We start from the raw sequence: 226,615 nt of genomic DNA on the forward strand, positions 1-226,615 counted from the left end.
GGCGTCATCAGAGTAGGCTCGATCCCAGCCGCCTGGTGTTCATCGACGAGACCTGGGCCAAGACCAACATGACCCGCACGCACGGCCGAGCCCAACGCGGTGCTCGGCTTCTGGCCAAGGTCCCGCATGGTCATTGGAAGACCATGACCTTCATCGCCGCTCTGCGGCTGGAGGGGATCACCGCGCCTCTCGTGCTCGACCAGCCGATCAACGGGGCCTGGTTCCTAGCCTATGTCGAACAGACCTTGGTCCCGACCCTTAAACCTGGCGACGTCGTGATCCTCGACAACCTTGGCAGCCATAAAGGACGCGCCGTGCGCGCCGCCATCCGCAAGGCCGGCGCGCACCTTCTGTTCCTGCCGCCCTACAGCCCCGACCTCAACCCCATCGAGCAGGTCTTCGCGAAGCTCAAAAGCCAACTGCGCAAGGCTGATGAGAGATCCGTTGAGGCCGTCTGGCGACGCATCGGCGACTTGCTCGATCTGTTCAGCACCACCGAATGCGCAAACTACATTCGCCATGCCGGCTATGCGTCAATATAAACCAAGCACGCTCTAGGTTCATCTGGACGGATGCTTCCTGGCTCAACACCGCCAGGGAGGCTCCCATGATCGTCCGCCTGTCCATCGCCTGCGCCCTGCTCGGCTTCTCAGCCCTGGCGATCTTGGTCTAGGCGCCCTCGAACGCCGCGATGATCGGGCACGGGCCAGTGTCGGACGCCGCGCAGGCGCGCGCCAGCTTGTCGAGGGAGGCCCGCGCCGCCCGCAGCTCGGCGATCTTCTCATCCAGCGCCGCGATCCGTTCCCGCGCCAGGGCCCTGGCGCGCGCGCGGTCCTCGCCGGAGTCCAGCGCCAGCAACTCGCCGATCTGTTCCAGCGTGAACCCGGCGCCCTGCGCGGCGCGAATGAACTTCAGCCGCCGTAGGTCCTCGGCGTCGTAACGCCGAATGCCGCCGGACAGCGCCGAACCGCCGGACTTGTCGGGCGTTCGCAACAGACCCCGCCGCTGGTAGTAGCGCACCGTCTCCACCCCGACTCCGCCTTCGCGCGCCAAGGTCGCGATCGTGTTGGCCATGCCTTGACTCCGTACCATGGTACGGACCCCACATGGGGCGGACGCAGTCGCGCGCCAAGGAGTTCAAGCGATGAGTCCCGTGAAAACCGCCGTGTTGTATCGCATGGTCATGCCAGGGCACGTCTGCCCCTATGGCCTGAAGGCGATGCACCTGCTGAAGGCCAAAGGCTATGTCGTCGAGGATCATTGGCTGAAGACTCGCGCCGAGACCGACGCCTTCAAGGCCGAGCACGACGTCAAGACCACGCCCCAGGCCTTCATCGACGGACAGCGGATCGGCGGTTACGACGATCTGCGCCGGCATTTCGGCGGGAGGGTCCGCGATCCCAAGGCCCTGACCTACACCCCGGTGATCGCCGTCTTCGCCGTCGCCGCCCTGATCGCCCTGGCGGCCAGCCAGGCGGCCTTCCATACGCCCCTGACGGCGCAGGCCGCCGAGTGGTTCGTGGCTTTCTCCATGAGCCTGCTGGCCATGCTCAAGCTGCGCGACGTCGAGACCTTCTCGACCATGTTCCTGAACTACGACCTGCTGGCCCGCCGCTGGGTTCCGTACGGCTATGTCTATCCTTTCGCCGAGCTGACGGCCGGGGTGTTGATGGCGGCCGGCGTGCTGACGGGATTTGCCGCGCCCTTGGGCCTGTTCATCGGCGGCGTGGGCGCGGTTTCGGTGTTCAAGGCGGTCTATATCGACAAGCGCGAGCTGAAATGCGCCTGCGTTGGCGGAGACACCAACGTGCCGCTGGGCTTCGTGTCCCTGACCGAAAATTTGCTGATGGTGGCGATGGCCCTCTGGATGCTGACCCGTCACCACGGCTAATCTGCCCCAAAGTCTATTGACGGTGGGGCCGGCGCTCTCGAGCCTTGGCCAGGGCGAAGTGGGGCGAATGTGACTATCAAAAGCGCGGTGAAGGCGCCATCGACGGTTGCGCGGCGCTTGCTCTTCATGGCGCTGACCCTCGCGGCCCCCGCCATCCTGCTGATGGGCGCGCTGGCGGCCCAGCAGTATGCGGAGGGTCAGCGCCGCTTCTCCACCCAGTTGATCGCCATGACCCGGGCCCTCTCCCTGGCCGCCGATCGCCAGATCGGCCAGGGTCAGAGCATTCTGCAAGGCCTGGCCGTCTCCCCCGCCCTGGCCCAAGGCGACCTCGCCACCTTTGAAAAGCAGGCTCGCAAGGCCGTGGAGGGGCGCGAAGGCTGGATCGTGCTGATGACCCACGACGCCCAGTTGATCAACACGCGGATAGCCCCGGGCCGGCCGACGCCGTACGCCCCCGTCTCGCCCACGTCCTGGCGCGAGATGACCACGGGCAAGTCGAACGTCAGCAACTTGATCCCGCGCCGGGGGGCCGGTCCGATCATCGGCGTGAACATGCCCGTCCTGGTCAACGGCAAGCTGCTGGTGCTGGCCTATATGCAGCAACCGGCGGCCTTCCACGCCCTGATGACCGCCCAGACGTTTCCCGAGACCTGGACCGCCAGCATCGTCGACCGCAACGCGGCCCTGGTGGCGCGCTCGCGTGATCAGGAAAGTATGGTGGGCAAACACGCCAGCCTGGACATGCGGCAGGCCATGGCGCGGGCGAACGACGGTGTCGTGCGGACCCACACCCTCGACGGCGTCCAGACCCTGTCGGCCTTCAGCCGCTCGCCGACCTATGGGTGGACCTTCATCGTCGGGGTGCCGCGCGAGGAACTGAACAGGACGGTGCTGACCTCGCTAGGCCCCGCCATCGCCGGCGCCGCCCTGCTGATCGCCCTGGGCGTGGCGGCAGCGCTCGCCTTTGCCCGCCCCATCTCGCGCGACGTCCGGGGCCTGGTGGCCGAGGCCGAGGCCCTGGCCTCCGGCCGGCCGCTGGATCCGGCCCCCTCGCACCTGCAGGAGATCGCCGAGGTGCGCGGCTCGCTGCGGGCCGCCGCCGCCATCCTGCGGGCGCGTGACGACGACGCCCGCCGCGCCGCCGAGCGCCAGCAGCTGATGATCAACGAGCTGAACCACCGGGTGAAGAACACCCTGGTCGTGGTCCAGTCCCTCGCCCGCCACAGCCTCCGTGAAGGCGACCAGAACGGCCTCGCCCAGTTCAACGATCGCGTCTACGCCCTGGCCTCCGCCCACGACCTGCTCACCCGCCGCAACTGGGAAGGCGCGGACCTGGGCGAGTTGCTGGCCGAGGCGCTGAAGCCCTATGCCAGCCAGGTGAGACTGGACGGGCCGCCCCTGCCCCTGGCGCCGAACGCGGCCCTCGCCCTGGCGATGATCTTCCACGAGTTGGCCACGAACGCCTCGAAATACGGCGCGCTGTCGATCGAGACCGGCCAAGTCGCCGTATCCTGGAGTCTGGGCGGCCACACCCTGTTGACCGTCGAGTGGCGCGAACGCGGCGGCCCGCTGGTCAGGCCGCCCGAGCGCGGCGGGTTCGGCTCGCGCCTGATCGCCGCCAGCCTCAAGGGCGACCTGGCCGGCTCGGCGACCTTCGACTACGCCCCCGAGGGCCTGACCTGCGTGATGAGCATCATCGCGCCCCCCCAAGTCTCTTTGGCGAAAGGCGCCGCCTGAGCGGGCGAAGCCAAGACCGATCGTCGCAGCGCCTCCTTGTCGCCTTGGCTTGGCCACACCGCATCTGCAATAGGTCGAGGGCGTCTTAGGGGATTTGCGCGATGGACCTGACATTCCTGATCGGAGCCGTTCTGGGCTCGGGCCTCTTCATCGCGTTCGGCCGACCACCAGCCGAAAAGCTGATCGCCTTCGTGCAGGAACGCATGCGCGGGAACTAACGTGACCGTCCGGGACTTGATTGAGCAAGGTCGCACAGGGCGACCGCTCACGGAGTCCCTACGATGTCCATTCTCGCCTGGCTCCTTCTGGGCCTGATCGCCGGCTTCATCGCCAGCAAGCTCGTCAACCGTTCCGGCAGCGGCGTGCTGCTCGATATCGTGCTCGGCATCGTCGGCGCGTTCGTCGGCGGCTGGCTGTTCAATCAGTTCGGCAATGGCGGCGTGTCGGGTTTCAACCTGTACAGCCTGATCGTGGCCACCATTGGCGCCGTCGTCATCCTGGCGCTGTACCACCTGATCTTCGGCCGTCGCGCGCTTTAGGGCGCAACGGCCTCGGCGGCGGGTGAAAGCTCGCCGCCGAGCCTTAGATCTCTTCCTTGAGAAGATCGCCCACCAGGTCGCCGATCCACGGGTTACGCGCCCGTTTCAGACGTTCGGCGTGATAGATGTGGGCCAGGTCCGAATAGGCCCGATCGAAATCCTCGTTGAGAATGACGTAGTCGAAGCGTTCCCAGTCGGCGACCTCGTCCTTGGCGCGCGACAGACGGCGATGGATGACCTCCTCGCTGTCCTGGCTGCGCGCGTGCAGGCGGCGGCTCATCTCGGCCAGCGACGGCGGCAGGATATAGACCAGCACGCTGTCTTCCCCGGCCTGGGCATGGACCTTCATGGCGCCCTGGAAATCGATGTCGAACAGGGCGCTTTCGCCCCGCTCCAGGGCCTGCATGATCGGCGGCTTGGGGCTTCCGTAGAAGTTTCCGTAGACCTCCGCCCATTCCAGGAAGGCGTCATCATCGATCATGGCCTGAAACGCTTCGCGGGTGACGAAGTGATAGTCGCGCCCATCGTGCTCGCCCGGCCGCGGCTCGCGCGTGGTGTAGCTGATCGACAGGTGCAGGTCGTTGTGGTCGGCCACCAGGCGGCGGGTCAGCGAGGTCTTGCCGACGCCCGAGGGCGCGACCACCATCAACAGCAGGCCGCGGGTATTGTGGTGGGGTTTATTCAACGTTCTGGACCTGCTCGCGGAACTGTTCGATCACGGCCTTCAGCTCCAGACCGATCGCGGTCAGGGCGGTCAGGGCCGATTTCGAGCAGAGAGTATTGGATTCTCGCATGAATTCCTGGGAGAGGAAGTCGAGCCTGCGGCCCGACGCGCCCTCGCCGCAAAGAAGCGCGCGTGCGGCCGCGACGTGGCTGGCCAGGCGATCGAGTTCCTCGCGCACGTCGGCCTTCACGGCCTGGACGGCGGCTTCCTGGACGATGCGCTCTTCGGAAGCGGCCTCGCCGATCAGATCGGCCATGCGGCGGGCGAAGCGATCCTTCAGAATGGCGGGCTGACCGGAGGCCTCGTGTTCGGCCTGGCGGGTCAGATCCTCGATTCTGTCGATCAGGCCGTTCAGCACCGGATCGAGGGCCGCGCCTTCCTCCAGGCGGGCGATTTTCAGGCCATCAAGGGCCTGGCCGATCGAGGCGGCCATGCCGGCCTCGACGGCGGCGCGGGTCTCGGCGTCGTCCTCGTCCTCGCGGGCCTCGATGACGCCCTTCAGGGCCAGCAGGCCGTCCAGGGCGGGCTTGGCGACCATGCCTGTGGCCACGTAGGGCCCACCGGCGGTCAGATAGCGCTCCAAGACCGCGATATTGACCTGGGTCTCGCCCGAGGTCTCGGCGCGCTTGGCCTGGACGTTGAGCGTCAGCTGGCCACGCTGGAAGCGGCCTTGGGAGCCTTCACGCGCGGCGCGCTCCAGGCTCTCGAAGCCGGGCGGACCGCGGAAGCGGGTCTCGAGATTGCGGCCGTTGACGCTGCGGGCCTCGACCGCCCAGGTCCAGGCGCCGTGGGCGCCCTCGACCCGGGCGAAGCCGGTCATCCCCGAAATCGACATGCCTAGCCCCCCGCCAGCGGCTTGGCGGCCGGCGGGGCCGCAACCACGGGCGCGCCGGCGCCGGCGCGGTTGCGTTCGATCTGGCGCCACTTGGCGACGTTGGCGTTGTGCTGCTCCAGCGTCGAGGCGAACACGTGGCCGCCCGTGCCGTCGGCGACGAAATAGAGGTCGTTGGTCCTGGCCGGGTTCAGCGCCGCCTCCAGGGCCGCGCGGCCTGGGTTGGCGATCGGCGTCGGCGGCAGGCCTTCGATCCTGTAGGTGTTGTAGGGCGTGAACGCATCCAGCTCGGACCGGCGCAGGCCCCGGCCCAGCGGACGGCCGCGCGAGATGCCATAGATCACGGTCGGGTCGGTATCCAGGCGCATGCCGGTGCGCAGCCGGTTGATGAACACCGCGGCCACCTGTGGCCGCTCCCCCTTCACGCCCGTCTCCTTCTCGACGATCGAGGCCATGATCACGGCCTCGTCCTTCGACTGGTAGGGCAGGCCCGACTGGCGGTTGGCCCACAGCTGGTTCAGCAGCTTGTCGCGGTCGTCCATCATCCGCTTGAGCACGGCGGCGCGGTCCTCGCCGCGCTGGACCTCGTAGGTCTCGGGCAGGATCGCGCCCTCGGGCGGCGTCGCGGCGCTGCCTTCCAGGATGTCCGACTTGGCCAGGATGTCCATGACCATGTCCGAGGTCAGGCCTTCGGGAATGGTGATCCAGTGGCGGACGATACGGCCGTGGCGGACGGCGTCCAGCACCTGGGCCATCGAGGCGCGGCTGGCGAACGCGTATTCGCCGGCCTTCAGCGTCCGGGCCGCGCCCGTGACCTTGGCGGCGGTCATGAAGATCGACGAGGAGCGGATCACCCCGCCCCGTTCCAGGCTGGAGGCGATCTCCGGCAGGCTGGCGCCCTTGCGCAGGACGACGGTGGTCTTGTCGCCGGCCTTGGCGGCGGGACCGGGGCCGTTATAGACCCAGGCCGCGCCGAGCAGGGCGACCATGCCGATCACGGCCAGGGTCGCGACGGCGCCGAAGACGGCGCGGATCAGCCGCCGCCCCACGGATGCGGTTTCGCGACGGTTCGCCCGAGCGGGCGAGCGCTTGGGCGCGCGGGAGGCGGGCGGCTTCTTGCTCACGAGACCTTCTTGAACACCACGGTGGCGTTGGTGCCGCCGAAGCCGAAGCTGTTGGACACGGCCACGTCGATCTTCATCGGCACGGCCTTGTTCGGCGCCAGGTTCATGGCGACGTGAACGTCGGGATTGTCGAGGTTGATCGTCGGCGGGGCGATCTGGTCGCGGATCGCCAGGATCGAGAAGATCCCCTCGATCGCGCCGGCCGCGCCCAAGAGGTGGCCCGTCATCGACTTGGTCGAGGACATGACGACGTTCTTGGCGTGGTCGCCCAGGAAACGCTCGACGGCGCCGGCTTCCAGGCCGTCGGCCATGGTCGAGGTGCCGTGGGCGTTGATGTAGTCAATGTCCGAGGGCTTGAGGCCCGCGTCCTTGATCGCCGACGCCAGCGCGCGGCCGCCGCCTTCGCCGTCTTCCGACGGCGCGGTGATGTGGTGGGCGTCGCCCGACAGGCCATAGCCGACCACTTCGGCGTAGATCTTCGCCCCGCGCGCCTTGGCGTGCTCGTATTCTTCCAGCACGAGGGCGCCGGCGCCCTCGCCCATCACGAAGCCGTCGCGGTCCTTGTCATACGGACGCGAGGCCTTTTCGGGGGTGTCGTTCCAGTCGGTGGAGACGGCGCGGCAGGCGATGAAGCCGGCGATGCCGACCTTGCAGATCGCCGCTTCGGCGCCGCCGGCCACCATCACGTCGGCGTCGCCGTACTTGATCAGGCGCATGGCGTCGCCGATGGCGTGGGCGCCGGTGGCGCAGGCCGTCACGACCGCGTGGTTGGGACCCTTGAAGCCGTACTTGATCGAGACCTGGCCCGAGATCAGGTTGATCAGGGCCGAGGAGATGAAGAACGGGCTGACCCGGCGGGGTCCCTTGGCTTCCAGCTCGAGGGCGGTGTCGGCGATCGTCGACAGGCCGCCGATACCCGAACCGAGGATGACGCCCGTGCGCCACCGGTCCTCGTCGGTCTCCGGAACCCAGCCCGAGTCCTTGACGGCCTCGTCGGCCGCCGCGACGCCGTACAGGATGAAATCGTCCACGCGCTTCTGGTCGCGCGGGCTCATGGTCAGGTCGGGGTTGAACGAGCCCTCGACATCCGGACCGCCGCCGCCGCGTCCATCGACGCGCGGAACCTCGCAGGCGACCTTGCAGGCATAGTCGGTCGGATCGAAGGCCGTGATGCGGTTGGCGCCGGACTTGCCGGCGAGGATGTTCTTCCAGGTGACGTCAACGCCGTGGCCCAGAGGGGTCAGCATGCCGATACCGGTGACGACGACTCTACGCATGGATCACTCCCAAACCTTCGTGCGGGGCGCGGGATGGGGGGAACTTCCCCCGTCCACGCCAGCCGCGAATCCCTGGCCTAAAGTATTTTGAGCCTCAAACGAAAACCGCCGCGCGCACGATGGCAAGAGCCAGTGCGACGCGGCGGAAATGGTCAGGTTCGACTAGCGAACTCGACGCCTTTTAGGCGGTCTTTTCCGTGATGAACTTCACGGCGTCGCCAACGGTCTGGATGTGCTCGGCGGCGTCGTCCGGGATTTCGATGTCGAACTCTTCTTCGAACGCCATCACCAGCTCAACGTTGTCGAGGCTGTCGGCGCCCAGGTCATCGATGAAGGAAGCCTTCTCGGTGACCTTCTCGGGATCGGCATCCAGGTGTTCGATGACGATCTTACGCACGCGCTCGAGAATGTCGGACATTCTGTTCAGTCCCTCATTATGAAATTTCGGCCCTCGGACATTGAGGCTGCGCCTCGCGGTCCGCGGGAAGTGTCGGGCTCCGCCTATCATGTTCCTTTTCGGCTTGCTAGCGGCAGACCGAAGGAGCGACGGCGGTTTTAGATCATGGCCATGCCGCCGTTGACGTGCAAGGTCTGACCGGTGACGTAGCCGGCCTGGTCGCTGGCGAGATAAACGCAAGCCGCCGCGATGTCGCTTCCCTCGCCAAGCTTGCCGGCGGGAATGGTCGCCAGGATGCCGGCCTTCTGCTGCTCGTTCAGCGAGTCGGTCATCGGGCTGGCGATGAAACCGGGGGCCACGCAGTTGACGGTCACGCCGCGGCTGGCCAGTTCCTGGGCCAGGGCCTTGGAAAAGCCGATCATGCCGGCCTTCGAGGCCGCGTAGTTGGTCTGGCCGGCGTTGCCGGTCACGCCGACCACCGAGGTGATGCCGATGATGCGACCGGCGCGGCGTTTCATCATGCCCTTGGCGGCGGCGCGTGAAAGACGGAAATAGCCTTCCAGATTGACCTTGATGACGGTTTCCCAGTCCTCGTCCTTCATGCGGACAAGCAGGCCGTCACGGGTCACGCCAGCGTTGGCGATCAGGATGTCCAGCGGCGCGCCGGCGGCTTCCTCGGCCTTGGCGACCAGGCCGTCGACGGCGGCGGAGTCGGAGAGATTCGCCGCCACGAACGACACGCGCTCGCCGAACTGGGCGGCCAGCTCCGACAGAGCCGATTCGCGGGTGCCCGAGAGCACGACATGGGCGCCCTGCTCGTGCAGAGCCTTGGCGATGGCGCCGCCGATGCCGCCGGTGGCGCCGGTGACGAGAGCGGTCTTGCCGGTCAGATCGAACATTTGAAGTTCTCCGTGTCGGAGGGAAGTGGGTGAAATCCTCGTCCTTCGACAAGCTCAGGATGAGGATTTCAAACAAGCCGCCGATGCAATCGTCCTCATCCTGAGCCTGTCGAAGGACGAGGACGACGCAATGCGGTTCAGAGCGAGGCCGCGAAGGCTTCGAGATCGGCGGGCGTGTTGAGCGGGGTCGCCTCGGAGTCCGGAGCGATCCGCTTGGCCATGCCCGACAGCACCTTGCCGGCGCCGGCCTCGGCGAAGCGCGTGATACCACCCTCGGCAGCCAGCCAGGTCATGCTCTCGCGCCAGCGGACGCGGCCGGTGACCTGCTCGACCAGCAGCTTGCGGATCACGTCCGGGTCGTGGACCGGGGCGGCGGTGATGTTGGCGACCAGCGGCGCGCGCGGGGCGATGATGGTGGTCTTTGCGAGAGCCTCGGCCATCTCGTCGGCCGCCGGCTGCATCAGCGGGCAGTGGAACGGCGCCGAGACGTTCAGCGGAATGGCCCGCGCGCCCAGTTCCTTGGCCTTCTCGATGGCCTTGTCGACGGCGGCTTTGGAACCGGAGATCACGACATTGCCGTTGTTATTGTCGTTGGCGACGACGCAGACGCCAACTTCCGCGCCCGCCGCGGCGGCGGCTTCGGCCAGGGCCAGGTCGGTCTTCGGACCGATCAGAGAGGCCATGGCGCCCTCGCCCACCGGCACGGCGCGCTGCATGGCCTGGCCGCGCAGCTTCAGCAGGCGCGCGGTGTCGGCCAGGGTGATGGCGCCGGCGGCGGCCAGGGCCGAGTATTCACCGAGGCTGTGACCGGCCACGAAGGCGGCGCGATCGATCCCGACGCCGAACTCCTTTTCCAGCGTGCGGGTGACCGCGAGGCTGACGGCCATCAGGGCCGGCTGGGCGTTCTCGGTCAGAGTCAGGTCGCCTTCGGGACCGTCCTTCATCAGCGCGAACAACTTCTGGCCCAGGGCGTCGTCGACCTCCTGGAAGACCTCGCGGGCGCTGGCGAAGGCCTCGGCGAGATCGACGCCCATGCCGACCGACTGGCTGCCCTGGCCAGGGAAAATGAAGGCGATGCTCATGGTGGCCCGCTCCGTCTTTGCAGATTCAAGGGCCGGAGGGTTAGGCGAAAGGCCCCATCGGGGCAAGTGCGGCGGGCGGGCGCCCAGTGCTTGCAATTAAGAGGGGGCCACATCCAAAGTGCGCCCGCCAGCGTAGCTGGGCCATCCTTCCTCGGAGTCGCGCCATGAAACTCATCCTCGCCGGCGTCGCCGCGTTCACCCTCGCCGCCGCTTCGCCCGCCCTCGCCGCCCTCAAGGTCGGCGACAAGGCCCCCGACTTCACCGCCAAGGCCGCCCTGGCCGGCAAGGACTTCGACTTCAAGCTGGCCAACGCCCTCAAGAAGGGTCCGGTGGTGCTGTACTTCTTCCCGGCGGCCTATACCGCCGGCTGCACCGCCGAGGCCCACGAGTTCGCCGAGGCCACGCCCGAATTCGAAAAGCTGGGCGCCACGGTGATCGGCGTCACGGCCGGCAATGTCGACCGTATCAAGGACTTCTCCAAGGAGCACTGCCGCGACAAGTTCGCGGTGGCCGCCGCCGACAAGGCGCTGATCAAGAGCTACGACGTGGCGCTGATGGTGAAGCCGGACTGGTCGAACCGCACGTCCTATGTGATCGCCCCGGACGGCAAGATCCTGATGTCGTACACCGACGGCAACTTCGCCGGCCACGTCACCCAGACCATGGACGCGGTGAAGGCCTACAAGGCGAAGAAGTAACGGGGCCAAGAAGTAGCCAGCCTTTTCCGGTTCCAGCCAGCCGCGCGGGTTGAAGCTCGCGCGGCGCACGGGAAATGATCTCCCATGATCGACCCGGCCCATATCGACCTTTCCAGCCTTGAACTGGGGCTGCGCGGCGTCGCCATCGGCGCCTTCGCCGCCACCGGTGTATCCCTGGCCGCCAGCCGCAAGATGACGCCGACGCGCTGGGTCGGCGTGCTGCTGATGGCCTGCGCCATAGCCCACGGCTTCGAGAGCCATTTCTACTACACGACACGCCTGCACTTCAGCCTGCTGACATGGTTCCTGAGTTCGATGGCCGCCGGGGTGCTCTGGCTGTTCTGCTCGGTGCTGTTCGAGGACGAGCCGAAAATCCCGGCCTGGCGCTTAGCCGTGCCCGCGACGGTCATAGCGCTCTGGATCCCAGGCGCTTTTCTGCCGCCCTCGCACGCCCGCGCGATCGCCTGGTGGATCTTCGCGGCCGCCTCGCTGGCGATCAACGCGCACATCCTGCTGATGACCTGGCGCGGCTGGCGGATCGACCTCGTGGAGCGCCGCCGGCATCTGCGCGCGCCGATCGCGGCGGCGGCGACCGGTTACATGCTGGTCCAGACCCTGTGCGACTTCGGCTTGGGCAAGGGACCCGTGCTGCCCAGCCTTATCCAGGCCATCGCCCTGGCCGCCCTGGGCGTCGGCTCGGCCCTGGCCCTGCTGCGCGCCGAGCCGGTGCTGGTCCAGGCCCGGCCCGCGGCCGGCGAGCCACCCGTGGTTAAGCAGGCCGAGACCCTCGACCTCACCCCCGCCGACCGCCTGGTCCTGGCCCGCCTGGACAAGGCGATGAACGAGAACGAGGTCTGGCGCGGCGAGGACCTGTCGATCGGTGCTCTGGCGGCCCTGGTCGGCGCGCCCGAGCACCGCCTGCGCAAGCTGATCAACGGCACGCTGGGCCATCGAAACTTCGCCGACTACGTCAACGGCCGGCGGATCGAGGCGGCCAAGATCGCCCTGGCCGATCCGGAGCAAGCGCTGAAGTCGGTGTCGACCATCGCCTACGAACTAGGCTTCGCGTCGCTGGGTCCGTTCAACCGCGCCTTCCGCGCCGCCACCGGCGTCACCCCCACCGCCTGGCGCCAGGACGTCACGCCCGCCCACCCGCGACCGCGGCTGGTCGAAACCGGCGAAGGTCGGTCGAAAAGCGACAAACGGGCCTGATTTCAAGTTCGGCGCGACGGTCGGAGAGCCGGCGGCTTCCTTGGCGAGGTCTTTCGCCCTGGAGCCCGGATAAATGCTCGACACTCTCCTCCCCTTCGCCAGCAATTGGCTGGCCAGCATGTGGGTCGACGTCACCCGTTACGTGATCTTCTCGGTCGGCGTCTGGCTGGTGCTCTGGGTCGCTCTGGCGATCCCGCTGGCTAGCCGCAAGATCCGCGACAGCCGCCCGCCGGCGCGCCAACTGTTGACCGAGTTCGCGACCTCGATCCGTTCGATCGCCATCTTCTCGACCCTGGGCCTGCTGACCTTCGGCCTGTTCCGCGCCGGCTGGCTGCCGGGGCCCTACATCGCCAAGAGCTGGGGCCCGGTCTGGTTCTGGACCAGCCTCGTGCTGATGATCGTCGCCCACGACGCCTGGTTCTACTGGACGCACCGGCTGATCCACGACCGCCGCCTGTTCCGGCGCTTCCACCGCCGGCACCATCGTTCGAACAACCCCTCGCCGTTCACCGCCTACAGCTTCGACCTGGGCGAGGCCTTCATCAACGGCGTGTTCGTGCCGCTGTGGATGATCCTGGTTCCCACCCAGTGGCCGGTGATTGGACTCTTCATGCTTCACCAGATCGTCCGCAACACGATCGGCCACTCGGGCTACGAGCTGTTTCCCGCCCGCAAGGACGGACGGCCGCTATTCCCGTTCCTGACGACCGTGACCCACCACGACCTGCACCACGCCCAGGCGGGCTGGAACTACGGCCTCTACTTCACCTTCTGGGACAAGGTCATGGGCACCGAGCACCCGGAATATCTGAAGCGCTTCGCGGCCGTGACCGCCAAAAAGCCGAAGAACGACAAGGACAAGTCCCTTGAGGCTACCAGCCGACCTTCACCAGCTTGATCATGGCGCGGGCGTCCTGCAGCCGCCAGCTTTCGCGCTGATTGCTGACGCCCCGCACGCTGACGGTGAACTCGGCGGGGATGTCGAACGGCCGGGTCAGGCTGAGGTCGACACCCTCGTCGCCCGTGGAGCCGCCGCCAAACGCGATCGAGCCGACCGGCTTGCCGTCCAGGGTCAGTGTCGATCGGATGTTGGCGCGCGCCACCGGGATCTTGCCCGGCACGGCGATGGCCTGGCTGGCGTCCATGTCCATCGAGACGCGGACATAGTTGGCGCGCGGCAGGAGGCCGAAGCCGAACGCCTTGGACATCGACGAGCGCAGCTTGGCTTCGTTCTCGTTCCACGAGGCGCCGAGCGCCACCGAGCGCTGACCGACGCGCTGGTCGTCGGGCTTCTGGGTCAGGTTGAGATCGAAGTCGTAGGTCGGGTTCTCGATCATGCCCGAGGACCTGACCGTCAGGGCGACCTTCTCGGTATCGGTGGAAAGATCCAGCGGTATGGCCGCGGAATAGCCGGCGAACCGGCCTTCGCGCGCCGCGACCGACGTGACGGGCTTCTGAATGATCTCGGCGTGCGCCGTCCCGGCGGCCAAGGCCGCTGCGAATGCCACTAAGAGACGATCACCGATCCCCATGTTCGCCTGCTAGCATAGTTGGGCGCCCGGATGGAACCCGGCCAATGTCAATTATCGGACACTGCCCCGCATCGCCTGGTTCGGCGGCAAACCTCGACGCGGCTTGCCTTCCCGCCCCATCTTCTGTAATAGCGCGCGTTCTCACGGAAGAGCGGTCTTGCACGCACCCATCCGGGACCGGGGATTTCCCCGCTCGGTGTGCAGGAACCATCGTGGTCGACGGACTTCCGCCGACGACCGCGCCGCCTTCCCCAACGGAAGAAGGAAAACATGGCGTTCTACGAACACGTGGTCATCGCGCGGCAGGATATCTCGCCGCAACAGGCCGAAGCTCTGAACGAGCAACTGAAGACCCTCATCGAAGAGAATGGCGGCCACATCGCCAAGATCGAGTACTGGGGCCTTCGCAACCTCACCTACCGCATCAAGAAGAACCGCAAGGGCCACTACTCCCTGCTCGCGATCGACGCCCCGGCGCCGGCCGTGAAGGAAATGGAGCGCCAGCTGCTCATCAATGAAGATGTGCTGCGCTTCATGACCATCCGCGTGGAAGAGCTGGACCTGGAACTGTCGCCGGTTCTCGCCCGTCGTGACCGTGGCGATCGCCCGGAACGTCCGCGCGAAGACTTCGCGCCCCAGGCTCAAGCGTAAGGGAGAGAGAGATCATGACCGATACGACCGCTCCCGAAGCCGGCGCTCCGGCCGCCGCCGCTGGCGGCGCTCGCCGCCCGTTCTTCCGTCGCCGCAAGGTTTGCCCGTTCTCGGGCGCCAACGCGCCGAAGATCGACTACAAGGACGTGAAGCTGCTGCAGCGTTACGTTTCCGAACGCGGCAAGATCGTCCCGTCGCGCATCACCGCGGTGTCGGCCAAGAAGCAACGCGAGCTGGCCAAGGCCATCAAGCGCGCCCGCTTCCTGGCTCTGCTCCCCTACGTCGTGAAGTAAGGGAGACACCACGATGAAAGTCATTCTGCTCGAACGCGTTGAAGGCACTGGCGTCCTCGGCGACGTGGTCACCGTGAAGGACGGCTTCGCCCGTAACTTCCTGCTGCCGCGCCACAAGGCTCTGCGCGCCACCAAGGCCAACGAAGCGACCTTCGAAGCGCAACGCGCCGAGATCGAAGCCCGCAACGTCCGCAACCGCGAAGCCGCCGGCAAGAACGGTGAATCGCTGGACGGCACGCAATACGTCCTGATCCGTCAAGCTGGCGAAAGCGGCCAGCTGTACGGTTCGGTCGCGGGCCGCGACGTCGCCGACGCCATCAAGGCCGAAGGCGGCAAGGTCGACCGCTCGATGATCGTGCTGGACAAGCCGATCAAGACGCTGGGCGTCCACGAAGTGAAGGTGAAGCTGCACGCTGAAGTGACCGTCACGGTCACCCTCAACATCGCGCGCAGCCAGGACGAAGCCGATCGCCAAGCGCGCGGCGAAAACGTGATCAACTCGCAATTCGAGGAAGATCGCGCGGCCGAAGCCGAAGCCGCCCAAGACATGGCGGAAGGCGGCGCCGGCTCGTTCGAAGGCGACCACTACGAAGCCTAATCCCTTCCGGGATCGGAGCTTTTATCGAGAAACGGCGCGGAGCGATCCGCGCCGTTTTTTTCTGCGCCGCAGCACAGAAATGATTAGCTTGTGCGCAGAACGATGAAATCCCATGTTCGGTTCGGGGGCGATCAAGACCCCCGCTTCGGGGCATGAGGACGCGCGCCTCATCCCCAGCCAAGACAGGGGATTTTTTATGTATTACAGAAGCTTACTGCTAGCCGCCGCTTCGCTGACGGCCTTCGCCGCGACCGCCAACGCCCAAACAGCCGCGCCGGCCGACGACAACTCGACGATCGAGCAGATCGTGGTCACCGGTTCGCGGGTGGCGCGCTCGCGCCTCGAGACCATTTCGCCGGTCGACGTCGTCGACAGCAAGGCCCTGACCCGTCAGGGCACACCGGAACTGGCCCAGGCCCTGGCCAATCTGGCGCCCTCGATCAGCTTCCCACGCCCGGCCGTGACCGACGGCACCGACTCGGTGCGGCCCGCCACGCTGCGCGGTCTCGCGCCCGACCAGACGCTGGTGCTGCTGAACGGTCGCCGCGCCCACACCTCGGCGCTGGTCAATATCAATGGCTCGATCGGTCGGGGCTCGGCCCCTTTCGATCTGAACACCATCCCGACCGCGGCGCTGTCGAGCGTCGAGATCCTCCGTGAAGGCGCGGCGGCCCAGTACGGCTCGGACGCCATCGCCGGCGTCATCAACCTGCGCCTTCGCGAGGCCAGCAGCGGCGGCGGCGCGACCGCCAGCTACGGCGTCTACAACACCAAGGTGAAGACGACCCGCGACCCTGACGGCCGCAAGGCGAACGACGGTCCCGTCTATAGCGCCTCGGTCTGGCAAGGCTTCGCCCTGCCCCATGACGGCTTCCTGACCCTGACGGGCGAGTATTCGTATCGCAACCCGACCAACCGGGCCGACCTCGATCCGCGCGTCACGCCTAACAAGGTCACCGGCATCTTCGGCGACCCTCAGGTCGAGACAAAGACCGTCTACGCCAACTTCGGCGTGCCGCTGAACGACGCCTGGAAGCTCTACGGTCTCGCCGGCTACCAGAACCGCAAGGCCCAAAGCGCCGCCTTCCCGCGCTTGGCGGACAACGCCAACAACTACGTCTCGGTCTATCCGAACGGCTACGTCCCGAAGATCACCACCGACATCGACGACTACAACCTGGCCTTCGGCGCCAAGGGTGAGGTCGCCGGCTTCACGGTCGACGCGTCCGTCAACCACGGGAGCAACAAGGTCGCCTACGGCACGATCAACTCCCTGAACGCCTCGCTCGGCCCGACATCGCCAACCTCGTTCCAGGACGGGTCGATGCGGTACGGCCAGACCGTGGCCTCGCTGGATATCACCCGGCCGGTGGAGCTGTTCAACTTCGCCAAGCCCAGCACCCTGGCCTTCGGCGCCGAATATCGCGACGAGAGCTACAAGATCCGCGCCGGCGAGACGGCCTCGTGGGTCAATGGCGGCAACGGCAAGGGCGCCGGCGCGCAAGGCTTCCCCGGCTTCCGTCCTTCCAACGCCGTGGACGTCAGCCGCAACGCCACCAGCCTCTATGCCGACCTCGACAGCCAGATCACCGACAAGCTCGCCGTCGATCTGGCCGTCCGCTATGAGGACTATTCGGACTTCGGTTCGACGACGACCGGCAAGGTCGCCGCACGCTACGACCTGACGGACAGCTTCGCCGTCCGCGGTTCGTATTCGTCGGGCTTCCGGGCGCCGGCCCTGCAGCAGCAGTACTTCACCACCACCTCGATCAACATCATCGGCGGGGCGGCGGTGGACGTCGGCACCTTCCCGGCCACCAGCGCCACGGCCGCCGCCCTCGGCGCGAAACCGTTGGAGCCGGAAAAATCGAAGAACTACTCGTTCGGCGCGGTTTTCCACAAAGGCCCGTTCGAGTTGACGGTGGACGCCTACCAGATCGATATCGACAACCGGATCGTGCTCTCGGAGAATATCCAGGGCTCGGCCACCGGCACGGCCACGCAGCAGGCGATATACGGCCTTCTGCAGCCGTTCGGCGTGACGACGGCGCGGTTCTTCATCAACGGCGTCGACACCCGCACCAAGGGCCTGGACGTCGTGGGTCGCTATCGCATCGACCAAGACGCCCTCGGCCGGCTGGACCTGACGCTCGCGGCGAACTTCAACGATACGAAGGTCAAGCGTGTGCCCACCACCGGCACGCTGTCGTCCCTGCCCGTTCCGCCGGCTCTGTTCTCGCGCGTCAACGTCGCGATCTTCGAGGAGGGCACGCCCGACAAGAAGTTCGTGGCCAGCGGCGACTGGTCCAAGGGTCCGTTGAGCGCGACGCTGAAGGCCGCCTACTACGGCTCCGTGCTCGTGCCGAACTCGAACCAGGCGCTGGACTACCGCACCGGCGCCAAGTCGGTCTGGGACCTGGAAGGCCGGTACGCCTTCGCCCAGAACGTCACCTGGGCGGTGGGCGTGAACAACCTGTTCGACACCTATCCGAACAAGGCGCCCGCGGCGGTCAACACGACCGGCGTTACGGCCTTCTCCGGCTTCTCGCCCTTCGGGTTCAATGGCCGGTTCCTCTATACGCGCCTCGCCTACAACTGGTGAGCAGGGCGTAGACCGGGACATAGCCGGCAGGGCGCGGAGAGCGATCTCCGCGCCCCTTCCTTTGGGCCATACGTCAGGAACGGACGTCCAGCCACAAGCGTGCTCTTGCACCGTCAACCACTCAGAACATACACAGAATATCCCCGTTCATGTGGAGCCGCGCGGCCATCTGACCCGAGCGTCCGAAGCCCCGTCGCGGTAATATCCGTCGATGTCTCTCGTCCCCGCGCTCGACCTTGTTCTCCCCGGTCTTCCCGAGCCCACGATCAACGTGGCGCCGCACAACATGGAAGCCGAGCAAGCGCTGCTGGGCATCCTGCTCTACGACAACGCCGCCTACGAACGGTTGAGCGACAACCTGCAGGCCCGCTGCTTCTACGAACCCTTCCACCAGCGCCTGTTCCAGTCGATCGAGACCCACGTCCGCAAGGGCCAGTTGGCCGAGCCGATCCTGCTGGCCGACGAGTTCAAGAAGGACCCCGCGTTCGAGGAGTTGGGCGGCCTGCGCTATCTGGCCGACCTCGTCGACCGCGCCCCGCCGGCGGCCAATGTCGGCGACTACGCCCGGGTGATCTTCGACCTGTCGCTGCGTCGCGAACTGATCCGCATCGGCGGCGACATCGCCACGGCCGCGCAAGGCGGCAACGAGGAAAAGCGCACCGCCCGCGACCAGATCGAGTCGGCCGAACAGAGCCTCTATAGCCTGGCCGAAAGCGGCGCGGCCTCGTCGGGCTTCGTCAGCTTCGGCGACGCCCTGCGCGGCGCGGTCGAGATGACGGCCGAGGCCTACAGCCGCGAAGGCGGCATGTCGGGCGTCGCGACCGACCTGATCGATCTCGACCAGAAGATCGGCGGTCTGCACCCCTCCGACCTCGTGGTCCTGGCCGGTCGTCCGTCGATGGGCAAGACGGCGCTGGCGACCAACATCGCCTTCAACATCGCCAAAAAATACGCCTACGAGATCCAGCCCGACGGAACCAAGAAGACCGTCCAGGGCGGCGTCGTGGCCTTCTACTCGCTGGAAATGAGCGCCGAACAGCTGGCCCTGCGTATGCTGGCCGACGCCTCGGGCGTGTCGGGCGACCGCCTGCGCAAAGGCGAGATCGACGCCAGCGAGTTCGGCCGGGTCCGCGACGCGGCCATGGAGTTGCAGGAAGCCCCGCTCTATATCGACGCCACCGGTGGTATCTCGATCGCCAAGCTGACCGCCCGGGCCCGCCGCCTGAAGCGCCAGGTCGGCCTTGACCTGGTCGTGGTCGACTACCTTCAGCTCGTCACCGGCTCGGACCTCGGCGCCAACGCCAACCGGGTGCAGGAAGTCTCGCAGATCACCATGGGCCTGAAGGCCCTGGCCAAGGAACTGGCCTGCCCGGTCATCGCCCTCTCACAGCTGTCGCGTCAGGTCGAACAGCGCGACGACAAGCGGCCTCAGCTCTCCGATCTTCGGGAATCGGGCTCGATCGAACAGGACGCCGACATGGTCTGGTTCGTGTATCGCGAGGCCTATTATGTCGGCCGCGCCGAGCCGCGCGAGGGCACGCCCGAGCACCTGACCTGGCAGGAAGAGATGGACCGCCTGCACGGCCTGGCCGAGGTGATCATCGCCAAACAGCGTCACGGCCCCATCGGCACCGTGCGCCTGTCGTTCAACAGCGACACCACCCGCTTCGGCAACCTGGCCAAGGACCACTACTTCGCCCAGGCGCGGAACATTCCGTCGGACGAGTAGCTGTCAAAACTGTCATCCCGGCCAAGCGCGAAGCGCGCCGAGCCGGGACCGCCGAATACTCTGAGCTCGCCGAGGTCCCGGGTCTGCGCTTCGCTTCGCCCGGGATGACAAGCTTGGGGCTTTAGGCCACCGTCCCCGCCTCGCCCCCTGTTCCGACGAGTCACATGGACTTCAGCCCCCTGCCCACCTCCAGCCTGGTCGGCGCCTTCCTGCTGGCGTTTCCGGCGCTGTTCTCGATCGTCAATCCGGTCGGGGCCTCGCTGATCTTCGACCAGGCGATGGCGGGCCGGGATCGGTCCGAGCGGTTGCGGCTGGCGCGGCTGATCGGCCTCTACGCCTTCCTGGTGCTGCTGGGTTCGCTGCTGCTGGGCGGCTACATCCTCAACTTCTTCGGCGTCAGCCTGGGGGCCCTGCGGGTGGCCGGCGGGCTCGTCGTGGCGATCCGCGCCTGGGGCCTGCTGATGGACCCGCAGGAGCACGAGGACCGCAAGACCAGCCAGACCGAGTCGGCCCAGCGCCACGAGGCCAAAGGGGAGGACGATGTCGCGTTCTTCCCGCTGACCATGCCGTTCACCACCGGCCCCGGTTCGATCTCGGTGGCCATCGCCCTGTCGTCCCAGCGCCCGACCGAAGGCAGCGCCGTGGCGCCCTTCTTCATCGGCGCCAGCCTGGCCGCCGCCCTGGTGGCGATCCTGGTCTGGCTGCTCTACAGCGCCTCGGGCCGGGTCATGCGGCTGCTGGGCCCCGGCGGCGCGCGGGTGCTGTCGCGGCTGGTGGCGTTCCTGCTGCTGTGCATCGGCGTGCAGATCATCGCCTCGGGCGCGGAGAACCTGGTGGCGCGGTTCCTGGCCACTCATCACGGTTAAGGCGTTGAACCGCCTGCCCGCGTCCGGTACGTCGGCCTCGTGACCGACCTCACCGACACCCGCATCACCATCGATCTCGACGCGCTGGCCGCGAACCACGCGGCCCTGCGCGCCCGCGCGGGCGGGGCCGAGGTGGCGCCGGCGGTCAAGGCCGACGCCTATGGCCTGGGCGCGCCCCAGGTCGCCGACCGCCTTTGGGCCGAGGGCGCGCGGAGCTTCTATGTCGCCCGCCTGTCCGAGGGCGTGACCCTGCGCCAGGCGCTGGGCGACCGGGAGGCGATCATCCACGTGCTGGACGGCGTCACGCCCGGTTCCGGCGACACGCTGGAGGGCGCGAAGCTGACGCCCGTGCTCAACAGCCTTCCCCAGGTCGAGGCCTGGAACGCCCAGGCCCGCGCGGGCCGCCTCAAGGCCGCCCTGCACGTCGACACCGGCATGAACCGCCTGGGCCTGCGCCCCGAGGAGCTGAAGGTGCTGGTCGGCGCCTTCGATCGGCTCAAGCGGCTCGATATCGAGCTCGTCGTCAGCCACCTGGCCTGCGCCGACGAACCCGCCCATCCGCTGAACGCCATCCAGCTGGAACGCTTCCAGGAGGCCGTCGCCCTGCTGCCGAACGCCCGACGCAGCCTGGCCGCCTCGGCGGGGATCTTCCTGGGCGAAGCGTGGCGCTTCGATCAGGCCCGGCCGGGGATCAGCCTCTATGGCGGCGGTCCCGAAGGCCGGCCGCATCCGGAGATCCGCGCCGTCGCCACCGTCGAGGCCCCGATTCTGCAGGTCCGCGTCGTGCCGCGCGGCGAAAGCATCGGCTACGGCGCCGGCTGGACGGCGACCGAGACCACCCGCGTGGCCATCATCGCGGTCGGTTACGCCGACGGCGTTCCGCGCGCCGCCTATCCGCGCGGAGCGGTCTGGTTCGACGGCGCGAGGCGGCCGATGCTGGGTCGCGTGTCCATGGATCTGATCGCCATCGACATCACCGATTGCGACGCCGCCCGCCCCGGCGCGATGGTCGAGCTGTTCGGTCCGAACCTGCCGATCGACGACGCGGCCGAGGCCGCCGGCACCACGGCCTACGAGCGTCTGACGCGATTGACGCTCCGCGCGACACGCCGCTATGTGGGGCGGCGGGGCGGCTAGCCCTCAGCCTGCAATTGAGTTTCCGCCCGGGGGCGCGTCGATGTCGGACCTGTACGAGGAAGCCAAGCGCGCGCTGCTGACCGCCGCGCGCCAGGAGACGGGCTGGCGCTGGGTCGCCCTGGCCGTCGTGGTCGCCGCCGTCGGCCTCTTCCATCACCTGATCGGCTTCAAGCTGATCGGCGCCCATGCCGACTTCTGGCGCGCGCCGCACAACGACATGGCCACCATGCTGGCCGGCCAGGAGGCGGTGTTCCGCCAGGCCTGGCGCTTCCCGCTGGTCGTCACCGACCGCCTGCTGTCCCCGGCCCTGCTGTCGGTCGTCTATACCGACAGCATCCCCTGGATGACGGTCGTGCTGAAGGCCACCGGCCTGTGGCGTTGGCTGAACGGCCTGGGCCTGTTCTTCCTGATTTCCTACGCCCTGCAGCCGGTGGCGATGATCACCCTGCTACGCGCCCTGGACGTGCGCCAGGTCGTGCTGCTGGCGATGGGCGGTCTGCTGGCCCTGCTCACGCCCGCCTTCCTGATGCGCCACGGCCACGTGGCCCTGAGCGGCCACTGGGTGGTGATCTTCGCCCTGGCCGCCGCGGCCGACAGCATCCGTCACGGCCTGACCTTGCGTCGCGCGGGCGTCTTCGCGGGCCTGGCGGCGCTGGCCATGGGCGTACACGCCTATCACCTGCCGCCGATCGGCCTCTGCTTCGCCGCGGCCATGGCCTCGGAGATCGCCCAGAAGCGCCCGCGAGCCTGGGTGAACTGCGCCAAGGCCGCGGGCCTGGTGCTGCTCTGCATGGCCCTCACCGCCTTCGTGCTGGGCTACGGCGTCGGCCAGGGCGCCAGCGGCGGCAAGAGCCCGATCATCGGCTACTATTCGATGAACATCCTGGGTCCGATCCTGCCGCAGGGCTCGGCCCTGTTCGGCCAGACCTTCGAGGGCGGCTGGTTCAAGCAGACCCTGGATCCCAATGGCGGCCAGTGGTTCGAGGGCTATAACTACCTGGGCGCGGGCGTGCTGTTCACGATCGCCGCCGGCGTCTTCCTGTCGGTGCGCCACGGCTGGCTGCCGACGCCCGCCCGCGTGTGGAGCCGCCGCTGGCTGCCGCTGACCCTGGCCATGGTCGTGCTGACCCTCTGGGCGATCGGTCCCAACCCGTATCTGGCCCAGCGCCTGCTGTTCACCGGTCCGAAGCTGTCGGGCGTGTTCGAGTGGCTGAGCCTGTTCCGCGCCCATGGCCGCCTGTTCTGGGCCGCCGGCTATCTGCTGACCGCCGTCTCGATCGTGCAGATCGGCCGCTACGCCCGCCCCATCACCCTGCTGGCCATCGCCGCGATCGCCGTCGGCCTGCAATGGGGCGACAGCCACGAGATGAGGGCCGGCGTGCGCCACACCTTCAGCGAAGGCGCGCCGTCCTATCATCCGGTCGACCTCGAGAAGTCGACGGTGCTGCACAACCGGCCCTGGGTGTTCGCGCCGACCTATTTCTGCGCCAACAACGTCATCGACCAGATGGAGATCTCGCAGCTGACCCTGGCGGCGGTGCGCACCGGCGGTACGTCGAACAGCGCCTCGACGGCCCGCGACCAGGGCATCGCGTGCCAGACGCCGGAAGACCTGTTCAAGGTCGCCGCGCCGAGCGATCCGCGCATCACCGTGGTCATGGAGGAAAGCGCCGGCGCCGAATACGGCCGCTTCACCCAGCGCACCGACTGCCGCCGCTTCCTGCGCGGCCTGATCTGCGGCCAGGGGCTGGACAAGGTTCCGGGCCTGACCGAGATCGCGCCCTATGTCCCGAACGGCAGCCGCGTGCTGGCCCAGGTCAATTTCGACCAGGGTGTCAGCCCGCCAGAGCTGATCTCGGGCTGGTCGGCCGCCGATCCCAAGGGGATCTGGTCCAATGGCCCGCATTCGGTGATGACGATCAACGTCCCCGACATCTCGGCCGGCGCGCCGCTGATCGTCGAACTGCACGCCATGAGCTTCAACAAGCCGCCCGAGGTGATGCAGAAGATCGAGGTGTCGGTGAAGGGCCGCAAGCTGGTCACCTGGAACGTCGAGAAGGCCAACTGGCGCCCGTATCGCGTCAGCATTCCGGCCGACCTCGTCACGCCGGGCCAGCCGCTGACGATCGAGTACACGATCGGCGCCCCCAATCCCCCGACGCCGGAGGACCCGCGCAGCATCGGCCTGGGCGTTGAGAAGGTGATCATCAGCCAGTAGGCGCCACGCGCTACTTGGCGGCTAGCGCCCGCAACCGCGCGGCGTTGACCGTCTCGACGGCCGCCTTCAGCACCGCCGCGCTGCCGGCCGAGCCCTCGGCCGAGATCGTGTAGCGGTCGGCGGCGACCACGGCGTAGCGGCCGGACTTGGCGGCCTCGTCCCACTGCTCGGTAACGGTGCGGCCGCCGGCGGTGGTGACAGTCTCGTAGCCCGTGGCCGTCCGACGCGTGCTGTGCGAGCCGACCGCGCTGTCGCTGGCCCCGACCGAACCGATCGCGCCAAGGTCCACGACCTCCAGCGTGAAGGCCGCGCCATCCTTGACGTAGCGGGCGCTGACCTTGGTCATGCCCGGCTCGGTCCCGGCCTGGCTCCGGACATCGGTGCGCGCGAAGCCGCCGACCGTGGCCGGCAGCAGGGCTGGCAGGCTGGCCGGGGTCAGAGGCTTGGTTCCCTTAGCCGCCGCCATCTCTGCGCGCGCGGAATCCTTCCGCAGTTGGCCGACGGTGACTTCGGCGCCATTGACCTCGACGCGGGCGGAAGCGTCCGGGTCCTTGGGCTGGGCGCGACCACAAGCCGTCAGGGCCGCCGTCGCCAGGATCGCCGCCCACCAGGCCTTGTTCATCGTCTCGCTCCTCGCCACCTGCCGCGATGCAAACGCATCGGCCCACAGCTTGGCTGCGTCCGGCTTTGGCGCAGCGCCTCGCCAACCTGTAGTCTCCCGCTATCCGAGAATCAGGAGACCCCATGGCCCGCGACGGCGCCGTCTACGCCTGCCAGTCCTGCGGCGCGGTCCAGACCAAGTGGTCCGGACAGTGCCCCGCCTGCCAGAGCTGGAACACCCTGGTCGAGGAGGTCGGCGCCAAGCCGCCCGGCGCCCTGGCGACGACCAAGGCCACCCGCGTGCGCGGCCTGCAGTTCACCGGCCTGCAGAGCGACACCGCCCCGCCTCCGCGCATCATGACGGGCGTCGACGAGTTCGACCGCGTCTGCGGCGGCGGCGTGGTCCCGGGCTCAGCGATCCTGATCGGCGGCGACCCGGGGGTGGGCAAGTCGACCCTGCTGCTGCAGGTCTGCGCCAGCGCCGCCCTGCGGGGCGTCTCCTGCGCCTATATCTCCGGCGAGGAAGCCGTCGAGCAGATCCGCGGCCGCGCCGACCGCATGGGCCTGGCCCAAGCCAATGTCAGCCTGGCGGCGGAGACCTCGCTGCGCGACATCCTGGATGGCCTGAAGCGCGACAACTTCGATCTGGTGGTCATCGACTCGATCCAGACGATGTGGAGCGACGCCCACGAGGCAGGGCCCGGTACGGTCACCCAGGTCCGCGCCTGCGCCACCGAACTGGTGCGCCTGGCCAAGAAGAAGGGCGTGGCGATTCTACTGGTCGGCCACGTGACCAAGGACGGCCAGATCGCCGGCCCGCGCGTGGTCGAGCACCTGGTCGACGCGGTCCTGGCCTTCGAAGGCGAGCGTGGCTATCCGTTCCGCATCCTGCGCGGGGCCAAGAACCGCTTCGGAGCCACCGACGAGATCGGCGTCTTCGAGATGGGCGATGTCGGCCTGCGCGAGGTCAAGAATCCCTCGGCCCTGTTCCTCAACGAGGGCGGCGAACGCTCGGCCGGCGCGGCCGTCTTCGCCGGTATCGAGGGCTCGAGACCCGTCCTGGTGGAATTCCAGGCACTGGTCGCGCCTTCCGCGTACGGAACGCCGCGCCGCGCCGTGGTCGGATGGGACTCCGGACGGCTCGCCATGGTGCTGGCGATCCTGGAATCCCGATGCGGCCTTGGTTTTGGCGACAAGGACGTCTATCTGAACGTCGCTGGCGGCCTCCGGATCACGGAGCCGGCGGCGGATCTCGCCGCGGCGGCGGCCCTGGCCTCCTCCGCCCTGGACGTCGCCCTGCCCCAGGACTGCGTCGTGTTCGGCGAACTCAGCCTGTCGGGTGAAGTACGGCCCGTCAGCCGGATGGAGACGCGTTTGAAGGAAGCCGCGAAACTGGGATTTGGCCGGGCGCTCGGACCGCTCTCCGGCCTCCCTGAAGGCGGCGGAGCCTTGCCGGTCGCGGGCGTCGCCCGTGTCGCCGACGCCGTCCGCCGGATCGGCGACGAGATCTGGAGCAGCCTGACGTGACGCCGTTCGACATCATCGCCGGGCTCCTGCTGCTGGTCTCCGGCGTCACCGGGTGGGTGCGCGGCGCGTCACGCGAGCTGACCTCGGCCCTGTCGTTCATTATCGCGGCCGCCATCTCATTGTTTGGCCTGCGGATCTCCGGCCCGATCTTCCGCAACCTCATGGACCCCGACTGGGCCGCCACGGCGGCGGCCATCGTGGTGGTTTTCGTCGTCTTCTTCCTGATCATCCGCCTGATCGGCGGCCAGCTGACCGCCAGCCTGCACGAGACCTCGGCCGGAGCCCTGGACCGCGCGGTCGGCGCGACCTTCGGGGTGATCCGGGCCGTGGTCATCCTTGGCGTCTTCAACCTGCTGCTGCACCTGGCGACGCCGCCGGACCGCATGCCGCACTGGGTTCAGGATTCCATGTTCTATCCCCTGTCCGAAGCCAGCGGCGCGGTGCTCAAGGTCTTCGCCCCGAAGGGCAAGGCCCTGGCCGGCAAGCTGGCCCCGGCGATCAAGGAAGCCGTTCATGAGGGCGGCGACAATACGTCCGGCGAGAAGTCGTCGGATAAAGGCTATGATGATGACCAGCGTCGGAAGCTCGACGACCTGGTGGAGAAATCACGATGACCTTCCTGGGCCAGTCGACCGACCGCTATTCCTCGTCGCCGTGGCGCGATCCCGAGGACGACACCCTGCGCCTGGAGTGCGGCGTGTTCGGCGTCTTCGGCGTCCGTGACGCCGCCGCCATCGCGGCGCTGGGCCTGCACGCCCTGCAGCACCGCGGCCAGGAGGCCTGCGGCATCGCCGCCTTCGACGGCAATCGCTTCCATACCGAACGCCACATGGGCCACGTCGGCGACGCCTTCACCGGGGCCGACCTCGTCCAGCGCCTGCCGGGCGCCCTGGCCATCGGCCACACCCGCTACTCCACGGCCGGCGGCAGCGGCATCCGCAACGTCCAGCCGATGTTCGCCGATCTGGAAACCGGCGGCGTGGCCATCGCCCACAACGGCAACCTGACCAACTTCCTGACCCTGCGCGAGCGCCTGGTGCAGGAAGGCGCGATCTTCCAGTCGACCTCGGACTCCGAAGTGATCCTTCACCTGATCGCCCGTTCGCGGAAGGCCAAGATCGTCGACCGCTTCATCGACGCGGTCGGCCAGATCGAAGGCGGCTACGCCCTGGTGGCCATCACCAACAAGAAGATGATCGGCCTGCGCGACCCGCTGGGCATCCGCCCGCTGGTGCTGGGCGACCTGGAAGGCAAACCCGTTCTGGCGTCCGAGACCTGCGCCCTCGACATGATCGGCGCCCGCTTCGTGCGCGACATCGAGCACGGCGAGATGGTGGTGATCGAGGAAACCGGCATCACCTCGACCAAGCCGTTCCAGACCCAGGCCGCGCGCCCCTGCGTGTTCGAATATGTCTATTTCGCCCGCCCCGACAGCGTGGTGAACGGCCGCTCGGTCTATGGCGTGCGCAAGCGCATGGGCCGGAACCTGGCCAAGGAAACCGGCGTCGAGGCCGACGTCGTGGTGCCGGTGCCCGACTCGGGCGTGCCGGCGGCGCTGGGTTACGCCCAGGAGAGCGGCATCCCGTTCGAGATGGGCATCATCCGCAACCACTATGTGGGCCGCACCTTCATCCAGCCGACCCAAGGCGTGCGCGAACTGGGCGTGCGCATGAAGCACAGCCCCAACCGCGCCATCCTGGCCGGCAAGCGCGTCGTCCTGATCGACGACTCGATCGTGCGCGGCACCACCTCGCTGAAGATCGTCCGCATGGTCCGCGAGGCCGGCGCCACGGAAGTCCACCTCCGCTCGGCCAGCCCGCCGATCAAGTGGCCCGACTTCTACGGCATCGACATGCCCGAGCGCGAACAGCTGCTGGCGGCCAACAAGTCGCTGGAAGAGATGGCCAAGTTCCTGGAAGTAGACAGCCTGGGCTTCCTGTCCGTCGAGGGTCTGTACGACGCCCTGGAAGCCGGCCCGCGCGATCCGGCCGCCCCGCAGTTCACCGACCACTACTTCACCGGTGACTATCCGACCCGCCTGACGGATCGCGAAATCGCCGAGGGCCGCAACGAGACCAACGACAGGCAGCTTTCGCTGCTCAGCGCTTAAGTCCGCCCTAGAGAAGAAGTGGCGGCATGAGCCTGAAGAGCGTTCTCGAGAAGCTGAAGCTCGAGCCGTACGTCCTCGCCCTGTTCGGCATGGTCGTGCTGGCCTCGATCCTGCCCGTGCGTGGCGAGGCCGCGCACGGCCTGAACATCGTCGTCAAGCTGGCCATCGCGCTGCTGTTCTTTCTGCACGGGGCCAAGCTGTCGCGCGACAACGTGGTGGCGGGCCTGACCCACTGGCGCCTGCACCTGCTGATCCTGGCCTTCACCTTCGTGATGTTCCCGATCCTGGGCTTGCTAACCACCAAGCTCAATTTGTTGCCGCCGACCCTGGCGGCCGGGATTCTGTTCCTGTGCTGCCTGCCCTCCACCGTGCAGTCGTCGATCGCCTTCACCTCGATCGCGCGCGGCAATGTCGCGGCCGCCGTCGTGGCGGCCAGCGCCTCCAACCTGTTCGGCATCTTCATCACCCCGGTCCTGGTCGGCCTGCTGATGCACACCCAGGGCGGCGCGGCGGGCGGCTGGACATCGGTGCGGGACATCGTCGTCCAGCTGCTGCTGCCGTTCATCGCCGGCCAGATGGCCCGGCCGCTGGTCGCCGCGTGGATACAGCGGCACAAGTCGCTGATCGGCTATGTCGATCGCGGCTCGATCCTGCTGGTCGTCTATGCAGCCTTCAGCGAGGCCGTGGTCGGCGGCATCTGGCACAAGATCTCGCCGCTGCAGCTGGCGATCCTGCTGGCGGTCTGCGGCGTGCTGCTGGCCGTCGTGCTGGCCGCCACCACCTTCGGGGCGCGGGCGCTGGGCTTCTCGCCCGAGGACGAGAGGGCCATCACCTTCTGCGGCTCCAAGAAGAGCCTGGCCACCGGCGTGCCGATGGCGGGCATCCTGTTCCCTGGTCCGACGGCGGGGATCATCGTGCTGCCCCTGATGATCTTCCACCAGATCCAACTGATGGCCTGTTCGGTCATCGCCCAGCACTACGCCCGGAAGGCCGCCGAACAGGAGATGGAAGCTTAAGGGCTTGCCCCGGTTTCCGTCCGCCCTCGCCTGTTCTAGAACCCGCCCATGACTTCCGACTCCCAAAAGCCGCTGGCCGGCCGCATCGCCCTCGTCACCGGCGCCACGCGCGGCATCGGCGGGGCGGTCGCCCTGGGCCTTGCTAAGGCCGGCGCCCACGTGATCGCGGTGGGCCGCACGCAAGGCGCCCTCGAGGCCCTGGACGACGCCATCCTGGAGGCCACCGGCGAGCGCGCCACGCTGGTCCCGCTTGACCTGCGCGAGCCTGACGGCCTGGACCATCTGGGCGCGGCCATCCATCAGCGTTGGGGCAAGCTGGACATCCTGGTCGGCGCGGCCGGCCTGCTGGGTCCCCTCACCCCGGTGAGCCACCTGGAGCCCAAGGGCTGGGACATGATCCTGTCCACCAACCTGACGGCCAACTGGCGCCTGATCCGCGCCATGGACCCGCTGCTGCGCGCCTCGGACGCCGGCCGGGCCCTGTTCTTCTCCAGCAGCGTCGCCAAGACCCGGCCGGCCTTCTGGGGCGCCTACGCGGCCACCAAGGCGGCCCTCGAAGCCATTGTCGACGTCTATGCCGACGAGATGGAGAACACCGCCGTCCGCGCCCTGTGCGTCGATCCCGGCGCCATGCGCACCCGGATGCGCTCCGGCGCGTTCCCGGGCGAGGATCCCCAGACCGTTCCCGCGCCCGAGACCATCGTACCGTTCATCATCGACCTGGTCCGCCCTGACCGCCAGCCGCCCAAGGGCGTGGTTCGCTTCAAGGATCGGGGCCAGGAAGCGCCCAGCATCGACGCCTAGAAATCCGAGACCCGCAGGGCGAACGGGAAGCGGCCTAACGGCGGAGCTGCTTCAGTAGCAGGTTCGCCGTGGCGGTCGCCGAGCCATCTCCGGTCAGGGCGGCGGCCACGATCGCCTGGTCCCTGACCGAATAGGCCACCACGGCGCTCGCGCCCGGCGTACCGCCCAGATGTCCTAGCCAAAGGCTTTTCGAGCCGTCGGCCTCCGGAACTTCGATGACCATCGCGCCCAGGCCGTAGAAGCCGCCGGCATCGAACATCGGATAGAGCTGGCCGAACATCGCCGTCAGAGTCTCCTGCTTCAGCAGCTTGCCGCCCAGCAGCGCCGCCCAGACCCGAGCCATGTCCTCGGCCGAGCCCACAGCGCCGCCCGCCGCGCCGGCCCAGGCGGGCTCGATCGGGGCTTCCTTGGCCGAGACCAGCTTGGCGACGTCCTCGGCCCTGTCGCCGTCAGCCAGCATCCGCAGCGACTTCAGGCCCAGCGGCTTGATGACCCGCGCCTCGACGGCGGCCTGCCACGTCTGACCGTCGACCGTCTCGATCACCTTGCCCAGCAGGGCGTAGCCGGTGTTGGAATACCGCCAGCGCTCGCCGGGACATGACATGGCCCCATGGCGGGCGATGATCTTCACGTCCTCGTCCAGGGTATGGGCGCGGCGCTCGGCGCGGGCCTTGAGATCCTCGTTGGCGCTGAACAGGCCGCTGGTGTGGGCCAGCAGGTCGCGAAGGGTCACCACGTCGCCGTTGGGCGCGCCGGCCACGTATTTCGAGATAGGATCTTCCAGCTTGAGCTTGCCGGCCTCGGCCAGCTGCAGGACGACGATGGCGACCAAGCTCTTGCCGGCGCTGGCCCAGAACAGCATCGGCGGTTGCTCGCCACTGTCGGTGCGGCTCCAGGCGCCCTTGCCGGGGATCAGCACGGCGGCGGTCATGGCCGGCGCCTTGGTCGCGGCCTTGGCCTGAACGAACGCCGCCTCCAGCCGCGCGACCGCTTCCGGATCGAGCGTAGCCTTGGGGACCTCGGCCAGCAGCGGCGGCGCGACGGCCGGATGCAGCGGCGGGCCGGCATAGGTCACCGCGCTGGTGCAAATCACGGGCTTGTAGTCGGCCGCCGACGCCGCCGCCGGCAGCGCCATCAAGATCAACGCCAGCCCCAAGCCTCGCATCGGCGTCCCTCCACGTTCAGCCCACAAGGCTGAACGCGTATGGCGAAGTTTAGGCTCAGCGCCCCTTCGACTTGCCGGGACCGGTGTTGCCACGCACGGTGCGCGCGCCGGACACCGGACGCTTGGGTCCCGCCGCCTTGCCGCCGGCCGACTTGGCGCCGACCTTGTAGCTGGGCGCGGTCGAGACCTTCTTCTGGACCTTGGGGCCCAGCTTCTTGACCGACTTGACCGCGGCCTTGCCCGGTTCGGCGGCCACGGCGCTTTCGACCGCCGGAGCCGCCTTGGCGGCGGGCGCCTTCTTCTTGACCGGCTTGGCCTCGCGGGGGTCGGGCAGGCCCGCCTCGATCGCGGCCTTGGCGGCGGCTTCGTCGGCCAGGCGCTTGGACTTCTTGACCGTGTTGCGCGAGGCGCGAATGCGTTCCTCCTCGCGCTCGCGGCGTTCGAACTCGCGCTTGCCCCGGCCGCTGTGGCCCTTGGCCTCGCCGTCGGCATAGGGGTTGGCGCCCGACTTGATGGTGATGCGCAGCGGCACCCCCGGCAGGTCGAAGCTTTCGCGCAAGGAGTTGATCAGATAGCGCCGATAGTGGTCGGGCATCTGGTCGGCGCGACTGGAGAACAGCACGAAGGTCGGCGGACGGGCCTTGGTCTGGGCCATGTACTTGGGCTTCACGCGGCGGCCGCTGACGGCGGGCGGCGGGTGGCGCTGCATGGCCATCTGCAGCCAGTCGTTCAGGTCGCGCGTCTTGACCTTGGTCGACCAGTCCTTGTGGATCTTCAGCACGGCCGGCATCAGCTTGTTGACGCCGCTGCCGGTCTCGCCCGACAGCGCCACCACCGGCGCGCCGCGCACCTGGGGCAGCATGCGCTCGGCGTGCTCGCGGAAGGCGGCCAGGGTCGCGGCCTGGTCCTCGACCAGGTCCCATTTCGCCAGCACGAACACCAGGGCCCGCCCTTCCCGCTCGGTCAGGTCGGCGATCTGCAGGTCCTGGATCTCGAACGGGTGGGTGGCGTCCATCACCAGCACCACGACCTCGGCGAAGGTGATGGCGCGGATGGTGTCCTGGGTGGAGAGCTTCTCCAGTTTCTCCTGGACCTTGGCCTTCTTGCGCAGGCCGGCGGTGTCGACCAGGCGCACCTTCTTGTCGCCCCAGATCCAGTCGACCGAGATCGAGTCGCGGGTGATGCCGGCCTCCGGACCGGTCAGCAGCCGCTGCTCGCCGATCAGGCGGTTGATCAGGGTGGACTTGCCGGCGTTCGGACGGCCGACGATGGCCAGCCGGATCGGCTTGTCCTCGTCATCCTCGTCGTCGGAATATTGGTCCTCGGGAACGGCTTCCAGCATGGCGGCGTACAGCTCGGCCATGCCTTCGCCGTGCTCGCCCGAGATCGGGATCGGCTCGCCCAGGCCCAGCTTGTAGGCCTCGCCGATGCCCGACTGGCCGGCTTTGCCCTCGGCCTTGTTGGCGGCGATGATCACCGGCTTGCCGCGACGGCGCAGCAGGGCGGCGAACACCTCGTCCAGCGGCGTGACGCCTTCGCGAGCGTCGTAGATGAACAGCGAGAGGTCGGCCTCCTCGATCGCCAGTTCGGTCTGGGCGCGCATGCGCGCTTCCAGGCTCTCGTCGGCGACGTCCTCGAAGCCGGCGGTGTCGATCAGGTGCAGGTCGAGGTCGCCCAGGCGGCCGTCGGCGTAGCGGCGGTCACGGGTGACCCCCGGCTGGTCGTCGACGATGGCCAGCTTCTTGCCGGCCAGACGGTTGAACAGCGTGGACTTGCCCACATTGGGGCGGCCGACGATGGCGAGTTTCAAAGGCATAGGGTGTCCAGTAGTCGATTTTCACCCAAGTCGCAAAACGAGCCCGCAAAAGGCGTTGGAAAAGCGAACGCCCGGGCCAGCTTTCGCGGACCCGGGCTCAAGAGCGTTTCAAGATGTCGAGCGGGCCCGAAGGCGCGCCTTCTTGGCTTAGCGGATGGCGATCAGTTCCGCGTCATCCGTGACGACGTAGATCATGTCCCCGACCGCGATCGGATTGATCAGCACCGAGGAACCGACCTTGAGGGTCTTTTCCTTGGCGCCGGTCTTGGCGTTCAGGGCGACGGCCTCGCCGGCGCTGGACACCGTGATCAGGCGGCCATTGGCCAGGATCGGGGTCGACCACAGGATCGGATGCTTGGCCCGCTTCTTCTTCTGCTTCTTGGACAGGGCCTCGGTGTTGTTGAGGTCCTGGATCCAATAGACCGAGCCGTTTTCGCGCGAGACGCAGATGACCTGGCCAGCCTTGTCGACGACATAGACCACGTCGCCGGCGACCCACGGGGTGGTGATGGCCGTGACCGGCAGGCTCCAGCGGGCCTGGCCCGAGCGCAGGTCGGTGGCGGCGAAGACGCCCGAGTGGCTGACGGCGAAGACGTCGCCCTTGTAGATCACCGGGCGGCCCGGGATATCGCGGATTTCCGACAGCGCGTTGGTGCGGCTGGCGCGGCTGAGGGCCTCGCTCCACAGGTCGTTGCCGTTGGTCGCGCGCAAGGCCACCAGTTCGCCCGAGGCGAAGCCGGCCACGACGGTGTCACCGCTGACGGCGGGGGTCGAGGCGGCCAGGATGCGGGCCGGTTCGCTGAGGGCCTGGTAGGTCCAACCCGGCGCGCCGGTGGCGGCGTCGAAGGTCAGCAGTTCGTTGTCGGTCGAGACCACGAACACGCGGCCGTCAGCGACGGTGGGGGCGGCGTGGATCGGAGTGGTGACCGGCTGCGTCCAGTTCAGATTGCCCGAGGCGGCGTCGATCTGGGCCACGAAGCGGAAGCCCGAGGCGACATAGAGCTTGTTGTCGGCGCCGACGGCGAGGCCGCCACCAAAGCCCGTGCGGTCGTTCTTCTTGGGCAGCAGGCCCATGAAGCCGGCCTTCTTGATCGAACCGGCGGCCGGACGCAGGTCCTTGCGCCAGATCTGCGAGCCCGACTTGGCGTCGATCGCCACGACGTCGGCCTCGCCGTCCATCACGAAGATGCGGCCCTCGGCCGAGACCGGCGGCGCGGTGACGTGGAAGGTCTTGCCGCTCTTCTTGCCGAAGCCCTTCTTCCAGGCGATCTGAAAACCCTTGCCGGCGTCGACGTGTTCGATCGACTGCTCGGCGTTGCCGCCCGGCAGGCGCCATTCGGTCTGGACGACCGGCTCGGGCAGGAAGAAGTCCGCGCCCTTCAGCGTCTCGTTGGCCTCGACCTTCTGGTCGAAGGCGATGATCGAGATGCGCTGCCCCTGGCTGGCCGTGGACTTGTTCTTGTCCTTGCCGTGGAACGGGTTGAGCTTCGAAACCGTCGAACAGCCGGTGACGGCCATGGACGCCGACATCAGCGCGACCAGGGCGACGGAACGCTTGGAGATCATCAGGCGGCTCATTGGGCGTTAGGGGCGGCTTGCGGAGCGAGGCCCGCGGGCAGTTGGCTCATCGGCGGCATGGGCGGCAGAGCGGCGGCGGCCTTCACGGCGGCGGCCAGGTCCTTGGCGGTGCCCGAGTCGATCAGTTGCATGGCCGCCTGGGCGCGCTGGCGCACCTCTTCCGAGGTGCTGCTGTCCAGCGAATTGGCCAGGATCACGAAGTCGGCGCGCGCGCCCTTCAGGTCGCCGGCCTGCAGCTTGGCGAAGGCCAGCGCTTCCTTGGCGTACACGCGGTACGGACTCCTTTCCCCCGCCAAAGGCGTCAACCTCGACTCAAGATCCTTGTAGGGAGCCGTGTCCATCAGGGCGAAGGCGGATTTGAGGCGGGCCAGATCGCCCAGCAGGGCGTTCGGCGCGGCCTTGGCGGCCTCGTCGAAATAGCCGACGGCCTCCTTGGTCTTGTTTTCTTCCAGGCGGATGTCGCCCATTTGCAGCAGGGCCAGGGCCTTGTAGCCCGCGGCGCCGCCGTCGGCGACGGTCTTGAACTGGCCGAAGGCCGCCGCCGGCCCCTGCTTCTGAGCGGTTTCCAGCGCGGACTGATAGCCTTCCGAGGCCTTGTTGGCCTGGGTCGTCTGGTACGAGGTCCAGCCCCAGTAGCCGCCGACGCCGATCACCACGGCCACCACGGCCGCCGCCACGAACGGCAGCGATTTCACCGCCAGCGTACGATAGCGCTCGGAGCGAAGCTGTTCTTCGACTTCGTCAAAAACATCGACCACGAAACGAGGCTCCGAAACAGGCGCTAGCCCAGGCACGCCGCCCGCACTGGAGCGACGCCGCTGGGTTGAAGACAGATTGTGGCGGGCGGAGGGCCGCTCGCCGAGGCGGCGAACCTATAGCGTGCCGCGCCGGGCCGCAACGCCCGCTGGAACCGCGATTTCGATCGACGTTCGAGGTTCATCGCGAAAGCGCTTTCAGGGCTTCTTGGCGTAATAGGTCTCGGCGTCGCCTGGAAAGCTGCGATCCTTCACGTCACGGGCGAATTCGGCCGCGGCGCGCTCGATCTCGCCCTTCAGGTCGGCGTAGCGGCGGACGAACTTCGGGGTCCAGTCGAACAGGCCCAGCATGTCGTCGACGACCAGCACCTGGCCGTCGCAGCCGGCCGAGGCGCCGATGCCGATGGTGGGGACCGAGACCGCTTCCGTAACCTCGCGGGCCAGGCTCTCGGCCACGCCCTCGACGACGATGGCGAAGGCGCCGGCCTCCGCCGTCAGGCGGGCCTCTTCCAGCACCTTGGCGCGGCCGGCCTCGTCCCGGCCCTTGGCCTTGAAGCCGCCCTCCAGCAGTACGGCCTGGGGGCGCAGGCCGACATGGCCCATGACCGGCACGCCGCGCTGGGTCAGGTAGGCGATGGTCGCCGGCACGGTCAGGCCGCTCTCGACCTTCACGGCCTGGGCGCCGGTCTCCTTCATGATCCGCACGGCGTTGGCGTAGGCCTCTTCGTGCGAGTTCTCGTACGAGCCGAACGGCATGTCGACGACGACCATGGCCTTCTTGGAGCCGCGCATCACCGCCTGGCCGTGCAGGATCATCATGTCCAGGGTCACGCCGACGGTGTTGGGCAAGCCGTGGACCACCATGCCCAGCGAATCTCCCACCAGCAGCAGGTCGCAGGCCTCGTCCAGCGCGGCGGCGACCGGGGCGGTGTAGGCCGTCAGGCAGACGATGGGGACGCCGCCCTTGCGGGCGGTGATGTCGGGGGCGGCCAGACGGCGGACCGTCTCTTCACGATGGGCGGACACGGCGAGCGCTCCCTAAGCGGCTTCTTTTAGGGCGCCGTTTGTGGGCCGGATCGCGCCGCACCGCAACATGAACGGCGATAGCGCCATCCAGGCGGTACGGCGCACCGGACCTTCGGCCCGTGGCGTCAGAAGTCCTCGACCGCGCGCGTCACGAAGAACGCCAGCGCCACCACCGCCAGGCCGGCCGCCAGCCAGACCGCCTCGGCGCTGGACGGGGTCGTCAGCACCGCGTTGAACTTGGCCACGCCGGCGCTGATCTCGTTCTCCAGCGTGTGGCTGCCATTCTTCGACAGCTGGGCGACTTCGCTGGAGAAGCGGCTCGACAGGATCTGGAAAGCCGCGACCAGGCCCGCCGCGCCACCGGCCACGGCGATGAACATGCGCCGCATCGCCCAACCGCGGTCCAGCTTGGCCGCGACCTCGGCGTTGAACAGGGCCGCGTCGGGAAACGACGGCGGCTCGGCGAACATGCGGCTTAGTTGGGCTTCGAAATCGGGTTCAGCCATGAGCTTCCCTCCTCGCCCCTTCCTCTGGCCGGGCGAGCCTCGCCCGGAGTTTATCCAAACCACGTTTGACATGGGATTTGACCGTGCCGATCGGGATATTCAAGGCCTCGGCCGCTTCGGCGTGAGACCAGTCGGCGCCGTAGCACAGGGAGACGCACAGGCGCTCCCCGCGTGACAGCGACTTCAGGGCCTCGTCGAGGTCGATGCGGCTGGCCGCGTCCTTCGACGCGTCACGCACCATGACGTCCTCGACCGGCTCGACGGTGTCCGAGAAGATCAGACGCGCCTCGCGCTTGACCTTCTTCAGGTAGAGCCGCGCGGCGATCTTTCTGATCCAGGCCCCGAAGGTCCCCTCCCCGCGGAACTCGGCGGCCTGTTCGAAGCCCGTCATGAAGGCGTCCTGGGCCAGGTCGTCGGCGGTGGCCGAATCGGCGCCCATGCGTCTCAAGAGACCCCGGACAGCCGAGCCGTGCCTGCGCACCAGCTCCCCGTAGGCCCGGCGGTCGCCCGCCGCCGCTTGCGCGGCGAGCTCGACGTCGTGGCCAGTTGGTGGGCGTTCCATGCCCATTGGATCAAGCCCCTCCCAAGGCTCGCGAGCCGCCTAGACCCGCTCTTCCTTGTTCGGATTGAAGAAGCTGAGCACGATGAAGGCCACGCCGATCACCACCGGGATGCAGGCGATGCCGAAGCCGTCGAAGTCGTCGCCGCCGTGAATGAAGTCGCCGAAATAGGTGGCGCCGGCGATGCCGATGCCGATCGCCAGCCAGATCACGCCGGTGCGCAGATCGCGCAGACGGGTCGGCGGTGTCTTCACGCTGCGGCTCATCGCCTCGATCACCTCGGGCGGGATCGGCTGGCCCTTTTCGATGGCGACACGCAGGGTGCGCTGCATTTCGCGACGCTCGCGGCTCTTGAAGTAGAACGGCAGGCAGACGATGGCGACGATCATGGCGAAGGCGCCGATCGGAACGATGATTTCAGGACCCATTTTAAATCCTCCAACGAGTTGTTTGGACGACGCCCCCGCGCCGCCTTCACTGGTAAGAGGCGTTCACGGTCCTGATTGGAGGCGCCCGCCGGGATGAAACTTTCGTAAGGCCAACAAAAGCTAGACGATCGTGAGGGCCGGACGACGCCATACCGAAGGGCCGCCGACCATCAGGACCGCGGCGCAACGAAACCCCAAGAGCTGCGGCAGGCGCCCTCGAAGGCTAGTCGCCGCCGACCGCCGGTCTGGACGCGCCGACGTACGAGATAATTTCGGACATCGTGGCGAACGACACCGTGGGCTGGTGCTGGGCCAGGATCGCGGGCTTGGCGTAGCCCCAGCCGACGGCGCCGCAGTCCAGGCCCACCGCGCGGGCGGCCTCGATGTCGCGGGTTTCGTCGCCGATGCAGATGACCTTGTCGCGGCTGACGCCTCGGGCCGTGACCTGCTTGAACTTGCGGGCCTTGCCGAACAGCGACGCGCCGCAGGCATAGAGACTGATCAGTTCGCCCAACTCCTCGCCCAGTACGCGACGGATCACCGCCTCGCTATTGGAGCTGACCACGGCGATCTTCACGCCGGCCGCGTGCAGGGCGCGCAGCATCCGGGCGGTCTCGGGGAACAGCGGGATGGTGTGAGCGTCGGCGGCCATCAGCTTCTTGCCGGCGCGAGCGATCAAGGGGAGCTTCCAGGGCGAGACGCCCAGATAGCGGATGACCTCGCGGGTGCTGCGGCCGCGCAGCATCTCGATCTCTTCGTTGGTGACGGTCTTGAAGCCGTACCGGCGCGCCATCGGATTGACAGCCCGCATCATCCAGGCCGCGCTGTCGGCCAGCGTGCCGTCGAAGTCAAAGATGACCAGCTCGTATCGCGAGACAGCGTCCCCCACGCGTCAAAAACCCCCTCATGGCTCGCGACGACGCGAGACCTTCCGTCCAGTGATAGACCGATCTCCTGGAAATTGTCGTCTTAAACTTCGCTCACGGCGCGAGGGAAACGCGGACTAGCCGATCTCGGCTTCGTAGATCTCAGGCTTGAAGCCGACCAGCCGACGGTCGCCCAGGTCGAGCACCGGGCGCTTGATCATCGACGGCTGGGCCAGCATCAGGGCGATGGCCTTGTCGGCGTTCAGGTTCTGGCGATCGGCCTCGTCCAGCTTGCGGAAGGTCGTGCCCGCGCGGTTCAGGATCGTCTCCCAGCCGTGCTCCTGGACCCAGCCTTCCAACGTCGCGCGATCGATCCCGACCGCCTTGTAGTCGTGGAAGTCATAGGCCTGGCCGCGCGCCTCCAGCCACTTGCGCGCCTTGGCGACCGTGTCGCAGTTCTTGATGCCGTACATCGTCGGGGTCATGGCCGGGTCTCCTGGCGCGAATCCCCTTGATCCTACCCGGTCAGGTCCCAGGCCTGGAGCACGATGTGCTGGGTCTGGCCCAGCTTGCTTTGCACCAGCACAAAGCGGTCCACCGTCCAGCGGATCGGGGCGATGGCCTGGGCCGGGATCACCTGGCCGTCGTAGAGCAGCGTGATATGCGGGGTGAAGCTGCTGTCGGGCTTCAGCTTAACCCAAGCCATGGCCTCGCCGAGCGCCTTCTGAAACACGATCAGATCCCGCACGCCCTCCCCGCCCTGCAGCGTGAAGGGGTTGTTCCCCGGCCGGTTGGCGAAGCTGACGGCCTGATCGAACGCGACCTCGAACGGCGCGGCCTTCAGGGCCGCCCCGGCGTCCTTGCCTTTGGCCACGATGTCATTGGGCAGGCCCACATAGTCGCCCAGGTGATGCAGGGTGATGTGGAAGCGGTCGGTCAGCAGAGGCTGGCCGCGCAGGCCCAGGGCCACCTTCAGCCGGCGCGCCTCGGTCGCGATCCGCTCGGCCGTCGCGGGGTCCGGATACAGCAGGAACATCAGCCGGTCGGTCGGCGTCGGCGGGTCGAAGCCCGGCAGGCCCATCTGCAATGTCTCGGCCATCCGGCCCTCCTGTCTCGGCCGCCAGGGTTAAGCCGCTTCGGCTTCGCGTCCAACCGCCGCATTACAATTCGTTTACGCGTGTAATCGATGGCTTGACTGGAACGTTTACGTGCGTAATCGTCAGAGCATGGATACGAACCCGCAACGCATCAGCGCCGCCGAAAGCGAAGTCATGAAGGTGCTCTGGGCCGACAGCCCCAAGCCCGCCGAGGACGTGCTGGCCATCCTGGCCAAGGACCACGGCTGGGCCGAGGGCACGGTGAAGACCCTGCTGAACCGCCTGCTGAAGAAGGGCGTGATCGCCGCCGACAAGGATGGCCGCCGCTTCCTCTACCGTCCGCTGGTCGGCCGCGAGGACTATGTGGATTCCGAGAGCCAGGGCCTGCTGGACCGCCTGTTCGATGGACGCCTGGCGCCCTTGGTCAGCCACTTCTCCAAGCGCGAGAAGCTGAACCCCGAGGACATCGCCGAACTGCGCCGCCTGCTGGACAAGATCGACGATGACCAGTGACCTGATCCTCTTCCTGGCCAAAGCCAACCTGGCCCTGGCGGCGGCCGTGCTGCTGGCGTTGGCCCTGCGCAAGCCGGTCCGCGCCGCGTTCGGGGCCCGCAGCGCCTATGCGCTGTGGCTGGTCGTGCCGCTGTCGATCCTGGCCCTGCTGATCCCGGCCCGCACCGTCGTCCTGCCCGCGCCCGTCGTCGCCGTAACGCCCGTCGCGACCGCCAGGGCGGACGGGCCGTCGTCGCCCACAACCACGCCGCCTCCACCGTCTATCCCGAGCCAACTCCGCGCCCTGCCGATCGCCAAGATCGTGTTGGGTCTGTGGGCCGTCGTCGCCTTCGCCGGCCTGGTTGTCCAGGCCGAGCGCCAGCGCCGGTTCGTGCGGTCGCTGGGCCGGCTCAGCGTCACCGACGACGCCAGCCTGTTGCTCGCCGAGCGCCCCGGCGTCGGTCCGGCCGTGATCGGCGCGCTGGCGCCCTGCGTGGTGCTGCCCGCCGACTTCGCCGAGCGCTTCACGCCCGAGGAGCAGGCCCTGATCATCGCCCACGAGCGCAACCACCTGGCCGTCGGCGACGCGCAGATCAACGCCGTGGTCACCGGCCTGCGGTGCCTGTTCTGGGTCAACCCCCTCGTCCATCTCGGCGCGGCCGTGCTGCGGATCGATCAGGAGATCGCCTGCGACGCCGCCGTGCTGGCCCGTCATCCCAAGACCCGCCGCGCCTATGGCGAAGCCATGCTGAAGACCCAGCTGGCCGCCTTCGCCCCGCCGCTGGGCTGCCATTGGCCCGCCTCGGCCAACAACCAACTGAAGGAGCGCTTCACCTTGCTCACCCGTCACCATGCCCATCGCGGCCGCCACCTGGCCGGCGCGGCCGTCGTCGCGGTCCTTGGCCTCTCGGCCGGGGTCGCCGCCTGGGCCGCCCAGCCGGCCCAAGTCGTCCAGCGGAGCCCCGGCCAAGCCAAGGCAGCCGCCGCCCGTCACCTGGGCCAACCGCTGTTCGAGGCCGTGCGCGCCAAGGACATCGCCGCCGTGCGCGAACTGATCGCCCTGGGGGCCGATGTGAACACGGTGGTCGTCGGCGACGGCTCGCCGCTGATCGAAGCCGCCCGTCGCGGCCGCATGGACATCGTCCAGGCCCTGCTGGCGGCCGGCGCCCATCCGAACCTGGCCGTGCGGGGCGACGGCGCCCCGCTGATCCAGGCCTCGCTGTCCGGCCACCTCGACATCGTCCAGGCCCTGGTGGCGCGCGGCGCCAATGTCGAGATCTTCGTCCCCGGCGACGAGACCCCGTTGATCAACGCCGCCCAGGCGGGAAGCCTGCCCATCGTCGCCTACCTGGTCGAGCATGGCGCCGACGTGAACCGCGCGGTCGAGGCCAATGAAGGCGAGATGCGCTCGCCGCTCAGTCAGGCCCGCAAGAACGGCCACGGCGCTATCGTCGACTACCTGAAGAGCCGGGGCGCGCGGTCCTAAGGGACCGCCCCAAACTTCCCCAATAAAATCAGCGAGTTTTTCAACGATGGCGATCATCGACGCCCGGACTTTGCCTGAAGCCAGCCGGATCGAGGCCGATCTGGTGATCATCGGCGGCGGCCTGGCCGGCATCACCCTGGCCAAGGAGCTGGCCGGCGGCCCGCTGAAGGTCGCCATCCTGGAGAGCGGCGGCCTGGAAATCGACATGGAGAACCAGGCCCTCTACGCCGGCTCCGGCGTCCAGAAAGCGCCCGGCAATCCCGACCGGCCGTTCGACAACTATCCGGTCCAGTCCCGCATCAGGGCCCTGGGCGGCTCGGGCCACGTGTGGGGCGGCAAGTGCGGACCGCTGGACCCCGCCGACTTCGCCGAGCGGCCTTGGATCCCCTACAGCGGCTGGCCCGTCACCCGCCCCCAGATGCAGGCCTACTACGACCGGGCCTGCGACCTGCTGGAGATCCCGCGCTTCCCGCTGGAGATGGCAAAGCCGACCGAACCCGATCGCCAGCCCCTGGCGCTGGACCCGGCGGACGGCTTCTTTCCGGCGCCGCGCGTATTCTCGAAATTCTCGGGCGGCGGCGACAAGGCGGCTTTCGACGCCTGGCGCACGAAGTTCGCCGACGCGCCGAACATCACCGTCTATCTCTACGCCAACGTCGTGAAAATTCGCCGGCAAGGCGCTGAAATCGTTGGCCTGGACGTCGCCTGCCTCAAGGGCTCTCACCACACCGCAAAGGCCAGGCGTTACGTGCTGGCGACCGGCGGCATCGAGAATGTCCGCCTGCTACTGGCCTCCGAGAACCTGGGCAACGGCCACGACCTGGTCGGGCGGTTCTTCCAGGGCCACGTCACCTATTCGAACGACGGCGACGCCGAGACCGAAGGCTCGGTCGTAGCCGTCACGCGCGCCGCGCCGCTGGAGCTCTATGCGCCGGCCAAGCGATTGTCGCCCCACTGCGTGATCGGTTCGGGACTGAAGGCCCAGGCGCGGATGAAGACCGGCAACTTCACCGCCACGCTCTACAAGGCCACGCCCTCCGGGACCGACACCAAGGTCGGCGCCGACACGCAAGCGATCCGTCGGACCAGCGGCCGCATCGCCGGCCAGGACGAGGCCCAACTGCTGGGTTATTTCGCCATGACCGAGCACTTCCCCAATCCCGACAGCCGCGTGACCCTGGATCCGGAGCACAAGGACCCGCTGGGCATGCCGCGCGTGCGCCTGACCTGGATCTATGGCGAGAAGGACTATGCCGACCTGGAGCGGTCGGTGGCGGGGCTGGCCGACGCGTTCGGCGCCTCGGGCCAGGGCCGGCTGTGCTGGTCGATCCCGCGTGACAAGTTGCTGGCGACCTCCAGCGCCTCGCGCCACCACATGGGCGCGACGAGGATGCACCCCGATCCGAGGAAGGGCGTCGTCGACGCGAACCTGCGCCTGCACGAGGTGAAGAATCTCTATGTCGCCGGCAGTTCGGTCTTCCCGACCTCCGGCATCGTCAATCCGACCCTGACCATCCTGGCGCTGTGCATGCGCCTGGCCGATCACCTGAAGAGCGAGACTGTACAATGACCAGCCGCCGCGACCTCCTGGCCGCACTGGTGGCGCTGGCCGCCACGCCGGCCCTGGCCCGCGCCGCCACGCCCGACGTCTTCGCCGGCCTAGACGCCGCCGCCGTCCAGCGGATCGGCAAGGCCTGGCGCGAGCAGCACCCGACCGTCACCGCCGGCGCCCTCGGCAAGCGCCTGTTTCCGGCCGGACGCGGCCTCGCCGCCCTGCCCCGCCTGCGCGACCAGGCCGCCGCCGATTTCCGCAAAGGCGTGGTCTTCGCCTATCGCGGCTGGCGGCTCTCGGACACCGAGGGGGCGCTGCTGGCGCTACTCTCGTTCGAAGCTTAGCCCGAGGAACTCGAACGGACATGGCCGGTTAGGTCCTCAGCAGAGGAGTTCCGCCATGCCCCAGGGCGACAAGAGCAAGTACACCGACAAGCAGGAACGCAAGGCCGACCACATCGCCGAAGGCTACGAGGCCAAGGGCGTCTCGGACAAAGAAGCCGAGCGCCGGGCCTGGGCCACGGTCAACAAGCAGGACGGCGGCGGCAAGAAGCCCGGCGGCTCGGGTCGCCACGCCTGAGCCCGATCAGGACGCCTTGGCCGTACTCGCCGTGGCGGTGTCGACCCGCGTCCAGGTCTGCGACTTGCAGAGGAAGTTGGGCAGCAGACAACCCTTGGCCTTCAGCGAGGCGCGGTCCAGCAGCTTGACCTGGCCCGAGAAGGTCATGTCCAGGTCGGGTACATAGACCCGGCCCTTCCACTCGTTGGGATCGGCGGCGGAAAAGTCGCGCAGCAGCTGCATGCCGACCAGATCCTGGTTCTTCTTCTTCTTCACGTCGGCGCGTGCGTGGTCATTGGCCCAGACGACGACGCCGCAGGTGCGGGCCTCGCACGGCTTGATCTCGATATGGACGCTGCCCTTGGGATTGCGCCAGACGCCGTAGATGTCCCCCGGACGCGGCGCGGCGCCGGTCTGGGCGAAGGCGGCTCCGCCCCCGGCCCACAGCGCTACCGCCACAGCCAGTCCACGCGACATGCTTCGGCTCATCACGGCCGTCCTTCTCTCAGCGGCTACGCCAACCCGTACCCCATCGGGGCGCGAAGCTAGCCGCTCGGAAAGACGAGGTGAAGCCGTCAGAATTGAGGCGTCCCCTTATTCGGTCAACCGGTGCGCCAATCGGCCCCGGTCGCGGCGAACAGGCGGATGGCGTCGACGAGGCGTTGGCCCTGCGCGCGGGCCTGGGCCGAGCGGGCGGCGTTGAGGGTGCGCTGGGCGTCGACGACCTCCAGCAGCGTGCCGCCGCCCTTGTCGAAGGCGACCCTGGCCAGACGCAGGCGTTCGGTCGCCTGCTGCTCGGTGCGGGCGTGGGCGGCGAGCGCCGCTTCATCGGCCGACAGGGCCGACAGCGCGTCCGCGACCTGGCCGAAGGCGGTCAGCACGGTCTGCTGGTAGCGGGCGCTGGCGGCGCGGGCGGCCTCGCGGGCCTGCTGGCGACGGGCCTTCAGGGCGCCGCCGTCGAAGATCGGCGCGGTCAGGCCGGCCCCGATGTCCCAGCCACTGGCGTCGTACGAGAAGAGATCGCCCGGCTTCAGCGCGCCCTGGGTCAGCGAGGCTGTCAGCTTCAGGTTCGGATAGAGGTCGGCCGTCGTGACGCCGATGTCGGCGGTGGCGGCGTGCAACTCGGCCTCGGCGGCCAGGATGTCGGGACGCTTGCGAACCAGTTGCGACGGCAGGGCCACCGGCACGGGGGCGCCGAGCGCCATGGTCGACAGATCGAAGGCCGGGGCGCTCCAGTCGGCCGGGGCCTTGCCGATCAGCACGGCCAGGGCGTGGCGGGCGGCGGCCAGTTCGCCCTGCAGGGCCGGCAGTTGGGCGCGGTCCTCTTCCAGCTGGCTTGCGGCCGAGACCTTGGCCAGGCTGGTCGAGCCGCCCAGGGCGTTGGCCTTGCGGATCAGCTCGATATTGGCCTGGTCGTCGGCGATCATCCGCTCGACACTGGCGATCTGGGCCCGCAGCGTAGCGATGGTCGCCGCCTGAAGGGCGACATTGGCGGTGAGACTGAGATAGGCCGCCTCGGCGCGGCGCCCCTGGGCTTCGACGCGCGCGGCGGCGCCCTCGATGCGGCGTCTATTGCCGCCCCACAGGTCGAGGTCGTAACTGACCGCGCCGCCGACCGAATAGAGGCTGAAGGTCGGGTTGCTGAGCTGGATGTCGCCAAAGCCCGTGAAGCCGAACGACTGCAGGTTGGCGCGCTCGCGGGCGACGCCGGCGTTGCCTGTCACCTGAGGTCCGGCCACGCCGCGCGCCTGCGCCAAGGCCGATTGCGATTGGGCCAAGGTGGCGTCGGCTTCGGCGAGCGTCGGGCTATCCTTCAGCGCCTGGCGGATGACGGCGTCCAGTTCGGGCGAGTTCAGCGCCGTCCACCACGGACCGGCGTTGGCCGTGTCGGCGTCAAGGCGCGCGGCGGCGGGGGCCGTCTCGCCCGCGCCCAGGGTCGAGGCGGCTTTGGGCGCGTCCGGCGCCTGAAAGTTCGGCCCCACGGTCGCGCAGGCGGACAGGCTAGTCGCCGCCAGCAAGGCGGTCAGGAGCTTAGTGGTCGGAGACATTGGCGGCCTTCGCCCCGGGCTTCGGGGTACGCATGAGAAGGATGAGCGGCGCGCAAGCGATGGTGATCACCAGCATCAGCCGGAAGTCGTCGAGATAGGACAGCATCGCCGCCTGCCGGCCGATCACGCCGTTGAACGCGGCCATGGCGGCCTCGGTCGAGAACACGTTCGGAGCGTAGGCCTGATACAGCGGGTTGTCGGGCCGAGCGTGCTCGACCAGCACCGCGTGGTGCTTCTCGATGCCGCTGACGAACAGGGCCTGCATGATCGAGATGCCCGCCGCCGAGCCGATGTTGCGGATCAGGGTGAAGAGCCCCGCCCCTTCCGCCCGATGCTGCGGCATGACCTTGGCGAAGGCAATCGTGCTGAGCGGGACGAAGATCAGGCCGGTGCCGACCCCCGACAGGAAGCCCGAGGTCACGAGCAGGGTCGTGTCCATCTCCAGATTGTAGTGGCTCATCTGCCAGAGCGAGAGCGCGCTGATCGCCAGGCCGATGCTGAGCAGCAGCTTGATGTTCATCCGCCCCATCAGCTGGCCCACCGCGAACATGGCGATGAAGGAGCCCAGGCCGCGCGGCATCGAGACTAGGCCGGTGAAGGCGACCGGGTAGCCCAGCAGGGTCTGCATCAGCGGCGGCAGCAAGGCGAGGGTGCTGTAGAGCAGGATGCCGATGAAGAAGCCGAACAGGCAGCAGGTGATGAAGTTGCCGTCGGCCAGCAGCTCGCGCGCCACGAACGGCTTCTCGGCGGTGGCCAGCTGGACGCCGAACACCCACAGCGCGATGACGGCGACGATCAGCTCGACCCAGATCTCTCGCGAGCCCAGCCAGTCCTGGCTGGGACCTCGGTCCAGCATCAGCTGGAAGGATCCGATGGCGATGGCCAGGGCCAGGAAGCCCAGGGTGTCGAACTTGCGCTTCTCGCTGCTCTTCTTCTCGGAGAGAAAGAAGAACACGCCGCAGAAGGCCAGGATGCCGATCGGCAGGTTGATGAAGAACACCCATCGCCAGTCGAGATTGTCGGTCAGCCAGCCGCCCAGGCCGGGCCCCAGCAGCGGACCGAGCACCGCGCCCGCGCCCCAGACGGCCATCGCCTGGCCGTGGCGCTCGGGCGGATTGATGTCCAGCAACACGGCCTGGGACAGCGGGATCAGCGCGGCTCCAAAGAGACCTTGCAGCAGGCGGAACAGCACGATCTCGACCAGGTTCTGCGCGACCCCGCACAGCATCGAGGCGGCGGTGAAGCCAATGATCGAGACGATCAGCACCATCTTGCGGCCCATCCGCTCGGTCAGGAAACCGGTCAGCGGCGTCATGATCGTCGAGGCCACGATGTAGGAGGTCAGCACCCAGGTGATCTGGTCGGTCGAGGCCGAGACGCTGCCCTGGATGTGCGGCAGGGCGACGTTGGCGATCGTGGTGTCCAGCGAGATCATGATCGTCGCCAGCATCACCGAGATGGTGATCGGCAAGCGATTGGCGACGTCGCGGGCGTGACCCTCCTGGAGCGCCTTGGGGGTCATCAGCGCTTGCCCGAGCGAATGTCCACCTTCGCCTTGGCGCTGAGCCCCGCCGAGAGGTTGCTGGGCGCGGCGTCGTCCAGGGTCAGGCGCACGGGCACGCGCTGGACGACCTTGACCCAGTTGCCGGTGGCGTTCTCGGCCGGCAGCAGGGCGAAGCTGGCGCCGGTGCCGGGACTGAAGCTGGCGACATGAGCCTTCAAAGGCTTGTCATAGGCGTCGACCTTGATGGTCGCCGGCTGGCCGACGCGCATATGGGCCAGCTGATCTTCCTTGAAGTTGGCCTCGATCCAGGGCTTGCCGGAGATCAGGAAGAACAGCGGCCTGGACGCCTCGACCCGCTGGCCGACCTGCAGCTGCTCGACCTTGGCGATGACGCCGTCGGTCGGGGCGACCACGGCGGCGTAAGAGCGGTCCAGCTTGGCGCGCTCGAGCTTGGCGGACGCCTCCAGCACGCCGGGTTGCTGCTCGGTGGCGATGTCGGCGCGACCGCCGAGGTCGGCCAGGGCCGTGGCGATCTGTTGTCGGACGACGGCGACCTGGCGCTGGGCCTGGTCGGCGGCGTGGCGGGCCTCGTCGGCCTGGGCCTTGGTGGCGACCCCGGCGGCGGCCAGATCGCCCTGGCGGGCGGCCTCGCGCTGAGCGTAGCCGGCGGTCTCCTGGACGGCGGCGAGATCGGCCAGGCGTTGAGCGTAGACCGCGCGCTTGCCCTGCACGTCGAAGCGGGCCTGGGCCAGGGCGGCCTCGGCCTGCGACACCGCCACCTGGTAGTCGGCCGGATCGAGGCGGAACAGCACCTGCCCCTTGGCCACGCGCTGGTTCTCCTGCACGTCGATCTCGACCACGCGGCCGTCGATGCTGGTGCTGATGCCCGTGCGGCTGGACTGGACATACGCGTTGTCGGTGGTCTCCGACTTGCCGCCCGTCAGCACGACGAAGGCGCCGATGCCCACGAGAACGACCAGCGGCGCGCCGATCATCAGCGGCCAGCGCAGGTGCTGGCCCAGGGTCTTCTCGCGCCGCCTGTTGGCCGCGCCGACCTCGGCTTCGGCAATGGCGTCGTAACCTTCAGCGTCGCTCACGCGCTGCTCCACGTCTCGATAGGTTTTGGGGAATCGTCGAGGTTCGTTCGGCTCGCGAACCTTGGCCCTCAGATAGGGCTCGGCCTGTCATGAGAGAAATGATATATCTTCACGACAGCCATGAATGCCGTGAATTTCAGAACCGCCGACCTCAACCTCTTCCGGGTGTTCGTCACCCTGCTGGAAGAGAAGAACGCCACACGCGCCGGCGAGCGCCTGGGCCTGTCGCAATCGGCCGTGAGCCATGCGCTGCGGCGATTGCGCGAGATGGTCGGGGACGACCTCTTCGTCAGGGGCCAGACCGGCTTGCGGCCGACGCCCCGCGCGCTGGAGATCGCCGACACCGCGCGTACCGCCCTGAAGCTGCTGGAGAGCGCCGTCACCAGCCAGCGGTTCGATCCGGCGGTCGATACGCACACCTTCAACATCGCGGCCGGGACCTATATTTCCTATGTCCTGGGCCCGCTGATCGCCGAGCGCGTGATCGCCACCGCGCCGAACGTCCAGATCCACTTCCACAACCTCTATGCCGGCATGACCGAGGACCTCGACACGGGGCGGCTCGACATGGTCATCGGCTGCTTCGAGGCAATCCCCGGCCGCTTCTCCTATGGTCCGCTATTCGAGGAGACCGGGGTCTGGGTTCTGCGCGCCGACCACCCGATGGTCGCCAGCGGCGTCGACTACGACGCCCTGGCCCGCCTGCCGCGCCTGGGCGTATCGGGCGGTGGCAACGATGATCCCGACCGCACCTCGGCCGGGCACCTGGGCCTGCGGCGCGTGACCTCGTGGGGCGACACCTACGCTCTGGGCGACAGCCCCTATCAGCCGTTCACGGTGCAGGACTCGTTCAGCGCCATGAACATGGTCGGCCGCTCGGACATGACCTGCATCCTTCCGCGTCGCCTGGCCCAGCTGGCCGCCGATCGGGGCAAGGTGTTCATGGTCGAACCGCCGAACGCCCCGCCCCCCATGCCGTTCGGCGCGGTGCTGCGCGCCAGCGACGCGGCGGACTCGCCCAATGGCTGGCTGCTGGACCTCTGCAGGGAAGCAGCGGCCCAGCTATAACCCTCTATTCGACCTGGCTGACATCGCGCACCGCGCCGCGGGCGGCGTTGGTGGTCATGGCGGCGTAGGCGCGCAGGGCGGGGCTGACCTCGCGCTTGCGGTCGAGAGGTTTCCACGCCTTCGACCCACGGGCCAGTTGAGCCTCGCGGCGCCCGGCCAGGACCGCGTCGGAGACTTCGAGCGTGATGCCGCGATTGGGGATGTCGATCAGGATCGAGTCGCCGGTCTCGACCAGGGCGATCAGGCCGCCCTCGCCCGCTTCCGGCGAAACGTGGCCGATCGACAGGCCCGAGGTGCCGCCCGAGAAGCGGCCGTCGGTGATCAGGGCGCAGGCCGCGCCCAGGCCCTTCGATTTCAGATAGGTGGTCGGGTACAGCATCTCCTGCATGCCAGGACCGCCCTTGGGGCCTTCGTAGCGGATGACCACGACCTCGCCGGCCACGACCTTGCCGCCCAGGATGCCGCTGACCGCCGCCTCCTGGCTTTCATAGACGCGGGCCGTGCCCCGGAAGGTCAGGATGGAATCGTCGACCCCGGCCGTCTTCACGATGCAGCCCTCGGGCGCCAGGTTTCCGAACAGCACGGCCAGACCGCCGTCCTTCGAGAACGGATGCTCGACCGAGCGGATGACCCCGTTCTGGCGGTCCAGGTCCAGGCTCTCCCAGCGGGCGGCCTGGCTGAAGGCGATCTGGGTCGGCTTACCGCCTGGCGCGGCGCGGAAAAGCTCGTGGGCGACGGCGCTGTTGGTGCGGCCGATGTCCCAGCGTGCCAGGGCCTCGGCCATGGTCGTGGCGTGGACGGTCGGCTGGGTCGCGTCGATCAGACCGCCGCGCTCCAGCTCGCCCAGGATGGCCATGACGCCGCCGGCGCGGTGGACGTCCTCCATGTGCACGTCGGCCTTGGCCGGGGCCACCTTGGACAGACACGGCACCCGGCGCGACAGGCGGTCGATGTCCTCCATCTTGAAGTCGACCCCGCCCTCCTGGGCGGCGGCCAGAAGGTGCAGAACGGTGTTGGTCGAGCCGCCCATGGCGATGTCCAGGCTCATGGCGTTCTCGAACGCCGCGCGCGTGGCGATGCCGCGCGGAAGGGCCGTGGCGTCGTCCTGTTCGTACCAGCGTTGGCAGAGGTCGACGACCAGGCGGCCGGCCTCCTTAAACAGGGCTTCGCGATCAGCGTGGGTGGCCAGGACCGAGCCGTTGCCCGGCAGCGACAGGCCCAGCGCCTCGGTCAGGCAGTTCATCGAGTTGGCGGTGAACATCCCCGAGCACGAGCCGCAGGTCGGGCACGCGGCCTTCTCGATCGCGGTGACTTCCTCGTCGGTATATTTGTCGTCGGCGGCCACGACCATGGCGTCGACCAGGTCCAGCGCCCGGATCGCGCCCTTCATCTGCACCTTGCCGGCCTCCATCGGGCCGCCGGAGACGAAGACGACCGGGATGTTCAGGCGCATGGCGGCCATCAGCATGCCGGGCGTGATCTTGTCGCAGTTCGAGATGCAGACGATGGCGTCGGCGCAATGGGCGTTGACCATGTACTCGACGCTATCGGCGATCAGCTCGCGGCTGGGCAGCGAGTACAGCATCCCGCCGTGGCCCATGGCGATGCCGTCGTCGACGGCGATGGTGTTGAACTCCTTGGCCACGCCCCCGGCCGCCTCGATCTCGCGGGCGACCAGCTGGCCCAGGTCCTTCAGGTGCACGTGGCCCGGGACGAACTGGGTGAAGCTGTTGGCCACCGCGATGATCGGCTTGCCGAAGTCCTCGTCCTTCATGCCCGTCGCGCGCCAGAGGCCGCGGGCCCCCGCCATGTTGCGACCGTGGGTCGAGGTGCGTGAGCGATAAGGAGGCATGGCAAATCTCAATGTCGGAGATGGGGTTATTTAGGGCTGTTTCGCTCGCTCTCAAAATATATTAGTTCAGCCGAATTAGGTCGCTGAGAATATCAATGGACGCTCGCCCGCTCCGCCACTTCGTCGCCGTGGCTCAGACCCTGCACTTCGGCCGCGCGGCGGAGCGGCTGGGCATGACCCAGCCGCCGCTCAGCCAGTCGATCATGAGCCTTGAGCGCGACCTGGGCGCGCCGCTGTTCGAGCGCACCAAGCGCAGTGTCCGCCTGACGGCCCTGGGCGAGCAATGGCTGCCCTACGTGCTTGAAACACTGGCGGCGCTTGACGGCCTGCCTGGCCTGGCCCAGCGGATGCGCGATGGACAGACCGGCTATCTGGCGCTGTCGTTCGTCAGCACGGCCGACTACAGCGTCCTGCCATCGCTGGTGCGGCGCTACTCCCAGGCCTATCCGGACGTCGAGATCCGCCTGTTCGAGGCCACCAGCGACGTGCAGATCCCGGCCATCGTCAGCGGCGAGCGCCATGCCGGCATCATCATCCCGCCCGCCGATCATCCCCTGCCGCCGGCCCTCGCCTACCGCCGCCTGCTGCGCGAGCCACTGGTCGCCGCCGTGCCCAGCGCCTGGATCGAGGACGGCCGCATCGCCCGCGAGACCGAGATGTCCAGCGCCGAGGTTCTGGCCTCGCCGCTGATCCTGTTCCCCAAGCACGTGGCTCCGGCCTTCCACGACCTGGTCACCGGCTATTTCGCATCGCTGGGCGGGACGGCTCGGATCATCCAGGAGGCCATCCAGATGCAGACCATCATCAGCCTGGTCTCCAGCGGTCTCGGGATCGCCCTCGTGCCGGCTTCGCTGCGAAACCTAGCGCGAGCGGGGGTCGCCTACGTCCCCCTGGCCGGCGCGGCTCCGATGCTGGAGACCGGCTTGGCCTGGCGGCGCGACGATCTCGCCCCCACCCTGGCTAACGTCCTGGCCCTGCTCGACGAAACCTAGCGAGAGCCGCCGGTCAACGCTTGGGCGTAGTGCTGGCGGTCGATGATCGGCCGACAGAAGATCAGCGCGCCGTCGATGACAGCGTCCTCGGTCAGGAGGGTTCTGAACCACGCATTGGCTTCGGCCATGCCGCGATGCAGGGCGATGACCCGGTAGCTGTGCTTGCCGGTCACGGCCGCGGCGGTCGAGACGCATGGATCGTCCCGCAGCCGCGCCTCCAGCCGGTCCAGCGCGCCGCCATCGGTCAGCCGGGTGCGCAGGTCGGCGATGCAGTGGCAGACATCGGCCGGCAGCCTTACGCGGTCGACCAGCTTCAGCAGGCCGCTCTGCTTGAAGCGGGTGATGATCCGGAAGGCCGTGGTCTGCGAGACCTCCAGCATCTGGGCCAACTCGACCACGGTCGGCAACGGCTTGCCCTCCAGCCGGGCCATGATCGCCAGATCGGCCTCCAGGGCGGCGCCCGGCCCGGGCGTCACCTTTGAAGATTGCAGCGACGCGGGTTTGACGTGGTTCACGGCGCGCCCTTTGGCGTGAACAGCAGGTCGTGATAATCCCAGCTGAAGTCGGCGATCGGCGACACCGCCTTCATCGTCACCCGCGTGATCTTGCCGTCGGGGTCGAGGTTGAAGGTGACGTAGGCCGGCTCCAGCGTCTTGTCGTCGAAGCGGGTGACGAAGGTGTCGTACTGCCAGTGCTCCAGCTTGCCGGCCATGCGCGGGGTCGACTTGAAGTCGATGCGCAAGGCCCCGTCGCCCTCGGTTACCGCGATGTCCCCGTACCAGGGGTCGGCATAGGTCCCGGCGTACTTGGCCGCGGGCAGCGAAGGCCCGACGCCGGCCGGCTTGACCTGGACGCCGCCCAGGGTCTTCAGCGCGCCGGCGATCAACCGCTTCTTGTAGGCGATGTAGCGCTCGGTCCACGGCTCGGGCTTGACCCCCAGATAGTGGTCCAGCAGCTCCAGCATCAGGCCGCGCGGCAGCTCGCCGTCCTCGCTGTTCAGCTCGATCGAGAAGCCGGCGTTGCGGTCGGGGATCAGCACCACCACCGTCTTGAAGCCCAGCACCGCGCCGCTGTGCCAGACGATCTGAGTTCCGTGGTAGTCCTGAATCTCCCAGCCCAGGCCATAGGCCTGGAAGTTGGGCTTGGTGACCTCCATGCCGGGGGGCGCGTGGTCGATCGGCTCGATAACCGTCGGCTGCCACATGGCCTGACTCTGAGCCTCGCTGAACAGCCGCTTGCCGTCCGGCAGGGCGCCGCGGGCCAGTTGCAGCTTCAGCCACTTGGCCATGTCGTTAGCGCTGACGGCCATGCCGCCGGCCGGGGCGGCGCTGCGCGCCAGCTCGTCGCGCTCGTCGAGGATCTCCTGATCGCCGGCCCCGCGCAGGCCTCCGTTCAGTCGCGCGTGCGGCTGGGCGCGGTTGGGGTTGTCGAAGCGGCGCTCGTCGGTGGTCGAGGCGTTCATGCCGGCCGGGACCAGCACGTGATCGCGCGTATAGGCCTCCCAGGTCTGACCGGTGACCGCCTCGATCAGTTGGCCGGCCACCATGTAGAGGACGTTGTCGTAGGCGTAGCCGCTGCGGAAACTGGTGGCGGGCTTCAGATAGCGCAAGCGGCGCACGGCCTCGGCGCGCGGGATGTTGCTGCGTGGCACGAACAGCAAGTCGCCCTGCCCCAGGCCGAGACCGCTGCGGTGGACCAGCAGGTCGCGCACGGTCAGCTCGCGCGTCACCCACGGGTCGTACATCTGGAAGCCCGGCAGGCGATCGGCGACCTTGTCGTCCCAGGACAGCTTGCCAGCGTCGACCAGGGTGGCCAGGGCCGCCGTGGTGAAGGCCTTGCCGGTCGAGCCGGTCATGAACAGCGTATCGGCGTCGACCTTGGTCGGGTCGCCCAGCTTGCGGACGCCATAACCCTTGGCGAGCACGGTTTGCCCCTCGTCGACGATGGTGATCGACAGGCCCGGCGCGCCGACCTTTTGGCGCAGGGCCTCGACATGGGCGTCGAAGCCCTTGGGCGGCTGGACGACGGGGCCGGCGGCAAGCGCCGCGGCGAGAATGAGGCTGATCATGGGACCTCCGGCTGGAAGACGGGACGTCGGGCGAAACGAACAAGGCTGACCAGCGCCAGCGGCGCGACGTAGAGCGCGATCAGGGCGTAGGCCAGCAGGCGATAGCCGCCGGCGATCAGGCTCACCAGCCCGACCCGATCGGCCAGCACCATGCAGAACACGAGCAGCGCCAGGGCGCAGGCGGCGCGGGCGCGGACGCCGAACGGCCGTCCCATCCGGACCTGGAAGGCTACGGCGACGCGCTCATTGATGGCGTGGACCGCGCCCGTGCCACTCTCCAGCAGCGCCGCGAAGACCATGAGTTGGAACAGCGCGCGGAAGATCGGCAGGTTCAGCTTGGCCAGCAGCACGTCCGATGGCAGGGCCGCGCCCGTGACGGCTGGCGCATAGGCGCACATGCAGACGAAGAAGACGAAGGCCGGGATCATCGCCAGAGGCCCGGCGATCAGGCCGGCCGTCACCGCGTCCCGGTCACTGAGCAGGCGCCGGGTCACCGGCAGGATGATCACCGCGCCGATGATGTTGTAGCCGGCGTAGGTGGTTCCGCCGATCAGGGCGTCGGCCCCAACCTGGACCGGAACCGCGAAGGCGGCGGCGATGTCGGAGCCGAAGGTCGTCAGGGCCAGAACGAGAAACAAGCCGTAGACGCCGTAGAGCAGGATCGAGACCCAGGCGAACAACTGCTCGACCACCTTGCTGCCGAAGGCGACGAAGCCGGTGACACCCAGCAGCAGGGCCAGCATCCCCGCCCACTTCGGCGCGCCGAACACCGCATGGCCGATTTCGCCGGCCGCCGCGCCGAACACGGCCAGCACCAGGACGACAAAGAAGGCGTAGGCCAGCTCGAAGGCGATCCAGCCGCGTCCCAGCAGGGCCTGGAAGAAGCTCCGATAGTCCCGCGCCCCGGTCGCTCGCGCGAACAGGAAGGTCAGGACGCACATACCGCTCCAGATCAGCGTCGCCAGGGCCAGGCCGACGAGGCCGCCCCAGGGACCAGCGGGCAGGAAGAACTCGGCGATCTCGCGGCCGGTGGCGTAGCCGCCGCCGATGACGGCGGCCTTGAACGCCAGGCCTGGCAGCAGCCAGCGGCTGAACCAGCCTGGGGCCGCCTTCCCGCTCATGCGAGGCAGGCGTCCAGCAGCCGCTCGAAGGCCGGGCCTCCCCGCAGCGGGTCGGCGGTCGGCAGGCCCAGGCGCTGAGCCACGGCGGCAATTTCGGCCTGGGCGGTCTCGGGCGACAGCTTGCCGGTGTTGAGGCTGATCCCCGCGCAGCGGATATTCGGGTTGGTCACCCGCCCCATCAGGACAGTCGCCTCGATCACCGCCTCGATCGACGGCACGGCGTGACCGGGATAGCCCAGGATCTGGGTGCGGCCCGGCTCGTGACAGACCACGAAGACGTCAGGCTGGCTGCCTTGCAACAGGCCCAGCGACACCGCGCCATAGGCGGGGTGCATCAAGGACCCCTGCCCTTCGATCACGTCGACATGGCTGGCCGGCGCGGCGGGACTGAGCATCTCGGCCGCCCCGGCGATGAAATCGGAGACCACCGCGTCGATCGGTATGCCGGCGCCGGCGATCATGATCCCGGTCTGGCCGGTGGCCCGGAAGTCGACATCGACGCCACGTCCACGCAGTCCTCGGGCGATGGCCAGGGCGGCGTACTTCTTGCCGAGCGCGCAGTCGGTGCCGACGGTCAGGATCCGGCGGCCCGAACGGCGTTTGCCCGAGCCCACGGGAATCCCTGTCGGCGGAGTGCGCACGTCGATCAGCCGGCGGCCGGTCCGCTGGGCGGCGACCTTCAGCTCCGGGATATCGCCCAGCTTGGCGTGCATGCCAGAGACGAGGTCGAGCCCCGCCTCCAGCGCCTCGACCAGACCGGCTATCCAGGCTGGCGGGATGATCCCCCCGGCGTTGGCCACGCCGATCACCATGCCCCGCGCGCCCTCGGCCACGGCCTGGGCCGGCGCCAGGGCCGGCAGGCCGGTGCTGACCCGGGCGCCCGGCAGGACGAACTCGCCGACGCAGCGCTCGCCGACCCAGTCGCGCAGGCCGAACGCGGTCTTGGCGTAGCCGGGCTCGACCGTGTCGCCGAGGAACAGGAGGTAGGGCGACGGCAAGGCGCCCTCCATAGCCTCATCGGCCTTCTCGTCCTGGGCGGTTCTGGCGATAGCGGTCATGTGATCAGAAGCCGGCCGTCAGGCTGAGGCCGATCGTGCGCGGCCGGATCACGCCCGTGCCGATCGCGCCGCCCGGATAGACCGGCAGGCCATTGGCGGTGACCGCGCCGGTCGAGATCTTACCGTCCGAGTCGAAGGCGTTCTTGACGTACGCCTCCAGGTCCACCTTGCCGAAACTGACCCCGGCCCGCAGGTCGACGACCTCGTACGAGGGAAGCTGGCGCTGCTGGCTGTGCGCGGCGCGGTACTCGGCGTCGAACATGCCGCTCTGCTTGCCCATCACCCGTAGCGAGGCGCCGACATAGGCCTGCTTGTCGCCGATCGTCCAAGTATAGTCGCCATTGAAGCCCAGGCTGAGCTTGGGGGTGAAGGGCAGCTGATCGCCCTTCTTGCCGCCGACCAGGGCGCTGGTGTCGCCCGAAAGCTTGGCGTCGGTATAGGCGCCGTTGGCCGATACGGTCAGGCCGCTGGCGAGGCGGGCCGTGGCGGTGAACTCGACGCCATCGCTTTTCGCGTCCGCGCCATTGGTGTTGATGCCGAAATTGTTGACCACGGTCAGCAGTTGAACGCCCTTCCAGTCGATGTGGAAGGCGGCGACGTCCAGGCTGAGGCGACGGTCGGCGCTCTCGCCCTTGAAGCCGGCTTCGTAGCTGGTGACCTTGTCCGGCGCGAAGGTGGCCGGGGTGTCGGCCGGCGCGCTGGGCGGGATCACGTTCGGACCGCCGGGACGATAGCCCTTGGCGACGCGGGCATAGACCGCGCGGCGATCGTCGATCTTGAACTTCGGGGCCAGCGAGTAGGTGAAGACGTTGTCCGACGACTTCAGGCCGCTGTTGATCGGCGTACCGCCGGCCAGCACGCCCGTGGCCGACTGCCCGGCGACCTGCTTGTTGTGGCTGTAGCGGCCGCCCAGATCGACATCCACCCGCTCGCCCAGATGCACGGTGGCGTTGGCGAAGCCGGCATATTCCTTATAGCGCGAATTGAGGTCGAGGTCGGCCAACAGCGGCAGGCCGGTAAGCTGGGTCAGCGTGCCTGGCTGGACGGCGATGTACTCCTGGTGGATCAGGCCCTTCTCGTCGGTGAAATAGCCGCCGACCAGCCACTCGAACGGCGCGCCGGCGTTCGAGGCCACGCGCACTTCCTCGGTATATTTCCGGTTGTTGGTCTTCTGGGCCAGGTAGAGTTCGTTGGCGGGACCGAACACGCTCTCGATCAGGCCGCTGAGGTTGAAAGAGGCGTCGTCGCGCTTGGTCTGGTTCTGCTTGTTGTAGCTGCTCGACGCGGTCAGCGTGCCAAAGCCCAGGTCGTAGTTCACCACCGCGTTGTAGATGCGGTATTCGACGTCCGAGAAGGCCGGCGCGAACTGCGACAGGGTCGGGCCGCCGTGCAGGGTCTTCAGGGTGTCGGGATCGCTCTCGACCACGGTCGGGGCGTCGGCCTTGATGTCCTGCAGCACCGCCGTCAGGCGCAGGTCGAATTTGTCGGTCGGCTTGAACAGCAGCGAAGCGCGGCCGCCATAGACCTTGGCGTCGTTGATGTTCCGCTCGACGTCCGAACCGCCGGTTCCGATCGAGTCGATGAAGCCGCCGTCCTTGCGGTAGAAGCCCGAGGCGCGGACCGCGACGGTCTCGCCGAGCGGGATGTTGACCATCGCCGTCGTGCGATACGACATCGCGCCGCCCTTGGTGTCCTCGAGCGCGACGCGAGCGCGAGCGATGAAGCCCTTGGTGTCAGGCGTGTTGGTCACGAACTTCAGCAGGCCGCCCATCGAGCTCGCGCCATACAGCGTGCCCTGTGGGCCGCGCAGCACCTCGATGCGGGCGATGTCGAACGTATCGAAGTCGCCGGCCAGCACCGCGCCGTTGACGAGGGCGCTGCTCGAGCCGAACGGGGTCTCGTCCATATAGACGGCCACGGTCGAGGCCACGCCCCCTGTGTTGACGCCCCGCATGACCAGGCGACCCTCGCCGGGCGTGCTCTGGTCCAGCTGCAGGCCCGGAACCAGCTTCAGATAGTCGGCGAAATTGGTCGCCTGGTAGGCCTCCAGCGTGTCCCCCGACACCACCGAGATGGCCTGCGGAATGTCGATCAGGGTCTGTTCCCGCTTCTGGGCGGTGACGACGATCTCTTCGACGGTGGAGACGGGCTTGGGACCTTCGTCGGCCGCGAAGGCCGGAGCCTGCATCATCAGGGCGCCGACGGCGCTGGAGATCAGCAGGGTCGCACGATTGAGCTTCATCCAAATTCCCCCTCGTTGAAGCGCCGGCGGTTCCGGTGAGACTTCCCCCGCCGCGCGCTGCGGTCGCTCGGATTTTTCCGTGCTCGGCCCGCTTGTCATTACGCAAATGTAATCCCGATTAGGACAATGTTATCCCAATTAGAGAATTGTCAACGGCAATCGTGGCGTCAGCCCGCCTCGGCCTTGCGCGCCCAGGGATCGATCAGACGCAGGAGGATCGCCGCGGTCACGGCCAGCCCCGCCAGCAGCGCGAAATAGGCCGTGTGGCTCACCCGGCTCCATAGAGTGCCGACCAGACCCGCGCTAAGGCTGCCCGCGAAGATGGTCAGGTACCAGGCCGCCACGGTGGTCGCGCCGAACCCGGGCGGAGCCAGGCGGGCGAACAGGCCGAGGCCCGTGGGCAGGATGAAAAGTTCGCCGAAGGTGTAAATCCCGAAGAACGCCACCAGCCACAGCCAGTGCGCCCTGCCCCCGCTGAACGCATCGACGGCGCATAGCAGCAGGAAGGCTCCCGCCACGATCAGCGCGCCGGTCGCCATCCGCTGGGCCGGCGACGCATCCCGTCCGCCGTCGGCGCGTCTCTTCCAGCCGGCCAGCAGTATCGGCGTCATGGCCATGACCAGCAGAGGGTTCAGCGACTGGAACCAGGTCATCGGCACGCGCCAGGACCCGAGCGTCCGGTCGACGCCGGCGTCGGCCCACAAGGCCACGGTGTTGCCGGCCTGCTCATAGGCGCCGCGGAAGACGGTGACCGACAGCGCGACGCCGGCCAGGGCCAGCACGGTCGGCAAGCCCATGCGCCCCTTGGCGGCGTCGGGCGCGACGTCGGTCTTCTTCTGCTCGGCCGGCAGGTAGCGCTGACCCCACAGATAGATCAGCAGGCCCGCCAGCATCCCGAAGCCCGCCACGGCGAAGCCGACGTGCCAGCCGAATAGCTCGCCGAGCGTTCCGCACAGAAGCGGCGCGAGAAAACCGCCGATATTGATGCCCAGATAGTAGACGTTGTAGGCCCAGCCGCGCCGGGGATCCCCCTCCGCATAGAGGTCGTTGATCTGGCTGGGCAGGGTCGGCAGGAACAGGCCGTTGCCCAGGGCGATGGTGGCCAGGGCGACATAGAGCAGGTTCGGAAAACCCATCATGAAATGGCCCAGCGCCATGACGCTGGCCCCGATGATGATCGCCCGCCGCTTGCCCAGCAGCCGGTCGGCGATCACCCCGCCGACGATCGGCGTGAAATAGGCGCAGGCCGTATAGGTCCCGTAGATCAGGGACGAGGTCCCCTGGGCGATCAGCAGCTCCTTGGTCATGTAGTAGACCAGCAGAGCGCGCATGCCGAAATAGGAGAACTGCTCCCACATGTTCGTCAGGAACAGGACGGTCAGGCCGCGCGGCTGACCGAACCATGGCGAGGCGTCGAGCGCCTTGCCGCTCATGCGGCCGCCGCCGCGGCCGGCGCGCCCCATACGCTTTCGCCAGCCCAGACCGCGCCGTCACGATAGACCACGCTCGGCGGCCGGTCCTTCGCCAGGAAGGTCGGGCCATCCAGGTCGACCAGATCGCAGACCTGGCCCAGCACGAAGCCCGGCCCGGTGGCCAGACTCGTGCCCACCATGGTCCCGACCATAACGCCCAGGCCCAGGCGCCGGGCCTTGGCGGCCATCAGCAAGCCTTCCGTGAGCCCGCCGCACTTGTCGAGCTTGATGTTGATGACCTGGAAGCGGCCCACGGCGGCCGAGACATCGGCCAGCGAGACGCAACTCTCGTCGGCGGCGACCGGGATCGGACTGTGGAAGCCTTCCAGCTCATGCTCGTGGCCGCGCGCCAGGGGTTGCTCCAGCAGAGAGACGCGTTCTTCGACCAGCGTCTCGACCAAGCTCTCCAGGTCGGCGCGGACGAAGCCCTGGTTGCCGTCTACGCCCAGCCAGGCGTCCGGTCGCGCGGCGCGGATGGCCCGCACCCGCGCCTGATCCAACGGCAGGTCGCCGGTCAGCTTGATCTTGATCGATTTGGCCTGGACGTAAGCCGTCGCGCCCTTGGCCATGACTTCCGGCGTATCGGCGCCGAGGGTGAAGGTGGTGCGCAGCGGCTGAAGCGCGTCCAGTCCCGCCAGCCGCCAGACCGGCAGGCCGGTGCGCGCGGCTTCCAGCTCCCACAGGGCGCAGTCGACGGCGTTGCGGGCCCCGCCGGGCGGCAGGATGAAACGCAGCGCCTCCCGCGTCGGCCCGGCCTCGATCGCGTCGCGGACGGCCTCGAGCTGAGCCCGCATGCTGTCGACGGTCTCCTTCAGAAAGAAGACCCCGGACGCTTCTCCCCTACCCTTCCGGCCGGCCTCCGACAGCGTCACGACGATGATGTCGGACGTGTCGAAGACGTGGCCGGCGATGCGGAAAGGCTGAGCCAGCCGGAGCGTCTCGTCGGCGATGTCCAGGGTCAGCCGGCCCATCAGTAGTTCACCGACATGCCCAGGAGGTGGAAAGCCAGGGCGACGTAGAACAGCAGCAGGGTCGAGAGCAGCAGCAGCACGCTCCACAGCTTGCGCGCCCAGCTACGGCCGTCGGTCCAGGTCAGCCAGGCGTTCCAGCCGGCCGTGACAAGCGCCACCGGGAAGATCACCCAGCCCAGCCCCTGCAGGAGCAGCATCACGCCGTCCATGGCGCCGGCCAGAGCCGCGGCGCTGGAGGTCAGCTGGATCATGCCCACGACCCAGCCAATCAGCAGGGCCAGCAGCAGGCCGGCGCCAATCCGCGAAGCGCGCGAGGCCGTCAGGGCCTTGCCCGAGATGTCCGGGCTGGCCTTGTAGCGGCGACGCACCAGGGCCACGACCGGCCAGTAGAGGAAGGTCAGGAGCAGGACGCCGATGCTGGCGAGCATCGCCGGCAGCGCCCAGGTCATGTCGCGGGCGGCCGGGGCGCGGTCGAACACCATGAACGGCGAGCCGAAATCCCAGCTCCAGCGGACCGGCTTGCCGTCCACCACCTGGGCGGCCAGGCGATCGTGGCCGCCGACCTCGCGCCAGACGTATGGGGCGATCTCGACCCATTCCTTGGGACGGCCATTGGGCCCCAGCACGCTGGGGATGATTAGCTCGCCCTTGGGGCCAACGGCGATCTTGGCCTGACCCACGGCGTAGAACAGCGACAGGAAGCTGCTGTCGGCCCGCCGGCTGGCCCACCATGCGCCGGCCATGGCCTTGGCGTGCTCGGCCGAGACCTTGGCGTCGACCTTGCCGTCGGGGGCGCCGGCATAGGGCAGATAGCGGTCTGAAAAGTCACGGAAGATGGCGGTGCGCAACGTCCCCGCCGCGCCCTCTCGACCGCCGCTGTTCAACGACAGATAGAGGCCGACGTGCTCGTCCATGTAGAGGTGCAGTGAGGAGTGGAAGCCCTCGGTGTCACCCAGATGGCCGATGACGTAGCGGCCGTTGATCGAGGTCTGGAAGAAACCCAGCTCCATGCGGTCCAGCGGCGGGATCAGCGACTTGGGATTCACCTTGTCCAGGGGGCTGTAGTGCATCGTGCGGGCCGTCTCGGGCGACAGGATGCGCGCGCCGTCCAGTTCGCCGCCCTGCAGATGGGCGATCATGAAGCGGCCCATGTCCGCGCCCGTTGACGAGGCCGAGCCGGCCGGAGCCGGGCCGACGATCTCGAAGCCCTTCGCGGGCTTGCCAGGCTTCGAATAGCCCTGGGCGTCCGTACCGGTCAGGTTGGCGGGCAGCGGCTGGCGGAACGTGGTGTTGGCCATCTTCAGCGGGCCGATGACGTGGCGGTCGAGATAGTCGTTGAATGTCTCGCCCGTCACGCGCTCGACGATGTAGGCCGCCAGGGCCGTGCCGTAGTTCGAATAGGCCGGCGTGGTCCCCGCGTCGAAGATACGATGCGGCAGGTGCTTCTTGAGATAGTCGCCCAGCGCCGGCTCGGGCTGACCATAGAAGATGAGCGCCTTGGCGACTTCCTCGAAGCCGGCCGTATGGGTCATCAACTGGCGCGTGGTGATCGGGTTGCCGTGGTAAGGCGGGATCTTGAAGTCGAGGTACTGGTTGACGTCGGCGTCCAGGTCGATCTTGCCGGCCTCGACCTGCTGCATCACCGCCGTCCAGGTGAACAGCTTCGAGATCGAGCCGGGGCGGAACAGGGTCTTGTAGGGATCGACCGCCGTGCGCTTGTCGCGATCGGCATAGCCGAAGCCGCGCGTCGTCAGGATCTCGCCGTCCTTGACCACCGTGACCACCGCGCCGGGAATATCGCCGGTGCGCAGGGCGTAGGGCATGTAGCCGTCCAGCCACAGGTCGACATCGGCCTTGGTCAGGGCGGGCGCTGTCGCCATCGCCACCGGAACCGGGGCGGACGGTGCGGCCTTCACCGGCGCGATCGCCCTGGCGACCGGCGGCGACGCCGTTTCCTGTCGCGTCTGCCCTTGTGCGGAGCCCAGCCCCGCGAGCAGCGCGACGATCGCGACGGCTGCCCCCTTGATCGCCCGCATGCGTTCTCTCCCCTCGCCTGACGGCAGGATTGCCCCCGCACGGCCAAGCCGATAAATTGGGAGCAACGATCCTAATTAGGACAATTGCTATCCTGATTGGAAAATTCGTCAACCACCTTCGAGGAGTCGCGGCGCGTGCCTGCTAACGTCCACACGCTTGGAACACTGCTTCGTGGACTGAGAGATCGCGAGGGCTGGACCCTCAAGCAGATGAGCGAGAAGAGCGGCATCCCCGTCTCGACGCTCTCCAAGGTCGAGCACGACCGCCTGACCCTGACCTACGACAAGCTGCAGCAGCTTTCGCAGCGGTTGGGCATGCGCATGTCGGAGCTGTTCGCCGAGGACCAGGCCGCCCCGCCGCAGGCGGTCATGGCGCGCCGCAGCCTGGGCGATGTCGAGCGCGCCGTGCGCGTCCAGACCCCTAACTACGACTACTACTACCTGTGCACCGAACTGCGCGGGAAGCGGATGATCCCGGTGATCACCAAGATCCGCGCCAAGAGCGCCGAGCAGTTCGGCGACCTCGTGCGTCACGCCGGCGAGGAATACATCTTCGTCCTGAAGGGTCGGATCGTCGTGACCACCGAGTTCTACGACCCCGTGATCCTGGAGGCCGGCCAGTCGATCTATCTCGACTCGGCCATGGGCCACGCCTACCTCGCCGCGGAAGGCTGCGACGAGGCCGAGGTGCTGGGCGTCATGTCCAGCGAAGACGAGGAACTGATGAAGGCGCTCCTGGACATCCACGAGGACCAGAAGCAGGCGCGGCGTTAGCCCCGGCGATCAGAAGCCGAAGTCGCTCAAGCCCGGATGATCGTCGGGTCGGCGACCCAGGGGCCAATGGAACTTGCGGTCGGCCTCGGCGATCGGCTGCTCGTTGATGCTGGCGTGTCGGTTGCGCATCAGGCCGTCGGCGTCGAACTCCCAGTTCTCGTTCCCGTAGGCGCGGAACCAGTTGCCGCTGTCGTCGTGGTATTCGTAGGCGTAGCGGACGGCGATGCGATCGCCCTCGAACGCCCACAGCTCCTTGATCAGCCGATAGTCCAGCTCCTTGGTCCACTTGCGCTCCAGGAAGGCCTGGGCCTGATCACGGCCGTTCAGGAACTCGGCGCGGTTCCGCCAGTGGGTGTCGGTCGTATAGGCCAGGGCGACCTTGGCGGCGTCGCGGCTATTCCAGCCATCCTCGGCCAGGCGGACCTTCTGGATGGCGCTTTCGCGGGTGAACGGTGGCAGCGGCGGACGGGACATGGGTTTCTCCTGAAGGGTCAGAGGGCGAGTTGCAGCGCCTCACCTTCGGCGGCCGGAACGGTGCAGCAGATCAGCGCCTCGTCCTCGGCGACCGAAGCGGTCGGCGACGTGAGATAGGAAACAGCGCCTTGCAGCACCCTGGTCTTGCATGAACCGCAAGTTCCGGCTCGGCAGCTGAATTCGGGCCGCAGACCCCGCGCCTCGGCCAGCTCCAGCAACGTGCCCGAGCCGGGCTCCCAGCGGGCCTCCTTGGAGGACTCCATGAAAAGCACCGGCTTGGCGCTGGTCGCCGGCGGCGGGCCGGCTTTCGCGGGCGCGGCCCCAAGGTCCGGCGTGCGTTGCAGCGAGGCGGGGCCGAACGCCTCGGCGTGGATGCGCTTGTCGGCGACGTTCAGGCCGCGCAAGCCGTCATAGATCGCCTGCATGAAGCCCGGCGGGCCGCACAGATAGAAGTCGTAGTCATCGAACGGCAACTCGGCGCGCAGGGCGTCCATGTCGAGCCGGCCCAACAGGTCGTAGTCGTCGCTCTCCGCGCCTCCCGCATCGCTGAGGATGCGCGTCAGGCGGATCGCCCCCTGCCCCGCCTCGACCAGGGCCGCGAGTTCCTCGTCGAACGCCCGCTCGGCCTTGGTCCGCGCGGCCTGGAAGATCCAGGTCGGCCGAATGCCGCGCGTGCGGAAGCCCTCGAACAGGAGGTGCCGGGCCATGGCGATCATCGGGGTGATGCCGACGCCGGCCGCCAGCAGCACCGCCGGGCGCTTTTCCTTGGCGTCGATGATGAAGTCGCCAGCCGGGGCGCGAGCCTCGATCAGGTCGCCTTCGTGGATCTGGTCGTGGAGGTATCGGGAGACCGCGCCCTCGCGCTTGACGCTGATCCGGTAGAATGGATCCGACGGCGCGACCGAGAGCGTGTAGGTGCGGATGACGGGCCGCTGATCGCCCGGAAGTTGGACGCGGATGGGCAGGTGCTGGCCGGCCAGGTGCGGGATAGCCGCCACGCCGTCGGCGGGCTCCAGTTCGAACGAACGGATCGTCGCGCTCTCCTGGGTGATCTTCCTGACCCGGAACGGCCGCCAGCGACCGGCCAGCTCGGCGGCCTTGAGCCGGGCCGCCGTCGCGTCCCAGTCGCCCGTGATCAGGGCGTTGGGCGAGGCGCCGTTCGCGCGGTCCGCCCAGCGAACCGGCAGGACACTCCGACGACGGACGATCGTAGTCGGACGCACCCGCCACAGACGCTCCGCGCCCTGGAACGCCGCGATCTCGGGCGAGTCCAGCACCACCTCGGCCTCGCCGGTCAGCTGCAGCATGTCGCCCGTCGCGAAATCGACGAACACCAGACCCGCCTTGCCGTTCAGCCGGATGTTGCCCAGCGTGTTGAAGAACAGATTGCCGGCGAAGTCCGGGATGGTCAGGACGCCGTCCTCGCCGAGCCGCACGAAGCCAGGCTTGCCGCCCCGGTGCGAGACATCGACCTGCCGGCCTTTCTCATCGCTGTAAGACGCCACGAAGAAGGCGTCGGCCGCGCCAATCACCCGGCGAGCATCGGCGTCCAGGTCCGCGAAGGTCTCGACCTGGCCGGCAAAGGGCGCGGTCGGATCGCCCACCACCGCGAAGTCGCGCAGCTGGATGTATTGCGGGCAGTTGCCGTAGCTCTGACCGACCGTGACGTCGAAGCCGTAGGCCTGACGGCGCGCGGTTCCGTTCATGCGGTTACGGCGGCGCGTATGCAGCTCGATGCCCAGCAGGCCGACAGGATCGCCGTCCTCCAAGCCCGCGTCGGCCGGATCGCTGGGCTGGCGCACGGCCTTGATCGCCAGGGTGTGGATGTCAGGCGAGCTGATGAAACCCGGCTGGCCGGCGACGATCGTCGCCCAGGGCGCGCCCGCCGGATCGACGCTGCCGACCACCAGGAACGGCAACTGCGGGAAGAACGCGCGGTGCTGGTCCAGCAGGAAGTCGCGGATCACGCGACGGCCGACGTCTTCCATCCGCGCCTCGACGCCGACGCTGCGCTGGATCTCGACCTCGCCGCGATGCCAGGGAGAGGGCTTTTCGGTGGTGGTCATGGCCCGCTCCCCGGCGCTCGACGTTACGCGGCCAGGCCGACGGGCGTCTGGCGGAACGGCACGAAGCCCGGCAGGGCCTCGATGCGCGCCAGCCACGCGCGGACGGCCGGATAGGGCTGAAGGTCGACGTTCCCCTCGGGGGCGCGGGCCGTGTAGCTGTAGAGCGCCACATCCGCGATCGTCGGGCGGCCGGCGACCAGCCAGCCCTGCCCCGCCAGCAGACCTTCCAGGATGGTCAGCAGCGCGGCGCCGCGCCCGATGACCTCGTCGGCGTCGCGCTTGGCCCCGAACACGGTGATCAGGCGGGCGGCGGCCGCGCCATAGGCCAGCTCGCCGGCGGCCACCGACAGCCAGCGCTGGACCTGGGCGGCCTCGATGACGCCCTCCGGCAGCCAGTCGGTCTTGCCGAACTTGCGAGCCAGATAGACCATGATGCCGTTGGAATCCGAGACGATGACGCCGTCGTCTTCCAGCACGGGCACCTGGCCGAACGGGTTCAGCTTCAGAAATTCCGGCGCCTTGTGCGCGCCCGAGGCCAGGTCGACCTCGACCAGTTCGAAGTCCGCGCCGATCAGCGACAGGAACAGGTGAGCTCGGTGAGCATGGCCTGACAGCGGGTGGTAATAGAGGCGCATCGTCGTGTCCTTTGCGGAACGGGCTGGACACGGCGTCCATCCGATGAGCCAAGGACACTCCATCCGCCGGGCGGGCTGAAGCCGCGACAGGAGAAAGGCACTGTTCCGCGCAGCGGAATGGTTCGCATTCCAAGAACCGGAACGATCATCTCGCGGATGGGCCTGCTCTAGCCTAGTTGATCCGACGATCCGCCCGCAGCCGCCCGGCCGCGAAGTCGATGAAGGTGCGGACCTTGGCCGGCGCGTGCCGGCCTTCGGGGTGGACGATGTGGACCGGCAGCGGATGCTCCTCATAGGCGGGGAGCACCGTGCGCAGCGCGCCGGACTCCAGCGACGGGGCCGCCTGGTAGGACAGCACCCGCGTCAGGCCGAATCCGTTGATCGCCGCCCGCAGCGCCGCGTCGTTGGTGTTGCAGTAGAGGCGCGGATAGACGTGGACGATGGTCTTCTGGTCCTGACCGAAGCGCCATTCCGTCGAGGTCCAGGCGCTGGTCGCCGCGATCACCGAGTGGCTGGCGAGGTCCGCCGGCTTGGCCGGAACGCCATTCTTCTCGAAATAGTCGGGCGAACCGCAAACGACCCGGCGCACCGAGCCGACCCGCAAGGCGCTGAACCCTGAATTGGGAAGGTTGCCGATCCGCACGGCCAGATCCACGCCCTCGTCGACAAGGTTGACCATCCGGTCGACGAACAGGGTGCGGATGCTGACCCGCGGATATTCGGCAAGGTAATCCATGATGATCGGCAGGATGTACTGTTGGCCGAACATCACCGAGGCGGTGATGGTCAGCGTGCCGCTGGGCGTGGCGAAACTGCCCGCGGCGCTGGCTTCGGCCTCGGAGAGTTCGGCCAGGATCCGCGAGCAGTCGTCGAAGAACCGCGCGCCGGCGTCGGTCAGGGTCACCGAGCGGGTCGTGCGGACCAGCAGACGCGCGCCGATCATCTCCTCCAGCGCCGCGACCGCGCGGGTCACGGCGGGCGGACTCATGTGCAGGTGTCGCGCGGCCTCGGCGAAGCCCTTGGTCTCGGCGACCTTCACGAACACTCTCATCGCCTGCCAGCGATCCATGATCGTCCGCCCCTGTTCCCGAGTCTCTGGCGTTATATCCGGGACGCGATACCCAAGGCCACGCCTTCGCGGTCGGTCACCGCTTCGGGATCCGGGCGGGAGGCTTTGCATCGCGCTTCGTCGCCAATGCACGCAATCTGATCATATCGACTACAATATACGGGAAAGATTTGACCTCGGCGGCGGGGCGCTACAGAACTTCGTTCGCGCAAGATTCCCGCCGGAAGGGGTGTCGCGCGAGCGCCTGTGTTGTTGGGCCGTTGGGGAGAAGAAACTTGGATAGACGTCAGTTCCTTGCCGCCTGCGGGATCGGCGCCGGCGGCGTTCTGCTGCCCGGCTTCGGCCGCGCCATCGCCGCCGAACAGCTGGTCGAGACCCTCGACGTGGCCGTCAAGAAGCGCTTGGCCGACGCGGCCATGAGCGCCGCCAAGGCCGCCGGGGCCAGCTATTGCGACGTGCGCGTGGGCCGCTACCTGCGCCAGTTCATCCAGACGCGCGAAGCCAACGTCCAGGGCGTGACCAACACCGAGTCCAGCGGCGTCGGCGTGCGCGTCATCGCCGGCGGGGCCTGGGGCTTCGCGGCCACCAACAGCCTGTCGGCGGAGGCCGTGGCCGACACCGCCCGCCTGGCGGTCGCCATCGCCAAGGCCAACGCCAAGAACCAGACCGCGCCCGTGCAGCTGGCCCCGACCAAGGGCGTCGGCGAGGTGAAGTGGGCCACGCCCCTGCGCCGCAACGGCATGGAAGTCTCGCTGCAGGAGAAGGTCGACCTGCTGATGCGCGTCAACGGCGCGGCGATGAAGGCCGGCGCCAACTTCGTCAATTCCAGCCTGTTCCTGATCAACGAGCAGAAGTACTTCGCCAGCACCGACGGCTCGTACATCGACCAGGACGTTCATCGCATCTGGTCGCCGTTCACGGTCACGGCCGTCGACAAGACCACCGGCAAGTTCCGCTCGCGCGAAGGCCTCTCGGCCCCGATGGGCATGGGCTACGAGTACCTGGACCCGCAGGCCAAGGACAAGACCCTCTCGCCCAACGGCATCATCAGCTACGGCCGGTCCTACGACATGGTCGAGGACGCCCAGGCCGCCGCCGTGCAGGCGCGCGAGAAGCTGACCGCCAAGTCGGTCAAGCCGGGCCGCTACGACCTGGTTCTGGATCCCAACCACCTGGGCCTGACCATCCACGAGTCGGTCGGCCACCCGCTCGAGCTCGACCGCGTGCTCGGCTACGAGGCCAACTACGCCGGCACCAGCTTCGCCACGCTGGACAAGCGCGCGGCGCACTTCAAGTACGGCAGCGACCTCGTCAACATCATGGCCGACAAGCTGCAACCAGGCAGCCTCGGGGCCGTGGGCTTCGACGACGAGGGCGTCAAGACCAAGCAGTGGCCGCTGATCCAGGATGGCAAGCTGGTCGACTACCAGGCCACCCGCGACCAGGCCCACATCCTGGGCAAGACCGAGAGCGACGGCTGCTCCTATGCCGACTCCTGGTCAACCGTGCAGTTCCAGCGGATGCCCAACGTCTCGCTGCAGCCGGGCAAGACGCCGCTCAGCCTCAACGACATGATCGCGGGCGTCGAGGATGGCATCTACATCCTGGGCCGCGGCTCGTTCTCGATCGACCAGCAGCGCTACAACGCCCAGTTCGGCGGCACGCTGTTCTACGAGATCAAGAACGGCAAGATCACCCAGCCGCTGGAAGATGTCGCCTACCAGATGCGCACGCCCGAGTTCTGGAACGCCTGCTCGGCGATCTGCGACGAGCGCGACTACCGCCTGTTCGGTTCCTTCTTCGACGGCAAGGGCCAGCCCAGCCAGGTCTCGGCGGTGAGCCACGGCTCGTCGACCACGCGGTTCAACGGCATCAACGTCATCAACACCGCGCGTTCGCTCGGTTGATCGGTTCGGGGAAGATTATCCAATGAGCATCATGACCGAAGCCGAGGCCAAGACGATCCTCGCGAAAGTCATCAAGCTGTCGACGGCCGATGAGTGCACCGCGCAACTGACCGGTTCGATCGAGGGCAATATCCGCTTCGCCCTGAACAACGTCTCCACCAGTGGCGTCGTCAGCAACATCGACCTTGCCGTCACCGTCGCCTTCGGGCGTCGCGTCGGCACGGCGACGATCAACGAATTCTCGGACTCGGCCCTGGCCCGCGTGGTCAAGCGCGCCGAGGAGCTGGCCAAGCTGGCGCCCGAGAACCCCGAGTTCGTCCCGGCCGTCGAGGCCACGACCTACAAGCCCAGCGACACCTTCAGCCCGGCGACCGCGGCGATCACGCCCGACCAGCGGGCCGAGGTCGCCCGCGCCTCGATCGCCCCGTGCCGCGCCCAGAAGCTGGTCGCCGCCGGCTTCCTGCAGGACGAGCAGAGCTTCGTGGCCTTCGCCAACAGCAAGGGCGCGTTCGGCTATCAGCGCGCCACGGCGATGGACTACACCTGCACCGTGCGCACGGCCGACGGCCGCGGCTCGGGCTGGGTCGCTCGCAACCTGCAGGATTCCAGCAGCTTCAAGGCGGCCAGCGACATCGAGATCGCCATGCGCAAGGCCAGCGCCTCGGCCGAGGCCCAGGCTCTGGAGCCGGGCAAGTACACGGTGATCCTGGAGCCGAACGCGGCCTCGGGCCTGATCTCGTTCATGTTCAACTATTTCGACGCCCGCCAGGCCGACGAAGGCCGCAGCTTCCTGTCCAAGAAGGGCGGCGGCAACAAGCTGGGCGAACAGGTCTTCGATCCGCGCGTCACCTTCATGGCCGACCCGTGGGACAAGGAACTGCCAGTGTTCCCGTGGGACGAGCAGGGCCGTCCGCGCGAGCGCATGCCGCTAGTCGAGAACGGCAAGATCGCCAACCTGCTCTACAGCCCCTACTGGGCCCAGAAGCAGGGCAAGAAGGTCACCGGCCGGCCGGGCAACATCGTCATGTCGGGCGGCACGAAATCGACCGCCGACCTGGTGCGCGAGACCGAGCGTGGCATCCTGGTGACCCGCACCTGGTACATCCGCATGGTCGACCCGCAGACCGTGCTGCTGACCGGCCTGACCCGCGACGGCACCTTCTACATCGAGAACGGCCAGCTGAAGCACCCGCTGAAGAACTTCCGCTTCAACGAGTCTCCGGTGATCATGCTGAACAACATCGACGACCTGGGCCGCCCGGTCCGCGTCAGCGAAGGCGGTCGCATGCAGATGATGATCCCGGCCATGCGCCTGCGGGACTTCACCTTCACCTCGCTGTCGGACGCCGTCTGACGGTCGACATGCCGAGTAGAAGCGTAACGCGTACCGAGTGCCTGCGTCTGCTGGCGGGCGGCGCGATGGGAAGCTGGCTCGCCAGCCGCCCGTCGGCCGTCCACTCTGCGGCTTTTCGGGCGGCGCCGACCTACGACTTCTGGTTCACGCGCCTGCGCTACGACTCCGGCGACTGGGACGTCGACCAGCGGATGCCGTCCAACATCCTGACCTCGCTGGTCGACTACACCAACCTGCGCGTGGACACCGAGGAGCGCGTCGTGCGCCTCTCGGACCCGGCCATGCTGACCGCGCCGTTCTGCTACCTCGCTGGTCACAAGCTGGTCGAATTCAGCCCCGCCGAGGCCACGAACTTCCAGCGCTACGTCCTCAATGGCGGCTTCGTTCTGGTCGACGACTGCAACCACGATATCGACGGCCTGTTCGCAAAGTCGTTCGAGCGTCAGATGGCCAAGCTGTTCGGCGGCGACGCCCTGAAGAAGCTGGCCAAGGACCACCCGATCTATCGCAGCTTCTTCAAGTTCGACGGCCCGCCCGCCACCAGCTTCGAGCTGAACGGCTGGGGCGACGATCTCGTCCATGACTACCTGAAGGGCATCGAGATCAACGGGCGCCTCGGGGTGCTCTACAGCAACAAGGATTACGGCTGCGAGTGGGATTACGACTGGCGCAACAAGCGCTTCCTGGCCGAGGACAACACCAAGTTCGCGGTCAATATCGTCCTCTACGCCCTAACGGCCTGATCCGCCTTACGACCTGTCCGGAGTTCCGATGAGCGTCACCCCCACCGAAGCCGACATCGCGGCCAAGCTCGAGCGCCTGGGCCAGCTGCGCGCGGCGATCGGCCAGGCCATCGTCGGCCAGGACGAGGTCGTCGAACAGTTGCTGATCGGCCTGCTGGCCGGCGGTCACTGCCTGATCGAGGGGGTGCCGGGCCTGGGCAAGACCCTGCTGGTCCGCACCCTGGGCCAGGCGCTGTCGCTGGACTTCCGCCGCGTGCAGTTCACCCCCGACCTGATGCCCAGCGACATCCTCGGCACCGAGGTTCTGGAGGAAGACCACGGCACCGGTCACCGCCACTTCCGCTTTCAGCCCGGCCCGGTCTTCACCCACCTGCTGCTGGCCGACGAACTGAATCGCACGCCGCCCAAGACCCAGGCCGCTCTGCTGGAGGCCATGCAGGAACACCAGGTCAGCTATGCCGGCGTCACCCACCGGCTGTCCGAGCCCTTCTTCGTGCTGGCCACCCAGAACCCGCTGGAGCAGGCCGGCACCTACCCCCTGCCCGAGGCCCAGCTGGACCGCTTCCTGCTCAACATCCGCGTCGGCTATCCGACGGCGGAAGAAGAGCGCGCCATCCTGACTCTGACCACCGGCGGCGCGATCGCCGCCCCGGCGGCGGTGATGACGGGCGAAGACATCGTCGAACTTCAGAAGTGGGTGCGCCAGGTGCATGTCAGCGATGGCCTGCTGACCTGGATCACCGCGCTGGTCCGCGGCACCCGCCCAGGTCCGGACGCCCCTGCCGCCGTCCAGGAATACGTCCGCTGGGGCGCCGGGCCGCGCGCCGGCCAGGCCCTGGTGCTGGCCGCCAAGGCCCGCGCCCTGCTGCACGGACGCCTGGCCGCCACGCGCGACGACGTCAAGGCCCTGGCCGCGCCGGTCATGCGCCACCGCATCCTGCTGTCCTTCGCCGCCGAGGCCGAACGCAAATCGACCGACGACGTGGTCGCCGCCCTGCTGGCCGCCCTGCCCGCGCCGGCCCGCGACTAAGAGCGGAGATGTCCCCGTTCGACCTGCCCCCGGACCTGCGTAGCCGTCTGCGACGTCTGTCGCTGACGCCCCGCGCGGCCGCGGTGCTGATCGGGGACGGACACCACGCCAGCCGCAATCGCGGCGGGGCCATGGAGTTCGCCCAATACCGCGCCTACGAGCGCGGCGACGACCTGCGGCGCATCGACTGGAAGCTTTATTCGCGGTCGGACAAGTTCTTCGTCCGCGACGCCGAACGTGAGAGCCCGGTGGCGATCTGGATCGTCCTCGACGCCAGCGCCTCGATGGGCCAGGCCGATCTTGGCAAGCCCGCTTGGACTCGCTTCGACGCCGCCCGCCGCCTGACCGCCGCGATCATCGAGGTGGCTCTGCAGCAGGGTGACCGCTTCGGGGTGGTCGTGGCTCGGGCCGAGGGGCCGATCATCCTGCCGCCGTCCAGCGACAGCCGCCACCGCGACCGCATCCGCCTGGCGCTGGGTCCCCTGCGGCCCGAGGGCGTCCCCCAGTGGGAGCGGGACCTGAAGGTGCTGGGCGAACGGATCGCACCCGGCGACCTGGTGATCTTCATCTCCGACGGCTTCGACGACGCCTGTGTCGCGGCCGCCGAGCGGCTGGCCGCGTCCGGCCGCGACGTCTCGTTCGTCCAACTCCTGACCGGCGACGAGCGCGACTTCCCGTTCGATCGGAGCCTGCTGTTCCGCGATCCGGAGAGCGACATCGAACTGGCCGGCGATGGCCGCGGCCTGCGCGCCGACTTCCTGACGCGCTTCGCCGAGGCTCGCGCCGCTCTGCGCGCGCGGCTGGAAGCCAAGGGCGCGCGGTTCGTCGAACACTTCAGCGATCGGGATCCGGACCAGCCGATCCAGGATCTCTCCCGCCCGGTGACTCGCGGATGACCCCCGCCCTGCTCGCTCCCGCCGCGCTCGGCGCCCTGCTCGCGGTCCTGGTTCCGCTGGCGATCCACATCGCCCGCCGCACCGAGACGCAAGTCATCGACTTCGCCGCCCTGCGCTGGCTGAACCCGAACCCCAGGCCGGTCCGTCGCCTGCGCCTCGACGAGCGGCGGCTGCTGGCGGTGCGGATCGCGCTGGTGATCGCGGTCGTGCTGGCTCTGGCCGAACCGGTGCTGCGTCCGACAGGCGACGGCCGACCCGTGCTCGCGGTCTCGCCGGCCGTCGACGCCAGGAGCGTCCCGGACCATGGCGAGCGGCGCGTGTGGCTCGCGCCCGGCTACCCAGGCCTCGACCGTCCACCTCCCGCGCCGTCGGCGGACTTCGCCAGCCTCGTGCGCCAGCTCGACGCCGAGACGCCCGGCAAGACGCCGATCACGATCGTCGCGCCGCCGGAATTGAGCGGCGACGCTGAACGGCTTTACCTGTCGCGCAAAGTGGATTGGCGGATCGGCGCGGCGCCCGCGCGCTCGAAGACTGTCACCGCACCAGCGCCGCCCGCACTGACGGTACGCTACGCCCCTGGCAACGAACGCGCCGTCGGTTATTTCCGTGCGGCGGCGACCGCCTACGCCGAGGCGGGCAAGCCGCTCGCCTTCGACGCCGGGCTCGCCGACAGCCCCGTGCCTGGCGCTGCGCGGTATCTCGTCTGGCTCTCCGGCGCGCCCATGCCCGCGGCGACGCTCGACTGGATCGAGGCCGGCGGCGTCGCCTTGCTGGCCCGTGACGCCCCCTCGCCCGTCGAAGGCGCTCAGCCCACGGTCTGGCGCGACGCCGAAGGCGCGCCGCTGGCCACGGCCGGCCGTTTCGGCAAGGGCCGCGTGCTGCGCCTGACCCGCCCCCTCGAGCCCCGCGCCATGCCGGTCCTGGTCGAGCCGGACTTCCCCATCCAGCTCTGGACGCTGCTGGCCCCGCCGCCCGCGCCAAGCCGGGCCGCGGCGGTCGACTATGCCCCCGGCGTTCGCCCGGCGGCGGGCGGTTTGGCTTACAATCCGCATCCCGTCAGCCTGAGGCCTTGGCTGGCTCTGATCATCGCTCTGATCTTCGCCGTCGAGCGCTGGCTGGCGACGCGACGCGACCGCCCGGTGGCCGCATGATCGCCGCCCTCGCCCATCATCTGCGCGCGGCCCGGCGGCGGAGCGTTCTCGATACGCTCGCCGTCGGCCTGCCGATCGTCCTGGCGCTCGCCGCGCTGGGTCTGCGCTGGTTCCAGATCGCCGGGGCCATCGCCGTGCTCGTCGTCGGCGTCCTCGTGCTGGGCTGGATCGCCATCCGACGCAGCCGACGTTTCGATCAGACCTGGCTCATCGCCGCCCTCGACGCCCACGCGCCCGGCCTGGAGGACAGCAGCGCCCTCCTGTTCCAACCCGCCGTCGACGGTCTGGCCGCCCTGCAGCGCGCCCGCCTGGAGGCCCGCCTCGCCGAAGCCGCCGCCGTGGACCTGCGGCCCGACTGGTCCCGTCGCTGGATCCCCTGGACCGCCGGCTTCGGCGCGCTGGTGATCCTCACCGCCCTGTTCTGGCCGCCCGCATCCGGCGTCGCGCTCGGTCCCGAAGAGGCGGAGACCGCATCGCCGCCCGGTGCGCCCAGGGTCACCAACGCCAAGCTGCGGATCACGCCGCCGGCCTATACCGGCCAGCGCCCCTTTGACCAAGGCGGTCTGGACGTGCGCGCGCCGGAGGGATCGCGCATCGAATGGACGGTGAGCTTCCGGCCGCATCCCGACACGGCTAGCCTGAGCTTCCCGGGCGAGGCCCCGCTGTCGCTGCGCCGCGACGACGGACGCTGGCTGGGCGGGCGTGCGTTCGAGCGCTCGGCGCTCTATCGCGTCGAGGCCCCTGGACTGGCCCGCCAGCGCCTGCACCGTCTGGAGATCGTCCCCGACGCTCCGCCGGTCGTCCGCGTCGTGACGCCCGACAGTTCGCTGACCCTCATTGCGCCCGGCCAGAGCCGGTGGGCGCCGGTGTTCGAGGTCCGCGACGACTACGGCGTCGACGGCGCCGCCCAGCTACGCATCACCGTCACCAAGGGCGAGGGTGAGAACATCACCACCACCCAGCGGATCCAGCCGCTCGCCGGCCAGGGCGCCGCGCGGCTCAAGCGCTTCACCGCCGCGCTGGACCTCGCGCGCGAAGGCCTGGCGCCGGGTGGCGACATGATCGTGCAGCTGGTGGTCAGCGACAATCGCAGCCCGCGCCGCCAGACGGTCGAGGGACCTAGCGTCATCCTGCGCTGGCCCGCCGCCATGGGCCTGGCCGAGGGTCTGGACGGCATGGCCAAGCAGGTGATGCCCGTCTATTTCCGGAGCCAGCGCCAGATCGTCATCGACGCCGAGGCCCTGCTCGCCCAGCGCGGCAAGCTCACGCCCGACGCCTTTCTGGACCGCTCGAACAGCCTCGGCGCCGACCAGGCCCAACTTCGCCTGCGCTACGGCCAGTTCATGGGCGAGAAGGCCGAGGGCGAAAGCGGCGGCGGCCTCGACCTGCCGACCAATGACGCCCTGCCGACGGACGACGCTCCCGCCGCGCCGGCTAAGCCCGAGCATCACGACGATGACGGCCACGACCATGGCGGCGGGGCCAATCTCAACGACATGACCGACGTCGTCGCCAAGTACGGCCACGCCCACGACACGGGGGACGCCGCGACGCTGTTCGATCCGGGCACGCGCTCGACCCTGGCCCAGGCGCTGGACGCCATGTGGGATTCCGAGCGCGCCCTGCGCCAGGGCAAGCCCAAGGACGCCTTGCCCCACGCCTACAAGGCCCTGAACCTGCTGAAGACCGCCCAGCAGGCCGGACGCATCTTCCTGGCGCGCACCCCGCCGAAGCTGCCGCCGGTCGACCTGTCCCGCCGCCTGTCCGGCAAGCGCGAGGGCATCGCGCCGGGTCGTTTGGCGCCAGCGACGCGCGATCCCGCCGATACGCCGGCCGTCGAGGTCTGGCGCGCGCTGGGGGACCGCCCCGACGCACCGCTGCAGCTCGAGACCCTGGCCCGCTGGGTGAACGCCAACCAAAAGGGCCTGGCCGATCCGCTGGCCCTGTCGGCGGCGATCGACACGGTCCGCAACGAACCCCAGTGCCAGGACTGCCGCCGCAAGCTGCGCGCCCTGCTGTGGACCGCGCTGGAGCGCCCGCCCACCGCCGTCAGCCGCCGCGATGCCGCCGACGCGCGCGGCCGGCGCTATCTGGATGCGCTGCGATGACGGGCGACTTCGAACTCTGGACGGCGATTCTGATCGCGATCGTCACGATCGGCGGGATCGCGCGGACGGCTCTGCGGCGACGATCGGCCGACGTGCGCGGGCCCGCCTGGCGGTTCGCCGCGCTGATCGCTCTGCAGATCCTGGGCGGCGCGCTGCTCTATCCGACGCTCTTTCCGCCTTCGGTGGGCGCGGCGCCTGGTCGCCTCGTGGTCGCCACGCACGGCGCGAAGCCGGCGGCGCCCGCCTCGGGCGACGTGCTTGTCGCCCTGCCTGAAGCCGGCCCGCTGCCCGGCGCGGTCCGCCTGCCCGACCTCGGCTCGGCCCTGCGGCTATATCCCGAGCCTGGCCGCATTCTGATCGAGGGCGACGGCCTGACGCCGCGCGACCGCATCCCGTTGGATCGCCCCGCAACGTTCGCGCCCTCGCCGCCCCCGCGCGGTCTTGTCGACCTGACGCCGCCGAAGCCCGTCGCCCCGGGGGCGCGCTTCATGGTCACCGGACAGGTCGGGGGCGCCGGAACCGTCGAACTGCTCGATCCGTCCGGCGCCGTGGTCGACCAAACCGCCGTGGCCGCCAATGGCCGCTTCCAGCTGTCGGCCGCCACTCGCGCACCCGGCCTGGCGCTGTTCGACCTGCGCCTGAGGGACGGCGCCGGTCGTCTGGTCGAGCACATCGACATCCCGGTCGAGACCCGCGCTCAGCGCCAGCCGCGCGTACTGGTCCTGGCCGGCGCGCCGAGCGCCGAGACCAAGTATCTGCGCCGCTGGGCCCAGGACGCCGGCATCGCCCTGAGCCTCGACATCGACGTTGGCGGCGGCGTGGTCCTGGGCGATCCGCCGACGCCGGTCACGCGCGCGAGCGTGGCCGAGATCGACCTCGTGGTGGTCGACGATCGGCGCTGGGAAAGCCTGTCGCCCGGCGCTCGGGCCACCCTGGCCGCGGCGACGCAGGACGGCCTCGGCCTGCTGCTGCGTCCGACTGGACCGCTCTCGGCCGCCACCCGACGCGACTGGATGAACCTGGGCATGGCGACCTCGGGCGACGGCGAGGTCCAGGCTTTCCGGCTCGGCGGTCCGACCGACCTGGAACTCAGCCGCTACGACCTGGCGCAAGCCGAACGCGAGGGCGTGCCGTTGATCCGCGACAAGGCCGGCGCGCCGCTGGCCGCCTGGCGGCCGCGCGGCCTGGGTCGCGTGGGCCTCTGGATCGTGGCCGACAGCTATAGCCTTGCCTTGACCGGGCACGCCGATCGCTACGGAGAGCTTTGGAGCGAACTGTTCTCGGCCCTGGCGCGTCCCAGCGATGGCCCGGGCGTGCGCTTGGACGGCATCGCCCGGGCGGGCCAACGCGCGGCGCTCTGCGGCGTCACCGGACCGATCCGAGTCGTCGACCCCGATGGCGTCGAAAGCCGGCCTGTCGTCGATCCGGCGACCGGACCCGCCGCCTGCGCCGCCTACTGGCCTCGCCAGGCCGGATGGCGCAGGGTCTCGGACGGCGCGAGCTTCTACGTCCATCCCGCCGACGCCGCGCCTTCGCTGGCGCGGGCCGCCGACCGCCAGGCGACGCTCGACGCGGTGGCGGCCAGCGTCACGCACGACGCCCGCGTCCTCCGCAGGACACCGGGTTCGTCCTGGCCCTGGGCCGTCGGCCTTCTGGCCGTGCTTGGCCTTCTTTGGTGGCTGGAGCGCCGATCACGCGCTTGAGGGGGCTAGCGGCCGACGGCGCGATCGCGTCAAATCGGATCGACGCATCGACGCCCAGACCGTCGAGCAGCCCTGGGGAGCGAACCATGCCGCACTACGGCGACTATCAGACCGAGATCTATTTTCAGGGTCTGCACGGCGTGCTGCCGAAGTATCCCGTCGACTTCGCCGGCCTCCTGGCGCGGGCCCAGGCGGCGATGCCGCCCTCGACCCTGAAATATGTGCAGGGCGGCTGCGGCGACGAGCACACCCAGGACAGCAACGCCTCGGCCTTCAAGCACTGGGGCCTGATCCCGCGGATGATGGTCGACTGCTCGGCGCGTGACCTCTCCATCGACCTGTTCGGCATGAAGCTGGCCAGCCCGCTGTTCATGGCCCCCATCGGCGTGACCGGGCTCTGCACCCAGGACGGCCACGGCGACCTGGCCGCCGCGAGGGCCGCCGCGACCACGGGAGTGCCGCTCGTGGTCTCGACCCTGACCAACGACCCGCTGGAGGACGTCGCCGCCGCCATGGGCGACACGCCCGGGATGTTCCAGCTCTACACGCCCAAGGATCCCGAACTGGCCGCCAGCCTGGTCAGCCGCGCCGAAGCGGCCGGCTACAAGGCCATCGTCGTCACCCTCGACACCTGGGTCACCGGCTGGCGGCCGCGAGACCTCAACGACTCCAACTTCCCGCAACTGCGCGGCGCCGTACTGGCCAACTATTTCTCGGACCCGCGCTTTCGCGCCATGGTCGGCAAGGATCCAAAGACGGACCTCCAGACCTCGGTCATGACCTGGGCGGCGACCTTCGGCAAGGTGCTGACCTGGACCGATCTGCCATGGCTGCGGTCACTGACCAAGCTGCCGATCGTGTTGAAGGGCATCTGCCATCCCGACGACGTGCGCCGCGCCAAGGACGAGGGCGTCGACGGCGTCTACTGCTCCAACCACGGCGGCCGGCAGGCCAATGGCGGCATCGCCGCGATCGACATGCTGCCGGGGGTGGTTGAGGCGGCGGGCGACACGCCGGTGCTGTTCGACTCCGGCGTCCGCTCGGGCAGCGACGTCGCCAAGGCCCTGGCGATCGGCGCGATGGCCGTGGGCGTCGGGCGTCCCTATTCCTACGGCCTGGCCCTGGGCGGGACCGAAGGCGCGGTCCATGTCCTGCGCTCGCTGCTGGCCGAGGCGGACCTGCTGATGGCCGTCGACGGCTTCCCGACGATCAAGGCCCTGCGCGAGGCCGGAGCGGTGCGCCTGCCGGCATAGCCTCGGGCCCTTTCGGCGAGCCGGCCTCGCCTGTCACGCTTTGTCACAATCGCGATGCAGAGCCGCAAGGCGACCTCGCCACTCTCGAACCGTTGAAAGGCCGCACCCGATGGCGCGGCCCCTGTTCGGGAGAACAAGGATGCGCAAGACCCACACCCGCGTGTTGGCCCTGGCCGCCGTCGCTGGACTCGCCGTCGCCGGCGCCGCGAGCGCCGAAACCGTCCGCCTGCCCGCCAAGCAGACCGCCCTGACCGCCGACCACTTTCACGCCCGCGCTCAAGTCATCGACGACCCGTTGGACATCGAGACGGTGATCAGCACCGAGCGCGGCTTCCAGACGGGCAAGGGTGTCTTCAAGTCGCCCAGCAACGACAACCACCTGCGGGCGGTCGTCGACAAGCGCTCGGGCGCCACGCGCTTCGAGGTGCGTCAGAGCCTGACCTATCCGGGCTCGATCCGCGGCTACAGCGAAGTCTCGCACCAGACGGGCCAATGGCCGGTCGCGGCGCCGCTGACCAAGATCCGTGACAACGCCAGCCACTGCTTCCTGTTCGAGGCGCCGGAAGTCTGTCGCGAGGAGGTCTCGTTCGGCGTCGCCGAGAACGAACTGCGCCGCGCCGCCGCGACGCCGGGCGCCTGGGCCTTCAAGTTCACCTCGGCCAAGGGCTACGAGCACCGCGCCGCCATCACCCACGCCGAGATCGAGGGCCTGCTGAAGGCCGTCGACACCTACCGCCGCGCCCTGCCCGCCATCCAGGCGCAAGTCGACACCGCCGCTGGCGGGTGAGTTTCCTCGTTCAAGTTCCCGGAGTCTGTTTCGTATGAAAGTCCTCGCGTCCCTCGGCCTCGCCGCCGCCTGCCTGCTGGCCTCTCCGGCCCTGGCGGGTCCCGCCGGCACCGGCCTGACCTTCACCGAGGAGGTCGCCAAGAAGAACCTCCAGAAGCGCGCCGCCAAGGCCCAGACGGCCCTCGCTTGCGCCAAGCCCAAGGCTCCCGCGGCCAACGTCGCGCCCGGAGAAGTCACCCCCGACACCTGCCGCGCCAGCTAGCGCGGCGTACAGAACGGTCGCCGTAACTTCATCGTCGGCGGCGGCCCGCCCTCGCGTGCTCCCCTACCTGCAAAATGCGCGCGAGGGCCCAGTTTCGCTGGGATGCCAGGGGTATCCTCAGTTTAGGCGCGGAGTCGGCGAGAAATCGTCGGCTCCGGCCTTGTTCCCGGCGCCATGGCGCCTAACTAGCCCGAGCATATGGATTCTTTAGGCCACGGAATGATCGCGCTGCCGCGCGACTTGGCGACCGCGCCGCTCGCCTCCACGGTGCTCGTCGTCGAGGACGATCCGGCCCTTCGCACGCTGTTGATGCGTCTGCTGCGCGAGGAAGGCTTCCAGCCGCTTAGCGCGGCCCACGGCGCGGAAATGGCCCGGGTTCTGGAGACCAACACGGTCGACCTGATTCTGCTGGACGTCATGCTGCCGGGCAGCAACGGCTTCGATCTTTGCCGCCTGGTGCGCCGCGAGAGCGACGTGCCGATCGTCATGCTCAGCGCCCGCCATGACGAGACCGACCGCCTGATCGGCCTGGAGCTCGGCGCCGACGACTATATCGGCAAGCCCTTCAGCAAGAAGGAGCTGATCGCCCGTATCCGCGCCATCCTGCGCCGGACTCAGGCCGGCTCGCAATCGAGCCAGCCGCGCGGCCACCAGCGGATGACGTTCTCAGGCTGGAGCCTGGATCCCGGCCGCCGCGAGCTGCTGTCGCCGGACGGGGCCTTCGTCGACCTGTCGGGCGCCGAGTTCGACCTGCTGCTGGCCTTCGTCAGCTCGCCTCAACGGGTGATCGGCCGCGAGCGCCTGCTTGAGATGTCCCGCGCCCGCCTTTCCGACGCCTCGGACCGCAGCATCGACGTGCTGGTCAGCCGCCTGCGCCGCAAGCTGGCCGTCGTCGGCCAGGCCGAACCTCTGCTGCGCACCGTGCGCGGCGTCGGCTATATCTTCACCGCCGCCGTCGAGCGCCGATGAAGTCCTGGCGGCTATGGCCGCAGCGTCTTGTCGGCCAGGTCACCCTGGTCCTGATGCTGGCCGTGGCCCTGGAGTTCATTGGCAGTTCGATCCTGTTCGAGAACAGCCGCCTCTATCCCGACCGCGAGAACCAGATCCGACGCGTGGCCGAGCAACTGGTAGCCGCGACGGGCATCCTGGAGGCCTCATCCCCCGACGAGCGCGGGGTGCGGGCGGCGGTGATTTCCAATCGCGCCACCCACCTGACCTGGTCGGTCCTGCCCACGCTGGTCGACGGCGGCCGGGCGGTCGAAAACGACTACCGCGAGGAACTGTTCGACGCCGAGCCCAGCCTGCGCGACCGGGATCTGCGCGTCCACGCCGACATCGACCGCGCCCTGCCGCGCGACACGCACCTGAAGGTGGCCGTCAAGTTGCGCGACGGCAGTTGGATGGCGTTGAGCACCAAGATACGCGTCGCGCCCTGGGCCGTGCTGCTGAGCGGCTTCGGCTCGGCCTTTACGTTGGGCCTAGGCGTGATCATCGCCGCGGTGCTGGTGCTGCGCAATCTCAGCCGCCCGTTGCGGGCGCTGGCCGAGGCGGCCGACAAGGTCGGTAAGGGCGCTCAGGTCCGCATCGCCGAGAGCGGGGCCGGCGATCTCAAGCTGGTGGCCAAGGCCTTCAACGCCATGCAGGACCGCATCGCCGGCCTGCTGCAAGCCCGCACCGAGGCCCTGGCCGCGGTCGGCCATGATCTGCGCACGCCTCTGGCCCGCCTGCGGCTGAGGGCCGGTTTCGTGACGGACGCCGACGCTCGCGAAGCCCTGGAGGCCGACGTCGACGAGATGACGTCCATGCTGGACTCCCTGCTGGCCTATCTGGGCGGCCAGGAGGATCCCGAGCCCCGGCGACGAACGGACCTGGCCGCCATCGCCATGACCGTCGTCGACGACGCCGCCGACGCCGAGCGGCCAGCGACCTATGCCGGCCTCGACCACCTGCCCGTGCTGGCCCGGCCGCTGTCGGTGAAACGGGCGATCAGCAACATCGTCGAGAACGCCTTGCACTATGGCGGCGACGCCATGCTGACCCTGACACGCGAGGGCGACGCGGCGGTGCTGGCCATCGAGGACAACGGTCCCGGCATCCCCGAGGCCGAGCTGGCTCATGTGCTGCAGCCGTTCCATCGTCTCGACGACGCCCGGGCCCGCAACACCGGCGGTCTCGGCCTGGGCCTGACCATCGTCCAGCAGATCCTGCAACGCGAGAATGGAACCCTGGTCCTGAAGAACCGCCCTCAAGGCGGACTGCGCGTCGAGATCCGCCTACCCGCGCTTTAGCGCGCCCAAGACGTCCCCCCCAAAGACATCTTCCAAGACATCCTTTGTCACAAAGCCGCTGCACCGCAGCAAAGACCCCAAACGACCTTCATCGACGCATCCGGCGCTTCTCGCCGTGACGCTCGCCGCGGCGCCCGCCCCCCTTTTGGGCGTCGCGGCGATCAGTTCATGGAGGTCCCTTGGAACAGTTTCTCGAACGCGCCGCGCTCTTTCGCGGCCAGGTCTTCCCCGCCCAGAGCGCCCTCTACGAACGCCTGGCCAGCCACGGCCAGAGCCCCTCGGCCCTGATGATCTCGTGCGCGGACTCGCGCGTGGTCCCCGAACTGATCACCCAGGCCGCCCCCGGCGACCTGTTCGTCTGCCGCAACGCCGGCAACATCGTTCCGCCGTTCAGCCAAGCCAATGGCGGCGTCTCGTCGGCGGTTGAATACGCCGTCATGGCCCTGGGCGTTCGCGACATCGTCGTCTGCGGCCACTCCGACTGCGGTGCGATGAAGGCGTTCTCGAACCCGGCGGCTCTGGAAAAGATGCCGAACGTGGCCGCCTGGCTGCGCCACGCCCACGCCGCCCACAGCGTCGTCTGCAACGCCTATCACGGCCTGGACGAGCACGGCACGACCCGCGCCCTGTCGCTGGAAAACGTCGTCGTCCAGCTGAACCATCTGCGCACCCACCCGTCGGTGGCGTCGGCCATCGCCCAAGGCAAATTGACCCTGCACGGCTGGTTCTTCGAGATCGAGACCGGCCAGATCCAGGCCTATAATGGCGACACCGGCCAGTTCGAGCAGGTCTACGAAGGGGCTCCGCTGCCCGTCGCCCAGCGCCCCTCGCGCCGCATGGTCGCCGCCGATCACCTGGGCATCGCCGCCGAATGACCCAAGCTGTCGCCTCCTCTCCCCAGGGTGTGAAGCCTGGCTTCTCGACGATCCTGTCGCGTGACTTCATCGCCTCGATCGTCGTCTTCCTCGTGGCGATGCCCCTCTGCATGGGCATCGCCGTCGCCTCGGGCGTCCCGGCCGAGCGCGGCCTCGTCACCGGCATCATCGGCGGCGTCATCGTCGGGGCCCTGGCCGGCTCGCCCTTGCAGGTCAGCGGGCCCGCCGCCGGCCTGGCGGTCATCGTCTTCGAGATCGTCGCCAAGCACGGCCTGTCCATGCTGGGTCCGATCCTGGTCGTCGCCGGGCTGATCCAGTTGATCGCCGGCGCCGCCAAGCTGGGCAACTGGTTCCGCGCCATCTCGCCAGCCGTCGTGCATGGCATGTTGGCCGGCATCGGCGTGCTGATCGTGGCGGGCCAGTTCCACGTGCTGTTCGGCGACTCGCCCAAGGCCCACGGCCTGCAGAATCTGGCGGCCATCCCGTCGGCTCTGGCCGGCGTTCAGTTCGCCACCCTGACCCAGGTCGAAGCCGCCCTGGCGGTCGGCGTGGTGACCATCGGCTCGATCCTGCTGTGGGAGAAATTCCGCCCCAAGGCGCTGAAGCTGGTCCCGGGCGCCCTGCTGGGCGTCGTCGCCGGCACCGTGCTGGCCACGGTCCTGGGCCTGGACGTCCAGAAGATCGTCGTGCCGGAATCGATCGCCGCGGCGATCGCCATTCCTGGCGTCGGCGACTTCGCCCGCATGGCCGATCCGATGCTGCTGGTGACCGCCATCGCGGTGGCCTTCATCGCCTCGGCCGAGACCCTGCTGTCGGCCGCCGCCGTCGATCGCATGCACGACGGCGAGCGCACCAAGTACAACAAGGAGCTGGGCGCACAGGGCGTCGGCAACATGCTGTGCGGCCTGGTCGGCGCCCTGCCGATGACCGGCGTGATCGTGCGTAGCTCCGCCAACGTCCAGGCCGGCGCCATGACTCGCCTGTCGGCGATCCTGCACGGCGTCTGGATCCTGGCCTTCGTCGCCCTGCTGCCCTGGCTGCTGCGCATGGTGCCCAGCGCGGCCCTCGCCGGCGTGCTGGTCGTCACGGGCTGGAAGCTGGTCAGCCTGGACCATGTCCGCCACCTCTTCGCCCGCTACGGTCTGCTGCCGGCGATGATCTGGGCGGCGACCTTCGTGATGGTCGTGGCGACGGACCTCCTGACCGGCGTGCTGGTCGGCATGGGGCTGACGCTGCTCGAGCTGGTCCCCAACCTCAAGAAGATGCGCCTCAGCGTCTCCCAGCACGAACTGGGTCCCGACGAGAGCGAGATCCGACTGGAGGGTGCGGCCACGTTCATTCAGCTGCCGAAGATCGCCAAGGTCCTCGACGGCGCGCCGAACAATGGCCGGGTGAAGCTGGACACGCGCGGCCTCACCAGCCTGGACCACACCGTCGCCGAGGCTCTCAGCGACTGGCTGAAAGGCAAGGCGCGCGCCGGGGTGAAGGTCGAGCTGCCGCCGGCCTGCGCCTTCGGCGACCGTCTCCGAGCCGCGGGCGCGCACTGACCCACCGTTCGCCCGCCAACTGACCCAGGGGCGCGATCCCAGCGCCCCTGGGTTTCTTCTCAACGTCCCGAGCTATTCTCATGACCAAGGCCCAGGAACGCGCCGCCGAGATCGCCGCCCAGGTGCTGTGCGCCTATCTCAGCCGCAACACCGTGTCGGCGGACGATCTGCCCGCCCTCAGCGCGCGCACCTACGCCGCGCTTGAAGCCGTCTTCGCCGGCCCGGGGACCATCGCCCCGCCCATCGAGCCGCCGACGCCCGACCAGATCGCCGCCAGCATCACGCCCGACGCTATCGTCAGCTTCGAGAACGGCCGTCGCTATCGTTCGCTGCGCCGGCACCTGAACCAGTTGGGGTTGAGCGAAGACCAGTACCGCGCCAAGTGGGGTCTGCCCGCCGACTATCCGCTGGTGGCCCAGAGCTTCTCGGACCTGCGCTCCAGCGCCGCCCGCGCCCAGCGCTTCGGCGGCGCGGCGGTGGCTGCCGAGTAACGCCGCCGGGAGCCTAGGCCGCCGGGCGCTCGCCGCGTTCGATCCTGGTCGCGATCTCGGCCAGGACGGGCCCCAGCCCGGCGACGCTCTCGACCACGTAGTGGGCGCCGGCGTCGCGCAGGGCCTGAGTGGCGGCTTCGATCCGGGCGGCGCGCTCGGCTTCCGGCAGCAGGTCGAGGTCCTCGCGCGACAGTCCGACACCATTGCCCGAGGCCGACAGGCCCACCGTCCAGGCGCCAACCTCCAGCCCCTCGCCGATGCCGACGACCGCGTCGTCGACCTTGACGCAGGCCCGCGCCGGCCAGGCGCCCAGCTCGACCAGGGCTTTCCACATCATCAGGGGCGAAGGCCGTCCCGCCGCCGTCTCGCCGGCGCAGACCACCACTTCGGGCGCATAGCCCTGTTCGGCGGCCAGCGGCAGGATGTCGGCCATCATCGGGCGGGTGTAGCCAGTCGTGGAGCCGATCTTCACGCCTCGCGCCCGCAGGTCGGCGACGAGATCGGCCGCGCCGGGGATCAGTTGGGCGCAGTCGCGAGCGGCGGCGCGCATCTTCGGCTCGACGGCGTCGTGCAGGCGGTCAACATCGGCCTCCGTCGAGGCCGCGCCGTAGCGCTTGGTCCAAAGCTCGGCGACGCGCGGCAAGGCCAGCAACGCCCGCACATGATCGCGCTTGGCCTTGCCCATGTCGGCGCGAGCCTCCGCTTCCGAGATCTCGATCCCCGCCTCGGCGAAGACCTCGCGCAGGGCCATGACCGGCGCCCGGCAACCGAAGTCGATCATGGTGCCGGCCCAGTCGAAGATGACGGCCTGGATAGGGCTCATGCGACGGCTCCTTGCCGGGGAAGGTCATAGAGGCCCGCGATCACCTCCTCGGCCAGGCCAAAGGCGGTCGAAGCGCCAGTGCCGCCGGTCACGGTCACCAGGCGAACGCGCGGCATCGGGGCCTCGATCAGGCTGTGACCGGCCGCCGACGCGTAGGTGCCGGTCCAGCGCTCCAGAACCGGCGGCGGAGCCTGGCCGAACACCTTGGCGAACTCGTCGAGGATCAGGGCGTCGACGTCGTCCCGGGCGAAGGGATCGGGCGTGGGGGCATAGTGGTGGCTGTCGCCGACCACCAGCGAGCCGTCGGCGCTCTGCGCCACGATCAGGTGGACGCCGTGCTCCAGGTGCGCCGGCTGCTCGGCCTCAAGCCGCGCGCGCAGGGCCGGCGCTTCGGGCAAGGCGGCATAGCCGAGGTAGCGAACCAGACCCAGGTCGGACATGACCGGCCCGGGCAGCCGCCAGCCCGGGGCGGCCAGGCGCAGCATCTGCAGCTTGCAACGCGTCACCTCGGCCTGGGCGAAGGCGTCGGGAAACAGGGTGACGAGATCGTCCCCCGGACAGACCACGATGGTCTCGGCGTGGATCGTCCCGACGGAGGCCTCCAGGCGACCGGTCTCGACGCCGCGCGCGGCGACGCCTCGCAGGAAGGTCACGCCGTGCGCCGTCTCCAGCCAGGCGGCCAGGCGCGGAATGGCGGTGCGGGATTCCACACGCAGGTCGACCGAACTGGTCAGCGCGCCCAGCACCTCGCCCCGAACCGGCAGTCGGTCGTCGAGGTCGCCGGCGTCGCGCCAGGCGCAGCCCTCGGCCATCTCGGTTTTAAGGAAGGCTTCCAGCACGGCTTTGGCCTCGGGGCGACGGGCGACCATCGTCAGGCCGCGCTGCACGACCTCGATTCCGGCCGGCCCGGCGATCTCGGCCCAGACCCGCGCCGAGCGCCGCGCCCGTCGCCAGACCTCGCCTCGCGCCTGGCCCGTGACGGTCACGAAGCCGAAATTGCGCACCGAGGCGCCGTTGGCCTGGGCGTCGCGGTCGATCACCACGACACGCTTGCCAAGGCGCGCGGCGGCCAGGGCATGGGCCAGGCCGACAATGCCAGCGCCGACAACGGCGAGATCGAAGCGGCGCTCCAACGTCATGGCTCGACGACCTGACCGGCGGCCGGGAAGGCCACCGCGCCCTGCCCGCTGGCGGACGTCTTCCGCCGGCGCAGGAAATAGAGGCCCGCGAACAGCGTGCAGACCGCGCCGACGGCGCTGGTCGCATAGGCGCTGTTGACGAAGAAGCTCAGCCAGTCGAGGTCGACCATGGCGAAGTTGCGCCAGACCAGCAGCGCCACGCTGCCCAGATACCCCGAGGCGTCGGCCACATAGATCAGGAAGCCGGCCGTGCCGACCTGGCCGCTGAAGGCGATCATGCGGTCGAACAGCATGGCGTTGAACGGGGTGTAGGCCATGTAGAGCCCCGCGCCGGTCAGGACCATCCAGGTCAGGGGGGTCAGCATGTGCGCCTGAAACGCCAGGGTCGAGCCGCCCAGCACCAGGAAGCCGGCCAGGATCACGCCGTGCATGACCAGCAAGGCTCGCAGGTTGTCGCGCACCAGCATCACCGCGCCCATCACGGCCAACGAGACGACCGCGACCGGCAGCTCGCTGGCGGTGAACACGCCGGAGGCCTGGCCGAAGCCCAGGGCGGTCCATATCTCGGCGGCGAAGTTGTCGCGGAAGTCGCGCAAGGCCGTCAGCAGGATATAGGCCAGCACCAGCAGCACGATGCCCGGCGCGTAAGAGCCCAGGAAGGCGCGGCGCTGGGCCTTGTCCATCGGCTCCCGGCGCACGCGAGCGGCCTCGTCGGCGGCGCTGGGCGGCGGCATCTGGACCAGCGCCCAGACCGAGATCGCCAGCAGCGGCATGAAGATCGCGCCGGTGGCGGCCGGCATCCAGAACGGCGAAACGTGCAAGTCGACCATCAGCCATTTGCCGACCGACTTCACCACGCCCGACGACAGGATGAAGCTGGCGCAGAGGATGGCGCCCAGCACCTCCGAGGTGCGGCGGCCCTCCATGAAGCCGAACACCAGGCCCCAGATCATGCCCAGCGGCAGGCCGTTCAGGAACAGCGCCGCGACGTTCCAGGGCGCGGGCACGACCGCGAAGGCCAGTAGCGCTAGCCACGAGACGCCGATCAGGCCCAGGATGGCGACACCGCGATGGCGGGGCGCGATCTCGGAGATCACCTTGACCCCGATCATCTTGGACAGGGCGTAGCCGGCGACCTGAGCCAGCACGAGAGCGATCTTGTAGTCGACCGCGAAGCTCCAGCCCTCGACCGCGCCGAAGGTCGCCGCCGCGAACGGCTTGCGGAAGGCGTACATCGAGAAATAGGCGCAGAAACCGGCAAGGCCCGCGAACAGGGTGAAGGCCAGCGGATTGGCGCGCTCCAGCCAGCGCTTTGGACCAGTTGTCATGGGACGCCCTCTTTGGAGCGCACTGGTCTAGACCAAGTCCACGACAACTGGATGACGGCCGCGTAGGTCCGGGTTCCCCCGCTTCACGGGTCAGCGCACGCGGATGTCGACGCTGATCTTCAGGGCGTCGTGGCGCCAGTGCTCGCGGTCGAACTCGACCACGCGACCTTGCGCGTCGTAACAGGTGCGGACCAGACTAAGCCCTGGCAAGCCGGACTTGACCCGCAGGGCCTCGGCCTCCTCGCCAGTCAGGGCGCAAGGTCTCATATCGACCTTGTTGCGCGCCACGCCGATGCCATAGACCGACTTCAGCAAGCTGGTCAGCGAGCCATTCAGGTCGTGGTCTATCAGACCCTGCGTCAGCGACGCGTCGACGATGATGTTCTCGAACAGCACCGCCCGGCCATCGACCGAACGCCGGCGGCGTATCCAGTACATGGGCGCCCCGATCGGGCGCGAAAAGATCTCGGCCAGCACGCCGTCACAGGCGATCTCGATCTTGCTGAGGGTCTCGGTCGACGGCTGCCGCCCCTGCGCCTCGACATAGGACATGAAGCCTTCCCAGCGGGTCGGATCATACACCACCGGCGGCGGCGAGACGTACCAGCCGCTACGCTCCTTGCGGTAGATGACCCCCTCGGCCTCCAATTGAAAGAGGGCTTCGCGCACGGTGCCGCGAGCGACGCCGCCGCCGATCTGCATCTGGCGCTCGGACGGAAGGCGCTCGCCTGGCTTGAACTCTCCGCCAGCGATGCGCGCGGCGATGTCGTCGCGCACGCCGATATACTGAAGGCTTTCGGGCTGCTGCATCGGGCGACCTGGCCAGCGGTCGAATCCCGCCACGCCGCGAGGATGGGAGGGCGCTCCCCCAGGGTCAAGGAACTGGATCGGACCAACGGTCCCGCAAGCACGGTCCGCGCCTCGGTGTCACGAAAGTTTCGCCGAAGCCCCAAACTACCTGGTCTATACCAAAAATCGATTCTCGGGAGATGGGCCGATGACGACCGACCGCCGCTCTTTCCTGCGCGCCGCCGCCACGGCCAGCGCGGCGGCTGGCCTATTGCCGACCACCGTCGCCAGGGCCTTGGCCATCCCCGCGCGTCATCGCACTGGCACGATCATGGATGTCGAGCACGTCGTGATCTTCATGCAGGAGAACCGGTCGTTCGATCACTATTTCGGAGCGCTGAACGGCGTGCGTGGCCTGGGCGATCCGCGTCCGCAGCGCCTGCCCGGCGGCGCCTCGGTGTGGCGACAACCAAGTCAAGAGCATCCCGACGGCTTCGTCGCCCCGTTCCACGGCGACGCCTCGGCGACCAACGCCTACACCGTCGACGGCTCGGACCAGGGCCATCAGGCGGCGATCACCATCGTCAACGGCGGCCGCTACGACCAGTGGGGCCACTCGGGCGAACTGCACAAGCGGATGGTCTACTACAAGGCCTCCGACCTGCCCTTCTACCACGCCCTGGCCAGCGCCTTCACGGTCTGCGACGCTTATCACTGCTCGACCCTGACCCAGACCTACCCGAACCGCCTGCACCTCTGGACGGGCTGCAACGGCGGCGGCAAGGTCGGCGGCGATCCGGAAATGAGCAACTACGGCGAGGACGAAACGCCCAGCGCCGACATGGCCGAAGACAAGGTCATGGCCAAGGGGCCGCACGACTGGACGACCTATGCCGAGCGCCTGCAGGCGGCCGGCGTCAGCTGGAAGGTCTACCAGGAGTATGACAATTTCGGCGATAACATCCTGTCGGTGTTCAAGACTTTCCGCCCCTGCGCCAAGGACTCCGAGCTCTACGCGCGCGGCCGCTCCTGGTTGGGCGAAGGCAAGTCCGGCGCCGATCGCAAGCGGTCGGATGGCGAGCAGTTGGTCCAGGCCTTCCGCGCCGACGTCGCCGCCGACCGGTTGCCGCAAGTCTCGTGGATCGTCACCGCCGCCGACCTCTCCGAACATCCCTCGGCCGAGCCGTCCAAGGGCGAGCATGTCTGCGCCGAACTGATCAAGGCCCTGGTCGACCACCCCGAGGTGTTCGCCAAGACCGTCTTCATCGTCAACTACGACGAGGCCGGCGGCTTCTACGACCACATGCAGCCACCGATGCCGCCACTGACGCCCGAGCAAGGCTGGAGTTCGGTGTCGGTGGCTGGCGAGGCCAAGACCTATGGCCCGGACGCCGAGGGCGCCAACAAGGGCGCCTATCCGCTGGGCCTGGGCATCCGCGTGCCGGCCATCATCGTCTCGCCCTGGAGCCGGGGCGGCCTCGTCTGCTCGGAGGTGTTCGACCACACCTCGACCCTGAAGTTCCTGGAGCGGCGGTTCGGCGTACGCGAGGACAACATCAGCGACTGGCGCCGGACGGTCTGCGGCGACCTGACCTCGGCCTTCGACTTCGCCACGCCGAACCAGGACTGGACGGCCCTGACCCTGCCGGCCACCGCCGACTACATGCAGCGCGTGGCCCACTCCAAGGCGGCGCCGAGCCTGAGGATCCCCAAAACCCAAGATCCATCGGCCCAGGACGGCCCACAGCGTGGCGCGCGTCCCCTGCCCTACGTCCTGTCGGCCGACGCTCGCGTCTCGGGCGGCGCGCTGTGGATCGACCTGGTCAATGCCGGGCGGGTGGGCGCGGTCTTCCAGGTCTTTGACAACACCGACCGCGAAGGCCCCTGGCGCTTCACCCTGGCGGCTGGCCGGAAATACGCCGCCGGCCACTGGAACAAGGACGGCCGCCCGCTGGGTCCCTATGACCTGACCGTCCACGGCCCGAACGGCTTCTACCGTCGCTTCGTCGGCGACACGTCACGACCGCAGCCGGTCGTCACGGTCGCCGCCGACGCCCGCCCGCGCCTAGTCATCAGCCTGCAAGGCGCCGGCCTGGCGACCCTGCGCATGGCCGAGGACTATCCCCTGGCCGAGGGCGAGGCGCGCCAGACCGTGATGCTGAAGCCCCGGGGCGTCGTCCGCTCGATCTGGGATCTGCGCGGCAGCGACCACTGGTACGACCTGACCCTGACCCTGGCCGACGATCCTTCGTTCACCCAGCGCCTGGCCGGGCACCTGGAAACCGGCCGCGCCAGCCGCACCGATCCGGGCATCGGCCGTATGCGCCTCTAAGCCTTCAGTTCACGGATATTCGATGACCTCTCGTCCCGCGGCCGACGCTTTCGTGGCCGAACTGACCGACCTTTTCACGCGCCTGGGCGGCCTGCACTACGGCGAGGGCGTCAGCCAGCTGGAGCACGCTTTGCAGACCGCGCACCATGCCAAGCTGGACGGGGCGCCGCCGGAACTGGTCGCCGCCGCCCTGCTGCACGACGTCGGCCACATGATGCAGAAGGTCGGCGAGAACGCCGCCGACCTCGGCATCGACACCCGGCACGAGCACATCGGCGCCGGCTATCTCGCCCGCGCCTTCGGCCCGGCGGTCACCGAGCCGATCCGCTTGCACGTGGCGGCCAAGCGCTATCGGGTCGCGGTCGATCCGGCCTATCGGGAGAGTCTCAGCCCCGCCTCGCTGCAGAGTCTGGCCTTGCAGGGCGGTCCGTTGTCCGCCGCCGAGATCGAGGACTTTCTGGCAGATCCGGCGGCGCGGCCCGCCCTGCGGCTACGCGGCTATGATGAGGCGGGCAAGGCGCCCGACGCCGAGATCGCGGGCCTGGAGACCTATCAGGGTCTCCTCCGCGGCCTGATCGATCGCGCGGACGGGACCTAGTCCACGACGAGGTGCTGCAGCACGCGCTTTTCCAGCACCAGCAAGGCGCTGGCGTCGTTGGTGCGCATCACTAGCCCCTCGGCCAGCGGCCCGGCGGCCTGGCGCACAGCGTCGACCAGCCGCTGGAAGTCCTCCAGCCCTCGCCCGCTGACGCCGTGGAGCGCGCACAGCTGGCGCCAGTCGAACATGAAGCTCTCCAGCAGCTTGCCGAACCGCGCGGCGCGCGCCCTGGCGTCGGCGGTGTCGTCGGCGAGCGCCAGCTCCGCGCACAGGTCATCGATCAGCCACTGCGCCTCGGCGGCGGGCATGACGGGGGAGCGCTGGTCGTCCTCGGTGAGCAGGTCCGGAGAGGCGCTAGGATCCCAGGCCACCGTCCGCCATTGCGCGCGCGGCGGCGTCGGCCCGCAAGCGAGCCGCCAGAACGCCGCCGTGCCGGTGGTGTCGGCGACCAGGTGGATACGCTCGGCGTCGGCGTTGTTCTCGACGTGGTGCCGGCGCCAGTTGTCGAAGATCCAGGCCTCGCCGGCGCCCATGTGCACCGCCTCGCCGTCGCAATGGAAGCGCACCGCCGGCTGGGTGAAGACCGGAATGTGGACCCGCACGCGCGTGTGCCAGTGGTAGTTGATATCAGCGTGCTCGGGCACGCCCGCGCCAGGCGCCAGGCGCATCAGCCGCGAGCGGCTCCAGACCACGCCAAAACCCGCCAGGACCTGTTGAAGGTAGGGCATGCCCTGCAGCCAGCGTGTCGGCAGCATCTGTCCGTGGACGGCGTCGGTCTCGCCCCCGCCTGCGCTGATCAGGCGCGCCGCGCTGTTGCCCGGCAGGCGATCCGGATGCGAAACCCAGGCCTCGCCCGGCAGCCCCGCGACCTCGGCCTGCAGGCGCGCCACGTCGAAGAGCACGGGAATCTGGAAGAAGGGGCGCGATAGCCGCATCGGATCAGCTCCTGTAGGTCGTCCGGGCGTCGCCCAGCGCATCGGCCAGCGGAGCCAGCCACGGCGCGTAGTGCGCCCACTGGGTCAGTCCGTCCCTGCCGAGGGGCTGGCGCACCTGTTCGGAGCTTGGCGTGCGCACGCTGCGACGGGTTTCGTGGAAGGTCAGGCAGGCCGGCTCGAATGGCAGCCCGGCGTGGGCCAGCATCCGGCGCACGCCGCCCTCGATATCTTCGATCACGTCTTCGTACGAGACCCTCAGCACCCGACCCGGCAGCACCGCGTTCCAGTGCCGCATGACGTCGAGATAGGTTCGGTAGTAGCGGGCGATATCGTCTACCCCGTAGGTGAATTCCTGGTTCGTCGTGCCGAACAACTGCTTGAGATTGCTGAAACCGCAAGCCATCGGCTCGCGCCGGACGTCGAGGATCGTGGCGCGCGGCAGGATCAGGTGGATCAGGCCGATGTGCCAGAAGTTGTTCGGCATCTTGTCGACGAAGAACGGTCGGCCCAGCCGGCGATAGGTCCGCGTCTCGGTCAGAAAGCGTTCGCCCAGCGCCCTCGCTTCTCCGGCCGTCAGGTCCAGCAGCGCCTCGGGCTCCAGCGGCAGGCCGCAATCCGCATCGCGCCCGCAGAGCTCCCCGGCATAGCGGCCGATCTCGGTCAGTTCCTGCGTGCCCTCGACCTGGGAATGGGAGGCCAGGATCTGCTCGATCAGGGTCGAGCCCGAACGCGGCAGGCCCAGGACGAAGATCGGGGCAGTATCGTCCACCCCCCAGCCGGCGCGTTCGGCGAAGACCTCGGCGGTAAAGACCTTCCTCAGCCGAGCGGCGCAGGCCTCCGCCGCCTCTGGGCGCCACCGAGCGAGGTCGCGACGCACCGCATTGCCGCGCGCGTAGGATCGCCACGAGGCCTCGTAGTCGCCCCGGTCTTCCAGCGCCTTGCCCAGGGCGAAGCCCAGATAGACGCGGTCCATGTCCGGGAGATCGTTCCGAGCCTCCAGGGCGCCCATCCGCGCGACCTCATCGTCGGAGAAGCGATAGGTCTTGAGGTTGGCGAGACTGAACCAGGCCACGCCGTTGTCCGGCCGCGCCGCCAGCGAAGCCTGGTAGTCGGCGATGGCCTCCGCCCGCCGGCCCGTGACCTTCAACGCGTTGGCCCGCCACAGGCGCAGGTCGGCGACCTCTGGTCCCATCGGGGGCAGACCGTCCAGCAGCCGCGCATAGAGGTCGATGACCGGCTCGTGGTCACCCAGCGCGACGCAGGCCGCGCCGTACTGTTTGAGGTAGTCGCGGTTGTCGGGATCCTCCCGCAGCAGGCGCTCGGCCTCCTGCCGCGCTTGGGCCGGCTTCTGCCGCTGCAGCAGCACCATCCCGTAGTCGAAGCGGGCGGCATGGTAGTCCGGCGCGCGCTCGACGACCGACTGCAGCAGCGCCTCTGCCTCGGCGAGATCGCCACGCTCCAGACGAATCCGAGCGAACAGGCGCAAGGCGCCGACATTGAGATTGTCCTGGCGCAGGTAGTCGCGCAGCACCGCCTCCGCCGGTTCCAGGTCACCGTCGGCCAGCAGGCTACTGGCCATCACCACCGCCGGCGGCAGCTGCTTCAAGATCGCCAGATGCTGAGCCGCCATGGCCGCTTGGGCGGCGTCGCCCGCCATGCGGTAGAGCTGTTCCAGCATGTCCCAACTGGCCGGCAGGCTCGGGTTGAGGCGCACGGCCTCATGCAGCGCCGCGATCGCCGCCGGCCCATCGCGCAGCAAGATGTGGCAGTGACCCCGCTCCTGGTGGAGGCGGCTGAACCGGGGATGCAACACCTCCAGCCGCGCCAGCGTGGCCAGGGCGTCCGGGACGCGCTGCCCAGCGCGCAGGTGCTGGGCTTCGCGCAGCAAGGCGTCGCGTTCCGTCATCGCGGCGTGCTCGCCGCCAGGAACGGCGCCAGCCAGTCCGGGTCCGGCTGGTCGGCGTCGTAATATTCGAAGATGAGGTGGATGCGGTCCGTGGCGCCGTCATTGCGCACCCAGTGGGGGCCGAGGTTGTCGACCTCCACCGCCTCGCCGACCGGAAAATGGCGCTCTTCGCCGCCGAAGAACGACACGACACCGGGATTGGTCGTCAGCGGCACGTGGATCTTGTGCGGCCATTTCGCGGCGGGGTTGGCGTCGATGTGTGGATGGATCACCCCGCCCGAGGGCATGCGGGCCAGCATCACCCGCGGAAACACCCCGCGCGCATAGTCGTAGTCGCGCACCGCCTGGGCGAGCACCGGCTCCAGCAGATCGCGCCATGGGGCCCAGGCCCGACGATCATGCGACCCGCGCCAGTCGCGCGGACTGTCGATGAAACGGAAGACGATGTGACGGGTCGCGCCCAACGCCTCGAACCTGTTCGGCTTGGCGGCGTTCTCCGCCGCCCAGATGTCCTCGGGGATCGCCAGCACGGCCGTCCGCAAGGCGGCGATGTCGACGAGACCGAGCTTGCGGACCGCCGCGGTCTTGCGCGGATTGGCGACCGGCATGGCGCTCATCGCAGGCCTTCGAAGGTGTAGCCGAACAGCTCAAGATCCTGGGCGTAGCGGGCCGCGACGCCGTCGATCAGGGCCTGATCGTAGTATTGGCGATAGTCGCCGTGCTGGCTGCCGTTGACGCGCTCGAGCGGCTGGGAGGGAATGCCGATCCGCGCGCAGATGGCGTCGTAGGACCCCTGCATGTCCTCGACCCGGCCGATCGCGTCGGTCAGCAGGGTCACGCCGTCGTCGCCGACCAGCAGCGAGGCCTGCGGCTTGAACAGGATGTGCTGCTCCGGCGGCTCGGCGAAGAGAAAATGGCGCATCACATCGCGCGGGCGCTGCTGGAAGACATCGCCGCCGCGCAGCATGAAGGCGCAATAGGACACGAAGCGGTCGAATGGATTGCGGACGAAGGCGAACTTGAAATAGCCGCCGAACGCGTCCTCTCCCAGATACGGCCTGACCTGCTCCAGCGACAGATGGCCATGCTGGATCTCAGCCAGGTCCTGCCAGGGGAAGCGCTTGTTGAGGAACAGCCCGACCTGCTCGACATCCTCGTCGCCAAGCTGTTCGCGCAGGGCGCGTCGCACCGAATGGGTGCCTGTCTTGGGCACCGCGGCGAAGATGAAGCGATGTCGATGCGAGACAATCACGTTCGAGCCCACGCAAAGGGGCGCCCCTCCCCGCCGGAACGGCGGGTCGGGGCGCGGTATTGATCAAGTTTGGTCGTCTTAGAACTTGTAGCGAAGACCGACCATGTAGGTCGCACCGCTCTGGGTCTGGTTATAGAGATACTCGTTCTGACCCCAGAACTGGGTGTCCTTCTGGTTCGTCAGGTTGATCGCATTCAGCGTCAGCTGGAGCGCGCTCGAGACGTTGAGGAAGGCCGAGGCGTCCACATAGGTGGATCCCTGGAACCCGCGCGTGCTGGCGCTCATCAGGCTGTCGCTGTGGCTGGTGAACCACTTGTTGCGATGGCTCAAGGAGCCCCGCAGGCCCCAGCGCTCGGTTTCATAGTAGAGCGTGGCGTTATAGCTGGTGTTCGAGATGCCGGTGAGCGCCTCGTCGGCGTCCACATAGGTATAGTTCACCACCGCGCCCAGCTTGTCGAACGGCGCCGGCAGGAACGAGAATTGCCCCTGCGCGGCCAGTTCCACACCGGTCAACTGCTTGGTGCCGGCGATATTGATCGGCATCTCGAACTCTTTGACGATCGTGTTGGCCGTCGCGCCCGGGATCGTGGTGTAGGGCACGCCCGTCTGGCTGAACGGGATTTTCTCGAGCGTCTGCGTGCCGATGAAGTTCTTCAGGCTCTTGTGGAACACGCTCGCCGACAGCAGCCCGTCCTGGCCGAAGTAGTATTCCGCCGCCAGGTCCAGCGTGCTGTCCTTGTAGGGCTTCAGGTTCGGGTTGCCGCGCGAGGCCGTGATATCGCCGCTGTCGGCCTGGAACGCGCTGCCTTTGGCCGCCATCGAGCCCAGACCCGGACGGTTCAGGTTTTGCGTGGCGGAGAAGCGCACCATCACCTGCGGCGTCAGTTCCAGAACCGAGTTCATGGCCGGCAGCACGCCGTCATAGCTGCCCTTCACGTCCGTCGTGCCCAGATAGGCGTAGCTGTCGCCCTGGATCCAGCCGGTGCCGTGGGTGTCGGTCTGATAGCCGCGCAGGCCGATATTGCCGCGGAAGCGCTTGCCGAAAAGGTCGCTGTCCCAGTCCGCCTGCACATACTCGGACACGGTCGCTTCCGAGGTCTCGTAGACGTTCTCGATGTCCTGCAGCGCGCCGCCCGTGCCGTCCTTGTTGGGGCCGAACCGGTGGTACTCGTTGAACTTGGCGAAGGTCTTGTCGTAGTCGCCAACCAGCCACGAACCGAACTCGTTGGTGAACACGGTGGTGACGTCGGCGACCGACTTGCCGCGCATCTTGGACCGGGTTCCATTGACGTTGTCGTCATAGAACAGGTCCCGGCCGCCTTGCGTGAACTTGTGGTAGGCCACGCCAGCGCGCAGGGTCCACACGTCGTTCAGCGCATACTGGACGTTCAGAACGCCTTCCTTCAGCTCCGACTCGTTGTTGAAACCGCGATAATAGAAGGAATCCAACGCGTAGTTGGCCGGGTTGGTGGCGTCGAAATTCGGGTAGGAGAACGTCGCCGATTGGCCATCAGCGCCATAGTTGGCGACCATATTACCCTTGGCGCGCATATACAGCTTGTCGTCATAGGGGGTCTTGTAGGTCGACTTCTCGTAGCCGACGTGACCATCGATCTTGAGGCGATCGGACAGGTCCCACTTGCCGGTCAGCGCGACCTGGTTGAAGCGGTTTTCGTTCAACGACCGGCGATGCTCGCTGCCGAAGGTCGTGCCCGTGACATCGGTCATGGTGACGTAGTTACTGCTGTCCCACGCCAGGTTGTTGAGCACCGAACCCTTCTGGAACTGCGACGGCCAGACGCCGCCCGCCGGGGTGTCGAACGCAAAGGACTTCGTCCCCGATCCCAGCGGCCGCGTGGCCAGGTGATATTCGTCGCGGTGGGTCGTGAACTCGCCGTGCAACACGTCAAGCGTCAGGAGGAGATTGTCCGCCGGCTTCCACTGCACGGCGCCCGTCAGACCCAGGCGCTCGGCCTTCGAGTTCCAGGAGGAGATGCGGTTGCCGTCCGCGATATACAGGTCGCCGGACAGGAACTTGGCCTGCTGCGCGGCGGACAGGTGGGAGATGTCCAAGCCGTTGGCGACCAGCTTGCCCATGTCAGAGGCGCTAAGCTTGTCGTAGTTATAGGTGTTGTGACCTTGCTCGGTGGTCTCGCGCTTGCTGTAGGCGACCGACACCGCCACGCCGAACCTGTTGTCCCAGTTGTAGCTGAACAGGCCGGCGACGCGCGGCTGGGTGTCCTTGGTATATTGGTTGGTGCCGGCCTTGACCGAGATGGCGCCCTTGGCGCCGGGCGCGTAGTCGAACGGCTTGCCGGTGAACAGGCCGACCGTGCCGGCCATGCCGCCCTCGTTCTGGGCGGCCTGGAAGGTCTTCTCGACCTCGACCTTCGAGAACAGTTCCGAAGCGAAGATGTTGAAGTCGAAGGCGCGGTCACGCGAGCGCTGGCCGCGGCTGTCCTGCGCCGAGTCGACATTGCCCAGCACTTCCATCCCGTTCAGCTGCACGCGCGCGAAGTCGGGACCCAGGCCCCGCAGCGAGATGCGGCGACCTTCGCCGGCCTCGCGGGTGATCTGCACGCCCGGCAGGCGCTGCAGCGACTCGGCCAGGTTCAGTTCCGGGAACTTCGCCATGTCCTCGGCGACGATCACGTCCTTCTGGATGACCGAGTCGCGCTTGATGGCGCGCGCGTCGCTCAGCGACTTGCGGAAGCCGGTGACGACGACCGCGTCGACCGTGTCGGCCGAGGCCGATTCATTGGCGGTCTGTTGCGCGAACGCGGCCGATGAATGAGCGCCAACGGCCAGAGCCGCGACGGTCGCCAACAAAAAGCTCTTCAGGTTCGGGCGCGCGGCTCGAACGGGATATAGCGTCGACATGATTGGTTCCCCTGCCCCAACTGGTATGGACCAGAGCGCTTTAAGCGCTTGCCACGACATCAGCGTGACAGTCGGCGTCGAAGCCCCGGAAATTCCGCCCCCCTGGCTGACGCGCCAGTAACGGCCCTTGCCGCAAGCTCAAGTTGAGACCCAGGATCCGATCGAATGGGCCATCACAGGCGAATTTCATCGCATACGGATGAACACCGCGCCGCGACATCCATGCCCAGGCGACGCCTCCTCCACCAGACATGCTGGCAGGCGCGTCGCGCGCTATGCCTCGTCATCTCCGCAAGATCAGCGAGAAACTCTACTTTTGGACTATACCAAACGAGATCAAGGAGCCCTTCCCCGCCGTCGGCGCGTCGGCGGGCGAAGACCGTCAGCCGAACTCCGGGCGGCGTGCCCCATGACGGCGACTTGGCCCACGCCTGGAGCTCAGCGCGTCGCGACAGGCCGAACGCCAGGAGTTTGCGATCGTCCAACACTCATGCCCGCCGACCCAGCTTCCGCATGGCGTAGAAGATCAGCAGACTGGTCACCAGCAGCACGGCCGCCAGGGCCAGCATGGGCGCCAGGTTGCTGCCGGTGGCGTCGCGCACCATCGGCACCATGTTCTGGGCGATGAAGCCGCCCAGATTGCCGATCGCGTTGATCGCCGCGATGCCGGCCGCCGCTCTGGGGCCGCTAAGGAAGCTCGGCGGCAGGCTCCAGAACACCGGCTGGGCGGCGAAAATGGCCGGCGCGGCGATGCATAGCGCGGCGAACTTCAGCACCGGCCCCGGCAGGATCACGCTGAGCACAAGACAGAGCGCGCCCAGCAGAACCGGTCCGGCGATGTGCCAGGCGGTGGCCCCATGGCGCGCGGCGTGACGCGGCACAGCCCACAGCGCCACGGCGACCATCAGCCAGGGGATGACGTTGATCAGGCCGTTGGTGGTGTTGGAGACGCCGAAGGACTTGACGATGGTCGGCAGCCAGTAACTCAAGCCGTAGGCCCCGAGCGGCATGCCGATATAGAGGCCGGCCAGCAGCAGCACGCGCGGATCGAACATCGCCTTCCAGGCCCCGCGATGGTCGTCGACCACCCCGCCCCGCTCGGTGTTCAGCACCTTGGCCAGCCAGGCCTTCTGATCGTCGGGCAGCCACTGCGCATGGGCCGGGCCATTGGGCAGCTTCCAGAGCACGTAGGGCGTCAGCAGGACCGCCGGCGCGCCGGTGGCCAGGAACACCCACTGCCAGCCCGCCAGGCCCAGCAGGCCGTCCAGGTCCAGCAGCAGACCGCCCACGACCGCGCCGACGGCGTTGGCGATGGCGCTGGCGATCATGAACAGTCCCACCATCCGCGCCCGGTGCGACTGCGGATACCAGAGCGTCAGGACATAGAGCACGCCGGGGAAGAACCCGGCCTCGGTGACCCCAAGCAGGAAGCGCAGCACGTAGAACATCGTCGCGTTCTGGGTGAAGCCCAGGGCCAGAGTGACCAGACCCCACGTGAACATGATCCGCGCGAACCATACCCGCGCGCCCACCTTGGCCAGGATCAGGTTCGACGGCGCCTCGAACAGGAAGTAGCCTATGAAGAACAGAGACGCGCCAAGGCCATAGGAGGCTTCGCTGAGGCCTAGGGCCTGGACCATGTCCAGCTTGGCGTAGGAGACGTTCTGCCGGTCGATATAGGCGATCAGGTACATCAGGCAGAACAGCGGCATCAGCCGCGCGGTGACCCGCCGGACGGTCGCGACTTCCAGATCGGGAGACGGATCAGACATTCGAGGGCCTCTTGTCAGGACGTCGGGGTGGAGCGGTAGAGTCCCGCTGGATCAGTACATGGTCCAGCACGTGATCCGCATAGACCTCCGCCGAGGGCGCGGGCGAACGCAACGCGCGCAGCAGAAGATCGAGGGCCACCGCGGCCATCTGGCGGACGGGCTGGCGAATGGTGGTCAGCGGCGGCCACAGCGTGGTGGCCACGGTCGTGTCGTCGAACCCGACGATGGTCAGGTCGCCTGGCACGTCCAGGTGTCGGCGGTGAGCGACCGATACGGCCGCGGCGGCCATGTCGTCGTTGCTGGCGAAGATGGCGGTCGGCAGCCGGTCGCCGTCCAGCAGCGCCTCGGCGGCGCGCAGACCCGAGTCGTAGGTGAACGCGCCGTGCGCCAGGACAAGCTCGGCGCCTTCGACGGTCGCGATGGCCGCCCGGGCGCCGTCCAAGCGCGCGGCGCTGGCGGTCTGGTTGGGGTTGCCGACGATGAAGCCGATCCGGCGATGACCCAGATCCAGAAGATGCCGGGTCATGGCCAGGCTGGCCTGACGATCATCGATCCGGACATTGATCGCGTCCGTCGGGGGACAGCCCGCGGCGACCACGGCGACGGGCAGATTGGCGGCGCGCAGGATATCCAGCACCACGGCGGACTCGCCGAGCGGCGGCGCCAGCACCACGCCATGAACGCCACCGTTCAGCAGTGGCCGCAGCTCGTGGAGCGAAGGGACCGCCCCGTTCTCGCCGCGAACCAGGATCAGCCGCGCGCCAGCGCTGGTGGCCTCCTCGAACACGCCGACCAGGAAGTCGCTCATGAACGCGGCGCTGGGATTGGAATAGACGACGCCGATCCGCAGCTCACCGGCCGTGACGAGATTGCGGGCCGCCTGGTTGGGTTGGAAATTCAGGTCGCGGATGGCGTCGAGCACCGCCCGCCGGGTGGCGTCACGGACCTTGGCGCCGTCGTTGATGACCCGTGACACGGTCATCCGCGAGACGCCCGCCCGTTCGGCGACGTCGGCCATGGTGGCGTCCCGAAGGCGGTCCGGCCTGCTCAACGGGCGCCCCCTACGCTGATCGCTCTCGTCACCAGAATCATCAACTCGATCTCCCCGGCTGGGCCGCCTCGGGCGCCCCAGCCGGTTTCAGTCTGTAGCGCAAAGAAAGACGCCCGAGCCACGATCCGGCGCTTGGCCGGATTCGGGCCCGGGCGAGGCCGCCCTGGGGAAGGAGAGGCGGAGACTGGGTCTAGAAGGCGTAACGCAGACCGACGTGGTAGAAGCGGCCCAGCAGGTCATAGAGCGCCGGGTTGGCGTCCAGGCCGGTATTGGTCTGCGGCGACGGCGTCGGATCGCGGTCCAGCAGGTTGTCGACCTTGCCGTAGATCTGCAGGCCCTTGCCGAACTTGTACGAGGCGCTGATGTCGACGTAGGTCGCGCCGCTCATGTGGTTGTAGTCGATGGTCGGGTTGGTGCCGGTCGAGACTGGGCAGCTACCGACCTTGCATTCGACGTAGTCAGTCGTGGCGCCGCCGAAACGGCCATCGCTAAACCAGCGCTCCTGGACACTGAAGGCGAAGCGGTCGGTGTCCCAGGACTGGATGGCCAGGAACTTCCAGTCCGGCGTGGCGCCGGAGTTCTGGCCGGCCGAGTCGACGGCGACCGCGCCGGGGATGCCGGGGTTGGTGACGAACTTGTGGGTGTTGGTGGCCAGGCCCCGGACCGTGAAGCGGCCCGGAACGCTGGGCAGTTCGAAGCGGTAGCTGCTCTCGATGTCGAAACCGCTTGTCTTGATCGAAGCCAGGTTGAACGTCTGCGAGTTGACGAAGGCCGTCGCGCCGCCAGACGGGCTGAAGTTGAAGGCGCCGCAGAACTGGGTCATGCCCGCATAGCAGAAGTTGACGATCTGCTGAGCGCCCAGGCTGGAGATGCCGCCATTGAGGACGATGTTGTACCAGTCGACCGAAACGCTGAAGCCCGGCAGCCATTGCGGGTTCGACAGCACCGCGCCGATGGTCACGTTCTTGGCGATTTCCGGCTTCAGGTCCGGGTTCCCCACCACATTCTGCAGAACCGTCAGCGCGCCGCCCGAGGGCTGGCCGGCTGGGGGCGTGCCGTTCGAGGGGACGGTGAAGTTCGGCAGCGTGGTCGTCACCGGCGCGGCGAACAGTTCCGACAGGTTCGGCGCGCGGACGTCCCGCGAGGTGACGGCCCGCAGGCGGACGCCATCGATCGGCGTGTCCCAGGTGGCCCCGACCTTCCAGGTGTAGACGGTGCCGGAGGTGCTGTAGTCGGTCCAGCGGCCGGCCATGTTGAGATTGGCCCTGCCCGCCGCTTCCGAATTGACCAGCGGGATGTTCACTTCGGCATAGGCTTCCTTGACCGAATACTCGCCGGCGCCGGAATGGTAGTTGCCCGCGAACCAGTTGGAACCCGAGGCGGTCAGGACCGGGTCGGCGGGATAGTCCGCGGTGTTGGGCGAGTCCGTATTGCCATCGCCGTAGGGGTCGCCTTTGACGTGGTACTGCTCCTTGCGCCACTCGCCGCCGAAGGCCAGCGACACCGGACCGGCCCACAGCGAGAAGGGCTCGCCGCTGAAGTTGATGCTGGCGACGTCCTGTTTCTGCACCGAGTGCTGATACGGGCCGTTCTTGGGCGTGATGTAGGCCAGGGCCGCTTCGCTCGGCGGCTTGCCGCCGAAGATGTTGATCGGCACGCAGCCGTTGGCCCGGGCGATCGGGTCGGCGCAGACAATCTGACCGCCAACGGTCGTGGCCTGGATGGCCGCGCGATAGCGCGGCATCAGCAGGATGTCGCGAACGTGGATGTTCGTCGTGTTCTGGCCGTGGGTGTAATAGGCGTCGTAGCGCCATTCCTTGCCCAGCGCGTTGAACTTGCCGTCGGCGCCGATCACCGCCCGGACTTGGGTCCGCGTCGGATAGACCGAGATATTCCGCGGCAGCAGTGCGTTGCTGGTGCCGAAGCTGAAGGTTGTGACGCCATTGGCCGCGCAGGCGGCCACGACCGAGGCCGGCAGATACGGGTTCGAGCAAGACATCGTCAGGTTGGTGGTGGCGGCGCCCGGGTTAGGCTGGTTGCTGCTTTCCACACGGGCGACGTTCAGGGTCGCATAAATCTCGTTGTTGTCGTCCAAGTCGTAGCCGATGCGGCCATAGCTGCCCATCCGCTTGATCCGGGATTGCAGCGAGGTGCCGATGCCCACATTGCCGGACAGGTCGCCACCGACGCAGAAGCCGCCGTTCGAGTAGCAGCCGCTGACCGCGCCGGCGGCGTTCTTGGCGGGGACGCCGCCACCGCCGTACTGAAACTGGAACGGATTGCCGGCCTGATCGAAGGCCGTGCCTTGCAGCGGGCCGTTACTGATCAGGCCGTACTTGGCGTATTGATAGGCTTGGGCGTGCTCGCGATAGAGATATTGTGGCGAGCCGTCGTTGGTGACACCGCGATTGACCAGGGTGGCGGTCGTGTACCAGTCGCGGCTGCCCGGCGCGTCCTCGCCGAAGCCACCCGCCGGAACGCCTTCTTCCCAGTCGTATTCACCGCTGACCTGCACGTGCAGGCGGTCGTCCATGAAGTTCTTGCCCGCCGCGACCTGCGCCAGCCACTGGTGGTTGTCGCCATAGGTGGTGACCCCCCCCATGACGTTGGCCTTGAAGCCCACGAACTTCTTGTTGGTGATGAAGTTGACCACGCCGCCAACGGCGTCCGAGCCGTAGGAGGCCGAGGCGCCCCCGGTGACCACGTCGACCCGCTCAACCAGCAACTGGGGGAACAGGCTGATATCCGGCACGCCGGTGACATTGGCCGGCACGACCCGCTGGCCGTCCAGCAGGGTCAGGGTGCGGATGGTGCCAAGGCCGCGCAGCGAGAACGAGGACAGGCCCTGCTGACCGCTCGAGGTGCTGAACGTGCCGGTGGTGGCGCCGCTGGAGCCCTGCAGCGACGGCAGCTGGGTGATGGCGGTGAAGATGTTCGGCTGGGCGGCGCGCTCAAGGTCGGCCGTGCCCAGAACCTGGGTCGGGGTCGGCGCGGTGAAGCCGGTCGACCGGATGCGCGTGCCCGTGACGATGATTTCGGTCAGCGCCGTCGAGTCGGGCGATCCCGTAGCGGGAGCCGGCGCCGTCTGGGCGCTGGCCGCTCCGGCCGCCAAGACCATCGCGACCGCGCTGGTCGCGAGCAACACGCTTAAAACGGGCGATCGCCCCCGCAGGCTACCGACAGCGCTCATCCTACACCCTCCCATTTTTCATTGAGACCATCGTTCGATGGCCTGATCGGACTATCTCAGACGATGGGACCGCTAACTATACGACCATGGTCGTATGCCCCGCGGGCTGGAGCTTCGGGCTAACGCCGACAGCCCCGGACGCGGCGCGCCCGGGGCTGCTTTGCCGTCCGTCATCGGCGTTTTATCGCGGGCGAACCGCGTAGAGCGCGTGGTGGGTCAGCACGAACAGAGTCTGCTTGTCTGGGCCGCCGAACAGCAGCTGCAGCGGCCGTTCGGGCACGTCGACGCGCCCCAGTTCCCGACCATCCGGCGCGTAGACGAACACCTGGCCGTTGGCGACATAGACCCGACCTTGCCCGTCCGTCGCGACGCTCTCGCCGCCCCGGTCGGCGAAGAGCTTCAGGTCGGTGATCGCCCCGCCCTTCCCCGCCACGCCGCTGTAGGTCTTGTTCTCGGAGCTGTTGGCCAGGAACACCCGCTGCCCCGGCTTCGCCGTCGTGAAGCCATAGGTGTCCAGCGAGTCGGAGAACCGCAGGCCGCGATAGTCCGGCGGTCCCTGCTGAAAGACGCGGTAGGCCGGCAGGACCAGACTGCCGTCCGGCGAAACGTATTCGCGCGCCGTTGATGCGGCCATGTCGCGGATGAAGAGCTCCGCCAGGGTCGGGTACTGGTAGGTCTCCGGATCGATCTGGTCCTTGAACTCGCCATTCTTCCACCAGTTGACCGGCAGCACCGTGGCCGCGCCGGCATGGTCGGCGGTCGGCGTCGCGGCGATCACCGTCACCTCGGTGTCCGGGCTGCCGAGCCTGAAGCTATAGACCGAGCCGTTGCGGCCGTCCGACGACAGCACCAGAAGACCACCCGAGGCGTCGACCGCCAGGTTGACCGGATCCAGCGTGTTGTCGCGCACGATCGACAGCTCGCGGGCGTCCGACCAGCTGTAGATGCGCTGATGCTTGCGGTCGGCGAAGTACAGTGTCCCGGCCGCGTCGACGGCCCCGCCGCCCAGCGAATAGAACCCGTCAGCCAGCTTCTCCACCGTCGCGCTGGCTGGGAAGACCGAGGGCGCGACCGGCTTCGAGACGGCCGGCAGGTCCAGCACCGCGAACTGGCGCTCGCGCACCTCCAGGCCGTTGGTGACGTCCTGGATGGCGTTCTCATACGGATACTTGGTCAGGCGCAGGAAGGTCGCGCAGCCGTTCTCGTCGCAGGTTCCCAGACCACTCTCGCCATTGACCGCCACGTTACGGAACCGGATGTCGTGCGAGTTGTAGACCCGCACCGCCGCCGCCGCCGGCTTGCGCGTCCGGGTGACGCGATAGCCGTGATAGTTGGCCAGCAGGATGTTGTGGGAGTCGCGGATCTCCAGCGAGACGGTATCCTCGCCCTCCCCCGCCTCCTCTTCGGTCTGCGGGGCCAGGAACTCCCAGTTGGCGACGCGGTTCAGGGTGATCTCGGTGCGCACGTGGTGCTCGACCGAGGTCTGGTACACATGGCCGGGCGTCGTGGTGTCGGAGACGTAGATCCCCGTATAGGCGTAGGTATTGGGGCTCCAGACATTGGAGAACGTCCCGCCGCCGCCATTGGTCACCCACAGACTGGGATACTGACCCGCCCAGCGCTTGGCCGGGTCGGCGTCGCCCGTGCCGTTGGCGTTGTAGGGAATGACCCGCGTCCCATCGAACAGGTTGGTGCCGTGGCCGCCCTGGAACTTGACGTCGTTGACCATCGAGGTCGCGCCGGCCGTCCACAGCAGCGCCGTGGCGCGCGGATTGGCGCCATCGGTGTAGAGGCCCAGGCCGAAAACGATATTGTCGCCCCCCTTCGCCGACTCCACCAGGGCCTTGGGCGCGCCAACGCCCTGATAGCCGGGCGTGCCGTGGGGCAGCACGATCTGGGTCAGGCTGGGATGCAGACCGATCAGCACGGTGTCGGGCTTGAGCTTCAGGGTGTCGGTGACGCGGTAGAAGCCTGTCGGGAAATAGACCACGCGATGGGCGTCGATCGCCTTCTGGATGGCGGCCGTGTCGTCGGTGACGTTGTCACCCCTGGCCCCCAGCGTGCGGACATCGGTCCAGTCGGCGGTCGGCGGCAGCGGCCGGATCGCGGGCGCGTTGGGCTTGGGCGGAGCCTTCAAGGGTTCGGCCTGGAGGTTCGTGCGGTACTCGCCCATCTGGCCGGGCGCCGGCACGGTCAGGCCGTGGTTGAAGGCGGAAACATGGTAGGTCGCTCCCTTGCCGGCGACCGTCTTGCCGCTGTCGCGGAAGCGGGCGAACACCGGGGTGTTGGACGCCACCGCGTTCTCGAAGCCGACCTGGGTGTAGACGTTGCGCTCGTTGGAGATGACGACGCCGGCCTTGGAGATGTTCTCGAAGCGGACGTCCTTGCCCCACAGCCAGTCGCCATAGCCCTTGTCGATCTCGATGCCGACCGGCGTGTCCTTCATCGCCACATTGACCAGGGTCAGGCCCGCCTCGTGCTCGCGGATCGCCGCGTCGCGCTGGCCTTCGAAGGTCGAGTCGAGCAGCACGAAGCCCCAGGCCGGCGACGGCTTCTCGGCCAGGATGCCGTAGCGCCCGCCCTTGAAGTGCAGATCCTCGGCCTCGTTGGCGACGTGATAGAGGCCCGCCAGGCCCGAGCCGATGTCGAAGTCCATATGGGTCAGCACGGCGTGCTGGGCGGCGTGGAAGCGGATCGCCGTGGCGGCTGGATTGCCCTTGCCGATCTTGAAGTCGATGTTGCTCATCGCGCTGTAGAAGGTGCCGGGATTGGCGTCGGGCACGGTCTTGTCGAACGGCACGCTGCCCGGCGGCGGGAAGGCCACCGGACGCCCCGCCGGGTCGCGCTTGGCGCCGGCGAAGATCACCATGTTGGCGACGCCCTTCTGGAAGCCCGGCGTGGCGTCGGGGAGCTCGATCAGCGGCCGCGTGGCGCCGACGCCGAACACCCGCACGCCCGGCCACAGGAACAGGGTCCTGGTGATCCGGTAGCGCCCCGAGGGCAGAAAGACGAGGCCGCCGCCCGGCTTGGCCGCCGCCGCGTCGATCGCCGCCTGGATCGCCGCGCCGTCGTCGGTCTTCCCGTCGCCCCTGGCCTTGACCATGATGGCGGCCGGGTCGTCGGGGACCGTGGCCAGGACCGAGGTCGAGGCCCAGACGGAGCCCGCCGACAAGCTCAACGCGATCGAAGCCGCGCCCAACACAAGCCAATGCTTCATGGCAGCCTCCCTCACCCGCGACCTACGGGTTCACAGCGTAGAGCGAATGGTGGGTCAGGACGAACAGGGTCTTGCCGCCCTCCCCGCCGAAGATCAGTTGCAGCGGCCGCTCGGGCACGTCGATGCGACCGGCCGGCTGGCCATCGGCGCCGTACTGGAAGATCTGACCGTTGGCGACAAACACCCTGCCCTGCCCGTCCACCGCGACGCTCTCGCCGCCGCGATTGGCGAAGACCTTCAGATCGGTCAGCGTCCCGCCGGGACCGACCTGGCCGCTATAGGTCTTGTTCTCCGAGCCGTTGGTGAAGAATAGCCGCTCGCCAACCGCGCCGCCGATCAGGCCGTGGGTCTGCAGGCTGTCGGACCAGCGCCAGCCGACATGGTCCGGCGGCCCCTGCTGCCACACCCGGAAGGCCGGCAGTGAGACGCTGCCGTCGGGCGAGACGTATTCCTGGGCCTTGGGCGTTCCGACATCGCGGGCGAACATCTGCGCCAGGGTCGTGAACTCGCCCTTGGCCGGGTCGTACTGGTCGCGGAATTCGCCATTGTTCCACCAGTTGACCGGCAGCAGCGTCTTGGTCCCGGCGCGCGAGGACACGGCCGTCGGCGCGATCATCGTCATCTGGTCCTTGGGACCGTTCGGATCGATTGAATAGACGCTGGCCTGCGGGCCGTACGAGGACACCACGAGCAGGTTGCCCGAGCGGTCGACGGCCAGGTTGGTTGGGTCCAGCGAACTGTCGCGGACGATCTCCAGGCCCTTGACCGCCGTCCAGCGATAGATCCGCTGGAAGCGCTTCTCGACGAAATACAGCGCCCCGTCCGCGCCCACCGTCGCGCCCGAGATCGACCAGAAACCGGTCTCCAGCTTCCTGACGTTCGGATTGGCCGGAGGCGGCGCCGGCTGGTCATCCTTCACATCCAGCACCGCGAACTCGCGCTCGCGCACCTCCAGCTTGCGGGTCTTGTCCTGGATGGCGTTCTCGAACGGATACTTGCTGGCCCGCAGGTAGGTGCCGCAGCCGATCGTGTCGCAAAGGGCCACGCCGCTCTCGGCGTTGATGTGGACGTTGCGGAAGCGGATGTCGGTCGAGTTGAACAGCTTCACCGCCGTCTCGGCCGGATGGTACGACCGCGTCACCCGGTAGCCGTGATAGTTGGCGAACAGGATGTTCTTCGAGTTGCGGATCTCCAGCGACACCGCGTCGGGGCCGTCGCCGACCTCCTGCTCGGTCTGCGGCGCGAGGAATTCCCAGTTCTCGACATTGTCGAGCACGAACTCGTTGCGCACGTGGTGCTCGACCGAGACCTCATAGATGTGGCCCGGCGTCTTGGTGTCGCTGATGTAGAACCCGGCCGAGGCGAAGGTGTTGGGACTCCAGACATTGGCGAAGGTGCCGCCGCCACCGTCGGTCACCCAGATGCTGGGGTACTGAGCGTCCCAGCGGCCGTCGGCCACGGGATCGCCGCTGCGGGCCTGGGCCGCGCCCAGCGGCTTGCCGTCGGCGGTGGGCGTGCCGCCGCCGCCCATGATCTTGACGTCCGTGACCAGGGACTTTTCCCCCGACCGCCACAGCAGCGCCGAGGCGCGCGGGTTGATGCGGCCGGTGAACAGCCCGATGCCGGACAGGATATTGTCGCCGCCCTTCGGCGTTTCCAGGATCGGCCTCACCGTCCCAACGCCGGCGTGACGGGAATTGCCATCCGGGATGACCAGTTGGGTCAGGGCTGGATGCAGGCCGATCAGCACGGTGTCGGCTTTGAGCTTCAGGGTGTCGGAGACCATGTAGAAGCCGACCGGCAGATAGAGCACCCGATGGCCGTCGATGGCCTTCTGAAGCGCGACGGTGTCGTCGGTCACGCCATCGCCCTTGACGCCCAAGGTCTTGACGTTGGTCCATTCGCCGATCGGCGGCGTGGCCCGCAGCGCCGGCGCCGTGGCGGCCGGCAGCGTCTTCAGCGGCGCGATGTCCGCGATCGTCTTGTACTCGCCCACGTGGCCCAGACCCGGCAGGGTCAGGCCGTAGGTGAAGTTCGCGACCCGATAGGCCTTGCCCTTGCCAGCCACCGTCTTGCCGCTGTCGCGAAAGCGGGCGAACACCGGCGTGTTGGACGCCACGGCATTGTCGAAGCCGACCTGGGTAAAGACGTTGTCCTCCGCCGAGATGACCACGCCGGCCTTGGAGACGTTCTCGAAGCGGACGTTCTTGCCCCACAGGCTGTCGCTGTAGCCCTTGTCGATCTCGATGCCGACGGGTGTGTTCCTGATCGCGACATTGACCAGGGTCAGGTCGACCTCGTGCTCGCGGATCGCCGCGTCGCGCTGGCCGTCGAAAGTTGAGTCCACCAGGGTGAACTGCCAGGCGGGCGAGGTCTTCTCGGTGACAATGCCGTAGCGGCCGCCGTGGAAGTGCACGTCCTCCATGATGTTGCCGGCCTGGTAGACGCCGGCGAAGCCCGAGCCCAGGCGGAAGTCCATGTGGCTGAGGAAGGCGTGCTGGGCCATCCGGAAGCGGACCCCGGCCGCGGCCGGATTGCCGTCGCCGATCTCGATGTCGACATTGCTCATCGACGAATAGAAGGTGCCCGAATTGGCGTCGCGGACCTTGGCGGTCGCGGGCCGCACGGTCGGCACTGGCACGGGGATGTCGCCGACCTGATACTGGTCGCCGCCGGTGAACACGACCATCGTGCCCACGCCCTCCTGGAAGCCCGGCGTGTTAGCACCGAGCACGAAGGCGGGACGCGTCGGGCCAACGCCGAACACGCGCACGCCCGGCGGCACCAGCAGGCTTCGGCTGATGCGATAGCGACCCGACGGCAGGAAGACCAGGCCGTGACCCGTGCCGTCGCGCGCGGCGTCGATGGCTTTCTGGACGGCGTCGGTGTCGTCGGCCTTGCCGTCGCCCACGCCCTTAACGGTGATCGCCTTGGGATCCTCCGGCGCTTTCGGCAGGAAGGAATTCGAAGCCGCGGCTTCCGCCACGATGGGGCACGCGGCCACCAGGATCGCCGACAACAGGATCGCTCTCATGCCACTCCCCAAATCTACTTTGGGACTAGTGATAGAGCCATCGGCGTTGGCGACCACCGCGACCATGGTCGTAGTTACGGCCCGTCGAGACGTCGCTAGAACCCCAACCTCGGCGTGTCGATCTCCGACACCTTCGGTCGAGGAAACCGCTTGCCGCCATCGCGCCCAGCACGCTCCGCAGGTTTCGCCGTCGTCGTCATGGGCGTCAGCGGTTGCGGAAAGTCGACCCTGGGCGCCCTGCTGGCCGGCGCGCTGGATTGCCCGTTCCTGGAGGGCGACGAATTCCACGCCGCCAGCGCCGTCGCCAAGATGCGGGCGGGGCAGCCCCTGTCCGATGACGACCGCTGGCCTTGGCTCGACCGGCTGGGCGCGGCCATCGGCGAGTCCTTGGCGACGCACGGCGGGGTCGTGGCGGCCTGCTCGGCGTTGAAACGCGGCTATCGCGAACGGCTGCGCCAGGCCATAGGCGCCCCCACACGGTTCATCCTCCTGGACGCACAACCGGACGAGCTCCTGCGCCGCCTCACCCAACGCGCGGACCACTACATGCCGGCCAGCCTGCTGGACAGCCAGTTGGCCACCCTGGAGCGCCCGGACGCCGACGAGGCCATCCTCACGCTCGACGCGGCCACCTCGCCCGAACGTCTGCGGGAACTGGCGCAAACCTGGCTGGAGACCGTAGCGCGGCCCGTCAGCGCCACGCGCCTAGGGCATGAGCCGCTTTCGCCCCCTGGATAGATGCCAGCGCATGGCCAGGGCCGCGCCGTCGCCGTCCTGCGCCCGGATCGCTTCGACGATCATCTCGTGCTCGCGCATCATCTCGGCGATCGCTTCCGGCGGCCTTGACCGCGAGATGTCGACGCCAGCGCGCATGATGCGGTCGACATCGGCCTCCAGCGCCTCGAAGGCGGCAAGGAAGGCCGGGTTGGCGGTCGCCAGCACGATCTCGCGATGCAACGCCATGTCCTCGGCGTGGGCCGGCGCGCTGGACATCAAGGCGCTGCGCAGCCTCGACAGCGCCGCCTCGATCGCCACCATCTCCTCGGCCGAGCGTCGCACCGCCGCCAGCCGCGCGGCCTCGGCCTCCAGCACGAAGCGCACCTCATAGCTGCCCATGGTCGATGGCAACTCGGACAGCGGCATGTAAGCGCTCAGCTTGTCCGACGGCCGGTTCTTGATGAACGACCCCGCGCCGCGCCGCGCCTCGGTGATACTGTCGGCGGCGAGGCGCACAAGGGCCTCGCGCACGACGGTGCGCGACATACCGAACATCTCGGCCAGCCGCGCCTCGGACGGCAGGCGGTCGCCGACCTCCAGGCCGTCGCTGTTGATCATCTCGACGATGCCCGTATAGGCCCTATCAGCCAGGCGGCCTTCGCTCATCGCTCTCCCCTTTTCTGACGCCACCATCGGGCCATTCGCGTCGCGAGGCCAACCCCAGCGCCTCGTCGCCGTGCATCACCCCGAAACCTGTATGACAGGTTTCGAGGATATGACGACACCAACGCGATGTTCACGCTCACATCGCTAAAATATCTTGAATTGGTCCAACAGATAACGCTAACATCTGAAATAAGCGAACCGGGCCCAGCCGACTCACAGCGGCAGCGAGAAAGCCGGTCGCCGCACCTCCGAACACGGAGGCGCAGGGAAGAGACAGAGGGGTTGACGCATGACCACGATGGACATCCGCGGCGCGGACCAAGGCATCGAGACCGGGCTGGGCGCACTGACGCCGACCCAGATGAAAGTCCTGGAAGGCGTCAATCTGGGGCTGCTGAACAAACAGATCGCCCACGACCTCGGCATTGCCGAGGCCACGGTGAAGGCGCACATGACCGCGCTGATGCGCAAGCTCAACGTCCACAACCGCACCCAAGCCGCCATCGCCGCACAGTCCCTGACTCAAGGCCTGCGGTCCGCCGGACGCTAAGCCCGCGCTTGCCAAGCGGGACGACCTCGCGCTAGCGCAGGGGCATGCCCCTATTCTCGGACATCTGGCGCGTCGGCGTGATCGAAAGCCCCATCCAGGCGGTGGCCGCGGCCGGCGGCCTGCATGCCGCCCCGGTGCGCTGGCTGCCAGAGGAGCCGTCCTACACCTTCCTGGCCGATCCGTTCGGCCTGTGGCGCGACGGCCGCCTGCACCTGTTCGCCGAGGCCTACGACTACCGCACGCGGCATGGCGTCATCGATCATCTTGAGCTGGACGCCGACTATCGGCCAGTCCGCCGCAGCACGGTGATCCGCGAGCCCTGGCACCTCTCGTACCCCATGGTGTTCGAGGCCGACGGCCAGACCTGGATGACGCCAGAGGCCTTCCGGTCCGGGACTTTCACGCTCTATCGCGCCAAGCGCTTCCCCGACGTCTGGGAGCCGGCGGCCAAGATCGCCTTCGACACCCCCGCCATCGACCCGACCTTCTTCCAGTGGGAGGGCCGCTGGTGGTGCGCCTATTCGCCGGACGGCACGCAGCGTGACAAGCAGGGCAAGCTGCATCTGGCCCATGCGGACCGCCTCGAAGGCCCCTGGACGACCCATCCGGGCAATCCGGTGCGGATCGACCTGGCCAGCAGCCGACCGGGCGGCACGCCCTTCATCCACGAGAGTCGCCTGCATCTGCCGGTCCAGGACTGCACCCGCACCTATGGCGGCGACCTGCGCCTGCTGGTCGTCAACGTCCTGACTCCCGACCGTTTCGAGGCCGAGGCGACGACGCCCCTCAAAGCCCCGCTCGACGCCGGCCGCTACGCCGGCGGACGCCACACCCTGGCCGCCTGCGGGCCAGTGACCCTGTTCGACGCCAAGCGGCTGAAGGCCTCGCCACGCGGTCTGGCTATCGATATCGCCCGCAAGATCCGCGCGCGGGGGGCGAAGGCCGGGCGCTCCGCCTGACGCTTTAACCCCTACGGCGAGACCCGGCGAGACGTCGCGGTCACGGTTTTTTTGGGAACTAGTACGGCTTCGCCCGATCGGTGTCGTCTGACTGGTATGCGGATTTGTTTCCTCTTCAATCACGACCAAGTCCATCAGGTGGCGCACAGCCTGCCGATCGCCCTGGCGATGCTGGACGCCAATCTCGACGCCGAGATCGTCATCGCGACGTCGAACGCCCGGCTGACCGCCGAAGTGACGCGACTGAGCGCGGGCCGACCCGGCCTGCCCGTCGTGGAACTGGGCCTGACGCGTAGGTCCAGCCAGCTCGCGAACCAGATGCTGGAGCGATTGTTGCCCGCCGGGAAACTGCTGTTCTATCGCGACAACCTCGACTTCTTCCGCTCGGTGGACGTGCTGGTGGTCGCCGAGAAAACCTCGCTGATCCTCAAGACCAAGTTCGGTCTGGATGACCTGAAAATCGTTCACACCCGCCACGGCGCTGGGGACCGGGCCGTCGGCTTCGACCCCGCCAGCGCGCTCTTCGACCATGTGCTGGTCTCGGGTCCGAAGATTCGCGAGCGGCTGGTCAGCGACACCGGCGTGCGCCCCGAGGCGATCTCGGTGGTCGGTTATCCGAAATTCGACCTGGCCTCGGCTCCCCCCACCCGGCCGCTGCCGAACGACGGTCGCCCGCTGGTGCTGTATAACCCGCACGTCTCGCCGCACCTGTCGTCGTGGTTCACCGTCGGCCGTCAGGTTCTCGACTGGTTCGTCGACCACCCCGAGTATCAGCTGATCTTCGCGCCGCATGTCATGCTGTTCGAGCGCCCCTTCGTGATCAGCGTCGACAAGCTGCGCATCGACCGGCCCGGCCGCATGGCGGCGCGACACCTGAACGCGCCGAACATCCATATCGACCTGGGCAGCCGTGCCTCGACGACCATGACCTACACCCAGGCCGCCGATATCTATCTTGGCGACGCCAGCAGCCAGGTTTACGAGTTCCTGCTGCGCTCGCGTCCCTGCATCTTCCTGAACCCGCAGGGCCACGACTGGCAGGACGACAAGAACTTCGGACACTGGAAGATGGGCCGGGTGATCAACGGCGTCGATCAGCTGGGCGGCGCGCTCGAAACGGCCTCGGCCGACCACGCCGCCGGCTATAGCCAGGTCCAGCGCGAGCAGTTCGAGAACAGTTTCGACCTGACCGATGAGCCCTCGGCCCATCGCGCGGCTCGGGCCGTGGCGGCGTTCGCGGGCCTGACCGCGCCTCTTCTGCAGCCGATCGCCGAGTTCGCCCGTGTCGCCAATGGCTGAGGATCGCGGCGCGTTGCGCGGCATCTTCGGCAATACCTTGCGTCTCCTGAGCGGCAAGGCCGGGGCCGGGATCATCAGCCTTGTCTATATCGCCCTGGCCGCCCACGCCCTGGGCCCGAAGGACTACGGCATTCTCGTGCTGGTCCACACCTATGTGCTAGCCGTCGGGGGGATTATCGAGTTCCCTGGCTGGCACGCGGTGGTGCGCTATGGCGCACAGGCTTTGCTGGCCGGCGACGAACAGCGACTGGGCCGCCTTTTGAAACTCGCGACGGCGCTGGAGCTGGTCTGCGGCGTGGTCGCTGTCGGGATCGCCGCGCTGCTGGCCCCATGGGTCGGCGCCAAGCTCGGCTGGTCGCCCCGCGCCATCGAACTGAGTCTGCCCTATAGCCTGGCGGTGCTGGCCACGGTGCGCGCGACGGCCGCCGGCTATCTGCAGGTCACCGGACGCTTCGGCCTGCTGGGCGCCCACAGCCTGGTCCCGCCCGTCGTGCGCCTGATCGGCGCCGTCGTCGCCTGGGCCGGCGGCTGGGGCCTGGTCGGCTTCCTGTGGGCCTGGCTGGCCGCGGCGGTGCTGGAATGGGCGGTCATGTGGATCATGGCCTTCGCCGTCATGCCGCGTTCGCTGCGCAGGCTAGCCGTGACCGCCGACCTTCATGGCGTGCGGGCCGAAAACCCCGGCATCGTCCGCTTCATGCTGGGCGCCAACGCCGACGTGACCTTCGCCGAACTGGCCGCGCGGGCGACGCCCCTGGCCATCGGCTGGCTGGGCGGCCCGACCGCCGCCGGCCTCTTCGCCATCGCCCAGCGCGCCACCACCGTGATCGCCCAACCCGCCCAGAGCCTGGGCCAGGCGGCCTATGCCGAGCTGGCGAAGCTGGCGGCCAAGGGGCAGACGACGCTGGTCATCTCGACGATCGCCCGGGCCAGCGGCGTGACCATGGCTATCGCCGTCCCGGTCTGTGTCCTGTTCGGTCTGTTCGGAGACACATTCGCCCGGCTGATGGGCGGCGACGGGTTCGCCGCGGCCGGCGGGCTGATGCTGTGGCTGGCCATCGCCCGCACCCTGCTGCTTTGCGCCCCACCGCTAAGCGCGGCCCTGACCGCCCTCGGCCGTCCCGGCCTGTCGGCCGGCATGAACCTGGCGGGCAGTTTCAGCCTGGTCGCCATGCTGTCGATCGCCTTGCCCAACTGGGGCCAGGGCGCGATCGGTCCTTGCATCGTCGCGCAGGCGGTGCTGACCATGGCTCTCCTGGCCGCGGCGCTGGCCACCCAGGCTCGCCCGTCCGCGAGCACGCCCCAAACCGCCTAGCCTGGCCGCCTGACATGCGTATCGCCTATGTGATCAACTCCGTCGAAGGCGGCGGCGCTCAATCGCCTGTTCCCGCCATCGCCAGGGTGCTGCGCGACGAAGGCGTGGAGGTCGCGGTGTTCGCGCTCAGCCGCCGCGACGGCCGAGGCGCCGTCGCCATGGAGGCCGCCGGCCTGGACGTGCGCGTCTGTCCAGCCAGTGAAAGGCAGCAGGTCACCGCCCTGCGCTGGCTGCACGCCGAGCTGAAGGCCTGGAAGCCTGATGTCGTCTGGACGTCCCTGACCCGCGCCACCCTGCTGGGCCAGATCGTCGGCGGCTGGCTGGGCAAGCCGGTGGTCAGCTGGCAGCACGCCGCCTTCCTCAAGCCCGCCAACCGCGCCCTGCTGCGCTGGCGGCGCTCGGCGTCGGCCCTGTGGATTGGCGATTCAGAGAGCGTCACCGCCCTGACCGCCGAGCGGATCGCCCCCGATCCGGACAAGCTGGTCTGCTGGCCGATCTTCTCGATGGACGCCAACGCGCCCCAGGCCGCGCCGTGGCGTCCGGGTCAGACCCTGCGCCTCGGCGCGCTGGGCCGGCTGCACCCCGTGAAGGGCTATGACATCCTGCTCGAGGCTCTGGCCCAACTGAAGACCCGAGGCTTCGCGCCCGCCACGCCGTTCGAGGTGCTGATCGCCGGTGATGGCGGCGAGCTGGAGCGGCTCGAGACGCAGAGGACGGAAGCCGGTCTCGACAATGTCCGGCTCGTCGGCTTCCGCCAGGATCCGTCCAGCTTCCTGGCGACCTTGCATCTCTACCTGCAGCCGTCACGCTCGGAGGGCCTGTGCGTCGCCGCCCACGAAGCGATGCAGGCGGGCTTGCCGGTGCTGGCCTCGGCGGTCGGCGAGCTGCCCTACAGCATCTTGGCCGGCGAGACGGGCTTCCTCGTCCCGCCGCGCGACCCCGCCGCCCTGGCCGCCGCGCTGGCCGAAGCGCTATCGAATCCGGAGCGCCTGGAGCCCATGGGTCAGGCCGCCCGCGCGCGGGTCGAGGCGCGCTTCGGCGCCGAACAGTTCGCGGCGCGCGGCGCGGCGATCGTCCAGCGCCTGAAGCGCCTGAGCACCTGAGATGAGGATCCTCGTCGTCCTGCACGACCTGCCCCTAGGCGGCACCGAGCGCGTCGCCCTGCGCCTGACCGCAGCCTGGGCCAAGGCCGGCCATCAGGTCACCCTGCTGTGCGGCTCGGCGACCGGCGCCCAGGCGGGTTTGGTGTCAGAGGCTGTCGAGCTGGTCGCGTGCGCCCCGCCGATTCCGCGCGGCTTTGGTTCACGGATCCGCCTGGGTCGCGCGGTGGCCGAGCATTTGCGCCACCACCCCGCCGACGTGCTGTTCGTACCGGGAAACTTCCACTGGTCGGTCTGCCGGTCTGTCGCCAAGGGCCTGGGCGACGACCGCCCGGCCATCGTCGCCCAGGTCAGCTCTCCGATCTTCAAGCGTGGTCGCGACGGCTTGAAGCAATGGGCTTTCGAGGTTGGCGCCCGCCGCCGACTGCGCGACGCCGACGCGATAGTGACGTTGTCACCCCAGACCCTTCCGCAGATCGACCGGCTGCTGGGCCGCCGCATCGCCACGGCCATCCCCCTGCCCGCGCTCGACGACATCGTCCATCCCGCCGAGACGGCCTCGGGTAAGTTGATCGTCGCGGCCGGGCGCCTCGCGCCGGAGAAGGGCTACGACATCGCGCTGAAGGCGTTCGCCAAGGTCGCCAATTCGGAAGCCCGCCTGGCCTTCGTCGGTGATGGCCCGCTGCGTTCACAGCTCGAGGCCCTGGCCGACAGCCTCGGCGTCCGGGAGCGCGTGACCTTCGCCGGCTACGCGCCCGACATCGGGCCATGGCTGGACCGCGCGCGGCTGCTGCTGCTCAGTTCCTGGCACGAAGGCTTCGGCGCGGTCATCGTCGAGGCCCTGGGGCGTGGCCGCCCGGTCGTCGCCACGGACTGCACGCCGGCGGTCCGGGACCTTCTGGACATGCCCGGGCGCGGACGTGTCGCGGCGCCGGGCGATGTGGACGGCCTCGCCAGGGCGCTCGAAGCCGAACTCGCCGCCGCGCCGCCCGAGCCCTCCGCCCTGATCGCCGCGGTTCAGGCGTATCGGATCACGCCGGTGGCGAACGCCTATCTCGCCGTCTTCGAGGCGAGCCGGACGCGGCGTCGAACTTCCGTCGTCTAGGCGCCACCGCCCAAACAAGCGGTTGCGAGCAGCCTGACGAGATCCTCTGCCGCCTTCAGGCGTCGCGGCCGCGCCGCCCGGACCCGCGCCAGAAGCCACGGATCAGATCGACAGCGAAAAGTCCGAGGATGACGGCAAGGTGCAGGCCAAGCGTCATGAGCGCCAGCGCCGCCAGCAATACCGCGACCGAGGACTGCGCGCCCAAGAGCAGAAGCATGAGGTTTCCGAACACCAGATCCTTATTCGAGATCAGCGGGAGGCGCGAAACGAGATAGCGGATCGCCAGCAGGACGAGCCACAGGCCCGGGGCGACGTCCGGCAACGCCATCCGCCAGATCAGAACGATCAGGGCCGTCGACACCACGAGCCGGAGCCCGTGGGCGGCGGCGATATAGGCCAGTTGCCCCAGGCGAAGAGAGAACACCCGGCGCCCGAAGACCAGAAGGCCGACGGAGATCGCCACGGGAACAAGCCCCGACCAAAGCGCCGGCCCCAGCCGCTGGGCGAAGTCGAGATCCTGGAGCCGCGTGGCGCTGATCGCCGCCAGGGCCAGGGTCAGGAGATTGCCCAGCAGCGCCGAGACGATGTTGGCGTCCTTGATGGCCTCGAAAGGCGCGGCGGCGCCGACCGCGCGCCGCGCCCAAACGTAGAGATAGGCCTCACCGCTGTAGCCGAGCACGACCTCGTTGATCACGGTTTTGCGCAGCAGGGCCTCGAACCCGGACAGGGGCAGCCTCCACAGACGCCGGAAGACCGCGAAATCACAAAGTGGCTGCGTCAGGTAGAGCAGCACCAAGACCGGCCAGACGAGGAGCGGGAGCCGACCTATGGTCTTCAGGACGTCCGAGGTCGCGTCGTCCAACTGCAGGACGATCGCGACGACCAGGCCGACCGACAGGCCGCCGCCCAGCAGAGTCCACCAAGGCGACGCCTTGTTCGTCGCGACCTCTGGGGTGACGCCGGAGGGGGCGCAATTGGCTTGCGTCACGCGAGTCAAGCGCCCGCGCCGACCGCCTGCGTGGGTCGGGGCGCGGGGCGCGGCTCGACCGACCGGTCCCTGTCCGCGACGACTTGATAGTGCTCGAACAGGTCCGCGAAGTGGTCGGTGTCGCGCCGAACCCCAGCGGCCGCCTCGATCGCCGCGGCTTTCAACGCGCCCGGATCGCGCGAGAACAGACGACGGATGGCCGCCGCCGCCGCTTTGGTGTCACCGGAGCGATAGACTTCCGAGGTCGACGGCTGGGCGAGGTCGGCGAAGCCGCCGCGATCCGGCCCCACCAGAGGAAGGCCGCTGGCCATCGCCTCGGCCGGAAGCAGGCCGAAAGTCTCCGAGTCGCAGCCGTGCACCAGCACATCCGCGCTGGCCAGGTGAGCGGCCAGCACGCCCCGGTCGCGGATCGGCGGGATCAGGTGGACGTGAGTCTTTCCGGCGGCCGCTCGCAAGACTCTGACGCGATCGATGCCGTCGCCCACCACGACGAGGCCGATCGGGACATCGGCGCGGGCTCTTGTCGTGGCCTCGATCACCATCGGCCAGCGCTTCTCCGGATGGAAGCGTCCCACGGCCAGGGCCAGCTTCGCATCGCCGGGGCATGAACAGGCCTTGAGCAGTTCCGACCTCAGACGCTCGTCTCGCAGTCGCGGGGAAAAAGAGCCCCGATCCACGCCGAGCGGGATGCTCGTCACGGCCTTCAGGCCGTGTTGCTCGAAGCGGCGACCCAGCCAGTGCCCGCCGGTCACGACGGAGGCGAAGCGTCCCGTCAGCTTGCGAAGATAGCTCCAGAACCAGTCGAAGAGCTGGTCGATCCGAGCCGGGCTGGCGACGGAGGCCAACCATCTCTGGGGATAGATCGCCACCGGGTCGGCGTGCATGAACATGGCGCGGGCGACGGGCGCGGACCAATTGGCGACGATCCAGGCCCCGCGCCAAGGCGAGGACGCCTCGACCAGATCCGGCGACAGCGAATCGAGCCAGCGATGCACCGGCTCCGCCTCCCAGAACATGTGATAGTTCGCGTCGAACGGCAGCCGAGGCGAGCGAACCTGGATCAGACCTCCCGAGGCGCGTGGTTCGAATCCGTCCTCCGGCCCGGGTGCGATGACGAAGAGTTCGTGACCCAACTGGGCGGCCGCCTCGAACTTGCGATCGATATAGGTTCGCACGCCCCCGCCGGTGGGCGAATAGAACTCGGCGACATCCACTACCCGCATCGCGTTTCCCAAAAATAGTCCGCCCTCACCGTTAAAGCATCACCATGACGGTGATGCGGCTGACGACCTTCACAAAAAGACGACGTTAGCGGGTGTAGGTCTCATCGCATTCGAGATTCCTTGTGGTGGTGGGGCAAGCGCGTCGTCGTAGTGGCCGGGGGGCCAGGGCGCGCTCGTGGAAGGACTGATATGGATATCAAGGCGTTGACGCGCACCGATGGTGTGCGCCCGTTGCGGATTGCCTTGTTTTCGGGGAACTACAACTACACCCTCGATGGCGCGAACAAGTCGCTGAACCGGTTGGTCGGCCACCTGCAGAGCACGGTGGATGCGCAGGTGCGGGTCTATTCTCCGACCGGACCGAACCCCGCGTTCGAGCCGATGGGCGAGCTGATCTCGGTGCCGTCGGTGAAGATCCCGTTCCGGCGGGACTATCGCCTGGCCCTGGGCCTGCCGCGCGCTTTGCGACGCGATGTCGAGGCGTTCAAGCCCGACCTGATCCACCTGTCCGCGCCGGACCTTCTGGGTTCGGCGGCCTTGAAGTTGGCGCGCGCGCTGAAGGTTCCGGTGGTCGCCAGCCTGCACACGCTGTTCGACACCTATCTTGACTACTACGGCCTGGGCCGGCTGCGCCCGCTGGTGCGCCGCCAGCTCTGGAACTTCTATGGGGCGTGCGACTATGTCCTGGCCCCGACCGAGGCGATCGGCGACGAGCTTCGCGCCCAGCATCTTCCGGCCCGCATCCGAACCTGGGCGCGCGGCGTCGATCCCGAACTGTTCCATCCCGGACGTCGCAGCGAGGCTTGGCGGCTGAGCCAGGGTTTCGCCCCTGATCGTCCGGTGATCGTCTTTCTGGGGCGGATCGTCATGGAAAAAGGTCTGGCGGCGTTCGCCGAGACCATCGGCCAACTGGAGACGGCGGGCCACACCCCGCAGGTGGTGGTGATCGGCGACGGTCCCGGCCGGTCGTGGTTCCAGGAGCGGATGCCCTCGGCGGTCTTCACCGGCTTCCTGACGGGAGAGACCCTGGCCACGGCCCTGGCCAGCGGCGACATCTTCCTCAATCCCAGCACCACCGAGACCTTCGGCAACGTCAATCTGGAAGCGATGGCCTGCGGCCTGGCGATGGTCTGCGCCGACGCGCCCAACACGCGCGCGCTGCTGCGCCACGGCCGCAACGCCCTCCTCTGCGCGGATCATCCTTCCGCCTATGCCGACGCCCTGTCAGGCCTACTCGTCCACCCGGAGGAACAACGGCGCCTAGGCGCCGCCGCGCTCGAGCGCAGCGGCGCCTATCGCTGGACAGAGATTCTGGACGAGGTGCTGGACGTCTACGTCGAGGCCCTGGACGCACGCCCCGCCCCGCAAGCGCCCCGCGCGCGAGCGTGGCGCTCAACGGCCACGGTCGAGCCGCGGGCCGCCGGCCTGCCGGCGCTTTGAAGCCCCGCGCGTATCGCCCATGATCCCGACCACGCTCGACCGCTACCTGCTGCGGCGGACCTTGACGCCGATGGCCGCCGTGCTGATCAGCACGATGGTGGCGTTCCTGATGGAGCGTCTGATGCGGTCCTTCCAGTTGCTGTCGCAGACGACGGAGGGTTTCAAGTTCCTGACCGAACTGCTGGTCAATCTCGTCCCGCACTATGTGGGCCTGACCCTGCCCGGGGGCTTCTTCATCGGCTTGTTCGTGGTCGTCAACGGGCTCAACAAGAGTTCGGAGATCGACGCGATCCTGGCCAGCGGCATATCTCTGGGCCGGTTCGCCGCGCCCTTCGTCGGCCTTGGCGTCCTGCTGATGGTCTTCAGCGTGCTACTGTTCGGCTTCATCCAGCCCTACAGCCGCTACGCCTATCACGCGGTCCTGCACGCGGCCGAGAACGCCGGTTGGAACGGCGACGTCAGGCCTAAGGCCCTGCTCACCGCTGGCCCCGACGTCTTCCTGACCGCTGATGACGCCGACGCCAGCGGACGCCGGCTCGAGCACGTCTTCATCCGCAAGATCGGCCCCGACGGCCGCGAGGACGTCCTGACGGCGATCTCGGCGGAGGTCAGCAAGGACGCGGGCGATCAAAGCGTGAAGCTGGAACTGCGCGACGGTCGACAGGTCAGCACGACCCGCGACGCCCGGGTCTATGTCGCCAACTTCTCGCGTTTCGCGTTCGACCTGCCCCTGTCGCAATCGGCCAAGCTGTTGCGGCTGCGGGGCGACGAAGTCAGCGAACTGACCCTGATCGAGCTTGCCCAGCAGGGTTTTGGCGCCGCGCGGCCCGCCATCCCCCGACAGACCCTGCTGGCCGAACTCTATGCTCGGTCCTCGCGAGCGCTGATTCTGCCCCTGCTGCCGCTCCTGGCCGTTCCGTTCGGCCTGAGCGCCAAGCGCGCGGGCTCGGGGTCGGCCATGGCCACTGGCGGCATTCTGCTGTTCCTCTTCGAGACCTCGATGATCCTCGGCCAGGCCATGGTGTCGGCGGCTCACCTGCCGGCGGTGGTCACGGTCGGCGGACCGGCCGCGCTTTTCGCGATCATCTGCGTCGCCACCTGGATGGCCAGCCGCCGGCGCCCCGGCGAGAATCCCGTCAGTTGGCTGACCGAGCACGTCGCCGCCGCCTTCGCCGCCGTCGCACGGGCGCTCCGCATGCGTCGCGTCGCGCCGTAGCCGACCGCCTCCAGGCGCGCCGGAAGAAGGACGCCTCCCCTAACTCTCGCCACTGACGGCGGTCTATCCGCAGCGGTCACGATAGAACGCTGGTCTTGACGGTCCAGCTCAATCGCTCATCGTGATCACGCGAACTTCGGCCACACACACGCTATAATAGCATCGCCGAGTCGAAGGCGCTTCAGGAGAAAGTGGGCGCATGTCTCTGATCACCTACGACACCTTCCGGAAATTCGTACCCAAGATCGGACCTCAGAGCGCGGAGGCCTGGTGCGCCGCGCTGGCGCGGGCAGGCGATACGTGTGGCGTCACCGGCCGGCGCGCGACCGTTCACTGGCTCGGCCAGATGGCCCACGAGTCCATGGGATTTCGCACGTTCGAGGAGGATCTGTGGTACTCGGCCGCGCAAATTCGCAAGACTTGGCCCGGGCGCTTCAAGACCGTCGACCCCACCCCGTTCGCCGGAAACCCAAAGGCGCTCGCCAACAAGGTCTACAACGGCCGCATGGGCAATCGGGAGGGTTCGGACGACGGCTATTACTTCCGAGGCCGGGGCCCCAAGCAACTGACTGGGCGCGACAACTACACGCTCTTTGGCGCCTGGCTGGCGTCTCGACGACCCGATGTCGGCGATATCCGCCTGAAGCCGGAGCTGGTCGCCGGCCCGGATATCGGGTCCCTCGCCGCGGCCTGGTTCTGGGACAAGAACCACCTCTCGGCGATCCTGCAGACCGACAGCAACGAAGAAAGCGCGAGCAAGAAGATCACCCAGGCGATCAACAACGGCCAAACCGGCTGGGAGTCGCGATGGACCTGGACCCAAAGGGCCATGACGATCTGGTAGCCCGCGTCCCGTCGACCGCACCGGACGGTCCGAGAGCGGAACCGGTGTTCACGTCAACGGAGGTCTGCACGCCAGGGTTAAGTATTGTTCCCAATGGTGTGGCTGGCCCGCCCGGCCTTATCCCTGTCATCGATCCGCAGGGAGAGCCACGATGTCGATACACGCCTTACCGAGATCCGCCGCCGCTCCAGCGATGACGTCGCTGTATCCGCCCACGGACGACATGTTCGGCGACATGGGCGTTAGCATCGCCTATGCCTGCGACGAGGAGATCTACGCCCAGGGCGAGGAGACCGATCTCGTCTATCAGGTGCAGAGCGGCGCGGTGCGCGCCTCGCGCCTGACCAGCGACGGTCGCCGCCAGATCGCCGGCTTCTATTATCCGGGCGATCTCTTCGGCCTGGAAACCGGGCCCGCGCACCTGTCCTCGGCCGAGGCGCTGGGGCCGACCCGGGTCCTGGTCGCTCGGCGCTCGGCTATGCGTCATCACGGCGAGGCCGGCCACAGCCTGGAACGAGCCATCTGGCGGGCCACCGGCTCGGAGCTGGAACGAGCGCACGAGCACATGATGCTCCTGGCCCGCAAAAGCGCCTTTGAGAAAGTCGCCGGCTTCCTGTCCGACGTGGCCAAGCGACAGCGGGCCGTCTGGAGCGAGTTGGCGATGAGCCGCCAGGATATCGCCGATCACCTGGGCCTGAGCATCGAGACCGTCTCGCGCATGTTCAGCCAGTTGCAGAGCGAGGGCCTCATCGCCCTGGAAGGCTGCCGACGCTTTCGCGTGATGGCCCCTAACCGGCTGGCCGCCCTCGCCGCGCTCTAGGCGGTATTCTTGGGCCCATGACTCGATGCGGTCCCGCTCTTCCCGCCGTGCGCGCCAAGATGCAGCAGAACCATGCCGGGCGCCATCGGCGTCCACAGGGTTAGCAGCCGCAGCAGCACCGTCGAGGCGAACGCCTGCTCCAGTGGCACGCCCAGGAGATGCAGGGTCGCCGTGCAGGTGGCCTCGAAGGCGCCGAGCCCCAACGGGATCGGCCCCAAGGTGGCGACGATCGAAGCCATGATCAGCGCGATGAAGCTCGTGGCCGGCGCCATCCCTCCCCCCAGCGCCAGAAGGCACGCCTGAAGGGTCGCCGCGTCGATCATGAAGACCAGGCCATTGCAGAGCGTCACACGGGCTAGCAGCGTCTTGTCGGCCAGGAGATCAGCAGGCGCTTGCGCCAAGGTGTCGAGCAGAAGACGCACTGGAGCCAGACGCTCAAGGTAAGCCGGCAAGGGCTGACTGCCGCGCCGTCGCAGCCACAGGGCCAGCGCCGGTATGGCCAGGGCGACCAGCAAGAAGGTCGTGACCAGCCCCACCATCAGAGGGGTGGCGTGATCATGCAGCCACAACATGAACAGCATGAGGACGGCGAAGGCCGCATAGGCGGCGTAGTAGCCGATCAGGGACATGATCAGCGCCGCGACCGCCGCGCCCTTCGGAACGCCCAGCCGAACCAGCTGATCGATCAGCACGACATTGCCGCCCAGGCCCGCCGTCGGAACGGCCTGGTCGGCGAAGAGCTTGGTCACGGCGATCGGGGCCAGGCGTGAGACCTTCTGTGGCGCCCCGGCGCGGGCCAGCACCAAGGCCCAGCCGCCGGCGACGCTGACATAGGTCATGACCTGAAGGCCTAGCGCCGCGGCGAGCCACAGCGGCCGCGCCCGGGCCAGGAGCTGGCCGAACGCCGCCAACTCGCCGAAGTGAAGAATAGCCCAGACCAGGGCCGCCGCGGTCAGGACGCCGAGCGACCACCGTCGCCAGGCGCCGCCGAGGCCCAGGGGCGGGCGCGAGGACGGCGCGAGTTTGGCTTGCGCGCTTTCCCGCGGGTCAGCGTTCGAGGACATAGCGCCCCGGCGCGGGCGCGCGGCTGCCCTTCCCGGGCTGGTCCGCCTGTTCCAGCGTCTGGGCCGGAACGGACGGACCCGAGCGATCGGCCAGCCACTGCGCCCATTGCGGCCACCAGGACCCCTCCCCGTGCTCGGCCTGGCCAAGCCAGGTCTCGGGATCGACATAGCGGCCCTCGGTGGGCCGCGTCCGGCGCCGCCAGCGCCGGCCAGGACGCCGCGGTTCGGAGACGATGCCGGCATTGTGTCCGCCACTGGTCAGCAGGAAGGTGACTTCCGCGCCGGTCAGCAGATGGATCTTGAAGACCGAGCGCCACGGCGCGACGTGATCCCATTCGGCGCCGACCGCGAAGATCGGGACCCGGATATCCTCCAGGGCGATGGGCCGCCCCTCGACCAGGAACCGGCCCTCGGCAAGATCGTCGTTCAAGAACAATGAATGAAGATATTGGCTGTGCATGGCGTAGGGCAGTCTGGTGCCATCGCTGTTCCAGGCCATTAGATCGCTCATGGGCGCGCGCTCGCCCATCAGGTAGTCGCGCACCAGGCGCGACCAGACCAGATCGTTGGAGCGCAGGATCTGGAACGCTCCGCTCATCTGACGGGGGTCGAGATAGCCGCGCGACCACATCAGGTCCTCCAGGAACCGCACCTGGCCCGCATCGATGAAGAGACCCAGTTCACCGGGCTCGCTGAACTCCGTCTGCGCGGCCAGCAGCGTCACGCTCGCCAGCCGCTCGTCGCCGTCGCGCGCCATGGCCGCGGCGGCGATGGCGAGCAGAGTGCCGCCCAGGCAGTATCCCACCGCGTGAACGGCGCTGGCTCCGGTCTCCGCGACCACCGCGTCCAGCGCCGCCAGGAAACCCTGACGCCGGTAGTCCTCCAGGTCGCGGCCACGATCCGAAGGGCCAGGATTGCGCCAGGAGATCATGAAGACGCAGAAGCCCTGATCCACCAGCCAACGCACCAGGGAATTTTCGGGCGACAGGTCCAGGATGTAGAACTTCATGATCCAGGCCGGGGTGATCAGCACCGGCTCGGGCCGGACCTGCGCGGTGGCGGGCGCGTAGCGGATCAGCTCGATCAGGTCGTTGCGGAACACTACCTGCCCCGGCGTGATCGCCACCTCATGGCCGGGACGAAAGGCTTCCGCCCCGGCCGGCGGCTCGCCGGAGAGCGCGCGGCGGACATCGTCGAGGAGATTGGCCGCGCCCTGAGCCAGGCAGAGGCCGCCCGTCTCGGCGACCTTGGCTTGGACGACGGGATTGGTGAGCACGAAGTTCGACGGCGCCAGGACATCCAGCATCTGGCGCGCGGCGAAGCGCGCCATGGCCTGATGCGGCGCGGTGACGCCCGGCACGCCGGTCAAGGCCGCATCCCACCATTGTTGTTGCAGCAGGAAGCCCTGCTCGAGCAGATTGAAGGGCCAGGTTCGCCAAGCCGGATCATCGAACCGGTGGTCCTGGGGCAAGGGCGTGATCGCCGGCGCGGCGGCCGAGCCTTCCAGAAGGGCGCGCCCGGTGAAGTCGGCCAAGCGCGACATCTTGCGTCCAGCCTTGACGCCCAGGCGCCACTGGCGGCCGGGCGAAAGAGCCAGGTGAGTGGCCCAGTCGGCATAGGCGGACAGGATCGACAGCGGCGAGAGCCCGCCAGTCATCCGCGCCAACCCCGCGCTGGTCAGACGATCCAGGCGTTCAGCCCAAGCCTCGGAGGGATCGTCGTCGGCCTTGGCGGCTGGCGAGTGGCGGGTGTCGATCGCAAGAGCGGCGGTCACGGCGGGCTCTCCTCCACCAAGGCGGCGAGCGCTTGACCTACCGCGACGTCGGCTCGGGCGAACCTCGCAAATCTACGTAGCTTTCCCAATTGGGTGCGGCGGTCGCCCCGACCACCCTCTGTTCGTCTGGTTCGCAACCCGTCGACGCTCGTCCGGCGCCGGCGGAGACAGCGGAGGAGAATGGGATGCTCAGGCGCGGAGACGACCCGGACCTTGGCGCGGCCTTGTCGGCGCCGTCTGATCTGGCGACGGGGTTCATGGCCTCTGTCTGGTGCTGGATGGCTGGCGGCGTGCTGATCTCGGCGGGCGCGGCCTGGGGCGCGGCCTATCTGCCGGCCGTTTCGCGGGCCCTGTTCACCGACCAAGGTCTGACGGGCGTCGGTTGGGTGGTGACCCTGGCGCCCCTGCTGATCGTGCTGACCCTCAGCACCTCGATCACCCGCCTTTCCCCCATCGCAGCGGCGATCCTGTTCCTGGGTTACGCCGCGCTGGTCGGACTGTCCTTGGGCGGGATGGTGATGGCCTATTCCGGCCATGACCTGGCCCTGGCCCTGGTCGCCGTCGCGGCTGGCTTTGGCGTCATGGCCGCGCTCGGCGCGGTGACACGGATCGATCTTGGCGGCCTGGGCGCCTTCATGACCATGAGCGTCGTTGGCTTGCTCGTGGCCATGCTCGCCAACCTCTTTCTGCGATCCTCGCCGCTGGATCTCGCGATCTGCGCGATGGGCGCCCTGACGTTCGCCGGCCTGACGGCCTTCGATGTCCAGCGTTTGCGGCGCCTCGCCGCCGAAGGCTGGGATGGCGACGCGCGGCCGGCGGTGATGGGCGCGCTGACGCTCTATCTCGATCTGCTGAACCTCTTCCTGTTCGCGCTTCGCCTGACCGGACGTCGGCGGTGAGCGCCAAGCCCCCGCCCTTCTGGCGGCAAGGCGCCGACGTCCTGCTCAAGGCCCTGGGGAGTGATCTCCAGGGTCTTTCAACGTGGGAGGCCCTGCGCCGACTGGCCGTGGATGGTCCCAACGCCATCGCCCAACGCGCCCGTCGCCATCCCCTGACGGAGCTTCTGCGTCGCCTGGCGAACCCGTTGGTGGCCATCCTGCTGGTGGCCGCCGCGATCGCCGGGGCGACGGGCGATTTGCCCAGCTTCGTGATCATTGTCGCTGTCGTCCTGGCCTCCACCGGACTGGACATGATCCAGGAACATCGCGCCCAGGCCAGCGCAGAAGCCTTGCGCCAGACGATCGCGTTGCGCGCCTGCGCCTGGCGAGACGGCAAGGCCGGCGAAGTTCCCGTCGCCCAGCTGGTGGCGGGCGATGTCGTCGACTTGGCGGCCGGCGACCTCGTGCCAGCCGACGGCGTGGTGCTTGCCGTCAACAACGTCCAGGTCAACCAGGCCCTGCTGACCGGCGAGCCCTATCCGGTGGAGAAGGCCGTCGAGCCGGCCGCGACCGAAGCCACGCTGGCGGACGCGCGCAACGCCCTGTTCGAAGGCGCCTCGGTGGTCGCCGGCACGGCCAGGATGCTGGTGACCGCCACCGGCCCGCGCACCCGGCTTGGCGCCATCGCCGGCGCGTTGGGCAAGACGCAGCCGCCCACCGCGTTCGAGCGCGGCGTTCACCAACTGGGCGTCCTGATCGTGCGCCTGACCCTGTTCCTGGTGCTCTTCGTGCTCCTGGCTCACCTGGCGCTCGGCCGACCAGCCTTGCAGTCGTTCCTGTTCGCCATGGCCCTGGCGGTCGGGCTGACGCCCGAGCTCCTGCCGATGATCATGACCGTGGCCCTGTCACGCGGCGCCCAGCGCATGGCCGCCGCCAAGGTGGTGGTCAAGCGCCTGTCGGCCATCCACGACCTTGGCCAGATGGACATACTGTGCACCGACAAGACGGGCACGCTGACCCAGGCGCGCATCACGCTGGTCGCCCATCCCGGAATCGACGGGGACGACGATGACCAGGTGGCCGAATGGGCGGCGATCAACGCGCGCTTCGAGACTGGTCTGAAGAGCCCTCTGGACGAGGCGTTGCTCCTGCACATGTCCGGCCGCAGCCTCGGCGGCTGGCGCAAGCTTGACGAGCGTCCCTTCGATTTCGAACGGCGGCGAGTCTCGGTTCTCGTCGAGCGCGCGGTCGACGGCGTTCGGCTCGAGATCGTCAAGGGCGCGCCCGAAACCCTGTTGACCCTTTGCACGGACGCGCGGGATCGCTCGGGGGTGATCAGGCCGCTCGATGCGGCGCTCCGTCAGCGCCTGGCCGACCTCCAGGCCGACCGCGCCGCCCAGGGCCTGCGCCTCTTGGGCGTGGCGTTCAAGCCTGCCGCAGGACGCGACACCATCGGCCAGGATGGCGATATCGGCCTTGTGTTCCTAGGCTTCTGCGTCTTCGTCGACCCGCCCAAGGCCAGCGCCACCCAGGCGATCTCCCGGCTCCAGGCGGCCGGTGTGCGGGTCAAGGTGATCTCGGGCGACGCCGCCGCTGTCGTACAGCATCTGGTCGCCACGCTGAACCTGCCGGTCGAGGGCCTGTTGACCGGGGAGATGATCGACAAGCTCGACGACCAAGCCCTGGCCGTCAGGGTCGAGCACGCCGATCTGTTCGCCCGCGTCACGCCCGACCAGAAGACGCGGATCGTCCGCGCCTTGCGCGCGCGTGGCCACACGGTCGGGTTCATCGGCGACGGGATCAACGACGCCCCAGCGATCAGGGCCGCCGATGTCGGCCTGTCGGTCGACGGCGCCACGGACGTGGCGCGCGAGGCGGCCGATATGATCCTGCTGGCGCCGGACCTTTCCGTCCTTGCCGACGGGGTGGCCGAGGGACGGCGCACCTACGCCAACATCATGAAATACGTGCGCATGGGCACCAGCTCCAACTTCGGCAACATGCTGACCATGGCGCTCGCCTCGCTGGTCCTGCCATTCCTGCCGCTGACCGCCGTCCAGGTGCTGCTCAACAACCTGATCTACGATCTGGCGCAGGTCGGCATTCCGTTCGATGGGGCGGACGCTTCGGATCTGGCGCGCCCCAGAGCCTGGGACATGCGCGGCCTGCTGCGGTTCACCGCTATCATGGGACCTCTGTCTTCGGTGTTCGATGTCGCCACCTTCGCCCTGCTGCTGTGGGTGTTCCACGCAGATGTGGCCCAGTTTCGCGCCGCCTGGTTCATCGAATCGATGGCCAGCCAGATCCTGGTGATCTTCGTGATCCGGACGGCGGGTCCGGCCCTGACGAGCCGCGCGCATCCGGCCCTGACCGCCACGGCGCTCGCCGGCCTGGCCCTCGCCCTGGCCTTGCCGTTCCTGCCATGGGGCGTGGTGCTGGGCTTCGCGCCGCCGACCGGGGCGACCCTGGCGGCCATCGCCGGGCTGGTGGGGGCCTATCTCGTCTGCGCCGAGGGGCTGAAGCGCCTGGCGCTGGGTCAAGCTCGCGCCGGGAGGATCTTCTAGGCTCAGCGCCGGCGTGAGCGCTCAGCTGGACCGAAGCCCCCCGGGACCAGATACCTAGCCAAAGGCGATCCTCGCGCCGCCGGCGGCGATCATCAAGGCCAGTCCGCGGCCCTCGAGGCGCAAGCGGATTTCCACGCCCTTGCCGTTGCGCAAGATCGCCGCGCCGTGGCCCAGGATCAAGGCGCCGCCCGCCCCCGCGCCCCAATAGACACCCTCGAAATCGGCCAGGGACTTCAAGTGGCGGACCTCGGCGGTTCCTTCGAGACGCTCGGCGCCGAGGCCGACCGCAGCCAGGCCGTTGACGCGAAAGTCATAGCGCCGCCCCCGGAAGGTCAGCCGCCCCGAGCCGGACTGATAGCCGATCACCAAGGCCAGGTTCTCGCCCCTGAATGTGGCTTGCGCCGTATCCGAACGGCCCTGGCCGAAGGCCTTTGGCGCCAGCGGCAGGATCGCGGCCAAGGTCATCAAGGTTCTGCGGGTGAGACATCGGGGCATGGCGGGAGCTTCTCCAGGGCGCGCGGCGGGGTTCGTCAACTTCGCGCCGCCTGGCGCTCGACCGCATGATCTTGATCAATCCCGGCCGCCCCAGCCCGTGTCATCACCCTCCAAGGCCGGCGTCCGGCGGCCTTTTGGATTGGCCCTTGGCCTGATGGACACGCCCCTCCCACGCTCCGCCGCGGCGCCAAAGACGGCCAATCCCGCGCCGGCGGTCGCGCCGATCTCCGCCAAGGCAGGATCGCGCCGGCTATGGGTCTTTGGCGCGTGCCTGCTCATGCTAATCGCGGCGCTTGCCGCCGCGGCGTTCTATCTGAAGCCGGCGCGGGTCGTCGTCGCTCGAGCCGTCGTGGGTCAGGCCGTCGATGTCGTGTATGCCTCCGGCGTGGTCGACTATGTGCGCCAGGCTCATGTCGCGCCCGTCGTCAGCGCGCCAATCCGCGAGGTCATGGTCGCCGAAGGCCAATGGGTCACGGCGGGCCAACGACTGGCCCAGCTCGAGGATGGTCCGGCGCAAGGTACGGCTCTGCAGTTAGCCGCCCAGGCGGTGCAGGCCCGCATCGTGGCCGGTCGTACGCGACGCCTGCTGGAAGCGGGTTTCGCCGCGCGCGCCGCCGATGACGACGCTCAAGCCCAGGCCCGCGCCGCGGGGGCGGCCGCCGACGGCGCCATGGCCCGCCTGCGCGACTATCGCCTGACCGCGCCGTTCGCCGGCCAGATCCTGAGGCGCGAGGCCGAACCCGGCGATCTGGCGGCGGTGGGAACGATGCTGTTCCTGCTGGCCGATCCGCGCACCTTGCGCATCACCGCCGATGTCGACGAGCGTGACATCGCCCGCCTGAAGCTAGGCGCCCAGGCCTTGATCCGCGCCGACGCCTTTCCCGGGCGGACGTTCCAGGGATCCATCGCTCAGATCACCCCGGCCGGGGACGCCACGGGCCGCGTATTTCGCGTCCGCATCGCCCTGCCCGCCGACTGCCCGCTCTCGCCCGGCATGACCGTCGAGACCAACCTCGTCGCTGACCGGCGCGAGCATGCGATCCTCGTTCCCGCCACGGCGGTCCAGAACGGCCAGGTGTGGCGCGTGGAAGATGGGCGCGCCCGCCGGGTTCCGGTGCTCGTGGGCGCGATTGGCGCAGCCCAGACCGAACTCAGGTCAGGCGTGGCCGCCGGTGACACCGTCATCGTTGCGCCCGGCCGCCTGCGGGACGGTCAACGCGTGAGCGCCGCGCGCCCATGAACTCTGTCGCTGGCGTTCTGGCCGGGGTCGCCCTGGCGCATGTTCGAGTTCGAGCCCGTCAGACCCTCGTGGCCACCTTGGGCGTGGCGATCGGCGTCGGGTTCTTCCTGGCCGTCTCGGGCATGATGGTTGGCTCCCAGAAGGATTTCATCAAGACGCTGGTGGACTCCGCGCCACACATCATCGTCCGCGACGAGCAGCGTAAGCCGGTTCGACAGCCCGCCCTGGACGCCTTTCCCGGCGCCGCGATCGCCATCCACGGCCTGCGGCCCCAAGAGGAGGTGCGCGGGCTGAAGGATTGGTCCGCCATGCTCGCCGACGCCCGCGCGATCCCCGGCGCCGTGGCCGCCGCGTCGCTGAGCGGCGCGGTGACCATCGCCTACGCCGGCAGGACCGCGGCGGTGGCGCTCAATGGCGTTGACCCACGGCTGGAAGGACGCTTGGCCAAGATCAGCGAAACTCTGGTCGGTGGCGCGCTGACGGATCTGGAGGCTCGACCCGACGGGATCATTATCAGCCGCCCCCTGGCCGAGCGCCTGGGCGCGCGGTTGGGTGACACCCTGGTCGTGACCGCCTCCAGCGGAACCCTCCAGCGCATGCGGATCCTGGCGCTGATCGAGCCCGACGCCCAAGCCGGCTTCTATGCCGGCGACACTGTGGCCTATGGCCTGCTGCGCACCGCCCAGGTCCTGTTCACACGGCCCAACATCGTCAACCAGATCCACATTCGGCTTGCCCGGTCCGACGACGCCCAGGCGCAGGCCAATCGCCTGGAAGGTCGATGGGGCTACAAGTGGGAGTCCTGGCAGGAGCGCTCGGCCGACATCCTCAACCTGCTCGTCGTGCGCAACGTCATCATGTACGCGGTGATCCTGGCCATCCTGATCGTGGCCAGCTTCGGCATCTACACCGCCGTTTCCAACAGCGTCGCCGACAAGCGCCGCGACATCGCCATCCTGCGCGCGATGGGTTTCACGGCCGGCGACATCCAGGCGATCTTCCTGATGGAGGGCCTGCTGGTGGGACTGTTGGGCGCGCTCGTCGGCTTCGCGGTCGGCACGGGCCTTCTGCAGATCCTGGCCAGCCTGCCTTTGACCATGGGCGGCAAGCCGCTCGTGCTGCCGCTCGACCGCAGCCTGCCGCAGTATCTCCTGGCCGGCGGCGCATCGCTCGCCGCGGCCCTGATCGCCGCTTGGCTGCCAGCGCGCAAGGCCGCGCGAGTGGATCCGGTCGCCATCCTCCGAGGGGCGACGTGAGCGCCCTGATCGAAGCGCGCGCGGTCACGCGGGTTCTCGCGGATCCCGAGCCCTTCACCCTGGTCGACGCGGCGACCCTGAAGATCGAAGCCGGCGCCCTGGTGGCGATCGTGGGACCGTCCGGGTGCGGCAAGTCTTCGCTGCTCTACCTGCTGGGTCTCCTGGATCGACCCGATCAGGGCGAGGTGCTGATCGCCGGACAGGCGACGACCAATCTGGGCGAAGCGGCCCGTACGCGGCTGCGTCTGGAGCGGATCGGCTATGTCTTCCAGTTCCACTTCCTGCTGCCGGAGCTGACGGCGCACGCCAATGTCGCCCTGCCGATGCGACGCCTGGGACGCCGCAGTCCTCCGGAGATCGATCAGGCCGTCCAGACCCTGCTTGATAAGCTCGGCCTGGCCCAACAGGCTCAGCGGCGGCCCGACCGCCTCTCGGGCGGTCAGCGACAGCGCGTAGCGATCGCCCGCGCCTTGGCCAACGACCCGGCCATCGTGCTATGCGATGAGCCAACGGGAAATCTCGACAGCGTCAACACTCGCCTGGTGATCGAGGAGTTCCAGCGCCTGGCCCATTCCGAACAGCGCGCGGTGGTGTGCGTGACCCACGACGAGGGTTTCGCCGAGGCCGCCGATCGCCGTATCCGCATGCTGGACGGCCGGATCGTCGAGGATCGCTAGATCGGGGCAAGGTCGCGTTTGACGCAAAACAACTTGGCCAATACGCCTAGCGTTCGTCGCATGCTGGTCATCGGCGCTTATTGGAGGCGCCATGTGGCGTGATGTTCCAACCTCCATCGCAGCAACCAGCTTGCTCGCCCCCGCCCCCCTTGGCTCGGTCGGTCTGGTCGACACGACGATGCTCTACGCGCCGGCCAGCGGCGGCGTGCGACGCTATCTGAGCGCCAAGACGGACTGGCTGGCCCGACACCGACCCGGCCTGCGCCATCGGCAGGTGCTGCCTGGGCCGGCCGATCGTGACGAGGCTCACATCGCCTTTGTTCAGTCGGCCACTCTGCCCTTCACGCACGGCTATCGCTGGCCGATGAACCTGACGGCCTGGACCGAACGCATCGTGCGTGACACGCCCGCCCTGATCGAAGCCGAGGACCCTTACTTGCCCGGCAAGGCGGCGCTACGGGCCGGCCAAGTCCTCGGCGTCCCCGTGGTCGGCTTCTGTCACAGCGACGTGGCGGCCCTGACCCGGCTCCTTCTGGAGGGGCGCGGGGCCACCGCGTTTCGCAAGCTTTGGGCGCGCCGTTTCCGCCGCTTTGACCAAGTGCTGGCGCCGAGTCGATACATGGCCCAGATCCTCGGCGAAGCCGGCGTGGAAGATGTCCAAGCCGTGTCGCTGGGCGTCGATACCGACGTCTTCCATCCCTATCCGCAGGCCCGCGCGCCGCTGCGTGCGGCGCTTGGCCTGAGCGCGCGAGAACGGTTGCTCGTCTTCGCCGGACGGCCCGCGCCAGAGAAGCGACTGGACGTGCTGGTCGAGGCGGTTGAGCGCCTGGGCCCGGACTATCGCCTGCTCCTGATCGGCGGAGGCGCATCACGCTCGAGGCAGGTGCTGACGCTGCCGTTCCAAAACGACCCGGCAAGGCTGGCCAGGATTCTCTCGGGTTGCGACGCCCTGGTTCATGCCAATCCCTTCGAAACCCTCGGCCTGGTGGTGCTCGAAGCCATGGCCTGCGGCGTGCCGGTGGTGGGGGTCGCCCATGGGGGCGTGGGCGAGACCGTGGACGAGACGTTCGGCCAGTTGGCCGCGCGGGCCACGCCCGAGGCCATGGCCGGCGCGATCACGGCGCTGTTTGATCGCGACCTGTCGGTTCTAGGAGCATGCGCCAGGGCGCGAGCCGTCGAGCGATATCGCTGGGACACCACCTTCGAACACCTGACGCGCCTCTATCGGCGCCTGACAGGACTGCGCGCGTTCACCGCCGGCCCAAGCTAAAGCCTTCACCGGTCCAACTGGATCGGTGAAATGCTCTAGCCCCTGATCGCAAGGACGGCCGCGCCGGTGAAGGCGCCGGCGCGCAAGTCGGCAAGGGCCTTTCCGGCCTGGCGCAACCCGTAGGTCGTGACGTGCGCGCGCACCCCCGCCGCCGCGGCGCGCTTCAGGTAATCCGCGCCATCGGCGCGAGTGAGATTGGCCACCGACAGGACCCGGCGCTCTTCCCACAGGTCGTTATAGTCGAGGGCTGGAATGGTGCTCATGTGGATGCCGGCGCACACCACCGCGCGCCCTCGGTCGACCGCGCGCAGCGCCAAGGGGACGAGGGCCCCGTCGGCGGCGAAGATGATCGCCGCGTCCAGCGGCTGAGGCGGCCGCTCGGCGGAAGAGCCGGCCCAGACGCAGCCGAGCGAGCGCGCCAGAGCCTGCGCCGCGGTGTCCCCGGGCCGCGTGAAAGCGTAAACTTCCTGGCCTTCAAAGATCGCCAGCTGCGCCAGGAGATGCGCCGCCGCGCCGAAGCCGTAGAGACCCAGGCGTCGGATGGCGCGCCCCTGGCCAGCCATGCGCCAAGCCCGAAAGCCAATCGCTCCGGCGCAAAGCAGAGGCGCGGCCTCGAGGTCGCTGAACGCGTCGGGCAACGGCAGGCAGAAGGCGGCGTCGACCAAGACCTGGTCGGCGTAGCCGCCGTCCCGGGTCCATCCGGTGAACTCGGCGCGCTTGCAGAGGTTCTCGAGCCCCTCGCGGCAAAGGTTGCAGCGGCCACAGGCTCTGCCCAGCCAGGACACGCCGACGCGTTGACCGAGCGTCAGCGTCGTGACGCCCTCGCCCAGCGCCGCGACGGTCCCGACGACCTGGTGGCCCGGCACGACGGGGCCGGACGTGGAGAGTTCGCCGTCGAGCAGATGCAAATCGGTGCGGCAGACTCCACAGGCGCGGACCTCCAGCCGCACCTGCCCTGCGCCCGGTTCGGGAACCGGGCGCAGGGTCGCCGTCAGCCGACCGTCCTGCAGGACCATGGCCAGCATGGTCAGGCGGCCGGTGAAGCGGCTTGGATGGGGATGGTGCGTCCGGCGTGCCCGTTGGTCTTCGGCGCGACGATAGTCAGCACGCCGTCCTTGAGATTGGCGGTGAAACCCTCGGCGTCGACCGTCCGCGGCAAGGTGACCTGGCGCGTGAATTCGCCGGAGCGCCGTTCGAGCACGCGATAGGTCTTATCGCCGCTCTCGGTCTGATCTGCCTTGTGGCCATGGACGATCAGACGGTCGTCTTCGACCGTCACGGTCAATTCGTCCTCGGTATAGCCCGGCACATCGAGCTTCAGTTCGATGTCCTTGGCGGTCTCGCTGAAGTCGAGACTGGGAACGGTGAAATTCTCGGCCATGCCGAAGCCTCGGCCGAAATCGCTGAACACGCGATCGATCTCGCGCTGAAGCGGCGCGAAGATGTGGCTGGCCTGTTGTCCGATGGTCGGCAGAGTGGATTTGATCTCAGGCTGGGACATTGGAAAGTTCCTTGCGCAAGACACGCCCAAACGGCGCACGCCAATGATCGCGCTGGCTGGCCGGTGCGGATTGATCCCCGTCAAAACGGTCCTTTTTGAGCGGCGCATCCTGGCCGCCTCAACCCGGAGATAGTCCAATGGCCAAGACCGATACCCCAAAGGTCGCGGAGTCCGTCTTCGACACCGTGATCGCCGCCGCGCAAAACGGCCAAACCCAGATGGCCCGCGACTGGTCGCAAAGTTGCGAACGATACGCGCGTTATTTCGCCAGCCTGGCCAAGGCGCGCGGCCCTGAAGATCTGATGGCCGCCAACGCGGACCTGGTGATCGGAGGGCTGGACGCCGTGGCCCGCCGAACCGCCATCCTGCCGGGCTTCGACGGGGCGCGCCCGCCGGCCGCTTGACACCGGGTCGACTTGGCCTTGTCAGGAACAGCCGCCGCCTGGGATCCGCGGCTCGGCTGAGACGCGGCGTGGCGAACGACCATTCGTCATGATCATCCCTGGCAAGCCAGTTGACGCAGATCAGTTTCACGCGCTCTGGCCGACCTAGGGTTGGTCGTCATCGTCGCGAGGCCCGCCGTGCGCCACTTCATCGATACCCAGGATTTCACCAAGAGCGAGCTGGTCTGGCTCATGGACCTCATCGGGCTGCTGAAAGCGGCCGACCGCGAGCGCGCCCTGCCCCCGCTGCTGGCCGGCGCATCGCTGGGGATGATCTTCGAGGAGCCCTCCACCCGGACGCGGATTTCGTTCGAGGTGGCGATGACCAAGCTTGGCGGGCACGCGCTCTATCTCAAGCCTGGCGAAATCCATCTGGGCGTGCGCGAAAGCATCAAGGATTCCGCGCGCGTGATCAGCCGCATGGTCGACGCCATCGAAGCGCGCACGCTCAAGCACGCCACGGTCACGGAACTCGCCCGCTACGCCGACGTGCCGGTGATCAACGGCCTGACCGACTACAACCATCCCACCCAGGTGCTCTGCGACGTCTTCACCATGCGAGAGCATCGGCCGGCCGGCAAACCGCTCGAGGCGCTCAAGGTCGCCTTCATCGGCGACGCCACCAACGTCTGTTCCTCGTTGATGATGATCTGCACCCAGATGGGCATGGAGTTCGTCCACTGCGCGCCGGCGCGCTACCAGGCGCCCGAAGCCTGGCAGTCGATCGCTCGCGCCAATTGCGCCCAGTCCGGAGGGCGGTTCTCGGTGACGGAGGACCCGGTCCAGGCCGTCGCCGACGCCGACTTCATCTACACCGATCTCTGGTGGTGGGTAGGCCAGGAGGCCGAGATCCCCGAGCGGCAGGCCGCCTTCATGCCGCGCTATCAGGTCAACGACGCCCTGCTGGACAAGGCTCCGCCCCACGCCAAGTTCATGCACTGCCTGCCGGCCTCGCGAGGCGTCGAGGTCACCGACGCCGTCATGGATGGGCCTCGGGCCATCATCTACGATCAGGCTGAGAACCGGCTGCACGCCGAGAAGGCGATCCTCGTGGCCTTCGTGCGGCCGCACCTGAAACTTCCCAGCGCAAAACGCTCGGCCCGTCACGCACACGCCATCGGGGCCTTCCTTCACGATCATAGACTGGACGGCGCGGCGACGCCCGCCGCCGCTCAAGAGGCTTGAGCCATGGCCAAATCCCCCGACGCCCCCGTCCGCGCGCGCTTCGCCCGCGTCATGGGCCTGCTCGACGTGACCCTGTTCACGGTCTGCGCGATCCTGGTCATCGACACCCTGGCCGCATCAGCGGCGATTGGACCTTCGGCCCTGAGCTGGTGGGTGATCACCTTTGCCCTGTTTTTCATTCCCTACGGCCTGATCACCGCTGAACTCGGCGCGGCCTATCCCGGCGAGGGCGGCATCCAGACCTGGATCCGTCGCGCCTTCGGCGACCGCTGGGCCGCGCGCACCACCTGGTACTATTGGGTCAATGTCGCGCTGTGGATGCCATCGGGCTACATCCTGCTGGCGGGCCTGATCGCGCAGATCGCCGGCGTCGAGATGGGCCTGTGGTCGAAGATCCTGATCGGCGTGGGCGCGACCTGGCTGACCGTGCTGATCGGCGTCACCAGCCTGGCCGCGGCCAAGTGGGTGCCCAATGTCGGCGCCTTCATCAAGGCCGGCATCATGGTGTTGATCGGCGGCGGCGGGATCTACGTCCTCTTCACCCGTGGCGCGGCCAACGACCTGTCCTGGGCTAGCCTGGTCCCGCATTGGAGCGCGGGTTTGGGTTTCCTTCCGGTCATCGTCTACAACTTCATGGGTTTTGAACTGGTCTCCGGCGCTGGCGAAGAGATGCGCAATCCCGCCCGCGACGTGCCCATCGCGGTGATCACCGCCGGCCTGCTGATCTCGGCCTTCTATCTCCTGGCCACGTTCGGCATTCTGGTCGCCCTGCCCGTCAAGGATATCGGCCTGATCAAGGGTCTGCTGGACACCCTGCGCTCGCTGCTGGCCGGCGCGCCTGGCCTGAACATGATCATCATTGTCGTCGGCGTCGGCGCGGTGTTCACGATCCTGGCCAATCTGGTGACCTGGTCGATGGGCGCCAACCGCGCGGCCCAGTCCGCCGCCGCCGACGGCGAACTGCCCAAGATCTTTGGCTGGCAGCGCAAATCCAACCAGACGCCGATCGGGGCCTACCTGCTCACAGGTCTGGTCTCGACGGTGGTGATCATCGCCTATGGCGTCTTCGCCCGTAGCGCCGAGGATCTGTTCTGGTCGCTGTTCGCCTTCAGTTCGGTGATCTTCCTGCTGCCCTACCTGGTGCTGTTTCCAGCCTTCCTCACCTTGCGACGCAAGGATCCCGCAACGCCACGCCCCTACCGGGTTCCTGGCGGGGCGATCGGCGCCGTAATCCTGGCGAGCGTCTGCACCCTGTTCATCGCCCAAGCGATCGTCTTCTTCCTGTGGGTTCCCGGGGTGGCGATCGACTGGAGCAAGACCGGGCCAATCCTGGGCGGCGTCATTGTCACCCTGGTGCTCGGCGAACTGGTGATCGGGACGATGAAAGCCAATCGCCGCGCACCGGCGCCGGAGTCGCGCCCGCCCGTCGAACCCGCCGGTCCGCGCTGATTTCTCCGCCCGTCGCTCACTCACATTCGGAAGATCCCGCCATGAGCCGCCTCCTGACCACCACGCCGCGCGCCGACGGCTTCCACATGCCCGCCGAATGGGAACCCCACGCCGGATGTTGGATGCTGTGGCCCGAACGCTCCGACAACTGGCGGGGCGGCGCCAAGCCGGCCCAGCATGCCTTCGCCGCCGTCGCCGCCGCCATCGCTCAGGGCGAACCGGTCACGGTCTGCGTCTCGCCGGCGCAGTACGTCATCGCCCGTGAGATGCTCGACCCGGCCGTGCGTGTGGTCGAGATGACCAGCAACGACAGCTGGATCCGTGATTGCGGGCCGACCTTCGTGGTCAACGCGGCCGGAGAGGTTCGCGGGGTCGACTGGAAGTTCAACGCCTGGGGAGGTCTGATCGGGGGCCTTTATTTCCCATGGGATCAGGATGACCTGGTCGGCGAGAAAGTCGTCGAGCTGGAGGGTGACGACCGCTACGGTCCGGACTTCATTCTCGAAGGCGGCTCGATCGATGTCGATGGCCAGGGCGCCGTTCTGGCGACCAAGGAGTGCCTGCTCAACCCCAATCGCAATCCCGGCCTTCGTCAGGACGAGATCGAACAACGGCTGCGCGACTATCTCGGGGTCGAGACCGTGATCTGGCTCGATCAGGGGGTGTATCTCGACGAGACAGACGGCCACGTCGACAACATGTGCCGGTTCGTGGCGCCCGGCGAGGTCGTGCTGACCTGGACCGACGACCAAGCCGATCCGCAATACGCCCGCTCGGCCGCCGCGCTCGAACGACTGACCGCCGCGCGTGACGCTCGAGGCCGCCCCTTGCGGGTCCACAAGCTGCATCAGCCGGCCCCCGTCCTGATCACGGCCGCGGAGGCCGCCGGCGTCGACAAGGTCCCGGGCACCCTGCCTCGCGAGCCCGGCGACCGGATGGCCGCGTCCTACGTCAATTTCTATATCGGCAACGGCGTGGTGGTCGCCCCCGCCTTCGACGACCCGATGGACGCGCCCGCCCAGGCGCTGCTGGCCGAGCTCTTTCCCGGCCGAAAAATCCTGCCGGTTCCGGCTCGCGAAATTCTCCTGGGCGGCGGCAACATCCACTGCATCACTCAGCAGGAGCCGTCGGGACAACGGCCGGCGGCCATCCTGCGGCAGGCCTGATGCGCCAGGTCATCGCCCTTGGCGGCAATGCCCTGCTCAAGCGCGGCGAGGTCGCCTCGGCGGACAATCAACGCCGCAACGTGGCGCGGGCGGCCGCCAGCTTGGCGACGGCCTGCGACGGCGTCCAGACCGTGCTTGTCCACGGCAACGGCCCACAGATCGGCCTGCTCGCGCTGCAAGCGGAGGCTTACGCGGCCGCGCCAGCTTACCCGCTCGACATGCTGGGCGCGGAGTCGCAGGGCATGATCGGCTACGTGCTGGCCCAGGAACTACGCAACGCACGGCCCGAGCGCCAGGTCGCGGCCTTGCTGACCCAGACCCTGGTCGATCGCCATGATCCGGCCTTTCAGCGCCCCACCAAACCGATCGGGCCGGTTTACACGCTCGAACAGACGCTTGCTCTGGGCGAGACCCGTGACTGGTCCTTTTCCATGGATGGCGCCGGCCACCGTCGTGTCGTCGCCTCACCCGCGCCGATCGAGGTCATCGAGCAATCGATCATCGAGCGCCTGATGACCGAAGGAACGCTGGTGATCTGCGCGGGCGGCGGAGGCGTTCCGGTCGCCAGAGACGCGACCGGCCGTCTGATCGGCTTGGAGGCGGTGATCGACAAGGATCTGGTCGCGGCCCTGCTGGCGATAGGGCTGAACGCCGACCGACTTGTCATCCTGACCGACGTGGAGGCGGTCTATCGCGACTGGGGCGGTCCCAACGCGACGCCTCTGAGAACAATCCGCGCCGACGCCCCCGCGGGGGAGACCTATGCCGAAGGCTCGATGGGCCCAAAGGTGCGGGCCGCCCGACAGTTCGCGTTGGCGACCGGACGCGAAGCCCTTGTCGGCTCGCTTGATGACGTCTCGGGCCTGCTGGCCGGCGTGAGCGGGACGCGGATCACGCCTTGAGCCGAAAGGGGCGCTGGGCCTTCGAGCGAGCCCTTGCAGAAGCGGCCCGAAAGACGAGACGGTGGTGCTCGCTCCCGTCCGAAGCGAGAGGCCAGGACCGCCTGCGCGCCTCTGCTCGGGCGGGACCTAGCGTTGATAGGCCACCTTGCCATCCAACACCGTCATGTCGACCGGAATGTCGGCCAACCTGGCCTTCGGCGCGGTCAGCGGATCCTGCGCCAGGACCACGAAGTCAGCCAACTTGCCGACTTCGATGCTGCCTTGGGTCTTCTCCATGAAGTTGGCATAGGCGGCCCAGGTTGTGAACATGCGGATCCCGTCCATCACCGAGATCGCCTCTTCGGGCTGGGTGACCGTGCCGTACTTGGTGTCGCGGTTGACCGCGCGGGCGATCGAGAACATCGGATAGGTCGCGAAGTTCTGCGTGCCCACGGTGTCGACGCCGCCCGCCGGGTGGAAGCCGCGATCGATCAGAGTCTTCATCGGGAAGAACTTCACGTCCGGCTCCTTGACGTTGACGTCCGTCAGTCGCCACAGGAACGCCGGCTGCGGCGAGGGAATGACGTGGTCGTCCTTCATCCGCTTCAGCCGCGCCTCGGTCCGTTCCGGGTCCTGGACCAGGAAATGGCCGAAATGTTCGATGCGATAGCGAGGGTCGGGACGCGGATAGGCCTTTTGCGCGGCCTCGTAGGCCGTCAGCACCATGTCCTGGGCGCGGTCGCCATTGGCATGGATCTGCACCTGCCAACCGTCCTTGGCCGCCTCGATCACCGCCGCGGTCATCTCCTCCTGGGTCATGCCCGTTCCGCCGTAGTTGTTCGGCGTCCAGGTGGTGCCCGCCCCATTCCAGACCGGCTTGTAGACCGCCGCCGTCGTGCCCCAGACGCCGTCGGCGATGTACTTGATGGCGCCCGCGCGCAGCCAGTCATCGCCCTTGCCGGGCGCGAGGCCAGCGGCCCGTAGCGACGCCAAAGGCGAGACGGACGGATCCGTCGCGGTATTGACGCCGGGAACGCTCTTGAGACCGCGCAGCATGTAGTTCATGCGCACCCGGGTCGGGAGGCGGCCCTCGGCCTTGAGCTCGGCATAGGCCTTGTAGGAGTCCATGTCCGACATGTCCGACACCGTCGTCACGCCGCGCTTGAGGTAGAAGTCGCTGAGGATGTAGCGCACCGCCTCCTTGAGCTCCGCGGGGTTGAAGGCCGGCGACTTGTCCTTGGGCCAGGGCGCGGGCGCGTCGCGGATGATCGCCACCTCGCCCTCGGCGGTGCGCTCGTAGCGCCCCGTCGCGCCAGCCGCAGGATCGGGGAAGGCCTTGCCCATGCCCATCACCATCGCGGCCTTGTGGTTGATCAGGTGGTCGTGGACGCTCCACTGCAGGTCGACAGGATTGTCCGGGAACGCCGCGTCGATCTCGGCGCGGGTCGGCATGACCTGGTTGTACGTCCCCTGCCCGGTCAGCCAGGCGCCAGGCGGCAGCTTGGCGGCGACGTCCTTGAGGCGCGCGATGACCGCGGCCCCGTCCTTCAGCGGCGGAACCTGGATGTTGATATAGTGCGCCTCGACATTGGCCATGCCCGCCACGTGCGAGTGGGAGTCGATGAACCCCGGCAGCAGCGCCCGCCCCTTCAGGTCGATGACCTTGGTCTGGGGACCGCGCCAGGCCGTCACGTCGCCGACGGCGGCGATCTTGTTGCCGATCACCGCGACGCCCGCGGCCACCGTGTCCTTGTCGTCGACCGTGATAACCTTGCCGTTGATGAACATCAGGTCGGCCTTCGGCGCGGCGAACGCCGGCGCGCCAAGGGCCGAGGTCGCCAGCAGGGCGAGGCCCGCGAGAACGGATTGGGCTGGACGGCGCACGCGAAGCTCCCCTGATCTTTTCAAATCTATGACAGCGATCATGTCCCGCGCCACAGCCAAGGCGGAGTTGCCATTCGAGCCCTGCGCGGTGTTGTTTCGACACCGCGCAGGGCTCGAAGTCGTCACCGCATGGTGGGGATGACGAAACTCTGGTCCAGCACCGCCCCGCCCTTGGGCCAGCGCTGGGTGACGGTCTTGGTCCGCGTATAGAAGCGAACCCCGTCCATGCCATACTGGTTGAGGTCGCCGAAGCCCGAGCGCTTCCAGCCGCCGAAGCTGTGATAGGCGACCGGCACGGGTATCGGGACATTGATACCGACCATGCCCACCTCGACCTGGTCGGCGAACTCGCGGGCGGCGTCGCCGTTGCGAGTGAAGATCGCCACTCCGTTGCCGTACTGGTGGCGCGAGGCCAGCGCGACGCCTTCGGCCAGACTTGCGGCGCGGACCATCTGCAGCACTGGGCCGAAGATCTCATCCTGGTACGAGCGGCTGGTCGGCTTGACATGGTCGAACAGGGTCGGGCCGACGAAGAAGCCGTCTTCGTGTCCTTGCAGGCTAAAGCCGCGGCCGTCGACGACCAGTTCGGCGCCCTCGTCGACGCCCATCTGGATGTAGCTTTCGATCCTCGCCTTGTGAGCGGCGCTGACCACCGGGCCGTAGTGGGCGTCCTGGTCGGTGCTGACGCCCACGCGCAAGGACCCGATGGCGGCGACCAGCTTCTCGCGCAGAGCCAAGGCGGTCTTCTCCCCGACCGGCACGACCACCGGCAGAGCCATGCAGCGTTCACCGGCCGAACCGTAGGCCGCGCCGATGATGTCGGCCGTCGCCTGGTCGAGGTCGGCGTCGGGCAGGACCAGACCGTGGTTCTTGGCCCCGCCCATGGCCTGGACGCGCTTGCCGCTAGCGCCGGCGCGCTGGAACACCGACTGGGCGATGTCCGAGCTGCCCACGAAGCTGACGGCCTTGATGTCCGGATGGTCCAGAATGCCTTCCACGCAGTCCTTGTCGCCGTGGACGACGTTCAAGATCCCCGGCGGCAGGCCGGCCTCCATCATCAGTTCGGCCAGGCGCACCGGCACGGACGGATCGCGCTCGGAGGGTTTGAGGATGAAGGCGTTGCCGCAGGCGATGGCCGGCCCCATCATCCACATCGGGATCATGGCCGGGAAGTTGAACGGGGTGATCCCCGCCACCACGCCCAGGGCCTGGCGCATCGAATAGACGTCGATGCCGGGGCCGGCGCCTTGCGTGTATTCGCCCTTTAGCAGGTGCGGAATTCCGCAGGCGAATTCAATGACTTCAAGGCCGCGTTGAATGTCACCCTTACTGTCGGCGATGACCTTGCCGTGTTCGGACGACAGCAGTTCCGCCAATTCGTCCATGTGGACGTCCAGCAGGCGCTTGAACTCGAACATCACCCGAGCGCGCCGCTGCGGATTGGTCGCCGCCCAGGCCGGCTGGGCCGCCTTGGCGTTGGCGATGGCGGCGTCCAGTTCCGAGGCCGAGGCCAGGGCCACGCGCGCCTGGACCTTGCCGGTGTTGGGGGCGAAGACGTCGCCAAAACGGCCGGACGTGCCCTCGACGGCGCTGCCGCCGACGAAGTGGGGAATGGTGCGCATGGCGGCTCCTGAGGTTACCCCTCTCGACTAGCCATGCGCACCTGTGCAGCAATAGTGCTCAAAATCGCGTGGCAATCTGCAAAAATGCAAACACTCAATTGGAACGACCTTCGTTTCTTTCTGGCGGCGGCGCGAGGGGGCGGCCTGCTGGCGGCGGCTCGGCGTTTAGGCGTGGATCAGACGACGGTCGCCCGACGTCTATCGGCCCTGGAGGCGGCGGTGGGCGCGCGGCTGGTCGACCGCTCGCCCCGGGGATTGACCCTGACCGGGCAGGGCCAGGCCTTGGTGGAGTACGCCGAGCGCATCGAGGCCGAAACCATCGCGGCGGCCGAGCGACTGGGGATCCAGGGCCAGCCCCTCTCCGGCACGGTGCGCCTGGCCACGCCCGAGGCCTTCGGCGCCTGGCTGGTCGCCCCCGCCGCCAAGGTCTTTCACGATCGGTATCCGGGCCTGCAGTTGGAGCTGGTTCCGGAATCGCGGTCGGTGAACCTGTCTCGTCGCGAGGCCGACATCGCCATCATGCTCAGCAGGCCGACCCAGGGCCGCCTGGTCGCCCGGCGGCTGGCGGACTACACCCTGGGCCTCTACGCCTCGCGCAGCTATCTCGAAGCGCACGGCGCGCTCGAAAGCCTCGCCGACCTACCCGGCCGGCCACTGGTCTGGTATATCGACGAGCTGATCGACGTGCCCGAGCTTCGCTACCTGGACCAGGTCGCCGACGGCGCGCCGACCATGTTCCGGTCCAACTCGATCACCGCCCAGCAGGCGGCGATCGCGTCGGGGCTCGGCTTCGGCGTCCTGCACAAATTTGCGGCATCGCAAGACCCCCGGCTGGTGAGGGTGCTACCAGAGGCCCTCGATCTGAAGCGCAGCTACTGGCTCTGCGCGCACGCCGATCAGGCCAGGATCCCCCGTGTTCGCGCCGTGATGGACTTTCTGGCCGACCAGACAGCCGCGCGCCACAGGGACCTCTGACGAATGGAGGCTCCTGAAGATCAGGGGGTTCATCGAACAGTGGTGTCGGTTTGACACCACCGCCGTCCTGTTTCTCACCTTACGCAAAGCGATCTTGCTGGAACTCTCATGGGGACTGAGAGGCGAGCCTTTGTGGGCTTTCCGATGAAGGGCCGAACCCTTCTGGCGCCGGCTCAGCGTTCGCAACTGGCGCATGACAAGGGGGATAGCGATGCTTCGCGACAGAATTTCAAAGCAGGTGCTGCTGTGCGGCGCGGCCGCGGCGATCATCGGCGGCGGACAAGCCATGGCGCAGACGGCCGCGGGACCGGACAGCATCGAGGAAATCATCGTCACCGCCACCAAGCAAAGCACGGTTCTCTCCAAGACCCCGATCTCGATCGCCGCCTATTCTCAGGAAGCGTTGGACAAGCGCGGCGTTCGCGACATCCGCGACGTGATCAACCAGACCCCGGGCGTCGACATCACCCGCAGCGGCGCGACCCGCGTCACCATTCGCGGCATCGACTCGACGGCCGGCGCGGCGACTTCGGCGATCTACATCGACGACACGCCGGTCCAGGCCCGTAACGCCTCGCTGAACTATAACGGCAGCACCCTGCCCTACATCTTCGACCTCGAGCGCGTGGAAGTGCTGCGGGGTCCCCAAGGCACGTTGTTCGGCGCAAGTTCGCAGGGCGGCGCCATCCGCTTCATCACGCCCACGCCCAGCCTGACCAGCTACAGCGGCTATGGCCGCGCAGCCGTCAGCAAGACCAAGAACGGCGGCGAGGGCTATGAACTGGGCGTGGCCGTCGGCGGCCCGATCATCCAGGACAAGGTCGGGGCGCGGATCAGCTTCTACCATCGCGAGGACGCCGGCTGGATCGACCGCCAGAGCTGGCAGAACGCCGCCAGCCGCGACGAGGACGTCAACAGCAGCGCCGCGACCGTCTTCCGGGCCGTGTTGACCATCCAGCCTACCGACTGGCTGACGATCACGCCCAGCGTCTACCACCAGAACAGCAAGTTCGACGACCGCACGGCGCTGACCACGCGCTGCCCTGCGACGACCGGTTCGGTGATCAACCCGACCCTGAACCCCTGCCCGCTCGGCGCCTCGGACCCCGACAACGGCAAGTTCCTCAGCTACGCCTCGATCCCACAGCCCAGCAGCGACCACTTCACCGTGCCTGCGTTGAAGATGGTGGCCGCGACCGACGACCTGAACTTCACGAGCGTCAGCTCGTTCTTCAAGCGCCACGTGAAGGAGACGAACGACGCCACGCACGGCAACGACCGCACCTCGTTCGGCAACGCCTATCTCTATCCGGTCACGCCGGGCTTCGCCCAGTCGATCACCTGGCAGAACCCCAACATCTACCAGAACCTGTTCACCCAGGAATTCCGGGTCAACAACACCAATCCCGACGCACGCCTGAAGTGGAGCGTGGGCGCCTACTTCTCGCGGAGTTCGCTGCGCTCGGACCTGCCGATCAATGAGCCGCACTACAACGCGCTCTACCTCGTCCGTTACGGCCGCACGCCCCAGGCCGCCGGCGTCCCGGCCCTGGTCAATGGCGTCGCCCGCTACTATGGCAACGAGTGGACGGTCGAGAAGACCACCGCCGTCTTCGCCAACCTCGACTACAAGATCCTCGACAACCTGACCCTGACCCTGGGCGGGCGCTACTCCAAGGACGTCCTCGACTTCGACGTGCTTGAACGCGGGGTCTCCTATGCCGGCGGCGTGTCGCGCGCGTCGGGCTCGATGACCACCAAGCCGTTCACGCCCAAGGTCGCCCTGTCGTGGCAAGCCACGCCCGCGGCGCTCTACTACGCCTCCTACGCTCGCGGCTATCGGACGGGCGGCGTCAACAAGGCGCTGCCGGACATCTGCGCGGCCGAATCCTCGGCGTTGGGCCTGGGCAAGGCCTCGACCTACCAACCCGACACCACCGACAGCTACGAGGTCGGCTCGAAGAACCGGCTCTTCGGCGGCAAGGTGCAGTTCGAGGCCAGCGCCTACTATATCGAATGGAAGAACATCCAGCAGCAGTTGCGCCTGACCTGCGCCTTCAGCCTGGTGGCCAACACCGCCAGCGCCACCAGCAAGGGCGTGGACGTCAATCTCAACGTCCGCCCGGTCGAGAACCTGCTGCTCGGCCTGGGCCTGGGCTATAACGACGCGACCTACGACAAGACCATCCAGATCGGTACGGCCCCGGTGGTCATCGCCGGACAGACGCTGGGCCAGACGCCCTGGACGGTCAATCTCAGCGCCGAATACCGTTTCGCGGTCGCGGGCCGCGAGAGTTTCGTGCGCGCGCAGTACAACTATCGCAGCGTCAATGACGGGCCGTTCCTCTATCAGGTCCCGACCGCGACGACCTACGATCCCCGCCGCCCGCTGCCGTCAGAGCCCACGACCCTGGACCTGCGCGCCGGCGTTGACTTGGGCCGGGTCAACCTCTCCATTTACGGGGAGAACATTCTGAACAATGTCGACTACATCGCCGAGTCGTCGACCTATGTGAACGGTCCGCTCTGGACCGGCGCCACGCTTCGCCCGCGGACGATCGGCCTTCAGGCCATCGCCCGCTACTAGGCAGACGCAGGGGGCGCCGGACCGGAGACTCCTCCCCGGCCCGGTCCAGCGCCCCCGGCCCAAATGCGCCGACACCAAGAGGCCCGAGTGAATACCCAAACCCATCCTACCCGCCGGACCTTGATGGCGATGAGCGGCGCCGCCTTGGCGCTCAGCGCCTGCGGCCGCAAGGCCGGCGCGCCGGGCGCGCTGGTCGTCGGCTCGACCGCCACCGGCGCTCCGTTCAGCTTTCTGGACCTCAAGACCAACCAGTTGACCGGGGCGATGATCGACATCGCCCATGCGGTCGCGGCCAAGGCCGGACTCGCCATCCGCATCCAGACCACCACCTTCGCGGCGCTGGTGCCGTCGCTGACCGCCCGCAAGATCGACATGATCGCAGCCGGGATCTTGCGCACCCCGGAACGCGAGAAGGTCGTGGCCTTCACCGATCCGGTCTATGCCTATGGCGGCGGCGTGGTCACGCCCCAGGGCCAGGCCCGTCCGATCCGCGCGCTGGCGGACCTCAAGGGCCTGACCGTCGGCGCCCAGGTCGGCACCCGCTTCGTCGACCAACTGGCCCAGGCCGGCGTCACCGACGTCAAGACCTATGACAATCTGGGCGATATCCTGCAGGACCTGGGCAACGGCCGCATCGCGGCCGGTTACGGCGATGCGCCGATCCTGGCGCATCGGCTGCGCACGACGCCCAACGCCACGCTGCGGCTGGCCCCGGACTTCACGCCCCCCTCGCGCGAGGACGTCTGCCTGCTGGTGCGCCGCGACGACCCGGCCCTGCTGGCCAAGCTGAACGCCGCCATCGGCCAGATCAAGGCGACGGAAATCGCCGCGATCCTGACCAAGTGGTCACTCTGATGGACCAGTTCCTCACCGACGCGGTGAAGTTCCTGCCCATCCTGATGTCCGGCCTCGGGGTGACGATCGCCGTCACCCTGGCGGCGCTCGTGATCAGCGTGATCCTGGGCCTGGTCTGGGCCCTGATGGGCATCTCCGGGAATCGCGTGCTGCGCGCGATCAGCCGGGTGGTGATCAACACCGTCCGCGGCGTTCCGATCATCGTGCAGCTGTTCTACGTCTACTTCGTGCTGCCAGAGCTGGGCGTCCAGCTGGACGCCTTCGTGGCCGGCGCGATCGGCCTGGGCGTGGCCTACTCCGTCTATCAGGCCGAGAACTTCCGGGCCGGCTTCTCGTCCGTGGATCCGATGCTGATCGAGACCGCTCAGTCGCTGGGCATGAGCGAGCGCAAGATCATGCTGCGCGTGATCATGCCGCTCGCCATCCGCGTCACGCTTCCGCCGTTCGGCAATACCGCGGTGATGCTGCTCAAGGATTCCTCGATCGCCTCGACGATCACCGTCGCCGAACTCACGCGCGCCGGTCAGCTCCTGGCCGTCAGCACCTTCCAGAACATGTCGGTCTACACCCTGATCGCCCTGCTCTACCTGGCCATGAGCCTGCCCTTGACCTACCTGGTCGGCCGCCTCGAACGCAGGTTCGCCCGCAAATGATCAGCCTCAAGAACGTCAGCAAGTCCTTCGGCGACACCCAGGTGCTCAAGGACATCAGCTTCGAGATCCAGCGCGGCGAGGTCGTCTGCCTGATCGGGCCGTCCGGCTCGGGCAAGTCGACCATCCTGCGCTGCATCAACGGCCTGGAGCGGCACGACGGCGGCGAGATCGTGGTCGATGGGTCCGTGCTCGGCGAAAAGTCCCTGCCGACCATTCGCGCCAAGGTCGCCATGGTGTTCCAGAGGTTCAACCTCTTCCCCCACCGCACGGCCCGGGAAAACGTCGCCGAAGGTCCGATCCATGTCGCCGGCCGGCCGATCGCCGAAGCCATGGCCGAGGCGCGAGACCTGCTCGAACGGGTCGGCCTGGGCGACAAGTGCGACGCTTACCCCGCCAAGCTCTCCGGCGGTCAGCAACAGCGGGTCGGCATTGCCCGCGCCCTGGCCATGAAGCCGCAAGCGATCCTATTCGACGAACCGACCTCGGCCCTGGACCCCGAACGGGTCGGCGAGGTGCTGAAGGTGATGCGGACCCTGGCCGACGAGGGCATGACCATGGTCATCGTCACCCACGAGATCGGCTTCGCCCGCGAGGTGGCCGACCGCGTCCTGTTCATGGACGGCGGCCGCATCGTCGAGAGTGGTCCGGCGCGGGAAGTTCTGACCGCGCCCAAGGTCGAGCGCACGCGCGTGTTCCTCGACCGGGTTCTCAATCCGCTCTAGCGCCGGGAGGTCCAGGCATGATCGATCGACGCAAACTGCTGACCGGCGCCATGACCACGGCGGCCCTGGCGCCGATGTCACGCGCCCTGGCCCATCCCGGCGGTGATGAGCAGGATATCTCGCGCGATCCGCTCTGGGCCGTACTGGGCGCCACGACGCTCAGCCAGTCGCCGCCGGACTATGTCTACCGTGCGCGTTACCCGGCGACCGTCCTGACGATGAGCGGCCGCGAGATCGAGATCTCCGGTTTCATCACGCCACTGACCATGGAGCGCCAGGCGCGGCAGTTCATCGTCTCGCGCTACTCGATCGAGTGCTGCCCCGAGGGGCGACCCAACGAGATCATCGAGGTCTTCGCCGATGAGCCGGTCCTGCAGCAGAAGAGCCAGGAAATCCGCCTGCGCGGGCGGTTCGATGTGCAGGACAACGGCCAGGTCGGCCTGCTCTTCCGGCTCAGTGGCGCACGCCTGGCTTAATAGCCCGCGCCCCGGTCCACGAGGTCGAGCAGCGCCTCGCCGGCAAGATGCCGGCGAATATTGGCCACGATCGTCGGCCCGGCCGTCCCTGGCGGCGTCAGGGCCGAGGCGTGCGGCGTCACGGTGATGCGCCGGTCCGACCAGAACGGATGACCGGCCGGCAAGGGCTCGGTCGCAAAGACGTCCAGCGTGGCGTTGGCCAGATGGCCGGCGTCGAGCGCGGGGATCAAATCGGCCTCGACCAGATGCGCGCCGCGGCCGACATTGATCAGGCTGGCGCCCGACAGATGCGACAGGGTCCGGGCGTTCAGCACGCCACGGGTCGCCGGCGTCAGGGGCAGCAGACAGACCACCACCTCACACGGCTCGAGAAAGGCCTCGATGGGTCCATCGAACGCGGCGACGCCGGGCAGATCCTTGGGTGTCCGGCTCCAGCCGCGCACGGAAAAGCCGTTGGCGGCCAGGCTGGCGGCGCAGGCTCCGCCCAACTGGCCCAGACCCAGGACGCCGACCGTTCGCTCCCCCGCCAGCGGCGCGGCCAGCTGGCGCCAGACCCCCTCGCGCTGCTGGGCCTCATAGGCCGGCATCAGGCGGTGATAGTGCAGGACCCGAGCGAGCACGAACTCAACCATGTCCTGGGTGAGTCCCTCATCGCGCATGCGTGCGATCGGCACGTCCGGCAGGTCGCTGTCCTGCAGGATCCGATCCACCCCAGCGCCGATGCACAACACCGCGCGCAGGTTGGGAAACTGACGCAGGAAGCCGTCAGGCTGGGCCCAGACGACGACGTAGTCGACCTCGTCCTTCGCGCCGCTGTCGGGCCAGACGCGCCAGTCGAAGTCCGGCGCGGCCTGATCCAAAGCCGCCAGCCATGGCTCGGGCCGGACGCCGAAGCAGGCGAACAGCACCACCGTCTTGCCCAGAGCGTTCATGGAATCCCCGCCGCCGCGCCTCGGGCCTGCACTACTGCTTGCTGAGCCGGCGCACCAGGGGGGCGTCCAGCGGCGCGGGCCGCTTGGCCTTCATCGCCGCGTCCATGCGGGCGAAGCCGTCCTGGACGTAGCGCACGCCCAGCCAGCGCGCCGGCTCGGGCTCCCAGTCGGGCGAGCGGTTCCCGACACTCGGCAGGAACTCCAGGCCCGTCGGCTTGCCGGTGATCATCCCAGCCAGGATGCGCGCGGAGATGTTCGTCGTCGACACGCCCCGGCCGGTATAGCCGAACAGCTGGCCGATCTTGGTGCGCGGATCGAAGCTGATCGTGGGCGTCCAGTCGCGCGAGACCCCCAGATAACCCGCCCAACTGTGGGAGAAGGCCACGCCATCAAGGGCGGGAAACCACTCGACCAGGGTCTCGCGCATGGTCTTGGCCGTGGCCGCGTCCCAGGGCTGATCCATGTTGGAATTCAGGTGGTAGGGCGCGCCGCGGCTGCCGTAGAGAATGCGGCCGTCGGTGGTCTTGGTGAAGTAGTCGACCATGTTGACCTGCGAGCCCAGGCCCTCGCCGTCCGCCCAGCCGATGCTGGCCCACTGCGCGGCGCTCAAGGGCTCGGTGAGCACGATCAGCGACGACATCGGCAGAAGGGTCCGGCGGAAGCGCGGTTGCTGGGTCAGATAGGCTTCGCCCGCCGCGACGATCGCCTTGCGAGCCACCAGCACGCCGCTGTCGGTGTGCAGGCGAGGCGTCTCGCCCGGCTCGAAGCGGGTGACCGGCGATCGCTCGTAGATCACCCCGCCCAGACGCTCGACCGCTTGGGCGAGACCGCGCACCAGCTTGGCCGGATGCACCGTGGCGCTCTTGGGTGAGAAGAGCGCGCCTTCGATCTCGGTGGCGCGCACCTTCTCCCGGGCGGCTTCGGCGCCGAGCAACAGGTTCTGATCGGCCAGGCCCAGACGCTCGTAGGCGCGATGGGCGGCTTGGACCGTGGGGAGTTGCACCTTGCCGCGCGCCAGGCTGAGGATGCCGGTCTGGCGGTATTCGGCGTCAATGCCCTCCCGCGCGCAGACGCGCCCGACCTCCTCGACGGCGTCGTACATGGCCAGCAGGGTCTTGCGGCCGATCTCGACACCGTAACGTCGGGCGAGGGTGCTCGCATCGAGCGGGTAGCGCGACGAGCACCAGCCGCCGTTGCGCCCGGAGGCGCCGTAGCCGCAGATGTCCTTCTCGAGGATCGCGACCTGCAGACCGGGATTGTCGCGCATCAGATAGTAGGCGGTCCACAGGCCCGAGAAGCCGCCGCCCAGGATCGCCACATCGACGCTCACCTGGCCCTTGAGCGAGGCGCGGGGCGTCAGATCATCGTTGCAGGTCTCCAGCCAGAAGCTGGTGTCGCGATAGGCCTGCGCTTCCGCTACGGCCGTGAGAGGCTGTGGCCGCATGTTCATCGCGCTTCATCGAAGATGACATAGGCCTTGCGGGCCTTGGTCTCGATCGTCCAGACGCCGGCGGTGTTGGCCGGAAAATAGACCGCCTCGCCCGGGGCGATACGGATCGGCTCCCCCTCGTCCGGCTCGAACACGCAAGCGCCTTCGAGGAAGACGCAGAACTCGGCCGCCAGCACCTGCCGACGCCAGCGTCCCGGGCTGCACTCCCAGACGCCCGTGCGCGTGGTCGCGGCGGCCTGCGAGGCGAAGCCGCGCACGGCGATCTGCGAGACCGGATCGCCGATCGGAACCGGCGCGGGATTGGCGGGCGGCATGGCGGCGAAGAGCTCGGCCGGCGCGAATTTGATGATCATGGCCTAGTCCCCCGCGATATCGCTGCACAGAAGTTTGAGTTCGACGAACTCGTCGACGCCGTGACGTGAGCCTTCGCGGCCCAGGCCCGACTCCTTGACCCCGCCAAAGGGCGCGACCTCGGTGGAGATCAGGCCGGTGTTGAGCCCGACCATGCCGTATTCCAGCGCTTCCCCGACCCTCCAGGAACGGTCCAGGTCACGCGTGAAGAGGTACGCCGCCAGGCCGGCGCTGGTGTCGTTGGCGATCGCGACGGCTTCGGCTTCGGTCTCGAACCGGATCAGGCCAGCGACGGGGCCGAAGGTCTCTTCCCTGGCCATGGCCATGTCGCCGGTGACGCCCGTCAGCACGGTCGGCGCATAGAAGAAGCCCGTCCCCGGTAGCGCTTGGCCGCCGGTGCGGACGACCGCGCCGCCCGCGACGGCGTCCTCGACGTGACGGGCCACCTTGGCGGCGGCGGCGGCGTTGATCAGCGGCCCCTGGTCGGTAGGGCCGGCCAGGCCGTCGCCCACGACCAGCCTTTCGACGCGCGCCGTCAGCTTCCGCGCGAAGGCCTCGTAGACGCCGGCCTGCACCAGCAGGCGGTTGGCGCAGACGCAGGTCTGGCCGGTGTTGCGGAACTTCGAGGCCATCGCCCCCTCGACGGCCTTGTCCAGGTCTGCGTCGTCGAAGACGATGAAGGGCGCGTTGCCGCCCAGTTCCAGCGACACGCGCTTGACCGTGGCCATGCAGCGGGCGGCCAGCATCTTCCCGACCGGCGTCGATCCCGTGAAGGTGAACTTGCGCACCCGCGGATCGCCGGTCAGCACCTCGCCGATCGGGGCGGCCTGCCCCGTCACGACGTTGAACACGCCCGGCGGCACGCCCGCCTCTTCCCCCAAGGCCGCCAGGGCCAGGGCGGAGAACGGGGTCAGCTCGGACGGCTTGAGCACCACGGTGCAGCCCACCGCGAGGGCGGGGCCGACCTTGCGGGTGATCATCGCCGCCGGAAAGTTCCATGGCGTCACCGCCGCCACCACGCCGATCGGCTGCTTCAGCACCAGCAGGCGCTTGCCGGCGTCATGCCCTGGGATAACGTCGCCATAGACGCGCTTGGCCTCCTCGGAAAACCATTCGAGGAAGCTGGCCGCGTAGGCCACCTCCCCGCGCGCCTCGGCCAGGGGCTTGCCCTGCTCGGCGGTCATCAGCCGGGCCAGATCCTCGACGTTCTCAAGGATCAGGTCGCGCCAGCGCCGCAGGATGGCGCCCCGCGCCTTGGCGCTCAGCTTGCGCCAGGGTCCGAAGGCGGCTTGGGCCGCGCCCACCGCCCGGGTCGCGGCCTCCGCGCCAAGGTCGGGCACGCCGCCAAGACGCTGGCCGGTGGCGGGCGATGTCACGACGATCTCCTCAGGGCCGTCGATCCATTGGCCGTCGACATAGGCGACCTGGCGCAACAGGTCGGGCCGTCTCAGCGCCAGGTCCGGAAGGTGGGTCGCGCCGTCCATCAGGCGTTATCCACGCGCAGGCTGTCCTCGAGGATGTCGAGACCCTCGTCCAGTTGCTCGAGGGGAATGGTCAACGGCGCCAGCACCCGGATCGTTTCGCCGCCGACCCCGCAGGTCAGCAGGATCAGGCCGCGCTCCAGGGCTCGCCCCGCCACGGCCTTGGCGCCAGCGCCGTCGGGCCGTCCATCGGCGGTCACGACATCGAAGCCGATCATCGCGCCAGGGCCGCGCAGGCCGCGGGTCGGGATCAGGTCGTTGCGCCCCGCGAAGCCCGCCATGCGCTCGCGCAGCCGTGCGCCGATGAGGTCGGCGCGCGCGCACAACGCCTCGTCCTCCATCACGTCGAGCACCGCCAGGGCCGCGGCGCAGGCCACCGGCGAGCCGCCATAGGTGCCGCCCAGGCCACCGGGTTCGACACCGTCCATCAGCGCCGCCCGTCCGATGACGCCGGACAGGGGAAAGCCGCCCGCCAGCGACTTGGCCACGGTGATGAGGTCGGGCCGCACGCTCCAGTGCTCGGCGCCGAACATCTTGCCCGTGCGGCCGAAGCCAGTCTGCACCTCGTCGGCGATCAGCAGGATGCCGTGCGCGTCGCAAATCGCCCGCAGCGCGGTCATCAGAGCGTCGGGCGCGGGGTGGAAACCGCCCTCGCCCTGCACAGGCTCGATGATGATCGCCGCCACGGAACTGGGATGCAGGTCGGCGGCGAACAGGAAGTCGAGGGCCTTCAGGCTATCCTCGACGTCGACGCCGTGCGCCGCGATCGGAAACGGCGCATGGAAGATGTTGGCCGGCGCGCCGCCGAACATGCGCTTGTAGGGCGCGACCTTGCCGGTCAGGGCCGAGGACAGGGTCGTGCGGCCGTGGAACGCACCAGTGAAGGCGATCACCCCAGGCCGGCCGGTCACCGCGCGAGCGATCTTGACCGCGTTCTCGACCGCCTCGGCGCCGCTGGTGAAAAAGATCGTCTTGGCCGGCCCGTCGATCGGGGCCAGGGCATTCAGGCGCTCGGCCAACGCCACGTAGGGTTCGTAGGCCAGCACTTGGAAAGCCGTGTGGGAAAAACGCTCCAGCTGGTTCTGGACCGCCGCCATCACCCGAGGGTGACGATGACCGACATTGAGGACGGCGATGCCGCCCGCGAAATCGACGTAGCGACGCCCCTCCACGTCCCAGATCTCGGCATTGAGCGCTCTATCCGCATAGATGGCCGTCGAGCTGGCCACGCCCGAGGACACCGCCGCGCGGCGACGCTCCAGAAGGGATTCGTTGGAGACGGGAGCGGTCGCGAAGGCGGACAAGGCAACTCTCTCAGGAAACAAAACACCTGAGATGATGCTCGGCCACAACCGGCGCGATGCGGAGATGACAACTCCGCTGCAAGTGGTGACGAAACGTCACCGATGTGCGCTACCAGCGCGCCGCTTCCCCGGCGGCCTCGCGCACCAGCCATCGCCGGAAGGCCAGCAGCGCCGGGGTGCGCCAGCGGTCCCGACGGGCCGAAAACACATAGCGCCCCATCACGATCGGCTGCGCGCCGATCAGCGCGCCAACATCCACCAATCGGCCAGCCTTGAAATCCTCGCCGACCAGGAAGGCGTTGGCCAGGGCCAGGCCCTCCCCGCGACGGGCGGCGTCGACGGCCAGGTGGGCATGCCAGAGCCTGTGCCCGGGCAGATCCGGCTCCGGGATCACGCCGTTGGCCTCGAACCAGGCGGTCCATTGCCGGGCGTTTTCCTCGTGCAGCAGTGGCCCCTTCAACAGGTCTGTCGCGGTCAAGGGTTTGCCCAGGGCGTCCAGGCGCGCCGGGCTGGCGACGGCCAGAACCGGTGGGCGGGCCAGTTGAACGGACTCGACCTCTCCGGCGGGCGGCTTGTCCGGCGCGGCGTCGATCACGTAGCGGATGTCGCCATCCATATCGCGGCGGGTGAAGTCCGGGGCGGTGTCCGACGGACGCAGCACCAGTTGGATCTCGGGATGGGATTGGCGAAAGTCGGCCAGGCGCGCCAGCAGCCAGTTGGAGGCCAGGCCGGGGATGCAGGAAATCTGCAACGTGCGCTCGTCCGAGCCATGCAGGAGATCGGCGGACGCCGCGGCGATTTCGTTGAGGGCGGAGGTTATGCGGGCGTGAAACTTGGCGCCCTCCGGCGTCAGCTTGCCGCCGTTGGCCCCGCGCTCGACCAGCGGGACGCCGGCCCAGACCTCCAGACCGCGAAGGTGCCGACTGACCGCGGCGTGGTCCAGCTCCAGCACCGCCGCGGCCTTACGGATGCCGCCAAATTCGCCGACGGCCGCGAACGCGCGCAAGGCCGTGAAAGGCGGCGTCGAGCGGCGGTTCCAAAAGACCAAGCGGGGATCTTCGGGGGACGTTGCACGCGGCGACATTCGGAACTCCAATACCGCCGTCAGGCTAGGGCAAGCGTCGCGTCATGTCATCTTGAGCGTCCGCGTCGAGCTGAACGCTTCCGAAACCGGTCCCGCGGGCGCCGCCTCCAAAGGGCGTTTGGACCGTAGGCGCGCGAGACCGATGATGTTCTTGCGCTTTCCAAAGACCGGAGCGTTGGTCAATCCGCCGCTGTGTTGGGCGTGGTGCTTTCCTCGACCCTTTCAGTTTCACGCAGCGGAGCGATCGGCCTGAACGGCTCGGCCCGCTCGTCCCCGGATTCGGCGGCTAGGACCTTGTCGCCGCTCTGGGCGCTTCACTCGGCAATTGGTTCGCGGGCATCGTGATCGTGAAGGCTGAAAGGCCGTCACGTCGCTCGTAGGTCGCTCGCCCTCCATGGGCCTCGGCGATGCCGCGCACCACGGCCAGGCCCAGGCCCGATCCGCTCTTGAGATCGACGTCGTCTCCGCGCCGGAAAGGCTCGAACGCGCGCTTCGAGAGGCCTTCCGGCATTCCGGGGCCCCTGTCGATGACGCTGATCAGGACCTCAGTGTCCGACACACGCGTCGCGATTTCCAGGACACAGGGCTCCGCATACTTCAACGCATTGTCGACGAGGGCCAGCACCGCCTGCCGCAAGCGGACGGGATCGGCCACGCACCGGCCGCTCGTAAGGACCATGCGCAGGCCAAAGCCCGCCCTGTCCAGATCGCGCTCGACGAGCCGCGCCAGACCTTCCAGTTCCGAGGCCAGGTCGATCTCGACCAGCCGCAGATGCAGGCGGCCGCTGTCCAGCAGGCTGACGACCCGCAGATCCTCAACCAGCCGCGCCAGGGCGTCGGCCTGTTGATGCAGCGATTGGAGAAGCCCCGGTTCGGGCTGGAACACCCCTTCGGCGAGCCCCTGAAGCCGGCCCTTGAGGATCGTGACCGGCGTCCGCAATTCGTGGGCGATCAGACTGTTCCAGGTGACAATGTCATCGACGGCCTTCTCAAGCCGATCAGCCATGGCGTTGAAGTCGGCGATCATCTGGCTGGCTTCGGTCGGGGCCGGGGCGGTCAAGTTCGCCCGCGCCGCCAGGTCTCCCCCGGCGATCTGGCGAGCGGCCTGCGCCAGCGCCTCGAGCGGTTCGACCATCCGTCGGGCGACCCGCGTCGCGACGACGCTGGCGGCGATGCTGCCCAGCACGATACAGACCGAGTACATCGCCCACTCCACGGGGCCGGGCAGGATCGCGTCCTCGGCCGACAGCAGCTTGGGCGCGAACTCGAAGAGCAGACCGTAGGCGACGATCACGAACGTCAGGCTCAACACCAGGGTCGCCAGCGTGATGCCGACGATCGCCAGGTTGAGGCGCTGCGAAAGGCTCTGGGCTTTCATTGGTCCCCCAGCAGGCGATAGCCGAGGCCTCGGACATTGCCGAGCATGCCGGGCGCGCCCGCCACCTCGAGCTTCTTACGCAGCTTGCTCAGATGGCTGTCGACCGTCCGTTCCAGCGCGTCGCCGCCAGAGAGGCAGGCGTCCAGCAGCTCGGCCCGCGTGTAGAGGCGCATCGGCGCCTGGGCCATGTGGAGGAGCAGTCTGAACTCCGTCAGGGTCAGGCTCAGCCGGCGCGGCCCCTCCGGCGTATTCACCGTCGCGATGTGGTTGACGGGATCGACGTCAAGCGGTCCTGAGCGCGCCACCGACGCCGCGTCCCTTCCCGTGGCGCGACGCAACACGGCCTTGGCGCGGGCGGCGACCTCCAGCGGGTTGAAGGGCTTGACGACATAGTCGTCCGCACCGATCCGCAAAGCTTGCAGCTTGTCCAGGTCCTGGTCCAAGGCCGTCAGCATGATGACGGGCGTCGCGCCGCGCCTGCGCAGTTGCGCCAGGACCTCCCAGCCATCCAGCTTGGGCAGACCCACGTCCAGCAGAACGATATCGGGCCGAAGCGCCTGATGCAGCTCGACCGCGGTCTGACCATCCCGCGCCGTGACGGTCCTGAACCCCTCGCGTTCAAGATAGCCCACGAGGATTTCCGCGATCTCGGACTCGTCCTCGACGATCAAAACCAATGCGTTCACGGGATCTCCAATGCGGCCGCGACCGGATCGCCAAGGCAATAATCATCCTTCCGCGGGCGACGCCAGGGCTCTCCACGAAGTCGCAACCTTCGCTCCACGATCGCGCAACCGCGCTCGGGCATAGCCGCCCAGCGCCCCAAAAGGCGCGACTTTGGGAGCTTGATTTTCATGGACCGCCACCGTCGTCGCATCGCCGCGGCCCTCCTGCTGGGGAGCGCGGTGCTGGCCGCTTGCCGTCATCCCGAGGTCGCCGCCGCACCGCCGCCGCCCGAGGTTGCGGTGGCGACCGCCGAGGCGGCCACGGTCACGCCCGTGGATGAACTGCCGGCGCGTGTCGTGGCCTTCCGAACCGCCGAGATCCGCCCCCAGGTGTCGGGCGTCGTAACCCGTCGGCTCTTCACCCAGGGGGGTGATGTCACGGCCGGCCAGCCGCTGTTCCAGATCGATCCCACGCCCTATCGGGCCGAAGCCGCCGGAGCCCAGGCGGCCCTTTCGCGCGCGATCGCCGTCGCCGAACGCGCCAGGGCCCAGGTGACGCGCCTGGCCCCGCTGGTAGAGGCCGACGCCATCAGCCGCCAGAGCTATGATGACGCGGTCTCGGCCAGGGCGCAGGCGGAGGCGGATCTGGCCGAAGCGCGCGCGACCCTGCGCCGCCGTGGGATCGAACTGAGTTTCGCGACGGTCACGGCGCCGATCTCCGGCCGGATCGGCGAGGCCCAGGTCACGGAAGGAGCCCTGGTCGCCGTCGGCGGCGTGGGTCCGATGGCGACCATCCAGCAGATCGACCGAGTCTATATCGACGTCCGTCAGCCGACCGCGCGCCTTGAAGCCTTGCGCGCCATGGCGGGCGGCGGCGCCGGCCGCGAGGTCGAGATCCTGACGCCGTCCGGCGAGCCCTATCCCCGCAAAGGGAAGATCTTGTTCTCGGGCGTGGCGGTCGATCCCGCGACGGGCGATGCGGTCGCGCGCGTCGAGATCGACAATCCTGACCGCGCGCTTCTGCCCGGCATGTTCGTCCGCGCCCGCCTGCCGCGCGCCCCGATCCATGGTGCGGTCATGACCCCTCAGCAGGCCGTGCTGCGCGACAGCGGCGGCAAACCGATCGTCAGCCTGGTGAACGCCCAGGGCGTGGTCGAGACCCGCGCCGTCGAGGTCGGCGACGTGGTGGACGGCCGCTACGTGGTGACTCGCGGCTTGAAGGTCGGCGAGCGCGTCATCGTCGAGGGCCAGGACCGCGTCAGGGCCGGCGCCGGGGTCAAAACCGTTCCGTTCCAGATGGGAGCGCGCTAGTCGGATGCCCAAGTTCTTCATCGAGCGGCCGATCTTCGCCTGGGTCATCGCCATCGCCATCGTTCTGGCGGGCCTGATGGCCATCCCCCGCATGCCGGTGGCGCGCTATCCCGTCGTCGCCCCTCCCACGGTCAGCATCTACGCCAGCTATCCCGGCGCCACGCCGCAGGCCATGAACGACTCGGTCGTGAGCCTGATCGAGCGCGAGCTCTCAAGCGTCAAGAACCTGCTCTACTTCGAGTCCTCAACCGACACCTCGGGCTCGGCCACGATCACGGCGACCTTCAAGCCGGGCACGAATCCGGAGCTTGCCCAGGTCGACGTCCAGAACCGCCTGAAAACCATCGAGCCTCGCCTGCCCCAGACCGTGCGGCAAACCGGCGTCGGCGTCGAGAGCGCCGCCTCCAACTTCCTGCTGATGGTCAGCCTGCGGAGCGTCGACGGACGGGACGACGAGGTGGCGCTCAGCGACTACATGGTCCGCAACATCGCCGATGAGCTCAAGCGTATTCCGGGCGTGGGGCGCGTGCAGATGTTCGGCTCCGAGCGCGCGATGCGGATCTGGGTCGATCCCAACAAGCTCACGGGCTTCAACTTGACGCTGAGCGACGTCACCGGAGCGATCGCGGCGCAGAATCAGCAATTGGCCCCCGGCGCCCTGGGCGGCGAGCCCACGATCGAGGACCAGCGCGTGACCGTGCCGCTGACCGCCGACGGCCAATTGCGGACCGTCGAACAGTTCGCCGCCATTGTGCTGCGCGCCAACACCTCGGGCTCGCGCGTCACCTTGGGCGACGTCGCCCGCCTCGAACTGAATTCGGCCAATTTCAACTTCACGACCCGCGAGAACGGTCAGGCGGCGACGGCCCTGGGCGTCCAGCTCTCGCCCGGCGGCAACGCGGTGCGGACCGCCGCCGCGATCCAGACCCGTCTCGACGAGCTGCAGAAGGCCGCGCCGCCCGGGATACAATTGGGCGTCCCGTTCAATACCGCGCCATTCGTCCGCGTCTCGATCGAGAAGGTCGTCCAGACCCTGGTCGAGGCCATGGCGCTGGTGTTCCTGGTGATGTTCCTGTTCCTGCAGAAGATCCGCTACACGCTGATCCCCGCCATCGTCGCGCCGATCGCCTTGATGGGCACGTTCACCGTGATGCTGGCCGCGGGCTTCTCGATCAACGTGCTGACCATGTTCGGCATGGTGCTGGCGATCGGCATCATCGTCGACGACGCCATTGTCGTGGTCGAGGCGGTGGAACGGATCATGGCGACCGAGGGGCTTTCTCCCAAGGACGCGACCCGCAAGGCCATGTCGGAGATGACCAGCGCGATCATCGGCATCACCGCCGTGCTGGCGGCGGTGTTCATTCCCATGGCCCTGGCGGATGGCTCGGTCGGCGCGATCTATCGCCAGTTCACCCTGTCCATGGCCGTCTCGATCCTGTTCTCGGCTTTCCTGGCCCTGTCCTTGACGCCGGCCCTGTGCGCCACCTTGCTGAAGCCCATCGACGCCCACACGCCGAAAAAGGGCTTCTTCGCCTGGTTCGACCAGCGCTTCGACCGCCTCACCGAGGGCTACACCCGCCTGCTGGGCGCGGTGTTGCGACGCGGCGGTCGCGCCATGGCCGCCTTCGGCGTGGTCGTCGCGATCGTGGCGGCAGCGTTCATGCTTCTGCCCTCGGCCTTCCTTCCCGAGGAGGACCAGGGCTACTTCATGACCTCCTTCCAATTGCCCGCCGACGCCACGGCGCAGCGCACCAGCGAAGCGGTCTCGCGCTTCGAACACTACGCGCGCACGCGCCCCGCCATCGAGACCACCCAGGCGGTCACCGGCTTCAGCTTCGCCGGCCAGGGACCCAACGCGGCCATCATCTTCACGATGCTCAAGGACTGGAACAAGCGCGACGGCGCGACCAGCGCCAGCGAAGTCCAGGCCGCGACCGAGGCCATGGGAGCTCAGCGCGAGGGCGAGATCATGTCGGTGATGCCGCCTTCGATCGACGAGCTGGGCAATTCCTCGGGCTTCACCCTGGCGCTTCAGGACCACGCCAATCGCGGCCCGGAGGCCCTGATCGCGGCCCAGACGCGACTGCTGGAACTGGCCGCGCTGAGCAAGCAGGTGACGGGCGTCTATCCCGATGGCCTGCCCCCCGGCTCGACGGTGCGGCTGGATATCGACCGCCAGAAGGCCCAAGCCCTGGGCGTCTCCTTCGCGGCCATCGGCGACACCCTGTCGACCGCCCTGGGATCCAGCTACGTCAACGACTTCGTCAACGCCGGCCGCCTGCAGCAGGTGATCGTTCAGGCCGACGCGCCCTTCCGGATGCAGCTCGGCGACGTGCTGAAGCTCTACGTCCGCAACGAGACCGGAGGCATGGTCGCGCTCTCTGAAGTTGTCTCGCCGGTCTGGACCCGGGCGCCGGCCCAGATGAAGCGTTTCAACGGCTATCCGTCGGTTCGCCTCACGGGGTCGGCCGCGCCCGGCGTTTCGAGCGGCCAGGCCATGGCCGAGATGGAGCGTCTGGCGGCGCAGCTTCCACAGGGTTACGCCGTCGCGTGGACCGGGCAGTCGCTGCAGGAGAAACTGGCGGGCGCCCAAGCTCCCGCGCTGCTCGCCTTGTCGATGCTGGTCGTCTTCCTGGTGCTGGCGGCGCTTTATGAGAGCTGGTCGATCCCGCTGTCGGTCATGCTGGCCATTCCGCTCGGCCTGATCGGCGCCTTGGCGGCGGTGCTGCTGCGAGGCCTGCCCAACGACGTCTTCTTCAAGGTCGGACTGATCACCATCATCGGCCTGTCGGCCAAGAACGCCATCCTGATCGTCGAGTTCGCCAAGGCCAATCGAGCGAACGGCATGAGCCTGACGGAGGCGGCCCTACACGCGGCCAAGCTGCGTCTGCGCCCCATCCTGATGACGAGTCTGGCCTTCACGCTGGGGGTCGTCCCGCTGGTGATCGCGTCCGGCGCCAGCGCCGAGACCCAGCACGCCATCGGCACCGGCGTGTTCGGCGGGATGATCACCGGCACCCTGCTCGCGATCATCCTGGTTCCCACCTTCTTCGTCCTGGTCGTCGGCGCGGCGGAGCGCCTGTCCAGACGGAACAAAGCCACGCCCGAGATGGAGGCCTGATTCATGCGTCGTCTGATCCTCTGCGGCGCCGCGCTGCTCGGGGCGTGTTCCGTCACGCCGCGTCTGGACCTTCCAGCGGCTCCGGTGGCGGCGGCCTATCCCGTCGTCGAAGGCGGCGTGGCGGCGGACATGCCCATGGCCAGGTCGCTTACCTGGAAGCAGGTCTATACCGATCCCAGGCTGGCGGCCCTGATCGACCAGGCGCTGGACCAGAGCCGCGATCTTCGCGCCGCCCTGCTGAACGTCGAGGCCGCCCGCGCGGAGAACCGGATCGCGCGCGGCGCGCTGGGGCCAAGCCTCGACGCCAATCTTTCTCGGACCCAAGAGCGCTCGCTGGCCCAGGGTCGCTCCGAGACATACGCGGCCAATCTCGGGCTCACCGCCTTCGAACTGGACGTGTTCGGACGGCTCCGGGCGCAGTCCAGCGCGGCCTATGAGCGCTATCTGGCCAGCGAAACCGGCGCACGCGCCGCCCGGATCGCGTTGATCTCGGCCGTCGCCACGGCTTATCTCGACGAGCGGCTCGCCGAGGAGCAGTTGGCGTTGAGCGAAGCGACGCTGTCGGACTGGCGAGCCTCTCTCGACATCGCCCAACGGCTCAAGGCGGCCTCGCAAGCCGGCGGCCTCGACATCGCCCAGGCGGAGGGCCTGGTTCGCCAGGCGGAGGCCGATCGCGAGGCGGGCCGGCGCGGGCTCGCCCAGGCGCGCAACGCCCTTGAGCTCATTGTCGGCGGGCCGGAATCGGCTTTGCTGCCTCCGCCGATCCCCCTCGCCGGTCAGCCGCTTCCGACGCAGCTTGAGCCGGGCTTGCCGGCCGAGTTGCTGACCCTGCGCCCCGACATCGCCCAGGCCGAGCATGTCCTGCACGCCGCCAACGCCGACATCGGCGCCGCGCGGGCGGCCTTCCTGCCCAGGGTTACGCTTAGCGGCGCGATCGGCGGCGCCAGTCCGGACCTTGGCGCACTGTTCGACCGAGGAAGCAAAGCCTGGACGTTCATGCCGCAGATCACCCAACCGATCTTTCGGAGCGGCCAGTTGAGGGGCGCTCTGGCGTTGAGCGAGGCGCGCAAATCGCTCGCCGTCGCGGCCTACGAACGCCAGATCCAGATCGCCTTCCGCGAGGTCGCCGATGGCTTGGCCGCGCAGGCCACTTTCGCCAGCCAGATCCATGTTCAGGAAGGTGTGGCCGAGGCCGCGCGCCAGCGCTTCCGGCTATCGGATCTGCGTTACCGCGCCGGGCTCGACGGGCGGTTGGAACGCCTCGACGCGCAGCGCGCCGACTACGCCGCCCGTCAGGTTCTGCTGTCGCTCAGGCGCGACCAACTGGCGGCCATGGTGGCGCTCTACGCCGCGCTCGGCGGCGGTCTGGAGGCGACGTCGTGATGGAGAAGCCGATATCGAAGGACGGAATTCAATGACGCCGTCCCCCCCGCACGGACACTCCAAGCGATGCAGTAGGGCGATGTGTCCACATCGCTCGGCTTTGAAGTGACGATCAATCGGCTTAGGCGTCGCCTAGGGACATGTCTCCATCGAAGACATTGGCCGGCAAGGGCAAGCGGCGCCCATCACCGGTCCTGTCGCGTGGCAAACTTCGCCGCGAGCCACCCAAAGGTGAGACCTTGGGCCAGCACCGAAAAGATCACGACTGCAAAGGTCGTGGACAGGACCAAGGTTCGAGCTTGGCCCGGCGGCAGGGTAAGCGCCAGCGCCAGGGACAAGGCCCCATGAAGACCGCCCCATCCGAGCAGCAGACTCGCGCCGAGTTGCTGTTCATGGCGCCGGAAAAAGGCGCCCCACGGTGCGACGACAATCAACCGCGCCAGAACCACGAGCAGGATGGCCACGATCCAAAGGCCGGCCATTCTGGAATCGAACGGCACCACAACCAATTCCAGACCCAGCAGCAGGAAGAGCAAGGCATTGAGGATCTCATCGACCAAGGTCCAAAAGCCATGCACGTGTCTCTGGGTCATGTCGCTCATCGCCGTGCGCATGCCGAGGTTGCCAACCATCAAGCCCGCGACGACGACCGCGATCGGCCCGCTGACGCGGAGCGCGTCGGCCAGGGCGTAAACGCCGACCGCCAGCGCGATGGAGAGCCCGACCTCGACGGCGTTGTCGTCGATGGCCCTCATCCCGGCGATGACCAGGAGCGACGCGGCCAAGCCAATGGCCAGGCCGCCAATTGCCTCGATAGCGACTTGGCCGATGGCCTGCAGGGGATGGAGCTCCCCGCCCCCGCTGGCGATCGCGACCGCTGCGGTGAACACCACGATGCCGATCCCGTCATTGAACAAGGCCTCGCCCTGCAGCACCGCCTCCAGGGTCTTTGACAGACTGCCCTGTCGCACCGCCGCGAGCACGGCGATCGGATCGGTCGGGCTAATGAGGGCGCCGAACACGAACGCCCAAGGCAAAGTCAGCGGCAAGTCGAGCAGACGCGCGGTCAGCCAGAGGCCGCCGCCAACGATCAAGGTCGAGGCCAGCACGCCGACGGTGGCCAGGCTGCCGATGGCCAGCAGTCGCTTGCGAAGCTCGGCGAGACTGACCTGCATGGCGCCGGCGAACAGCAGGAAGGCCAGCATGTAGCCCAGCACGGTCTTGGGAAAATCCACTCCCGCGATCGCGCTAACGAGCTGTCCCGCGGCGTTGGGGCCGGGAAGCCAGGCCCGCGCGGCGAGCAACAGGCCCGCGCCGGCAAGACCGGCCAGGACCATCGCCGTGGCGGTCGGCAAGTGGAAGAACCGGACGTTCAACCAGCCAACCAGCCCCACCAGGGCCAGGAAAATCGCGGCAAGATCGAAGGCGGTCATGAGGACCTCGTAAAGTCTACGGCCTCGAGGAGAACGGTCGGAGCGGCGCGTTGGATCTCATCGAACGTCCAGTTGCCCGTCGTCCGCCAGGGCCGCGGCGTGACGTTCGCTTTCGGGCGCATCGGACTTGGAAACTCGCAGGATCAGCATGCCGAGCAAAGCCGAGGCCAGGGAGCCGGCCAGCACGCCGATCTTCGTCTCATCGACCAGATGGTCTTGCCGAAAGGCCAGGTTGCCGATGAACAGGCTCATGGTGAAGCCAATGCCGCAAAGCACAGCCACGCCGTAGAGTTGGCCGGTCGAGGCGTATTTGGGCATGTCGGCCCAGCCCAGCCGCACGATCGTCCAGGCGGTGAGGAACACGCCCAGTTGCTTGCCGACGAAGAGGCCCAAGGCCACCCCGAGCGGAACCGGGTCCAACAGATTGGCCAGGCTGACGCCGGTGAAGGACAGGCCCGCATTGGCGAAACCAAACAGTGGGACGATCACGAACGCCACCGGCTTGTGGAGGGCGTGCTCGAGCCGATGCAAGGGCGAGGTCACGTCGTCGGGACAGGCCGGGCTCCTGCGCAGCGGGATGACCATGGCCAGCGCCACCCCGGCGAGGGTCGCGTGCACGCCGGACTCCAGAACGAAGAACCATAGAAGAAGCCCGCCCAGCAGGTAGGGCCAAAGCGCCTTCACACCGAGCCGGTTGAGGAAGATCAGGACCGCCAGGATGCCGGCCGACACCGCCAAAGCGCCCAGGTGAAGCTGGGCGGTGTAGAAGATGGCGATGATTACGATGGCCGCCAGATCGTCCATGATGGCGATGGCGGTCAGGAAGATCTTCAGCGAGGTCGGCACGCGGGGACCCAGCAGGGCCAGAACGCCGAGCGCGAAGGCGATGTCGGTCGCCGAGGGAATGGCCCAGCCCGAGCGGGTGTCGGGATTGGCGGCGTTGAACACCAGATAGATCAGGGCCGGCGCGGCGACCCCGCCAAGAGCGGCCAGCCCCGGCAGGATGATGCGCGAGGGTCGCGAGAGCTGTCCGTCGAGGACCTCGCGCTTGATCTCCAGTCCGACCAGCAGGAAGAAGACGGCCATCAGGCCGTCATTGATCCAATGCAGCACGCTCTCGTCGAGCGACACCGGGCCCAATGAAAAGCCCAGGTGATGGCCCAGCACCGAGAAATAGGCGTCGGCCAGGGGCGTATTGGCGACAATGAGCGCCAGCGCGGCGGCCGCCATCAAGACATAGCCGCCCGACGCCTCGTGCTGGAGAAAAGCGCGCAGCGCCGACATGGGGCGAGCCCGGTCCGTCTGGAAAGGGGTCATGGCGTCAGGCCTCCAAAATTGGAAACGAGGGCGCAAGGCGGCCATCCGTCATTCGGCTTCTAAGGGCCAAGAGGTGCTTCAAGATGGATCGTGCAAGGGTCAGGTGTTCTGCCACGGCGGCCTCCAGACTGGATCGAGCTGTCGTGGCGTCAGGTTATCGACGGACGCCGGACCGTATTCGCCCGAAGGCGCGGCCTGGCCGCAACCGCAGCCTGATATCTGGCCGGAAACTTGTCGCAACCTCCGCCGAGGTCAAGCAAAACCGGCTTCGAGTGGTTCGTTTTGCCTGCGCCGGCCACTCTGCGCACCCTCGCCAAAGCACTTACATCGTGTTGCGATCTTTTTTTGGCGCCGCTTGGCGGTCTCACGCATTGTCTGTGGTGCGCGGCCGCTCAACGTCGCTCGCGCCCTTTGCCGCGTCCTAGATTCCAGTCGGAACGTCCCATGACGAACACCTCCAAGACCTTGGTCCAAGGCCACGCCTGGTTCGCACGCACCGTGGGCGTCATCCTGGTGTTGATCGGCGCGATCTTGTCGGCGGGCGGCCTTTGGCTCGCGCTCGTGCGGGGATCGCCCTACTATCTGCTGGCCGGACTGGGCCTGGTCGGCTCCGGCGCGCTGATGGTCCGCCGGCGCGTTCGAGGCGCCTGGTTATATGCCGGCGTCTTCGCCGCGACCCTGGTCTGGGCGCTCTGGGAATCGGGACTCAACGGCTGGGCGCTGACGCCAAGGCTTGTGGGACCCTTCATTCTGCTGCTGCTGGTCATGGCCAGCGTGCCCAACCTGACGCGGGACCGCACGCCCCGGCAGGCGAGTCTGGGGGTTGCGGTCGGGGCCAGCGCGCTATTGGCCGTGCTGGTGATCGCCGTGCTCCTGGCGGGGCGTCCCCCCGCCCCTGGAACGCCGACGCTCGGTCCAGGCCCGCTAGCGGCGGGATCGGCCGGCGCCGACTGGCCCGCCTATGGCGGTACTTACGGCGCCCAACGCTACTCGACCCTCTCCCAGATCACGCCGGCCAATGTCGGCAAGCTCGAGCGCGCCTGGCTGATCCACACGGGCGACCTGCCAGCCACCGCCCAGGCGCGATCGCAATACGGTGCGGAAACCACACCGTTGAAGGTGGGCGACAGCCTCTATCTCTGCACGCCAAAAAACATCCTGATGTCCCTCGACGCGGCCACCGGCAGGACGCGGTGGCGCTTCGACCCCAAGGTCGCCGATATCCACATCCCCTATACCGCCGCCTGCCGCGGAGTGGCCTACTACGCCGTGCCCGGCGCCAAGTCCGGCGAGGTCTGCGCCACCCGGATCATCGAAGGCGCCTTGGATGCGCGGTTGATCGCGGTCGACGCGGCCACCGGCCGCCCCTGCCCCGACTTCGGGTTCGGCGGCCAGGTCGATACGACCCAAGGGATCGGTCAGCACGTGCCGGGCATGTTCTCCATCACCTCGGCGCCCACCATCGTGCGTGGCGTGGTGGTCACGGGCCATCAGGTGCTCGATGGGCAAAAGCGCGACGCGCCATCCGGTGTGATCCAGGGCTATGACGCCGTCACCGGCAAGCTGGCCTGGGCCTGGGACATGGTGCGGCCCGAGCGGACCGGCGCGCCGCCACCCGGCGAGACCTACACCCGCGGAACCCCCAATATGTGGACGACGGCGACGGCCGACGAGGCCCTTGGCCTGGTCTATCTGCCGCTCGGCAATTCGGCTGTCGACTATTGGAGCGGGCTGCGCACCTCGCGTGAAAAGGCCCATTCGACCTCCCTGGTAGCCCTGGACGCGGCGACTGGACGCAAGGTCTGGTCGTTCCAAGCCGTGCGCAACGACGTCTGGGACTATGACCTTGGATCGCAAGCCACCCTGGTGGACTTCCCAACCCGGCAGGGCTCGGTTCCGGCCCTGATCCTCCCCAGCAAACAGGGCGACATCTATGTCCTGAACCGTCGCACCGGCGCGCCCCTGACAGGCGTAACCGAGCGACGCGTGCCCACGGGCGGCGTCGAGCCTCAGGAGCGCTCGGCCACCCAACCGTTTTCGCTCTATCACACCCTGCGCAAGCCCGACCTGACCGAACGGTCTATGTGGGGCATGTCGCCGATCGACCAGATGATCTGCCGGATCCAGTTTCGGTTGGCCACCTACAAGGGCTTCTACACCCCGCCCGAGACCAAGAGCCGCTACGTCGAATATCCTGGCTACAACGGCGGCTCGGACTGGGGCGGCGTCGCCGTAGATCCCGTTCGCGGCGTCATCGTCGCCAACTACAACGACATGCCCAACTACAATCGTCTGGTGCCGCGCGCCGAAGCCGACAAAAAGGGCTGGGCGCCGCGCGGCCAGGCACGCGGCGGCTCGATGAAGAAGGGCGCCGAGGGCGCGGGCGATCCGCAGGCCGGCACGCCCTACGCCATCGACGTCAACGCCGGCTGGCGTCTGCCGGTCACGGGCCTTTTGTGCAAGCAACCGCCCTATGGCGGCCTGCGGGCCATCGACCTGCTCAGCGGCAAGACTCTATGGGATCGTCCTCTGGGCACGGCGCGCACCAACGGTCCGTTCGGCATCCCCTCGCACCTGCCCTTGACCATCGGCACACCGAACAATGGCGGTTCGGTCGTCACGGCCGGCGGGGTGATCTTTATCGCCGCGACCACCGACAATCTCATTCGGGCGGTCGATCTGAAGACCGGCCGCACCCTGTGGCAGGACGTGTTGCCGGCCGGCGGCCAAGCCACGCCGATGACCTATGAGGTCGGCGGCAAGCAATATCTGGTGATCATGGCCGGCGGGCATCACTTCATGGAAACCCGGATCGGCGACGCCCTGGTCGCCTACGCCCTGCCCGGCCCGGCGTCGTCGAGCGCGAAAGGCGCCAACCCATGACCCGCAGAGCTGGCCTGGCTCTCTTGTTTGTTCTGCCGCTCTTGGCGAGCGGAGCCCACGCCCAGAGCGCGCCTTTCGAGCAACAGGGCGGCGCAGCTCTGGCTGGCGCGGCGCCCCTGGGCCTGACCGGCGTCCAGGCCCTCATTGGTCAAGAGCTGCCATCGCTGGCGCGCGCCCCTCTGGTCTGTGGCGCGCCGCGGCCCGATGGCGCCAAGGCCTGCCGCGTGGCGCGTCGTCACGGCCAATATGTGATCGACGACCCAGCGCCGCTCACGGCCAAGGTGCGACTAGACCGCCTCACCCTGATTGTCCGTGGACAGATCGTTGAGGCGGTCGCGTTCGAAACCTCGCCTGACAATTTCCATGCGGTGACGCACCTGCTCACGACGCGGCTTGGCGCGCCGGCGCGGACAAAAAGCGCTCGGGTGCGCCTTTCGGCCAGTTTCCAGCCGCGCGTGACCATGACCTGGCGGGCCGATGGCGCGGTGGTCAGCCTGACCGACCCCACGCCGCACCAGACCCTGTCGATCCTCATCGGCCACGATGACGCCGCCCCCAAGACCGCCAGCGGCGCCTGAGCGACCCCAGCGACCGCCTAGCCAGTCAAGGGATCGTGAGGTGCGCGCGGAACGGGGCCGGGCCGGGCCGGGCCGGACCGCCGGGGATTGGAAAAGGGGTAAGAAAGGCTGTTCTCATGCAACGCCCCCACCCTTTTCAGGCCCTCGGGCCCTTCGATCACCCTGGCCAGGATCGCCGCGGGCGCAGGCGCGGGCCTCTTGCTGGGCCTGGCGTCCGCCGCCAGCGCCGCAGGCGACGACCAGACACTCAGGACCGGCGCGCAGGTCAGCCGCGACAGCCTGGGCGGCGCGGTTTGTGAACAGGCCACGGATTCATCTTAGGTCCGCCCCAAGGGTTCGCGAACACGAAAACATCGTGTAGCGATATTTTTGTCCCAAATCTTCAGATCACGTTAACCAGGCTGACGGCGACATGGGCCACACCTTCTTGCCCAGTTCAGGGACCGCCGCCCGGCGGACTGCCCATGATTTTGTCGTCGCGCTTGCGCCTTGCGCTGATCAAGCTCCTGGCCGCCATGGTCGTGATGGTCTGCGCCCCAGCCCAAGCGATGGCCGACAGCCCGGTCGAGCGACGCTTCGCGGCGATCGTGATCGACGCGCAGACCGGCGAGACGCTTTATGCCCGCCACGCCGATGCGCGACGCTACCCAGCCTCGCTGACGAAGGTGATGACGCTCTATCTGGCGTTCGACGCTCTGGACGCCGGTCGCGTCAAATCGGCTGATCCGGTGGTCATTTCGCGGCGCGCCGCCGCCCGCCCCCCTTCGCGGCTTGGCCTGCGGGCCGGAGAGCGCCTGAGCATGCGGGAGGCAATGGACGTGCTGGTGGTCAAGTCAGCCAATGATGTCGCCACGGCCCTGGCCGAGCATTTGGCCGGCAACGAGGCCGCCTTCGCGCGCGCGATGACCGCCAAGGCCAAAAGCCTTGGCCTGGAGCATACCCGATTTCTCAACGCCTCGGGCTTGCCCCAAGCGGGCCATTTCAGCACCGCGCGGGATCTGGCGCTGCTGGGTCGGGCTTTTCTGCGCGACCATCCCGACGACTACGCCATTTTCGACCAGGAGCAGACGGTGTTCCGCGGACGGCTAATCCAGGGGCACAATCGCCTGCTGTCCCGCCCGGGCATCGACGGCTTCAAGACCGGCTTCGTCAACGCCTCCGGCTACAATCTGCTGACCTCTGGCGTGCGCGACGGTCGGCGGGTGATCGCCGTGGTGCTGGGCGGTCGCTCGGCGCGGTCGCGCGACGCGTTCATGGCCAAACTGGTCCAGGCCAGCTTTTCCAGCCTCGCGATCCGCTCGGCCGGCTTCGAGCTGACGGTCGCGGACCTGATGGCCCAACCCACCGCGCCTCTTTCGTATGCCTCGGTCGCTTCGGACGAGGTCGCCTCGCGGCCCGTCATCCAGGCGGCCCTGACCCAGGCCGAACCGACGACGGCCCAGGGCGACGCCTCGCCAGCGGCCTCGCCGCCGTCTCGCCTTTGGGTGCAGGTTGGCGCGTTCCGCTCCAAGGCGCGCGGCCAGGCGCGCCTGGCCGATGTCGTCAAACGTCATCCCCGCCGTTTCGGGGAGCGGTCGCGGGACGTAGCCCGGATCGGCGGCCTCTTCGCGGCGCGCTTTGCGGCCCGCACCGCCGAGGGCGCCGACGCGGCCTGCGCGCTTCTGGCGGCCGAGGGCGAGGATTGCCTGGTGCTGACGGAATGAAGGCGCCGGATGCATCGCCTTTGAGGTTCGCGCGCTTGAACCGCGGCCCCTGTCGCGCTGGAGACAGCCGGGCCTGCTGGCGAGGATGACATGACCGACATTGTCACCGATGCGACCGACAGCCATGCCGCGCCCTCGGCGGAGCGCTTCTGGCCTCTGGCCCTGGGCGCCATTGGAGTGGTCTTCGGCGATATCGGCACGAGCCCGCTTTATGCGATGCGCGAAGCCCTGGCCCATTCGCGGTCGGGCGGGACGGCGCCCCTGGCGGTGCTGGGCGTGGTGTCGTTGATGACCTGGGCGCTCATTCTGGTCGTCACCCTCAAATACGTCGTCTTCCTGATGCGGGCCGACAACAAGGGCGAAGGCGGGACCCTGGCCTTGATGGCCCTAGCCCGACGCGCCCTCGCCAAAGGCCCACCTTCCCAAGGAACATCGACCAAGGCCGCGTCCGCCGCGCCAAGACCTGCCGGCGGGCGGCGGGTCTCGGCGGTTCTGGTCCTAGGGATCCTCGGCGCGGCCTTCTTCTATGCCGATGGGATCATCACCCCGGCAGTGTCGGTCCTGGGTGCGATGGAGGGCCTGCGCGAAGTCCCCAAGTTCGGGCGAACGCTATCGTTCCTGATCATGCCCCTGACGATCGGCGTCCTGGTCAGCCTGTTCATGGTCCAGTCGCGCGGCACCGCCAGCGTCGCCCGGTTGTTTGGGCCCATCACGGCACTGTGGTTCCTGACCTTGGCCGGGCTCGGCCTGCTCCACATTCGCGACGATCCGGGGATCCTGCGGGGACTCTCGCCCCACTATGGGGCGCTCTTCTTGCTCGACAACGGACTGCTTGGCTTTGCTATTCTCGGCAGCGTCTTCCTGGCGGTGACCGGAGCCGAGGCGCTCTATGCGGACATGGGTCATTTTGGCAAGACGCCGATCCGGATCGCCTGGCTGACCTTTGTCCTGCCCTGCCTGCTGCTCAACTATCTGGGCCAGGGCGCCCTGGTGCTGAGCCACCCGGAGGCTCGCGGCAATCCGTTTTTCCAGATGATTCCGCAGGTGGCCTATTGGCCCGTCTGGCTGCTGTCGATCGCCGCGACGGTGATCGCCAGCCAGGCGGTGATCACCGGCGCCTTTTCCATGACCCAGCAGGCGGTTCAACTGGGTCTGTTGCCCCGTATCGTCATCCGGCGCACCAGCGAGACCCAGGCGGGGCAGATCTTCGTGCCGGGCGTCAACACCCTGCTGCTGATCGGCGTGCTGGTTCTGCTGGTGATGTTCAAGACCTCATCGAACCTGGCGGCGGCCTACGGCATCGCCGTGACTGGCGCGATGCTGGTCGACAGTCTGCTGTTCTTCGTCATCATCCGACGGCTGTGGAATCGTCCGCTCTGGAACGCCGTCGCGGCGCTCCTGGTGTTCGGGGGCCTGGACGTGGTGTTCGTCAGCGCCAACCTGCTGAAGATCCCGCAAGGGGCATGGTTGCCCTTGCTGCTGGCCGGCGGCCTGGTGACGGCGATGCTGACCTGGGCGCGCGGCGCGCGTCGCCTGGCGCTGCGCGCCCAGCAGGACACCCTGCCGCTGACCGAACTGGCCAAGACCCTGGCGGCCAAACCGCCGCATCGCACGGCCGGAACCGCGATCTTCCTGACCTCTGAGCCGCATCAGGCGCCCTTGGCGCTGTTGCACAATCTCAAGCACAACAGGGTGCTGCACGCCCAAAATATCATCCTGACGGTGCGCACCGCCGCCACGCCCCGGGTGGACGAGGCCACACGCCTGCGTCTGGAACCCGTCGATGACGCTTTCAAGATTCTCACCGTCACCTACGGCTTTATGGAAAGTCCCAACCTGCCCCAGGCGCTCAACCAGAGCCGCCGACTGGGCTTGAAGTTCGACATCATGGAGACGAGCTTCTTCTTGGGCCGACGCACCATCATCCCCTCGCCCAAGGGCATGCCCATCTGGCAGGATAAGCTCTTCGCGTTCATGATGGGCGTGGCCGCCAATCCCACCAGCTTCTTTCGGATCCCGCCAGGCCGCGTCGTGGAGATGGGAACCCAGACCACCGTCTAGGCCACACCGTGCTTTTGAGTTGGGGTCGGGAAATATATCGCTCCACGATCATTTAACCAGGGCGCGCGGTCCGCGCCAGTCCTGGAGGACGCGATGAGCTATCTGCGTTTCGCGGCGATGGTCGCGACCTCGACCTTGCTGATGTACGGCCTGATGTATCTGAACACCTACAGCCTCGATCACGTCGCCTTCAGTCAGACCCGGGCCTGGATGGCTCTGGTGATGGGCGCGGCCATGGCGATCGTCATGCTGCTGTTCATGCGCAAGATGTATTCCAACCGGCGCCTGAACGCGGCCATCTTAAGCGGCGGCGTCCTGATCTTCGCCGCGAGCCTGTTTATGGTCCGCAGTCAGGCCGGCGTCGGCGACGTGGCCTATATGGAGGCGATGATCCCCCACCACTCCATCGCCATTATGACCAGCCGCCGCGCCCATATCCGCGATCCACGCGTGCGCCAACTGGCCGATGGGATCCTCACCGCCCAGGTGCGCGAGATCGGGGAGATGAAGGCGTTGGTCAGAGATCTGCAGAGCCATCCGACGCCAAGGGGCGCGCCGGATCTGCCCCCGCCTCCAGCCCGGTGAGCCCCCGCTCGTACGGGGCGAGCTCGGGGTGACCCGGCGGCCGCGGCGGCAGCGCTCCGGCGACACGCCGCAAGCCCGCCACGACGAAGGCCAGCACCGCGACGGCGGCGACCACGGCGCTGAAGACGCCAGCGATGTGGCCCGCCATCAACCAAGCGTCATGGGTCATGACACTGACGCCGATCGCTCCGATCATGATCAGGGCGCTGGCGCACAGGAGCCTTCGCGCCAGGTGAAGAAGGCTCATGCCGCGCGGTCTCCCAGTGCCGCCGCCGGGCCGCTTCCAGGCGCGGCCTGGGCCGCGCGACGGCGCGGTCGCGTCCAGGCGCGGGCCAGGGCGTGGTAGAGCGGGGTCGGCGCCACCGCTTCGGAGCAGCGCCGGGCGATCAGGGTGCAAAGCAGCAGCGGCCCGACGAGGCCCGGATCGCGGGTCATCTCCATCAGGATCACCGCGCTGGTCAGGGGGGCCTGGACGACACCAGCCAGATACCCGGCCATGCCCAGGGTGACGGCCTCGCGACCGCCGGCCCAGGGCGCCAGGTGCGCGAACAGCGCGCCGATCCCCGCCCCCGTGGCCAGGGAGGGCGCGAAAATGCCGCCTGGCGCGCCGCTGGCCGCCGCCGAAAGGGTCGCCAGCCACTTGCCGGCCGCCAGATCCCAGCCCGAGGCGAAGCGACCAAACAGCAGCGACTTGGCTTCGGCATAGCCGGCGCCATAGGTGACGCCGCCGCTAAGGACCGCCGCCGCGGCCGCCGCCACGCCACAGAGGGCGGCGAACCGCACGGGTCGGGCGTCCTTCCATCGCCTGACGGGATTGTCGCCCACCAGCACGGCGGCCATCAGCCGCGAGAACAGGCCGCCGGCCAGCCCCGACACCACGCCGATCAGCGCCGCGCTGAACCAGGCCTTCCAGCCGGCCGCGCCCGACATGTCGCCGAAGTAGGCGTAGTTGCCGCCGAGCGCGTAGGCCGCCACCCCCGCCGACACCACAGCGAGGATGACCACGGTGTTGGCGCGCTTGTCGAAGCCGCGCGCCAGCTCCTCCACGGCGAAGACAATGCCGGCGATGGGGGTGTTGAACGCGGCCGAGACCCCGGCCGCGCCGCCGGCGATCAGCAGGGTGCGCCGCCCGGGTCCGCCGCGCAGCCAGCCGGTCAGGAACACCATCACCGCGGCGACGACCTGCACGGTGGGTCCTTCGCGCCCGATCGAGCCGCCGCAAACCAGCAGCAAGGCCGCCAGCACGATCTTGACCAGGGCGGTGCGCATGGAGACGCGGTCATCATGGATCTTCTCGCCGTCGAGACCCCGTCCCCGGCCGATTTCGCCGGCGGCGATCACCTGGGGAATGCCGCTGCCGGCGGCGGCGGGCGCCAGGTGGCGCATCAGCCAGACGCACAGTGGCAAACCCACGATCAGGAGCGCCGGACCAAGCCACGGCCAGGCGGCGACGAGATGAGCATGGGCGGCCATGGCCGCATCGCAGAGCTTGGCGAACCCGACAGCGGCGCCGCCCGCCACCACGGCGGCGGCCACCACCGCCCCGGTACGCATCGAGCGCCGGGCGCGCACGCCCACGAGCTTGCGCTGACGATCGAGCCTTTCGAGCGGCGAGGGTTTTGACACGGACGTTTCGCTGCCTGGCGCGAGGAAAGAGCGTCGGCGACCATTGTATCGCCTTACGATATTTATGCCCTAGGGGCGCCCGGTGTCGGGGTCAAGCCGGCAGGCCTACAGCCGGCGCTGGAGCGGCAAGTTCTGATGAGGACGGCCGCGACGCCCCCTTGGCGAAGCCCTGATTTTCCGAACGCGGCCTCTAGAGTCCCGCTCCGTCGCCGACTCTTAGCAATCTACGCGAACCGCCCATCCTATGACCCGCTCAAATCCATGCCCAAGGTGGGGCCGATCCCGTCGGGATGATCCCCGAACGGATTGGCCGGCGCGCGGCGACGGGCCAGGTCGTCCAGTCGCGCCCTCAAGCTGGCGTCGAGCCCGGCCGTGGCGTCGGCTTGCGCCCCACCGTCGTGCCCCACGGCCGGAGCGCCGGCCAACACGCGAAAGAGCGCCTGATCGAATCGCCTACCGTCCTCGGTATCCGCGTCGGGGGGCGACTCCAGGAAACCCACGACGATTTCGAGCGCATCTTCCCAGTCAAGATGGGTCATGCGACGTCTACTCCAATCCTGCTTTGCAGCGCCTCTAGCCCGCCAGGCGCAGCGACATCGCCGCCAGGCACCCCAAGGCGGCCAAGGCCACGACAATCACCTCGATCGGAACGCCACCGTTCCGCCTGCCTCTCATGAGCGTTTCCTCCCGCCTGGCGACACTGACGGTCGCCTTTCCCGATCTAGGATCGGCCGGAACATCGTATCACGAGGCTTTTCGGCTGTCGCCGTGATCGTGGCCGTCCCGAGCCTTTCCTCGGTCGAGCGCGGCGACATAGGCGTCGCGCCAGGCCGCCACGTCGTCGCGCGACACCCCGTCCATCAGCCGCCGCCAGCGAGCGATCCGTTCGGCGCGCGGCATGGCCAGCGCCTGTTCCAGGGCTTCGGAGGTTTCTTCGCGGCTGAAGGGATTGATGATCAGGGCGTCCTGCATCTGCTCGGCCGCCCCGGCATAGCGTGACAGCACCAGGACCCCGGGGTCATCGGGGTCCTGGGCGGCGACATATTCCTTGGCCACCAGGTTCATCCCGTCGCGCAGCGGCGTGACCAGGCCGACATGGGCGGCGCGATAGATGCCCGCCAGTTCGTCGCGGCGATGGGCGCGGTTGACGTAGCGGATCGGCACCCAGTCGACCGTGGCGTAGGCGCCGTTGATGCGCCCCGACACCCCGTCCAGGCGAGCGCGGATTTCCTGATAGGCCTCCACCGCGTCACGGCTGGGGGTGGCGATCTGCAGCAGAAACACCCGCTCGGCCCAATCGGGATGGTCGGCCAGAAGCTGTTCATAGGCCAGGAAGCGCTCTTCGAGACCTTTGGAATAGTCGAGCCGGTCGACGCCCAGGATCATCTTGCGCCCGGTCTGGCTCACCCGCACCCGCTCGAACGCCGCTTGCGCGGTGTCCCCGCACGCCAGCTGCGCGAAGGCGTCGCCCTCGATGCCGATCGGAAAGGCCCCGATCCGGGTGGAGCGGCCTTCGGCCGCGATCACGCCGTCCTCGATCGTCAGGCTCAGGTCGCGTTCGACATAGTCGCTGAACGCTTCCAGGGCGTCGCGCGTCTGGAAGCCCACCAGATCGTAGGCCAGCAGAGATTCCACCAGCTCCCGGTGTTGGGGCAAGGTCGTCAGCAGCCGCCGGCTCGGCCAGGGTATGTGCAGGAAAAAGCCGATCCGATTGGCCACGCCCAGACGACGCAGCTCCTGGGCCAGGGGGATCAGGTGGTAGTCGTGGATCCACACCCGGTCGCCCGGTCCGATCAGCGGCGCCAGAGTCTCGGCGAACCGGCGATTGACCCGCTGATAGCCTTCCCCGAACGAACGCTCATAGGCGGCCAGATCGGTCCGCGAATGAAAGATCGGCCACAGCGTGCGGTTGGCGTAGCCGTCGTAATATTCCTCCCGGTCCTGCTCTTCCAGATCGAGGAGCGCCACGGTGACTCCGCCGACCTTCTGCATGGAGATCTGGCCGGTGAAGCTCTCGGTCGTCTCACCGCTCCAGCCGAACCAGACGCCAGAATATTCGCGCAGCGCCGCCGCCAGGGCCATGGCTAGACCGCCCGCGGTGCCCACGCCCTCGTCGCTGGGCGGATTGACCCGGTTGGAGACCACGATGAGCCGGCTCATGCGACGCCTCCGGGGATGGCCGCCTCCAACCAGTCGAGAACAGCGGGGACGTCCGGCAGGCGATGACGCGCCAGGGTTTGGCGGCTGGCGGGCCCGACCAGGACGCCATATCCGCCCGCGGCCTCGGCGGCCATGAAGCCGTCCTCGTCGGTGAGATCGTCGCCCACGAAGATCGGCCTCGCGCCCTGGAACGGCCATTCGGCCAGGAAGGCCTGGACCGCCTGGCCCTTGTCGGCGCCGGCCGTGCGCAGTTCTGCGACCATGTCGCCCTCCTGCAGGATCAGGCCGGTGGCCGCCTCCAGGCGTCGCGCGGCCTCGCGCACCGCCTCGCAGGCGCTGGGACAGGCGCGGTAGTGCAGCGCGACGCTCAAGCCTTTCTCTTCGACCAACAAGAGCGGCTGGGCCCGGGCCAGCGCCCTGAACACCGCCGTGGCGTCGGCCAGATCGGCGTCGGGCAGCGCGGCGATCTCGTCGCCCAAGACTGTGCGCCTGTGCAGGCCGTGAACGCCGGCGACAGCCGCCACGGCGTCCTCGGTGATCGCCGAGACCTCGGCGACAGTGCGCCCACTGACGATGGCGAGGCGTCGCTGCAGGCGCTCGGCCAGACGGCGCAGGATGAAGGTCCGCCGCGGGTCGGGTCCGACGTCCTGCGGCCTTTTGACGATCGGCGCCAGCACGCCGTCAAGATCCAGAAACAAGGCGCAGCCGGCGGTATTCAACGGCGGCGGCGGCGGCAAGGGGTCGGGAAAGGTGATGATTTGGGCCGTCATGGCGAGCTCCATGGCAGGCGCCGGAATGGTCAAATTCGGACGCAAGAACGCCAGCGCGCCGGTGGAGACCGACGGCGGCTCAGGGGGCGGCGCGCAAACGCGCCGAGCGATCGAAAGGCCTAAGGCTTGGGCGACTGGCCGGCGGGGCGCAACGAGGCGCGGCGGCGGGCGAGCGGAAGGCGTGGTTCGCCTGGCGAGATCGATGATGGCATGACAGGCCCCTTGTGAATGCGAGCGCCGTGCGCGGCGCGGTGGTTCTCCAACGATGAGGGATCGGCCGAGCGGGCAGGCGATCCTGTCGCACGATGCGACGAAAGCGTGACAGGTCCCGGCCTAAGCGTCAGGACCCGCCGCAGCCTAACAGGCAGGGTGGCGGATGGGAGACGGGTCACGGGATAGTGACACTGGCTTTACCACCCTGCCCGGGCAGCACGCGCAGATGCGGTCCGCGAGGCGGTCGCAGTTCTAGATCGTCCAGGCCAAGCCGGGCGCCAGCCCAAGCGCCCGCGGCCGCCATCAGGACGGCCCCGACCAAGGCGATCATCAGGCGTTTGCCCCGAAACGCTGATGCGAACCAGACCATGAACGTCCGCCTCGGCGCCCCCGTGACCGAGTCGCTCTGGGGTGTGCGATCAGTCATCGCCCATAAATATCGTGTCACGATGTGATTTCAAATCGAGGGCCCTCCCCCTCTCCCTCGACTCGTCAGGCATGCTAGAAAGCCCAGCGCGACGCGAGTGTTTCGCGCGCCAGGACCTTGCCCGTGATCGCGCCCGACCAGCCCGCCTTCCCTCTTGTCGAAAGCAATGCCGAAGGCGAGCCTGGCCAGCCTCTCACCGCCGATGACTATCAAGCCTTGGGAGAGTTTCGCCGGGCCATCCGCCAGTTCCTGGCGTTCAGTGAAGAAGGCGCGCGGGCCTATGGCCTGACCAGTCAACAGCATCAGGCTTTGCTCGCCATCAAGGCCCATCGTGGCCCCGATCCCATCTCGATCGGCGAACTAGCCCAGTGTCTGTTGATCAAGAACCACAGCGCCGTCGAACTGGTCGCGCGTCTGATTGAACGAGACCTCGTCTCGCGACGCGATGACGACGCCGATCGCCGTCGGGTGGTTCTGGCGCTGCGACCGCGCGGCGCGGACATCCTGGAAACCATCTCCAGGCGCAATCTGGGCCAACTGCGGCAAGGCGCGGACATCCTGGCCGAAATCATCGAGGCGGCTCACCGCGCCGCGCCGGCCGCGCGGTAATCCAAGACGAGCAACTCTATCGCGGCCAATCGGCCAGGACCGCTCCGTCCCTGTCCTCGAAGGCGACGCGATCGAGATCGACCGCAAAGAGGCACACGGGCCGATGCTCGGCCGACTCGCTCCAGCAATGGGCCGCCGCGCCATCGGCGAAGCCGGATATCCGCCCCTCCAGGACCAGCTCGAACACCCGGCCCTGGGCTGTGCTGTCAGGCGGCAGTTTCAGGACATGCTCATAGGGGCGCTGGCCTCGACGCTCGGTCCGGGCGGCGTCCTGACCATGCAGGACCGCCAGGCCAAGGCTTGGCTGCTCGACCGGCGTGGGCGTGGCGGGCGGCGCGACCTCTCGCCGCTTGGGGCACTGGTCACCCGTCAGCCACGGGCGCGGAATCCAGAACCCCTCCACGGTCTCGGTGCCCGCCGGCGTGGGCGCCGCGCGGACGAGCGGGAGGTCCGTCCAGATAGAAGGCCTGGCGACGAGACGCAGGGACGAAGCCTTAGCGTCGACCTGGTAGTAGGCCTGGGCGGGGCCGGGATCGGCGAGAGGGCCAGCGCAACCAAACGCCAGACGCACGGAAAACCGGCGGCCGATCAGATCGGCGCCCTGGCTGGGCGCTCCCGAGGCGTAGGCGTCGGCGGCCTTGGCCGCCGCCTGGATCAGGTCCGCGCGAGAGACGACCGCGGCGGGCGCGACCTTGGCCGGCGGCGCGGCGACCACGGGCGGCGGCGGCTCAGGAGCCGGCGGCGCGGGCGCGGGGCGCGTCAGCACCAGGACCAGGACCAGCACGACGATCGCCGCGGCCCCGATGGCCAGGGGCGCGATCAGGGCGAACTTGCGGTCCGGGGACCTCTGTCTATTGTCGCTCATGGCTTGAGCCTAGCAGAAGACAAGGTCCCGATTGCAATCGCCTTCGCCCCGGTTCGCGCCTGACGTCCTCTCCGCCGGGTCCGCGCGCCGGCCATGACGCCTGGTCAGATCATCGCCCTGGCCGTGTTGGCGGCGGTCGTGGCCGGCGTCATTCACGGCAAGCTGCGCTCGGACGTCGTGGCCCTGGCCGGGGCGGCGGTGCTGTTGGGCACGCGGACCGTGCGTCCGGTCGAGGTGCAGGCCGCCTTCGCCAGTCCGGCCATCCTGGCCTTGGCGTCGTTGTTCGTCATCGCCTACGCCATGGAGCTGTCGGGTTTGCTGGGCTTGGTGATCCGCGGGGCGACGCGGCTGTGCGCGCACCTGGGCGCCACAGGCCTGTGGCTGGTGATCGTGCTTTGCGGTCTGGCCTCGGCGTTCCTGAACAATACGCCGATCGTCGTGCTGGGCGCGCCGGTGGTGCGCGATGTCGCCCGGTCGATGAACCTGTCGCCCAAGCGGTTCCTGATCCCGCTGTCCTACGCCACGATCCTGGGCGGGGCCTGCACGCTGATCGGCACCTCGACCAACCTCCTGGTCAACGACATGGCCCGTAACGCCGGCCAGCCGACGTTCAGCCTGTTCGAGGTCACCCCCGTGGCCTTGATCATCGCCGCCGTCGCCGGCGTCTACATGGTGGTGTTCGGTCCTCGGCTGCTGTCGGCCGCGCCCTCACCCAACGCGCAGGACGTCCCCGCCCCGCTCGCGGGGATCAATCCCCCCGCCGGTGAAGACCCCGCCCTCTATCCGGTCGACGCGCCGTTCGATCCCTTGCGGGCCGGCGCGGCCTTGGGCGTCTTCGTCCTGGTCGTCACGGTCGCGGCCCTGGGCCTGCTGCCGATCGCGGCGGCGGCGTTCGCGGGGGCCGTGCTGCTGGTGGTTACCGGCATGATCGGCGTCGACGACGCCTATAAGGGCCTGCGGCCCGAGATCCTGTTGCTGATCGCCGGCATGGTCGTGGTGGGCCTGTCGATGGAGGTCACCGGCCTTGCGGCCCTGGCCACCGACGCGCTGGTCGGCTGGCTGCGGCAACTGGGCCCGCTCTACGCCCTGGCCCTGATCTATGGCGCGACCCTGCTGCTGACCGAGATCCTCTCCAACGCGGCGGTGGCGGTGCTGTTGACGCCCATCGCCGTGGCCTTGGCCGAGAGCCTGGGCGTCAGCCCTCGTCCCTTCCTGGTGGCGGTGATGATGGCCGCCAGCGCCGCCTTCGCCACGCCGTTCGGCTACCAGACCAACGTCTTGGTCTACCAGATGGGCGGCTACCGCTACCTGGATTTCGTGCGCATCGGCGCGCCGCTCAACCTGATCACCTGGGCGGTGGGACTGGCTGTCATCCCGATGTTCTTTCCGTTCTGACCGCCAAGGTTCCCGGCCAAAGCCTCACAATATTGTCAGGCCATCGTGTTTCCGCGCCCGATTAGATCGCTCTACGATGCTTCTTGACCGCAACCGGCTGGAGGGAACATGGACGATCCTATCAACGAAACCATTCTGCTGATCTGCGACGACGAGGATCGCGCCACACGACTAATGGCCGCCCTGGACGAGGCGCAGGTGAGCGTCATCGGCCCCTTCACCACCGCGGGCCTGGCCTTGGCGGTGACGGCCCACACCGGTCCCACCGTGGCGCTGCTGGCCAGCCAGACCACCGGTCAGCGCAGCGCCGAGCAGCTGGCTCAGACCCTGAACGACAATTGGGGGGTCCGCTCGATGCTGCTGGACGAGACCGCCCACGCCGCGGTCGAAACGGTGGGGTGGCGCGCGCCGGACGAGCAGGTGGCGCGCGTGCGCCGAGCGCTGGCCAAAGCGTTCGCGCCGGCCTGACCCGGCCCGCCAATCACACACCCTGCAAGGAGACCCGCTCCCGATGACGGCCAGCGAACGCATCCTGGCGGCCTTGACCGGCCTGCTGTCCCATTTCGCCCAGCTCAGCGCCTTGGCCTGGGCGCTCAATCTGCTTCTGACCCTGCTCGTCGTCGGCCTGTCGATCGCGGCCGGACGTTTGGCCAGGCGTATCGCCAAGGTCGGCGCCCACCGCCTGCCCGGGCCCGCCGACGCGGAGATGACCGTTCGCGCCAACCGCCTGGCGCGGCTGGCCGGCTGGATCGTCCAGGCCCTCGCCGGCGTGGCCGCCGTTCTGGTCATCGCCGACATCTGGGGCTTCAACCTGCTGGCCTGGACCGCGACGCCGCTGGGGGCGCGGATGTTGGCCGGCGTGATCCGCCTGGGGCTCTTGCTGATCGCGACGGTGGCGGTGTTCGAGGTGGTCAGCCTGGCGATCGGGCGGGGCATGGACGGCTTCGCCGACCATGCGGTGGAACCGCGCCGGCGCGCCCAACTGGCCACGCTCGCGCCGCTGCTGCGGGGCGTGGCCCAAACGGCGATCGTCATCGTGGCGATCCTGATGGCCCTGAGCGAACTGGGCGTGAAGATCGGCCCGCTTCTGGCCGGGGCCGGCGTCGTCGGCGTGGCCCTGGGCTTTGGCGCCCAGACCCTGGTCAAGGACTTCCTGACCGGCATCTTCCTGATCGTGGAGGACATCGTCTCGGTCGGCGACATCATTCGCATCGGCGACAGCGGCGGGCTGGTCGAGCAGATGACCCTGCGCACCATCCGGCTGCGGGACTTCGACGGCACAGTGCACGTCTTTCCCTATAGCGAGGCGCAGGTGCTGCATAACCTGACCAAGAGCTTCTCCTACTACGTCTTCGACCTGCAGGTATCCTATGGCTCGGACTTGGACGCGGCCCTGGCGATCATGAAGCGGGTTGGGGCGCGCCTGAAATCCGATCCTGACTTCGCAGACAAGATCCTCGAGCCCATCGAGGTCGTCGGGGTCGACAGCCTGGCCGACAGCGGCGTGGTGCTCAAGGCGCGGATCAAGACCCAGCCCCTCCAACAATGGAACGTCGGGCGCGAGTACAACCGCCGGATCAAGCTGGCCTTCGACGAGGCCGGGGTCGAGATCCCCTTCCCGCACCTGAAAGTGGTGATGCCCGAGCGCCAGGTCTCGGAGCTAGCTGGCTTGCGGGCCGCGGCCAACTGACGGGCGTCGCGCGCGCCGGGGTCGGGCGGATCTCGGGGCGCGCGCCATGTCTCGATCACTCAAGTCGGCGAGCGCGCCGTGGCTCGGCCCCGCGGGCGATTCGCCGACGGAACCTCGGCCCTATTGCGACGCTCTCGTCCGACAGCCCCGGGAGCCAGGCCCATGACCTCAGAAACACCTTCGCGCAGCGGGGGCGCGCGTCGCACGATCTCGACGGGCACGCTCGTCCGCGCCGCCGTGGCGCTGGTCGTCGCCTATGGCCTAGCCCAGATCGCGGCGAAGCTGGCCAGCTTGTGGATCCTGATCTTCGGCTCGATCGTGGTCGCGGTGGTCCTGCGGTCCATCGCTGATCCGCTGGTCAAGCGGCTGAGATTGCCAAGCGGACTCGCGGTCGGCCTGGCCGTTCTGATCGTCCTGTCGATCTTGAGCGGGATCGGCTTTCTGTTTGGCCGCCAGATCTTCAATCAGGTGGAGGATCTTTCCACGACCCTGCCCCGCGCCTGGGCGACGGTGCAGGCGCGGTGGGCGGCTTGGCCTTTCGCGAGCGTGGTGCTCGACCAATTGAAGGGCCTGGGGGCAGAGGCCGGGCCCGCGTTGGCACGCGCGCCCGGGGTCGCCCTGGCGATGGTCTCCGGCTTTGCGACGCTGCTACTGGTCCTGGTGGCGGGGGTGTTCCTCGCCGTCCATCCGCAAACCAGCCGCGAGGGTGTGCTGGCGATGATTCCCATGGCGCGCCGAGCCCGGCTGCGCGCGGTGCTGAACGCATGCGGCGCGGCGCTGAACGGCTGGTTGCGGGCCCAATTGGTGTCGATGACGCTTGTCGGCGGGCTCGTGGGCCTTGGGCTTTGGGCGATCGGCGTGCCCGCGCCGGTGGCGCTTGGCCTGATCACCGGCGTCGCCCAGTTCGTGCCGATCGTGGGGCCCATCGCCTCGGCCGCGCCAGCCTTGATCCTGGCCGCGATGCAAGGCGGCCAGACCTTCTGGCTGACCCTGGCCCTTTATGCCGGGGTGTCGCAGCTGGAGGCCAATGTCATCACGCCGATGGTGCAGAAGAACCTGGCGTCCCTTCCGGTCGTGCTCGGCATCTTCGCGGTCGTGGGTTTGGGCATTGTCTTCGGGCCGCTCGGGGTGCTGTTCGCCACGCCGCTGTGCCTGGTGGCCTACACCGTCATCACCATGCTCTACCGGCAGGACGTCTTGCATGACAAGGACGCCCACGCCCCCGGCCAGGCCAAACCCTAGTCGGCCGCTCAAGACTCGATGCCCGCCGAAGCCGGACGGAGCAGGCCAACCGTACAGCATCTTCCCGCTCCAAGCGTTGCCTTCCCAGGAGCGCGCCACGTCCCGCCACACGCCCAGGAGTCCGGCCCATGAGATCCAAATTGCTCAAGCTGGTCGACGACCTGCAGGGCGGCTACTGGTTCTTGCCCTCGATCATGGTCCTAGCCGCTATCGGCCTTGCCAGTGGGATGATCTTCGCCGACACCCCCGCCGGATCGGGCTGGATGGACGGTTTGCCCTGGCTCTACGCCGCGCGCCCCAACGGCGCGCGACAGGTGCTCTCGGTGATCAGCAGTTCGATGATCACCGTGGCCGGGACGGTGTTTTCGGTGAACATCGCCGCGGTCGTCTACGCCTCGGGTCAATATGGCCCCCGACTGCTCAGCAACTTCATGAGCGATCGCGGCAACCAAGTCACCCTGGGCGCCTTCATCGCGACCTTCGTCTATTGCTTGCTGATCCTGCGGACGATCCGTTCGGCCGACGAGGCCGGCGCTCAAGGCGACTTCGTCCCGAACCTCGCCCTTCTGGTCGGGGTGGCCCTGGCCCTCTGCTCGATCGCGGTCCTGATTTTCTTTATTCACCACGTGCCGCGCCAACTGCATATCAACCACGTCGTCGAGGACGTTGGCGACCGCCTGCTCGCGAGTATCGGCCGCCGCCATCCTGGGGTCGTCGGCGCCCCGGCTCCCGCGCACGCCGCCGCCGACGCGCCGCCGTCCATTCCCGCCGCGTTCTGGCCGGACGCCAGCGTGACCGACGCCGCCAACCGAGCCCTGATCGCCGCCCCAAGCACCGGCTACCTGCAGGTGGTGGAGGACGAGACCCTGATGGCTTTCGCCCGCCGGCACGATCTGGTGCTGCGCCTGCAGCATCAGCCGGGCGATTTCGTCCAGGAGGGTCGTACGATCGTGGAGGCCTGGCCGCCGGAACGCTACGATGAGGCCTGCGCCGGGTCGGTGACCCAAGCCTTCGCGGTCGGCTCAAGACGCACGGCGCTGCAGGATTTGCGGTTCCTGATCGACGAACTTGTCGAGATCGCCGGCCGCGCTCTGTCGCCGGGCGTCAACGACTCGGCGAGCACGGCGCGAGGTTGGCGGATTTGGCCCGCGCCCAGTTGGCGGGGTTCAATCTCCAGCAGGTGATCTCGCGGGCGGCGCAGCTGCAAGCGGCCCTCGCCGAGCCCGACTACAAGCGCCGCCTGGCTCGGCGGGAGCGCGTAGCCTGCTCCGATTGCGCATACGCAGCCGATGTCTCGCGCCCGTGGCGACCGGCCAGTTTATCCCTTCCACGAGCAATGCCCTTCGCGCCTATCCCAACGGCAAGGTTAGGGTGCAATCGAAGGGGCCGCTGCTGGGCGTCGATGGTCGGCGGTCGATCCCTGACCCCATCAACCTTAGCTGAGAGGACTTGAATCTCACCGACTGCGGAATCCGCCTCGGCGAGTTGTTGCCGACGCCAGAAAGCGGCCCCTTCAAAGAGCCAGCGATGAGTCAGGCGCGGTAGCCCCTCCTGACACATCGATCTCGATCTCCCAGCGGTCGTCGCCGGAGCCGCCCATGTAAGTGTGAGACGCCGGATGCAAATCCAGCGAATACGGCATTATATTACCGTCGTTCCCACTCAATTATGATTTAGAGCCAAATGAATTGAATTCACTGGGCCTTTTTGATAACGCGTTTGCGTTTACCCGTGATCAATACCGACAAACCACAGCGTTTTGATTTTAAATTGGAATCTCTACATTTGACAAATACGCGTCTCTATGCTCTAGTATTTTATCTTCACCTACAATTCGACCCTTCGTATGCGTGTTTACTTTCAAGACTGTTCGCTGATGTTCACCTCAGCCGGCCGCCACTTTCTCAATATCGAACTACCCGAGCAGCATCGCTTGAACGTCTCACAGGCAGGCCACTACGACACGCCATGAGGGACGAAAATGCCAGAACTTGGAGCTGATCAGGAGCGCGAGTCTGTCAAACGGCGTTCAAAAGTGGCTCTGACGCACCTTTGGTGACGTGATCAGGTGGCGTGGCCCAGGAGTCTGGCCTCTAGCAGGTCGAGCTTTCCGCGGCCGTACATCTGGCGTTTGACGAGCTTGAGCTTGGTGATCTGGCCCTCCGTCTGGCCACTTGACCAACCCGAGGTGATGGCGGCGCGAACGGCGCTGATGTCCCGGTCGACACCGTTGGCGAACGACGCCACCAGGCTGGCGCGACCGCGCTCGATCCAGGCGCAAAGGTCGCCCTCGGTCTTGCGACGGATCATCAAGTGGAAAGCGGCGATGATTTCGCGGGCTTCGATCAGCGCCGGCACGCCCGTCTCGACGGCGGCGACGGTGACCGTCTCGGCCTTGGAGAGCGTGTCGCGCGAGGTCGTCGTCAACCTGCTGATGGTGCGCGCTGAAGGAATATGGCTCAGCGTGTCGGCGTTGACCTGGTCGGCGCGCCGCCGCCGGGTCGCCCATTCGGTCACCACGCGAAGTGAACCTCGGAAGCCCTGCGCCCTAAGCTGCCGCCAGAGCTCGGCGCCGTTTCGGCGTCCGGCCGACCACTGGCCATCAAGCCAGGGGAAATAGCCTTCCAGCGAGCTCTCGCGCAGCCTGAAGACGTCACTACGCTGGCCGCGAAGGATCTGACGCACTAGGCCGCGACAGTGCCCTGTACGGCGGACGATCTCCTTGATCGCCACGCCGTCCTTGGCCAGGGCAAAGACCGCCGCGTTGGCTTCCTCGCGCCGGAGGTAACCCTCATATTGAAGGCGCTCGGCGGCGCTCAGCAGATCGGGATTGATGGTCATGGCGCCGATGGCGCTGCGGATCTGGCGCATAGACTTGCGAACCGCGTCGAGGAAGGCCCGGCTGGCGTTCTCCATCAAGTGCCAGCGGCCGGCGACTTGGACGGCGTGCGGAACTGCCCTGGCGGCCGCTAGGGCGTAAGCGCCGACGACAGCAAAGCCGGCGGGGACGGGACTGGATTGGGAAAGGCGTTTGGCCATGGCGCTGATCCGAGCGTGAACCTCACGCCAGTCAGCCGGCCAACTTCATCAAAACTGAGTCAGAGCCAGTTTTGAACGCCGAAACACAGCTATGATGACGACCGAGGCGACTATCTGGCGTCCTCCACTTAAACTTCGAGGACAGCCCATTCCGCCTGGAGCTGAGCCATGCCTATCCGAGTCCTTGCCGTCCTCACCGACGCCCGCACCGCCCAGGCCTGCCTTCAGGGCGCGGTCGCCGCCGCGGCGATCGCCGCCGATGCGCGCATCGAGGCCCTGCATGTGAAGGTCGATCCTGACAAGCTTGTCCGGTCTTCTGAAGAGATCGACTTTCAGCGCGTTCGTGAGCGCTTCGAAGGCAGCGCCGAGGATCGCGCCCGCGCCGTCCGCGGCGCTTTCGATCACTGGATCGCCAGCCTTCCGGCTTCAAGCGCCTCGCGCATCCAGTGGCGCGAGGATGTCGGCGCCGAGCAGGACAAGGTGATCGAGGAAGCCCGCGATGCTGATCTCCTGGTCATGGCTCGCCCTCACAACATGGACGGCGGCGACGCCATGCACGCCGCCCTCTTCGAGGTTCGACGTCCCCTGTTGGTTCCCTCCGATTGGTCGGCCAAGTCGGCGCAAGGGCTCGATCGACACATGCTCATCGCCTGGAAGGCGTCGCCTCAAGCCAAGGACGCGGTTGAGGGCGCGGCGCCCTGGCTGCGCCACGCGGCGAAGGTGACCTTGGTGATGATCGCCGAGGACGACAAATCCGGGGGGCGCGACGAGGCCGAACATCTGTTGCGGGACGTCGGGGCGGAAGCTGAGATTGTTCGCCTCGCTCCGGCCGGACACGAGCCGGCTGAACAGATCTTGGGGATCGTGCATGAGCTGAAAGCCAGCGCCCTGGTCATGGGCGCATACCGCCACAATGACGCGATCGAATGGGCGCTCGGCGGCACAACCCGGCATGTGCTGGCCAAGGTGGACGTGCCGCTGTTCCTAGCGCACTGACCCAGCCGGCCGCCCGAAGGCCGCCACCCGGAACAGGATGCGCGCTCGCGCCTTGCCTTGTTTCAGCCCGACGCCGTTTCGTCCCCCCAAACCGCACTCAAATCTTGAAAGCCAGGTCATCATGTCTAATGCCGGCGCCAACCCTGCGGGCCTCGTCGCCCTCACCGCCCGCGAAATTCTCGACTCCCGGGGATGGCCCACTATCAAGGTGACGGCGGTGTTGGCGAGCGGCGTCGCCGCCAGCGCCTCCGTGCCGTCGGGGGCCTCCACGGGCCGGTTCGAGGCCCACGAACTGCGCGATGGCGACCCTAGCCGCTATTCCGGCAAGGGTGTCCTCAAGGCCTGCGCCAATGTCGAGCAGGTGTTGGCCCCGGCGTTGTTGGGCCTGGACGCCACCCAGCAGGCCCGCATCGACGGGCTGATGTGCGAGCTCGACGGTACGCAGAACAAATCCAAACTCGGCGCCAACGCCATTCTAGGGGTTTCGATGGCGGTGGCGCGGGCCAGCGCCCGCAACGCCGGCCTGCCGCTCTATCGCTATCTGGGCGGGCCAACGGCGCGCCGCCTGCCTGTCCCGATGATGAATGTGATCAATGGCGGCAAGCATGCGGACAACGACCTGGCGATGCAGGAATTCATGATCGTGCCGCACGGGGCGCCGACCTATGCCGAAGCCTTGCGGTACGGGGCCGAGACCTATCACGCCCTCAAGACGCTCTTGGCCGAGGCCGGCCTTTCGACCGGAGTCGGCGATGAAGGCGGCTTCGCCCCCAATTTACAGACCGATCGCCATGCGCTGGAGTTCATCGTTAGGGCCATCGAAAAGGCGGGCTATGAGCCGGGTCGCCAGATCGCCATCGCCCTGGACCCCGCAGCCAGTTCCTTTTTCGAGAATGGCGGCTACGCCCTTCCGACCCTGGGCAAGTCCAGGCTCGCCGCCGACGAATTGCTGGCCATCTATCAGGACTGGATCAAGGCGTTCCCGATCGTCTCGATCGAAGACGGGTTCGCCGATGATGACTGGCCAGCCTTCGCCAAGCAAACCGAGGCCATGGGCAAGACGGTGCAGATCGTCGGCGATGACCTCTACGTCACTAACACCCGTTTCATCGCGCGGGGCGTCGCCGAGCGTTCCACCACGGCGGCCCTGATCAAGCCTAACCAGATCGGCACCGTCACCGAGACGGTCGCGGCGATCGAGCTGTGTCGCCGCGCGGGCCTCGCCTACAAGTTCTCGCATCGCTCGGGCGAAACCACCGACAGCTTCGTGGCCGATTTCGCCGTGGCCATGGGCGGCGGCCAGCTCAAGTCCGGGGCGCCGTGCCGCGGAGAGCGCCTGGCCAAGTACCAACGCTTGCTCGAGATCGAGGCGGAGCTGGGTGACAGCGCCCAGTTCGTCTCGCCGTTCGCCGTCTCGTCCGCCGCCACGGCGACGCCCTTGTCATGAGCCGGACGCCGATGGGTCCCGTTCAGGGCGCACGGCGCCTGATCCTGGCGCGTCACGGTCAAAGCGCGTTCAATGCCCAGAACCGCTTCACCGGCTGGCGCGATTGCGCGCTGCCCCCCCCAAGGTGAAGCCGAGGCTGGCGGACTGGCGCGGCAGCTTCAGGCGGCGAATCTCGACGTCCATTACGTGTTCAGCTCGACGCTCCAGCGCACTGTTCGGTCCGCGAAAATCATCGTCGCCGACCTTGGCGGCGGCGCGGATCTTCGTTCGGTCGAGGCGTTGAATGAGCGTGACTATGGAGAGCTCACCGGACTGGACAAGGCCCAGGCCGTGGCGCGATGGGGCGCCGATCAGGTCCGTGAGTGGCGGCGATCCTACGCCTTGGCCCCACCGGGCGGCGAGAGCCTGCGTGACACCGTCGCCCGCGTCGTACCCTACTATCTGCGCGAGATCCTGCCGGTGGTGTTGGGCGGCGCCAACGTCCTGGTCGTCGCCCACGGCAATAGCCTGCGCGCCCTCGTCAGCGCCTTGGAGGGCCTGACGCCGCTGCAGGTGGAAGCGCTGGAGATCGCGATTGGAGAGCTTCGTGCGTATGAAGTCGCCATCGATGCGCGCGTTCAGCCTCTGCCCCTCTGATCGGACCTTCGCAGCTTGACACTCCCGCGCTCGCCTCCCTAGAAGCCAAACTCGGCGATGGATTTCCGCCTGGCGTCATGCCGAACCGCTCCTCGGGAAGGAGCCGATGATTCCTACTTTAACGCGGCTTGCCGCGAGAAAGAGGAATTGTGTCTGAAGCGTCCTTGTTCGCCCGTCTTGATGTCTCAGGCCTCAAGGGCTTTTTCCGCCTACGGACGTCTCATCTGATCGCCACCGCCAGGTGGGCGGTGATCCTGACGCCGGTCGCCGCCGCCATCGGATCCCTGTGCGCGCTCTTCCTCTGGGCGCTGGACGAAGCCACCCGCGCCCGTTTCGCCCATCCGTGGCTGTTGTTTGGCCTGCCGCTCGCGGGGCTGGCGGTCGGTCTTGTCTATCATTGGAAGGGCAAGTCGGCCGAGGGCGGCAACAACCTGATCGTCGAACAGATCCATGAACCCGGCGGCGGGGTGCCACTGCGCATGGCCCCGTTGATCCTGGTCTCGACCGTGGTCACCCATCTCTTCGGCGGTTCAGCGGGTCGCGAGGGTACGGCGGTGCAGCTGGGCGGCAGCCTGGCCAGCGCCTTTGGCAAGGTATTCCGCCTGGACGCGGCCGACACGCGGATTTTGCTGATGGCTGGGATCGCCGCCGGCTTTGGCGCGGTGTTCGGCACCCCGGTGGCCGGCGCGGTGTTCGCCCTGGAAGTCCTGACGATCGGCCAGGTCCGCTATGAAGCCTTGATCCCTTGCCTGGTCGCCGGCCTGATCGGCGACTGGACCTGCCACGCCTGGGGCATCGAGCACACCGCCTACGCCATCCACTACCATGCCGCCCCCGGCGCCTTCAGGCTGGACCCGCTGCTGCTGGCCAAGGTCGCCCTGGCCGGCGTCACCTTCGGCCTGGTCGGCTTGCTGTTCTCCGAAACCCAGCATCGGCTAAGCGCGCTGTTCAAGCGTCTGGTCCCCTATGGGCCGCTGCGGCCGCTAGTGGGCGGCGTCATCGTCATCGCCCTGGTCTTCGCGCTCGGCACCCGGGAATATCTTGGCCTGGGCGTCTGGTCGCCCAACCCGGGCGACGCCACCATTCCCGGCTTCTTCAGCCCCGACCGCGTCGATCACTGGAGCTGGTTGCTGAAGATCGGCTTCACGGTCATCACCCTGAGCGCCGGCTTCAAGGGCGGCGAGGTCACGCCGCTGTTCTTCATCGGCGCGGCCCTGGGCAACGCCCTGTCATGGGTTCTGGGCGCGCCGACCGATCTCTTCGCCGCCCTGGGCTTTGTCGCCGTGTTCGCGGGCGCCGCCAATACGCCGCTGGCCTGCACGATCATGGGCGTCGAGCTGTTTGGAGGCGAACATACCGCCTACATCGCGGTGGCTTGTTTCATGGCCTATCTGTGCAGCGGCCATTCCGGAATCTACCTGTCCCAGCGCCTTGGCGTGGCCAAGACCGACCGCGACCAGATCCCGCCCGACATCGCTTTGCGTCAGGCCCGGGAGCTAGGCGGCGGCGAGCCGCTGGTGCGCCTGGCCGGCCGCTCCCCCCAGATCCTTCCGCTCGATCCCAACGCCTCATCCCTCAACACGAAAGCATCCCCCATGAGCTTCGCCCACGCCGTCACCACCCAGGAGGTCGGGATGGTCCGCATCTACATGAAGCCCCGCGAAAACGCCCGCGAGGCCAAGCTGAAGACCTTCTTCAACGCCAAGCCCCTCTATCGCCAGTTAGTGGAGCAGGCCAAGGCGGCGGGCATCATGAACGCCGTGGCCCACCACACCCACTATGGCTACAGCAATCACGGTCGCATCCAGGACGAGGGCGCCGAGATCAGCAATCCGGACCTGACCATGTGCGTCGAGTTGATCGGCGCGCGCGAACAGCTGGAGGCTTTCTGCCGCGAGCACGGCGCGCTGCTGCAAAACAAGGTGATCATCTACAAGCATCTTGAGCACTGGCGGCTGGATGCCGGCGCGGTCGAGGCCAGCGAGATCACCCCGACTGTCGCCACCAAGCCCGTAGCCTAGGCGCGGGCGATGTTGCGCGAGGCCTATCTGGCCCTGGTTGTCTTCCTTGGCGCCGGCCTAGGCGGCGTGCTGCGGCATGGCGTCAATCGCCTCTGCCCGCTGCTGATCGCCACGCCGTTCCCGGCCTCGACCCTGGTCGTCAATGTCACGGGATCCCTGGTCATGGGCCTTTTGACCGGCTGGTTCGCCTTTCGCGGCGAGCAGACGGGACAGGACCTGCGCCTTTTCCTGACCACCGGGATTTTGGGCGGCTTCACCACCTTCTCGACCTTCTCGCTGGACACGGCCGTGCTCTGGGAGCGTGGCCAGATACTGCACGCCGCCGGCTACGCTCTGGCCTCGGTCGGCGTCAGCCTGGCGGCCGTGTTCCTGGGCCTGGCCCTCGCGCGGATGCTTCTGAGCTGACGAGTCCGCCCCCTTTTCGCGTGGTCATCCACGCTCGGAGACCTGCCTTGCGCCTTCGCCATCTGTTGATCGCCGGCTTCTGCCTGCTCGCCACCGCTGTTCACGCCCAGCCCCGCGCCCGCAACCTGATTATCTTCGTGGCCGACGGCCTGCGCTCGCAGATCGTCACGCCGCAGACCGCGCCCAACCTGGCGGCCCTGCGCGCCGAAGGCGTGGACTTTCGCAACAGCCATTCGCTGTTTCCGACCATTACCACGCCCAACGCCTCGACTATCGCCACCGGCCACCTGATCGGCGACACCGGCAATTTCGGCAATGCGCCCTATGTCGGTTTCGCCACGCTCAGCGCGGGCGGCGCTACGACACCGTTCCTAGAGAATGACAGCGTGCTGGGCGACGTGGCCGGGCACTTCGGCGGCAACTACCTGAATGAAACCACGGTCCTGACCGCCGCCCAGGCCGCCGGCTTCCAGACCGCCGCGATCGGCAAGCTGGGTCCCACGGCGATCCAGGCCCTGACGGCCCGCGACGGACAGACCTCGATCGTCATCGACGATGAGACCGGCCGCCCGGCGGGGCTACCGCTATCGGCCTCGACGATCGCGGCGATCACGGGGGCGGGCCTGGAGGCCAAGGCCCCCGGCCGCGGCGACAATGGCCGGTCGGGCGACGCCCATACCCCCGGTACGCTCAGCGCCAATCTCGTCCAGCAGGCCTGGTTCTCGGCGGTGGCCGCCCGCGCCATCCTGCCGCGTTTCAAGGCCGATGGCCGGTCGTTCGTCATGGTCTATTGGTCGCGCGACCCGGACGGCACTCAGCACAATCAAGGCGACAGCCTGAGCAAGCTGACCCCGGGCATCAATGGTCCGACCACCATGGCGGCCATCCGCAACGTCGATGACAACCTAGCGACCCTGCGGGCGGCGCTCAAGGCGCTGAATCTCGACGCCGACACCGACATCCTGGTCACCGCCGACCACGGCTTTTCGACGGTCGACAAACAAAGCGACACCAGCCCCGCCGCGCGCCTCGCCTATACCGACGTCCCGGCTGGCCAGTTGCCGCCCGGCTTCCTGGCCATCGATCTGGCTAGAGCGCTGGGCCAGCCCCTGTTCGACGCCGACGGCTCCAAGGCCCCGGTCTCACCGGGTAACGGCCAACACCCCAAGGCGGGCAGCGGCCTGATTGGACCAGACCCGGAGCGGCCCAAGGTGGTGGTCGCGGCCAATGGCGGAGCCAACCTGATCTATCTGCCACAGGGCCTGGATCGCCGTCTGGCGCGCAAGATCGTCCGCGCGCTTCAAGGCCAGGACTACACCAGCGCCCTGTTCGTCGATGATCGGCTTGGCGCGATCCCCGGCACGCTGCCGCTCAGCGCGGTCGGCCTGCAAGGTTCGGCCCTGACGCCGCGTCCGGCGATCGTCGTGGGCTTCCGAAGCCGCACCACCGGCTGCGCCCTGCCCGAAACCTGCGCCGCCGAGGTGGCCGACACCAACCTCCAGCAGGGCCAAGGCATCCATGGGACCTTCAGCCGGGCCGACACCCACAATTTCATGGCCGCGATCGGCCCGGACTTCAAAGCCGGCTTCGTCGATCCGGCCCCGACCAGCAACGCCGATGTCGGTATGACGGCGGCCTATCTGCTGGGCTTGAACATCGCGCCCAAGGGCGACTTGCGCGGCCGGGTGCTGGGCGAGGCGTTCCGGGGCGGTGAGGTTCCCGCCATCACCCAGGCCGAGCACCGCGCCCGCCCGGGCCGCAAGGACTTCGCGCCGATCCTGCGAACGCAAAGCGCCGGAGGCGAGACCTATTTCGACGTCGCCGGGGTGGTCGGCCGCACGGTGGGCCTGCCCGCCAAATAGCGGGCGGCCGCCCTCAAGCGGCCACGGCCCGGGCGGCGGCCGAACGTGGAACGACAGCGCGATGCGCCGCGGCGCCAAGATAGTCGCGGAACTCGACGACTAGGCTGTCGGCGCTCAGGTCGTAGGTCGTGAACCCCGAGCGGGACAGGCAGAACTTGGTGCCAGCCACGGCCTTCACCGGCCGCGTCTCCGAGCCCGCGCCGGTGCAGATGTAGGTCACCCCGTCCACCTCGATCTGCTGCAGATCGTGATCATGACCATTGATGTAGGCCTGCACGCCATGACGCTGGAGGATCGGCTTGAGCTGGGCGACCAACTCGTCGGTGTCGCCATGATCGCCGCCGGAAAACACGGCGTGGTGGCCAAAGACCAGTTTCCAGGGGGCGGTCGAGCGGGCCAGTTCGGCGTCGAGCCAGACCAGTTGCGCGGCGGTGTCTTGGCTGACGACATTGTCGCGCAGCCGGGATGGGAGCGCCCGGTACTTCTCGACGAACGGCGAGGTGTCGAGGATGAAGAGATCGGCGTCTGCGAACCCATGATCGGCGCCGGAGACCTTGTAGTAGCGCGAAGGCATACGCCACCGGGGGCTGGTCAGGGCGTAGTCGAGCTGGGCCTGGGGCACGCCGCGATAATCGTGATTGCCCAGGGTCACATACCAGGGCGTCTGCAACGAAGGGGCGGTATAGACGTCCTCGAACGAGGACTTCCACTGCGGATCGTCCGCAGACTTAACCCCCGTTTCATAGAAGTTGTCCCCCACCGAGACCACGAAGCGCGCGCCAAGGGTCGCGGCCGCTACGCCCATCTGCTGGGCGACCTCGCGCTGGTGGGCGGCGCCGTCTCGGCCCCAATCGCCGACCGCAAGGAACCGCAGGCCCGGCTGCGCGGCCAAGGCCTGGCTCGCTGGCCAGACGGCGGCCAAGGCCGCCCCGGTCAGGCCGCCAAGGATTTCCCGGCGGTTAAAGTTGAGCGGATCCATATGAAACTCCCTAGGTCGATGGCCCTCGCCGGTCCGCCTGACAAACCGCTGACACCCGGTCTGATCACCGGGCTCTGAGAAGGGCCACCACGCCGACGGCCATGAACGTCGCGGCCAAACTAAAGCTGAAGGTCGGCGAAATCGCCGTCCACAGGACCCCGACCGCGGCGCTGGAGACGAACTTGGCCGCGCCATTGACGGTGCCTAGGGCGCCGTAGCTGGTGGTCAGGGTTTCGGGCGCGACCATGTCGGCGGTCACCGTGCTCTCCAGGGCTTCTTGCACGGCGACATAGAGACCGGCGACGAAGAAGATCAGCACCAGGAAGCCAAGGTGGTCCAGCTTCAGCGCGAAGGCCAAGGCAGCCAGGACGGCGGTCAGCACGCCCAGGACGTAGCCGGCGACCAGCACTGGCCGCGAGCCGAACCGATCGGCCAGGACGCCGACCGGATAGGACAGCGCTACCTGCACGACATTGCGCCAGACATAGAGCAGGCCGGCGACCTGGGCGGCGTGGATCACCCCCATGCTGGGAGCCAGCAGTTGGGTCGCCGCCAAGATCAGCAGACTGTGGGAGAAATCCCCAATGCCGAAGATCCCGACCGCGCCCAGATAGCGCTTGAAGCGGGTCGGCAGGCCCCGGAGTGTCGAGAAGAACTTCAGCGCCGGGTTGGGCGAGATCTCCGGATCGCGGACAAAGATCAGAAACGCGGCCACGGCCAGAAGACCGGGGATCAGGGTCAGCCAGAAGACGAAGCGGAACGGCCCTGGTCCGTCCACGCCCGGCAAGGCCTGCGCCCAGCCCAACAAGGCCACGCCGAGCAAGGGTCCGAGGACCGCCCCGACGGAATCCATGCCCCTGTGAAAGCCGAAGGCTCGGCCGCGCGTCTGGGGGATGATGGCCTGGATGACGATGGCGTCGCGCAACGGTCCGCGCAACCCCTTGCCGAACCATGAGACGATGCGACCCAGCAGGATGAGCGGCCAACCCATGGCCAAGGCGATCATCGCCTGGCCGATGGGGGTCAGGCCATAGCCGAGCATGACCAGGGCCTTGCGATGCCCGAATTTGTCGGCGAAGTAGCCCGCGATCATCTTGGTGAAGCTGGCGACGGCGTCGGCGATCCCCTCGATGATCCCCAGGGCCGCGGCGGGCACGCCCAGCACCGCCAGAAACCCCGGCAGGATCACCGTCGTAGTCTCGTAGCAGAAGTCGCCCAGGGCGCTGGTCAGACCCGCGCCGAGCACAGTGCGGTTCAGCCAGCCCAGCGGAGCTGGGGTCGGCGTGGCCGGCGCGATGTCGTCAACGTCGGACATGAAGGCCTCAAGATCGCTGTGGGTACGGGGGCGGCGTCGGCCCACGGCGTTCGAGTGACCTCGTAGCGCGTGGCGCTCGTCGCCATGGCGGCGGTGGCCAGCACGTAGTCGCAGCGCATGACGGGAAACTCTGCCCCGGCGAAGGTCGCAGTCGGCACCGTGAGGGAACGGTCGCCCAACGCGTGGCCGATATATCGAGCCAACCCGCCGCCACTAGGCCCGTCATGACGCTGGTGTCAGCGCAGCCCAGATCGTCCGCTAGGTATCGGGCGCGATGATGAGCGGGTAGAGCGTCGAAGCCCACCGGCGGCGGGTCATGCGGCGAGGCGGAATTGAAGTCGCCGGTCAGCGGAACCAGGGTGTCGGGCGCGGCTTGGACGGCGAGATAGGCCGCCTCGCGCCGCCGCACGGCTGGGCCATTGGGGCAAAGGTGGGCGCTGCTGAGCAGGGTTAGGGGCCGCCCACCAGACAGCGCCACCTTCAAACACGCGAGGACATGATGGAAGTTGACGCCGTCGGCCTCGAAGCTGATCGGCGCGAGCGACTCGCGAATGAAGATCGCCACGTTCTGACCCGTCCGCGGGGCCAAGGCCAGAAAGCCGCGCATGCCAATCCGCGCCTCCAGATCATGCAAGGGCGCTCCGCCGTCCGCCCCCAAGCCCTTAGCTTCCTGCATCAGCAGGACATCCGGCGCGACTTGATTGATCAGCTCGATCTGGGCTCGGGCGCGGCGATCATCGCCCTCGTCGCGTCCGGCGAACAGGGTGTTGTAGGTCAGGGCGCGCAGGGTGACGGGATTGCTCATCGGTTTTCGTCCTGGGCGTCGAACACCCGCTTGGCGTAGTCATCGAGCAGCGCTCGCATCCCCTGAGACGTTCCTGAGCCTCGGCGCCACGAGACGGGCATAGAAGTCGAGCTTACGAATCTTTTCCAGCCAACCCCGCAGCTTCCTCAGGTCGACGTCGTTCTCCTCGAGCTCGGCATAGGTAAAGTGCTCGGCCGCTGCCTCCTTGGCGATCTCGGCTTCGAAGTCGGCGCACTTGTCGATGAACTCGACATAGGCCTCGTCGCGATCGGCTTTGAAGCGTCCGACTACCTTGTCCTCCTGGTTTCGGTCGAGCGCCACGGTCTCCAGGATGATCGCCTCGCCCTAGGTGTTTAGTCCCGGACTTTGATGGATCGGATTGAGCCGACGCAGGTGGTCATCTGTTTTGGGCAGCAGGCAAACCCCGCTCTGGAGATGGACCGCGCCCATCCCTTTGATCTTGCGCCAGAGCGCCGCGCGCCCTTTGGGCGGGTCGGCCGGAACTTTGTAGTTAAGTAGGAGCCAGGACGATGTGGTCGTGACCGCCAGCAATATGTAACGACGGTTACAAATCAAGCGATCAGCCATGAGGTTGAACAAGAAACAAGACAGTACAAGGAGCCGACCGAGAACCGAATGCGCCGCGTGTGCCGTCCCCACCGTAGCCCTCGGGTCGCCACTTAAGAGCGGCCGGCGTCTGCAAGGTGCCCGCGGACGCCGGATCCAAAGGTCTCCCAGAATGACGCGCGTCCATGATCGGGATGCTGGCGAGATCAAATTACTCGTTCATCCCGAAACGGTCAGCCTGATCGCCAACGCCGCCAACGTGATCAGCAGGATCGGTGTGGTCAGCACGATCCCGACCTTGAAATAGTAGCCCCAGGAGATCTTGATCCCCTTGGTGCTCAGGACGTGCAGCCACAGCAGCGTCGCCAGCGAACCGATCGGGGTGATCTTGGGACCCAGGTCGCTGCCGATGACATTGGCGTAGATCATCGCTTCCTTGACTGCGCCCGTCGCGCCGCTGGCGTCGATCGACAAGGCGCCGACCAGGACGGTGGGCATGTTGTTCATCACCGAAGACAGCAGGGCGGTCAGGACGCCGGTTCCAAACGCCGCCCCCCACACGCCGCCCTTGGCGAAGTGGTTGAGCAGTCCGGCGATCTGGTCGGTCAGGCCCGCGTTCCGCAGACCATAGACCACCAGGTACATGCCCAGCGAGAAGACCACGACTTGCCACGGCGCGCCCTTCAGCACCTTGCGGGTGCTGATGATGTGTCCGCGTCCGGCGATGACCAGCAGGACCAGGGCGCCGACGGCGGCGGTGGCGCTGACAGGAACGCCAAGCGGCTCCAGGGCGAAAAAGCCGATGAGCAACAGGGCCAGGACCACCCAGCCGGCCTTGAAGGTCGCCGCGTCCTTGATCGCCTCGCGCGGCGGCTTTAGTTGGCCGACGTCGTAGGCCTTGGGGATGTCGCGACGGAAGTAGAGCATCAAGGCCGCGAGCGTGGCGGCGATGGCGGCGATGTCGACCGGGATCATCACTAGGGCGTAGCGGCTGAAGCCGATCTTGAAAAAGTCAGCCGAGACGATGTTGACGAGGTTAGAAACCACCAGCGGCAGACTGGCCATGTCGGCGATGAATCCCGCCGCCATCACGAAGGCCAGGGTCGCCTTGTCCTTGAAGCCCAGGGCCATCAGCATGGCGATGACGATCGGGGTCAGGATCAAGGCCGCGCCGTCGTTGGCGAACAGCGACGAGACCGCCGCGCCCAGCAGCACGATCGAGGCGAAAAGCAGCCGCCCCTTGCCGCCGCCCCAGCGGGCCACATGAAGGGCGGCCCACTCGAAGAAACCGGCCTCGTCCAGCAGCAGGCTGATGATGATCACCGCGATGAAGGCGCCGGTCGCGTTCCAGACGATGTGCCAGACCGTGATGATGTCGCTGGGATGGACCACGCCCGTCAGCAAGGCCAGGACCGCGCCGAGCGTCGCGCTCCAGCCGATGCTGAGCCCCTTGGGCTGCCAGATGACCAGGGTGATGGTGAGCAGGAAGATCAGCAGGGCGAGGATCACGGGCGGCGCTCTATCCTGAGAAACAACAAGGACGGCGGGCAAGATCTCCCCTGCCCGCCGCGTCCAATTAAGGTCAAGCGGCGCGCCGCCCTCCCATCTTTAGTTCTTTGGCGAGACCATCGCAGGCAGGTTGCTCGCCGCCGCCTTGGCCGCCTGGTGTTGTGCCGGCGGCAACAGGATCAGGCCACGGCTCTGAAGATAGCCACCACGGCCGGTCGCCGAGTCAGAAACATACTCTTTGATGAAGTCCTTCAAGCCCGGCGTCACGCCGACGTTGGCCTTCTTGACGTAGATGTAGAGCGATCGCGACACGGGGTAGCTGCCGTTCGAGATCGTCTGCGCCGTCGGCTTCACGCCGTTGACGCTGGCGGCCTTGATGCGATTGGCATTTTCTTCAAGGAACGAATAGCCGAACACGCCCAAGGCGCCGGGGGTCTTTTCGATGGTGCCGACGATGGCGTTGTCGTTCTCGCCCGCATCGATCCAAGCGCCGTCGGTGCGCATCGGATCAACCTTGGCTTTGAAGGCTTTCTCGTCGCTGTCGTTCAAGGTCTTGGCTGTTGGGAATTTCTTGGCTCCGGCCTCGATCGCCAGCTCGACCCAGGCGTCGCGCGTGCCCGAGGTGGGCGGCGGGCCGTAGACCACGATGCGGTTGCTGGGGAGATTCGCGCCGACCTCTTTCCAATTCTTGTAGGGGTTGGCGACGAACTGACCGTCCTTCAGGGCGTTCTTCGCCCCCCCCAGATAGAGGTGCTCGAGCTTGAAATCATAGTTCGGGGCGGACTTGTCCATGGCGATGACGATGCCGTCGAAGCCGATCTTGATTTCGACGATGTCCTTGACGCCCTTGGCCTTGCAGGCCTCGAACTCGGACTTCTTCATGGGGCGCGAGGCGTTGGCCACGTCAGGGAAGCCCTCGCCATTGCCGCCGCAGAACATCTTGAAACCACCGCCGGTGCCCAGGCTCTCGACCTTGGGCGACTTCTTGCCGGTCTTCTTGGAGAAGTTTTCGGCCACGCGGGTGGTGAACGGGAAGACGGTGGAGGAGCCGGCCGCCCAGACATAGTCGCGGGCGGCATGTGCGGCCGAGGCGCAGGTCATCAGGGCGGTCGCCGCGGCGACGCCTAGGAGCTTTTTCATCTGTGTGTTCCTGATCGTTCGGGAGATTAGGTCAGGGAAACGACTTCACCGTCTTCCTTGGTGAAGCTGGCCGGCTTGCGACCGAGCAGATCGAGTACGACCTCGGACGGCCGGCAGAGTTTGACGCCCTTGGGCGTGACCACGAGCGGTCGGTTGACGAGAATGGGATGGGCGATCATGGCGTCGAGGATCTGATCCTCGGTGGCGCTGTCGGCCAGGAGGCCTAGTTCGGCGGCCGGCGTGCCCTTTTCGCGCATCAATTGGCGGAAGGTCAGCCCAGCTTCGCCGGCCAGTTCGCGCAGCTGATCATGGCTCCAGCCGGCCTTGAGATATTCGACGACCGTGGGCGTGTAGCCGGCCGCCTCGACCATGGCCACCACGTTGCGCGAGGTCCCGCAGGCGGGGTTGTGGAAGATCACGATCGGAAAGTCGGCGTCGGACATCAGGTCACCAAGCAACAGGATCAGGAGGGGTTAGGCGGCGGACTCGTCGGGCGCCTTGGACTTGCCGATCTCGTCCAGCCGGCGCTGCAGCGACAGCTTGTCGATCGAAGCCAGCGGCAAGGCGCAGAACAGGGTGATGCGGCTGTTGAGCTGGCGATAGGCTTCAGCGAAGGCCAGGGCGATCTCGGCTTCCGTGCCCTCGGTCGAGCCCGGGTTGGGGATGCCCCAATGGGCGGTCATCGGCTGGCCCGGCCAGATCGGGCAGACCTCGCCGGCGGCGTTGTCACAGACGGTGAACACGAAGTCGAGCTCGGGGGCGGCGGGATTGTTCAGGACCGCGAACTCGTCCCAGGCCTTGGAGCGAAGGTGGTCGGTCTTGTAGTTCAGGTGCTGCAGGAGGCTGATGGCGCGCGGATCGAGCACACCGCTGGGCATGGATCCGGCGGAACAGGCCTTGAAGCGGCCGGCGCCGACCCGGTTCATGATCGACTCCGCCATTACCGAGCGGGCGGAGTTGTGGGTGCAGAGGAACAGAACGTTGAAGGGGCGTTTTTGGCCGTCGCTCATGCTGTCTCCAATTGGGTAAGGCAGGTTCCGTCACAGGCGGCTGCCTTGGCGATGATGTCATTCAAGGGCGCGCAGATCTGCGGATTACCGCCGCAGCAATCCTCCATCAGGAACCCCAGCAGCCCGCTCATCGCCCCGTAATTGGCCGAATAGATGATCGAGCGCCCATCGCGACGCGAGACGATCAGGTCCGCGTGGCTGAGGATGTTCAGGCTGGACGACAGGGTATTGGGCAAGATGCCGGTGGCCCGGGCGATATCGCCAGCGGCCATGCCGGAACTGCCCACCTGGACCAGCATCCGAAAAATGCCAAGACGGCCTTCGTGGGCCAGGGCGCCCAGGGCGCTTGCGGCGGCTTTCGATTCCATATTTCGACATTGTTGGAAATATGCGACAGAAGTAAGACAGGACGAGCCGGCGCGCAACTGGGCTCACTCACCTTTTGTGGTGTGGAGGACCCGATGACACAGCATCGGCATAGCGTTTTTGTCGGCTTTGGATTTGCCCTGGCCCACGTCGCGACCATGATCGTCCTGCTGGCGAAGAAACCAGCCACTTGCAGAGTACGCCGACGCCATCGTGATCTTCGTCTGCGGCCCAGCGATCGTCTTGGGTATCGGTATGATCTTGGTGGCCAGGATTGCCTCGGCGCTCTGCCATCAAGACGATGGATGACAGACGGCGCGAGGTTCTTTCTGTCATTAGCTTGATCGTCATGCTGGCGGGGCGACGCGCTCGTGGGACATCGTCCCCCCATCAGGAGCTGTGATACCGATGTTCAGACCCGACGGACTTGGCGACGGCGCAGCCTTCGGCCCAAGCAGCCTGTATGACTGAGGCCGCGCCCAACACCCGCGACGTGATTGTGATCGGCGGCGGCCAGGCCGGGCTCGCCACGGGTTACTTCCTACGACGCACCGGCTTGAGTTTCGCGATCCTCGACGGGGAGGTCGGCCCCGGCGGCGCCTGGCGTCATGGTTGGGAGTCGCTTCGGCTGTTCTCGCCCGCGCAATGGAGTTCCTTGCCCGGCTGGCCCATGCCGCCTGCCGCCAACGACGGCTACCCAAACCGCGAAGAGATCTTGGCCTATCTGGCCGCCTATGAGGCGCGTTACGACCTGCCGGTCATCCGCCCCGCCGAGGTCGACCTCGTTCACGCCCAAGACGACGCGCTGGTCGTCGAAACCTGCCCCGCCACCTGGCGGGCCCGGGCCGTGGTCAGCACCACCGGAACCTGGCGCGCGCCTCATTGGCCCGCCTATCCGGACCAGTCTCTATTTCTGGGCGTTCAGATCCACTCGGCCCAGTATCAACAGCCCGACGCCTTCGCCGGGAAGCGGGTTCTGGTGGTCGGCGGCGGCAACAGCGGGGCTCAGATCCTCGCTGAGGTTTCGCAGGTCGCCGAGGCCACGTGGGTGACGCCGCAGCCGCCAGTCTTCCTTCCCGACGACGTGGACGGTCGCGTGCTCTTCGAGCGCGCCACGGCGCGGTGGCAAGCCGGCCAAGGGCTTGGCGAAGGCGCGCCTCCCCCCGGCGGCTTGGGCGATATCGTCATGGTCGAGCCGGTGAAGGCCGCCCGCGCGCGCGGCGTGCTGCAAGCGGTCCGCCCGTTCGAGCGCTTCACGCCCACGGGCGTCGTCTGGCCCGATGGGCGCGAGACCGAGATCGATGCGGTGATCTGGTGCACTGGCTTTCGGCCAGCGCTGGAGCATCTGGCCAGCCTCGGCGTCATCGAGACTTCAGGACGGGTGGCGGTCGTGGGCACGCGCGCGGTCAAGGAGCCACGCTTGTGGCTGGTGGGCTATGGCGAGTGGACGGGATTCGCCTCGGCGACGCTGACCGGCGTGATGCGCTCGGCGCGAGACACCGTGCGTCAGATCTTCGAGACGCTCGCCTAGAACCTCGCCGGGCCAGCGCGCCTGGCGATCGATCGTCGAGATGCTCCGCCGTGCTTACACCGGTTGGGGGGCGCGCTCATGGGACATCGCCGCCTCGCCCAGCGCCACATGCTCGGGGATGCGGCCCGCCGCCTTGCGCTCGCTGTAGCGGTCAACGAGGTAGTCGACCCTGTCCCGAGTCAGAAGCGTGAACTTGAACAGTTCCTCCATCACATCGACCACGCGGTCATAGTAGGCCGACGGCTTCATGCGGTCGTGCTCGTCAAATTCCTTATAGGCCATAGCCACCGACGACTGGTTGGGGATGGTGATCATCCGCATCCAGCGACCCAGCAAGCGCAGGGTGTTGACCGCGTTGAACGACTGCGAGCCGCCCGAGACCTGCATCACCGCCAGGGTTCGCCCTTGGGTCGGGCGCACGCTGCCGATCTCCAGGGGGATCCAGTCGATCTGCGACTTCATGATGCCGGTGATCGCCCCGTGGCGCTCGGGGCTGCACCAGACCTGCCCCTCCGACCACTCCGACAGCGCGCGAAGCTCCTGGACCTTGGGATGCTCGGGGCCCGTGGCGTCCGGCAGCGGCAGACCGGCGGGGTCGAAGACGCGGGTCTCAGCGCCCATGCGATCAAGAATGCGCTTAGCCTCGAAGGTCAGCAGCCGGCTGAAGGAGCGCTCGCGCAGCGAGCCGTAGAGCAACAGGATGCGCGGCGGGTGGGTCGAGACCTTGGGAGGCTCCAGCTTTCGTAGGGTCGGACGGTCGGCGTAGTCGAGGTTCAGAGCAGGCAGATCGGACAAGGCGGCTCCTAACAAATCCCTAGAGAGGTCGTGATGTCGCCGGAGAAAGACGGTCAGGCGGCGCTCGCGGGAGCGCATCCGAGTTCCAGGCCCACGCAACAGCTCTCTGTCAGATAGGCGGCTAGCGCGTTGACCCGTTCATAGTTGGCGGTGCAGATCACCTCGCGACCGCGCCGCGCCTGGCCGACCAGGCTGGCGCGCGACAGGGCCGTCAGGTGATGCGACAGGGTCGAGGCCGGCATCTCCATCAGCCGCACTAGGTCGGTGACATTGGCGCCCGCCTCCCCGGCCCGCACCAGCAGGCGAAAGAGGCGCAGGCGCACTGGGCTTCCCAGGGCGGCCAGGCCGGCCGCAGCGTCGGTTTCGATCAGCGTTGACACAACATAACTATATTTCTAGTGATGTCGGAATGTCAACCGGCGTCAGGAGATAGCGTCGTGAACACCCTGACCGCAAGGCCCGCAACGCCGCAGGATGCGCCGGCGATGACCGAAATCTACAACGAAGGGATCGCCGACCGGATCGCGACCTTCGAGACCCATCCCCGCGCGGTCGAGGACGTAGTGGCTTGGTTCGCGACTGATCGACCGATTGTCGTGGTTGTTGATCAAGCGGGGCAAATCGCCGGCTATGCGGCGACCTTCTCCTACGCCGATCGCTGCTGCTATGCCGGCATCGCCGAGTTCGCGGTCTATGTGCGCCGATCGCATCGCGGCCAGGGCGTGGGAACCGTCGCGATGAAAGCGTTGATCGCCGCGTGCGAGAAGACAGGATACTGGAAGTTGCTCTCGCGGGTCTTCGTCGAAAACAAGGCCAGCCTCACCCTCCTCGAGGGCGTCGGTTTCCGCCAGGTCGGCGTGCATGAAAAGCATGGCAAGCTGGACGGGGCTTGGCGCGACGTGGTCGCCGTCGAGTGCCTGATCGAGGCCAATCTCTAGAGTCCATCGCGGCGCCGGCGGCGCCAACCCCGGCCACGAAGGCGTCAGGAACCCCACGGGCGCCGGCCATTTTGTCGAGCAGTTCGCCGCCGCCGCCGCGGCGGGTGTTAGCTCGCCAGTTGTCGTCATTGGAAAATTGTCGGGACAAAAACCCTTGGGTTAGCCCGCATACTCCTGCGGCATCGCGATCGCCCCCAGAAAGCCCCCTCCTCTTGGGAAACCAACCGAGATCGATCCCGGCGTTACCACCCGGAACGAGGAGCCGCGCTCATAGGCGGCGCCGACTATGCTGCATGCCATTCGGTCCCTGATGCTCCCGGTCGGATTATAGAGCTCGGCCTTGGCGTAGACCGTTGAGATTTGACCGCGCCAGCGCAGGTCGATCGCCAGCACCGGATGTCGGGCGATCCGTCATTCGATGGTAAAGAGTCCTGTCCGCGTTCAACGCCGCTGGATCCAAAGCTTCGCGCCGTCTTCCAGAACGACCGCCCGCAGATGGCCGGCCGCATCGGTCGCCGGAAAGACGATGTGCCCATGAAAACGCCGCGCAGTGGGCATGGCGTGACGGCCGCCGTCGATCGTGGTGTAGAGCCCGATGACGACGATGGGCGCGGCGTTCGTGGTGAACTGCGTCTGCGTAGGAAGCGTATCCAGACTCCAGGTCGCCGACTTGGCCCGCCCTTCGATGCGGAAGGCCAATCGCGCGCCGTCGATGCAGCCAGCCGCAACGACGGCCTCGTCCAGGCGCTTGCCCAATTCATCGAGCGAGGAGACGCCCAGGAGTTTCGTAGGTCGCGACCAGGCAACGGGCGTAACGACCTGCAGCATGAAGGCGCCCTCGCCGTCCGCCGCCGAATGACGGGTCTGCACGCCGCCAGCCCCGTCAGGCCTGACCAGATAGAGCCGGCCATCGGCGATGGTGATCTCGTCGCGCCGCCCGCCAGCGGCGCCGTAGCCGACGCTACGACGGTCGAGTGGCGTCTCCGAGAACAGGACTTTGGGCGAGAAATCACCTGTCGCGTCCTTCATGGGACTGTTTGCGCCAGCCACCGGCGCGAAGCACGTGACGGGCGCGGCGGTGGCGGGGCTGGCCAGTCCCAGACCGCCCACGACCGCCAGACCGGCAGCCAAGCGCGCGCCATATGATTGAGATTTTGAAAGCAGTCGGCGCGCGGCGGTGTTGGGCGGCATTCGAATCTCCCCAGGGTGAGCCGAATTAATATGCGCTTGTGCGCATATACGCAAAGAAATAGGAAAGGAGCATGCTTCAGACCATCCAGCTCCTAAACGCCCTGGCCGAACCCACCCGGCTCGCCGCTGTGCGGCTACTCTGGGACGGCGCGGAACACTGTCTTTGCGAGCTCGTCGCTGAACTCGGGGCCACACAATCGCGTATGTCTCGCCACATGAGCGTCCTCAAGCAGGTTGGACTGGTGGTGGACCGGCGAGACGCCCAATGGGTCCGCTACCGCCGCAATCCGAACCTTTCGCCAGCCACCACCGCCGTAGTGGACGCCGCTCTCCGGAGCATTCCGGAACTCGAAATGCAGAGCGCCGCATGAACACCGATACGTCCTTGATCCTGCGCAAGCCGCGCCGGGATCGCTCCAAGGTGGTCTGGATTGCGGTGACGGCGCTCGCCGTGGCGGCCTGGTTCGTGGTCTATGGCCAGCTCAAGCCTTTCTCGCAGTGGGCGGTCGCCCACCTGCCCCTGATGCCAGGGAGCCATGCGGCCGAGGCGATTGAATTCTTCATCTACGACACGCCCAAGGTGCTGATGCTGCTGACCCTGGTCGTCTTCGGCATGGGGGTGGTGCGCAGCTTTTTCTCGCCCGAACGCACCCGCGCCATCCTCGCTGGCCGGCGTGAAGGGCTGGGCAATATCGCAGCGGCCTCGCTAGGTATCGTCACGCCTTTCTGCTCCTGCTCCGCCGTGCCGATCTTCGTGGGCTTCGTGTCCGCCGGCGTGCCTCTCGGGGTCACATTCTCCTTCCTGATCGCCGCCCCGATGGTCAATGAAGTGGCGCTTGGCCTGCTGTTCGCCCTGGTCGGCTGGAAGGTCGCCTTAACCTACCTGGGCTTTGGCCTCGCGGTCGCGATCGTCGCCGGCTGGGTGATCGGACGCCTGCATCTGGAGGGCTGGCTCGAGCCCTGGGTGCGCGAGGTCCGATCGGCCGAGGCTGATCTATCGGACGATCGCTTAACCGTGGTCGACCGCCTGAAGGCGGGGCTTACCGCGATGGGCGAGATCGTCGGCAAGGTCTGGCTCTGGATCATCGCCGGCATCGCGGCCGGCGCCTTTATCCACGGCTATGTGCCGGCCGAGCTCCTGGCCCAGATCATGGGCCGCGATTCCTGGTGGTCCGTGCCCGCGGCCGTGCTGCTGGGCATTCCCATGTATTCCAACGCCGCCGGCATCATCCCGGTGATCGAGGCCCTGCTCGGCAAGGGTGCGGCCCTGGGCACGGTCCTGGCCTTCATGATGTCGGTGATCGCCCTGTCGCTCCCGGAGATGATCATCCTGCGCAAGGTCCTCAGCGTGAAGTTGATCGCCGTCTTTGTCGGCGTCGTGGCCTGCGGGATCCTTGGGGTCGGCTACCTGTTCAATTTTCTCTTCACCTGAGAAGGCGTGAGCGATGAAAACCGTGAAAGTTCTGGGTCCCGGCTGCAAGCGCTGCGAGGCCACCGAGGAGATGGTCCGCAAGGAGGCCGCCAAGCAGGGGCTTGAAGTCGCGATCGAGAAGGTCAGCGACTACGCCGCCATCGCCGGATTTGGCATCATGTCGACGCCCGGCATCGTCATCGATGGCAAGGTCGTCCATGCCGGTGGCCTGCCCAAGCCGGAGGACCTCGCCAAGTGGCTGGCCGCCTGAGGTAATCCGCGCGCTGGTTTGTTCGAAGCTTCTAGAGGGCGATCATGCAGAAAATTCGCTTCCTGTGTGTCGCCAATTCGGCGCGCAGCCAGATGGCCGAGGGGCTCGCGCGCAGCATTCTGGGCGACCGCGCCAGCGTGATGAGCGCGGGGTCTGAGCCCTCAAGCCTGAACCCCTATGCGGTCGAGGCGATGGCGGAGATCGGCATCGACATCTCGGGACATCGCTCCAAGTCCGTAGAGGACATCGATGCGGCCGTGGTCGATCTTGTCGTGACGCTCTGCGCCGACGAGGTCTGCCCGGTCCTGTTGGGGCGGGTGCGGCGGCTGCACTGGCCGGTCGCCGACCCGACGTCCAACGATCCCTCACTAACGCCGGACGACCTGCGGACCCGCTTCGGCGCCGCGCGCGATCAGATCAAGGCGCGGATCGAGGTTCTGGCGGGGCTGTTCGATGTGCCGCAAGGCCCGGTCGCCCAGGAGTTTCACTGCAGCATTCGGGTCGGCGACCTGGCCGCCAGCGCGCGGTTCTATGCCTGGCTGCTCGATATCTGGCCCAAGGACTGGACCCACCGCTACGTGACCTTCGTCCGCTCGGACCTGAAGCTCAACTTCGTGCTGGTGGTCTCCGACGGCGAGCCACTGCACCACGACACCCTCTATCATCTGGGCGTCGAAGTCGCCGACAAGGCCGCGGTCATCGACGCCCACAGCCGCGCCAAGGTGCTGGGCGCCCAGGTCGAGAAGCCGCCGCGGACCACATGGAAGGGCACGCCGCTGCATGCGGCTGTGGCTCACCGATCCCGATGGCAACCTCATCGAGATCTATGCGCGTCCGACGGATGACGAGATGTCGCGGAAGCCCGCCGATGAGCAGCCGGTCTTTCTCGTTCCCGAGACAGCCTGAGGATCGAAGATGCTGGAATACCGCGTCAACGCCACCCGCCAGGATCGTCATGGCAGTCTCGCCAGGTGCAAGGATGCCGAGGTCGTCCTCGACACCGACGTCAACGGTCGGCCCGATGCGTTCAATCCGGCTGAGCTGTTTCTCGCCGCCATCGCCGCCTGCATGATCAAGGGCATCGAACGCGTCACGCCGATGTTGAAGTTCGAGCTTCGCGGGGTCGAGGTCTATCTGCACGGGGTGCGCCAGGACGAGCCGCCGATGATGGTCTCGGTCGACTACGAGCTGATCATCGATAGCGACGAGGACGATCAGCGTCTCGAGCTTCTGCACAAGAACGTCCGCAAGTATGGGACGATCTCCAATACCGTGGCGCAGGCGACCAGGCTTGAGGGCGCCATCAAGCGCAAGGCCTGACTGCCGCCATCGCCGCCTCGAACGCAATCGAATCCACTCAAGGAGTGAGCCAGCCATGTCCGAAACCGACACGCCCCAACGCGTGCTCTTTTTGAGCGATGGCGGCCCAGAACTGGCGTCGATGGCCGCGAGCCTTCTGGACGCCCGCCACCCCCGGCGCTTCGAGGTCTACAGCACCGGAATGGAAGCCGATCCGATCTCGCCCAAGGCGATCGGCGTGATGGGGGACATCGGCCTTGATATCTCCGGCCGCCCGCTCACCGCGCTGGGCGACTTCAACAGCATCCGCTTTGACCACGTCGTCACCCTGTGCGAACAGGTGGACAATTCCTGCCTCGATTTCCCAAGGGATCAGGACGTCACCCACTGGCAAATCGCCGACCCGTCACGCGTTCACGGGACCGACGAGCAAGTGCTGGAAGCCTATCGGCAAGCCCGCGAGGCGTTGGCGGTCCGCATTGAGGTCTGGTCGGCCCAGTTGGCGCAAGGCGTCCCATGATCGGCGATGGATCATCAGGCGGGCGGTGAGAGGCGCGCGCTTGATCTGCGTCAACATCGGGTCGCGGCAAGGCCGATAGGCTGCCCAGCGGCAACCAAGCGGTGAACCATGTCAAAGCGTGACGTCGTCCTCTGCCATCCCGTCCGGACCGCGATCGGCGCCTATGGCGGAGCCCTGAAATCCACCCCGGCGGTCGCTCTTGGCGCGGCCGTGATCAGCGAAACCCTGAGACGCTCCAAGCTCGATCCGACAGGCCTGAACGCCGTTGTCATGGGCAATGTCGTGCAGGCCGGCAACAAGATGAATCCCGCCCGCCAGGCCGCGATCCATGGCGGCGTGCCCGTCGAGGTTCCGGCGATGACCGTGAACCGGGTCTGCGGCTCGGGCGCCCAGGCCATCGCCTCGCTGGCCCAGGAAATCTGGCTGGGCTTGGCCGAGGCCGGGATCGCCGGGGGCATGGAGAATATGGACGCCGCCCCCTACCTGATGACGAACGGTCGCTGGGGTTACCGGATGGGCGATGCGCAGATCTACGATTCCATGCTGCGCGATGGTCTCAACGACGCCTTCTCCGACCAGCATTCCGGATGGCACACCGAGGACCTCGTCGCCCGACACCAGATCAGCCGCGAGGATCAGGACCGTTGGGCGGCGCGCTCGCAGCAAGCCTTTTCGGCGGCGCAGGCGGCGGGCAGGTTCGACGCCGAGATCGCGGTGGTCGAGGTCAAGGGACGCAAGGGTCCCGAGCCGTTCGGCCGCGACGAACACAATCGCCCGGATACGACGCTTGAGAGCCTCGCCAAGCTCAAGCCCGCCTTCCGCAAGGACGGCACGATCACCGCGGGCAACGCCCCGGGCCTGAACAGCGGCGCCGCGGCGATGATTGTCGCCGAGCGCGGCTTCGCGGAGGCCCACGGGCTCGCGCCGATGGCCCGGCTCGTCGCCTATGGCGTCGGCGCGGTCGAGCCCGGCCTGTTCGGGATCGGTCCGGTCCCCGCCGTGCGCCAGGCGCTGGAGCGCGCGGGCTGGGGGATCGGCGACATCGAACGGATCGAAATCAACGAGGCCTTCGCCGCCATCGTGCTGGCGGTCACCCGCGAACTTGGCCTGCCAGAGGACATCGTCAACGTGGAGGGCGGGGCTATCGCCCATGGCCATCCCATCGGCGCCACCGGCGCGATCCTGACCACGCGGCTGCTGCATTCGATGAAACGCGACGGCCTGCGGCGCGGCGTCGTTACCCTGTGCATCGGCGGGGGTCAGGGCATAGCCTTGGCGGTTGAAGTCTCGTCGTGACTCCGATCGCCGAGGCGCAGACCCTTGCGGCGGAGGCCAAGCGGCCAGGACTGAGCTTCAACAATCCCGGGGCGTCGAGATGATGACGGAGCCGGTGCATAGGACGCTGGACGCCAACGAGGCGGTGGCCGATGTCGCCTACCGCGCCAGCGAAGTTGTCGCCATCTATCCGATAACCCCGGCCTCGCCGATGGGCGAGTATGCCGACGCCTGGTCGGCCGATGCGCGGCCCAACCTTTGGGGCGCCGTCCCCGATGTCGTCGAAATGCAGTCCGAGGGCGGCGCGGCCGGCGCGGTGCATGGCGCCCTGCAAGCCGGCGCGCTTACGACCACCTTCACCGCATCGCAGGGGCTGCTGCTGATGCTGCCCGACCTGTTCAAGATCGCGGGCGAGCTGACGGCCTTCTGCATGCACGTGGCCGCCCGCAGCCTCGCGACCCATGCCCTGTCGATCTTCGGCGACCATTCCGACGTGATGGCCGTGCGCGGCGCGGGCTTGGCTCTTCTGGCCTCGGGCTCGGCCCAAGAGGCGCAGGACCTCGCCGCCATAGGTCACGCCGCCACCCTGGCCGCGCGCGTGCCTGTGCTGCATTTCTTCGACGGATTTCGCACCTCGCACGAGATCAGCAAGGTCGCACCGCTGGATGACGCGACGCTGCGCGCCCTGCTGGATGAGGACGCCGTGCGGACCCATCGCGCCCGGGCGCCAGACCCTGACCGCCCGGTGCTCCGCGGCAGCTCCCAGAACCCGGATACATTCTTCCAGTGCATGTTGAGCGGCGAGATGACCATCTTGCGCGGGTCGGCGTGGGAGAGTCTCATGGGTCGGCTCCTGTTTTCAGGGGTGAACCGGTCCCGCCCGTGATGCTGTCCAAGGCGAAGGGCGGGACCGGGATGCGCCGGGATTGGCGCGGTCGTCCGACGCCGGGCGGACCCCGCGCGCGGAAGGGCAAATACCGGGTCAGACGGACCGTCCTTGGCGTGATGGGACATCAGGCGGACCATGCCTCGGCCGCGAAGATCGAGCCCAGGCGACGGGCGAGCTGCGCCCACATCGACAGCGGGACACGACCGACAAAGAAACGGTCGCGCTCGATCCGAAAGCCGTGCGGCAGGGCGATGGCCTCGATCTCGTCGAGACTGACGTAGCCCAGCTCGGGAAAGCCCTGGTCCAGGTCGCACAGGCCAAACAGGGTGTCGGCGTCGGCCATGATCTCGGTGATCAGCCAGCGCCCCGGTCCGACCGGGTTGAAAAGCTTGAGCGGCGGGACCGGGTCGCGCTCGTCCTGTGCCGCGCTATTGGCGATCAGCTGGGCCATGATCGCGTCGGAGATCAGGGGCGTTTTCATGCCGCGACCTCCGAGACCGGCGCGGCGTCCCGCGCCTCGCCCTCATCCTTGCCTTGCCCCTCGTCCGCCCGGTCGGGGGCGAAGGCCAACAGGTAGTCGGCCGCTTTGCTGGCCTTGGAGGCGGCGCGGAAGATGGCGCGGTTGTCGTCTTTCAGGATCGCCAGCCAGGACCCGATGTAGTCGGCATGGCGCACGGTGGGCACGACGCCCAAGGCGGCGCAGGTGAAGGCGGCCGACAGCTCGGCGACCAGTTCCTCGAAGCCGTAGGGCTTGGACCCAAAGCGCCCCGACTGGTCGCGGTTGAGGCGCGAGGGATGGCCCGTCCAGTGCGACAACTCGTGCAGGGCCGTGCGGTAATAGTCGATCTGGTGGCGGAAGGCCGGTTGCGGCGGCACGCGGACATAGTCGAGGGCCGGGGCGTAATAGGCCTCGGCGCCACCGATCCGGAAATCGGCGCGGGTCGCGGCGATCAAGGCCTCGACGTGCGGGATGATCTGACGCTCGGGCAAGGGCGCGGGCGCCGCCGCCAAGGTCTCCAGACCTTCGCACTGATCGACGTTGAAGACCGTGAAGCGCTTGAGGAAGGGCACCACGCCCGGCGCGTCGCCCTCGCGGGCGGCGCGGTCCTGTTCGGCCTTGGGGGTGAACTTGTCGGCGAAGACCACGGTGGTCCCGCGCTCGCCGCGCCGCACCTGCCCGCCAGCCTTCTGGGCTTGGCGGAAGGTCAGCCAGCCCTGGGTTTCGTAGCCATGCTCGATGACCGATCCCCACAAAAGCAGGATGTTGACCCCGGAGTAGGTCCGCCCGGTCGCGGCGTTGCGCGGCAGGCCCGGCCCGGTCCCGCCGACCTTGCCCCACGTGACCCAGGGCAGGCGCCCGGCCTCCAGTTCGCCGATGATCCGGCCGGTGACTTCGTCATAGAGGCTGGCGCGCGAACGCTCCGGCTCGCCCTCTCGGCGGGTTTCATCCGGGTCGGCCGAACCGTCGCCCGCCCCACCGCAGGCCGGGGCAGCGCCCCCCGGCCGGGCCGCCGAACCGACGGCGGACGTTCTTGACGCAAGCTTGACCGTTCCCTGACGGCCTTTCCGGGAAGAGCGCATGAGGTGGCCTCCATCCCCGCCCCAAACCCCGCGTCCTTTCGCCGGAAAGGGGGGTGGGCGGCGATGAGCGACCGGAGAGGCCCGCCGCAGCGGGCGGCGGCACCCGAAGGGCCGCAACGCAGTGGAGGACCGGCCGAAGGCCGGTTGCCGCCGTCCGTGGCGGGCCTAGAAGGGCGCGTCGCCCCCCCTTTTGGAGAAAGGATCTTCAGATAAGTCATCGCGCGCCGCGCGATGGCCTTATGCGGGCCAACGGCCCGCCCCTGCGCCAGTGATCGTGATCCGTATGGGACGAGACCCACCTTCGGGGCTCGGCGGCCTTGGCCGTAGAGCGCGATCGCGGCGTGACGCGAGGCGCCTAACCTTGCCCGGCGGCTTTGACGTCGAGGCCGGACTGCCGGACAACAGGGCTCCCCTGGCGAGGATTTCCCGATGACCGATGCCCCTTGGACTGAAATGGAACGCCGCGCCCTGGCCCGCGCGACGCTGGCGCTGGTCGAGACCTGCGTGCGCAACACCAAGATCGAGGATTGGCACGCCGGCCGCGAAGTCATCAGCCCGGCCGGCGACTTCAGCGAGGTGAAGATCATCAGCCCCGCGGGGGAAATCCCCTACCTTAAGGCATCGCGCATTTCCGACGCCGAGATGAAGGCCTGGATGATCGAGGTCACCAACCGCGTCTTCACCTTCCTCAGCTTCCCCGACCAGCCCATCCAACTGGGCGGCGCGGCCCGCTGGAACACACCCAAGCTCGACGTGAAGATGGCCCAGGGCATTCGCAATCGCATCGCGATCCGCGACGGCGCCGATCCCGCATCGATCTACGGCGGGCGCGCGCTCGACCTGGATTAGTCGTCCCCGGTTTGCTCCAGGTCGACGACCGCGCTCGATCCAGGATGACAAATCAGCGCCGCGCGGCTCGTTTGGCCGGCCCAACACCGCAGGAGCTTTTCCATGAACGTTTCAGACCTCGTCGAAGCCGCCGTGGCCGCCGAGCCCAAGCTCACCAAGACCCAGGCCAAGGCCATGATCGACGGCGTCTTCAAGGCGCTGACCGACGCCGCCGTGAAGGGCGAGGAAGTCTCGATCCCGGGCTTTGGCAAGTTCAAGGTCCAGGCCAAGCCAGCGCGCACCGGCCGCAATCCCTCGACGGGCGCGACGATCGAGATCGCCGCCAGCAAGAAGGTCGCCTTCACCCCGGCCAAGCAACTGAAGGACGCCGTCAACGGCTGACGATACGGCGGCGCGACCCAGGTCCCGAACGGACCGCGGTCGCGTCGCCCCGCCGTCTTGTTGCCTTTGATTTCGGCCCGCGCCGATCGCCGCTTGTCGGTTGCGCGCTCTATCGGCGGCGCAGCAGGGTCACGGCGTGAGGACGCCATGACCCAAACCCCTTCCCCTGACAAAGCCCGGACCGCCGACGGCCCGCCCCTGCGTGCGATCCGCCGCGCCCAGCTCCATAAGATCGTCCCGCTGGCCGACACGACCATCTACGAGATGGAGCGGCGCGGCGAATTCCCCCGCCGCCTCGCCCTGACCCGCCGCCGCGTCGTCTGGGATCTGGCGGAGGTCGAGACCTGGCTGGCCGAGCGCAAGCGGCAAGCTCAGGAAGGGACCCAAGAGCGCGCGCCCCTGCCCGATGTCCGCGACCGCAAGACCCGACCGGTCAGGAACCGATAGTCGAGCAGCACGGCACGACAGCTTTCGGGGGTGATGCCTCGGGCCGGGCGCCGCCCCGGGGCGCAGTCCTGACCCGGCGCGGTGGCGAGGCCGCCGAAGGGGTCACCGTCGTGGCGGGCGTGCGCCGACCTGGACCTGACTGTCCCTACTGAACGGTCGGCGCCGAACCGGTCGATCAGCCGGTAGAGCGTCTCGTTTACACCGAGAGGGTCGGGGCGGCGTTCAGGCCCGTGGATCCAGCGTGACCCCGTGGATGTCAGCCGGCTTCAAGGTCGGGACATGACGCTCGCCCCGCACCCAGGCGTCGATCATGTCCGCCCACTCCTGAAGCATGTGCCGGCGCTGCTGGGCGTACTCGGCGACATTGTGGACGCGACGGGAGGTTCGCCGATCGACGTGGGCCAGGCACTTCTCGATCCAGTCGCTTTCGAACCCGATCTCGTTGAGCAGAGTCGAGCCCGTCCGGCGCAGGTCGTGGTCCGTGAACGGCGCGAGCGGGAGCCCCTGCGCCTTGGCCCGCTCGGCAATGCTCATGGTCACGCGGTTGAACGTAGCCCGCGACATGGGCTGATCGGCCTCATAGCGCGAGGGCAGGAGGTACGGCGAGTTTCCTGCGCAGGTCTTCAGCGCGATCATGATGTCGAGGGCCTGGGTCGACAGGTAGATGTTGTGGGCCCGGCTGGCCTTCATCCGGGCAGCGGGAATGCTCCAGATCGCGTTGACGAAGTCGACCTCGTCCCAGGTGGCGTCCTGCAGCTCGCTCTTGCGCACCAGGGTCAGCAGGATGAGCTTCATGCCAAGCCGGATCGTCGGCAAGGTCGGGACCTGCTCAAGGAGCGGATAGAGCAGCCGGATCTCCTTGGGCGACAACGCCCGCTCGCGCGGCGTGAAAGACCAGATCGACGACGGGCTGACGTCCTTGGCGGGGTTTTCCACCTTCTCGCCGTGCAGGCGCGCGAAGGCGAAGATCAGGTTGATCTGATCTCGGATGTGGATGGCGGTCGCGGGCGCCCCACGATCCTTCACGAGTTGGCAGAGCGCGCGAACATCGCCCGGTTCGATCTCGGTCAGCATCCGGTTCTTGAAGGCCGGCTCGACGTCGCGCTCGTAGATCGCGCGGCGCATGGCGCGAGTGCTGTCGGCCATGCGGCCTTCCTCGATCCACTTCCGCCCGAAATCGGCGAAGGTCTTGGCCGCCTTGATGCGCGCCTTGTCACGCTGCTTTTCGATCGCCGGCGAGACCCCTTCTCTCACCCTGCGCCGAGCTTCCATCCCAAGCTCGCGCGCCTTCAACAGACTGACGCCATCGCGCCCGTAGCGACCTAGCGTCGGGGTCTCCCGGCGGTTGTTGATCCGGTAGTCGAGCCGGAAGGTGATGGGCCCGGCGGGAGAGACCAGGACGTAAATACCGTCACGGTCCGCGACCTTGTACGGTTTCTTTTTTGGTTTCAAAAACTTGAGTGCGGCATCGGTGAGCATGGACGGCCTCCTTCTTGCCCCGAAAACCGGCGAAAAGGCCGTAAAATACCGTCACGCCCAAAACGGCATGTCGGGAGCACCTTTTCTGAGGAAATTCAGGGGCTTGATGTGAGAAAAAATACCGTCAGGCCTGACTTGCCTGACGGTATCAGCCGCTCGCCCTCGCGAGCAAGATCGCGGGCGTACCGTCAATCGCACGAAATTTGAACTGGCTCCCCTCGATCGTCGCCGATCGTTGGAGAGCCAGAATACTTATTATTCCAATGATTTAACCGATATTCGCGATGGTCCGCGAAGGTCCCCGACGGCCCTGAATCATTCCCACTCGATAGTGCCAGGCGGCTTGCTGGTCACGTCGTAAACTACCCGGTTGACCCCTCGGACTTCATTGATGATCCGCGTGGCCGTCTTGCCCAGGATCGGCCAGGGGAACTCGAAGAAGTCGGCGGTCATGCCGTCGGTCGAAGTCACCGCGCGCAGGGCCAGGACGTTTTCGTAGGTGCGCGCGTCGCCCATGACGCCGACCGTCTTGACCGGCAGCAACACGGCGAACGCCTGCCAGATCTGGTCGTACAGGCCGGCGTTGCGGATCTCTTCCAGATAGATGGCGTCGGCGTCCTGCAGGACCTTGACCTTCTCGGGCGTGATCTCGCCGGGGATGCGGATGGCCAGGCCCGGGCCGGGGAACGGGTGACGACCGACGAAGGCCGGGGCCAGGCCCAGTTCGACGCCCAGGGCGCGGACCTCATCCTTGAAGAGCTCGCGCAGCGGTTCGACGAGCTTCAGCTTCATGTAGTCCGGCAGGCCGCCGACATTGTGGTGGCTCTTGATCACGGCGGAGGGACCGCCGCGGGCCGAGACGCTCTCGACGACGTCGGGATAGAGCGTGCCCTGGGCCAGGAACTCGGCGCCGTCGATCTTGGCGGCTTCCCTGTCGAAGACCTCGATGAACAGACGGCCGATGGTCTTGCGCTTGGTCTCGGGGTCGCTGACGCCGGCCAGCTCGCCCAGGAACAGGTCGCCGGCGTCCACGTGGACCAGCGGGATGTTGTAGTGGTCGCGGAACAGGGTGACGACCTGGTCGGCCTCGTTCTTGCGCAGCAGGCCGGTGTCGACGAACACGCAGGTCAGCTGGTCGCCGATCGCCTCGTGAATCAGGACGGCGGCCACCGAGCTGTCGACGCCGCCCGAAAGGCCGCAGATCACCCTGCCGGTCCCGACCTGGTCGCGGATCCTCGTGACCATCTCCTGGCGGAAGGCCGCCATGGTCCAGTCGCCCTTCAGCCCGGCCAGGGCCAGGAAGTTCTTGTAGATCTTCGAGCCGTTGACGGTGTGGACCACCTCGGGGTGGAACTGGACCGCATAGATCTTCTTTTCGTCATTGGCGATGGCCGCGAACGGGGCCCCGGTCGAGGTGGCGATGACCTCGAAGCCCTCGGGGATGGCGGTGACGCGGTCGCCGTGGCTCATCCAGACGGTTTCCAGCTCGCCAATGCCGGCCAGGCCCTGGAACAGCGGACTGTGTTTGCCGATGGTCAGCTCCGCGCGGCCGAACTCGCCGGCGTGGCCACCCTCGACCCTGCCGCCCAGCACGTCGCACAACAGCTGCTGACCGTAGCAGATGGCCAGCATCGGCAGACCGAGGTCGAACAACTTGCGGCCGATACGGGGGCTGTCGTCCTCGAGCACGCTGGCGGGGCCGCCCGACAGGATGATGGCGGCGGGCTTGTAGTCGTCGACCAGGGCCTCGACCTTGTCGAACGGATGGATCTCGCAATAGACGCCGGCCTCGCGCACCCGGCGCGCGATCAGTTGGGTCACCTGGCTGCCGAAGTCGACGATCAGGACGCGCTGGTGTTCGGTTTCGGTGGTCATCGGCTAGTCTCCAGCGGTCTTCGTTTCAATCAGGGCGTCAGGTCAGGGCGTGTACGAGGATCGCTCCAGCACGGCGGCGAAGAAGCCGTCCGTCCCGGCGCGATGAGGGCTCAGGCGCAGATAGCCTTCGGGCGTGACGTGCTCGACGCCGTCCAGGGCGATCGGCTTCACGGTGAATTCGGGGTGGCGTTCAAGGAAGCCGGCGACACGGTCCTCGTTCTCGTCGACCAGCAGCGAGCAGGTCACATAGACCATGCGTCCTCCGGCCTTCACGAAGGTCGAGGCGTCCTCCAGCACGCTATCCTGCTCGATCTGACGCTTGACCAGTTGGTCGGGCGACAGGCGCCATTTCGCATCGGGATGTCGGCGCCAGGTGCCGGAGCCCGTGCAGGGCGCGTCGACGAAGACGACGTCGATCTTGCCTTCCAGGCCCTTCAGCGGCGTGGCCTCGATCGGCGAGCGGATCTGCAGGTTGCGAACCCCTGCCCTCTGGCCGCGCCGGATGCAGTCGGCCAGACGCCGGGCGTCGCTGTCATGGGCGAAGATCTGGCCGGTGTTGCCCATGGCGGCGGCGAGCGCGAGGGTCTTGCCGCCGCCGCCGGCGCAGAAGTCCAGCACCTGCTTGCCCTTGACCTCGCCGGCCACGGCGGCGGCGATCTGGGAGCCGAGGTCCTGGACCTCGAACCAGCCCTTGGAGAAGGCCGGCACCGCTTCGACCGACGGCGCGCGGTCGGCGGCGGCC

The 226,615-nt window shown here is 67.9% G+C and carries 203 protein-coding genes, 1 pseudogene and 1 riboswitch (1 of these 205 cut by a window edge); of the genes and pseudogenes, 107 read left to right on the forward strand and 97 right to left on the reverse strand.

Annotated features, from left to right (window positions below; translation table 11 throughout):
- Nucleotides 1–542, forward strand: a 542-nt coding sequence (locus AC1RJ9_RS16975) for an IS630 family transposase (RefSeq protein ID WP_492838086.1), incomplete at its 5' end; no start/stop codon positions are given.
- A gap of 127 nt (nt 543–669) precedes the next feature.
- Here the strand turns inward: AC1RJ9_RS16975 and AC1RJ9_RS16980 are convergent.
- Nucleotides 670–1,074, reverse strand: a complete 405-nt coding sequence (locus tag AC1RJ9_RS16980; RefSeq protein ID WP_492838087.1) for a MerR family DNA-binding protein — start codon at nt 1,072–1,074, stop codon at nt 670–672.
- Between the two features lie 70 nt (nt 1,075–1,144).
- Between AC1RJ9_RS16980 and AC1RJ9_RS16985 the strand changes: the two genes are divergently transcribed.
- From AC1RJ9_RS16985 to AC1RJ9_RS16995, 3 genes are all read left to right on the forward strand, one after another.
- Nucleotides 1,145–1,891 (forward strand): MauE/DoxX family redox-associated membrane protein, encoded by a 747-nt coding sequence (locus AC1RJ9_RS16985; RefSeq protein WP_492838088.1) that lies wholly within the window; start codon nt 1,145–1,147, stop codon nt 1,889–1,891.
- A 69-nt stretch (nt 1,892–1,960) separates the two neighbouring features.
- Entirely contained in the window at nt 1,961–3,628 is a 1,668-nt protein-coding gene (locus AC1RJ9_RS16990; protein ID WP_492838089.1) for a sensor histidine kinase, read from the forward strand.
- A 281-nt stretch (nt 3,629–3,909) separates the two neighbouring features.
- Entirely contained in the window at nt 3,910–4,167 is a 258-nt protein-coding gene (locus AC1RJ9_RS16995) for a GlsB/YeaQ/YmgE family stress response membrane protein (protein WP_492838090.1), read from the forward strand.
- A gap of 43 nt (nt 4,168–4,210) precedes the next feature.
- Here AC1RJ9_RS16995 and gmk read toward each other — a convergent pair whose 3' ends face one another.
- From gmk to fabD, 7 genes are all read right to left on the reverse strand, one after another.
- Nucleotides 4,211–4,852 (reverse strand): guanylate kinase, encoded by a 642-nt coding sequence (gmk, locus tag AC1RJ9_RS17000; protein ID WP_492838091.1) that lies wholly within the window; start codon nt 4,850–4,852, stop codon nt 4,211–4,213.
- A complete protein-coding gene (locus tag AC1RJ9_RS17005; RefSeq protein ID WP_492838092.1) occupies nt 4,845–5,726 on the reverse strand; it encodes a YicC/YloC family endoribonuclease in 882 nt (293 codons plus the stop codon). Before AC1RJ9_RS17005 ends, gmk begins: the two co-directional genes overlap by 8 nt.
- 2 nt (nt 5,727–5,728) lie before the next feature.
- On the reverse strand, nt 5,729–6,847 hold the full coding sequence (gene mltG, locus AC1RJ9_RS17010) for an endolytic transglycosylase MltG (protein ID WP_492838093.1): 1,119 nt from the start codon (nt 6,845–6,847) through the stop codon (nt 5,729–5,731).
- Complete coding sequence (gene fabF / locus AC1RJ9_RS17015) at nt 6,844–8,124, reverse strand: beta-ketoacyl-ACP synthase II (RefSeq protein WP_492838094.1); 1,281 nt, start codon at nt 8,122–8,124, stop codon at nt 6,844–6,846. Before fabF ends, mltG begins: the two co-directional genes overlap by 4 nt.
- Before the next feature lie 181 nt (nt 8,125–8,305).
- On the reverse strand, nt 8,306–8,542 hold the full coding sequence (locus AC1RJ9_RS17020; RefSeq protein WP_004615098.1) for an acyl carrier protein: 237 nt from the start codon (nt 8,540–8,542) through the stop codon (nt 8,306–8,308).
- A 137-nt stretch (nt 8,543–8,679) separates the two neighbouring features.
- Nucleotides 8,680–9,420 carry a 3-oxoacyl-[acyl-carrier-protein] reductase gene (gene fabG, locus AC1RJ9_RS17025; RefSeq protein WP_492838095.1) on the reverse strand — a complete coding sequence of 247 codons (741 nt, stop codon included), beginning with the start codon at nt 9,418–9,420 and terminating at the stop codon, nt 8,680–8,682.
- 137 nt (nt 9,421–9,557) lie between these two features.
- On the reverse strand, nt 9,558–10,502 hold the full coding sequence (gene fabD, locus AC1RJ9_RS17030) for an ACP S-malonyltransferase (protein WP_492838096.1): 945 nt from the start codon (nt 10,500–10,502) through the stop codon (nt 9,558–9,560).
- 164 nt (nt 10,503–10,666) lie between these two features.
- Between fabD and AC1RJ9_RS17035 the strand changes: the two genes are divergently transcribed.
- The 3 genes from AC1RJ9_RS17035 (at nt 10,667) to AC1RJ9_RS17045 (ending at nt 13,310) form a co-directional block, all read left to right on the forward strand.
- Nucleotides 10,667–11,200: a peroxiredoxin gene (locus AC1RJ9_RS17035; RefSeq protein WP_492838097.1), complete on the forward strand. Its 534-nt coding sequence runs from the start codon at nt 10,667–10,669 to the stop codon at nt 11,198–11,200.
- A gap of 84 nt (nt 11,201–11,284) precedes the next feature.
- Nucleotides 11,285–12,412, forward strand: a complete 1,128-nt coding sequence (locus AC1RJ9_RS17040) for a helix-turn-helix domain-containing protein (RefSeq protein ID WP_492838098.1) — start codon at nt 11,285–11,287, stop codon at nt 12,410–12,412.
- 73 nt (nt 12,413–12,485) lie between these two features.
- Entirely contained in the window at nt 12,486–13,310 is an 825-nt protein-coding gene (locus tag AC1RJ9_RS17045) for a sterol desaturase family protein (protein ID WP_492838099.1), read from the forward strand.
- On the opposite strand, the gene AC1RJ9_RS17050 is transcribed toward AC1RJ9_RS17045, so the two are convergent.
- On the reverse strand, nt 13,285–13,944 hold the full coding sequence (locus AC1RJ9_RS17050; RefSeq protein WP_492838100.1) for a hypothetical protein: 660 nt from the start codon (nt 13,942–13,944) through the stop codon (nt 13,285–13,287). The genes AC1RJ9_RS17045 and AC1RJ9_RS17050 overlap by 26 nt on opposite strands.
- 270 nt (nt 13,945–14,214) lie before the next feature.
- On the opposite strand from AC1RJ9_RS17050, the gene rpsF reads away from it, so the two are divergent.
- The 8 genes from rpsF to AC1RJ9_RS17090 all read left to right on the forward strand — a co-directional run bounded on the left by rpsF (nt 14,215) and on the right by AC1RJ9_RS17090 (nt 24,038).
- The gene (gene rpsF / locus AC1RJ9_RS17055) at nt 14,215–14,595 is read left to right on the forward strand and encodes a 30S ribosomal protein S6 (protein ID WP_099577449.1); all 381 of its coding nucleotides are present in this window, start codon (nt 14,215–14,217) and stop codon (nt 14,593–14,595) included.
- A gap of 14 nt (nt 14,596–14,609) precedes the next feature.
- The gene (gene rpsR / locus AC1RJ9_RS17060) at nt 14,610–14,888 is read left to right on the forward strand and encodes a 30S ribosomal protein S18 (protein ID WP_004615089.1); all 279 of its coding nucleotides are present in this window, start codon (nt 14,610–14,612) and stop codon (nt 14,886–14,888) included.
- A gap of 13 nt (nt 14,889–14,901) precedes the next feature.
- Complete coding sequence (rplI, locus tag AC1RJ9_RS17065; protein ID WP_492838101.1) at nt 14,902–15,486, forward strand: 50S ribosomal protein L9; 585 nt, start codon at nt 14,902–14,904, stop codon at nt 15,484–15,486.
- A gap of 196 nt (nt 15,487–15,682) precedes the next feature.
- Nucleotides 15,683–18,088, forward strand: a complete 2,406-nt coding sequence (locus AC1RJ9_RS17070) for a TonB-dependent receptor plug domain-containing protein (RefSeq protein ID WP_492838102.1) — start codon at nt 15,683–15,685, stop codon at nt 18,086–18,088.
- Nucleotides 18,089–18,299: 211 nt separating this feature from the next.
- Nucleotides 18,300–19,817, forward strand: a complete 1,518-nt coding sequence (locus tag AC1RJ9_RS17075; protein WP_492838103.1) for a replicative DNA helicase — start codon at nt 18,300–18,302, stop codon at nt 19,815–19,817.
- Between the two features lie 164 nt (nt 19,818–19,981).
- Nucleotides 19,982–20,683, forward strand: coding sequence for a MarC family protein (locus AC1RJ9_RS17080; RefSeq protein WP_492838104.1), 702 nt, complete (start codon nt 19,982–19,984; stop codon nt 20,681–20,683).
- A gap of 39 nt (nt 20,684–20,722) precedes the next feature.
- Nucleotides 20,723–21,820 (forward strand): alanine racemase, encoded by a 1,098-nt coding sequence (gene alr, locus AC1RJ9_RS17085; RefSeq protein WP_492838105.1) that lies wholly within the window; start codon nt 20,723–20,725, stop codon nt 21,818–21,820.
- 40 nt (nt 21,821–21,860) lie between these two features.
- The gene (locus AC1RJ9_RS17090; RefSeq protein WP_492838106.1) at nt 21,861–24,038 is read left to right on the forward strand and encodes a DUF6311 domain-containing protein; all 2,178 of its coding nucleotides are present in this window, start codon (nt 21,861–21,863) and stop codon (nt 24,036–24,038) included.
- 10 nt (nt 24,039–24,048) lie between these two features.
- On the opposite strand, the gene AC1RJ9_RS17095 is transcribed toward AC1RJ9_RS17090, so the two are convergent.
- The gene (locus AC1RJ9_RS17095) at nt 24,049–24,660 is read right to left on the reverse strand and encodes a hypothetical protein (protein WP_492838107.1); all 612 of its coding nucleotides are present in this window, start codon (nt 24,658–24,660) and stop codon (nt 24,049–24,051) included.
- Between the two features lie 122 nt (nt 24,661–24,782).
- On the opposite strand from AC1RJ9_RS17095, the gene radA reads away from it, so the two are divergent.
- The 5 genes from radA to AC1RJ9_RS17120 are packed head-to-tail and all read left to right on the forward strand — an operon-like array spanning nt 24,783 to nt 30,095.
- Nucleotides 24,783–26,165 (forward strand): DNA repair protein RadA, encoded by a 1,383-nt coding sequence (gene radA / locus AC1RJ9_RS17100; protein WP_492838108.1) that lies wholly within the window; start codon nt 24,783–24,785, stop codon nt 26,163–26,165.
- Nucleotides 26,162–26,779, forward strand: a complete 618-nt coding sequence (locus AC1RJ9_RS17105) for a CvpA family protein (RefSeq protein ID WP_492838109.1) — start codon at nt 26,162–26,164, stop codon at nt 26,777–26,779. Before radA ends, AC1RJ9_RS17105 begins: the two co-directional genes overlap by 4 nt.
- A complete protein-coding gene (gene purF, locus AC1RJ9_RS17110; RefSeq protein ID WP_492838110.1) occupies nt 26,776–28,275 on the forward strand; it encodes an amidophosphoribosyltransferase in 1,500 nt (499 codons plus the stop codon). Before AC1RJ9_RS17105 ends, purF begins: the two co-directional genes overlap by 4 nt.
- Nucleotides 28,276–28,301: 26 nt before the next feature.
- On the forward strand, nt 28,302–29,291 hold the full coding sequence (locus AC1RJ9_RS17115; protein WP_492838111.1) for a bile acid:sodium symporter family protein: 990 nt from the start codon (nt 28,302–28,304) through the stop codon (nt 29,289–29,291).
- Between the two features lie 48 nt (nt 29,292–29,339).
- Nucleotides 29,340–30,095: an SDR family NAD(P)-dependent oxidoreductase gene (locus AC1RJ9_RS17120; protein ID WP_492838112.1), complete on the forward strand. Its 756-nt coding sequence runs from the start codon at nt 29,340–29,342 to the stop codon at nt 30,093–30,095.
- A gap of 34 nt (nt 30,096–30,129) precedes the next feature.
- On the opposite strand, the gene AC1RJ9_RS17125 is transcribed toward AC1RJ9_RS17120, so the two are convergent.
- The 11 genes from AC1RJ9_RS17125 to AC1RJ9_RS17175 all read right to left on the reverse strand — a co-directional run bounded on the left by AC1RJ9_RS17125 (nt 30,130) and on the right by AC1RJ9_RS17175 (nt 39,894).
- Nucleotides 30,130–31,260 (reverse strand): serine hydrolase domain-containing protein, encoded by a 1,131-nt coding sequence (locus AC1RJ9_RS17125; protein WP_492838113.1) that lies wholly within the window; start codon nt 31,258–31,260, stop codon nt 30,130–30,132.
- Between the two features lie 55 nt (nt 31,261–31,315).
- On the reverse strand, nt 31,316–33,076 hold the full coding sequence (gene der / locus AC1RJ9_RS17130; RefSeq protein ID WP_492838114.1) for a ribosome biogenesis GTPase Der: 1,761 nt from the start codon (nt 33,074–33,076) through the stop codon (nt 31,316–31,318).
- Nucleotides 33,077–33,223: 147 nt separating this feature from the next.
- A complete protein-coding gene (locus AC1RJ9_RS17135) occupies nt 33,224–34,654 on the reverse strand; it encodes a PQQ-like beta-propeller repeat protein (RefSeq protein WP_492838116.1) in 1,431 nt (476 codons plus the stop codon).
- On the reverse strand, nt 34,651–35,412 hold the full coding sequence (locus AC1RJ9_RS17140; protein WP_492838118.1) for a tetratricopeptide repeat protein: 762 nt from the start codon (nt 35,410–35,412) through the stop codon (nt 34,651–34,653). Before AC1RJ9_RS17140 ends, AC1RJ9_RS17135 begins: the two co-directional genes overlap by 4 nt.
- A 195-nt stretch (nt 35,413–35,607) precedes the next feature.
- The gene (panB, locus tag AC1RJ9_RS17145) at nt 35,608–36,435 is read right to left on the reverse strand and encodes a 3-methyl-2-oxobutanoate hydroxymethyltransferase (RefSeq protein ID WP_492838120.1); all 828 of its coding nucleotides are present in this window, start codon (nt 36,433–36,435) and stop codon (nt 35,608–35,610) included.
- 125 nt (nt 36,436–36,560) lie between these two features.
- On the reverse strand, nt 36,561–36,941 hold the full coding sequence (locus AC1RJ9_RS17150; protein WP_492838122.1) for a hypothetical protein: 381 nt from the start codon (nt 36,939–36,941) through the stop codon (nt 36,561–36,563).
- Entirely contained in the window at nt 36,934–37,509 is a 576-nt protein-coding gene (locus AC1RJ9_RS17155) for an RNA polymerase sigma factor (protein WP_492838124.1), read from the reverse strand. Before AC1RJ9_RS17155 ends, AC1RJ9_RS17150 begins: the two co-directional genes overlap by 8 nt.
- A gap of 33 nt (nt 37,510–37,542) precedes the next feature.
- Nucleotides 37,543–37,929: a DUF6249 domain-containing protein gene (locus AC1RJ9_RS17160; RefSeq protein WP_492838126.1), complete on the reverse strand. Its 387-nt coding sequence runs from the start codon at nt 37,927–37,929 to the stop codon at nt 37,543–37,545.
- A 223-nt stretch (nt 37,930–38,152) separates the two neighbouring features.
- On the reverse strand, nt 38,153–38,818 hold the full coding sequence (locus tag AC1RJ9_RS17165; RefSeq protein WP_492838128.1) for an HAD family hydrolase: 666 nt from the start codon (nt 38,816–38,818) through the stop codon (nt 38,153–38,155).
- A 114-nt stretch (nt 38,819–38,932) separates the two neighbouring features.
- Nucleotides 38,933–39,280, reverse strand: coding sequence for an ArsC family reductase (locus tag AC1RJ9_RS17170; protein WP_492838130.1), 348 nt, complete (start codon nt 39,278–39,280; stop codon nt 38,933–38,935).
- Between the two features lie 32 nt (nt 39,281–39,312).
- Nucleotides 39,313–39,894, reverse strand: coding sequence for a 2'-5' RNA ligase family protein (locus AC1RJ9_RS17175; RefSeq protein ID WP_492838132.1), 582 nt, complete (start codon nt 39,892–39,894; stop codon nt 39,313–39,315).
- Nucleotides 39,895–40,021: 127 nt separating this feature from the next.
- Between AC1RJ9_RS17175 and AC1RJ9_RS17180 the strand changes: the two genes are divergently transcribed.
- The 5 genes from AC1RJ9_RS17180 to AC1RJ9_RS17200 are packed head-to-tail and all read left to right on the forward strand — an operon-like array spanning nt 40,022 to nt 44,001.
- The gene (locus tag AC1RJ9_RS17180; RefSeq protein WP_492838409.1) at nt 40,022–40,405 is read left to right on the forward strand and encodes a BlaI/MecI/CopY family transcriptional regulator; all 384 of its coding nucleotides are present in this window, start codon (nt 40,022–40,024) and stop codon (nt 40,403–40,405) included.
- Entirely contained in the window at nt 40,395–41,870 is a 1,476-nt protein-coding gene (locus tag AC1RJ9_RS17185) for a M56 family metallopeptidase (protein WP_492838134.1), read from the forward strand. Before AC1RJ9_RS17180 ends, AC1RJ9_RS17185 begins: the two co-directional genes overlap by 11 nt.
- Nucleotides 41,871–41,916: 46 nt before the next feature.
- Nucleotides 41,917–43,440 carry an FAD-dependent oxidoreductase gene (locus tag AC1RJ9_RS17190; RefSeq protein WP_492838136.1) on the forward strand — a complete coding sequence of 508 codons (1,524 nt, stop codon included), beginning with the start codon at nt 41,917–41,919 and terminating at the stop codon, nt 43,438–43,440.
- Nucleotides 43,437–43,766, forward strand: a complete 330-nt coding sequence (locus tag AC1RJ9_RS17195) for a hypothetical protein (RefSeq protein WP_492838138.1) — start codon at nt 43,437–43,439, stop codon at nt 43,764–43,766. The genes AC1RJ9_RS17190 and AC1RJ9_RS17195 overlap by 4 nt, the downstream gene beginning before the upstream one ends.
- 55 nt (nt 43,767–43,821) lie before the next feature.
- Nucleotides 43,822–44,001 carry a hypothetical protein gene (locus AC1RJ9_RS17200; RefSeq protein WP_125157822.1) on the forward strand — a complete coding sequence of 60 codons (180 nt, stop codon included), beginning with the start codon at nt 43,822–43,824 and terminating at the stop codon, nt 43,999–44,001.
- A gap of 6 nt (nt 44,002–44,007) precedes the next feature.
- Here AC1RJ9_RS17200 and AC1RJ9_RS17205 read toward each other — a convergent pair whose 3' ends face one another.
- The 4 genes from AC1RJ9_RS17205 to AC1RJ9_RS17220 form a co-directional block, all read right to left on the reverse strand.
- On the reverse strand, nt 44,008–44,457 hold the full coding sequence (locus AC1RJ9_RS17205) for a DUF2147 domain-containing protein (RefSeq protein WP_492838140.1): 450 nt from the start codon (nt 44,455–44,457) through the stop codon (nt 44,008–44,010).
- 125 nt (nt 44,458–44,582) lie between these two features.
- Nucleotides 44,583–46,028: an efflux transporter outer membrane subunit gene (locus AC1RJ9_RS17210; RefSeq protein ID WP_492838142.1), complete on the reverse strand. Its 1,446-nt coding sequence runs from the start codon at nt 46,026–46,028 to the stop codon at nt 44,583–44,585.
- Complete coding sequence (locus AC1RJ9_RS17215) at nt 46,012–47,550, reverse strand: DHA2 family efflux MFS transporter permease subunit (RefSeq protein ID WP_492838144.1); 1,539 nt, start codon at nt 47,548–47,550, stop codon at nt 46,012–46,014. The genes AC1RJ9_RS17210 and AC1RJ9_RS17215 overlap by 17 nt, the downstream gene beginning before the upstream one ends.
- Entirely contained in the window at nt 47,550–48,629 is a 1,080-nt protein-coding gene (locus AC1RJ9_RS17220; RefSeq protein ID WP_492838146.1) for an HlyD family secretion protein, read from the reverse strand. Before AC1RJ9_RS17220 ends, AC1RJ9_RS17215 begins: the two co-directional genes overlap by 1 nt.
- A 120-nt stretch (nt 48,630–48,749) precedes the next feature.
- Between AC1RJ9_RS17220 and AC1RJ9_RS17225 the strand changes: the two genes are divergently transcribed.
- Nucleotides 48,750–49,697: a LysR family transcriptional regulator gene (locus tag AC1RJ9_RS17225; protein ID WP_492838148.1), complete on the forward strand. Its 948-nt coding sequence runs from the start codon at nt 48,750–48,752 to the stop codon at nt 49,695–49,697.
- Between the two features lie 4 nt (nt 49,698–49,701).
- On the opposite strand, the gene ilvD is transcribed toward AC1RJ9_RS17225, so the two are convergent.
- Nucleotides 49,702–51,549, reverse strand: a complete 1,848-nt coding sequence (gene ilvD, locus AC1RJ9_RS17230) for a dihydroxy-acid dehydratase (RefSeq protein WP_492838150.1) — start codon at nt 51,547–51,549, stop codon at nt 49,702–49,704.
- A 95-nt stretch (nt 51,550–51,644) separates the two neighbouring features.
- On the opposite strand from ilvD, the gene AC1RJ9_RS17235 reads away from it, so the two are divergent.
- Complete coding sequence (locus AC1RJ9_RS17235; RefSeq protein ID WP_492838152.1) at nt 51,645–52,541, forward strand: LysR family transcriptional regulator; 897 nt, start codon at nt 51,645–51,647, stop codon at nt 52,539–52,541.
- On the opposite strand, the gene AC1RJ9_RS17240 is transcribed toward AC1RJ9_RS17235, so the two are convergent.
- The 8 genes from AC1RJ9_RS17240 to AC1RJ9_RS17275 all read right to left on the reverse strand — a co-directional run bounded on the left by AC1RJ9_RS17240 (nt 52,538) and on the right by AC1RJ9_RS17275 (nt 63,509).
- On the reverse strand, nt 52,538–53,056 hold the full coding sequence (locus AC1RJ9_RS17240; protein WP_492838154.1) for a MarR family transcriptional regulator: 519 nt from the start codon (nt 53,054–53,056) through the stop codon (nt 52,538–52,540). The two genes, AC1RJ9_RS17235 and AC1RJ9_RS17240, sit on opposite strands and share 4 nt — an antisense overlap.
- Nucleotides 53,053–54,609, reverse strand: coding sequence for a serine hydrolase (locus tag AC1RJ9_RS17245; RefSeq protein ID WP_492838156.1), 1,557 nt, complete (start codon nt 54,607–54,609; stop codon nt 53,053–53,055). Before AC1RJ9_RS17245 ends, AC1RJ9_RS17240 begins: the two co-directional genes overlap by 4 nt.
- Nucleotides 54,606–55,730: a YkvI family membrane protein gene (locus tag AC1RJ9_RS17250; protein WP_492838158.1), complete on the reverse strand. Its 1,125-nt coding sequence runs from the start codon at nt 55,728–55,730 to the stop codon at nt 54,606–54,608. The genes AC1RJ9_RS17245 and AC1RJ9_RS17250 overlap by 4 nt, the downstream gene beginning before the upstream one ends.
- Entirely contained in the window at nt 55,727–56,788 is a 1,062-nt protein-coding gene (locus AC1RJ9_RS17255; protein WP_492838160.1) for an N-acetyltransferase DgcN family protein, read from the reverse strand. The genes AC1RJ9_RS17250 and AC1RJ9_RS17255 overlap by 4 nt, the downstream gene beginning before the upstream one ends.
- Before the next feature lie 4 nt (nt 56,789–56,792).
- Nucleotides 56,793–59,030, reverse strand: a complete 2,238-nt coding sequence (locus AC1RJ9_RS17260) for a TonB-dependent receptor (RefSeq protein ID WP_492838162.1) — start codon at nt 59,028–59,030, stop codon at nt 56,793–56,795.
- Between the two features lie 167 nt (nt 59,031–59,197).
- Nucleotides 59,198–60,493 carry a peptide MFS transporter gene (locus AC1RJ9_RS17265; protein ID WP_492838164.1) on the reverse strand — a complete coding sequence of 432 codons (1,296 nt, stop codon included), beginning with the start codon at nt 60,491–60,493 and terminating at the stop codon, nt 59,198–59,200.
- The gene (locus AC1RJ9_RS17270) at nt 60,460–61,473 is read right to left on the reverse strand and encodes a dipeptide epimerase (RefSeq protein WP_492838166.1); all 1,014 of its coding nucleotides are present in this window, start codon (nt 61,471–61,473) and stop codon (nt 60,460–60,462) included. The genes AC1RJ9_RS17265 and AC1RJ9_RS17270 overlap by 34 nt, the downstream gene beginning before the upstream one ends.
- Nucleotides 61,473–63,509 carry a serine hydrolase domain-containing protein gene (locus AC1RJ9_RS17275; protein ID WP_492838168.1) on the reverse strand — a complete coding sequence of 679 codons (2,037 nt, stop codon included), beginning with the start codon at nt 63,507–63,509 and terminating at the stop codon, nt 61,473–61,475. The genes AC1RJ9_RS17270 and AC1RJ9_RS17275 overlap by 1 nt, the downstream gene beginning before the upstream one ends.
- Nucleotides 63,510–63,644: 135 nt before the next feature.
- Between AC1RJ9_RS17275 and AC1RJ9_RS17280 the strand changes: the two genes are divergently transcribed.
- Nucleotides 63,645–64,283, forward strand: coding sequence for a helix-turn-helix domain-containing protein (locus AC1RJ9_RS17280; protein WP_492838170.1), 639 nt, complete (start codon nt 63,645–63,647; stop codon nt 64,281–64,283).
- A 9-nt stretch (nt 64,284–64,292) separates the two neighbouring features.
- On the opposite strand, the gene AC1RJ9_RS17285 is transcribed toward AC1RJ9_RS17280, so the two are convergent.
- The 4 genes from AC1RJ9_RS17285 to AC1RJ9_RS17300 form a co-directional block, all read right to left on the reverse strand.
- Nucleotides 64,293–64,757, reverse strand: a complete 465-nt coding sequence (locus AC1RJ9_RS17285) for a nuclear transport factor 2 family protein (protein WP_492838172.1) — start codon at nt 64,755–64,757, stop codon at nt 64,293–64,295.
- 17 nt (nt 64,758–64,774) lie between these two features.
- Entirely contained in the window at nt 64,775–66,823 is a 2,049-nt protein-coding gene (locus AC1RJ9_RS17290; RefSeq protein WP_492838174.1) for a 2Fe-2S iron-sulfur cluster-binding protein, read from the reverse strand.
- 23 nt (nt 66,824–66,846) lie between these two features.
- Nucleotides 66,847–67,458, reverse strand: a complete 612-nt coding sequence (locus AC1RJ9_RS17295; protein ID WP_492838176.1) for a glutathione S-transferase family protein — start codon at nt 67,456–67,458, stop codon at nt 66,847–66,849.
- Nucleotides 67,459–67,630: 172 nt separating this feature from the next.
- Nucleotides 67,631–68,527, reverse strand: a complete 897-nt coding sequence (locus AC1RJ9_RS17300) for a LysR family transcriptional regulator (RefSeq protein ID WP_492838178.1) — start codon at nt 68,525–68,527, stop codon at nt 67,631–67,633.
- A 275-nt stretch (nt 68,528–68,802) separates the two neighbouring features.
- Here AC1RJ9_RS17300 and AC1RJ9_RS17305 point away from each other — a divergent pair, with 275 nt between their 5' ends.
- From AC1RJ9_RS17305 to AC1RJ9_RS17380, 16 genes are all read left to right on the forward strand, one after another.
- Nucleotides 68,803–70,434: a TldD/PmbA family protein gene (locus AC1RJ9_RS17305; RefSeq protein WP_492838180.1), complete on the forward strand. Its 1,632-nt coding sequence runs from the start codon at nt 68,803–68,805 to the stop codon at nt 70,432–70,434.
- Nucleotides 70,435–70,456: 22 nt separating this feature from the next.
- Nucleotides 70,457–71,788: a TldD/PmbA family protein gene (locus AC1RJ9_RS17310; RefSeq protein ID WP_492838182.1), complete on the forward strand. Its 1,332-nt coding sequence runs from the start codon at nt 70,457–70,459 to the stop codon at nt 71,786–71,788.
- Nucleotides 71,789–71,796: 8 nt separating this feature from the next.
- The gene (locus AC1RJ9_RS17315; protein WP_492838184.1) at nt 71,797–72,531 is read left to right on the forward strand and encodes a DUF4159 domain-containing protein; all 735 of its coding nucleotides are present in this window, start codon (nt 71,797–71,799) and stop codon (nt 72,529–72,531) included.
- A gap of 28 nt (nt 72,532–72,559) precedes the next feature.
- Nucleotides 72,560–73,561: an AAA family ATPase gene (locus AC1RJ9_RS17320; RefSeq protein ID WP_492838186.1), complete on the forward strand. Its 1,002-nt coding sequence runs from the start codon at nt 72,560–72,562 to the stop codon at nt 73,559–73,561.
- An 8-nt stretch (nt 73,562–73,569) separates the two neighbouring features.
- Nucleotides 73,570–74,457 (forward strand): DUF58 domain-containing protein, encoded by an 888-nt coding sequence (locus AC1RJ9_RS17325; RefSeq protein WP_492838188.1) that lies wholly within the window; start codon nt 73,570–73,572, stop codon nt 74,455–74,457.
- The gene (locus AC1RJ9_RS17330) at nt 74,454–75,608 is read left to right on the forward strand and encodes a BatA domain-containing protein (RefSeq protein ID WP_492838190.1); all 1,155 of its coding nucleotides are present in this window, start codon (nt 74,454–74,456) and stop codon (nt 75,606–75,608) included. The genes AC1RJ9_RS17325 and AC1RJ9_RS17330 overlap by 4 nt, the downstream gene beginning before the upstream one ends.
- Nucleotides 75,605–77,716, forward strand: coding sequence for a DUF4175 family protein (locus tag AC1RJ9_RS17335; RefSeq protein WP_492838192.1), 2,112 nt, complete (start codon nt 75,605–75,607; stop codon nt 77,714–77,716). Before AC1RJ9_RS17330 ends, AC1RJ9_RS17335 begins: the two co-directional genes overlap by 4 nt.
- Nucleotides 77,713–79,419 carry a hypothetical protein gene (locus tag AC1RJ9_RS17340; RefSeq protein WP_492838193.1) on the forward strand — a complete coding sequence of 569 codons (1,707 nt, stop codon included), beginning with the start codon at nt 77,713–77,715 and terminating at the stop codon, nt 79,417–79,419. The genes AC1RJ9_RS17335 and AC1RJ9_RS17340 overlap by 4 nt, the downstream gene beginning before the upstream one ends.
- Before the next feature lie 86 nt (nt 79,420–79,505).
- Nucleotides 79,506–80,672, forward strand: coding sequence for an alpha-hydroxy-acid oxidizing protein (locus tag AC1RJ9_RS17345; RefSeq protein ID WP_492838195.1), 1,167 nt, complete (start codon nt 79,506–79,508; stop codon nt 80,670–80,672).
- 139 nt (nt 80,673–80,811) lie between these two features.
- The gene (locus AC1RJ9_RS17350) at nt 80,812–81,459 is read left to right on the forward strand and encodes a hypothetical protein (RefSeq protein ID WP_492838197.1); all 648 of its coding nucleotides are present in this window, start codon (nt 80,812–80,814) and stop codon (nt 81,457–81,459) included.
- A 34-nt stretch (nt 81,460–81,493) separates the two neighbouring features.
- Nucleotides 81,494–81,721: a hypothetical protein gene (locus tag AC1RJ9_RS17355; protein WP_492838199.1), complete on the forward strand. Its 228-nt coding sequence runs from the start codon at nt 81,494–81,496 to the stop codon at nt 81,719–81,721.
- 219 nt (nt 81,722–81,940) lie between these two features.
- Nucleotides 81,941–82,690, forward strand: a complete 750-nt coding sequence (locus AC1RJ9_RS17360) for a response regulator (protein ID WP_492838201.1) — start codon at nt 81,941–81,943, stop codon at nt 82,688–82,690.
- Nucleotides 82,687–84,009, forward strand: a complete 1,323-nt coding sequence (locus AC1RJ9_RS17365; RefSeq protein ID WP_492838203.1) for an ATP-binding protein — start codon at nt 82,687–82,689, stop codon at nt 84,007–84,009. Before AC1RJ9_RS17360 ends, AC1RJ9_RS17365 begins: the two co-directional genes overlap by 4 nt.
- 179 nt (nt 84,010–84,188) lie before the next feature.
- Complete coding sequence (locus tag AC1RJ9_RS17370) at nt 84,189–84,884, forward strand: carbonic anhydrase (RefSeq protein WP_125157796.1); 696 nt, start codon at nt 84,189–84,191, stop codon at nt 84,882–84,884.
- The gene (locus tag AC1RJ9_RS17375; RefSeq protein WP_492838206.1) at nt 84,881–86,431 is read left to right on the forward strand and encodes a SulP family inorganic anion transporter; all 1,551 of its coding nucleotides are present in this window, start codon (nt 84,881–84,883) and stop codon (nt 86,429–86,431) included. Before AC1RJ9_RS17370 ends, AC1RJ9_RS17375 begins: the two co-directional genes overlap by 4 nt.
- Before the next feature lie 80 nt (nt 86,432–86,511).
- Nucleotides 86,512–86,922, forward strand: a complete 411-nt coding sequence (locus AC1RJ9_RS17380) for a Ros/MucR family transcriptional regulator (RefSeq protein ID WP_492838208.1) — start codon at nt 86,512–86,514, stop codon at nt 86,920–86,922.
- A 13-nt stretch (nt 86,923–86,935) separates the two neighbouring features.
- Here AC1RJ9_RS17380 and phnX read toward each other — a convergent pair whose 3' ends face one another.
- The 4 genes from phnX to AC1RJ9_RS17400 form a co-directional block, all read right to left on the reverse strand.
- A complete protein-coding gene (phnX, locus tag AC1RJ9_RS17385; RefSeq protein ID WP_492838210.1) occupies nt 86,936–87,745 on the reverse strand; it encodes a phosphonoacetaldehyde hydrolase in 810 nt (269 codons plus the stop codon).
- Nucleotides 87,742–88,884: a TIGR03364 family FAD-dependent oxidoreductase gene (locus AC1RJ9_RS17390; protein ID WP_492838212.1), complete on the reverse strand. Its 1,143-nt coding sequence runs from the start codon at nt 88,882–88,884 to the stop codon at nt 87,742–87,744. Before AC1RJ9_RS17390 ends, phnX begins: the two co-directional genes overlap by 4 nt.
- Nucleotides 88,881–90,212, reverse strand: coding sequence for a DUF5690 family protein (locus tag AC1RJ9_RS17395; protein ID WP_492838214.1), 1,332 nt, complete (start codon nt 90,210–90,212; stop codon nt 88,881–88,883). The genes AC1RJ9_RS17390 and AC1RJ9_RS17395 overlap by 4 nt, the downstream gene beginning before the upstream one ends.
- Before the next feature lie 90 nt (nt 90,213–90,302).
- Nucleotides 90,303–91,022: a UTRA domain-containing protein gene (locus AC1RJ9_RS17400; protein WP_492838216.1), complete on the reverse strand. Its 720-nt coding sequence runs from the start codon at nt 91,020–91,022 to the stop codon at nt 90,303–90,305.
- 187 nt (nt 91,023–91,209) lie between these two features.
- Between AC1RJ9_RS17400 and AC1RJ9_RS17405 the strand changes: the two genes are divergently transcribed.
- Both AC1RJ9_RS17405 and AC1RJ9_RS17410 read left to right on the forward strand, forming a co-directional pair.
- Nucleotides 91,210–93,333, forward strand: a complete 2,124-nt coding sequence (locus AC1RJ9_RS17405; RefSeq protein WP_492838218.1) for a phosphocholine-specific phospholipase C — start codon at nt 91,210–91,212, stop codon at nt 93,331–93,333.
- Between the two features lie 22 nt (nt 93,334–93,355).
- Nucleotides 93,356–93,931, forward strand: a complete 576-nt coding sequence (locus AC1RJ9_RS17410; protein WP_492838220.1) for an HD domain-containing protein — start codon at nt 93,356–93,358, stop codon at nt 93,929–93,931.
- On the opposite strand, the gene AC1RJ9_RS17415 is transcribed toward AC1RJ9_RS17410, so the two are convergent.
- The 10 genes from AC1RJ9_RS17415 to AC1RJ9_RS17460 all read right to left on the reverse strand — a co-directional run bounded on the left by AC1RJ9_RS17415 (nt 93,928) and on the right by AC1RJ9_RS17460 (nt 113,168).
- The gene (locus tag AC1RJ9_RS17415) at nt 93,928–94,866 is read right to left on the reverse strand and encodes an aspartyl/asparaginyl beta-hydroxylase domain-containing protein (protein ID WP_492838222.1); all 939 of its coding nucleotides are present in this window, start codon (nt 94,864–94,866) and stop codon (nt 93,928–93,930) included. The two genes, AC1RJ9_RS17410 and AC1RJ9_RS17415, sit on opposite strands and share 4 nt — an antisense overlap.
- Before the next feature lie 4 nt (nt 94,867–94,870).
- A complete protein-coding gene (locus tag AC1RJ9_RS17420; RefSeq protein WP_492838224.1) occupies nt 94,871–96,772 on the reverse strand; it encodes a tetratricopeptide repeat-containing sulfotransferase family protein in 1,902 nt (633 codons plus the stop codon).
- Nucleotides 96,769–97,389: an aspartyl/asparaginyl beta-hydroxylase domain-containing protein gene (locus AC1RJ9_RS17425; protein WP_492838226.1), complete on the reverse strand. Its 621-nt coding sequence runs from the start codon at nt 97,387–97,389 to the stop codon at nt 96,769–96,771. The genes AC1RJ9_RS17420 and AC1RJ9_RS17425 overlap by 4 nt, the downstream gene beginning before the upstream one ends.
- Entirely contained in the window at nt 97,386–98,024 is a 639-nt protein-coding gene (locus AC1RJ9_RS17430; protein WP_492838228.1) for a sulfotransferase family 2 domain-containing protein, read from the reverse strand. Before AC1RJ9_RS17430 ends, AC1RJ9_RS17425 begins: the two co-directional genes overlap by 4 nt.
- Before the next feature lie 78 nt (nt 98,025–98,102).
- Nucleotides 98,103–100,904, reverse strand: a complete 2,802-nt coding sequence (locus tag AC1RJ9_RS17435; RefSeq protein WP_492838230.1) for a TonB-dependent receptor — start codon at nt 100,902–100,904, stop codon at nt 98,103–98,105.
- A 488-nt stretch (nt 100,905–101,392) separates the two neighbouring features.
- Complete coding sequence (locus tag AC1RJ9_RS17440) at nt 101,393–102,676, reverse strand: MFS transporter (protein ID WP_492838232.1); 1,284 nt, start codon at nt 102,674–102,676, stop codon at nt 101,393–101,395.
- A complete protein-coding gene (locus tag AC1RJ9_RS17445; protein ID WP_492838234.1) occupies nt 102,669–103,727 on the reverse strand; it encodes a LacI family DNA-binding transcriptional regulator in 1,059 nt (352 codons plus the stop codon). The genes AC1RJ9_RS17440 and AC1RJ9_RS17445 overlap by 8 nt, the downstream gene beginning before the upstream one ends.
- A 190-nt stretch (nt 103,728–103,917) precedes the next feature.
- The gene (locus AC1RJ9_RS17450; RefSeq protein ID WP_492838236.1) at nt 103,918–106,917 is read right to left on the reverse strand and encodes a TonB-dependent receptor plug domain-containing protein; all 3,000 of its coding nucleotides are present in this window, start codon (nt 106,915–106,917) and stop codon (nt 103,918–103,920) included.
- 181 nt (nt 106,918–107,098) lie between these two features.
- Complete coding sequence (locus AC1RJ9_RS17455) at nt 107,099–110,134, reverse strand: glycosyl hydrolase family 28-related protein (protein WP_492838238.1); 3,036 nt, start codon at nt 110,132–110,134, stop codon at nt 107,099–107,101.
- Nucleotides 110,135–110,156: 22 nt separating this feature from the next.
- Nucleotides 110,157–113,168, reverse strand: a complete 3,012-nt coding sequence (locus AC1RJ9_RS17460; protein ID WP_492838240.1) for a glycosyl hydrolase family 28-related protein — start codon at nt 113,166–113,168, stop codon at nt 110,157–110,159.
- 150 nt (nt 113,169–113,318) lie between these two features.
- Here AC1RJ9_RS17460 and AC1RJ9_RS17465 point away from each other — a divergent pair, with 150 nt between their 5' ends.
- Nucleotides 113,319–113,906, forward strand: coding sequence for a gluconokinase (locus AC1RJ9_RS17465; protein WP_492838242.1), 588 nt, complete (start codon nt 113,319–113,321; stop codon nt 113,904–113,906).
- Here AC1RJ9_RS17465 and AC1RJ9_RS17470 read toward each other — a convergent pair.
- A complete protein-coding gene (locus AC1RJ9_RS17470) occupies nt 113,874–114,551 on the reverse strand; it encodes a FadR/GntR family transcriptional regulator (protein ID WP_492838244.1) in 678 nt (225 codons plus the stop codon). The two genes, AC1RJ9_RS17465 and AC1RJ9_RS17470, sit on opposite strands and share 33 nt — an antisense overlap.
- Before the next feature lie 289 nt (nt 114,552–114,840).
- Between AC1RJ9_RS17470 and AC1RJ9_RS17475 the strand changes: the two genes are divergently transcribed.
- From AC1RJ9_RS17475 to AC1RJ9_RS17500, 6 genes are all read left to right on the forward strand, one after another.
- The gene (locus AC1RJ9_RS17475; protein ID WP_492838246.1) at nt 114,841–115,101 is read left to right on the forward strand and encodes a response regulator transcription factor; all 261 of its coding nucleotides are present in this window, start codon (nt 114,841–114,843) and stop codon (nt 115,099–115,101) included.
- Between the two features lie 44 nt (nt 115,102–115,145).
- Nucleotides 115,146–116,060, forward strand: a complete 915-nt coding sequence (locus AC1RJ9_RS17480; protein WP_492838248.1) for a glucosamine inositolphosphorylceramide transferase family protein — start codon at nt 115,146–115,148, stop codon at nt 116,058–116,060.
- A 138-nt stretch (nt 116,061–116,198) separates the two neighbouring features.
- Nucleotides 116,199–117,359, forward strand: a complete 1,161-nt coding sequence (locus AC1RJ9_RS17485; RefSeq protein WP_492838250.1) for a CDP-glycerol glycerophosphotransferase family protein — start codon at nt 116,199–116,201, stop codon at nt 117,357–117,359.
- The gene (locus tag AC1RJ9_RS17490; protein WP_492838410.1) at nt 117,352–118,671 is read left to right on the forward strand and encodes a lipopolysaccharide biosynthesis protein; all 1,320 of its coding nucleotides are present in this window, start codon (nt 117,352–117,354) and stop codon (nt 118,669–118,671) included. Before AC1RJ9_RS17485 ends, AC1RJ9_RS17490 begins: the two co-directional genes overlap by 8 nt.
- A gap of 14 nt (nt 118,672–118,685) precedes the next feature.
- Nucleotides 118,686–119,774 (forward strand): glycosyltransferase, encoded by a 1,089-nt coding sequence (locus AC1RJ9_RS17495; protein ID WP_492838252.1) that lies wholly within the window; start codon nt 118,686–118,688, stop codon nt 119,772–119,774.
- Between the two features lies 1 nt (nt 119,775).
- On the forward strand, nt 119,776–120,876 hold the full coding sequence (locus AC1RJ9_RS17500; protein ID WP_492838254.1) for a glycosyltransferase: 1,101 nt from the start codon (nt 119,776–119,778) through the stop codon (nt 120,874–120,876).
- Between the two features lie 55 nt (nt 120,877–120,931).
- Here AC1RJ9_RS17500 and AC1RJ9_RS17505 read toward each other — a convergent pair whose 3' ends face one another.
- Together AC1RJ9_RS17505 and AC1RJ9_RS17510 are read right to left on the reverse strand one after the other, a co-directional pair.
- A complete protein-coding gene (locus AC1RJ9_RS17505) occupies nt 120,932–121,864 on the reverse strand; it encodes a hypothetical protein (RefSeq protein ID WP_492838256.1) in 933 nt (310 codons plus the stop codon).
- A 5-nt stretch (nt 121,865–121,869) separates the two neighbouring features.
- Entirely contained in the window at nt 121,870–123,087 is a 1,218-nt protein-coding gene (locus AC1RJ9_RS17510; protein WP_492838258.1) for a glycosyltransferase, read from the reverse strand.
- 189 nt (nt 123,088–123,276) lie between these two features.
- Between AC1RJ9_RS17510 and AC1RJ9_RS17515 the strand changes: the two genes are divergently transcribed.
- The 4 genes from AC1RJ9_RS17515 to AC1RJ9_RS17530 all read left to right on the forward strand — a co-directional run bounded on the left by AC1RJ9_RS17515 (nt 123,277) and on the right by AC1RJ9_RS17530 (nt 127,407).
- Nucleotides 123,277–124,527, forward strand: coding sequence for a glycosyltransferase family 4 protein (locus AC1RJ9_RS17515; protein ID WP_492838260.1), 1,251 nt, complete (start codon nt 123,277–123,279; stop codon nt 124,525–124,527).
- 19 nt (nt 124,528–124,546) lie between these two features.
- Nucleotides 124,547–125,743, forward strand: a complete 1,197-nt coding sequence (locus AC1RJ9_RS17520) for an LptF/LptG family permease (protein WP_492838262.1) — start codon at nt 124,547–124,549, stop codon at nt 125,741–125,743.
- A gap of 199 nt (nt 125,744–125,942) precedes the next feature.
- The gene (locus AC1RJ9_RS17525; protein WP_492838264.1) at nt 125,943–126,587 is read left to right on the forward strand and encodes a glycoside hydrolase family 19 protein; all 645 of its coding nucleotides are present in this window, start codon (nt 125,943–125,945) and stop codon (nt 126,585–126,587) included.
- Nucleotides 126,588–126,738: 151 nt separating this feature from the next.
- Nucleotides 126,739–127,407: a helix-turn-helix domain-containing protein gene (locus tag AC1RJ9_RS17530; protein ID WP_492838266.1), complete on the forward strand. Its 669-nt coding sequence runs from the start codon at nt 126,739–126,741 to the stop codon at nt 127,405–127,407.
- On the opposite strand, the gene AC1RJ9_RS17535 is transcribed toward AC1RJ9_RS17530, so the two are convergent.
- Both AC1RJ9_RS17535 and AC1RJ9_RS17540 read right to left on the reverse strand, forming a co-directional pair.
- Nucleotides 127,404–128,471 (reverse strand): lysylphosphatidylglycerol synthase transmembrane domain-containing protein, encoded by a 1,068-nt coding sequence (locus AC1RJ9_RS17535; protein ID WP_492838268.1) that lies wholly within the window; start codon nt 128,469–128,471, stop codon nt 127,404–127,406. The genes AC1RJ9_RS17530 and AC1RJ9_RS17535 overlap by 4 nt on opposite strands.
- Nucleotides 128,455–130,245: a PHA/PHB synthase family protein gene (locus AC1RJ9_RS17540; RefSeq protein ID WP_492838270.1), complete on the reverse strand. Its 1,791-nt coding sequence runs from the start codon at nt 130,243–130,245 to the stop codon at nt 128,455–128,457. The genes AC1RJ9_RS17535 and AC1RJ9_RS17540 overlap by 17 nt, the downstream gene beginning before the upstream one ends.
- A gap of 185 nt (nt 130,246–130,430) precedes the next feature.
- On the opposite strand from AC1RJ9_RS17540, the gene AC1RJ9_RS17545 reads away from it, so the two are divergent.
- Together AC1RJ9_RS17545 and mgtA are read left to right on the forward strand one after the other, a co-directional pair.
- A complete protein-coding gene (locus AC1RJ9_RS17545) occupies nt 130,431–131,144 on the forward strand; it encodes a Bax inhibitor-1/YccA family protein (protein WP_492838272.1) in 714 nt (237 codons plus the stop codon).
- The gene (gene mgtA, locus AC1RJ9_RS17550; protein ID WP_492838273.1) at nt 131,141–133,687 is read left to right on the forward strand and encodes a magnesium-translocating P-type ATPase; all 2,547 of its coding nucleotides are present in this window, start codon (nt 131,141–131,143) and stop codon (nt 133,685–133,687) included. Before AC1RJ9_RS17545 ends, mgtA begins: the two co-directional genes overlap by 4 nt.
- Before the next feature lie 54 nt (nt 133,688–133,741).
- On the opposite strand, the gene AC1RJ9_RS17555 is transcribed toward mgtA, so the two are convergent.
- Nucleotides 133,742–134,152, reverse strand: coding sequence for a hypothetical protein (locus AC1RJ9_RS17555; protein WP_492881662.1), 411 nt, complete (start codon nt 134,150–134,152; stop codon nt 133,742–133,744).
- 184 nt (nt 134,153–134,336) lie between these two features.
- On the opposite strand from AC1RJ9_RS17555, the gene AC1RJ9_RS17560 reads away from it, so the two are divergent.
- The 4 genes from AC1RJ9_RS17560 to AC1RJ9_RS17575 all read left to right on the forward strand — a co-directional run bounded on the left by AC1RJ9_RS17560 (nt 134,337) and on the right by AC1RJ9_RS17575 (nt 138,625).
- Nucleotides 134,337–135,422 carry an efflux RND transporter periplasmic adaptor subunit gene (locus tag AC1RJ9_RS17560; protein WP_492838275.1) on the forward strand — a complete coding sequence of 362 codons (1,086 nt, stop codon included), beginning with the start codon at nt 134,337–134,339 and terminating at the stop codon, nt 135,420–135,422.
- Nucleotides 135,419–136,678 (forward strand): ABC transporter permease, encoded by a 1,260-nt coding sequence (locus tag AC1RJ9_RS17565; protein WP_492838277.1) that lies wholly within the window; start codon nt 135,419–135,421, stop codon nt 136,676–136,678. The genes AC1RJ9_RS17560 and AC1RJ9_RS17565 overlap by 4 nt, the downstream gene beginning before the upstream one ends.
- A complete protein-coding gene (locus AC1RJ9_RS17570; RefSeq protein WP_492838279.1) occupies nt 136,675–137,355 on the forward strand; it encodes an ABC transporter ATP-binding protein in 681 nt (226 codons plus the stop codon). The genes AC1RJ9_RS17565 and AC1RJ9_RS17570 overlap by 4 nt, the downstream gene beginning before the upstream one ends.
- Nucleotides 137,356–137,485: 130 nt before the next feature.
- Nucleotides 137,486–138,625, forward strand: coding sequence for a glycosyltransferase (locus AC1RJ9_RS17575; RefSeq protein ID WP_492838281.1), 1,140 nt, complete (start codon nt 137,486–137,488; stop codon nt 138,623–138,625).
- Nucleotides 138,626–138,660: 35 nt separating this feature from the next.
- On the opposite strand, the gene AC1RJ9_RS17580 is transcribed toward AC1RJ9_RS17575, so the two are convergent.
- Both AC1RJ9_RS17580 and AC1RJ9_RS17585 read right to left on the reverse strand, forming a co-directional pair.
- Nucleotides 138,661–139,650, reverse strand: coding sequence for a zinc-binding alcohol dehydrogenase family protein (locus AC1RJ9_RS17580; RefSeq protein WP_492853360.1), 990 nt, complete (start codon nt 139,648–139,650; stop codon nt 138,661–138,663).
- 2 nt (nt 139,651–139,652) lie between these two features.
- Entirely contained in the window at nt 139,653–140,126 is a 474-nt protein-coding gene (locus AC1RJ9_RS17585; RefSeq protein WP_492838284.1) for an Hsp20/alpha crystallin family protein, read from the reverse strand.
- A gap of 137 nt (nt 140,127–140,263) precedes the next feature.
- Between AC1RJ9_RS17585 and AC1RJ9_RS17590 the strand changes: the two genes are divergently transcribed.
- The 5 genes from AC1RJ9_RS17590 to AC1RJ9_RS17610 all read left to right on the forward strand — a co-directional run bounded on the left by AC1RJ9_RS17590 (nt 140,264) and on the right by AC1RJ9_RS17610 (nt 145,271).
- Nucleotides 140,264–140,530, forward strand: a complete 267-nt coding sequence (locus AC1RJ9_RS17590) for a hypothetical protein (protein ID WP_492838285.1) — start codon at nt 140,264–140,266, stop codon at nt 140,528–140,530.
- Nucleotides 140,531–140,707: 177 nt separating this feature from the next.
- Nucleotides 140,708–141,754 carry a putrescine carbamoyltransferase gene (ptcA, locus tag AC1RJ9_RS17595; protein WP_492838286.1) on the forward strand — a complete coding sequence of 349 codons (1,047 nt, stop codon included), beginning with the start codon at nt 140,708–140,710 and terminating at the stop codon, nt 141,752–141,754.
- A 3-nt stretch (nt 141,755–141,757) separates the two neighbouring features.
- Nucleotides 141,758–143,203, forward strand: a complete 1,446-nt coding sequence (locus AC1RJ9_RS17600; protein WP_492838287.1) for an APC family permease — start codon at nt 141,758–141,760, stop codon at nt 143,201–143,203.
- 41 nt (nt 143,204–143,244) lie between these two features.
- A complete protein-coding gene (aguA, locus tag AC1RJ9_RS17605) occupies nt 143,245–144,369 on the forward strand; it encodes an agmatine deiminase (RefSeq protein ID WP_492838288.1) in 1,125 nt (374 codons plus the stop codon).
- Nucleotides 144,369–145,271 (forward strand): carbamate kinase, encoded by a 903-nt coding sequence (locus AC1RJ9_RS17610; protein ID WP_492838290.1) that lies wholly within the window; start codon nt 144,369–144,371, stop codon nt 145,269–145,271. The genes aguA and AC1RJ9_RS17610 overlap by 1 nt, the downstream gene beginning before the upstream one ends.
- 126 nt (nt 145,272–145,397) lie before the next feature.
- Here the strand turns inward: AC1RJ9_RS17610 and AC1RJ9_RS17615 are convergent, their stop codons facing one another.
- Together AC1RJ9_RS17615 and AC1RJ9_RS17620 are read right to left on the reverse strand one after the other, a co-directional pair.
- Nucleotides 145,398–147,134, reverse strand: a complete 1,737-nt coding sequence (locus tag AC1RJ9_RS17615; RefSeq protein ID WP_492838291.1) for an amidohydrolase — start codon at nt 147,132–147,134, stop codon at nt 145,398–145,400.
- Nucleotides 147,135–147,256: 122 nt separating this feature from the next.
- Nucleotides 147,257–148,756 (reverse strand): CoA-acylating methylmalonate-semialdehyde dehydrogenase, encoded by a 1,500-nt coding sequence (locus tag AC1RJ9_RS17620; protein WP_492838292.1) that lies wholly within the window; start codon nt 148,754–148,756, stop codon nt 147,257–147,259.
- Between the two features lie 84 nt (nt 148,757–148,840).
- On the opposite strand from AC1RJ9_RS17620, the gene AC1RJ9_RS17625 reads away from it, so the two are divergent.
- From AC1RJ9_RS17625 to AC1RJ9_RS17650, 6 genes are all read left to right on the forward strand, one after another.
- Entirely contained in the window at nt 148,841–149,731 is an 891-nt protein-coding gene (locus tag AC1RJ9_RS17625; protein WP_492838294.1) for a LysR family transcriptional regulator, read from the forward strand.
- 211 nt (nt 149,732–149,942) lie between these two features.
- On the forward strand, nt 149,943–152,318 hold the full coding sequence (locus AC1RJ9_RS17630) for a TonB-dependent receptor (RefSeq protein WP_492838295.1): 2,376 nt from the start codon (nt 149,943–149,945) through the stop codon (nt 152,316–152,318).
- Nucleotides 152,319–152,405: 87 nt separating this feature from the next.
- Nucleotides 152,406–153,173: a substrate-binding periplasmic protein gene (locus tag AC1RJ9_RS17635; protein ID WP_492838296.1), complete on the forward strand. Its 768-nt coding sequence runs from the start codon at nt 152,406–152,408 to the stop codon at nt 153,171–153,173.
- Complete coding sequence (locus AC1RJ9_RS17640) at nt 153,173–153,826, forward strand: amino acid ABC transporter permease (RefSeq protein ID WP_492838297.1); 654 nt, start codon at nt 153,173–153,175, stop codon at nt 153,824–153,826. Before AC1RJ9_RS17635 ends, AC1RJ9_RS17640 begins: the two co-directional genes overlap by 1 nt.
- The gene (locus AC1RJ9_RS17645) at nt 153,823–154,548 is read left to right on the forward strand and encodes an amino acid ABC transporter ATP-binding protein (protein WP_492838298.1); all 726 of its coding nucleotides are present in this window, start codon (nt 153,823–153,825) and stop codon (nt 154,546–154,548) included. Before AC1RJ9_RS17640 ends, AC1RJ9_RS17645 begins: the two co-directional genes overlap by 4 nt.
- Before the next feature lie 17 nt (nt 154,549–154,565).
- The gene (locus AC1RJ9_RS17650) at nt 154,566–155,024 is read left to right on the forward strand and encodes a hypothetical protein (protein WP_492838299.1); all 459 of its coding nucleotides are present in this window, start codon (nt 154,566–154,568) and stop codon (nt 155,022–155,024) included.
- On the opposite strand, the gene AC1RJ9_RS17655 is transcribed toward AC1RJ9_RS17650, so the two are convergent.
- The 8 genes from AC1RJ9_RS17655 to AC1RJ9_RS17690 form a co-directional block, all read right to left on the reverse strand.
- Nucleotides 155,021–155,956: a 2-hydroxyacid dehydrogenase gene (locus tag AC1RJ9_RS17655; protein WP_492838301.1), complete on the reverse strand. Its 936-nt coding sequence runs from the start codon at nt 155,954–155,956 to the stop codon at nt 155,021–155,023. The two genes, AC1RJ9_RS17650 and AC1RJ9_RS17655, sit on opposite strands and share 4 nt — an antisense overlap.
- 31 nt (nt 155,957–155,987) lie before the next feature.
- The gene (locus AC1RJ9_RS17660) at nt 155,988–157,400 is read right to left on the reverse strand and encodes an NAD(P)/FAD-dependent oxidoreductase (protein WP_492838303.1); all 1,413 of its coding nucleotides are present in this window, start codon (nt 157,398–157,400) and stop codon (nt 155,988–155,990) included.
- A gap of 2 nt (nt 157,401–157,402) precedes the next feature.
- Nucleotides 157,403–157,759 carry a cupin domain-containing protein gene (locus AC1RJ9_RS17665; protein WP_492838305.1) on the reverse strand — a complete coding sequence of 119 codons (357 nt, stop codon included), beginning with the start codon at nt 157,757–157,759 and terminating at the stop codon, nt 157,403–157,405.
- A 3-nt stretch (nt 157,760–157,762) separates the two neighbouring features.
- Entirely contained in the window at nt 157,763–159,241 is a 1,479-nt protein-coding gene (locus AC1RJ9_RS17670; RefSeq protein WP_492838306.1) for an NAD-dependent succinate-semialdehyde dehydrogenase, read from the reverse strand.
- Nucleotides 159,241–160,542 (reverse strand): 4-aminobutyrate--2-oxoglutarate transaminase, encoded by a 1,302-nt coding sequence (gabT, locus tag AC1RJ9_RS17675; protein WP_492838308.1) that lies wholly within the window; start codon nt 160,540–160,542, stop codon nt 159,241–159,243. Before gabT ends, AC1RJ9_RS17670 begins: the two co-directional genes overlap by 1 nt.
- Nucleotides 160,543–160,651: 109 nt before the next feature.
- On the reverse strand, nt 160,652–161,590 hold the full coding sequence (locus tag AC1RJ9_RS17680) for a LysR substrate-binding domain-containing protein (RefSeq protein WP_492838309.1): 939 nt from the start codon (nt 161,588–161,590) through the stop codon (nt 160,652–160,654).
- 322 nt (nt 161,591–161,912) lie between these two features.
- Nucleotides 161,913–163,004 (reverse strand): ATP-binding protein, encoded by a 1,092-nt coding sequence (locus tag AC1RJ9_RS17685; protein ID WP_492838310.1) that lies wholly within the window; start codon nt 163,002–163,004, stop codon nt 161,913–161,915.
- On the reverse strand, nt 163,001–163,690 hold the full coding sequence (locus tag AC1RJ9_RS17690) for a response regulator (RefSeq protein ID WP_492838311.1): 690 nt from the start codon (nt 163,688–163,690) through the stop codon (nt 163,001–163,003). The genes AC1RJ9_RS17685 and AC1RJ9_RS17690 overlap by 4 nt, the downstream gene beginning before the upstream one ends.
- 168 nt (nt 163,691–163,858) lie before the next feature.
- On the opposite strand from AC1RJ9_RS17690, the gene AC1RJ9_RS17695 reads away from it, so the two are divergent.
- Genes AC1RJ9_RS17695 through AC1RJ9_RS17705 form a run of 3 tightly spaced genes read left to right on the forward strand, consistent with a single transcriptional unit; the run spans nt 163,859 to nt 169,487 of the window.
- Complete coding sequence (locus tag AC1RJ9_RS17695) at nt 163,859–164,980, forward strand: efflux RND transporter periplasmic adaptor subunit (protein ID WP_492838312.1); 1,122 nt, start codon at nt 163,859–163,861, stop codon at nt 164,978–164,980.
- A gap of 4 nt (nt 164,981–164,984) precedes the next feature.
- Entirely contained in the window at nt 164,985–168,104 is a 3,120-nt protein-coding gene (locus tag AC1RJ9_RS17700) for a multidrug efflux RND transporter permease subunit (RefSeq protein ID WP_492838313.1), read from the forward strand.
- A 3-nt stretch (nt 168,105–168,107) separates the two neighbouring features.
- Nucleotides 168,108–169,487, forward strand: coding sequence for an efflux transporter outer membrane subunit (locus tag AC1RJ9_RS17705; protein ID WP_492838314.1), 1,380 nt, complete (start codon nt 168,108–168,110; stop codon nt 169,485–169,487).
- A gap of 185 nt (nt 169,488–169,672) precedes the next feature.
- On the opposite strand, the gene AC1RJ9_RS17710 is transcribed toward AC1RJ9_RS17705, so the two are convergent.
- Nucleotides 169,673–170,920 (reverse strand): cation:proton antiporter, encoded by a 1,248-nt coding sequence (locus tag AC1RJ9_RS17710; protein WP_492838315.1) that lies wholly within the window; start codon nt 170,918–170,920, stop codon nt 169,673–169,675.
- A gap of 57 nt (nt 170,921–170,977) precedes the next feature.
- Nucleotides 170,978–172,237: a Na+/H+ antiporter NhaA gene (nhaA, locus tag AC1RJ9_RS17715; protein ID WP_492838316.1), complete on the reverse strand. Its 1,260-nt coding sequence runs from the start codon at nt 172,235–172,237 to the stop codon at nt 170,978–170,980.
- 444 nt (nt 172,238–172,681) lie between these two features.
- Here nhaA and AC1RJ9_RS17720 point away from each other — a divergent pair, with 444 nt between their 5' ends.
- From AC1RJ9_RS17720 to AC1RJ9_RS17740, 5 genes are all read left to right on the forward strand, one after another.
- Nucleotides 172,682–175,120 carry a membrane-bound PQQ-dependent dehydrogenase, glucose/quinate/shikimate family gene (locus AC1RJ9_RS17720; RefSeq protein WP_492838317.1) on the forward strand — a complete coding sequence of 813 codons (2,439 nt, stop codon included), beginning with the start codon at nt 172,682–172,684 and terminating at the stop codon, nt 175,118–175,120.
- A complete protein-coding gene (locus AC1RJ9_RS17725) occupies nt 175,117–175,698 on the forward strand; it encodes a hypothetical protein (RefSeq protein ID WP_492838318.1) in 582 nt (193 codons plus the stop codon). The genes AC1RJ9_RS17720 and AC1RJ9_RS17725 overlap by 4 nt, the downstream gene beginning before the upstream one ends.
- 464 nt (nt 175,699–176,162) lie before the next feature.
- The gene (locus AC1RJ9_RS17730) at nt 176,163–177,401 is read left to right on the forward strand and encodes a D-alanyl-D-alanine carboxypeptidase family protein (protein WP_492838319.1); all 1,239 of its coding nucleotides are present in this window, start codon (nt 176,163–176,165) and stop codon (nt 177,399–177,401) included.
- 90 nt (nt 177,402–177,491) lie between these two features.
- Nucleotides 177,492–179,462: a potassium transporter Kup gene (locus tag AC1RJ9_RS17735; protein ID WP_492838320.1), complete on the forward strand. Its 1,971-nt coding sequence runs from the start codon at nt 177,492–177,494 to the stop codon at nt 179,460–179,462.
- 93 nt (nt 179,463–179,555) lie between these two features.
- Nucleotides 179,556–180,047, forward strand: coding sequence for a DUF305 domain-containing protein (locus AC1RJ9_RS17740; RefSeq protein ID WP_492838321.1), 492 nt, complete (start codon nt 179,556–179,558; stop codon nt 180,045–180,047).
- Here AC1RJ9_RS17740 and AC1RJ9_RS17745 read toward each other — a convergent pair.
- From AC1RJ9_RS17745 to otsB, 5 genes are all read right to left on the reverse strand, one after another.
- Nucleotides 179,980–180,294: a hypothetical protein gene (locus AC1RJ9_RS17745; protein ID WP_492838322.1), complete on the reverse strand. Its 315-nt coding sequence runs from the start codon at nt 180,292–180,294 to the stop codon at nt 179,980–179,982. The two genes, AC1RJ9_RS17740 and AC1RJ9_RS17745, sit on opposite strands and share 68 nt — an antisense overlap.
- Nucleotides 180,291–181,673 carry a chloride channel protein gene (locus AC1RJ9_RS17750; protein ID WP_492838323.1) on the reverse strand — a complete coding sequence of 461 codons (1,383 nt, stop codon included), beginning with the start codon at nt 181,671–181,673 and terminating at the stop codon, nt 180,291–180,293. Before AC1RJ9_RS17750 ends, AC1RJ9_RS17745 begins: the two co-directional genes overlap by 4 nt.
- A gap of 242 nt (nt 181,674–181,915) precedes the next feature.
- Nucleotides 181,916–182,212 (reverse strand): hypothetical protein, encoded by a 297-nt coding sequence (locus AC1RJ9_RS17755; protein WP_492838324.1) that lies wholly within the window; start codon nt 182,210–182,212, stop codon nt 181,916–181,918.
- A 205-nt stretch (nt 182,213–182,417) separates the two neighbouring features.
- On the reverse strand, nt 182,418–183,833 hold the full coding sequence (gene otsA, locus AC1RJ9_RS17760; protein ID WP_492838325.1) for an alpha,alpha-trehalose-phosphate synthase (UDP-forming): 1,416 nt from the start codon (nt 183,831–183,833) through the stop codon (nt 182,418–182,420).
- Entirely contained in the window at nt 183,830–184,603 is a 774-nt protein-coding gene (gene otsB / locus AC1RJ9_RS17765) for a trehalose-phosphatase (protein WP_492838326.1), read from the reverse strand. Before otsB ends, otsA begins: the two co-directional genes overlap by 4 nt.
- A 763-nt stretch (nt 184,604–185,366) precedes the next feature.
- Between otsB and AC1RJ9_RS17770 the strand changes: the two genes are divergently transcribed.
- Complete coding sequence (locus tag AC1RJ9_RS17770) at nt 185,367–185,852, forward strand: MarR family transcriptional regulator (protein WP_492838327.1); 486 nt, start codon at nt 185,367–185,369, stop codon at nt 185,850–185,852.
- Between the two features lie 16 nt (nt 185,853–185,868).
- On the opposite strand, the gene AC1RJ9_RS17775 is transcribed toward AC1RJ9_RS17770, so the two are convergent.
- Nucleotides 185,869–186,717 carry a hypothetical protein gene (locus AC1RJ9_RS17775; protein WP_492838328.1) on the reverse strand — a complete coding sequence of 283 codons (849 nt, stop codon included), beginning with the start codon at nt 186,715–186,717 and terminating at the stop codon, nt 185,869–185,871.
- A 93-nt stretch (nt 186,718–186,810) separates the two neighbouring features.
- Between AC1RJ9_RS17775 and AC1RJ9_RS17780 the strand changes: the two genes are divergently transcribed.
- The 5 genes from AC1RJ9_RS17780 (at nt 186,811) to AC1RJ9_RS17800 (ending at nt 192,228) form a co-directional block, all read left to right on the forward strand.
- On the forward strand, nt 186,811–188,112 hold the full coding sequence (locus tag AC1RJ9_RS17780) for an SLC13 family permease (RefSeq protein WP_492838329.1): 1,302 nt from the start codon (nt 186,811–186,813) through the stop codon (nt 188,110–188,112).
- A gap of 108 nt (nt 188,113–188,220) precedes the next feature.
- Complete coding sequence (locus AC1RJ9_RS17785) at nt 188,221–188,580, forward strand: hypothetical protein (RefSeq protein WP_492838330.1); 360 nt, start codon at nt 188,221–188,223, stop codon at nt 188,578–188,580.
- A gap of 43 nt (nt 188,581–188,623) precedes the next feature.
- Nucleotides 188,624–189,802, forward strand: a complete 1,179-nt coding sequence (locus AC1RJ9_RS17790; protein WP_492838331.1) for a mechanosensitive ion channel family protein — start codon at nt 188,624–188,626, stop codon at nt 189,800–189,802.
- A 162-nt stretch (nt 189,803–189,964) separates the two neighbouring features.
- Complete coding sequence (locus AC1RJ9_RS17795) at nt 189,965–191,044, forward strand: AI-2E family transporter (protein WP_492838332.1); 1,080 nt, start codon at nt 189,965–189,967, stop codon at nt 191,042–191,044.
- A 128-nt stretch (nt 191,045–191,172) separates the two neighbouring features.
- A complete protein-coding gene (locus AC1RJ9_RS17800) occupies nt 191,173–192,228 on the forward strand; it encodes a DUF2254 domain-containing protein (protein ID WP_492838333.1) in 1,056 nt (351 codons plus the stop codon).
- An 880-nt stretch (nt 192,229–193,108) separates the two neighbouring features.
- On the opposite strand, the pseudogene AC1RJ9_RS17805 reads toward AC1RJ9_RS17800, so the two are convergent.
- Nucleotides 193,109–194,029, reverse strand: a pseudogene (locus AC1RJ9_RS17805) (transposase); the annotation flags it as partial.
- 222 nt (nt 194,030–194,251) lie between these two features.
- Between AC1RJ9_RS17805 and AC1RJ9_RS17810 the strand changes: the two are divergent.
- From AC1RJ9_RS17810 to AC1RJ9_RS17835, 6 genes are all read left to right on the forward strand, one after another.
- Complete coding sequence (locus AC1RJ9_RS17810) at nt 194,252–195,079, forward strand: universal stress protein (RefSeq protein WP_492838334.1); 828 nt, start codon at nt 194,252–194,254, stop codon at nt 195,077–195,079.
- Between the two features lie 121 nt (nt 195,080–195,200).
- Nucleotides 195,201–196,526, forward strand: coding sequence for a phosphopyruvate hydratase (eno, locus tag AC1RJ9_RS17815; protein ID WP_492838335.1), 1,326 nt, complete (start codon nt 195,201–195,203; stop codon nt 196,524–196,526).
- A 72-nt stretch (nt 196,527–196,598) separates the two neighbouring features.
- The gene (locus tag AC1RJ9_RS17820) at nt 196,599–197,162 is read left to right on the forward strand and encodes a histidine phosphatase family protein (RefSeq protein WP_492838336.1); all 564 of its coding nucleotides are present in this window, start codon (nt 196,599–196,601) and stop codon (nt 197,160–197,162) included.
- Nucleotides 197,163–197,206: 44 nt separating this feature from the next.
- A riboswitch (Fluoride riboswitch) is annotated at nt 197,207–197,285 on the forward strand.
- A gap of 41 nt (nt 197,286–197,326) precedes the next feature.
- The gene (locus AC1RJ9_RS17825; protein ID WP_492838337.1) at nt 197,327–199,183 is read left to right on the forward strand and encodes a DUF190 domain-containing protein; all 1,857 of its coding nucleotides are present in this window, start codon (nt 197,327–197,329) and stop codon (nt 199,181–199,183) included.
- A gap of 9 nt (nt 199,184–199,192) precedes the next feature.
- Nucleotides 199,193–199,588: a fluoride efflux transporter CrcB gene (crcB, locus tag AC1RJ9_RS17830; RefSeq protein ID WP_492838338.1), complete on the forward strand. Its 396-nt coding sequence runs from the start codon at nt 199,193–199,195 to the stop codon at nt 199,586–199,588.
- 47 nt (nt 199,589–199,635) lie between these two features.
- On the forward strand, nt 199,636–201,450 hold the full coding sequence (locus AC1RJ9_RS17835) for an alkaline phosphatase family protein (RefSeq protein ID WP_492838339.1): 1,815 nt from the start codon (nt 199,636–199,638) through the stop codon (nt 201,448–201,450).
- Between the two features lie 13 nt (nt 201,451–201,463).
- Here AC1RJ9_RS17835 and AC1RJ9_RS17840 read toward each other — a convergent pair whose 3' ends face one another.
- From AC1RJ9_RS17840 to AC1RJ9_RS17880, 9 genes are all read right to left on the reverse strand, one after another.
- Entirely contained in the window at nt 201,464–202,429 is a 966-nt protein-coding gene (locus AC1RJ9_RS17840; protein WP_492838340.1) for a purple acid phosphatase family protein, read from the reverse strand.
- A gap of 64 nt (nt 202,430–202,493) precedes the next feature.
- Nucleotides 202,494–203,744, reverse strand: coding sequence for an MFS transporter (locus AC1RJ9_RS17845; RefSeq protein WP_492838342.1), 1,251 nt, complete (start codon nt 203,742–203,744; stop codon nt 202,494–202,496).
- Between the two features lie 7 nt (nt 203,745–203,751).
- Complete coding sequence (locus tag AC1RJ9_RS17850) at nt 203,752–204,549, reverse strand: endonuclease/exonuclease/phosphatase family protein (RefSeq protein ID WP_492838343.1); 798 nt, start codon at nt 204,547–204,549, stop codon at nt 203,752–203,754.
- 39 nt (nt 204,550–204,588) lie between these two features.
- On the reverse strand, nt 204,589–204,885 hold the full coding sequence (locus AC1RJ9_RS17855; protein ID WP_492838411.1) for a Chromate resistance protein ChrB: 297 nt from the start codon (nt 204,883–204,885) through the stop codon (nt 204,589–204,591).
- A gap of 450 nt (nt 204,886–205,335) precedes the next feature.
- Complete coding sequence (locus AC1RJ9_RS17860; protein WP_492838344.1) at nt 205,336–206,625, reverse strand: arsenic transporter; 1,290 nt, start codon at nt 206,623–206,625, stop codon at nt 205,336–205,338.
- A gap of 99 nt (nt 206,626–206,724) precedes the next feature.
- Nucleotides 206,725–207,765 (reverse strand): substrate-binding domain-containing protein, encoded by a 1,041-nt coding sequence (locus AC1RJ9_RS17865; protein ID WP_492838345.1) that lies wholly within the window; start codon nt 207,763–207,765, stop codon nt 206,725–206,727.
- 26 nt (nt 207,766–207,791) lie between these two features.
- Nucleotides 207,792–208,208, reverse strand: coding sequence for an arsenate reductase (glutaredoxin) (arsC, locus tag AC1RJ9_RS17870; protein ID WP_492838346.1), 417 nt, complete (start codon nt 208,206–208,208; stop codon nt 207,792–207,794).
- Between the two features lie 30 nt (nt 208,209–208,238).
- Nucleotides 208,239–208,775, reverse strand: coding sequence for an arsenate reductase ArsC (locus tag AC1RJ9_RS17875; protein ID WP_492838348.1), 537 nt, complete (start codon nt 208,773–208,775; stop codon nt 208,239–208,241).
- Nucleotides 208,772–209,143, reverse strand: a complete 372-nt coding sequence (locus AC1RJ9_RS17880) for an ArsR/SmtB family transcription factor (protein ID WP_492838349.1) — start codon at nt 209,141–209,143, stop codon at nt 208,772–208,774. The genes AC1RJ9_RS17875 and AC1RJ9_RS17880 overlap by 4 nt, the downstream gene beginning before the upstream one ends.
- 461 nt (nt 209,144–209,604) lie before the next feature.
- Between AC1RJ9_RS17880 and AC1RJ9_RS17885 the strand changes: the two genes are divergently transcribed.
- Entirely contained in the window at nt 209,605–210,672 is a 1,068-nt protein-coding gene (locus AC1RJ9_RS17885; RefSeq protein WP_492838350.1) for an ArsO family NAD(P)H-dependent flavin-containing monooxygenase, read from the forward strand.
- Nucleotides 210,673–210,726: 54 nt separating this feature from the next.
- On the opposite strand, the gene arsH is transcribed toward AC1RJ9_RS17885, so the two are convergent.
- Nucleotides 210,727–211,467: an arsenical resistance protein ArsH gene (gene arsH, locus AC1RJ9_RS17890; protein WP_492838351.1), complete on the reverse strand. Its 741-nt coding sequence runs from the start codon at nt 211,465–211,467 to the stop codon at nt 210,727–210,729.
- A gap of 53 nt (nt 211,468–211,520) precedes the next feature.
- The gene (locus AC1RJ9_RS17895) at nt 211,521–211,847 is read right to left on the reverse strand and encodes an ArsR/SmtB family transcription factor (protein ID WP_492838352.1); all 327 of its coding nucleotides are present in this window, start codon (nt 211,845–211,847) and stop codon (nt 211,521–211,523) included.
- Between the two features lie 57 nt (nt 211,848–211,904).
- Here AC1RJ9_RS17895 and AC1RJ9_RS17900 point away from each other — a divergent pair, with 57 nt between their 5' ends.
- Nucleotides 211,905–212,405 (forward strand): arsinothricin resistance N-acetyltransferase ArsN1 family A, encoded by a 501-nt coding sequence (locus AC1RJ9_RS17900; RefSeq protein ID WP_492838353.1) that lies wholly within the window; start codon nt 211,905–211,907, stop codon nt 212,403–212,405.
- A gap of 159 nt (nt 212,406–212,564) precedes the next feature.
- Here the strand turns inward: AC1RJ9_RS17900 and AC1RJ9_RS17905 are convergent, their stop codons facing one another.
- Together AC1RJ9_RS17905 and AC1RJ9_RS17910 are read right to left on the reverse strand one after the other, a co-directional pair.
- Entirely contained in the window at nt 212,565–212,798 is a 234-nt protein-coding gene (locus AC1RJ9_RS17905) for a hypothetical protein (protein WP_492838354.1), read from the reverse strand.
- Nucleotides 212,799–212,846: 48 nt separating this feature from the next.
- Entirely contained in the window at nt 212,847–213,596 is a 750-nt protein-coding gene (locus tag AC1RJ9_RS17910; protein ID WP_492838355.1) for a hypothetical protein, read from the reverse strand.
- A 71-nt stretch (nt 213,597–213,667) separates the two neighbouring features.
- Here AC1RJ9_RS17910 and AC1RJ9_RS17915 point away from each other — a divergent pair, with 71 nt between their 5' ends.
- From AC1RJ9_RS17915 to AC1RJ9_RS17950, 8 genes are all read left to right on the forward strand, one after another.
- The gene (locus tag AC1RJ9_RS17915) at nt 213,668–213,967 is read left to right on the forward strand and encodes an ArsR/SmtB family transcription factor (protein ID WP_492838356.1); all 300 of its coding nucleotides are present in this window, start codon (nt 213,668–213,670) and stop codon (nt 213,965–213,967) included.
- Nucleotides 213,964–215,028, forward strand: coding sequence for a permease (locus tag AC1RJ9_RS17920; RefSeq protein ID WP_492838358.1), 1,065 nt, complete (start codon nt 213,964–213,966; stop codon nt 215,026–215,028). Before AC1RJ9_RS17915 ends, AC1RJ9_RS17920 begins: the two co-directional genes overlap by 4 nt.
- A 13-nt stretch (nt 215,029–215,041) precedes the next feature.
- Entirely contained in the window at nt 215,042–215,278 is a 237-nt protein-coding gene (locus tag AC1RJ9_RS17925) for a thioredoxin family protein (protein WP_492838360.1), read from the forward strand.
- A 44-nt stretch (nt 215,279–215,322) separates the two neighbouring features.
- Nucleotides 215,323–216,123 carry a VOC family protein gene (locus AC1RJ9_RS17930; protein WP_492838362.1) on the forward strand — a complete coding sequence of 267 codons (801 nt, stop codon included), beginning with the start codon at nt 215,323–215,325 and terminating at the stop codon, nt 216,121–216,123.
- 70 nt (nt 216,124–216,193) lie between these two features.
- Nucleotides 216,194–216,598, forward strand: a complete 405-nt coding sequence (locus tag AC1RJ9_RS17935; protein WP_492838363.1) for an OsmC family protein — start codon at nt 216,194–216,196, stop codon at nt 216,596–216,598.
- A gap of 55 nt (nt 216,599–216,653) precedes the next feature.
- Nucleotides 216,654–217,097: an arsenate reductase/protein-tyrosine-phosphatase family protein gene (locus AC1RJ9_RS17940; RefSeq protein WP_492838364.1), complete on the forward strand. Its 444-nt coding sequence runs from the start codon at nt 216,654–216,656 to the stop codon at nt 217,095–217,097.
- A 108-nt stretch (nt 217,098–217,205) separates the two neighbouring features.
- Nucleotides 217,206–218,393: a thiolase family protein gene (locus AC1RJ9_RS17945; protein ID WP_492838365.1), complete on the forward strand. Its 1,188-nt coding sequence runs from the start codon at nt 217,206–217,208 to the stop codon at nt 218,391–218,393.
- Between the two features lie 79 nt (nt 218,394–218,472).
- Nucleotides 218,473–219,258, forward strand: coding sequence for a hypothetical protein (locus tag AC1RJ9_RS17950; RefSeq protein WP_492838366.1), 786 nt, complete (start codon nt 218,473–218,475; stop codon nt 219,256–219,258).
- A 127-nt stretch (nt 219,259–219,385) separates the two neighbouring features.
- Here AC1RJ9_RS17950 and AC1RJ9_RS17955 read toward each other — a convergent pair whose 3' ends face one another.
- Both AC1RJ9_RS17955 and AC1RJ9_RS17960 read right to left on the reverse strand, forming a co-directional pair.
- On the reverse strand, nt 219,386–219,742 hold the full coding sequence (locus AC1RJ9_RS17955; RefSeq protein ID WP_492838367.1) for a DUF2958 domain-containing protein: 357 nt from the start codon (nt 219,740–219,742) through the stop codon (nt 219,386–219,388).
- The gene (locus tag AC1RJ9_RS17960; protein WP_492838368.1) at nt 219,739–220,842 is read right to left on the reverse strand and encodes an ArdC family protein; all 1,104 of its coding nucleotides are present in this window, start codon (nt 220,840–220,842) and stop codon (nt 219,739–219,741) included. Before AC1RJ9_RS17960 ends, AC1RJ9_RS17955 begins: the two co-directional genes overlap by 4 nt.
- Before the next feature lie 429 nt (nt 220,843–221,271).
- On the opposite strand from AC1RJ9_RS17960, the gene AC1RJ9_RS17965 reads away from it, so the two are divergent.
- The 3 genes from AC1RJ9_RS17965 (at nt 221,272) to AC1RJ9_RS17975 (ending at nt 222,519) form a co-directional block, all read left to right on the forward strand.
- Complete coding sequence (locus AC1RJ9_RS17965) at nt 221,272–221,691, forward strand: hypothetical protein (RefSeq protein WP_492838369.1); 420 nt, start codon at nt 221,272–221,274, stop codon at nt 221,689–221,691.
- A 102-nt stretch (nt 221,692–221,793) separates the two neighbouring features.
- Nucleotides 221,794–222,072, forward strand: a complete 279-nt coding sequence (locus AC1RJ9_RS17970) for an HU family DNA-binding protein (RefSeq protein WP_492838370.1) — start codon at nt 221,794–221,796, stop codon at nt 222,070–222,072.
- 147 nt (nt 222,073–222,219) lie between these two features.
- Nucleotides 222,220–222,519, forward strand: coding sequence for a helix-turn-helix transcriptional regulator (locus AC1RJ9_RS17975; protein WP_492838371.1), 300 nt, complete (start codon nt 222,220–222,222; stop codon nt 222,517–222,519).
- 222 nt (nt 222,520–222,741) lie between these two features.
- On the opposite strand, the gene AC1RJ9_RS17980 is transcribed toward AC1RJ9_RS17975, so the two are convergent.
- The 3 genes from AC1RJ9_RS17980 to AC1RJ9_RS17990 form a co-directional block, all read right to left on the reverse strand.
- On the reverse strand, nt 222,742–223,998 hold the full coding sequence (locus AC1RJ9_RS17980) for a tyrosine-type recombinase/integrase (protein ID WP_492838372.1): 1,257 nt from the start codon (nt 223,996–223,998) through the stop codon (nt 222,742–222,744).
- A gap of 315 nt (nt 223,999–224,313) precedes the next feature.
- Nucleotides 224,314–225,873, reverse strand: a complete 1,560-nt coding sequence (gene guaA / locus AC1RJ9_RS17985) for a glutamine-hydrolyzing GMP synthase (RefSeq protein ID WP_492838373.1) — start codon at nt 225,871–225,873, stop codon at nt 224,314–224,316.
- A 42-nt stretch (nt 225,874–225,915) separates the two neighbouring features.
- Nucleotides 225,916–226,615: the 3' portion of an RsmB/NOP family class I SAM-dependent RNA methyltransferase gene (locus AC1RJ9_RS17990; protein WP_492838375.1), read on the reverse strand. It continues 578 nt past the right edge of the window; 700 of the gene's 1,278 nt are visible here — the last part of the coding sequence; the start codon falls outside the window, past its right edge; it ends in the stop codon at nt 225,916–225,918.

It is taken from the genome of Caulobacter sp. GW822-FHT07D08 (genome assembly GCF_058798735.1).

Excerpts from the sequence above, each read along its gene's own strand:
- AC1RJ9_RS16980 (WP_492838087.1), bottom strand. The coding sequence starts at position 1,074 with ATGGCCAACACGATCGCGACCTTGGCGCGCGAAGGCGGAGTCGGGGTG.
- AC1RJ9_RS16985 (WP_492838088.1), top strand. The coding sequence starts at position 1,145 with ATGAGTCCCGTGAAAACCGCCGTGTTGTATCGCATGGTCATGCCAGGG.
- AC1RJ9_RS16995 (WP_492838090.1), top strand. The coding sequence starts at position 3,910 with ATGTCCATTCTCGCCTGGCTCCTTCTGGGCCTGATCGCCGGCTTCATC.
- AC1RJ9_RS17005 (WP_492838092.1), bottom strand. The coding sequence starts at position 5,726 with ATGTCGATTTCGGGGATGACCGGCTTCGCCCGGGTCGAGGGCGCCCAC.
- fabF (WP_492838094.1), bottom strand. The coding sequence starts at position 8,124 with ATGCGTAGAGTCGTCGTCACCGGTATCGGCATGCTGACCCCTCTGGGC.
- AC1RJ9_RS17020 (WP_004615098.1), bottom strand. The coding sequence starts at position 8,542 with ATGTCCGACATTCTCGAGCGCGTGCGTAAGATCGTCATCGAACACCTG.
- fabG (WP_492838095.1), bottom strand. The coding sequence starts at position 9,420 with ATGTTCGATCTGACCGGCAAGACCGCTCTCGTCACCGGCGCCACCGGC.
- fabD (WP_492838096.1), bottom strand. The coding sequence starts at position 10,502 with ATGAGCATCGCCTTCATTTTCCCTGGCCAGGGCAGCCAGTCGGTCGGC.
- AC1RJ9_RS17035 (WP_492838097.1), top strand. The coding sequence starts at position 10,667 with ATGAAACTCATCCTCGCCGGCGTCGCCGCGTTCACCCTCGCCGCCGCT.
- AC1RJ9_RS17040 (WP_492838098.1), top strand. The coding sequence starts at position 11,285 with ATGATCGACCCGGCCCATATCGACCTTTCCAGCCTTGAACTGGGGCTG.
- AC1RJ9_RS17045 (WP_492838099.1), top strand. The coding sequence starts at position 12,486 with ATGCTCGACACTCTCCTCCCCTTCGCCAGCAATTGGCTGGCCAGCATG.
- AC1RJ9_RS17050 (WP_492838100.1), bottom strand. The coding sequence starts at position 13,944 with ATGGGGATCGGTGATCGTCTCTTAGTGGCATTCGCAGCGGCCTTGGCC.
- rpsF (WP_099577449.1), top strand. The coding sequence starts at position 14,215 with ATGGCGTTCTACGAACACGTGGTCATCGCGCGGCAGGATATCTCGCCG.
- rpsR (WP_004615089.1), top strand. The coding sequence starts at position 14,610 with ATGACCGATACGACCGCTCCCGAAGCCGGCGCTCCGGCCGCCGCCGCT.
- rplI (WP_492838101.1), top strand. The coding sequence starts at position 14,902 with ATGAAAGTCATTCTGCTCGAACGCGTTGAAGGCACTGGCGTCCTCGGC.
- AC1RJ9_RS17070 (WP_492838102.1), top strand. The coding sequence starts at position 15,683 with ATGTATTACAGAAGCTTACTGCTAGCCGCCGCTTCGCTGACGGCCTTC.
- AC1RJ9_RS17075 (WP_492838103.1), top strand. The coding sequence starts at position 18,300 with ATGTCTCTCGTCCCCGCGCTCGACCTTGTTCTCCCCGGTCTTCCCGAG.
- AC1RJ9_RS17080 (WP_492838104.1), top strand. The coding sequence starts at position 19,982 with ATGGACTTCAGCCCCCTGCCCACCTCCAGCCTGGTCGGCGCCTTCCTG.
- AC1RJ9_RS17090 (WP_492838106.1), top strand. The coding sequence starts at position 21,861 with ATGTCGGACCTGTACGAGGAAGCCAAGCGCGCGCTGCTGACCGCCGCG.
- AC1RJ9_RS17095 (WP_492838107.1), bottom strand. The coding sequence starts at position 24,660 with ATGAACAAGGCCTGGTGGGCGGCGATCCTGGCGACGGCGGCCCTGACG.
- radA (WP_492838108.1), top strand. The coding sequence starts at position 24,783 with ATGGCCCGCGACGGCGCCGTCTACGCCTGCCAGTCCTGCGGCGCGGTC.
- purF (WP_492838110.1), top strand. The coding sequence starts at position 26,776 with ATGACCTTCCTGGGCCAGTCGACCGACCGCTATTCCTCGTCGCCGTGG.
- AC1RJ9_RS17115 (WP_492838111.1), top strand. The coding sequence starts at position 28,302 with ATGAGCCTGAAGAGCGTTCTCGAGAAGCTGAAGCTCGAGCCGTACGTC.
- AC1RJ9_RS17120 (WP_492838112.1), top strand. The coding sequence starts at position 29,340 with ATGACTTCCGACTCCCAAAAGCCGCTGGCCGGCCGCATCGCCCTCGTC.
- AC1RJ9_RS17125 (WP_492838113.1), bottom strand. The coding sequence starts at position 31,260 with ATGCGAGGCTTGGGGCTGGCGTTGATCTTGATGGCGCTGCCGGCGGCG.
- der (WP_492838114.1), bottom strand. The coding sequence starts at position 33,076 with ATGCCTTTGAAACTCGCCATCGTCGGCCGCCCCAATGTGGGCAAGTCC.
- AC1RJ9_RS17135 (WP_492838116.1), bottom strand. The coding sequence starts at position 34,654 with ATGAGCCGCCTGATGATCTCCAAGCGTTCCGTCGCCCTGGTCGCGCTG.
- AC1RJ9_RS17150 (WP_492838122.1), bottom strand. The coding sequence starts at position 36,941 with ATGGCTGAACCCGATTTCGAAGCCCAACTAAGCCGCATGTTCGCCGAG.
- AC1RJ9_RS17155 (WP_492838124.1), bottom strand. The coding sequence starts at position 37,509 with ATGGGCATGGAACGCCCACCAACTGGCCACGACGTCGAGCTCGCCGCG.
- AC1RJ9_RS17160 (WP_492838126.1), bottom strand. The coding sequence starts at position 37,929 with ATGGGTCCTGAAATCATCGTTCCGATCGGCGCCTTCGCCATGATCGTC.
- AC1RJ9_RS17170 (WP_492838130.1), bottom strand. The coding sequence starts at position 39,280 with ATGACCCCGACGATGTACGGCATCAAGAACTGCGACACGGTCGCCAAG.
- AC1RJ9_RS17175 (WP_492838132.1), bottom strand. The coding sequence starts at position 39,894 with ATGGCCGAGACATTGCAGATGGGCCTGCCGGGCTTCGACCCGCCGACG.
- AC1RJ9_RS17180 (WP_492838409.1), top strand. The coding sequence starts at position 40,022 with ATGGATACGAACCCGCAACGCATCAGCGCCGCCGAAAGCGAAGTCATG.
- AC1RJ9_RS17185 (WP_492838134.1), top strand. The coding sequence starts at position 40,395 with ATGACCAGTGACCTGATCCTCTTCCTGGCCAAAGCCAACCTGGCCCTG.
- AC1RJ9_RS17190 (WP_492838136.1), top strand. The coding sequence starts at position 41,917 with ATGGCGATCATCGACGCCCGGACTTTGCCTGAAGCCAGCCGGATCGAG.
- AC1RJ9_RS17195 (WP_492838138.1), top strand. The coding sequence starts at position 43,437 with ATGACCAGCCGCCGCGACCTCCTGGCCGCACTGGTGGCGCTGGCCGCC.
- AC1RJ9_RS17200 (WP_125157822.1), top strand. The coding sequence starts at position 43,822 with ATGCCCCAGGGCGACAAGAGCAAGTACACCGACAAGCAGGAACGCAAG.
- AC1RJ9_RS17205 (WP_492838140.1), bottom strand. The coding sequence starts at position 44,457 with ATGTCGCGTGGACTGGCTGTGGCGGTAGCGCTGTGGGCCGGGGGCGGA.
- AC1RJ9_RS17210 (WP_492838142.1), bottom strand. The coding sequence starts at position 46,028 with ATGTCTCCGACCACTAAGCTCCTGACCGCCTTGCTGGCGGCGACTAGC.
- AC1RJ9_RS17215 (WP_492838144.1), bottom strand. The coding sequence starts at position 47,550 with ATGACCCCCAAGGCGCTCCAGGAGGGTCACGCCCGCGACGTCGCCAAT.
- AC1RJ9_RS17225 (WP_492838148.1), top strand. The coding sequence starts at position 48,750 with ATGAATGCCGTGAATTTCAGAACCGCCGACCTCAACCTCTTCCGGGTG.
- ilvD (WP_492838150.1), bottom strand. The coding sequence starts at position 51,549 with ATGCCTCCTTATCGCTCACGCACCTCGACCCACGGTCGCAACATGGCG.
- AC1RJ9_RS17235 (WP_492838152.1), top strand. The coding sequence starts at position 51,645 with ATGGACGCTCGCCCGCTCCGCCACTTCGTCGCCGTGGCTCAGACCCTG.
- AC1RJ9_RS17245 (WP_492838156.1), bottom strand. The coding sequence starts at position 54,609 with ATGATCAGCCTCATTCTCGCCGCGGCGCTTGCCGCCGGCCCCGTCGTC.
- AC1RJ9_RS17250 (WP_492838158.1), bottom strand. The coding sequence starts at position 55,730 with ATGAGCGGGAAGGCGGCCCCAGGCTGGTTCAGCCGCTGGCTGCTGCCA.
- AC1RJ9_RS17255 (WP_492838160.1), bottom strand. The coding sequence starts at position 56,788 with ATGACCGCTATCGCCAGAACCGCCCAGGACGAGAAGGCCGATGAGGCT.
- AC1RJ9_RS17260 (WP_492838162.1), bottom strand. The coding sequence starts at position 59,030 with ATGAAGCTCAATCGTGCGACCCTGCTGATCTCCAGCGCCGTCGGCGCC.
- AC1RJ9_RS17265 (WP_492838164.1), bottom strand. The coding sequence starts at position 60,493 with ATGGGGCGCGCCGGCCGCGGCGGCGGCCGCATGAGCGGCAAGGCGCTC.
- AC1RJ9_RS17270 (WP_492838166.1), bottom strand. The coding sequence starts at position 61,473 with ATGGGCCGGCTGACCCTGGACATCGCCGACGAGACGCTCCGGCTGGCT.
- AC1RJ9_RS17275 (WP_492838168.1), bottom strand. The coding sequence starts at position 63,509 with ATGCGGGCGATCAAGGGGGCAGCCGTCGCGATCGTCGCGCTGCTCGCG.
- AC1RJ9_RS17285 (WP_492838172.1), bottom strand. The coding sequence starts at position 64,757 with ATGTCCCGTCCGCCGCTGCCACCGTTCACCCGCGAAAGCGCCATCCAG.
- AC1RJ9_RS17290 (WP_492838174.1), bottom strand. The coding sequence starts at position 66,823 with ATGACCACCACCGAAAAGCCCTCTCCCTGGCATCGCGGCGAGGTCGAG.
- AC1RJ9_RS17295 (WP_492838176.1), bottom strand. The coding sequence starts at position 67,458 with ATGCGCCTCTATTACCACCCGCTGTCAGGCCATGCTCACCGAGCTCAC.
- AC1RJ9_RS17300 (WP_492838178.1), bottom strand. The coding sequence starts at position 68,527 with ATGGATCGCTGGCAGGCGATGAGAGTGTTCGTGAAGGTCGCCGAGACC.
- AC1RJ9_RS17310 (WP_492838182.1), top strand. The coding sequence starts at position 70,457 with ATGAGCATCATGACCGAAGCCGAGGCCAAGACGATCCTCGCGAAAGTC.
- AC1RJ9_RS17315 (WP_492838184.1), top strand. The coding sequence starts at position 71,797 with ATGCCGAGTAGAAGCGTAACGCGTACCGAGTGCCTGCGTCTGCTGGCG.
- AC1RJ9_RS17320 (WP_492838186.1), top strand. The coding sequence starts at position 72,560 with ATGAGCGTCACCCCCACCGAAGCCGACATCGCGGCCAAGCTCGAGCGC.
- AC1RJ9_RS17325 (WP_492838188.1), top strand. The coding sequence starts at position 73,570 with ATGTCCCCGTTCGACCTGCCCCCGGACCTGCGTAGCCGTCTGCGACGT.
- AC1RJ9_RS17330 (WP_492838190.1), top strand. The coding sequence starts at position 74,454 with ATGACCCCCGCCCTGCTCGCTCCCGCCGCGCTCGGCGCCCTGCTCGCG.
- AC1RJ9_RS17335 (WP_492838192.1), top strand. The coding sequence starts at position 75,605 with ATGATCGCCGCCCTCGCCCATCATCTGCGCGCGGCCCGGCGGCGGAGC.
- AC1RJ9_RS17340 (WP_492838193.1), top strand. The coding sequence starts at position 77,713 with ATGACGGGCGACTTCGAACTCTGGACGGCGATTCTGATCGCGATCGTC.
- AC1RJ9_RS17345 (WP_492838195.1), top strand. The coding sequence starts at position 79,506 with ATGCCGCACTACGGCGACTATCAGACCGAGATCTATTTTCAGGGTCTG.
- AC1RJ9_RS17350 (WP_492838197.1), top strand. The coding sequence starts at position 80,812 with ATGCGCAAGACCCACACCCGCGTGTTGGCCCTGGCCGCCGTCGCTGGA.
- AC1RJ9_RS17355 (WP_492838199.1), top strand. The coding sequence starts at position 81,494 with ATGAAAGTCCTCGCGTCCCTCGGCCTCGCCGCCGCCTGCCTGCTGGCC.
- AC1RJ9_RS17360 (WP_492838201.1), top strand. The coding sequence starts at position 81,941 with ATGATCGCGCTGCCGCGCGACTTGGCGACCGCGCCGCTCGCCTCCACG.
- AC1RJ9_RS17365 (WP_492838203.1), top strand. The coding sequence starts at position 82,687 with ATGAAGTCCTGGCGGCTATGGCCGCAGCGTCTTGTCGGCCAGGTCACC.
- AC1RJ9_RS17375 (WP_492838206.1), top strand. The coding sequence starts at position 84,881 with ATGACCCAAGCTGTCGCCTCCTCTCCCCAGGGTGTGAAGCCTGGCTTC.
- AC1RJ9_RS17380 (WP_492838208.1), top strand. The coding sequence starts at position 86,512 with ATGACCAAGGCCCAGGAACGCGCCGCCGAGATCGCCGCCCAGGTGCTG.
- phnX (WP_492838210.1), bottom strand. The coding sequence starts at position 87,745 with ATGAGCCCTATCCAGGCCGTCATCTTCGACTGGGCCGGCACCATGATC.
- AC1RJ9_RS17390 (WP_492838212.1), bottom strand. The coding sequence starts at position 88,884 with ATGACGTTGGAGCGCCGCTTCGATCTCGCCGTTGTCGGCGCTGGCATT.
- AC1RJ9_RS17395 (WP_492838214.1), bottom strand. The coding sequence starts at position 90,212 with ATGACAACTGGTCCAAAGCGCTGGCTGGAGCGCGCCAATCCGCTGGCC.
- AC1RJ9_RS17400 (WP_492838216.1), bottom strand. The coding sequence starts at position 91,022 with ATGCAGCAGCCCGAAAGCCTTCAGTATATCGGCGTGCGCGACGACATC.
- AC1RJ9_RS17405 (WP_492838218.1), top strand. The coding sequence starts at position 91,210 with ATGACGACCGACCGCCGCTCTTTCCTGCGCGCCGCCGCCACGGCCAGC.
- AC1RJ9_RS17410 (WP_492838220.1), top strand. The coding sequence starts at position 93,356 with ATGACCTCTCGTCCCGCGGCCGACGCTTTCGTGGCCGAACTGACCGAC.
- AC1RJ9_RS17415 (WP_492838222.1), bottom strand. The coding sequence starts at position 94,866 with ATGCGGCTATCGCGCCCCTTCTTCCAGATTCCCGTGCTCTTCGACGTG.
- AC1RJ9_RS17420 (WP_492838224.1), bottom strand. The coding sequence starts at position 96,772 with ATGACGGAACGCGACGCCTTGCTGCGCGAAGCCCAGCACCTGCGCGCT.
- AC1RJ9_RS17425 (WP_492838226.1), bottom strand. The coding sequence starts at position 97,389 with ATGAGCGCCATGCCGGTCGCCAATCCGCGCAAGACCGCGGCGGTCCGC.
- AC1RJ9_RS17435 (WP_492838230.1), bottom strand. The coding sequence starts at position 100,904 with ATGTCGACGCTATATCCCGTTCGAGCCGCGCGCCCGAACCTGAAGAGC.
- AC1RJ9_RS17440 (WP_492838232.1), bottom strand. The coding sequence starts at position 102,676 with ATGTCTGATCCGTCTCCCGATCTGGAAGTCGCGACCGTCCGGCGGGTC.
- AC1RJ9_RS17450 (WP_492838236.1), bottom strand. The coding sequence starts at position 106,917 with ATGAGCGCTGTCGGTAGCCTGCGGGGGCGATCGCCCGTTTTAAGCGTG.
- AC1RJ9_RS17455 (WP_492838238.1), bottom strand. The coding sequence starts at position 110,134 with ATGAAGCATTGGCTTGTGTTGGGCGCGGCTTCGATCGCGTTGAGCTTG.
- AC1RJ9_RS17460 (WP_492838240.1), bottom strand. The coding sequence starts at position 113,168 with ATGAGAGCGATCCTGTTGTCGGCGATCCTGGTGGCCGCGTGCCCCATC.
- AC1RJ9_RS17470 (WP_492838244.1), bottom strand. The coding sequence starts at position 114,551 with ATGAGCGAAGGCCGCCTGGCTGATAGGGCCTATACGGGCATCGTCGAG.
- AC1RJ9_RS17475 (WP_492838246.1), top strand. The coding sequence starts at position 114,841 with ATGACCACGATGGACATCCGCGGCGCGGACCAAGGCATCGAGACCGGG.
- AC1RJ9_RS17480 (WP_492838248.1), top strand. The coding sequence starts at position 115,146 with ATGCCCCTATTCTCGGACATCTGGCGCGTCGGCGTGATCGAAAGCCCC.
- AC1RJ9_RS17490 (WP_492838410.1), top strand. The coding sequence starts at position 117,352 with ATGGCTGAGGATCGCGGCGCGTTGCGCGGCATCTTCGGCAATACCTTG.
- AC1RJ9_RS17495 (WP_492838252.1), top strand. The coding sequence starts at position 118,686 with ATGCGTATCGCCTATGTGATCAACTCCGTCGAAGGCGGCGGCGCTCAA.
- AC1RJ9_RS17500 (WP_492838254.1), top strand. The coding sequence starts at position 119,776 with ATGAGGATCCTCGTCGTCCTGCACGACCTGCCCCTAGGCGGCACCGAG.
- AC1RJ9_RS17510 (WP_492838258.1), bottom strand. The coding sequence starts at position 123,087 with ATGCGGGTAGTGGATGTCGCCGAGTTCTATTCGCCCACCGGCGGGGGC.
- AC1RJ9_RS17515 (WP_492838260.1), top strand. The coding sequence starts at position 123,277 with ATGGATATCAAGGCGTTGACGCGCACCGATGGTGTGCGCCCGTTGCGG.
- AC1RJ9_RS17520 (WP_492838262.1), top strand. The coding sequence starts at position 124,547 with ATGATCCCGACCACGCTCGACCGCTACCTGCTGCGGCGGACCTTGACG.
- AC1RJ9_RS17525 (WP_492838264.1), top strand. The coding sequence starts at position 125,943 with ATGTCTCTGATCACCTACGACACCTTCCGGAAATTCGTACCCAAGATC.
- AC1RJ9_RS17530 (WP_492838266.1), top strand. The coding sequence starts at position 126,739 with ATGTCGATACACGCCTTACCGAGATCCGCCGCCGCTCCAGCGATGACG.
- AC1RJ9_RS17535 (WP_492838268.1), bottom strand. The coding sequence starts at position 128,471 with ATGTCCTCGAACGCTGACCCGCGGGAAAGCGCGCAAGCCAAACTCGCG.
- AC1RJ9_RS17545 (WP_492838272.1), top strand. The coding sequence starts at position 130,431 with ATGCTCAGGCGCGGAGACGACCCGGACCTTGGCGCGGCCTTGTCGGCG.
- AC1RJ9_RS17555 (WP_492881662.1), bottom strand. The coding sequence starts at position 134,152 with ATGACCTTGGCCGCGATCCTGCCGCTGGCGCCAAAGGCCTTCGGCCAG.
- AC1RJ9_RS17560 (WP_492838275.1), top strand. The coding sequence starts at position 134,337 with ATGGACACGCCCCTCCCACGCTCCGCCGCGGCGCCAAAGACGGCCAAT.
- AC1RJ9_RS17565 (WP_492838277.1), top strand. The coding sequence starts at position 135,419 with ATGAACTCTGTCGCTGGCGTTCTGGCCGGGGTCGCCCTGGCGCATGTT.
- AC1RJ9_RS17580 (WP_492853360.1), bottom strand. The coding sequence starts at position 139,650 with ATGCTGGCCATGGTCCTGCAGGACGGTCGGCTGACGGCGACCCTGCGC.
- AC1RJ9_RS17585 (WP_492838284.1), bottom strand. The coding sequence starts at position 140,126 with ATGTCCCAGCCTGAGATCAAATCCACTCTGCCGACCATCGGACAACAG.
- AC1RJ9_RS17590 (WP_492838285.1), top strand. The coding sequence starts at position 140,264 with ATGGCCAAGACCGATACCCCAAAGGTCGCGGAGTCCGTCTTCGACACC.
- AC1RJ9_RS17600 (WP_492838287.1), top strand. The coding sequence starts at position 141,758 with ATGGCCAAATCCCCCGACGCCCCCGTCCGCGCGCGCTTCGCCCGCGTC.
- aguA (WP_492838288.1), top strand. The coding sequence starts at position 143,245 with ATGAGCCGCCTCCTGACCACCACGCCGCGCGCCGACGGCTTCCACATG.
- AC1RJ9_RS17610 (WP_492838290.1), top strand. The coding sequence starts at position 144,369 with ATGCGCCAGGTCATCGCCCTTGGCGGCAATGCCCTGCTCAAGCGCGGC.
- AC1RJ9_RS17620 (WP_492838292.1), bottom strand. The coding sequence starts at position 148,756 with ATGCGCACCATTCCCCACTTCGTCGGCGGCAGCGCCGTCGAGGGCACG.
- AC1RJ9_RS17625 (WP_492838294.1), top strand. The coding sequence starts at position 148,841 with ATGCAAACACTCAATTGGAACGACCTTCGTTTCTTTCTGGCGGCGGCG.
- AC1RJ9_RS17630 (WP_492838295.1), top strand. The coding sequence starts at position 149,943 with ATGCTTCGCGACAGAATTTCAAAGCAGGTGCTGCTGTGCGGCGCGGCC.
- AC1RJ9_RS17640 (WP_492838297.1), top strand. The coding sequence starts at position 153,173 with ATGGACCAGTTCCTCACCGACGCGGTGAAGTTCCTGCCCATCCTGATG.
- AC1RJ9_RS17645 (WP_492838298.1), top strand. The coding sequence starts at position 153,823 with ATGATCAGCCTCAAGAACGTCAGCAAGTCCTTCGGCGACACCCAGGTG.
- AC1RJ9_RS17650 (WP_492838299.1), top strand. The coding sequence starts at position 154,566 with ATGATCGATCGACGCAAACTGCTGACCGGCGCCATGACCACGGCGGCC.
- AC1RJ9_RS17655 (WP_492838301.1), bottom strand. The coding sequence starts at position 155,956 with ATGAACGCTCTGGGCAAGACGGTGGTGCTGTTCGCCTGCTTCGGCGTC.
- AC1RJ9_RS17660 (WP_492838303.1), bottom strand. The coding sequence starts at position 157,400 with ATGCGGCCACAGCCTCTCACGGCCGTAGCGGAAGCGCAGGCCTATCGC.
- AC1RJ9_RS17665 (WP_492838305.1), bottom strand. The coding sequence starts at position 157,759 with ATGATCATCAAATTCGCGCCGGCCGAGCTCTTCGCCGCCATGCCGCCC.
- AC1RJ9_RS17670 (WP_492838306.1), bottom strand. The coding sequence starts at position 159,241 with ATGGACGGCGCGACCCACCTTCCGGACCTGGCGCTGAGACGGCCCGAC.
- AC1RJ9_RS17685 (WP_492838310.1), bottom strand. The coding sequence starts at position 163,004 with ATGAAAGCCCAGAGCCTTTCGCAGCGCCTCAACCTGGCGATCGTCGGC.
- AC1RJ9_RS17695 (WP_492838312.1), top strand. The coding sequence starts at position 163,859 with ATGGACCGCCACCGTCGTCGCATCGCCGCGGCCCTCCTGCTGGGGAGC.
- AC1RJ9_RS17700 (WP_492838313.1), top strand. The coding sequence starts at position 164,985 with ATGCCCAAGTTCTTCATCGAGCGGCCGATCTTCGCCTGGGTCATCGCC.
- AC1RJ9_RS17705 (WP_492838314.1), top strand. The coding sequence starts at position 168,108 with ATGCGTCGTCTGATCCTCTGCGGCGCCGCGCTGCTCGGGGCGTGTTCC.
- AC1RJ9_RS17710 (WP_492838315.1), bottom strand. The coding sequence starts at position 170,920 with ATGACCGCCTTCGATCTTGCCGCGATTTTCCTGGCCCTGGTGGGGCTG.
- nhaA (WP_492838316.1), bottom strand. The coding sequence starts at position 172,237 with ATGACCCCTTTCCAGACGGACCGGGCTCGCCCCATGTCGGCGCTGCGC.
- AC1RJ9_RS17720 (WP_492838317.1), top strand. The coding sequence starts at position 172,682 with ATGACGAACACCTCCAAGACCTTGGTCCAAGGCCACGCCTGGTTCGCA.
- AC1RJ9_RS17725 (WP_492838318.1), top strand. The coding sequence starts at position 175,117 with ATGACCCGCAGAGCTGGCCTGGCTCTCTTGTTTGTTCTGCCGCTCTTG.
- AC1RJ9_RS17730 (WP_492838319.1), top strand. The coding sequence starts at position 176,163 with ATGATTTTGTCGTCGCGCTTGCGCCTTGCGCTGATCAAGCTCCTGGCC.
- AC1RJ9_RS17735 (WP_492838320.1), top strand. The coding sequence starts at position 177,492 with ATGACCGACATTGTCACCGATGCGACCGACAGCCATGCCGCGCCCTCG.
- AC1RJ9_RS17740 (WP_492838321.1), top strand. The coding sequence starts at position 179,556 with ATGAGCTATCTGCGTTTCGCGGCGATGGTCGCGACCTCGACCTTGCTG.
- AC1RJ9_RS17745 (WP_492838322.1), bottom strand. The coding sequence starts at position 180,294 with ATGAGCCTTCTTCACCTGGCGCGAAGGCTCCTGTGCGCCAGCGCCCTG.
- AC1RJ9_RS17755 (WP_492838324.1), bottom strand. The coding sequence starts at position 182,212 with ATGACCCATCTTGACTGGGAAGATGCGCTCGAAATCGTCGTGGGTTTC.
- otsA (WP_492838325.1), bottom strand. The coding sequence starts at position 183,833 with ATGAGCCGGCTCATCGTGGTCTCCAACCGGGTCAATCCGCCCAGCGAC.
- otsB (WP_492838326.1), bottom strand. The coding sequence starts at position 184,603 with ATGACGGCCCAAATCATCACCTTTCCCGACCCCTTGCCGCCGCCGCCG.
- AC1RJ9_RS17775 (WP_492838328.1), bottom strand. The coding sequence starts at position 186,717 with ATGAGCGACAATAGACAGAGGTCCCCGGACCGCAAGTTCGCCCTGATC.
- AC1RJ9_RS17780 (WP_492838329.1), top strand. The coding sequence starts at position 186,811 with ATGACGCCTGGTCAGATCATCGCCCTGGCCGTGTTGGCGGCGGTCGTG.
- AC1RJ9_RS17785 (WP_492838330.1), top strand. The coding sequence starts at position 188,221 with ATGGACGATCCTATCAACGAAACCATTCTGCTGATCTGCGACGACGAG.
- AC1RJ9_RS17790 (WP_492838331.1), top strand. The coding sequence starts at position 188,624 with ATGACGGCCAGCGAACGCATCCTGGCGGCCTTGACCGGCCTGCTGTCC.
- AC1RJ9_RS17795 (WP_492838332.1), top strand. The coding sequence starts at position 189,965 with ATGACCTCAGAAACACCTTCGCGCAGCGGGGGCGCGCGTCGCACGATC.
- AC1RJ9_RS17800 (WP_492838333.1), top strand. The coding sequence starts at position 191,173 with ATGAGATCCAAATTGCTCAAGCTGGTCGACGACCTGCAGGGCGGCTAC.
- AC1RJ9_RS17810 (WP_492838334.1), top strand. The coding sequence starts at position 194,252 with ATGCCTATCCGAGTCCTTGCCGTCCTCACCGACGCCCGCACCGCCCAG.
- eno (WP_492838335.1), top strand. The coding sequence starts at position 195,201 with ATGTCTAATGCCGGCGCCAACCCTGCGGGCCTCGTCGCCCTCACCGCC.
- AC1RJ9_RS17820 (WP_492838336.1), top strand. The coding sequence starts at position 196,599 with ATGCCCAGAACCGCTTCACCGGCTGGCGCGATTGCGCGCTGCCCCCCC.
- crcB (WP_492838338.1), top strand. The coding sequence starts at position 199,193 with ATGTTGCGCGAGGCCTATCTGGCCCTGGTTGTCTTCCTTGGCGCCGGC.
- AC1RJ9_RS17840 (WP_492838340.1), bottom strand. The coding sequence starts at position 202,429 with ATGGATCCGCTCAACTTTAACCGCCGGGAAATCCTTGGCGGCCTGACC.
- AC1RJ9_RS17845 (WP_492838342.1), bottom strand. The coding sequence starts at position 203,744 with ATGTCCGACGTTGACGACATCGCGCCGGCCACGCCGACCCCAGCTCCG.
- AC1RJ9_RS17850 (WP_492838343.1), bottom strand. The coding sequence starts at position 204,549 with ATGAGCAATCCCGTCACCCTGCGCGCCCTGACCTACAACACCCTGTTC.
- AC1RJ9_RS17865 (WP_492838345.1), bottom strand. The coding sequence starts at position 207,765 with ATGAAAAAGCTCCTAGGCGTCGCCGCGGCGACCGCCCTGATGACCTGC.
- arsC (WP_492838346.1), bottom strand. The coding sequence starts at position 208,208 with ATGTCCGACGCCGACTTTCCGATCGTGATCTTCCACAACCCCGCCTGC.
- AC1RJ9_RS17875 (WP_492838348.1), bottom strand. The coding sequence starts at position 208,775 with ATGAGCGACGGCCAAAAACGCCCCTTCAACGTTCTGTTCCTCTGCACC.
- AC1RJ9_RS17880 (WP_492838349.1), bottom strand. The coding sequence starts at position 209,143 with ATGGAATCGAAAGCCGCCGCAAGCGCCCTGGGCGCCCTGGCCCACGAA.
- AC1RJ9_RS17885 (WP_492838350.1), top strand. The coding sequence starts at position 209,605 with ATGACTGAGGCCGCGCCCAACACCCGCGACGTGATTGTGATCGGCGGC.
- AC1RJ9_RS17910 (WP_492838355.1), bottom strand. The coding sequence starts at position 213,596 with ATGCCGCCCAACACCGCCGCGCGCCGACTGCTTTCAAAATCTCAATCA.
- AC1RJ9_RS17915 (WP_492838356.1), top strand. The coding sequence starts at position 213,668 with ATGCTTCAGACCATCCAGCTCCTAAACGCCCTGGCCGAACCCACCCGG.
- AC1RJ9_RS17920 (WP_492838358.1), top strand. The coding sequence starts at position 213,964 with ATGAACACCGATACGTCCTTGATCCTGCGCAAGCCGCGCCGGGATCGC.
- AC1RJ9_RS17925 (WP_492838360.1), top strand. The coding sequence starts at position 215,042 with ATGAAAACCGTGAAAGTTCTGGGTCCCGGCTGCAAGCGCTGCGAGGCC.
- AC1RJ9_RS17930 (WP_492838362.1), top strand. The coding sequence starts at position 215,323 with ATGCAGAAAATTCGCTTCCTGTGTGTCGCCAATTCGGCGCGCAGCCAG.
- AC1RJ9_RS17935 (WP_492838363.1), top strand. The coding sequence starts at position 216,194 with ATGCTGGAATACCGCGTCAACGCCACCCGCCAGGATCGTCATGGCAGT.
- AC1RJ9_RS17940 (WP_492838364.1), top strand. The coding sequence starts at position 216,654 with ATGTCCGAAACCGACACGCCCCAACGCGTGCTCTTTTTGAGCGATGGC.
- AC1RJ9_RS17945 (WP_492838365.1), top strand. The coding sequence starts at position 217,206 with ATGTCAAAGCGTGACGTCGTCCTCTGCCATCCCGTCCGGACCGCGATC.
- AC1RJ9_RS17950 (WP_492838366.1), top strand. The coding sequence starts at position 218,473 with ATGATGACGGAGCCGGTGCATAGGACGCTGGACGCCAACGAGGCGGTG.
- AC1RJ9_RS17955 (WP_492838367.1), bottom strand. The coding sequence starts at position 219,742 with ATGAAAACGCCCCTGATCTCCGACGCGATCATGGCCCAGCTGATCGCC.
- AC1RJ9_RS17960 (WP_492838368.1), bottom strand. The coding sequence starts at position 220,842 with ATGCGCTCTTCCCGGAAAGGCCGTCAGGGAACGGTCAAGCTTGCGTCA.
- AC1RJ9_RS17965 (WP_492838369.1), top strand. The coding sequence starts at position 221,272 with ATGACCGATGCCCCTTGGACTGAAATGGAACGCCGCGCCCTGGCCCGC.
- AC1RJ9_RS17970 (WP_492838370.1), top strand. The coding sequence starts at position 221,794 with ATGAACGTTTCAGACCTCGTCGAAGCCGCCGTGGCCGCCGAGCCCAAG.
- AC1RJ9_RS17975 (WP_492838371.1), top strand. The coding sequence starts at position 222,220 with ATGACCCAAACCCCTTCCCCTGACAAAGCCCGGACCGCCGACGGCCCG.
- AC1RJ9_RS17980 (WP_492838372.1), bottom strand. The coding sequence starts at position 223,998 with ATGCTCACCGATGCCGCACTCAAGTTTTTGAAACCAAAAAAGAAACCG.
- guaA (WP_492838373.1), bottom strand. The coding sequence starts at position 225,873 with ATGACCACCGAAACCGAACACCAGCGCGTCCTGATCGTCGACTTCGGC.